The sequence below is a fragment of the Blautia massiliensis (ex Durand et al. 2017) genome (assembly GCF_001487165.1).
In the GTDB taxonomy this organism is placed as follows: Bacteria; Bacillota; Clostridia; order Lachnospirales; family Lachnospiraceae; genus Blautia_A; species Blautia_A fusiformis.
In genome coordinates this window covers 230,687-402,500 of sequence record NZ_LN913006.1, presented here as the reverse complement: position 1 = coordinate 402,500, position 171,814 = coordinate 230,687, and the positions used below count along the sequence as shown (strand labels likewise).

Sequence of the window (171,814 nt, the reverse complement as noted above, 5' to 3'; positions counted from 1 at the left end):
CTTGGATACTTTATCATATCTTCTGTCTTTTGTCAACTGTGAATTTCATTTTTCTGAAATTCTTTTTAATTGTTTGTTTTTTGAAAGCAATTATTTGCGACAGCTCAGTTATAATACCACTGGGAGTTATGCTTGTCAACCATAAATTTCAATTTTTTTGGATTTTCCTGGAAGTTTATTTTTATAGGACAATTTTTTATTCTTATTTGTAATTTTTAGGATTATCTTTATTGTTGTTTATTGTGTTGTTTTTTTAATAATAAGACTCTTCACTGGATGGCGCTACGCCGGTCGCATTTTCAATGCGGGAATATGCAGGGGGAAGGCCATCTCAGAGTTCCGTAGCCCGAAGGCCCTCCCCCTGCACCCCCACCCTCTTGGGCACGGAAGTAATTCTTCGTTGTTGTGTGTGCTGCGTTGTTGACTTTTGTCTGTATGCTGCGGTACTCAAAATGGAACGTTGTGCCGATCTGGTTTCTGTATTCTTCGGTACTTATGGTGGTACGCTGTGCCGATCTGCGATCTAGTTCCTGTATTCTTCGATATTTATGGTGATACGCTGTGCCAATCCCGTTTCTGTATTCTTCGATACTTATAGGAATATTCTGTACCAGTCTGACATTTCAGGACAGGACGCCCAGTCCGCTTCCATCCCCCGCATGTTTTTTCCTGTCGGTTGGAAGCGTCAGCCAGAGGAAGGTGGCATCGGGCCGGGCTGTTGCGGAGGAGGGGTGATTACTACTTGGGCTGCGGGAGACGGCGTTATTGCGGCAGGGTCTGCTGTCTGAGCCGGAGGCGAGTTCTGGCCCTGCCGCAATGCTTTTAGCCGTCTCACGGAGCCCTAGTAGTATCCCCCGACGGAGTCCCTGCCCGGAGCGATGCCACCTTCCTCTGGCGTCCCTCTATACATCCACCTCTCAAAACCCCAAAAACATCCCCGACTGCCTCCACTCCCGGAGCGATACCACCTTCCTCTGGCGTCCCTCTATACATCCGCCTCACAAAATCCCAACAACATCCATCCCGGAGCGATGCCACCTTCCTCTAGCGTCCCTCTATACATCCGCCTCACGAGTCCACAAGCCCTTCCCGGACCCGCTCCGTAAGACTGTCTCCACCCTTACGATACCAATCTTCCACAAAAGAGTCAAAAGAACTCACAGGCATCCTCCCCATAATGATCTGGATAAATGCGTTCTTCTCCAGCAAACGCAAAGTCTGAGGAATCTCCCCGTCACCATCCCCCAGATACTTCTTCTCCGGAGCACGGTAATTCGCATCCACCAGAAGCCCCACCGCCGAGATCCTGGACTTATACGCCGCCCAGGCCTCTACCGAAGGCACCTCCGCCTCAAGATACTCCTTACACGCATCAAAATAAGACGCCTCAATGGCACTGAGATCCTCCCTGGTCTTCTCATCGCCCGGACTGTAAAGAACCTCACGGATATGCTTTGTCACTATATAAGTAGCCTCATTATAATCCACATTGATCATTAGCGGACGCGCCGTAGGATCCACATTCAAGGCAAAATAAGTGTTCATCTCATCCGCATCCTCTGCCTCATATCTGGAATGGTCAAACAACACACTCAAAATCTTCATTGCAATCTCCGGATGCTCATACCCTTTACGCACAACTACATATTTATTATCTCGAAACGTAGAGTATACCTCCACAGTCCGCTTTACATCCGCAGTCAGATAATACGGTTCCCAGTCTGCCTCTTTATTCTTCCGATACTCATCCATAAGAGGATTATTCGGAGTCCACCAGAGCCCGAAAAACGCTCCGCATTTTCCATTCACCACAAGATCACGGATATTATTCTGTGCACGTAAAGCAAAATCCGAATCAAGTATTCCCTGCCTGTAAAGCTCTCTGAGATACCCCAGAGCCTCCTTTGTCTCCTCCGTCAGCGATCCATAGACAATTTCTCCATCTGCATTTTCAATCCACTGCTGCGGATATGCCCCGAACTTTTCAAACACAGAGTCCACCGAATAGCTGGTGCTGACCGTGCCCACAAGTCCCGGATCACAGACAAGTCCCACAGGATCTTCACCATCCTCTGCGCCCATCCGGTTTTCCTGAAACGCACGGATCACTGAAAAAGCCTCTTCCAGTGTCTTCGGTTCTTTCAGTCCCAGCTGCTCCATCCAGTCACGTCTCAGCCATAAAAGCTGCGCCCCATCATCAATGGCAGTCTCCGGAAGTGCATACAGTTTTCCGTCAAAAGTCCCAGATGCCAAAAGTTCCTCTCCATAGCTCTCATACATTTCCTTTATTTTATCGGAAGCGCAGCTTTTGTATACTTCCGTCAGATCCTCGATAAGATCATTTTCAACCAGTTCTTCCAGAGTTTCCCTGTCCGACACCAGAAAAATATCCGGAAGATTCCGATCTTTGACCAGGATGTTCAGGGCTTCGTCATACCGCTCCTCACTCTCCATAAAAACATTCTTATTCTGAATATTCAGTGTTTTTTTCAGATACCGGGTATATGCATTGTCCTCATAATTCTGCCCGTCCGGAAGATTAGAATTATTAGCCCCTTTCATCTGTCCCAGAGTATAAGTTACAAGCTCCGGATATTTCCCCAGAGGCGTGGTTTCTGCCTGTTCCCAGCTCTTACTGTTCTTTTCGGACAGAACATCTATATCTGTTTTTTCCATTTCTGCAGTTCCTAAAGAACACCCCGTCAAAAGTGCCAGGCTCAGTATCGTACTCAGAAATACCACTGTTTTTCCCAGACTAAGTCTCATCTTTTTTTACCTCTTTCGGGATCCTCATATCAACGCTTGTCCCCTCACCTACCTTGCTCAGGATCCGGATGGCATATTTTTCTCCATATAAAATGCACATACGGTCATTGACATTTTTAAGGCCATAGCCTTTTGCCTGATATGTGAGCAGCTTTTCTGCCTGCTCCTGCTCCATCCCTATTCCGTTATCTTCAACCCGGATCACTACATCTCCATTCTCTTCAAAGAAATAAAGTTTCAGAAGCTTTTCCCCTTCCTCCTTCACATCCAGGCCATGCTCCAGAGCATTCTCAACGATGGGCTGCAGGGCAAGCTTCGGAACCAACTCCTGCTGCACAGACGGATCGATATTCCACTCCACCTTAAAATCATTGTCATGCATGATCAGCTGGATTTCCAGATAAGCTTCGATATTCCGAATACAGGTTTCCACAGTCACCATATCTGCTCCCTTACTGAGCGCTGTCCGGTAAAATGTAGATAATGCCAGTGTCACACGGCTGATCTCCTTCTGACGGCTCTTAATCGCCATCCAGTTTATAATAGAAAGAGAATTATAAAGAAAATGGGGATTGATCTGGGCAGTCAACGCTTTCAGTTCAAATTCCTTCAGAGCGATCTTATTTTCATACACTTCTTCGATCAGTCGATTAATTTCATCCATCATATGGTGAAAGCTTCTCACCAGCTGTCCTACCTCATCTCCAGAATCACTGTAAACCGTAACTTCACGGCTTCCCTGGTTCACCTGTTCCATATTTCTGGTAAGCTGCTCAATCTTTCTGGTAAACAGCTTAGAAAACGTCATTCCAAGCACAATGATGATCACAACACAGAAGCCGATCAGTGGGATCTCACTGATCAATACTTTTGAAACCGAGCTCTCGATCACAGCCGGAGGTTTGTAAAAATAATAGGTCCATCTTGTTTCATGTCCGCTGCTGCTGACATAGGTATATTCTTCCCTCAGACGATCCAGCTTTTTTGCGGTTTCTTTCTGTGCTGAAATATCACTGGCCGCCAGATTTTCTCCATGATAGACGATATTTTGCTGATCATCCACCACAAAGCCTCCGGAATTCCGTTCAATAATATTAGCCAGAGGCTGGAATACTTTTCCGTAATCCAACAAAATACAGAGCACAGCCTCCCTGATCTTACCATCATATATTTCCCTGACTGCCGCGATCTGACGATTATCCCGGTCCACGATCCACTGAACCGTCACGGTATTATTTAATTTGTCACTCCACCATTCCCCATCAACCTCTGAAAGCGGAGCCAAGGTATATTCATGGCGCACGGGAATGCTTTCTGCAAAAAGATGTATCCCCAGAATTGCTTCGTGGTAGGATTTCGGCACCGTCAACAGCGGATCCACAACTTCCGTATACTGTTCATATGCAGTATAACGATCCATATCTTTGTTGAAGATCACCTCCTGGATTTCAGGAGAATAGGTAAGATAATTCAAAAGGCTGGCATAAATTTCGATCTGCCCGTCAATGTTTTCTCTGGTCTGCTCCAAAATGGAGTACATATCCTCCATCTCATTTTTCCGTACAAGACTACTCATACGACTGTGACTATACAGTGCCAACACAGTCATCGGCACCAGGGATACCACCACAAGAAGATTTGTCAGCTTGTACCGGTATTTCATATTATTATACTTCTTCAGAAGACTCTTCATCCTCATTGTTTCCTTTCCGATAGGACTCCGGGCTGCTTCCGTAATATTCCCGGAAGCTCCGGCAGAAATACGAAGAATTGGCAAATCCTACCTGCTCGCTGACCATGGCTACTTTCATGTTGGTAGTTCGTAGAAGCTCCTTGGCCTTTTCCATGCGGAACACACGGATAAAACGATTCAGGTTCATCCCCGTCTCCTTCTTGAAAATAAAGCTGAGATAGCCGGAAGAAAGATATACTTTTTCTGCCAATGTTTCCAGATTCAGATCTTCCGCATAGTGATTGTAAATATAATTTTTGACTGCTGCCACCTCATCTCTGGATTCGCTCATGGAACGGTCCAGGAACTCCTCGTACTGGCGGATATTTTTTTCTGTAACCTCAATGATCTCCTGAATGGTAGAACAGCCATACAGATGATCCACCTCCAGATCCAGCCTGTGCTCTCCGGCAAAACGATTCTCCTGAAACAGCTCCCTTATCACATTGGAAAAAACAAATTTCACATACATGGCCGAAAACTGGGTATTGGACTGATATTTGGATGCCAGGCTGCGGAAATGGCTCCACAGCTGCTTCACATCCTTTCTGGAAATATCTTCTGAGATTTTTTCCATAAGCCTGGAATCCTGCTCCTCTTCTCCGGTATTTTTTTCCTCGTCCTCCTCGCTGGTGTAGACATGAATATCCGGATGATAAAATTTTTCTTCCATCTGCTGCTCCAGCTGTTCCATGATTTCCGGCAGTTCCTGATATCCGTCAAAACGCCGGCTTACAGCCAGATGAAAGCGAACAGGATGAAGGCGCTTCAGAAGATTATAGACATTTTTTGCCACAAGGACATAATCACAGTACACATCCTTAAAAAGAAGCAAAGACTGACGGCCATTAAGATTCAAATAGAAGAAAGAACGGCGAAGCTCTTCCCGGATCTCAAGGGGAACCTCATCACTGGCAGAATCAAAAAAAGCTTCATCCGATTCAATAAGAATTGCACAGTGCCACTGCTCCCAGACAGAAAAATCCACAATTCCTTCCGCTTCCTTCAGACGCTCCTGATCTCCGGAATAAATGTAGCCCAACAGAAAATACTGCTGAAGAAAGCTCTTTTCTTTTATGGACTGCTGCTCTTTATTTTTCCGGGATGCGATCTCCTTCTGGATCTTCTGTATGGTGTCATGAAAGCGGTCCGGATCCACCGGTTTCAGTACATAATCCGTCACACCATAGCGGATCGCCTCCTGAGCAAAAGCAAAATCTCCATAACCGCTGAAAATGATAATTTCCAGATCCGGATATTCCTCTCTTGCTTTTTTTGAAAGCTCCAGACCATCCATATGCGGCATTTTGATATCTGTCAGCATCAGATCCACCGGATGCTTTCTCAGCTCATTTAATGCCAGCTTGCCATTAGCCGCCTCATAAATCTCCCACTCTCCCTCCTCCATAGACAGAAGAAAGCGGATTCCGTCACGTTCCAGTTTTTCATCATCTACCACCAAAACTCTGTACATTCCTCACCTCGCCAAATATGGCCTGATCCACGTAAAAGCACGCAGAGCAGGCCGTTTTTCTTTCATTTTAACATTATTCAACTAATTTGTCAGCCCTTAACAGCTCCTGCAACCACACCTTCAATGATATATTTCTGGCATGCAAGATAGAAGGCAATGATCGGAATGATGGAAAGAACAAGAACGCCCATCATCGCTCCCATATCAATGGTTCCGTAACCGCCCTTCAGATACTGGATGGCAATGGAAATGGTTTTATATTTCTTGATATCAAGTACCAGATATGGAAGAAGATAATCATTCCAGATCCACATGGTTTCCAGGATCGCTACAGTTACACAGGTCGGTTTCATAACCGGAAGAACCACTTTAAAAAATGTCTGGATCGGGGTACAGCCATCGATCATGGCAGCTTCCTCGATCTCGATCGGAATGGATTTTACAAAACCGCTGAACATAAATACCGCAAGTCCTGCTCCATATCCAAGATAAATGATGATCAGTCCCCACGGAGTATTCAGTTTCAGGATGTTTGCAATCTTGGAAAGAGTAAACATTACCATCTGGAATGGTACGACCATGGAAAACAGGCACAGCATGTACATGGTTTTTGTCAGCGTGTTGGTAACACGGTTGATATACCAGGCACACATGGAGGTACAGAGCAGAATTACCGCAACAGAAAATACTGTGATAAATAATGTCCATCCAAATGCCTGGAAAAATCCGGTTTTTGCTAGACCATTTACATAGTTTTCCAGACCTACGAACATTTTATCCGTTGGGATTGCAAAGGGATAACGGCTGATGTATGCTTTTTTCTTAAAAGAATTAATCAAAACCAGAAGGATCGGGAAAATATAAGCAACAGATACCACACTCAGGATCGCAGTCCACAGACCGCTGAATTTTACTTTTTTATTCATTACTGCTGTACCTCCTTACTTCTTGTGAGACGATTCTGGATCATGGCAATTGCTCCAACCAGGATAAAGAAGATCACGGCCTTCGCCTGTCCTACACCTTCCCATCCGGTACGTCCATAGAAGGTATTGTAAATATTCAGTGCAAGCATTTCTGACATATTGGAAGGCTCACCATTTGTAAGAGCAAGGTTCTGGTCAAAAAGCTTGAAGGAGTTGGTAAGTGTCAGGAAAGTACAGATGGTGATGGACGGCATGACCATAGGAATGATCACATGCTTCAGAAGCTGTCCTTTGTTCGCACCATCGATCTGTGCAGCCTCGATCAGTTCACCCGGGATATTCTGGATACCTGCAATGTAAATGATCATCATATATCCGATCTGCTGCCAGCACATCAGGATCACAAGACCCCAGAATCCGTAAACAGAAGAATATGTAAGTGTTTTATTGATCTGAAGAAGCAGACCGTTTAACAGAAGCTGCCATACATAACCAAGGATGATTCCACCGATCAGGTTTGGCATAAAAAATACAGTACGGAATATATTGGTTCCTTTGATCTTCTTGGTCAGAAGCAACGCAACTGCAAAACCGATCACATTGATCAGAACTACTGATACAACCGTAAATGCGGTGGTGTACCATAATGCATGTCCAAAGGTTCCATCCTCAGTAAAAATCTTCACATAGTTCTGTAATCCCACGAATTTTGCATCCGTTACTGTGGTAAATTTACAGAAGGAAAGATATACGCCCATGATAAAGGGAACGATAAATCCAATGGTAAATGCCAGCAGGGTAGGCAGGACAAAAACCGGAAAATACTTTTTCATCATCTTATTCTGCATGTTTTCTCTTCCTTTCTCCTGAGGATGCATCCTTCCCTACTTTACACATCCTCTCTTCATTAAAAGAGGCAGGCGGAAACCGCCCACCCCTTCGTGATCACGTTTCAGTTATACCTTATCAGCCTTCATTTGCTGCTTTGTACTCTTTTGCCCATCCGTCAACAAATGCAGTTTTCACAGCATCCCACTCGCCGGTACCCTGTGCATACTCAAGCATTGCACTGCCGACCTGGTTTTTCCACTCTTCAGAAGGCATGGTTGTAAAGTTCCATGAAACCGGAGTTTTACCAGCTTTTACATATTCGTCGGCTGCTTTTACAAGCGGATTTGCAGACTCATAATTCTCATCAAAGGTCTTGAATGGTGTTGTAAATCCCATTTCCTGGCTTATAGATTCTCTTCCTTCATCACTTGTGATAACCCAGCTGAGGAAATCAAGAGTTGCCTGGATATCCTTCTCATCTGCTTTTTTGTTTACGCACCAGTAGTTCTCACTGCCTGTGCAAAGTCCCTGGTCCTCTTCACCATCTACACCAATATAGATTGGAAGCATTCCCATATCCTCGTCTGCTACTTCGTTATCTTTGATGTTATCATAAGCCCAGGTTCCATTCTGATAGAACACAGCCTCTCCAAGACCAAATTCAGCATTTGCATCATCGATAGTCTTGCTGGAAAGAAGGCTTGGCTCACAGGTAGAATCTGTGATATAAAGGTCAAACAGGTTCTTGAAGTTGTCAAGATAGGTCCCTTTGATCGCATCTGTGGATGTGATTCCGTCTTCTTTGTACTCATAATAGATTGGAAGGTTTGCAAGGTGTGTCTTGAAGCGCCAGTCACTGGAAGAATCAAAGCCTGCGGAAGTAAATGCACCGTCAACTCCAAGGTCATCTTTCTTAGCCTGGATATCATCTGCAACCTTCTTTAATGTCTCAAAATTGTTGATCTCATCTGCAGACTTGATCACAGCGCCATCCATCTCACAGTATTTCTTAAGAAGCGCTTTGTTGTAAATAATTCCATATGTTTCAATTACATAGGCGATACCGTCAACTGCACCGCTGTCCTCCTTCAGTACGAAATCGTCACTCTCCACATTTTTATAAACATCGCTGTCTTTCAGGTCATAGCAATAATCCTTCCAGGATGCAAGTCCAACTGGTCCGTTAACCTGGAACAGTGTCGGAACCTCATCCTTGGCCATCTCTGATTTCAGAGTAGACTCATAAGTTCCGGAAGCAGCTGTAACAACGGTAACCGGTACACCAGTCTCATCGGTGTATTTCTTTGCCAGGTCTGACCACTGATCTGCCTGCTCCGGTTTAAAATTCAGATAATAAACAGAGCCTTCACTGTCATCCCCCTTTGCCATAGCCGGAACTGCCGGGATCATAGTAGCTGCCATCAAAGCTGCAAGACCAAATGCTGTTGCTTTTTTCATTCTCATAATCGTACCTCTCCTTTACCTTATATGATATTCAATTTGTTTCGCGGATATGCTTAAAACGTCCATTTCGCATATTCCTGACCGATAAGCTTCAAATCAGCTTCTCGATTAACTTGATATTATTGTAAATCGAAGAGGTCATTTTCACTATATAAAAAAATCAAGAAACATGTTGATTTTTTTATATAGTAAAAATATTGATATTTTATCATGAAAAAAGAAGCCGGAACAGGCTTACTCCCATTCCGGCTTCTTTCATATATTATTTTCGATTCATCATGCTTTATTGACAGATCCGAAAAGCTCCATTTTCTCTTTAACAGTAGCTTTGATCGCTTCTGCTCCAGGTGCAAGAAGCTTACGTGGGTCATATCCTTTACCCTGCTGATCTTTACCCTCTTCAATGTATTTACGTGTAGCTTCAGCAAATGCAAGCTGGCACTCTGTATTTACATTGATCTTGGAAACGCCAAGGCTGATCGCTTTCTTGATCATGTCTGCCGGGATACCTGTACCACCGTGAAGAACAAGCGGCATATCTCCTGTCAGTTTCTGAATAGCATCCAGAGTCTCAAAGCTTAAGCCCTGCCAGTTAGCCGGATATTTTCCGTGAATGTTACCGATACCAGCTGCAAGGAAGTTGATTCCGAGATCTGCAACTCTCTTGCACTCCTCAGGATCAGCGCACTCGCCCATACCAACAACACCATCTTCCTCGCCACCGATGGAACCAACCTCTGCCTCAAGAGACATGTTGTGCTCAGCAACGATCTTAACCAGCTCTTTAGTCTTAGCTACGTTCTCATCGATCGGATAATGAGATCCGTCGAACATAATGGAAGAGAAACCAGCCTCAACACATTTCAGGCATCCATCATAGCTGCCGTGGTCAAGATGAAGAGCAACCGGAACAGTGATGTTCAGCTCTTCCATCATACCGTTAACCATACCTACAACAGTCTTATAACCTGTCATGTATTTACCGGCACCCTCGGAAACACCAAGGATTACAGGAGAGTTGAGCTCCTGAGCTGTCTGAAGGATAGCTTTTGTCCACTCAAGGTTGTTGATGTTGAACTGACCAACTGCATAATGGCCTGCTTTTGCTTTTTTCAGCATTTCTGTTGCGTTTACTAACATGATAAAATCCTCCTAACCTGTATTAGGATACGGAAAAACCGTGTCCTTTATATCCAACCGTACTCATAATAGCAGATTTCCTTTGGTAAGTCCAGTATTTTACCAAAAATGCTGATGCTGTGGGAATTATTATTTTTTTTGAGAAAAAGCTTGCAATTTTATCAAATGTTATATATAATACATTTGTTGTTCACGGATGGATTCCCGAGTGGCCAAAGGGGGCAGACTGTAAATCTGTTGGCACCGCCTTCGAAGGTTCGAATCCTTCTCCATCCAGCGAATTTAGCTCTTACATCTTTGCGATGTAGGAGCTATTTTTTTTGTGCAAAAAGAAAACCGCAAAGGGGCCGCAAAGCCGCGGCCCCTTTGCACACCCCTCGGGCTTTTTTAAGGAGTTCTTGGTTGTGGATGAGGGGAGGGTGTTGACTTGTGTCTGTATGCTTGGGTATTGGATGTGGGACGCTGTGCCGATCTGGTTCCTGTATGCTTCGGTGTTGGATGCGGGATGCTGTGCCGATTTATTTTTTGGGGGATACGGCCGGCTGCTTTATTGGTTATGGATTGTTTTGAGGCCGTTTTCTGTATGCTTCGGTGTTGGATGCGGAACACTGTGCCGATCTGGTTCCTGTATTCTTCGGTGTTGGACGTGGAACGTTGTGCCGATTTATTTTTATATATTGTGTTTTTTGGGCACTGGGCAGAATGTACATTCGCTTCTATTGTCTGCTCTCTGCGGTTGAATTTTCAGCCGGGGATGTGGCAGCGGTATGGGCTGCTGCGGAGGAGGTGTGATACTGCTTAGGCTGCGGGGATCGGCGTTATTGAGACAGGGGCTGCTGTCTGAGCCAGAGGCGAGTTCTGCCCCTGTCTCAATGTTTTTAGCCGATTTCCGGAGCCTTAGCAGTATCCGCCGACGGAGCCCTGCCCGTACCGCTGCCACATCCCCGGCGTACGGTTCATTCAATCCACCACACAAAGAAAAAGACGGCCACCCCCCAAAAAGCGAGACAGCCGTCCTTTCCTCACACATCATACATAGGAAATCGAAACACCGAAAAAAATCTATTTGTTAACTCTGTTAACCGTATTACCATCCAGAAAAGCCTTGATATTATCAACCGTAATATCCATGATCCTCTGTCTGGAAGCCTGAGCAGCCCAGGAGATATGCGGAGTGATGATGCAGTTTTTAGCCTTGAGAAGCGGATTATCCCCCTTGATCGGCTCAGTAGAAACAACATCAAGACCAGCAGCATAAACCTTCCCACTATTCAGAGCATCTGCCAGATCCTGCTCAACAACAAGCTGACCACGGCTGTTGTTGATAAGGATAACTCTATCCTGCTTCCTTTGTTTGCAAGAACGATAACATCTCCCGGCTGAGCCATATCCAGTGCTTTATGGAACAGAAGGTTATCTCCTGCCGGTGCATTTACTGTAAATGCAGTTCCCAGAAGTCTTGCCTTCGGGTTCAGCGGGAAAATGCTGGAATCTACGGCAGCGATACTTCCACAGTTATCATCAATATTTGCAACTGGAATTCCACGGAAGGCTTCTACTAATTCTTTTGACGGTCTTTCAAAGTTTCGTCTGATCCTACATCCTAATGCCATATGAAAACCTCTCTTCTTTTGATTTTCTTTTTTAATTGTATTTATCATATCATACAAGCTTACTATTGAATAACGAATAATTTCTCTGTATAATATAAATAATTTTTATATTATCAAAGCTTACCCCCCTATAGACAACACCAAAGAAAAGGAGCTGTTCATATGAATCTTGCTGAAATCGAAACCTTTCTCACCATTGTAAATACCAAGAGCATCACCCGTACAGCGGATCTTCTTTTTCTTTCCCAGCCTACTGTCAGCCACCGGCTCACATCTCTGGAGAACGAACTGGGTTTTCCCCTTGTGATCCGTCAGAAAGGCCACAAGCAGGTGGAACTGACTGCCAAGGGAACAGATTTTATCATCCTTGCGGAACGCTGGATGTCTCTCTGGAAGGAAACTATGGAGTTGCAGCGCAATCAGGATTCCCTGCTGCTTACCATCGGCTGTACAGACAGCCTGAACGTAGCTGTTTTCGCACCACTATATGACAGGATCTTAAATGAGCAGACCAAGCTGGACCTGAACATCGAGTCCCATCATTCTTCAGAGCTCTACGGTCTTCTTGGAGAACACAGCATTGATATCGGATTTGTCTACCACAAATTGCATTACAAGAATATCATAACAGAGAAAATCTTCGAAGAAAAACTTTATCTGATACAATCGGATCAGCCAGTGATTCCGGCTCCGGCAATACATACCGATGAGCTGGATCCATCCCTGGAGCTGTTTTTAAGTTGGGATGACAATTATCAGATCTGGCATGACCGCTGGCTTTCCTCCGCTTCCAGGCCTCACATTGCGGCAGATACCATCACACTTTTGGACCGTCTCTGGAAAAAACCGGGAAACTGGATGGTCGCACCACAGTCTGTGATCCTGGAGCTTTCCCATTACCGGCCTCTTTTTATCAGTGAACTGAAAAACACACCGCCAAACCGTGTCTGCTATAAGATCAAGCATAAATATCCAAAGTCCACCAGCAAACGTGCCGTGGAATTCTTCGAAAATGCACTGGAAGACTTTCTTGCAGAATCCACTCCGTCCTTCCCGATCGGGCAGGTATGGGAACGCCAGAAATAAAAAAACGGTAAGCACAAGTCCGTCAGGAAGATTTTCTGCTTTACCGTTTCTTCTTATTATATTATTTATACCAGGATTTTTGATCCACCGCTTTCCGCCACATAAAGCAACAACGGGCTTCGACTTGTTTCATCATATATCAAGAACACTTTGTTTACAAGGATTTTCAGCATTTCCATGAAAAACAATATTTCGTCTGATTGCGTCTATTTTCTTTTATTTGTCACAAAAATTGTCATAAAAGAGCCACGCCCGATAAAGGGAATGGCTCTGATTATTACATTATATTTTCAAGCTTTTTTATTTCATTCTGTACTCTTGCAGCATCTACGTGATTGTATATGTTCATTGTAATGCTTATGTCACTATGTCCCATAATCATTTGTAAAACTTTGATATCTAGGCCAGCTTCTGCACATCTGGTGCAAAACGTATGCCTCAGCATATGTGGATGTGTCAAGTATAGGACAAAAAAATTTTATTTTTTTCTGCCGAAGACTATCTGACGTTTCCATCAGGTAGTCCCAGCACCTTTATTATCTTCTGATAAATCATTCTTGTCCTGCTCAAGTTATCTCTGTTCTGAAAAAATATCGTCAAAATTCCATTCGATTTCAATTTCATCCTGAATCAGAGAAACAGCAGCACCCGTCACTGCAATCAGCCCCACTCTCCAGTTCATACAGGTAAGCCACAAAAGAATACAGATAAAATTCAGATGCGCACTGTTCCATGTACATGTCTGAAAAACAAATCATCACACCTGGCATTACTCGGTAAACCGTCATAACGCCCTCTCCTGTCGCATCATTTAACATAAGAACAGCGCAATTCTCATTCTGAATCACAGGCTTCACATTACTTCCAAGACTTGCAATTTCATTTACATTCAAATTTCTTCTCCTTTCACATAGTGGTATTTCTTTGTATTAGTTTCATCTAACCTTTTTTTCTATTATCTTAACATGAGAATCGAGCATTATCCAGACCTGAACGGACGACAATAATCCATTTAGACAAAAATAAAGTTCCAGACTTATTATCTGAAACTTTATTATAAATCCAGCATCATTGCATTACTTCACACAACGGAAATATACCATAGAACCGTCAACATGGATATCCGTTTCTTTATATAGTTTTTGAAGGATATCTCTCAGCTCTTTCTCCGTCTGAAACGGTGGAGAAAACCACCCTTTCTTTGCAAGAATATTTTTTACCAGCCAATCTGTCCGTTTCGATTTTCCCCTGATTTGACACTCCCCACAGCTAAAGTAGGGGGATTCTTGCTTCTCCCACTACTGCATTGGCAAACACCTTACGGTACTGCAATGTCTTACACAGTGTCCACAAGCTATATTTATACTGTTCCCGTATGCCCTACGGTACAGTTTTTATCTTTATGCAGACTGCATCTGCAGTCCTTTTTTCAGAATATTGATACTTGCTTTCGTATCCCGGTCATGAACCGCATGGCATTTGGGACACTCCCAGATACGAATGCCCAGATTTTTTATCCGTGGATTTCTGTAGCCACAACAGCTGCAGGTCTGACTGCTCGGATACATCGTTGGTACTCTGTGAATTTCATTTCCATACCAGCCAGCTTTATATTTCAGCATTTCAAAAAATTTTGCCCAGGAAACACTCGCTATCGATTTTGACAGTTTATGATTCCGGATCATCCCCTTAACATTCAGATCTTCAATACAGATGGTTTGGTTTTCACGCACCAGCATCGTTGACTGTTTCTGCAGGAAATCATTCCGCTGATTGGTTACTTTCTCATACACTCTTGCCACCCTGATCCGCTGCTTCTCGCGGTTATAGGAATCTTTTTGTTTTCGGGAAAGCCTGCGCTGTTCTCTTATGAGTTTTCGCATTGAGCGTTCCAGATATCTGGGATTTGATACCGTATTTCCATTACTGTCGGAGTAGAACGCTTTGATTCCGACATCAATCCCTATCGTTCCGCCAGCATTTGAGCGTGGTTCCGGTTCAAAATCAACATTTAAAACCGCAAAATATTTTCCAGCCGGTGTGTGCTCAATGATCACGTGATTAATCTTTTCCACTTCCATCGACTGCCGTATTTTAACAAATCCAAGTTTCGGAAGTTTGATATATCTTCCCACAATACGAATATTATCTTTTTGATTTACCGTTCTGTATGACTGGAACCGGTTATGTTTACTTTTGAAGGTTGGATAGGAAGCCCGTTTCTCAAAGAAATTCACAAATCCCCGGTCGAGATCCCGCAAAGACTGCTGTAATGCAATGGAATCTGCTGCTTTCAGAAAGGCAAACTCCTCTCGCTTTTTCAGTTCAGTCAGCATGGCGGAAGTCTGGGAATAGCCGATCTTTTCCCCATTTTCATAGCCTTCCTTACGCATGGCAAGTCCCCGGTTGTAGATGAACCGGCAACATCCCAGGGTCTGATGGATGAAGTTTTTCTGTTCTCTGTTCGGGTAGATCCTAAATTTAATTCCTTTTTGCATTATCCCATCTTATCCTTTTGTCTCTGCGATGTTTTCTGGTTTTCAATATACTGTTTTACTGTTTCCAGCGGAGCACCGCCCACCGTCGATACAAAATAGCTGTTTGTCCAGAGAGTCGGCATTTTCGTTTTAAGATAGGGAAATTCATGTCTTAAAATTCTGGACGTATAGCCTTTAAATGACTTTACAGCTTTGTGGATGCCAAACTGAGGATCTACTTCCAAAAGCATATGAACATGATCTGGCATGATCTCCATTTCCAGAATGTCTACAGAAAGATTTGTAGCATACTCTGTGAGCAGCTCCTTCAGCCGGACGTCCACACCGTTAATTAATACTTTTCGTCTATACTTTGGACACCATACTACATGGTATTTACAGGAATAGACGACATTGTTGTTTGATTTATATGTTGTGTTCATATTTATATTATACTATAGTTCATTAGTTAATACAATTACTATTTTGTCCATCTTCAATTACTTGCATAAATTCGATGGACGCGTCTTATATCCCCATAACTGAAGCAAGGGGTTTTACGACGCATTGGATAAAAACAGGCAATGAAATCGCCGCCTGGTTTCAAAACACGCCATATTTCATGAAATGCTTTTTGCTTATCAAGAAATGCATGAAAACCATTCATACTGACAACGGTATCAACAGATTCATTCTCCATTTGCAGGTTTCCCACATCCCCCTGAATACATTTGATATGCGCATGACTACCAAGTCTTTTTCTGGCTTGTTCAAGCATATCCATGCTGTAATCAATACAAGTAATATGTGCATTTTTCAGAGAGCTCCATTTGTTTTCCGTAAATACAGCAGTTCCAACCGGAACATCAAGAAGCTTTCCTGAAAAGTCATCAGGAACATATGATAAAACTTTTCGTGCTATATCATTATCATCCGTGCCACTCCAAAATAACTTAATATACAGTTTGCTGAAAATATTTCTTTGCGTAAGAACATCGTCATATATATTTTTTGATGTTTCATAAGCATTTTGTATTTTGTCTGCCATATTACCTTCCAAATTTAATTTTAATTCTAAAAGCTTAAAACTATCGTTCTCTAATCTTCCTGACATTACGATTCATGAGGTGTCTTCCAATATGTCTATAAGCAAATGCTTTAAAGGCTGAAATTTCTTGATGATGTTCCCTCAACAGTTCATCTGGACAATCATAAACACCAAAATCCTGATTGATTCCCTCGCTCTGAATATAAGTATTGTTCCTATCAAACTCAATAATGAGATTTCTGAAATCCTTGACTGCTACTCCATAACCGCAAAATGCACCTGTACATTCCGAATTTTGTTCCTGTAACTTCTTTATGTAGGTTTTATCCAAAATGAAAGCTTCCAGTTCGTACCACTGATTTTCGAAATTAATTTCTACCCAGCTATGGAAAATACTTTTTGGAGCATTACGGTAAACAAACCCGGTCATAGCCCCTTTCTGCAATCTTTTATCAATCGTAAAACCATGTACTCTGCATGGAATATTGCAGGCACGTAAAAGTGCCATAAATAAAGTTCCTTTTGTATTACATTGTCCATAACCATCTGCAAGTACTTTTGAAGCTGAAATTCCGTCATCAATATTATATCCAAATAAAACATCATCTCTTACATAGTTGTAGATTGCCTTAATCCTTTCAAATTCACCCATTTCCTTCCATTTCATATTTTGAATAAGTTTTTGAATTGCCGGATTAGAAAAATCAACCATTCGTGTTTCCCTAAGATACTTATCTTTCATTTCCTATCGCCTTTCCCATAGGTTTTCTCACAACACAATGCATTCGCATACCTTTACGAATTTCAAATTTTTCTACTTTTAATCCTGCTTTTTTGCAACATTTTATGACCACATCTCTTGTTGGCACTTGGACATCTCCATGTCCGCATATATTTGCCAACGGCATTTCCAATGTATTCATTAGCCATACCAATACTTTATTGTCACTGGTCACATCTCTCAGTATCAATCTTCCATTTGGGCGAAGACATCTTTTCACACTGTCAAAAAATGCCTGTGGATCCGGATAATGATGGAAGCTCATAGAACAAATAATTGCATCAAATGAATCCTTTTCAAAAGGAAAGTTCTCACAGTCTCCTACAACAAATGTTGCATTTGGAATTTTTTTCTTTTTTGCCTGTTCAATCATAGCAGGAGTCAGATCCAGTCCTGTATAATGCCGGTCTGGATGTTTTTCTGCTAATAAAGAAATCATTGGAGCAGGCCCACAGCCTGCATCTAATAAATCTCTAAATGGCTCCTTCTCTAATTCTTCCAGAATATCCGGATAATCTTTCTTGCACATTTCGTAAATGCCAGCATGGTTACTTTCATATCTTCCTGCTGCTTTTGTAAACTCTTTAATTGACAATTTTTTATATTCTTCATTTTTCATGCTTTTTTCTCCAATCACTGTACCTTTTTCGCCTTGCATCCGCATTTCTTCATTTTTTTCATATAAGCATAAAACTGCTTATGCAATTCCCTCATTTCATCTGGTGCCTTCATAGCATGTTGATACATAAATTTATCTCCAAAACTGCTTCCAAATGTAACTGCCAGCATAATCGTCAGAAATGACAATGGTAAAAAGCGAAAAATATTCATTTTCCATGGTGACAGTTTACCCTTTTGTTTTCGCAAAAAATTAAAATTTCTTTTCATCCTTTCTGCTGTTTTCCTCATGATTTTCCATTCTTTTCCCACTTTCTCCGGATCGTCTGATTCATAATACGCATCTGCAATCGGTACCACCATAGCAAGATGACAAAGCTGCCATAGATGCATATCCGTTACTTTCTGGTATGGTATATGAGCATGCCTCAATATCTCTGAAAACTGCTTAGTTCTTTCGGATTTATTTCCTGATATTTCTGCAAATGTTGTTGGCTGAATCAACCTTGGAGTAAGTGCTGCATCAAGGATACCATCATCATTTATACTTCCGCCTGCTCCTGGAAAAGCCGGTAATATTCTTCCTTTTCCGACAATGTCTTCCCATTTATTGTAACTGTCCAGTGAATTTATCATTGTAACAATCGTATTACTTTTATTATTTTTCAATTCAGTAAGTGCTTCATACAGCTGGTTTTCCCGGACAGTAAGCAAGACAAAATCATAAATATCATCGTTTGGTAGTTCTCCAAGAATCCTAATCTCTGCCTTTATTACTTCCTGATTTTTCTTATATTTCAATCCATTATTTCTTAAAGCCTCAAGTCTTTTACCTCTGGCATAAATATTTGTATCATAACCGGCTTCTGCAAATAAAGCCGCATACAAGGATCCAATCACACCAGCACCATAAATCAATATTCTCATAAGAATCTTTCCTCTCCTCTTACCCCAGCGCCACATCCAAGATCATCATCAAACTAAATCCAATTGCAAAGAAAAGCGTACCGATATTCGAGTGCTGTCCCTGAGACATTTCCGGAATTAGTTCTTCAACCACGACATATAACATAGCTCCTGCTGCAAAGCTGAGTAAATATGGTAATGCCGGGATTACCAGCTGTGCGACAAGAATCGTCATTACTGCTCCAATCGGTTCAACGACTCCTGAAAGTACACCTCCCAGAAATGCCTTTCTCTTACTTTCACCCTCTGCCCTAAGCGGCATGGATATAATCGCTCCTTCTGGAAAATTCTGGATAGCAATTCCAAGTGATAAAGCAAGTGCACTTGTTGCTGTAATCTGTGCATTTTCAGCAAGAAATCCTGCATACATTACACCAACTGCCATACCTTCAGGGATATTATGTAATGTAACTGCCAACACCATCATCGTAGTACGGCCAAGTTTGCTTCTCGGTCCCTCTGCCTGATCACTTCCAACATGAAGATGTGGAATCAAATGATCAAGTGCGAGTAAAAACAATATACCAATCCAGAACCCAACAACTGCCGGAACAAACGATAAAGTTCCCATATTCTCAGATTGTTCAATTGCCGGAATCAGAAGACTCCAGATTGAAGCAGCAACCATTATACCTGCTGCAAACCCTGCAAGTGCACGTTGCAGTAACTTGCTAAGTGTTTTTCTCATAAAAAACACGCATGCTGCACCTAGCGTTGTTCCAACAAATGGAATCAGTATACCTTCAAAAACATTCATTAGCATTATGTATTCCTTTCTGTATAGTCAAAAGTACTTTCACATCGTTCTGTTGTTAGTTTTAACTAACTACCATGTATAAAAGAAACCGTGCAAAAAGCAAACTGTAATTTCACACGGTTTTCCTTATGTTTAAGTATATCACTTACGAAATCATATAACAATATAATTCTTTTAACAATTTACAAGAGAAAGATCATCCATGTATGCACAATCTGCAAAAATCTCAGATGCTGTGCGAATTCCCTTGCTCTCAGCGATATCACCAAGAACTGCTCCTGCACAGTAATAAACGATCAGATTTTTGTCATACTCGCAGATTGCCTCACAGATCGCTGTGGAAATATCCTCGTCATACTGGCAGCCATTCCCCATTGCTCCATGAGGAGCGACATGCTGAAGCTTCATTCCGTAGCTCTTGGTAAATGCAGCCAGTGCTCCGATCTGGTATCTGACATAATTCTTAACTTCATCATGAGAGAGAACCATCTTTCTTCGTCCAAAGCCAAGAAGATCCGGATATCCAGGATGGGCTCCAACCATAACGCCACGTTCCTTTGCCATGCGGACTACCTTATCCATTACCATCGGATCGCCTGCATGCCAGCCATATGCAACATTTGCTGTTGTGACATATTTGATGATCTCTTCATCGCCGCCAAGCTTATATGCGCCAAAGCTCTCACCCATGTCACTGTTTAAGTCGATACTGTACATGTTGCTACCTTTCTTTCTTTACTTGTTGAAATTATAACATGTTAAATAAAAATAATAAAATAGATTATTTTTTCAGAATATATTAATATTTTCTATATTTCTTTTGCAATAAATTTTACTTTTCTTTGATCCGTTCTTTGAAAAGCTGTTGACAAAGATTTTTATATATGATTAAATAGTCATATGAACATTAATTCATATATTCATATAAAAAACAAACGAATCAGCAAGGAGAGTTCATATGGAAGAAAAATTAAAGAAAGATTCCATGAAGTCCGCAGATTCCTGCGGCTGCGGTCACGAGCATGCGCATCACAGCCATGATGAGCATGAAGAACATCACGATCATGAGCACCATGATGAGCACTGCGGCTGTGGCTGCGAGAATCATGACCATGAAGATCATGAACATGAGCCTCCTCACCACCATGAGCACTGCAGCTGTGGTTGTGAGGATCATAAACACGAACATCATGCTCACGAGCACAAACATCATGAACATGAGCATCCTCATCACCATGACGAGCACTGTGGTTGTGGTTGCGAGGATCACGAGCACGAACATCATGCTCACGAGCACCTTCACCACCATGACGAGCACTGTGGTTGTGGCTGCGAGGATCACGAGCACGAACATCATGCTCACGAGCACCTTCACCACCATGACGAGCACTGTGGTTGTGGCTGCGAGGATCACGAGCACGAACATCATGAACATGAGCATCCTCATCACCATGACGAGCACTGCGGCTGTGGTTGTGAAGATCATAAACATGAACATCATGAACACGAGCATCATCACCATGACGAGCACTGCAGCTGTGGTTGTGAAGATCATAAACATGAACATCATGAACACGAGCACCTTCACCACCATGACGAGCACTGTGGTTGTGGTTGCGGAGATCATGAGCACCACGGTCACTCCCACAATGCTCTCACCGCAAAGCGTGTCTACATTCTGGAGAACCTCGGCTGCGCTCACTGTGCTTCCAAAATGGAGGAACGGATCCAGGCTCTTGAAGGCGTCGAAAGCGCTACCATTACTTTTGCAACAAAACAGCTTCGCTTAGGGGCTGCAGATCCAGACGCTCTGCTTCCGCAGATCCGCAAGATCTGCACATCCATTGAGTCTGAAGTTAAAGTTGTTCCGAGAAATCCAGCTCCGGCAGCTTCCACTGACACAACAACTAAGACCTATCTTCTGGAGAATCTAGGCTGCGCTCACTGCGCTTCCAAAATGGAGGAACAGATTGCAAACCTTGAAGGTATTTCCGAAGCAACCATCACTTTTGCAACAAAACAGCTTCGCTTAACTGCAAAGAATCCGGATCGATACCTGGATCAGATCCGTAAGATCTGTACATCCATTGAATCCGAAGTTCTTGTAAAAGAAAAGGATCCGAAGCCAAAGGCTCAGTCCCCAAAAACAGTGACTCACCAAACCGCTTCCAAGAAGAAATTTTTCTCCAGGGAAAACATAGATATCATCTGCATTATCATCGGTGCAGTACTCTTCGTTGCCGGAGAGATCATGGAACACAAAGGCTTTGGTACCAGTGCCACTCTTCCTGTATTTGTGATCGCATACCTGGCGCTTGGGGGTGTTATCGTTGTAAAAGCTGCCAAAAACATCTCTCACGGACAGATTTTTGACGAAAACTTTCTCATGAGCATTGCAACACTTGCCGCTTTTGCCATCAATGATTCTGCTGAGGCCGTAGGCGTTATGCTCTTTTACCGCATCGGCGAGCTTTTTGAGGAAAAAGCCGTTGAACGAAGCCGCGGGCAGATCATGGATGCCGTAGACCTTCGTCCGGAAGTTGTAAACCTGGTCACAGGCGATGATATCCAGGTAATTCCCTCTGAAGAGGCTCAGATCGGAGACATTCTTCTGGTCCGTCCCGGAGACCGCATCCCTCTTGATGGTATCGTAATTGAGGGAAACAGCCGTATCGACACTTCTCCGATCACAGGAGAGCCTGTACCGGTTGCTGTAAATGAAGGTGATGAGATCACTTCTGGTTGCGTCAACACTTCCGGCCAGCTTAAGATCCGCGTGGAAAAACCTCTGGAAGAATCCATGGTCACTCGTATTCTGGATTCCGTAGAAAACGCGGCAGCAAGCAAACCGAAGATCGACCGCTTTATCACACGTTTTGCCAGGGTTTATACTCCTTGTGTTGTAGGAATCGCAGTGGCAACTGCCATACTCCCATCCCTTGTTACCGGAAACTGGCATTACTGGATCTACACAGCCATTACTTTCCTGGTAATGAGCTGCCCTTGTGCTCTTGTACTTAGTATCCCGCTGGCCTTCTTCTCTGGGATTGGTGCCGGTTCTAAAAAGGGTATCCTTTTTAAGGGTGGCCTTTCCATCGAAGGATTAAGTAAGCTCGGCGCTGTGATCATGGATAAGACCGGTACTATCACAGAGGGTAACTTCCAGCTTCAGAAGGTTGTTGCCACCGGTAAATACACGGAAAATGAACTCCTTTCCATGTGTGCAGGCTGTGAACAGAACTCCACACATCCTATTGCAAACAGCATCGTTGCTGCCGCAAAGGAACGTGAGATCCAATTTGAAAAACCGATCTCCCTGGAAGAAATTTCCGGTCACGGGATCGTTGCGGAAATGCCGGAGGGAAAAGTTCTCTGCGGAAATCGCAAGCTGATGGATAAATTCGGAGTTACAATCGGAGAATTAAAGGAAGCCGCTTACGGCTCTGAAGTATTTATGGCAGTAAACGGAACCTTCGCAGGATATATGCTGATCTCCGATACCATCAAACCTGACGCAAAGGAAGCCATTGCTTCTCTGAAAAAGCTTGGTCTCCACACCGTTATGCTCACTGGAGACTCCGAAGACAGTGCACAGGCTGTAGGAAAAGATGCCGGAATCGATGAGATCTATGCAAAGCTTCTTCCGGAGGATAAGCTCAATGCCCTGAAAAAGGTCCGCCAGGCACATGGAACGGTTATGTTTGTCGGTGACGGTATCAACGACGCTCCTGTTCTTGCAGGTGCTGATGTAGGTGCTGCCATGGGAAGCGGTGCAGATGCTGCCATTGAAGCCGCAGATGCCGTATTTATGAATTCCAATGTAGATGCGATCCCTCAGTCTATCGCCATTGCACGAAGCACAAACCGTATTGCATGGCAGAACGTAATATTTGCCCTGGTGATCAAGATCGCAGTTATGATCCTTGGTCTTGCCGGACATGCTAACATGTGGATGGCCGTATTTGCAGACACTGGCGTTGCCATGATCTGCGTGCTGAATTCCATTCGTATCCTGTATAAAAAATAAGATCCGTTCTGCAGGGCAGATATCCTGCAGCGGATCCCTGTGCATCCATACAACTCCCCAGTGATGCAGAAAAGAATTTGACCGGTGCGTTTTTTTCAGCTACAATAGAAGTTAACAGTTTGGAGGATGCGCAAATGAAGAAAACACATATAGATTACCCGATCAATGATGATACACTGTACCGGCTTGCCGACCTGTTCAAGGTTTTCGGTGATCCTACCAGGATCCGTATCCTGTACGTACTTTCTGTGGAAGAGCTCTGTGTTCAGGATATTGCCGATCGTCTTTCCATGACCCAGAGTGCCATTTCCCATCAGCTCCGGGTACTGAAGCAGATGTCACTGGTCAAATTTCGAAGAGATGGAAAAACCATTTACTACTCCCTGGCAGACAGCCATGTGGCAACCATCATGAATCAGGGTCTGGAACACGTTACAGAAGAATAACTCATAAAACACAATGCAAAAAGCCAATCTGCTTCCTAATGGAAGAACAGATTGGCTTTTTTCTCTGCCTTACTCGTGCATCATTTGTATTTATCCCTCGCCCTGTGGTGAAGCACCATCGCTCCGTATGCAGGCATCTTCACCTGAAGAATCCCTGCATCTGCAATATATTCTTCCGGCATTTCCGTATAACCCTCTCCGGAAGAAAGCATCAGGCGCTGAAAAGCCGTTGCTTCTTTCCGGCTTACACCGGTTTTCCAGGCTGTTACCCTTATGTCTCTCTCCTGATCCTGATTATTAAGGATCACTATGATCTGTTCAGAATCAGAAAAACGACCATAGCTCAAGCCCTGATGATCGTTCCACAGAAATTCCAGGGAACCTTTTGCAAGAATCGGATATGCCTTGTGTATGCAGATCATACGTTTATGAAAGTCCAGCATCTCCTGGTCTTCTTTTCCCCAGGGATAAGTTCTGCGGTTATCCGGATCTGTAAAGCCGCAGACGCCGGCCTCATCCCCGTAATATACCGTAGGCGAACCAGGCCACGTCATCTGAATCACAACAGCCTCTCTCATGATAGCAGGATTGATGCCTGCAGATGCTGCCTCTGCGCCTGCGTAGGAAAGCCTTCCTACTCTGTGATTGGTCCTTGTCAGAAATCTGGAATGGTCATGGTTTGAAAGCTCATTCATGGCTCCATAAAGCGCGCCCATATGCAAAGACTGCATATGATGCTTCATCGCCCCGATAAAGGCCTCACTGTTGCCATAAAGGTCCTCCCGGTACTCATCACTGTGCTTCTCCATTCCGGTCAGGAACCAGGTTACAGGCTCCATAAAAGCGTCATAGTTCATAACCGTATCCCACTCATCGCCGCGAAGCCAGCTTTCCGGATTTCCGTAGTGTTCTGCAAGGATCACTGCATCAGGATTGGCTTCTTTTACTGTCCTCCGGAACTCTTTCCAGAAATGATGGTTAAAATCATTACTGTGGCCCAGATCTGCAGCTACATCCAGTCTCCAGCCGTCTACGTTATACGGCGGCGAAACCCATTTTCTGCCCACATCAAGAATCGTCCGGCAAAGCTCCTCAGATTCTTCGTAGTTCAGCTTTGGCAGGGTATCATGGGTCCACCAGCCGTCGTAGGTTGGATTATAGGGCCAGCGGTTCTGATCCTGGAAGCAGAAGAAAGAACGATAAGGGCTGTCCGCCGAAACATAAGCCCCCTTCTCGTAGCCTTCCTGATTTTCGTAGATCCGTTCCCTGTCCATCCATTTATTAAAGGATCCGCAATGGTTAAATACCCCATCCAGGATCACTTTCATCCCTCTTCTGTGAATTTCCTCCACAAGCTCCTGAAAAAGCTTATTACTGGCCTCCAAATTCCGTTTATCGGTCACACGGCGGATATACTTAAGGGCATGACTGTTATCACTGTCTCCGGGACTTAACAGACCATCACAGTCCGCTACGATCCTTCCGATATGCGGATCGATATGATCGTAATCCTGACAGTCATACTTATGGTTGCTGGGAGAGACAAAGACCGGATTCAGATAGATCACATCTACTCCAAGCTCCTGAAGATAATCCAGCTTATCCATAACTCCCTGAAGATCGCCGCCATAAAATTCCCGGACACCCATCACAGCCGGAACCTTTTCCCAGTTATCCACTTTTACGGAAGTGTCCCCGATATAGAAATATTCCCCTGTTTCCACATCATTGGAAGGATCTCCGTTACAGAAACGATCCACATAAATCTGATACATCACAGCACCCTTCAGCCACTCAGGCACATGATATCCGGGATAGATCTCAAATTCTGTCCTTTCCTCATGTCTGGTGCTTACACCATTTGTATCATAATAACAGGTAACAAGTCCTGAATGGATCTCAAAGTAATATCGTACAAGATCTTTTCCCATTACGATCTGTGCAGTATAATAATCAAAGCTTCCGGAAGTTTTTTCCCGCTTCATTTCCAGATATTCTCCGTCATGCACAAGACAGACGTTGTCCACGTTATTTCTCTGGGTACGAAAACGGATCGTAACTGTATCACCTTCCCGCGGCTCCACAGGTGTACGGTAATATTCCGTCCCGTCACTGAACATTGCGTCTTTATTTAATACCGGACTCATATTGAGTATATACCGCATCTTCTTTGCAGTCTCCATGCTTTCATATAACATTCTATCTTCCTCATTCCGTTTTTAGTACCATGTTTTAAATATATTATCTTAATTTTTCCATCCCGCAAGCATATATATCTGTTTTCTCCGTAATTCGTCTTTTATTTTTGGGCAGTAAAAAAGGCAGCTGGTTAAGCTGCCTTTTTTGGAGAAGGTATTTCTTCTTATGGGGTGTAGCAAAAACTATATAATGTATTGGGGGGTTTTTACGGTATTTATAGTACCATGTGTCCACCAAAAAGTGTGCACAAAGTTCACAAAATTCAATATTTTTTTTTGTGCATTTTATTCGTTTGTTTTTGCAACCTCTTCTTTTTCTGTTGTAAAAAGTGCTTCAAACTCTTCACGATGTATCTTTTCCTTCTCGAGAAGAAGGGCCGCACAGCTGTGAAGAACGCCGATATTCTCACGGATGATGCTCTCTGCGTTCTCATGGCACTCACGGATGATACGGGAAATCTCCCCATCGATCTCTCTTGCCACTTCCTCACTGTAGCCTCTGGTATGTGCCAGATCACGGCCGATAAATACCTCATCGTCATCGTTGCCGTAAGCGATCAGACCAATTTTTTCAGACATACCGTATTTCATTACCATAGAGCGTGCAGTCTCTGTGGCACGTTTGATATCATTGGAAGCACCGGTGGTGATATCTCCGAAGATGATCTCCTCAGCCACACGTCCGCCAAGAAGCGTGGTGATATCCTCCAGCATTTTGTTCTTTGTATTAAACATCTCATCATTATCCGGCAGCGGCATGGTGTAGCCGGCAGCTCCCATTCCCGTAGGGATAATGGAAATGGTGTATACCGGATCCATATGAGGAAGTACATGGAACAGGATCGCATGGCCTGCTTCATGATAAGCTGTGATCTTTTTCTCTTTATCAGAGATGACCTTGCTCTTCTTTTCTGCACCGATCCCGACCTTGATGAATGCTTTCTTGATATCCTTCTGCATGATATAAGGACGGCCCTCTTTTGCAGCATCAATGGCAGCTTCGTTAAGAAGATTCTCCAGATCTGCACCTGTAAATCCTGCGGTTGTCTGGGCAATCTGGCGAAGATCCACATCATCTCCCAGCGGTTTGTCCTTGGCATGGACCATAAGGATCTCTTCTCTGCCCTTGACATCTGGGCGTCCCACATCGACTTTACGGTCAAATCGTCCCGGACGGAGGATCGCAGGATCCAGAATATCCACACGGTTGGTCGCTGCCATTACGATGATTCCTTCATTTACTCCAAAACCATCCATCTCTACAAGAAGCTGGTTCAACGTCTGCTCTCTCTCATCGTGGCCGCCGCCCATACCGGTTCCTCTCTGACGGGCTACCGCATCGATCTCATCAATAAAGATGATGCACGGTGCATGACGCTTGCCCTCTTCAAAAAGATCTCGTACACGGGAAGCACCGACACCAACAAACATCTCCACGAAATCGGATCCGGAAATGGAGAAAAACGGAACTCCGGCCTCTCCTGCAACTGCCTTCGCGAGAAGAGTTTTACCTGTTCCCGGAGGGCCCACAAGGATCACTCCTTTCGGGATCCTGGCACCTACCTTGGTATACTTCTGTGGGGATTTCAGGAAATCCACCACTTCCTCCAGATCCTCCTTCTCCTCCTGAAGACCTGCAACATCCTTGAACGTTACTTTCTTATCATCAGGGGACGACATCCTGGCTCTGCTTTTTCCGAAATTCATCATCTTCGCATTGCTTCCGCCGCCTCCAGACATCTGCCGGTTCATCATCATAAAGAAAAAGAGAAGGATCGCGCCGGTAAGCACTACCGGAAGTACTGTTCCGATCATGGAGCTGTCCTTGGGTACATTGCGGATCGTCGGATCGATATCATGTTCTTCAAGAAGCGCCTCCGCTTCCTTTACATCGGTTACGTAGACTGTCTTCTGACCATCTGAAACAATGTTTGCTGTTACATAACCGGTGGGCACTTCTCTGTTCTGATGGATCACCGCATCCGTCACTTTGTCTTCTTCCAGAGCCTTTTCCAGCTGGCCCATTGTGTAGCTGCCCTGGGTAGATACCTGGTCATTGAGATACAGATATCCTGCAATCAGTGCCACAATAAGCAGAAGGTACAGGCCTATCTTACCTGAATGCTTGCTCACTTGGTTAAATCTCCTTTCAGTCCTGAAGCTCCACTACTCCGATGTAAGGAAGGTTTCTGTATTTCTGGGCATAATCAAGTCCGTATCCTACTACAAACTCGTCCGGAATATTGAAGCAGCAGTAATCTACCTCTACATCTGTCACACGTCTCTCCGGTTTGTCAAGAAGTGTACAGAGTCTGATGCTTGCCGGATGTCTGCCCTTCAGGATACGCAGCAGATAGCTTAAGGTTCTGCCTGAATCAATGATATCCTCTACGATCAGAACATCTTTCCCGTCCAGTGGTTGATCCAGATCCTTGACGATCTTTACAACACCGCTGGATTTCGTATCATCACCGTAACTGGACACAGACATGAAATCCAGTGTTACCGGGCGTGTGATCCTCTTGGCAAGCTCACACATAAAGAAAACGCCGCCTTTCAGAACGCAGATCATGTGTACATCTTTTCCGTCATAATCCTTGTTGATCATATCTGCAACTTCCTGGATACGGGCATCTACCTCTTCTTCACTGAGTAAAACCCTGATTTTTTCGCTCATGCTAAAGCTCCTCCTTGGTAATGTAGTTCTAACACTCTCCCTGTAGTGGAAGTGATCTTATACTTCTCGTTCATCCGTCCTCCCGGGATCCAGAGTATCTCAGATCCTGCCGCAACAACCGGAAGCCTGTCTCTCATCTCCGCCGGAATCTTCTCATCAATAAAGATCCGGTTCAGCTTCTTTCTTCCGCCTTCACTGTTTACAGTAAGATAATCTCCCTGTCTTCTGGTCCGAACGCATGGACTATTTTTTATTTTATCATAATCAAACCATTTCGTATACTTTTTTTCTTCAATCTTCTGTTTCTTATAAGAAAAAATTTTCGACTCAAAAACTCCGAAAGGACTTTCCAGAATTCCAGGTACCGGAAGCTCCATAGACATTTCTCTGAGACCTGCCGATACTTTTTTTTCAGTGGAAGCAGCGTTCTCTCTGTCTGATGCAGAGTTCTTTTTCAGACATACCCCTCCGTACTGTCGTATTACCCGCAGCGATTCCGGAAGGTTGATATAACGACCGTTTTCTTTTTTTTGAAGCGAAAGGACCTGGTCCACATGAAGAGATGTAAAGTCCTTACGTTTTCCTGACAATATCTCAAACGCCTCCATCACCGCATATTCCTGAAGGATAAGATCCTGTGCAAAAAATTTTTCATCCAGAAGATAGCCATTTTCTTTCCGGCAGCCTGCCAGAAGCTCCCTTCCCTTTTTCTGAAGATACGAATCTGCCTCTGCCAGAACCCGTGCGGTTTCTGCCATATGCTCCACCGCTTTTGCATTGATCTTCTGTTCCATAGCCGGAAGAATATGGTTACGGATCCGGTTTCTTGTATAGTCATCTGAAAGATTGCTGCTGTCTGTGATATAGGAAATACCTCTCTCTTTCAGATAATTGACGATCTCCTTCCGTTCTAAACACAAAACCGGCCGGATGATCTCACCATTTACCGCCTGTATCCCGGAAAGTCCCCGGATACCGGTTCCCCTTGCCAGATGATGCAGCATAGTCTCTGCCAGATCGTTGCGATTATGTGCCAGCGCAACCCGGAACTGTCCGTTCTTTTTTGACTGTTCTCCGGAAAAACCAAGTCTCTTTTTTTCCTCCTGAAACGCCTGTTTTCGCACGATCCTTCCGGTTTCTTCTTCTCCCAGCTTCCACTTTCCGGAAAGCTCCGGAACCGGATAATGCCTGGACCGGAAAGGGATTCCCCAATCCCGGCAGATTTTTTCCACAAACTGCTCATCCCGGTCCGCCTCCTGGCCCCGGATCCCATGATGGACATGAACCACTTCCATGGAAAAACCGATCTCTTTCTGAAGACTTTTCAAAATATGAAGCATTGCTATGGAATCCGCCCCTCCGGAAACCCCTGCCACAACCATATCCTCTGCTTTCAGCATCCGATTGTCTCTGATATATTTTCTTACACGTGTGATCATTTTTTCTCCTGTAACCAAAAATACTCTATTTTTTCCACAATCCTGCCACAACTACTGTCATATCATCCCTGGCATGATAATCACTGTATCCCAGGACCCTTTCCAGTATTCCCCGTCCCATCTCCCTGGGCTCTTTTTCCCGGACATCCATAATGATCTCCTTCATGGTTTCCTCTTCCCGTTCTGTAGGAAGTGCATCCAGAACTCCATCTGTCATCATGATCAGATAATCTCCATGATAAAGCTTCCTTGAGGCAGTATCAAAATCCAACTGCTGGACCAAGCCTGCTGCAAGATTTTCCGAAGCAATGGATTCCACCCAGTGATCTCTTTTAATAAATGTGGAAGACGCCCCTGCTTTCAGAAAATCACAGATCCCGGTATAAAGATCCACCGCACAGATATCAACAGTAGAAAACATCCCTTCCCGTCCTTTCAATAGCAGTGCGGAATTCACCATTCTGGCAGCTGTCTCCTGAGAAAAGCCGGATTCCAGAAACTGTTCCAGAAGTTCTACCACGATCTCGCTTTCTTTAAACGCTTCTATTCCGGAACCCATCCCATCAGACAGACAGAGAAAAAACCTGCCATCCTCTTCCTGACGACAGATATAATTGTCTCCAGAAACCTTTTCCGCTTCTCTTGTAAGCCGCGCTACTCCGTAAAGCATCTGATAACTGACATCCTCCACAAAATGGACCATACGAAAATCTCCATTTACAATACTGCGGCTGTCGGCGTCCGGCGTCATGGAGCTTCCGCAGATCCTGGACAGGATCTGTGCGATCTCTGTCATGGAAACACACTGTCCGCTCCTGGCTCTCAGATTCAGAAATATCTGCCGTCTTCCTTCGATCTTATCCATGACCCAGACATTCTTTACAAGTACATGCTTTTTACGAAGAGCCTTTTTCAGATCTTCCTGAAACTGCGGATCTGCCGGCATGATATCATACAGCTCTTCTGCCATATGATCCATGATCCTCGAGATTTCCGTCAGCTGCTGTGCAACTGCAAGTCGGCTTTCGATCATCCGGTTATCCCACACGAGATTCTGCCTTTCTTCACGAAATCCCTCATTCAGGACCTGAAAATACTGGGCGGAACGGCCACATGCTCCCATCCATTCACTGCGTGCTCTCTGGATACTCTCTTCATTGCCTTCCTCCATGGTACGGATCATATTCTCACTGCCCCGCATGGTTTCCCCGGCACGCTCTCCCCAGCAGATCTCTCTCTGATAACATCTGGAACATACAGCCGCACTGGTGTCCGATATGATACGGTTCAGCTGTCCTCCGCTCAAAAATTCCTTACGGTAAGGCATTCCGTAGAATGTATCCGCAAGCTTCCGGAAGGATGCTGCATACCGTTCCACTTTTTCCTTCTGGGGATGGCTTTCACAAAGCGGCAGCATTTCTTCTTTTTCCTTCGTTTTTCCCGAAAAGACAGTTTTTGCCATGTCCCGGAGTATCAGCAGTATGCTGACTACGAGCATGGCAATGATCCATTCCTGCATATTTTCCCCTCCCCTTATAACCTTCACTGACTGAACATTATAAAGGAAGATCCCTGAAATATCTGTCAAAGCCGCACGAAAATGTCAAAAAAAATTTCGTCGAAACCTTTGATTTTCAGCTATTTTTCTTCCTGAAACACGATCTCGTTATCTTTCACAAGTCCCAACTTCTCACGAGCCGCCTCTTCCACATATTCGTCGGTCTTCATATGTTCTTTCTCTGCTTCGATCTCCTTGGTACGTTCCTTCTCACTTTCAATGGACTTCTCCAGTGCTGTAGCTTTGGAATCATAATAATCCCTGCGCCGTTCCAGAGTCTTACTCTGTAGCATAAGGCTTCCCAGCAACACCAGTGCGATCACCATGATCCCCGCCATGCCAAGATAATTATATCCGATCCGTTTTTTTTCTTTTCCATTTTTTGGATTTTTCAATCTGCTGCTCCTTTTTTACACAATCTGATCTCTTTACCTTTTACGAGCTTATACATCCAAATTTTACAACTTCTTCAAAAAAATATCAACCGGTTTGCTGTCATTTTAGCTTTAATGGAACAGTCTTTTTAAAAGGGATCCTTCTTTTTTGTCCTTTTTCCTGCCAAGATAGGTAAGACTGTCGATTTTTCCCTCCAAGCTAAGCTGCCCGCTTTTCAGATCAAGATGTTTTACATGAAGTCCTTCGCCTTTTATGGATAACTTTCCTTCCTCTGTATGCAGCAGTATTTCTTTTTCATCGAAAGAGATCACCTCCCGGATTCCCGTTATGGTGCCGCCTTTCTGCCGCTCCAGCATCAGACTGTGAAATGCTGCCGGTTTCTTCTCGTCCAATCCATACCTCCCTGGGGATGATTTCTCTTTTATTTTATGAAAAATCCATCCGGAATAGACCATCACGCCCAAACGGCAGCTGTCCCTGCATCAGATATAGCGGAACATGCTTTCCACCTCATCCTTTTTTACCGTTTCCTTAACTTCCAGGACTTCAACCTTTACATTACGACTTCCAAACTGGATCTCCACAGTGTCACCGGTCTTTACCTGTACAGAAGCCTTGGCCGGCTTGTCATTGACCAGAACTCTTCCTGCATCGCAGGCTTCATTTGCCACCGTACGGCGTTTGATCAGTCTGGATACTTTCAGATATTTATCAAGACGCATAATTTTTCCTCCTAAAAAAGCAGGGGAAACCAAAAACCGGTTTCCCCTGCCGTTATCACTCTGAACCAACAGATTATTTACCGTTGACAACGTCCTTTAAAGCTTTTCCTGCTTTGAACTTCGGAGACTTGGAAGCCTCGATCGTCATGGTCTCACCAGTCTGAGGATTTCTTCCCTCTCTTGCAGCTCTTGTGCTTACTTCGAAAGTTCCAAATCCAACCAGCTGAATCTTCTCGCCTTTTTTCAGTTCATCTGTTACAACATCGATAAAAGATTTCAGAACAGCTTCTACATCTTTCTTGGAAAGATTGGTGTCTTTCGCCATTGCTGCCACTAACTCTGTTTTATTCATGGTGTTTCCTCCTATAATTGATGTTCTCTTATTTTTGACTTTGCTTTATATATATACCGCTTTTGGCTTATAATGTCAAGGTTTTTCGCATATTACAGGCGGAATGTGACCATTTTATCATTTCATGGAATCAACCATTTCAAGAACAGCCTTGCCCATTGCATCGGATTTCTCGTCTGCATCTGCAAGAGATGTTCCCTTAACGCCATAATAGAATTTAACCTTAGGCTCTGTTCCGGACGGTCTTACGCAAACCCATGCATCATCGGTAAGCTCATAGTAGAGAACATTGGAATTCGGAAGTCCTGTCGGCTTCTTCTCACCTGTTGCAAGATCTGTGATCTCATCCAGCTTGTAGTCACGTACAGCAGTCACCTTATGTCCGGCAAACTCAGCAGGCGGATTCTGACGAAGTGTTGTCATGATCTCTTGGATCTTCTGAAGACCCTCGATACCCTTCATGGTAACTGCCTGAATGGCATCCTTATAGTAACCGAACTCCTCATACATATCGATCATTGCATCCCAGAGAGTCTTGCCCTGTGTCTTATAGTAAGCAGCAGCTTCGCAAAGTGCCATGGTAGCAACAATGGCATCCTTGTCTCTTGCATAGGTTCCGATCAGGCAACCGTAGCTCTCCTCAAATCCGAAAAGATATGTACCCTTGCCACTGTTCTCAAATCCGAGGATCTGCTGTCCGATGTATTTGAATCCGGTAAGTACTTCGATAAGATTCACGTTGTATCCCTTGGCAATGGCATCTGCCAGGTTTGTTGTAACGATAGTCTTTACAAGAGCTCCGTCCTCCGGAAGGCTTCCGTTTACAGCCTTTCTCTGGCTCAGCTCATAGTTTGCAAGAAGGCATCCGGACATGTTACCGGTAAGATCATGATACTCTCCGTTTTTATCCTTTACGCGGACGCCAAGACGGTCTGCATCCGGGTCTGTGGCAAGTACGATGTCTGCATCCACTTCCTTCGCAAGCTTCAGGCCAAGCTCAAATGCCTCTGCTGCCTCCGGGTTCGGATAGCTGACTGTCGGGAAATCCCCGTTCGGAAGCTCCTGCTCCGGTACTACATATACATTCTCAAATCCAAGCTCTTTAAGGATCCTTCTGGCCGGGATATTGCCGGTTCCGTGAAGAGGTGTGTAAACGATCTTCAGGTTCCTGCCCTCTGCCTGGATCGCATCCATATGGATGATCTGTTTCTTAAGCTCTGCCATGTAAGCATCATCGACAGCCTGTCCGATCACTTCGAAAAGTCCTGCCTTTACTGCGTCTTCCTTGTCCATGGTCTTTACGGTATTCCAGTCGGAGATCGCCTTTACCTCGCCCATGATACCGGAATCATGAGGTGGTGTGATCTGCGCGCCGTCCTCCCAGTAAACCTTGTATCCGTTGTATTCCGGAGGATTGTGGCTGGCTGTTACGTTGATACCCGCCACACAGCCCAGATGACGTACTGCAAAGGAAAGCTCCGGTGTCGGACGAAGTGTCTCAAAGATATAAGCCTTGATCCCGTTTGCTGCCAGGCAAAGCGCTGCTTCCTGGGCAAACTCCGGTGACATATGACGGGAATCATATGCGATAGCAACTCCCTGGGATTTCTTGTCAACCTTGGCAATATAGTTGGCAAGCCCCTGGGTTGCTCTTCTTACCACATAAATATTCATACGGTTGGTACCTGCGCCGATGATACCACGCAGGCCTGCCGTACCAAACTCAAGATCCATATAAAAACGCTCTTTGATCTCATTCTCGTCGTCTTTGATCGCTTTCAATTCTTCTTTTGTCGCCTCATCGAAGTATGGGTTTTCAAGCCACTGATTATAGATTTCTTTATAATCCATGTTCCAAAATACCTCCCTGTTTCTTTATATAAGATACTTAATATTATATAACAATTTTCAGAAAAAGGGAAGTTTTGTTTTTGTCACATTCAGAATCATTACTGCCTGAAGCACTGTTTTGAAAATTCCTCCCACTGTTTTTTCTGATGGATCAGGGTTCTCAGCTTTTCCACATTTTTTCCGGAGATCACAGCCTTGTTATGTGTATAATAATGGTTTGCCAGTTTCCAGTATTTTTCCGGATAACAGAACCGGACTCTCAGGTTCTGCCACTCAGACTCCGAGAGCGGCCGTACGGAATCATATGCAGAAAGCATCTTCTGCGCGAGGTGCAGATCCCAGCTGTATTTCTCCAGGATTTTCCGCATAAAGCGGTACAGATCTGCCATCTGCACATCAAAGCTCCAGTGACTGAAATTCGTCACCGCTGTGTTTTTCCCAAGTATCAGCACATTATGCTGATTATATTCGCCATGACAGATACTGCCACTTTGAAGAGACTGCTGCCGCAGATTTTTATAATCCGTGGTTTCCAGCATAGCTGCCGCTTCTTCTCCTTTTTGCAGAAACCATTCCACGCTTTTCAGATAATCTTTCTCAAAAGAATTGACCGCTCCTTTTTTTCGGATAAAACGGCGTATTTTTTTCATTTCCTGATTATGCCGGATATATTCTTCCTGCAGATTTCTTCCCGCATAATCCATTTCCACAGGAAGCTGCATGATCTTGTGGATCTGTGCCAGAGTCCGGATGCTTTTTAAAATATCGTTTTCGGATCTCGTGTCACATTCCCGTCCCTCAAACCAGATCTGTGCAGTATATGGAACAGAATCTTTGTCCCTGCTTACCAGTACGCCTTCCCTGTTTCTGAGATAGGCGTCCACAAGACAGTTCTGTTCTTTCATTTTTTCAAGAAGCTGCTGCTGCATGGAAAGCTTTTTTTCCGAGCCATGAAATTCCCGGAGTATCACCGGACCTTTTTCTGTCCGGCACAGAAGTGCCCCCCGCACCCTGCCGGAGAATGAAGCTGTAAGCCCATACTGCTCCAGCACGCTCAACCCATAATCATACAAAAAAGTTCCCCCCTGCCTTATTTTACGTTCTATTTTATGCAGGGGGGATTTTTGTTATTCTATTCGGTTTTTATGCTGTCTTTTTCTGCTGTTTCAAGAAGTTTTTCTTTTGTATTAAGGGTTGGATCTTTCAGCACACAGTCAAGAAGTCTTTCGAGCAGTGCTCCCAGTGCCGGTCCAGCCGGATGTCCTGCCTTTATAAGATCCTTTCCGGAAACTGCCAGGGTTTTCAGAGATGTACATTCACCTCTTTCAAGGATCCCCTGATAAGCTTCCGTCACACCGCTTAACCGTGCCAGCTTCTCCTCCCTCCTGTAAGTGCTCTGGGATAAAAGATCTGCCTTCTGCACTTTCAGATACAGCGGAAAAAGCTCTTCTCCGATAAGATTCACAGCTCTCCGCACATCCTCGGCGTCCGGAGTGGGACGAAGATCATGATACCGGATCAGACGACAGGTATTTCGGATCGTTACATTATCAAATTTCAGACGGCGCAGGATCTTTCCTGCCAGCTTTTCGCCTGCCGGTCCGTGAGTCTTAAAGTGGTCTCTTCCATTCTCATCTGTCTTTTTTACAACCGGCTTGGCAATGTCATGAAGAAGCATGGTGATACGGAGAAGCCGGTCATTCTCGATTTCTGTAAGACTTTTCAGAATGTGCTCTCCCACGGTATAGCAATGATGAGGGGTATTCTGCTCGGTTTCCATACAGGCGTCAAATTCCGGAAGAAATTCCCGGGTAAGACCTGTCTCCCAGGCGGTTCGGAGATAATCCGGATGATCGGATACCAGAAGCTTTACAAGCTCTGTCTGGATACGCTCTGCACTGACATGCTCCAGATTCCCCGACATCCGCGCCAGTGCCGCTTTCGTATTTTCCTCCACAGTAAAACCAAGCTGTGCGGAAAAACGCACTGCACGGAGCATACGAAGGGCATCCTCTGTAAAACGTTCTACCGGATCACCAACACAACGGATGATCTTCCCATTGATATCTTCCATTCCACCAAACAGATCCACCAGTCCATGTTCCGGATGATACGCCATGGCGTTGATGGTAAAATCTCTTCGTTTCAGATCTTCCTCAAGACTCCTGGTAAAGGTCACGGCATCCGGGTGGCGGCCGTCATGATATTCTCCGTCCACACGGTAGGTTGTCACCTCAAAGCCCTCTTTGCCCATCATTACAGTTACTGTTCCATGCTGGATCCCCGTATCTACAGTTCTGTGAAAAAGCTCCTTCACCTGCTCCGGAAGTGCAGAGGTGGTGATATCCCAGTCTCCAGGCACCCGATCCAGGATAGAATCCCTGACACAGCCGCCTACAACATATGCCTCATAGCCGGCAGCATTCAAGGTCTTCAGTATCTGCGCTGCCTTTTGTGGTATATTAATCGTCATGATAACTCCTCTTGATGATCGCTGCTGTCCGTTCAAAACACGTTTACATTTCGCTGTATTATCTCCATGTCAGCAGCCGAATAATATTCTGATATGTTTTCCTTAACGCTATTATAACATAGATTCATAAAAACAGCGGAGCATATTTTGCCCCGCCGTTGTTTCTGCAATATGGTTCCTGTTCACTCCGTTCTCAGTAACACGCTTCGCGATGCACAGAATTTATGCTGATCGCATAAATTCGCGCGGTATGTCTCGGGTTTTCTGTGACCTTCGCTCACACAAAACACCTCGCGGGACATTACCAGTGAACAGTAACGCAATATGATCATCCCACTTTTTTGAAGTGGCCTGCTGTGTTTTTTTAGTATGCACGTCCCCAGTAAACCATTTTCTTAGCCGGTTTTCCGCAGCATACGCAAACGTCACTTAACTGCTCCTGCTCAAACGGCATACATCTGGATGTTGCCTGGAAATCTTCCTTGATCTTGTCTTCACATGCACGATCACCGCACCACATAGCTTTGATGAATCCCGGTTTGCTGTTGATGATCTCACCGAACTCCTCATAATTCTTTGCTACGTAAGTATGTGACTCTCTGTGTGCACGTGCGCGCTCCAGCATATCATGCTGAATGGTATCCAGAAGCTCTTTTACCTTATCTGCAAGCTCCTCGAAGGATACTGTGTATTTCTCACGGGTATCTCTTCTGCAGAGAACTGCCTGGCCGTTTTCGATATCCTTCGGGCCACATTCCACACGAAGCGGGATACCACGCATCTCCTGCTCAGCAAACTTGAATCCCGGGCTCTTGTCTGTAGCGTCAACCTTTGCACGGATGCCTGCTGCCTTCAGTGCTGCAAGAAGCTCATCAGCCTTCTCCATAACGCCCTCTTTACGCTGCTGGATCGGGATGATCACAGTCTGTACCGGAGCGATCCTCGGAGGAAGAACAAGTCCGCTGTTATCACCGTGAACCATGATGATCGCACCGATCATACGGGTTGTCATTCCCCAGGATGTCTGGTGAACATATTTCAGTGTGTTATCTTTATCTGTGTACTGGATTCCGAATGCTTTGGCAAAGCCATCTCCAAAGTTATGGCTTGTACCGGACTGGAGAGCCTTACCGTCGTGCATCAGAGATTCGATGGTATAAGTAGCCTCAGCACCTGCAAATTTCTCCTTGTCTGTCTTCTGGCCTTTGATGACCGGAATCGCAAGAACTTCCTCGCAGAAGTCTGCATAGATGTTCAGCATCTGGATGGTACGCTGCTCCGCTTCCTCAGCTGTTGCATGAGCAGTATGTCCCTCCTGCCACAGGAACTCTCTGGAACGAAGGAAGGGACGTGTTGTCTTCTCCCAACGGACAACGGAACACCACTGATTATATACCTTTGGAAGATCTCTGTGGGACTGGATCTCTTTCTGGTAGAAATCGCAGAATAGAGTCTCAGAAGTCGGACGCACGCAAAGTCTCTCCTGCAGCGGATCAAGGCCGCCATGAGTCACCCATGCAACCTCCGGAGCAAAACCTTCTACATGATCTTTCTCTTTATCAAGAAGAGACTCCGGGATAAAGATCGGCATGTAAACGTTCTCTACACCGGTTTCTTTAAATCTGCGGTCAAGCTCATGCTGGATATTCTCCCAGATTGCATAACCTGCAGGTTTGATCGCCATACAGCCCTTAACACTTGTATAGCCACAGAGCTCAGCCTTCTTAACAACGTCTGTATACCACTGAGCAAAATCCTCATCCATAGATGTGATGGCCTGTACTAATTTCTTTTCTTTTGCCATGATAAATCTCCTTTTTCTTGTGATCTGTTACATATTGCCGGCTGTCAGGCAGCCACAGCAATCCGGAATCCTTCCAGCTTACTCTTCTGTCCCATAAACCGTACACTGTATTTACAATCCTGTTTTACGGACAAAAAATAAGCCATCCAAATCCCTCACAAGGGACCGAATGACTTCGGCGGTACCACCCCAGTTAACAGCCTGAAAAGCTGTTCTCTCAACACCCGTTAACGCCGGAAACACACGCCACGCTTCAATCACGCAGAGCTCCGAGGCCGGTTCCACAGTTCACGCACAGGATCCTTCCACCAAAGCAGATCCCTCTCTGAGATAATTCCCTGTGTACTATTCTCATCATCGCCGTATCTTTGATATATTTTAGGCGAAAACCGCCTCAAAGTCAACCCCAAACAAAAAAATATAACAAGTCTCCCTGCTATAACTCCTATTCCTTCACAGACACAGCCGGCATCTCCAGATACCTGTTCAGATCTTCTGTGAGAATATGGAGCTTAGTTCTGGTATCCTGCTCCTGATAAGTCAGCCGCCCTGCGATCCTGGTGATATAATCCTCTTCTTCGATGATCTCACAGGTCTCAGGAAAATTGATATCATAATACTGTGCAAGATAAGATACCCAGTAATCCACCGGCGCATGTCTGTCTGCGGATAACACGGATTCTCTTCTGAGACAGGACTCCCACACTGCCGGTGAGATCAGCCCTTCTCCTGCAACCTCTTCTGATACACCAAGCATGGCCTCTATTGACGCCTCCAGCTTTACTCTGCAGTTATCCAGCTTATCGGCATCCCGGATCAGTTTTGCATGGAAAAGTGTTCTTGCATCGTGGATTCCTTCCAGTTTGAAATCACTGTGCTTCCGAATTGCTGCATCGATCAGCTCATCAAATTTATCATCCTCCACGAAACGCCGGATCAGCTTCTCCTCCCCGAAGAGAAGTTCTGCACCGAACACGGCATGATCCATAGTTCCCGGCTCAAAGCTGTGAAATCTACGGATCTGCTCAAAACGGCCTATATCATGAAGCAGACCGATCAGCTCCGCAAGTTCCACATCTTCACCGGAACATTCCATTTTTCTGGCGATCTCTCCTGCGTATTTCACCACACCATAGGTATGTACGATCTTCAGACAGATCTGTTCATCCTCCCGGTCGTATTCATCCAGATATTTTTCGAATTCCTGTTTTGCATGCGCAATGTCGATCATTCTGCCACACCCCTTCTTCTTTTGTTCATTCCGTAGTTCTGTAAACACTCTGTATTTATTATATCGAAGGTCTCTGACAAATTCTACTGTATTTCCCGGAATTTTAAATCTTCTCGCTGCTGCCGAATGACTTCCCTGCTCAAGGAGCCAATTATACCCTTCGTTTCCGGAAATGATATCCGGAACAACATGGGCAACACCGCCCTCCTCTGTCTGGTCTGCCTCCACATCACGGAGCCATTTGCGGTTTCTTCTATTCATACTTTACGATTTCTTTCCTCAGCCGCTTCATGATCCGCTTTTCCAGGCGGGAAATGTAGGATTGCGAAATTCCTAAAAGATCCGCTACCTCCTTCTGTGTTTTCTCGCTTCCTTCCCGGTTTCCGATGCCGAATCGCAGACGGATGATCATCTGTTCCCGCTTTGTCAGTTTGCTGATGGCTTTTCCAAGAAGTGCGATCTCCACCTCATCTTCCAGACGTCTGGAGATCACATCGTCATCCGTTCCCAGAATATCCGAAAGCAGCAGCTCATTTCCATCCCAGTCCACATTCAGCGGCTCATCAATAGAAACCTCCATCTTTGTTTTGCTGTTTCTCCTCAGATACATCAGGATCTCATTTTCGATACATCGTGATGCATAGGTGGCAAGCTTGATATTTTTTACCGGATCAAAGGTATTGATAGCCTTTATGAGCCCTATGGTTCCGATGGAGATCAGATCCTCCACACCTACCCCTGTATTATCAAATTTCTTTGCAATATAAACCACCAGCCGTAGATTATGCTCGATCAGAACCGACTTTCCCTCTTTTTCCTTTTCTGTTCCCAGCATTTCGATCACTTCAGCCTCCCGTTCCGCTGACAACGGCGCCGGAAGGATATCATTTCCACCAATATAAAAAACCTCTCCCGGACGATTGAACATAAATTTCCGGATTACCTGAAACGGATAGGATCTTGCAGCTGCTCTGTTCATAACATAAGCCCCCTTCTCAATTTAATAGTCTGGAATTCAAAAGTATCTCGTACTCTTCTCCCAAAGCTGAGGGCTCGGATGTTATGGCAAGCACCGGTTTTCCTACATGTACCACCCTTTCGGGAGTTTGGATCAGAAGTTCATCAAGGATCACTGCCAGCAGCAGTCCTTTTTTTCCATCTGCGGTATGACAGCTCAGAAAATGCGGCTGCAGACTGACAAATCCTGTATTTTCCAGTGCCTCTGGTTTATCTTTAATATCCATCAGTTTTTTCACCTGCTCTTTCGATATCAGGCTTCCCAAAAGTTCCTGTTTGATGATCGATACCGGCTGTTTTTTCACAGGATCCATAAGGAGATTTCCGGTATCATAAAAGCCGTATGTCTGCTGCAGCTTCCCCTGATATTTCAAAGTGACCGGAAAAATATTTCTTCTTCCAAACCGGAAGGTCTCGGTCACACATCCCAGAGTATAAAGTGTGCCATAAATCCCTGCCAGAAAAAGCAGAAATATTTTCACCGTCATGGTTCTTTCCGTTTCCAGTGCCTGATAGATCCCGCCAACCACAAAAGCTGTGAAATACAGAGCCAGAATGGTTTTTACAAGAAGGCCGCCTTTTTTCAGTCGAAAAGCAAACGACGCCATAAAAAAAGCGCAGCCGCCATGGATCAGTACAGCGGCAGGAAAAATGATCTTAAAAGGTGCACATACAAGCAGGCAGGATACAAAAGATCCAAAGGCAGCGGATATCACACATCTTCTGCGTTTCCCGTCAAGATGCAGAAATTTTCCCACAAGTCTTAAAAGCATGTAATCCATAAGGAAATTCGTCATAAAAACGATATCTATGTATATCCTCTGATACATAAGCTTCCCCCACTGCTGTTTCGTCTGCCATCGATTCTCAACTTTGGTAAGTGTATTTATTATAGGGCAGGCTCTTTGCATATTTTGTCAAATCCGGATGTCGATTCTTCTAACTTATCGGGTCGTTTCTGTCTGTCTCGACATTTATAGATTTTTTCTATGAATCGACGACAAAAATGTATAAATTTCCGTACAATATTTGTATTTGTTGATTTTCGCACTTTATAGTGTTAAAATATTTTTTATTATATTTCGTAAAGAAATTCTATTATATGAGATACAGGAGGGAATCGAACAATGATCAATATTACCGGACATACCGGGCTTACCGGCCTTCTGGGAAGCCCCGTTGCACACAGCGTATCACCTTTAATGCACAATGAGGCATTTCGTTACCTCGGGCTTGACTATGTATATCTCTGTTTTGATGTGACAGAGGAGACCCTTCCTCAGGCAGTGGAGGGACTGAAAGCCTGCGGAATCAAAGGCTTTAACCTGACCATGCCAAACAAGAATAAGATCGTGGAACTTCTGGATGAACTTTCCCCCACTGCCCAGCTGATCGGAGCGGTAAATACCGTCCGCAATGACAATGGAAAATTAAAGGGGTTTAATACGGATGGTTATGGATTTACCCAGTCTGCCAGAGATGCCGGCTGTGATGTAAAGGGGCGCACCATCACCGTTATGGGTGTCGGCGGTGCCGGAATGGCGATTTGCGGCCAGTCCGCCCTGGAGGGTGCAAAAAAGATCCATGTTTTTGCACGTCCTACCAGCCGTTACTGGGAACGTGCTGCTGCCATGGCAGAAAAAATGTCTCATATGACAGAATGTGAGATGATCCTTCATGAGATGGATGATCACACTGCGCTGAAGGACGCACTGGAGGAAAGCAATCTCCTCATCAATGCAACTTCTGTGGGAATGGTTCCGGATGTGACAGGCACCGTGATCCCGGACAAGACTCTGTTCCATCCGGAACTTACCGTAGCCGATGTTGTATATGAGCCAAGAGAAACAAGACTTCTCAGGGAAGCCCGGGAAGCCGGATGTCCGACCTTTAACGGAATGTACATGCTGCTCCACCAGGGTGTAAAGGCTTTCCACATCTGGACCGGACTGGATATGCCGGTTGAGCTCGTCAGGGAGAAATATTTTAAATAAAAAATATCCGACAATACTGACCGCCTCCGCATCACAGCGTGGCCTCAATATTGCCGGATCAAAAATAAAGGCGGCCCGCCTATCACACGGGTCGCCTTTTATTTATCCGTCAATCATCTGTTTTGTTTATTTCTTCTCTTCCTGAACCTCGATCTTACGGATTGTTTTGTTCTTGATCTCTTCTTTGATGAAGTCAATGAACTCACCAAGCTCTTTCATTCCCTCATCACCAAGGTAGCGGCTTCTTACAGAAACCTTACCCTCTTCTTCCTCTTTTGCACCAACGATAAGCATGTAAGGTACTCTCTCAAGACGTGCCTCACGGATCTTGTATCCCATCTTCTCGGAACGTCCGTCTACAGAGCAGCGGATTCCTGCTTCTCTCAGCTGAGCTTCAACCTTCTGTGCATAATCGTTGTACTTCTCGGAGATCGGGATCACACGAACCTGCTCCGGGCAGAGCCATGTCGGGAACATTCCTGCGTATTTCTCAATGAGCCATGCCAGTGTTCTCTCATAGCATCCCATGGATGTACGGTGGATGATGTACGGACGCTGTTTGTCGCCATTCTCATCGATATAGTACATATCAAACTGCTCTGCAAGAAGTGCATCCCACTGGATCGTGATCATGGTGTCTTCTTTTCCGTATACGTTCTTTGCGTTGATATCAACCTTCGGTCCGTAGAAAGCAGCCTCGCCCACATCCTCTGTGAATGGAATGTTCAGCTCCTCAAGCATCTGGCGGATATGGCCTTCTGTCTCTTCCCATACCTCCGGCTCACCGATGTATTTCTCTTTGTTTGTCGGATCCCATTTGGAAAGATGATAGGTTACATCTTCCTCAACACCAAGTACCTGCAGACAGTACTGGGCAAGTGCGATACAGTCTTTGAACTCTTTTACCATCTGGTCCGGTCTTACGATCAGATGTCCCTCGGAAATAGTAAACTGACGAACTCGTGTCAGGCCATGCATCTCTCCGGAATCCTCATTACGGAACAGTGTGGAGGTCTCGCCGAGACGGATCGGCAGATCACGGTAGCTGTGCTGCTCTGCTTTGTATACATAGTACTGGAACGGACATGTCATCGGACGAAGTGCATAAACCTCTTTGTCCTTCTCCTCATCACCAAGTACGAACATACCATCTTTGTAATGATCCCAGTGTCCGGAGATCTTGTAAAGATCGCTCTTTGCCATAAGAGGAGTTTTTGTTCTTACGTATCCACGCTTTGTCTCCTCATCCTCGATCCAGCGCTGAAGCTCCTGCATCATGATCACACCGTTTGGCATGATAAGCGGAAGTCCCTGTCCGATCACATCTACAGTTGTGAAGATCTTCATCTCACGGCCAAGCTTGTTATGATCACGTCTCTTTGCTTCTTCCATCTGCTCCAGATGCTCTTTCAGCTCATCCTTTGTAGCATAGGCTGTTCCGTAGATACGTGTAAGCATTGCGTTCTTCTCACTGCCTCTCCAGTATGCGCTGGAAGAAGAAAGAAGTTTGAATGCCTTGATGCCTTTTACACTCATCAGGTGTGGGCCTGCACAGAGGTCTGTCCAGTCTCCCTGTGAATAGAAGGAAATCTCTTCTCCCTCCGGAAGATCCTCGATCAGCTCAACCTTGTATGGCTCATTTTTCTCTTTAAAGTATGCAATGGCATCCTCACGGGATTTTGTAAAACGCTCGATCTTTGCGCCTTTTTTGATAATCTTTTTCATCTCTTTCTCAATGGCGTCAAGATCCTCACGTGAAAATGGCTCGTGGTCGAAATCATAGTAGAAGCCTGTATCAATGGATGGTCCGATGGCAACCTTTGCCTCCGGGTATAAGTTCTGTACAGCCTGTGCCATTACGTGAGATGCTGTATGACGGAGAACTGCAAGGCCCTTCTCGTCTTTCGCTGTAAGGATATTCAGCTCACAGTCGCTGTCAAGAACTGTACGAAGATCTACGACCTCTCCGTTTACTTCTCCTGCACATGCAGCACGTGCAAGGCCTTCGCTGATGTCATATGCGATATCGATCACAGCTTTTGCTTCTGCATATTCTTTTTTTGAGCCGTCTTTTAATGTAATGATCATTGTTGTTTCTCCTTTCATTTGAAATGAAGTTTCTATGGTACACAGTATGTGTCTGCTTTTGCAAGAGATTCTGCAATAAAAAAATCCCTCACAGTACATCACATACTGTAAGGGACGAGTTCATTCATTCTCGCGGTTCCACCCTGCTTGCTCTGCTGCCCGGTCATGCCAGGATGCAAAGCCTCTCAATTATGATGATAACGGAATCACCGGACCGGATTGGGGCCACTCGGAGGTAGTCTTCGGCTGTTTCCCGATAAGATGTTTCCAGCACTTCACATCTCTCTCTGTAACGTTTCACAGCTTACTCGTCTCGTCAACGTGTTTTTTATTTCTTTTTCTGTGGTTCATTATAAGCGCAGTATTTTTATTTGTCAACGCATGTTGACAAAATTTTTGAGATTTCTCTTCTCGCACAGATCTACAGATTTCCCATGAGTTTGTCTTTGATAATAGCCAAAATCTCACGGGGAATGTAGATAAAAAGACGCCAGCTTCGATACCTGGAAGGTACCATGGCCACTTCCCGGAATCCACATTTTCTTGCAATGGCTGCTCCTCTCCATACATGAAAATTGTTCGTCACCACGCCTACAGAACAGTCTGTGGTTCCGATCTTTCTGCAACTGAATTCCAAATTCTCTTTCGTACTGGTAGATTCCTCTTCCCGTATCAGTCTGTCCCCGTTTATTCCGTGACCGGTAAGATAACGATACATGGCCTCTGCCTCGGAAATGTTTTCTCCATCGCCTTTTCCTCCGGATAGCACTGCCTTCGTACCCGGATTTTCTTCAAGATAAAGAAGAGCCCTTCTGGCTCGTTCCAGAAGGGCAAGTGTCATCCGTGTTCCGTCCACATGGGCACCTAACACGATAATGTAATCCAGATTCTTCTTTACGCTCATTATCTTCCGCAGCAGTGTTTGTATTTCTTGCCGCTTCCGCATGGGCACGGATCGTTTCTTCCGACCTTGTGCGGTTTCACAACTGTGCCGGATTTCTTCTGCTCCATGTAGAGGGTTTTCTTTTTCTCTTCTGTGAAGATCTTGTCCCACTGAGGAAGGTTGTAAAGCCAGTCAGCCTTGGCATCTACCATGTTCTTATAGAGTGCCTCTTTATCAAATGCAAGGTTTACCTTGGTATCCTCATCCATAGTCTCGATCGGGTTCGGAACCTTCAGACTGTCATTGATTCCGTCAAGGAAACCAACCATAGTCATAACGTCCTGACCGTATTTCTCAGCAAGCTCTTTTACAGTTCCGGAAACAGTCTCATCCGGGTTCTCAAGAAGCTGCTCATAAATATTCTTCTCAATGTTAAAATAATTTGCCCAGAAGCGCTGAAGCTTATTCTTATCTGCATTCTGATTATAAGCAATGGAACGCCACTGCTCAAGAATTGTCATATCGCTCATTGTCTGATCCTCTTTTCCAAAATTTTAGATAAATAAGACGGAGATTTATATTCCGCTTCGCAATTTCTATTTATTATATCATCTTTTGGCGAAGAAATCAAATACATCTGTTTCATATCCGAGTTATTTTATCACACTGTGATTTAGTTCAAGCAGATATTCGCGCCCCCGCAGAGGACTTACTTGCTTCAGTTAAAATATTTTCTGAGAAGATAAGTCGGAGTGCAGCTCCATGCGTGACAGTAGCTGTTGACAATGCTGCTTCCATATGGAGATTCTGCAGGATTTTCCGGATTATAAAGCTCCCAGAATGTATCCGCACCGTGGCTTATCATTCCGCCCCAGTAATATTTCATATATTCCATTGCCTGGTCTTTTTTACCACACATCAGAAGTGCTTCCACAAAATGATGGTTCATATATGGAGAAACCATTCCTTTTTCCGGTTTCAGTTCCACCAGACGATCCAGTATTTCTGCTCCTTCTTCGCCGCTGACTGCTTCCGCCAGGATCATCCATACCTGACTTGCTCATGATATAAATGGCAATATCGTGCTTTCCAAGCATTACCGCTATACCCCTGTTTTTCCCCATGAACATGAATTTTTTGAGATCCTCTGTCTGTATGACGGAACTGCCCACACTGCGATACAAAGGATCGAACACACTTTGCATACCGGAGATATCTGTATCATCCCACCGCATACCACTCACAGTGTGGGGATCTTTGATGACAGTGTTGCTTTTAATATTCTGGGCCATGCTGCTGCGTTTTCACAAAAATGATATTGAATCCATCCTTACAAAGGACAGCACCGGAAATTCTGTAACGGAAATCCTCAACTACCTGAACCGTCACTACCAGAGCGTTACCTTACATGAAGCTGCAAAGCATTTTGGCTATAGTACTTCCCACCTCAGTACCCTGATCAAGGAAAGTACCGGACGGACATTTTTACAGATCATCCGGGATATCAAGCTGAACCAGGCATGTCATGCTCTGCGTGAAACCTCTCTCAGCAATCTTGCGATCTGTGAACTTGTAGGGTATGAAAGTCCGGAGCATTTCATGCGTACTTTTAAAAAAACATATGGAATGACTCCCGGTGAATACCGGAAGAAGAACAGGGAATAAAAGATTACAAGATCTTATATATTTTCTGTATAACAGATGCCGTTCCGGGAGATACTTATCATATCCTCCCCTTTAGAATGCAGAGGGCTTCGCGATGGTGCAGGCCCTCTGCGTTTCTCTTTTCACACTGAAGGTCATTTCACACCAAGCTTCTCAAGCGCCTTCGCCGCCTGCTTCAGATTCTCAAACTGGATGGTATGGATACCGGCTTTTCCGGCTCCCTCACAGTTCACGGCACGATCATCCAGAAATACCGATTTCTCCGGTTTCAGGCTGTAACGCTTCAGAAGTGTTTTGTAAATATCCACCTCAGGCTTGATCTGCTGCACATCACAGGAAAATACCACTCCATCCATATATTTCAGAAAAGACATATCCTGCTTTGTACGATCCAGCATATAAGTTCCGTAGTTGGAAAGGACATAGAGATGATATCCCTGATTTTTGAGATATTTCACCCAGGTTTCCGCATAATCATACAGATGCATACACTCCGGATCACGTCGTACCACCTCACGAATATCTGCTTCATATTCCGGTGCACTTTCCACAAATTTATCTACATACCAGGACTCCTCATGCTGTCCACGGTCCTGTTCCTCCCAGATTGGGTTTCGAAATACTGCATCTGCGATTTTCTGATACTTTTCTTCCGGGAAGTCATAGCTCCGAAGATACTCTTCCCAGTCATAGCCCATCAGCACATTTCCCACATCAAAAATAATATTCTCGATCATACGGTTTTCATCCTCTCTCGGCTTCTTATTTCCCCAGATCCGGTACGCCATCCAGAAAACATACGCTACGATCGGTACCAGAACTGCTGCCGCAAAAGCCCCCCGGAACAAAGCCTGGGCGTTTTCACTGCTTCCCCAGGCAAATGCCATTGGAAGGCAGAATATAAGAAGTAATATGACAACACCTGCAAGTGCCGCGATTCTTTTAAAATTTTTCATTGAACTTCCTTTCACATGATACATCCGCTATTCTATCTGTTATTTTAACTGAATATCTCTTTGAACCAAAAGGGCGCCGGAGAAATTCTTCCCCGGCGCTTCCTGTTGTCATAATCCTGATACTGTAAAAATAATTATCTATAAATGATGTCGTTTCTTCCTGGTCCGTTAGAGATCATTGTGATCGGGAATCCAATATGTTTTTCTACGAACTCTACATATTTTCTGCAGTTCTCCGGAAGATCCTCATATTTTTTGATTCCACGGATATCGCATTTCCATCCCGGAAGCTTCTCAATAACCGGTTTTGCTTTCTCAAGCTGCACAGTTGTCGGGAATTCTGTTGTCACCTCTCCGTCGATCTCATAGCCTGTGCAAACCGGGATCTCATCCAGATATCCCAGAACATCCAGTACTGTAAAAGCAACGTCTGTAGCTCCCTGGAGACGGCATCCGTATTTGGATGCAACACAGTCGAACCATCCCATACGTCTCGGACGGCCTGTAGTAGCACCGAACTCACCACCGTCACCGCCACGTTTTCTCAGCTCATCTGCTTCCTCGCCGAAGATTTCAGAAACGAATGCACCTGCTCCAACTGCACTGGAGTAAGCTTTGCATACGGTTACGACCTTCTTGATCTCATATGGAGGCAGGCCTGCACCGATGGCACCATAAGCAGCCAGTGTGGAAGAGGATGTAACCATCGGATAGATTCCGTGATCCGGGTCTTTCAGAGTTCCGAGCTGTCCCTCAAGAAGAACCTGTTTTCCCTCTTTCAGTGCATTCCAGAGATAGAGAGATACGTCGCATACGTATGGCTCAACCATCTTCTTGTATTCCATCAACTCATTCATGATGTCTTCCGGTTTCAGAAGAGGCTTATGATAGAGATGCTCAAGTGTTACGTTCTTGGTCTCGCAGATACGTACAACCTTCTCTTTCAGTGCTTCCTCATCAAAAAGCTCACTTACCTGGAAGCCGATCTTTGCATATTTGTCAGAATAGAACGGAGCGATTCCGGATTTTGTGGAACCGAAAGCCTTGCCTCCAAGACGCTCCTCTTCATACTGATCGAACAGAATGTGGTAAGACATTACCATCTGTGCTCTGTTGGAGATCAGGATCTTCGGTGCCGGTACTCCACGGCCTACTACTTCGTTGTACTCCTTGAAGAATACCGGAATGTTCAGTGCAACACCGTTTCCGATGACACTTGTTGTATGTCCGTAAAACACACCTGACGGAAGTGTATGAAGTGCGAATTTACCGTAATCATTTACGATGGTGTGGCCCGCATTGGCTCCACCCTGAAATCTTACGATGATATCAGCTTTCTCAGCAAGCATATCTGTGATCTTGCCTTTACCTTCATCTCCCCAGTTTGCTCCTACTACTGCAGTTACCATAACACAGTTCCTCCTTGTGTCTTTCTCTATTATTCGGAACGACATGTTCTCTGCCTGTAATACACAGAGACACGTCATTCCTGTCTGTGTTCATTTCTTAATGTTTATAACATCTTGGAATTATACGTTGATTTCAACCTTAACGCCAAGCAGATCCTTATGTGCATCCAGAACCGGCTGTACCACATTGGCGATAAATGCCTCTGTCTGCTCTTTGGCACGTCCTGTATATCTGGACGGATCCATGGATTTCTGAAGATCCTCAAGAGTCAGGTTAAATGCCGGATCTGCTGCGATCAGCTCAAGAAGATTGTTATCTTTACCCTCTACCTTCACGTTCTTTCCTGCTTCCATGGAAAGCTCACGGATACGCTCATGAAGCTCCTGACGGTCTCCGCCTGCCTTAACTGCATCCATCATGATATTCTCAGTTGCCATAAATGGAAGCTCAGACATCAATCTCTTCTCGATAACCTTCGGATAAACAACCAGTCCGTCTACAACATTGAGGCAGAGATCCAGGATTCCGTCGATCGCAAGGAATCCTTCCGGAACGCTGAGACGCTTGTTTGCAGAGTCGTCCAGAGTTCTCTCAAACCACTGTGTTGCAGATGTGATCGCCGGGTTCAGTGCATCGATCATCACATATCTGGACAGGGAAGCGATTCTCTCACTTCTCATCGGATTTCTCTTATATGCCATAGCGGAAGATCCGATCTGGGATTTCTCAAATGGCTCCTCTACTTCTTTCAGATGCTGAAGAAGACGGATATCGTTGGACATCTTATGTGCACTTGCAGCGATTCCCGCAAGGATATTCAGCACACGGGTATCAACCTTTCTGGAATAGGTCTGTCCGGAAACCGGATAGCAGGATCTGAATCCCATCTTCTCTGCGATCATCGGATCGATCTTGTCGATGGTCTCCTGATCCCCGTCAAAAAGTTCCAGGAAGCTTGCCTGTGTACCGGTTGTTCCCTTGGAACCAAGAAGTTTCATAGTGCTTAATACATACTCAAGGTCCTCAAGATCCATCAGGAATTCCTGTGTCCAGAGAGTTGCCCTCTTACCTACGGTTGTGGGCTGTGCCGGCTGGAAATGAGTAAATGCCAGAGTTGGCTGATCTTTATACTGTGCTGCAAACTTGGAAAGCTCCGCGATCACGTTCACAAGTTTCTTGCGGACAAGTTTCAGTGCCTCTGTCATAACGATAATGTCGGTGTTATCTCCTACATAACAGGAGGTTGCTCCCAGATGGATGATGCCTTTTGCCTTCGGGCACTGTACACCAAACGCATACACGTGAGACATTACATCATGGCGAACCTGACGCTCACGCTCCTTAGCCACATCATAGTTGATATCATCCGCATGAGCTTTCATCTCATCAATCTGCTCCTGGGTGATGTTAAGGCCAAGCTCACGTTCCGTCTCAGCAAGTGCGATCCACAGCTTTCTCCATGTGCGGAATTTCATGTCCGGGGAAAAAATGTACTGCATCTCTTTGCTTGCGTACCGCTCTGACAGCGGGCTTACATATCTGTCTGTATTCATTATTATCCTCCTGATTACATACATCCGGGCCGGAATGGCGAATGATCCGTTATCTGCCCGAATCTGGTTAATTCACGCCTCTTGAAATTATATAACATTGACTCTTTAAAAGCAACCGTTTGTTACTCCATACCCTGATGGAATTTTCCCAAAAATTCCTTCATTCTGCCATTTTCGGAAGAAAATACCTCCTGCGGCGTTCCCTCCACTGCGATCACACCCTTATCCATAAAAATGATACGGTCGGAAATATCTCTTGCAAAATTCATTTCATGAGTAACGATCACCATGGTGATATGCTCCTGAGCAAGATCCTTGATAACCTTCAGGATCTCACCGGTCAGTTCCGGATCAAGTGCAGATGTAGGTTCATCAAAAAACAGGATCTTCGGATTCATACAGAGCGCACGGGCAATGGAAACTCGCTGCTGCTGTCCTCCGGAAAGCTGAAAAGGATATGCCTTCTCCTTGTCTGCAAGTCCCATTTTCTTAAGAAGGCTTCTTGCCTGGGCGTAAACCTCATCTTTCTTTCTCTTCTGCACCTTCAGAGGTGCATCCACTATATTTTTCAGTACGGAAAAATGCGGAAACAGATTGAACTGCTGGAACACCAGTCCCACATCACCGTTTTTGATGATCTCGCCGCTGTCCGGCGTCTCAAGTCCTGTGGCACAACGCAGGATGGTTGACTTGCCGGAACCGGAAGGACCGATGATACTTAAAACTTCTCCCTCTTCCACGTCAAGAGAGATATCTTTGAGAACTTCCAGTCCGTCAAAGCTTTTTTTGATATGTTTCATTTCAAATAATTTCATATTTTGTACTCTCCATTCCGGTTAGCGGTAGTAATTCATACTTTTCTCAACCTTCTGCATCACAACAGCCACGATCAGGTTGAACACATAATAAAATATCGCAGCGATCACAAATGGCATCATTGTTGTCTGTGCACTTGCGATCTGCTTGGCAATGGTAAACATCTCCGCAACTGCCACAACAAACGCAAGGGAAGTATCCTTGACCAGCGTAATGACCTCATTTGTAATAGACGGCAAAATCCTCTTGATCACCTGTGGAAGGATGATGCGGAAAAATGTCTGCACCTTATTGTATCCAAGGATCTTTGCAGCTTCATACTGTCCCACCGGCATGGATTCAATGCCGCCGCGATAGATTTCTGCAAAGTAAGCTGCATAGTTGATGGCAAATGCGATAAATACAGCAATCAGACTATATCCCATGGAAATACGGATCCCGAAGATAAAATACGGACCGAAATATACCACCATCAGCTGCAGCATCAGCGGCGTTCCTCTCATGATGGATATGTAACCGGATACAATGGTACGGATCACTTTGTTTCTGGACATTCTGCCAAAACAGATCAGAAGTCCCAGCGGCAGAGAAAACAGCAAGGTTACAAAAAAGATCTCAATAGAGACCAGCATTCCTCCTGCCAGCTGCTGGAGCATTACACTAAAACTCATTTTTTTCCTCCTGGTTCGGAGTATCAGTCCTATTTATCGGACTGATACCTGTAATTCCTGTAAACAACAGGAAATGAGCGTGTACGGCAGCTCTTTCTGCGCCGAAGCACCCTCATTTCCTTTTTATGCGGAAGCTTCAAAAGCTTCTGCTATGTTTCTTATTTCTACTGCTGTTGGATAGCTTAAAAAAATATCTTCACAGCTTTTACTGTGCCGGATCTGTACCGGATCATTTGGATTCAGAATCGGTTTCTTTCTCTGTGCTGTCTGCACTTTCTTCTGTGTCAGCTTCTGCTGAATCAGAATTCTCTGTCTTATCCTTGTCCTCGCTGATGCAGAGCATGCTCTTATCCAGTTCATACTTATCTGCAAGCTTGTCAACCTCACCGGACTCGTCAAGCTTCTTGACCTCATCCCATACGAGATCCTTCAGTTCATCATTTCCCTTCTTGAATCCGATGCCATACTGCTCGTTCTGGATTGGCTCGTCAAGGATCACATATTTATCCTTGCCTCTCTGGGAAAGCTGATAGTTAGCAACACCGATATCAACAGCAACAGCGTCTGCAGCTCCGGAATCAATATTCATAAATGCAGTGTTGTAGTCCGGATTCTCTGTAAGAGATGCAAAGCTGTCCTTCAGTTCCTTATTGTCATCGTTGTTCAATGCGTCCAGTGCAGCGGATGCAGCCTGTACAACTACGTTCTTGCCCTTAAGATCCGCAAGCTTCTCAATTTCAGAATCCTTGGCAACTACGATCACCTGCTCATTGTTGATGTATGGATCACTCCATGTATAGTCATCCTCACGTCCGTTGATAGTAAATCCATTCCATATACAGTCGATCGTTCCGGAGTTCAGCTCCATATCCTTGGAATCCCAGTTGATAGGCTTCTTAACAAGTTCCCAGCCAAGATTATCACATACTTCCTGGGCAAGGTCAAGGTCAAATCCTACATATTCTCCGTTATCATCCTTATATCCGAACGGAGGATATTCAGCATCAAATCCTACGATCAGGGTCTTATCCTCAACACCTGCCTGTACACTCACTCCTGTTACCATCATTCCTATTGTCATCGCTGCCGCCATTACTACTGCAACTGTTCTTTTCTTCATGGTCATTCTCCTTTTTTCGGTTATCTCTTTATCACATGGTCACTCTACCACGTGAAAGCGTATGGTTATAGTAACATACCCAAAAGGAGCTGTCAAGAGCAAACCTTCTGCTCTGCCAGATAATCTTTGTATTTCTTTCTGGCCGTTTTCAGATATGTTCTGGAAATTGGGATTTCCGTCTGTCCGACCACAAAACTGTTCTTCTTAAGTGAAGTTACCTTCTCCATGTTAATACAAAAGCTCTGATGACATCTCAAAAAGCTGCTGTCTGACAGCTGTCCCGAAAAATCCCCCAGCCTGGCTCTGCAGCTGATCTTTTTTCCATCGGTAAGATGAAATGTCACACTGTGAAGACTACTGGATATATATGCCAGATGATCGTGCTGCAGTGTATAAACCTGTTTCCTGTAGCGAAAATACAGCGCTCTTCCGCCTTCACGCCTGCATACCTCCAGGATATGTACCAGAACATGTTCCAGTTCTCCACTTTCAACCGGTTTGACCAGATAGTTATAGGCAAACACTTCAAATGCTTCTTTATAGAATTTTTCATTCTCTGCCACCAGCACAACCGGGATATAATGTCCTTTCAGGCGCATTGTCCGTACAGTTTCCAGACTCCTGCCCTGATCACCATCCAGCCCCAGAAATATCAGATCGCAGATCTTGTGTCCCTCTGCCAGTCCTTTCAGAAGACTCTCTCTGGTCCGATACAGAAGGAGCTCTGCATCAGGGACCAGTGTGGAAAGCTGCCTGTACAGCTTCTGTGCATCCTTTCGTATTTCATCACATATCGCGATCGTCATCACTGCCATTGCCGTGTTTTCCTCCCTCATGCTCTTTCTGATATTAACATTTTATTTTCAAAGAAAGACCTACGCAATATGTGCTTCTAATTGTGCCTTGTTTTTTTACAAATTATTGCAATTCATGATCTGTTTTCGTATAATAATGTCATATAAGCACCAAAAGGAGTACTACTATGTCTGATTTCAGCAACAAATGCCGGGAATACCTAAAGGATACAGGAGAAAACGTTTATCAGTTATCTGCTTCTTCGGGACTTGACCGTACCTCGCTACAACGTATGATCACAGGGAAACGTCTTCCCGGTATTGATTTTGTGCGCCAGTTCTGCGATTCCCTCCGGATCAATCCTTCCCAGCGCAGGGAACTGATGGAATTATATAAAATAGAAAAAATCGGAAAAGAAATATATTACAACCGCAAATATATACAGGAGCTTCTGGGTGTTATCAGCTCCCAGCAGGTCATTTCCCGGGAGGGTTTTCTCAGGCTTCCATCCTTTCCCTTTTACCGTGGAACTTTTTCTCTTGATGTGGAAAAGAAGGTCCTGAGCCTTTTTGAGGACATCCTGTCTTCCGGTTCTTCTGAAACGATCCGTACCAACCTTCCGGCCAACTGCCGGCTTCTTGTACAGATCTTTTCCCATCTTTATCCCAAATATGAGAAACTGCCACCGGTGATCCAGATCCTGCCGCTTCACCAGAACCCGTCCGCCTCACCGGATTACAACATGAATCTGGAAACCTTTCTCTGCACACTCCTTCCGATCCTGTCAGGTTTTGTGGGCTACCAGCCATATTATTACTATACTCAGACAGGCCGAGAGTTTTCCAGCTATGAACTGTTTCCTTTTTTCTTACTCACTGAAAAAAAGCTGCTGCTGTTATCCTCGGATATGATGACCTGTATTTTTACTGAAAATCCGGAAGCGATCCACGCATATCAACAGGAATTCCGGCGGGCTCTTGAGAATTCCAGCCAATTCTTCCTGCAGTCGGATTCTCCGGACAGGATCCTTAATATCTTTGGTTCTATCATGCAGACAAAGATCTCAACAAATTTTGCACTGGAATCTCATCCCTGCCTTGCACTGATGTCCTATGGTCCGGGCTTTATTCAGTCATTGTTTGATAACAGGGATATCGATCTTTCCGATCCGGTCTATACCCAGCTGGCAGCGGTTCTGAACCAGACTTCCTTTTCTTTTACAGAAGCTGCCTTTTCCTGCAATTATTTTACACTGAGCGGGATCCGGAAATTTGCCTGTACCGGACTCCTTGACGGACCTTATTCCTACCATCAGACCCCTCTTCCGAAAGAAGAACGAAAAAAAGCCCTCAAGCATCTTCTTGACACAGATATGGGACATGAAAAATGCAGGATCCTGAAGCCTTCCGTACTTCCTGAAACCGGGATCCATCTGGAAGTTCTGTCTGACTATTCCGTTTTTCTCTGCTTTCTTTCCGAAAAAGATACTTTTCTCTGTATCTATCTGAAAGAGACCAGTATCGGACAGGCCCTGAATGATTACCTCTGTTCCCTGTCTGAGGAAGAATCCGTATATACAAAAAAAGAAGCCCAGCAGATCCTGCTGGGACTTCTTGAACAGCTTTAAGAGCCGGTACTTCTGTGATATTCTCTTGTGAGATCCTCCAGGATCCTGTCGGTTTCTCCGGATGCGATATGCTGCTCCGGGAGACCGGCAAAGCTTTTCAGAGCCTGGTCTGTTTCCTGCCTTACCATTTCATCTGTCTTCAGATCTTCCTGTCGTTTCCTGTATTCTTCTTCACTGTGAACACTGCGGTAGGCCAGAAGATAAACCTTCATCGCTTTCTCTGAATGCTTCTCCTTCCATGCTTTCCAAAAGCAATCCAGCGCTTTATCCATCTGGAACAGGTAACTGTATGCGCATCCCTGATTATGCAGGATCCTTTCACGCATCTCTCCGGTGATTTCTTTCCCGCCATGCTCCAGAAGCTTCTGATAAACACGGAGTGCATTCACATACATCCGATTCTCCATCAGCGCATCACCTTTGCGTTTCTCCCGTATTTCTTCAGGTTCACGTTTTCTGGCTTCAATGCGCCCGTTTAAGGTCTTAAGCTCTTCATAAGCCAGATAATTGATCTCTTTAAATATCGGATACAGTACTTCTTCAAGTCCGGCCTCTCTTCCAATATAAGGTTTCAGCTTGGCCGCAAGCTTCGGAAGCTCCAGTTCTTCCTCCAGCCAGGTACAGAGCTTACTGCTGATCAATGAGCTGTCCACAAGATAAAGATTGTTATAAAGATAATAGCAGAGTTCTTCTATAGAATAGATATTGGTACTGATATTTTCGATATAAAACGGCTTCTCTGCCTTTTTTACCTGACATAAAATATATCCGCTCATGCCTGCTTCCTTTCTTCCTGCTCATCCCATCGTACCAGTTCCCTCCAGATCTTCCCACTGGAAGGATACATTTCGCCAAAGCCCAGATCCTCTACTGTGATCTCACAGTCTCTCGGCGATACGTATTTCAGCGTGAGGGAAAGCCTTGAAGTCCGATTAGGCCGCTTTGGCAGACCCTCAAGTGCCATGGCCACACGTTTCTTCTCGGTTTCTTCCGGAATACTTACCACAAATACCAGTTCACTGGTATCATCCAGGATCAGCTCGCAGGATGCACTGCATTCATACCAGTTGCTGCCGCTTTCGATCAGCGGATAGTAAGCCGGAGAGCCCATCACCCGCATATCCATTCCTACGTCCGCAGCCACCAGCGAATCGCTTAAATAGCGGTAACCTTTGAGTTTTTTATCCTCCAGCCTGTCCTTACCGGCTATGCAGGCTCCCTTTGCAAAAAGATTGTTTCCGTAAAAAACCTTCCGTCCCTGATGACACAGGAGCTTTACAGACTGCTGTGCCCACTGCTGGTCAAATCCTTCTCCCGTGATCTGCACACTGGAGAAGAGCTCTTTGCCGAGAGTCTTACTGATAAAACGGTAAAATTCCACATCACGGATCTCTTCTTCCGGTTCAAGCTTTGTACTGACCGGATCCTCCAATTTTACAAGCACCGGTCTGGAAGAGCCGTTGATGGTCAGCTTCCGGAAGGTTACCGTATCGCCTGCAAAGGCATACCAGCCTACACTTCGATTCCAGGTTTCCCGCTTCTGTCCCAGTGCATAATAATAAAAGCTCTCGCCATAGTCCATAAGCATATATTTCTCACGGGAAAAACCTGCAAGGCTGCAGGCCTTCTGATAATTCCGTACCTGAAGTGTACTAAGCTCCGGCGATGTGATACAAAGGCACCGGGTATTCTTTACGATATCCTGGATTCCCAGAAATTTCAGGATTCCCCTTAGAAAATGTGCCAGAAGCTCTGCCGGCTCTTTTTCCTCTCCTGCCACCTGGATCTTTTCTTCCTTCTGACAGATATCATAAATATTTCCGATCATGATCCCGCCCTTTTCCCTGGCAAAATACTCTGCTTCCAGGCCTACGCAGTAATCACCGTGATCGGTACGATAGCAGATACAGCCCGGAGCTTCGTACTGACTGGCTCCTACCTTCATGGAAAGAGAACGGGCTTCTTCTGCTTTTCTGTCATAATAACAGATCTGTGTGTATTCTTTTCCAATATCAATTCCTATGATCAAGTCACGAATTTCATTCATCTTTCCGGTTCCTTCTCTATGACAAACATTTCATTAACGTACTGTTCCTGCCGGAGATACTGTGCCAGCTTCTCCTTCACTTCCGTGTCTTTCTCCAGTTTCCTTGCACAGAGTATCTGATTGATCAGCTGATATTTGCTGGATGCCTGGTCATTACTCTGGCTCATGGTCAGTATTTTTTCTTCCGTTTTGTGTACACCGGTTTCATCTTCTGTCTGGAAATAATATCGCAGGGTCTCTCCATAAAACAATGTAAATGCTCTGGCAAAAATTCCCTCATAGACATTTTTGAGCGGTTCACTTTTATAGTCCGGTACAGTTCCAAGTCCTGTATCCAGGGAATAATACAGTGTGACCAAAGTCTCCGGTGAAGTATGATACTCTACAAAAGTCTTATCATCCAGCTGATACGGTCGCAGGATACTCTGATCCAGATTCCGGAAAAACTCAAATAGCATTCCTTCCTTTACACAGGAGGAGAGGATTTTTTCCTCCATTTCCAGATTTTCTTCATCAGCAGTTTTTTCTTCGGAAAGCAGTTTCAGAAGGGTCAGGTCACAGATCCGGTCTCCGGGCCACTCCTTTTCTCTGCGATTTTTCAGATACTCCTTAAGTCCAGGCATCTCCGGCATTTCTTTTACAAACATTCCGTAAGACATCAGAGTCAGATACGCACCAATCACACTCTCTTTTCCGGAATGACGGATATATGCTTTCAGGATATCCGCACCCTCTGGCCGGTAATCCCAGTTAAACATCAGAAGAGAAAGGATCCTCTCCTCCAGATTATAGGTATCCATCTCAAACCCACAGGCACTTTTCCAGATATCCAGAAGTTCATCCACAGGTCCAAACCGGAATTTCATCAGATACATGAGAATCACTTCATCATAGATTCCCTGTCGGTATACATGAGAGGAAAGTGCGATCAGCTCTTCGTCTTCCGCACAGTCACAGCGGATGATCATACGGCTTACCAGCTTCAGAAGAGCACGCTCCTCTACTCCTTCAAATCCAAATGCTTCCACCACGCTCATAGCCTGCGGAAACAGTCCCCGCTGGATCAGGATCTCCAGAAGGGTTTTCCGGTCGACCATGGCATATTCCCGATAATCCATCATCTCCAGACAGGCATCCAGATCTTCTCCCTGCACGTGATCCCGATAATAATCCAGGATCTTTTTGCGGATCAGCCTCTTATATTCATCGGTAAACGCCGGTGAAAGGACCAGTTTCTGAAAAATTCCCAGATTCTTACGACTGATCTCCTGACCCTGACAGTAATACAAAAGCACAGCCGGTTCATCCGCCCCTTTTTCCAACACTGCCGGAACCATCTCACGATCATCAAAAAGTGGTGTCAGATTATAATCTACCGTAGCAGCATAACGTCTCTGTTTTTCATCCTGAAATACAACGGCCGCATCTTCGCTGCAGATCCTTGGGTAAGCGATCCCATGGATACACGGATAGATTTCTTCCTGTTTCATCTGTCTGTGACGGACGATCACACTGCGAACCTTCGGATCATCCGTATATAGCCGGCAGGTAAACATTCTGGAGGCGATCACCTGCGCTTTTTCGCTGTCCGATGGTTCCCGCATGAATTCCTGATAAACAGCGGCATAATTTTCATTCATCCGGCCTTCCCGTAACTTACGGAAAGCAAATTCCTCCATGCTTTCACGATAACTTTCGTATGTCTGTGGATCACGTTCCTTCCCTGCAATGATGCATGCATACAGATAGGCACGCTTGGAATCACCGAGAGTATTGTTGTTATAGGTAAAATACATCAAAAGCGGTTTCGGCAGGACTCTCCGATAAGAAGTATCCAGTGTTTCCACATAATATTCATACAGCCGTGTGATCCGGATCCCGCGGTCCACGGCAGCGGAAAACCACTGAAAATATTCCGGTTTTCTTGGATTTCCCTTCATAATATATTTACAGATAGCTTCCACGGTATCATCCGACGGAAAGGCTTCACATCCCATGGCCATAGCACGGTACAGACTTTCGTTAAAAGCTTTCTCATAACCGGAAAGATATGCCAGGCGCATGACCAGCTCTTCCGTCAGCATCTGTTCTTTTCCTGCAAAAAGGAATACCTGGGCCCAGAACCCATTGATTCGATGCAGCAGAGACATATCTGCACAAATACTGTTCCATGCTTCCAGATATAGAAAAGGACTTGTACATCCCCGCTCAAAAAGTTCCTCCATCAGAAAGATCTTTTTTGACGGAGAAAGCGTATGATCCATTTCAAATACCAGTTTCAGAAGGATAAAGCTGTCTTCCTTCTGCATCTGGAAATTCTGTACCTTGCGGAGGGCCTGTTCCTTATCCCGGTACAGCCCGGTCTGTGTACACAGATACAGATAAATCCCTGCCAGTTCCAGTTCATTGTGATGAAAGGATTTATTCTGATAACGCTCAAGGATTTCTGAAGCCTGGTCATCTTCTCCTTCCAGATGAAGAAGATAGGCTTCCAGAAGCTGATATTCCGGATATTTCAGTCCGTTTTCGCCCATACGGTCAAGCTTCTCATGAGTAGAGGCTGTCCAGGCCTGAAAATCTGTTCTTTTACAGAGATATCCCAGGTATTCCTTCATCAGAGATATCCGATACTGTTTTTCCAGAAGATCCAGGTTCACGGCACTCTCAGTTCCTCTGGATGCAAGAACGTGATATACCAGTTTCTGGTATGGGGTTTTTACAATGATCTCGCCGTACTGATTTCCTTTTCCCAGTTTTTCCTGGCGGATCACATAGTTTATTTCACAGGTACTTCCGATAAAATCCTCTTCTGTGACCACATGCTTGCCTGCCTCCAGAAAATCCCCGTTTACCTCAATATCTGCCCGCAAGTGTCCCCATCCGCTCCTGTGGATATAAAGGGATTCCTGAACAGATTCACTGACATCATAAAAACTCGCCTCTTCTCTGTTCAGACTCAATGTCACCTTTTCCTTGGCACCGGCTGCGATCAGAAATTCCTCCAGATGCTGATAGGTCACCGGCTGCTGTGACATTCCTGCATAAAGAGAACGGATCTTCTCACTCTGATCACTCAGGATCAGGAAAAAATGTCGTTCTGTAAAGATCCGGTAAGCCTCATGGAAATCTTCCTTTGCAATGTGCAGAAATTCTTCCAGAGAAGATACCTTTCTGCCTGCACTCTTCACCTCTTCCGTCTGTACCTGTACAGTGAACGGCAGCTTATATTCTCCGATACTGGTAGTAAAACACAGCCAGCCTTCAAAGCTCTCTCCCGGCCTCATTCCCTCTGCATCTACCCCATAAGGCATGCGCACTGTGGTTCCGGAAAAGCGGTCAAATCCGGGCACCAGTCTCCGGTCAGATGAAGTCACAAAGCCACTGATCCTGCGGTTGTCATCGGTACCGAAATAAATCTCATCCTTTGTAGTCTCTCCTGCCTTCAGCGTAGCGAAAATACGGTCCTGTGAAAACAGAAGCTCAGGCTGTTCATAAATAAATTTTCCGTTAAGAAGCTGTTCTATCCTCTTTTTCAAAATATATACTCCTCATCAATATACACTGATTGTTGTCACTCGTATTTTATGATTATACACCAGATCAGAATGTGGCGCAACAGGTGTTCGCCTCTGTCCTTTTTATAAAGTTTCTGTTGGAAAAGCACGAAAAGCACGTCCGGCTCATAAGCTATAAGGAAATCCCCTTTGAGGTGAACCCTTGAAAACCTTTCTGAAACCGCTTTCTTTTGCGGAAGAGCAGTTCTATCTTCTACAGCTCCAAAGGGGCGATCCGGAAGCAAAAAATATCCTTATCGAACACAATCTCCGCCTCGTAGCACATGTTGCAAAAAAATATCAGGGATGTGACGAGGATCAGGATGATCTGATCTCCATAGGCACCATAGGTCTGATCAAAGCCATTTCCACCTTTGATCCCAGCCGGACTTCCAAGCTTTCCACTTATGCTGCACGGTGCATTGACAATGAGCTTCTCATGATGTTCCGTGCCCGCAGGAAACGTTCCAGAGAAGTTTCTCTCTATGAACCCATCGGCACAGACCGGGAAGGCAACGAGATCAGCCTTCTCGATATCATTGAAAGTCCACCCGTTGATGTTGTGGATGATTGTTTCAAAAGGGACAGCATTTCCTATCTTCTCCGTTATATCCGGACAGTACTCTCCCCAAAGGAATACCAGGTGATCTGCTGCCGCTACGGTTTGAATGGTCAGGAGCCACTGACCCAGCGAGAGATTGCTGAAAATCTCTCCATCAGCCGCTCCTATGTATCCCGTATCGAAAAGAACGCTCTTCGAAAACTCCGTACTCTTTTTCCTGAAAATCAGTAAAGGGGAGAACGTTCTTTTCGTTCTCCCCTTTACTCTCTTATCCACCCTTTCGGATCATTCACCTCTTCGGAGAATATCAAATACCTCCGGCATCTCAGTCAGTTTCACATAGATCCTCTGCTGAGCATGTGGTGCACTCTCCATAGCTTCGCCCTCTTCATTATAAATGGCTTCCACTGTGACCGGAATATTCCTTCCGTCCGGTTTCATGATCTCGATGGTCTCTCCTACAGAAAACTTGTTTCTCTGTGTCAGTCTTGCCAGACCTCTCTCATCGATCTCTTCTGCAAATCCAAGATATGTGTATTCTCTTACATATGTGTTGCTGTCATAGATCTGGGTATTCTCATCCGGCTTTCCGTAAAAAAATCCGGTGGTAAACTGACGGTAGGTACAGTTTGAGATCTGCTCCTGATACCACGGCATATTTGCATGATATTTTTCCGGACTTTCCATACAGTCGTCAATGGCTTTGCGGTAGGTTCTTGCCACTGTTGCCACATAAAGAGCTGTTTTCATACGTCCTTCGATCTTCAGGCTGTCAATACCGCTTGTAAGGATATCTTCCATATGTTCTACCATACAGAGATCCTTGGAATTAAAAATAAAAGTTCCTCTCTCATTTTCAAATACCGGCATGTATTCTCCCGGACGCTTCTCCTCCACAACAGAATATTTCCATCTGCAGGGATGGGTACAGGCTCCCTGATTGGCATCTCTTCCTGCCATAAAGTTACTGAGAAGACATCTTCCGGAATAGGAAATGCACATGGCACCGTGAATAAACGTTTCAATCTCCATATCCTCCGGAATATGTGCCCGGATCTCCCGGATTTCTTCCAGAGAAAGCTCTCTTGCACTTACCACACGTTTGGCACCAAGGTTATACCAGAAACGGTAAGTCTCATAATTGGTATTATTTGCCTGTGTACTGATGTGACGCTCGATCTCCGGGCAGATTTCCTTTGCATACATAAAGATTCCCGGATCTGCGATGATCAGTGCGTCCGGTCCGATCTCCTTCAGTTCTTGAAGATATTCCCTTACCCCCTCAAGATCACGGTTATGCGCCAGGATGTTTACTGTCACATAAACCTTTACACCATGGGAATGGGCAAATGCGATTCCCTCACACATATCTTCTTTTGAAAAATTCTTAGCCTTTGCACGAAGTCCAAAAGCTTCTCCGCCGATGTAAACAGCATCTGCACCATATATGACGGCAACCTTTAAAACCTCAAGGCTGCTCGCCGGAACTAATAGTTCTGGTCGTTTCATAAACCTGTTCTCCTGTTTTTACACTTACAGCCGCTCCGTCTCCAAGAGGAAGCACCGATGTACGAAGCACCGGACTGTGAGTCAGCTGCCAGAGATATTCTCTCATTCTTTTATAGATTGTACGGTTACGCCGTTCCACAAGATAATGAGATTCAATAATATCCCCTTCCTGCAGCACGTTGTCAGATACCAGCACGCTTCCCTCTTTCATCAGTCTCAGCACGTCAGGAAGCCAGTGGATATACTGGCCCTTGGCTGCGTCCATGAAGATCATATCAAAGGTTCCGGTAAGATTCTTCAGGATCTCTCCGGCATCTCCCTCCAGAAGCGTGATCTGTGACTCTCTTCCTGCGCGCCTGAAATTATCCTTTGCGACAGGAATTCTTTTTTCATAATTCTCTATGGTAACAATTTCCATATCTTCCGGCCCATACTCACACATAAGAAGTGTGGAGAAGCCTACGGCAGTCCCCACCTCCAAAATGCACTTCGGTTGTTTCAGTGCCAGAAGCATCCTCATAAAGCTCTGCATATCTCTCCGGATGATCGGCACCCGGTCTGCAAGTGCCTTTGTCTCCAACTCCTGCAGAAATGGAGTATTCCCCATATCCAGTGAATTGATATAGGTCTGCATGCGTTCTTCTACGATCACTGGCTGTTCGATCCTTCCTTGCTCTCTTCTCCTGACAGCACTGCAATGATCCTGGTCGGTGTATAAGCTGTACTGAGAAGGTATGTACCTGCTTTGATCTGTCCGTGATATGCGGACATTCTTTCCTGTATGGTAAATGCAAGCGCATCCTTGATAAGACCCTTCTGCTCCAGTGTCTTGCCTACTTTATATGCAGAAGCACCTTCTTTTATGACTACCGTGACCTGCTGTCCCTCTCCCGGGCTCATAGCCTGCTGGTTAAACACATCGTAGCCAAACTGATATGCTGATTTTCCAACCCAGATCAGAAATACGATAATAAAGATATATACAGCGGTTTTAAATACCCCTCCAGCCAGAAAAACGCCGGCCCTGCCAACCTTGTCTCTTGTGTCTGCCATAGTCTTTCCTCCTATAAGTCAGGAATCTGTATGTCGATCCCATCCACCAGCGTCCTGCATATCCGCTGCATCAGTCTGCACAGCGCAAGCTCTGCGTCGAGATAGGCATTTACTTTCAGGTTCTGTCTCAGACTTGCAGACTCCTGATTGAGCTGTTCCGCAATATGGAACAGCTCATCCTTGTCTGAATGATTCTGCAGTCTGAAATTATCTCCACGGAATCTCATCACTCTGGCTTTCAGCTCAGGATCCGCTTCAAGCTGGGCTGCCTGTTTCTGATATTCCTGATATTCATCGCTTCTGTGCACAGCATCGAGAAGCTTCTCGATCTCCATGCTGATCTCATCCATGAACCTATGCCTCCATAATGATAGGCAGGATCATAGGATTTCTCTTGGTCCGTTTCCACAGATACTCTCCAAGGGCATCCTTGACCTCGGTTTTGATCTTGCCCCAGTCCGTGATATTGTTCTCCAGGCAGGAATCCAGTGCAGTTTCCACAACCTGTCTGGCATGCTCCATAAGATCCTCAGATTCTCTTACATACACAAACCCTCTGGAAACGATATCCGGACCTGCGAGAACTACATTACTGTGGCGCTCCAGTGTCATAACTACGATCATGATTCCATCTTCAGACAGGTGCTGACGGTCACGGAGTACGATATTTCCCACATCGCCAACGCCAAGTCCGTCTACGAAGATCGCACCTGTATGAACGCTTCCTGTCACCTTGGCATCCTGTCCGTCCAACTCCAGAACATTTCCGGAAGAAAGGATAAAAATATTCTCCTTCGGGATTCCCAAATCTTCCACAATGTGTTTCTGTGCAGTCAGATGACGGTACTCACCATGGATCGGAATGGCATATTTCGGTTTTACGAGGGAGTAGATCAGCTTGATCTCCTCCTGGCAGGCATGTCCGGAAACATGGACATCCTGGAAAATAACCTTGGCTCCCTTCATAGACAGTTCGTTGATGACCTTGGAAACTGCCTTTTCATTTCCGGGGATCGGATTGGAGCTGAAAATGATGGTATCGTTAGGCTTGATCGTGATCTTCTTATGGATATTGGCTGCCATACGGGAAAGTGCCGCCATGGACTCACCCTGGCTTCCGGTTGTGATCAGAACCACCTTGTCGTCCGGATAATTCTTCACCTGATCGATCTCGATCAGTGTGTTCTCCGGGATCTGCAGATAGCCAAGCTCTGACGCTACGGAAATAACATTGACCATACTGCGGCCTTCCACAGCAACCTTTCTTCCGAACCGGTATGCAGTGTTAATGATCTGCTGCACACGATCCACGTTGGATGCAAAGGTTGCAATGATGATCCTGGATGTCCGGTACTCATTAAAAAGATTATCAAATACATGTCCCACTGTACGCTCGGACATTGTAAATCCCGGTCTCTCTGCATTGGTACTCTCACACATCAGTGCAAGCACACCCTTCTTGCCGATCTCTGCAAAACGCTGCAGATCGATGGCATCTCCAAATACCGGTGTATAATCAACTTTAAAGTCTCCTGTGTGTATCACGATTCCCACCGGTGAATAAATAGCAAGTGCGGATGCATCCTGGATACTGTGATTCGTTTTGATAAATTCCACAGCGAAATCCCCAAGATTGATCACCTGCCCGTGTTTTACCTCTTTCAATTTGGTAGAACGCATAAGGTTATGCTCTTTCAGTTTGTTGCGGATCAGTCCCAGTGTCAGCTTGGTAGCATAGATCGGAACATTGATCTCTTTCAACACATACGGAAGAGCTCCGATATGATCCTCATGTCCATGAGTGATCACAAATCCCTTCACCTTGGAAATATTTTCCTTAAGGTATGTTACATCCGGAATGACCAAATCGATTCCCAACATATCGTCCTCAGGGAAAGAAAGACCACAGTCTACAACTACAATACTGTCGCCATACTCAAAAGCGGTAATGTTCATTCCGATCTGCTCCAGACCGCCAAGTGGTATGATCTTAAGCTTGGATGTTGTTCTGCGGCCGGTTTTCCGACCGGATGGCCTGCCGCCGGTCTTTGCCGGTTTCTGTGTGTTTCTGCTGTTTTTTACAGCGCCACCGGCTGCTGTTTTCTTTGCTGTTGGCCGGAAAGGCTTATCCTGACGGTTTTTGCTGCCACCACGATACTGTCTTGTTCTTGATCCGGCATTCTTTTGTCTTGCTGCGGTTCTTCTGGCACCGCCTGCGGAAACTTGTACTCTGCTCTCCGCATTTTTGTTGTCATCGTTGTTCTCGCTTTTCAAAAATCGCTCCTCCATTCAAAATTCACGTCATCCAGCATCTGCTGAAAAACTGCATATACAGCCTGAAGTTCGTCATCATCCTCGACCATCTCATAACAGGCTTCTGTGCTTCCCGGAGCTGAAATATCCTTCAGAATATATGCGTCTGCTTCCTCATCCTGTGAATCGGACACCAAAAGATAAGTCACACCCGCAATATTGGTCTGCTCCTCTACGTAAAACTCAGCAGCTGTGCCGTCGTCTGACTGAAATATTATTTTTTCCATATTTAATTCTTCCTTATCCGTTCTTGTCAAGCGGATATTCACAATCCGCATTTGCTACCTGATCCGCTCAAAATATCTATTTGCGTTTCCGATCATTCTTCCACGCTTTCCTGCTGCTCTCTTCTGTATGCGGCAGCATCCAGATATCCCTGCAGGATAAAGACTGCTGCTACCTGATCCAGATACTGTTTACGGTCTTCCTTATGCACACCGGTCTCCTCCAGAGTACGGTCTGCCGCCATGGTAGTCAGTCTCTCATCCCACATAACAACAGGCAGACCCGTACGTTTCTCCAGCATTTCCTTAAACTCCAGAGATTTCTCGGCCCGCTCTCCTACTGTATTGTTCATGTTTTTCGGGTATCCCAGAACGATCTCCGTAACCTGATACTCCGAAATGATCTCTTCAATACGTGCCAGAGTACGACGAAGCTTGTTTTCCTGCTTGCGCCATACGGTTTCCACACCTTGGGCTGTCAGACCAAGGGGATCGCTCACTGCAACCCCAACGGTCTTCGAGCCATAGTCCAGTCCCAGTACTCTCATATTACCGTTCCCAGGACTTATTCTTGATATACTCGGTGAGAAGCTCCTCTACCAGCTCATCACGCTCCACCTTCATGATCATGCTTCTCGCACCCTTGTGGCTTGTGATGTAGGTCGGGTCTCCGGACATAATATATCCTACGATCTGATTCACCGGATTGTAGCCCTTCTCATCCATTGCATTGTACACCAGATCCAGGACTTCTTTTACCTGAAGCTCCTGATCCGGTTTTGTTCTGAAATACTGTGTATTTCCCAGATTATTCTCTGCCATTGTCTCTCACGTCCTTAAAATATATTCTTTTTTATTTTAATATAAATTTACATAAATTACAATCTTAAATTTAACGAGGATTGCGAATACAAACTGTCAACGTTACTGTTCACTCCGTTCTCAGTAACACGCTTCGCAAAATATTACCAGTGAACAAACAACCTTTCAACATACGATCCCGTTCTTCATTCCACGGCTTCACCGGTCATGATATGCTCTTCAAGAAAGCCTTCTGCCTTTACGATTACGATATCATTTACGCCATAAGCTTCCGATTTCGGTACAGCAGTTTTTATATACTCCCGGCTGTGTCCCAGATACCAGGTCCGTCCATCCTTTGTATACTCTTCCTCGATCAGTACCTCCAGGTTTTTGCCAAGCATGGATTTCTCATAATCCCCTGCATGACGATGATGCAGCTCGATCATCTTCTCACTGCGGAAGGATTTCTCCGCCTCTGTCAGCTGTCCGTCCATGGCAGCCGCCTTTGTTCCCTGTCTTCTGGAATATTTGAAGATATGAGTCTCGTAAAAACGGATGCTGTCCACAAAATCATAGGATTTCCGGAATTCTTCCTCCGATTCCTGCGGAAAGCCTACGATCACATCCGTTGTCAGTGCCGGATTTCCATACACTTCTCTTAAAAGCTCACAGCGTTCTCTGTATTCCCCGCTTCTGTATCTGCGGTTCATCCTCTCCAGGGTCTCATCACAGCCACTCTGCAGAGAAAGATGGAAATGCGGGCATACCTTCGGCAGCGCCGCGATCCCTTCCGCAAATTCTCTTGTAACGATTCCCGGTTCCAGCGATCCCAGACGGATACGCCTGATTCCTTCGATCTCATGCACAGCACGGATCAGAGAAAGCAGTGTCTCTTTTTTCTCCTCCGGGAAATCCACTCCATAGGAGCTTAAATGGATTCCTGTAAGGACCACTTCCTTATACCCTTTTTCCGCAAGTGCACGGACCTCCTTCAGCACACTTTCAATATTCCGGCTTCTGACACGGCCTCTTGCATAAGGAATGATACAGTACGTACAGAACTGATTGCATCCGTCCTGAACCTTGATATATGCCCTTACATGTTCTGCTGTATGATCAATGGAAAGTTCCTCATACTCTTTTGTCTGATTGATCTTGATCACATGGGAACCATGGCCCGGTTTGTTTTCCGCATATTCGGCCAGTGCCTCCACAATATTGATCTTCTGGTTATTTCCCAGAACAAGATCAATGGCTTCGTCTTTTTCCAGTTTCTCGCCACCGGTCTGTACATAACAGCCCGTTGCCACCACGATCGCTTCCGGATTCATTTTTTTTGCTTTGTGGAGCATCTGTCTTGATTTTCTGTCTGCAATATTGGTTACTGTGCAGGTATTGATCACATAAATATCCGCTCCTGGCTCAAAAGGCACGATCTCATATCCCGCCTCCTCCAGAAGCTGCTGCATGGCCTCGATCTCATAGGCATTTACTTTGCAGCCCAGGTTGTGTAATGCAACTTTATTTCCCATTTTTCCTCACTTTTTTTACACTTTAACTAATTATTAAAACAATTTTTATCTCTTTTCACCTTGACTTTTTGGGTACTGACAGGTAAGATGAAAGCTGTAAAACAACAAAAATTTATCAAGGGAGGTTATTATAATGAAAACAGCTAAAATCTCACTGAATTCCATCGATAAGGTGAAAGCATTCGTAAACGAGATCAGCAAATTCGACTGCGATTTTGATTTAGTATCCGGAAGATATGTGATCGATGCAAAATCCATCATGGGTATCTTCAGCCTGGATCTTTCCAAGCCGATCGACCTCAACATCCATGCAGATGGCGCTGCTCTGGATAACGTAATGCAGATTATTTCCAAATATACAATCGACTAATCTATACTGTATATTTGAGAGGAACTGTATCGGATACAGTTCCTCTTTTTTTCATGCTTTCAGAATCCTTCTGTTCTCAATGAACTCCCTTTTCCTGATATATCGGTAATTCCAGGGAACCTCTGCAGCGAGGTTCCCTATTTGTTTTTTCTTATCTAAAAACGGATCACTGAATTTCAATGATCTCTGTGGTATTCAGAGCCGTTTCCATAAGCTCATCGATCTTCTCAGAAAGCTTCTGCTCAGAACGGCGGATCACCTTAAGATTCGGCTTTGTTACAGGATGTTTCGCTACAAAGATGGTACAGCAATCCTCAAACGGCTGAATAGAAGTCTCAAAGGTATCGATCTTTCTGGAAATACGGACGATCTCCTCTTTATCAAAGCCGATCACCGGACGATATACCGGAAGTGTGCAGACCTCATTTGTAGAAGCAAGGCTCTGTAAGGTCTGGCTTGCAACCTGTCCGATACTCTCACCTGTGATAAGTCCGAGACAACGGTCTTTTTTAGCGAAATGCTCGGCAATACGCATCATATATCTTCTCATGATAATAGTAAGCTCATCATGAGGACACTGATCATAAATATAAAGCTGTATATCTGTAAAGTTAACTACATGGAGACGGATCGGTCCGCTGTATTTGGCTACCAGGCGGGCAAGATCCACTACCTTCTGTTTTGCGCGCTCACTGGTGTAGGGCGGTGCATGGAAATATACCGCATCGATCTTGACACCACGTTTTGCGATCATATAACCGGCAACCGGACTGTCGATCCCACCGGAAAGAAGAAGCATGGCTTTTCCGTTTGTTCCGATGGGCATTCCGCCTGCGCCCGGAATGGTCTGGGAATATACGTAAATCTTGTCACGGATCTCAACAGAAAGATCCAGCTCCGGATGATGAACATCTACACTTGCCTCCGGGAACGCATCCAGGATACGTCCGCCAAGCTCAGCGCTGACTTCCATGGAGCTGATCGGATAGGATTTCTTTGCGCGGCGTGTCCAGACCTTGAAGCTTCCGTTAAAGTCCGGATGCCACTGCTTCATATAACCCACAACATCTTCGGCAAGCTTCTCAAAGCCCTGTTCTTCATAGATCATAACCGGGCAGATGCCTACAATACCGAATACATGCTGCAGCGCATCTACAGCCTCATCGTAATCATAATTCTCCGGGCAGAATACATAAACTCTTCCCTGCTCTTTTTTTACTTCAAAATCTCCCTCGATCTTGGAGAGTGCGATCTCCATCTGATGTACGAGAGCATCTTCAAAACGATAGCGGTTTTTTCCCTTAAGGGCAATTTCCGCATATTTGATCAGAAATGCATGTACTAACATAAAAATCCCTTTCTTCTGTATTCTCTATCGACGTGCATACCTGCGCAGCATCGGAATTGTTTTTCCCAGTGCTTCCAGGCAGTAATCTACCTCTTCAAAGGTATTTTCCTCACAGAAGCTGATGCGGACGGTACTCTCTACATCCGCTCTTGAAAGTCCCATAGCTGTCAGTGTTGCACTCGGTTTTCTCTTATGACTGGAGCATGCACTTCCTGCGGAAATATATACTCCGAATTCTTCCAGCGTATGGAGAAGAACCTCACTCCGTACTCCGTGGAAGGTTACACTCATGATGTGTGGCGCTCCCTCCATTAACGGCATTCCGTTGACAGTGATATCGCCAAGCTTTGAAAGTCCCTCTGCCATCCGCTCCTTCAGAGCATAGAGGTGCTGTATCTTTTTATCAAAATCTGTGTATACCATATCTGCGGCAACGCCAAGGCCTGCGATCCCCGGCACATTGTCTGTTCCGGAACGCATACCGTTCTGCTGTCCGCCGCCAAGGATCTGCGGCTGTACTCTTACTTTTTCGTTAATATAGAGAAAGCCTACGCCCTTTGGTCCATGAATCTTGTGGCTGCTCACAGAAAGAAGATCGATCCCCAGCTTTTTCGGATAGATACGATACTTTCCGAATGCCTGGATGGCATCTACATGAAAAAGTGCTTTCGGACTTTTTTCATGGACAAGCTTTCCGATCTCTTCTACCGGCATCACGGCTCCCACCTCATTGTTCACGTACATCACAGACACCAGAATGGTATCCGGACGAAGAGCCGTTTCCAGTGCATCCAGCTTTACAACACCCTGATGATCAACAGGAAGAGTGGTCACCTCATAGCCCTGTTCCTTCAGATAAGCAAAAGGCTGGGCCACTGCTGCATGCTCTACTGCAGTTGTGATGATATGGTTTCCCATACGCTTATTGGCTTCCACACCACCGATGATAGCAAGGTTATCCGATTCTGTTCCACCGGAGGTAAAAAGAATCTCTTTTTCATTCACTTTCAGTAATTTTGCAAGGGTCTGGGCACTTCTGCGGACATAATTCTCCGCTTCCATTCCCTTTTTATGCATGGCAGAAGGATTTCCGAAATCTTCTGTCATGGTTTTGCAGACAATATCCTTTACTTCATCGAAGCATCTCGTTGTCGCGGAATTGTCAAAATATGCTTCCATAATCTATTCATCCTCCAGTTGAAACATCAGAACAGAAAGTACTGCGAGTCCCGCGGTTTCTGTCCGTAAGATCCGGTGTCCCAGGGTGATAGGTTTCGCACCGGCTTCCATGGCATCTGCCACTTCCTGCTCTTCAAAACCACCCTCAGGGCCGATAAAGACACCGATGCTTTTTCCCGGTTCGATCGACCGGATCAGTTCTTTCGTCTCTTTCATTCCCTTTGCAAGCTCATAAGGGATCAATAGAACGTCCAGTTCTTTTGCATAGACAAGGGCTTCTTTAAAGGTCATCACAGAATGTACCTCCGGCACCAGCATACGCTTGGACTGTTTTGCCGCACTTTCTGCGATCTGCTGCCAGCGGGATACTTTTTTTTCTGCTTTTTTGTTATCCAGTTTTACCACGCAGCGTCTGGTTGAAACCGGAACTACGGAATATGCTCCAAGCTCTACTGCCTTCTGGATGATCAGCTCCATCTTATCAGCCTTCGGCAGTCCCTGAAAAAGATAAATACGGTTCTGCAGCTCATAATCCGGCTCCTGTACATAGAGGATATGAAGCAGGACTTCATTCTCCCCTGCGTTTTCGATCACACAGTGATATTCTTTTTCCTTATCGCTGATCCAGAGCTCCTCGTCTTTTTTCATGCGGAGCACATTGACAATATGATTGACATCATTTCCTGTGATACGGATCTCATGTCTGTCCCTGTCGATCTGATGAGGTTCCACAAAAAATCGCTGCATGAGATCAGTCCTTTCTTGCTGTCACAGATACCCACTCGCCCTGATGAGTCACCTCAACAAGCGTCAGTCCGGCGTCTTTTACAGCCTTCACTACGACATCCTCCTTTACATCCAAGATGCCTGATGTAATGTAGTAAGCGCCTTTTTTCATCTGTGCAACGATCACCGGAGTCAGCGGTACCAGAACATCTGCCAGGATATTTGCAGTTACGATATCATATTTCTCATATCCGACCTGATTCTGAACTTCTTTGTCATCGATGATGTTTCCGATCATCATGTCAAAGGATTTCTCCTCGATCTGGTTGGCCTCCTTGTTCTCAGACACTGCCGGAACTGCACAGGGATCAAGATCTGTACCAACCACATGACCTGCACCAAGCTTCAGTGCAACGATTCCCAGGATTCCACTTCCGGTTCCCACATCCAGAATCTCCATTCCCGGCTTCACAAATTTCTTCAGCTGACGGATCACAAGCTGTGTGGTCTCATGCATTCCTGTACCAAAGGCAGTTCCCGGATCAATGTGGAGGATCATCTTGTCCTTATCTTCTGCCTTCACTTCTTCCCAGGACGGTACGATCAGAATGTCGTCTACATAGAACTGATGGAAGTACTGTTTCCAGTTATTGATCCAGTCCTTGTCCTCTGTCTGGGATTCTGTGATGGTTGCCTCTCCGATATCCACAAAGCTTCTCAGATCCTCCAGTGCAGCCTTCACATCTTTCAGGATTGCCTCGGTATCCGCATCCTCTTCCAGATAGAAGTTCAGATATGCGATCCCGTCATCTGCTGGTCCCTCCGGCATGATATCCACAAACATCTGTGCTTTGTCCTCATCGGTCAGCGGCTGTTTGTCCTGGATCTCCACACCTTCAATCCCCACCTCGGCAAGTGTACAGATCACAATATCCTCTGCCTCTGTTTTTGTCTTAAGTGTAAAACGGTTCCATTTCATCTTTTATATCTCCTTATGCTGTATACACATTTACGGATTTTCATTCCAGTCTGTCGCCTGTTTTCTATTGTCTCGAAAACGGGCACTTCTTTTAATATACACGAATACAGAAAAAAAAGAAAGAGGCATTTTGTGCCTCTTTCCTGTTTTCACTTTATTTATTCCTCAAACATTTCCTTAACTTTCTCACGGAAACCTTTTTTCTTCTTTTCGGTTTTTTCGGAAGTCTCGGATGTGCTGTCCTCTGACGGACGGTTTCCACATGCCGCATCAAAAGCTTCCAGAGCTTTCTTTGCTTCCTCATTGAGATTTGTCGGAGTCTGGACTACCAGGGTTACATAGTGATCACCACGAACATTCTTGTTACGTAATGACGGAACACCTTTGCCCTTCAGGCGGATTCTTGTATCCGTCTGTGTTCCCGGTTTCACCTCATAGGAAACCTCACCGTCAACGGTATTAATACGCATCTCACCGCCGAGTGCAGCCTGTGCAAATGTGATCGGAGCTGTTGAAAAGATATTCATATCCTGTCTCTGGAAGATCGGATGACGGGCTACATTTACCTCCACCAGCAGATCTCCTCTCGGACCGCCGTTGGTTCCCGGCTCACCTTTTTCACGGATACGGATGCACTGGCCATTGTCGATACCGGCCGGTACAGATACCTGGATCTTCTTTCTGGAAGAAGTATATCCGGTTCCACGGCAGGCACTGCATTTATCCTTGATCACCTTACCGGTTCCATTACAGTCCGGACAGGTCTGAACATTACGTACCATACCAAACATGGACTGCTGAGTGTAAACGATCTGACCCTGGCCTTTACATTTCGGACATGTGACCGGTGATGTTCCCGGTTTCGCTCCGGTTCCGTGACATGTGGTACACTCATCTTTGAGAACGATCTCCAGCTCTTTCTCGCATCCGAAAACCGCTTCCTCAAAAGTAATGTTCACACGTGCACGAAGGTTGGCACCCTTCATCGGTCCATTGTTGGCCCGTCTGGTTCTGCCTCCGCCGCCGAACAGGTCTCCGAAGATATCTCCGAAGATGTCTCCCATATCCGCACCGTTGAAGTCGAATCCACCAAAGCCGCCGGCACCGCCTCCGCCGCCGTTTTCGAATGCTGCATGACCAAACTGATCATACTGTCTTCTCTTGTCGGCATCACTTAAAACGGAGTAAGCCTCTGTCGCCTCTTTGAACTTCGCCTCAGCCTCTTTATCACCCGGATTTACATCCGGGTGATATTTCTTGGCCAACTTACGATATGCTTTTTTTAATGTTGCGTCGTCGGCGTTTTTATCCACACCTAAGACTTCATAATAATCTCTTTTATCAGCCATTGTAATTATTTCCTACTTGTCTTAGACTTCCTTGTAATCAGCATCTACAACATCATCGCCGTATCCTGCTTCATTTCCGCCCTGGGCACCAGCGTTTCCGCCCATGTTGCCCATATCCGGTCCAGGACCAGCCTGACCCTGAGCTCCCTGAGTCTGCTCATACATCTTGGAGAACAGTTTCTGAGCGCTCTCCATCATCTTCTCCTGTGCAGCCTTGATATCTGCAACCTGAGAATCAGTAAGCTCCTGAGCATTTGCTGTCTGTGCAAGAAGATCTTTCAGTGCATTGAGGTCAGCCTCAACACTTGCTTTATCGTTTGCGTCAAGCTTGTCGCCAGCTTCTTTCAGTGCATTCTCAACCTGGAATACCATGGAGTCTGCATTGTTTCTTGTGTCGATAGCCTCTTTACGTTTCTTATCCTGAGCCTCGAACTCAGCTGCTTCTTTGACAGCTTTGTCGATATCGGAATCGGACATGTTAGAACCAGCTGTGATCGTGATGTGCTGCTCCTTACCTGTTCCAAGATCCTTAGCAGATACATTAACGATACCGTTGGCATCGATGTCAAATGTTACCTCGATCTGCGGAACTCCACGACGTGCTGGCGGGATTCCATCCAGACGGAACTGGCCGAGGGATTTGTTGTCTTTCGCGAACTGACGCTCACCCTGTACAACGTTGATATCTACAGCTGTCTGGTTGTCTGCTGCTGTGGAGAAGATCTGGCTCTTCTTTGTAGGAATTGTAGTATTTCTCTCGATCAGACGAGTTGCGATACCACCCATTGTCTCAATGGACAGAGACAGTGGAGTAACATCCAGAAGAAGGATATCACCGGCACCTGCATCACCTGCAAGTTTACCACCCTGTACGGAAGCACCAAGTGCAACACACTCATCCGGGTTCAGGTTCTTGCTCGGCTCTTTGCCTGTTAACTGTCTTACCTTATCCTGTACAGCCGGGATACGGGAAGAACCACCAACCAGAAGTACCTGGCCAAGCTCAGAAGCTGTGATACCTGCATCAGACAGTGCACGGCGAACCGGCTCTGCTGTCATCTCTACAAGATCATGTGTCAGCTCATCAAATTTAGCTCTTGTAAGGTTCATATCGAAATGCTTCGGTCCCTCAGCAGTTGCTGTGATGAACGGAAGGTTGATGTTTGTTGTTGTTGCGGAAGAAAGCTCTTTCTTAGCTTTCTCAGCTGCCTCTTTCAGTCTCTGAAGAGCCATCTTATCGTTGCTTAAGTCTACGCCCTCTGTTCTCTTGAACTCGGAAAGCATGTAATCTGTAACTTTCTTATCAAAGTCATCTCCACCAAGACGGTTGTTACCAGCTGTGGAAAGAACCTCGATAACGCCATCACCAATCTCGATCACAGATACATCAAATGTACCACCGCCAAGGTCGTATACCATGATCTTCTGCTCTTTCTCATTGTCAAGACCATATGCAAGAGCTGCTGCTGTAGGCTCGTTGATGATACGTTTTACATCAAGACCTGCGATCTTACCTGCATCTTTGGTAGCCTGACGCTGAGCATCGTTGAAGTAAGCCGGAACTGTGATAACTGCCTCTGTTACTTTCTCACCAAGATATGCCTCTGCATCCTTTTTCAGTTTCTGAAGGATCATTGCGGAGATCTCCTGTGGAGAATATTTCTTGTCATCGATGGTTACACGGTAATCGGTACCCATCTCTCTTTTGATAGAGGAGATCGTTCTGTCTGCATTTGTAACTGCCTGACGTTTTGCAGGCTCACCTACCAGACGCTCTCCTGTTTTTGTGAATGCTACAACGGATGGTGTTGTTCTTGCGCCTTCTGTATTTGCGATAACTGTCGGCTGTCCACCTTCCATTACGGCTACACAGCTGTTTGTTGTACCTAAGTCAATACCAATAATCTTTCCCATGATTTTTTCCTCCTGTTTTAGTCTGTATCTGTTAAAATAAAGTTTGTTGTCAGTTAGTTCGCAACCTTCACCATACTGTGGCGTACTACGAAATCCTTGTAGGTGTAACCCTTCTGGAATTCTTCCACCACGATGTTCTCTCCAACCTCTTCATCCTCCACATGCATCACTGCATTATGGAAATCCGGGTTGAATTCCTTTCCCACTGCTTCGATCGGCTTCACGCCAAGCTCATCCAGTGTTGTGGTAAGCTGCTTGTAGATCATTTTCATTCCATCTGCAAAAGCATCGCCTTCCTGTGCCTGTGCAAGACCTCTTTCAAAGTTATCCACAACCGGCAGGATCTTTTCAACGATCTCTTTTGCTCCGATGATGTACATACTGGATTTTTCTTTTTCCGTTCTTTTACGGAAATTATCAAATTCAGCCATGGTACGCTTCAGGCGATCGGTAAGTTCCTCCACCTTCTGCTCAGATTTATCTTTTTTCTTCTTTCCGAAGAAGGAAGTTTTTGATTTTTCTTCTTTTTTATCCTCTGAGGCAGCTTCTTCGCCTGGAGTATTGTTTTCTTCCTCCGGCAGATCTTCTCCCTCCGGTGTCAGGTTTTCTTCTTCCTGATCTCCGTCAGTTACGGGGATTTCCTTCTCCGCTTCCTGCTCTTCGGATGTTTTCTTTGTTTCCTCCGACACTTTTTTTCTACCGCCTTTCTAAGTTTTCTTCTTTTTCAAAACGTCATCCAGATGATTCTTCAGTTCCTTCAGACTGTCCACTACATTCTCATAATCCATTCGTTTGGGACCGATGATCCCGATGGTTCCGTACATTCCGTCTCCCAGTTCATATCTGGCAGTTACAATGCTGCAGTCCTTCATGGTCTGGATTGGCATCTCATCACCGATGTAAACCTGGATTCCTGTATTCTCTCCATCTGACATCTGTTCTTTTACAAGATCGGCAAGTTCATGCTTCTCCTCAAATGCGGAGATCAGCTCCGTTGCCTTCTCTTTATCGGCAAGCTCCGGATACTTGAAGATGTTAGTTGCACCTGAAGTATAGATCTCCATATCTTCCTCTTCCACATGAATGGTGGCTGCCACTGCATCCAGAACCGTTGCCACCACACCGCTGTGGCTGCCTGCCTGTTCCTTCAGTCTGGCGATCATCCCAAGATTGATATCCTGGATCGGGATCCCATTGAGATTGGTGTTAAGAAGAAGATTCAGTTTCAGGATCGTCTGGTCGTCCATTTCCTCATCCAGATTGATGATCTGGTTCCGGACTGTGTTGTTGTCACTGACAACCACTGCCACAAGCTGAAGCTCGCTCATCCTCGACAGCTGGATGAACTTGACCTTGTTGCCGCTGTACTGCGGAACGGAAACCATGGTAGCATAGTTGGTATTGGAAGCAAGAACCTTCGCAACCTTCTTAAGCACCTTATCCATCTTATCTGTCTTCTCAATGATCAGATCTCGCAGCTCTGCGACCTCCGCTTCCTTCTCCTTCATCAACTCATTGACGTAAAGTCTGTAGCCCTTATCTGAAGGAATCCTTCCTGCTGAGGTATGAGGCTGGACGATATAGCCCATATCTGTCAGGTCTGACATTTCATTTCGGATCGTTGCGGAACTGACATTGAGATCCGCATACTTGGAAATGGTCCTGGAACCAACCGGTTCTCCGGTTTCCATATAGGTCTTGATGATTGCTTTTAAGATTTTTTGCTTGCGCTCATTCAACACCTCTTCCATGAATCCATCTCCTTTCCTTTTTATTCTTTCCTGACGGATGTTGATTCTTTTTTTACATCTGTTAGCACTCATTTTAGTGGAGTGCTAACATCTACAGTCTTTAAGATATCACCATGTAAAATATTTGTCAATATGTTTTGAAAAAAAGTTCTTATTTTTTCAAAACAAAAAAAGCATCAGTACGATGCTTTTTTGTAATACTGGTCTATGCAGTTCTGTGCCCCGGCAAAAAATTCCGCTTCTGTTTTCTGTCCCAGCATATATTTCTGAAATTCCGTTCCCATGGACGAAACGGCTTCTATGGAATCGGCACACAGTGGTCTTGCTTTCAGCTTATAATCTTTCAGATATTGCCGGATCATTTCAATGCCATCCAGATCAAAATTCTTATCCTCGATCACATCCAGTCTTGCCGGACACATTTTTATCAGCTGTCCGTAATTTTTACTGGCCTCATATCCGGACACATACTGAAGGAACTTCAGAGCTGCTTCTTTATGATCAGAATTTTTATTCAGTACATACTGCCAGGTTGCGATATTGGTCACCTTCTCGTCAAATTCCGGAAATGGTGCCATATGGATCTTATCTTTTCCATACACGCCTGCATTCTGAAAAGTACTCAACACACCGGTATACATAAACATACATCCATACTGGCCGTTTATAAATTTTTCATTCAGCTGGTCATGCTGGTCGATCAGATTCTCCTCTGATATCATCCCTGTATCCAGCATTCGCTTCATATATTCTGCCGCTTCTCTTGTTTTCGGATCCGTCCAGTCTGTATAATCTCCTCCGAAAAAATCGACATACTCGCTGATACTATTATATATGTAAGAAATCTCCCATGCATCCCCATATGCATATTTTCCCGTATTCTGAAGCTTTTTCTGAAGGATCTCAAGATCACTGAGACAGGAGAGTCTGTCCAGACCAGCCTGATCCAGCAATTCCTGGTTCACCCAGAATGCCATGATATCCATCCTGAACGGTACCGAAAAAATATGTCCGTCTGACATGCATATTTCTTTCAGGTATTCCTGCAGAAAATTCGCCGCTGTCTCCTCTGTCATAACCGTATCTTCCAACGGAAGAAGAAATCCCTTATGTTTAAATTCGGATATCATCTCATCATTTACTGTGATCAGATCAACAGAATCATCTCCTGATGTCAGAAGAGTTGCTATTTTGGCCTGGCGATTGTCCGCATTGGCCGGACATTTTTCAATATGGATCTTTATTCCAAGATCTTTTTCCGCCTGGCTGATAAAAGAATCAAAGCCTTCTGTGCCTGCATCCACATGAAGGATCGTCAGTTCCTGTCTGTTCTCCGGCACAATATCAGATGCAGCCTCCTTCTTCTGGACTCCACATCCTGTCACTGCCAGAGCCAGGGCAAATACCCCGCAAAATACCTGTTTTTTCAATCTCTACCACCCTTTTTATCTGGGCCATCTATCCTCTTTTGACATCAACGGCTGGAACGGTGCATGAGGAAGTGTCTGATACCAGTACGCTACACTTGCCACATCATCCTGTCGTTCAAACAGGCCACGGTATCCGACGCCTATCTGCTGAATCGTAACGCGAAGATCCTCTTCAAAGCAGATTGGATCCTGTAAATGCCATCTGTAAAAGCCTCTCATTGGCGGGCAGTCATCATTATGATAAAAATTGTGGATCAGCTCGTCATGGGCAGAATAATACGGATATCCCAGATACGGCGTGTTATAATTCTGTTCCACGGTTTTTCCATCCACCTGTTTGGCAAAACTCCAGGAACCACCAAAGTAATCTTCCGTTCCTGTTCCACAGATGGTCGGATACTCCTCATCTCCGTCAATATAAAACTTCATTTCTCCCTCGCCCCACCAGTAACGTTCCAGTGTGGTAAGTGCCATGTAGGTTCCTATATAATGGCCTTTTCCTTTTACTCCATCCAAAATTGTATAATCTTTTGTTTTTTCTGTCAACCGTTCCCTTCTCCACTGCGCATGGAAATAAGCAATATCGTCCGGAAGCTCATCATAGAGACAGTAATCTACCTGATAAAAGAAAGCCGGGATTTTATTTGCATGCTGGTTTTCCAGTGTGATCTTTGCTTTCTTCTTAAACGGCATCGGGAAATAGCAGTTAAAGCCCCTGTTTGGAACAACAGCCACCGGAACAGAATTTACAAAACATTCCCTTCCGAATCCGCAGCAGAAGAAATCACCCAGAGGACTTTCCACGGAAGGAGTTTCCTCGTCATCCCAGTACATACGGATTACAAGATCTCTCAGTACAAAGCAATCTGCCTCTGTAGTCTTGTTATCAACGGTGATCCAGATATGATTGATCTGTCCCGGTCCTTCCATTTCTGCCAGAGTTACCACAGTTCCCGGCTCAATATCCCTGAGACACGGGCTTCCTTTTCTGGACGGTCCCAGATGACTTGCAGCCATACCGCCTCTGCCTTTTTCTCCATGAGGATTTTCTGCGTTGATCGCACGGCTTTTTCCATGCTTTGCAAGTGCGATCCCTCCCAGTCCGCCTGTAAATGCCTGATACATATCTGTTTTCTCCTCTCTTTTGGAAATTAAAAATATTATATTTACGCTTTTACTCCACCTGCCATGATACCATCCATGATCTGTTTCTCAAAAACAGCTACAAAGATAATGATCGGAAGAAGGATGATCCATCCCATGGCGCTGACCAGATCCCACGGAACTCCATACATGTTGTCACGTAACGGAAGCTGTACGATGGAAACAGAAAGTACCTGAATACCATTTGAATAAAACAACGGTGTGAAAAAGTTATTCAGACAGGTAATAAAGTTGATAATGCAAACCGTAGCGATTGCCGGCTTCATCAGCGGCAGAACGATCGTAAACAGTCTCTGTGAAAAAGATGCGCCGTCAATAGCAGCTGCCTCCTCCAGTGAGATCGGGATCTCACCGACAAAGTTTCTGAGGATCAGAACCGTAAACGGTATAACGGTACTGATATAAAGAAGGATAAGTCCCGGATATGTATCATACAGCTTTACCTTCTGCATAAACTCATACAGCGGGCGGGCTGTGACAACCTCAGGGATCAGCATGGTAGCCAGAACAAACGCAAATGCAACAGAAACTCCCTTTGAGTTAAATCTTGAGAAGCCATAGGCAGCCATTGCACACAGCACGGTACTGATCACAAGTGTAATGCCTACGATCAGAACTGTATTTCCGATCTTTGAAAGCAGTCCTACATTCTGTATCAGAAATTTATAGCTTTCCAGTGTGGGATGATCCGGAAGATAATCGATCGGTGTTTTAAACAGTTCTCCTGACGGTGTGATCGAAGAAATAAAGATCCAGTAAACCGGGAACAGGATCAGAAAAGCCACAACTGCAAACAGAACCCATCTTCCAACGGCTACCACTCCATGATAAACATTATATTTTCCTGTATTCTTCACGATAATTCCCCCTAACTGTCAAACTTATTCATAACACGTATATTCAGCCAGCTGAAGATCGCCATTACAACAAACAGCAGCATAGCCAGCGCCGAAGCATATCCTACGTTTAGATTTGTAAATGCTTCTGTTGTGATTCTGTATGCGATCAGCGCAGTATCCTCTCCAGGGCCTCCAGATGTCATGGAATAAACCAGATCGAAGGTTGTCAGTCTCCAGAGTGTGAACGGAATACATAAAGTCAGGACATTTTTTGCGATCAGCGGAAGTGTGATCCGGAAAAAGCTCTGGATCCCGTTTGCACCGTCTACCTTTGCTGCCTCATAGATATCGCCGGAAATAAACTGAAGTCCGGAAAGTACAAGAATTGCAAAGAACGGAAGGTCCTTCCACAGGTCCATTGCAATTACCGCTGCTCTTGCAGTACCTGTATTGATCAGCCAGCTGTTCTGGTAACCCGGTACAAACCAGCGGATAAAATCATTGATCAGACCATAATCATTGTTAAATGCCCATTTTGCAGCCATACCGGCTACTACTGCAGGCATAGCCCACGGGATCAGCACGATGGTCCTCAGAAAACGGCGGCCTTTGAATTTCATATTCAGGATCAGTGCCAGGATAACTCCGAGGATCACATGAAAGATCATGGAAGCAACCACAAATATTGCCGTAAAGCTGATCGATGTAAGCACTTTAGGATCAGAAAATACCTTCAGGTAATTCTTGAAGCCTATAAATTCATTGATACCTGCAAGGATACTGATATTAAAGAAGCTGTTTTTCACAGTCATCAGAATGGGATATACTGTTGTAAAGCCTCGAATCAGTACAACTGGCAGGATCAAAAGCCACGGTATCCACTTCATATTTTTTTTACTTATTGTCATGGAACTTTCCTCCCTGTTCATCAAGCAATGTAAAGCAGACTTTTACCTCTGCTTTACATTGCTGTTTTTTTATATCTTTTACTTATACATATCTACCACATCCTGAGCCTTCTTGCAGAACTCATCAACTGTGATCTCGTCTTTCATACAGGACTGGAAGATCGTTCCCATATCGGTGATAAATTCCATTGTCTGTGCCACCATCGGACGTCCCTGTACATTGCATTCATTTGCATATCTGCTGTACATTTCTTTTGCCGGGTCAGAATCCGGAACTACCTTCTCTGCAACATCCTTTCTTGCAGGATATCTGTCAAATGCTTTATAGGAAGCTTCCATTCCGCCTTCATCAGCCATATACTGGAGGAATTTCACAGCTGCATCTTTATTCTTGGATGCTTTGTTGAGAACATAGCTCCAGGAATCTGTAAAGATCGCACGCTCTCCCTTGCCGCTGAAATCCGGTACCATTTCCATGTGGATCTTATCTGCGCCAAGCATATCTGCCTTTGCATAATCTGTTCCAAGGCCCCACATGAACCAGCATCCGTATTTTCCGTCATTGATCTTCGGATTCATCTGGTCATATTTATCTGCAATCTGTTCGATGGATGTTTCTTTATTAGCAACCAGATCGTGAAGGAACTGAACTGCTTCCTTGTTTTCCTCTTTGGTCCAGTCAAAATAATCGCCGCCGAACATGTTTACAAACTGTGCAAGCTCGTTAAATGCATAGGTTTTCTCCCAGGAACCGCCGTAGCCGAATCTTCCGTCCTTGGAAACAGCCTTCATATACTTCATGAAATCCTCTTTTGTATCAATGGATTTGATTCCGACCTCATCCATGATCTCCTGATTTACCCAGAATGCAAGATATCCTGTATAGCCTGGAACACCGACGATGTTTCCGTCCTTATCTGTGATCATATCCTTTACATATCCCTGGGCAAACTGATCAGCGATATCATCTGTCATTACTGTATCGTTCAGTCCTTCCAGCCATCCGGAATTTTTAAATGCCGCGCTCATCTCATCGTTGATCTCAATGACATCCACGGAAGTATCTCCTGTGGAAAGCATTGTGGTGATCTTCTGCTGACGGGTATCTGTATCTGTAGGTGCCGCAATTACATTAATGTTCAGGCCCGTGGCATCTTCCACATTTGCAAGCCAGTCCTCAAAATCCGGGTCTGTGGTGTTGACGCTGTATAAGGTAAGATCATATTTTTCCTTTGCGGAAACAGTAACCACGTTACCTGCCATACCCACAACCATCGCTGCTGCCAAAACTGCACTCATTACTTTTTTCTTCATATCTTTCTTCCTTTCTGGACATTTTCGTGTTTGTCCACACCTGTTTTTGATGGTTTAAGGATACCAGAGAGCCCCCTCATTCTAAATACAATATTTTATGATTTCTTTATATTATTTTTCGTTCTCTTGTATTTTTGTTGTTAATTTTTTATAATCCTTTTATATAATCTATATTTGTAACGGCTTTTTTCACAGCTGGATTCGGTTTCATTAATTTGTTTTTGACATAAAGGAGAATATGTACTATGAAATTCCACAAATGTATCCCACCCATTTTTTCCTCATTTCGCTATAAGCTCCTGCTCGCATTTCTGATCGCAACTATGGTACCTCTGATTTCCCTGACCTTCATCAGCTATCACATTTCCTATAACATTGCCAGAGATCGTATCATCGATTCTGCCGTAATGACTGACAAGCAGCTGGTCTCTCAGCTGAACGACCGCCTCGGTCAGGTTGAAAATGTAGCAGATACCATACAGTTTCAAATGTACTCCCTAAATCAGCCTTCCTCTAATAAGGTAGATGCACTGAAAAAATTCACCACTGTAAAAAACAATATTTCGCTGTATAAATCCACATTCGATTTCTTCCATATATATGTTTTTCTGCAGCCCGATCAGCTCGGTTCAAAAGAAAGCCTGTACTTCTTTTCCACAGATGAGCTTTCTGCATATGGTCTGGATAAAAATATTGTTTCCGGTTCAGGCTTTTCCTCTGTCTGGATACCGGTTTCCAATATGCCTCTGCCTAAAATACTGTCCACAAAAAAATCATCTGCCGATGTGATCCTCTGCGTCCGGGCACTGAAAAATCAGGCCACCGGTATTCTGGAATACGCCTACGGCATTGCTCTGGACACCTCAGAGCTTACCACTTATCTGCAGCCTGCTGCTTTGGATTCCCGCATATACAGCTACATTCTCACAGATCACGGAGAGATTGCAGCAAAAAATACATCCTCACTGAATTTATCCGGAATTTCCAAAGCACAGTTTCAGAAACTCAAAGGAAATGCAGATTCTTCTTTTCACAGCGGCGACAAATATTATAACTGCTGCACCTTAAGCAATGGCTGGCTTCATGTTACCGAAATCCCGGAAAGCTATATTCAGGGCAACACGCACATCCTGATCCGTGCCTTACTGATCACTGTCCTTATTTTCTTGCTCCTTACTGTTATCATCGTTATCCTGTTTTCCGAAAATCTTACCCGGAAGATCACTGCACTTTCCTATGCAATGGAAGCCTTTCAGCTGGGATATGACCCGGAACATCTATCTATCGTTACTGTTCCCCACCCTGATGATCCTTCCAGGTATGATGAGATTGACAGACTGGGCATCACCTTTGAAGATATGCAGCACACAATAGCCGGAAACCTGAAGTCCATTGTAAATCTTTCCGTAAACGAAGAACGTCTGAAATACCAGCTGCTCCAGTCACAGATCAATCCGCATTTTCTTTACAATATCCTGGGATCGATCCGTACCTGCCAGTCCCTTGGAAAGCTTGACATTGCTGATCAGATGATTGCAAATCTGACTGCCTTTTACCGTCTTACCCTGCGTAAATCAAAGGAACTTATTCCTATTAAAGATGAATTGGAAATTGCCCGGCTTTATCTGGAAATGGAAAAGCTCTGTCATAAAGATAATCTGGACTGGGAGATCGAAGCAGAAGATGGAATCGAAAATTTCCTGATCTGCAAGTTTACACTTCAGCCATTTCTCGAAAATTCCATTCTGCACGGGATTTCTTCGGGCACACCAGCTGTTTTCATTTCGATCCATGTTCTTTATGGCGATGATACGGTTGTGATCTCCATTGAGGACAACGGTGCCGGCATGGACTCCGAAACCCTTGCACAGCTGCGCCATGCTATTGAGCATAATGTTATTGATTATGAGAAGCATTTTGGAATTTCCAACGTAAGTTCCCGTATTTCCAACCCATTATACGGAAACGGTTCCGTAAGGATCCGCAGCAACCCCGGAAACGGCACATACGTCACCATTGAATTCGAACAGATGGAGGAAGATATCGATGAAAAAAATAATGATCGTAGATGATAATTACTTATCTGCAGAAGGTATCGAAAAAAACATAGACTGGGAAACACTGAATGCAGAGATCATCCATGTCTGCTACAATGGAACCTCTGCTATCGAAGCCATGAAAAAAGAACCGGCAGATCTGATCATTTCTGACATTGAAATGCCTGATCTTGACGGCATTTCCATGAGCCGTCAAGCTCTTGAGATCAATCCTATGGTGAAGATCATCCTGATCAGTGCCTATGATAAATTTGAATATGCAAGACGCGCTCTGCTCCTCGGTGCTCTGGATTATATCGAAAAGCCTCTGGATTATGCCTATCTTATCCAGAAGGTAAAAAACGCTTTTGCACTGATGGAAAAGGAACAGAAAAATCTCCAGCTTCTGAAACAAAGCAGGCCTCTTCTTACGGAAAAATTTTTCCGCGAGATCACACACCTTCCGTCTTCTGAAGCAGCCTACCGACTGAAGCCTTATCTTAAGTATCTGAACCTGGAGCTGAATTATGATTTTTATACAGTTGTTATTCTGGAGCTTGAAAATGCTCCGGATCTAAAAGCTGTTTACGGGATTGAAAAGTTTCAGATGGAGCTTTTCAACCTTCAGGATCTGATAACTGAGGAAACCGCTTCTCTTGATTTTGTGTATCTTCTCCCGGATATGGATGGCTATCTGTGCATTCTGGGACACAGCGGCTGTCAGTCCAACAGCTTCCGCCAGCTTACCAGCGGACTTATTTCCTCAATCGCAGATGCCTGCCAGCCACTGGGACTTTCTCTCAACGCAGGTATTGGAACAATTGTCCAGGATTTTTGGAACCTGAACCATTCTTATAAAAGCGCCGTACATGCACTGGAATACAGATTCTTTTTCCCACATCAGAATATCTTTGACGGAAGAGAGGCTCTGGGTTCCGATCTGTCTGTTGCAGATTTTTCAGATACAAAGGAGGATGAACTGATCCGGCTTCTCTGCAAAAAGGATACCGCTGCCATAGATCTCTGGTTTCAGAATTTTTCCGACTGGCTCACTCAGAAATTTCGCACAAAGAATTTCGCTTTCATACAGATTTATTCTCTTCTTGGCCGGATCCTGAAATTTTTCTATGAATTAAATCTGGATACGCATGACCTTGAAACTAAAATTTTGTATGTTTACAACCACATAAATGAGTTTCATAATACGGAAGAGCTATGTCAATGGCTGAAGGATCTGTGCCATCTTTTATGCCGGAAGCTTGATTCCTCCATGAATGATTATCACCAGAAGCTCTGTGAACTGGTGATTTCCTATATCAACGAACACTACACTGACAATACGCTCTGCCTCAATGATATTGCTGCCTCTGCCAATGTAAGCCCTGCTTATTTAAGTGCTCTTTTCAAAAAAAATCAGGGAATCAGTCTCAGTGACTTTATCACATCTCAGCGAATTTCCGCAGCCGCCCGTTACCTGACTACGACTACTATGAGTCTGAAGGAGATCAGCCTGAAATGTGGTTATGCCAATCAATATTATTTCAGCACCAGCTTCAAAAAGAAAATGGGGATCACACCTTCCGCCTATCGGGAACAGCATACATAACTTCTTCTCTTCTTTATAACAAAGTTACTGGCACAAATGCCAGTGCCCTTCTCCGGAATTTTACTTATAATCAATCAATAAAGAGAACCATCATATTTTTTCGAAGGAGGGATCGCTATGAAAAAATGGAGAAAAATCCTGATATCTCTGATGACAGTCTTTGTACTGTCCATACTCCCGGCAGAATCGACAATTCTGCCGGGCACAGTCTGTGTTACAGAGGCTGCTCCCAGGATCAGTTCTTCCAGGCTAAGGCAGATCCTGACACAAAAAGATGCTTCCGAGCTTGCCAACGACACTCTGGATATGGCTGTTCCATATTGGGCTGATCTTCTCAAAGGCTCCGGCATCACCCTGCGCTCCCTGGGCTTTTCAACTACAAAATAAGTTTTTCCCAAAAACAGATCGAGCATACCCGGCAACACCCCTGGCTATAACAGCCAGGGGTGTTGTACTGTCAGCTGCTTCGCAGCCTATTCCATTAATTCTTCCAAATTCTTCTTTAATTCAAGCATCTTGTCTCTCAGCTCAGCAGCCTGCTCGAAATTCAGGTCTGCTGCCGCAGCACGCATCTGCTTCTCTACCTGAGCGATCACCTTCGTCAGTTCTTTTCGGTTCATGGATTCCGGATCCTTTTTAAGCTTCACTTCTGTCTCTGCCACCTTCTTCGAAACAGCGATCAGATCACGGACCGCCTTCTTGATCGTGGTTGGAGTGATGCCATGCTCCCTGTTGTAAGCCTCCTGTATCGCTCTCCTTCTTTCTGTCTCCGAGATTGCTTTTTCCATGGATTCTGTCATATTATCTGCATACATGATCACATGGCCTTCGCTGTTTCGTGCTGCACGGCCGATGGTCTGTACCAGGGATGTTTCCGAACGGAGGAAGCCCTCTTTATCTGCATCCAGGATCGCTACCAGCGTGATCTCCGGAATATCCAGTCCTTCTCGCAGAAGGTTGATCCCGACCAGCACATCAAACACATCCAGGCGCATATCGCGGATGATTTCCGCACGTTCCAGAGTGTCAATGTCTGAATGAAGGTATCGGACACGGATTCCCAGATCCTTCATATAATCGGTAAGGTCCTCTGCCATACGTTTGGTCAGAGTCGTGATCAGGACTTTATTTTTCTTTTCAATTTCCTTATTTACTTCTGCTACAAGATCATCGATCTGTCCTTCGATCGGACGCACCTCCACCTTCGGATCAAGAAGCCCTGTAGGACGGATGATCTGCTCTGCGCGGAGAAGCTCATGGTCATATTCATATTCTCCCGGTGTCGCAGATACAAACATTACCTGGTCAAGCTTGTTCTCGAATTCATCAAAGCTCAATGGACGGTTATCCTTGGCAGATGGAAGTCGGAAGCCGTAATCCACCAGTGTCTGTTTACGGCTCTGATCACCGGCATACATACCGCCAACCTGGGGAACTGTCTTATGGGACTCATCTATAATAAGTAAAAAATCATCTCCGAAGTAATCCATCAGTGTATACGGTGGCTGCCCTGGTGCAAGCCCGGTAAGATGTCTGGAATAGTTCTCAATTCCGGAACAGAATCCGGTTTCCTTCATCATCTCCACATCAAAGTTGGTACGCTCGGCAATCCGCTGGGCTTCGATCAGTTTGTCCTCACTTTTGAAATATTCCACCTGCTGTTTCATCTCTTCCAGGATGGCATCCGCAGCACGGCGGATCTGCTCCTGAGGCACAACATAATGGGACGCCGGGAAAATGGCCGCATGGCTTTCCACACTTTTGATTTCGCCGGTAAGCACATCGATATCTGTGATCCGCTCGATCTCATCTCCAAAAAATTCCACGCGCACCGCCCGGTCTGTAGAGTTAGCCGGAAAGATCTCCAGCACATCGCCACGCACCCGGAATGTTCCTCGGTGGAAATCCATCTCATTTCTTGTATACTGGATATCGATCAGCTGTTTGATAACCTCGTCACGATCCTTCTCCATCCCCGGCCGAAGTGAGATCATCATATCAAAAAATTCCTGCGGCGCACCCAGGCCATAAATACAGGATACCGATGAAACTACGATCACGTCTTTCCGCTCACATAAGGCCGCTGTGGCAGAAAGGCGGAGTTTATCGATCTCGTCGTTGGTGGATGCATCCTTGGCGATGTAGGTGTCTGTGGACGGAACGTAAGCCTCCGGCTGGTAGTAGTCGTAGTAGGAGACAAAATATTCCACTGCGTTCTCAGGAAAAAATTCTTTCATCTCGCCGTAAAGCTGGGCCGCCAGTGTTTTATTGTGAGCAAGTACCAGAGTTGGTTTATTTAACCGAGCGATAACGTTCGCCATGGTGAAGGTCTTACCGGAGCCTGTGACACCCAGCAAAGTCTCGAACTGGTTGCCTTCTTTAAATCCCTCGACCAATTTCTCGATGGCCTGGGGCTGATCGCCGGTTGGCTTGTATGGGGCTTTTAATTTGAACTCATTCATGGTAAATCCCTCCATTTGTGACTTTTACTATGATCATTATCAGCTAAAAATTCGTACCCAGATTCGTAACGAAAAGCTCATTTTTATAGTGAATAGATGTGTTTCTCACCTCGTTACGAATAAAAGTCACAAAACTAATATTTGCGGATAAAACAGCACTCGGAAATACCTGAAAATACTAACCTCCGGTCCTGTCATATTTTTACTGTTTGTTCTTGTAACAGTCCCTATTATATCAAATAAATTTTTGAAAGTATATAGATTAACGCAAGAAAAAAGTACAAATGTTCGATTCTTATTTGTACTTTTTTCTATCACTACTATTCTATTTTTTATCATGCTGCGTTGAAATATTCCTCCAGGATTAAGTCTATTTCAATCACTTTCGATACTTCACTCAATATGATAAGTTTGTGTAAACGCAAAGAAACAGCGACTTTGAAAAGTTATCCCGCTTTTGCTTACCATATTATTTCCTTAAATTAACATTCATGTAACGCCCAATATTACGCAAATTCATCGAGTCCTCTACAAACTGAAGTTCATCCCAATATGCAGACCTTTGATTATACACGCTTATAAATTATTGGTTCATCATATCCAAAAGTTCTCTTTCCATTAACTTCCATGCTTTCCGATACTTCCAGAAAATTGTTGGAAAACTTTTCCCAAAGTTTGAATGTCATTACCGGAGAGAACTGGCTTGTGCTGCCTCCCTCCCAGATTCCGTCCTTTTCATGATAAAGTGCCGGATTAAATTTTTCAGATTTTTCTAGTTTAGAGTAATCAACATTCTTCATAGAATCATATGAAAATGTATTTTTATCTTCTCCTTTTGGAATTTTATAAGAAGAAAGTAAAATTCCCTGTTCTATTTCCGTGATAAGGAAAAGATGTGGAGATGCATGACGTTTTCCATTAATTTCATAATAACTCTCTTCAACAACAAATTTTCCTTTGAAATCTTCAGGAAGGTTATTTATTTTATCATTACAGATTGTATTTACATGTTCCGCATATGGATATGTTTTCCCTTCTGCCTGCATCTTATTAAATTGATCCTTATTATCAAAATGTCCTGTCATCATTCCTACAAAATTATCAAGTTTCATCATATACTTTACCTCCTGGTATTTGCCTAATCACACTATTCCTCTTTTGCTTTTGCCATACTGGCGATATCTCCCACTCCATTCAATACCATTGTCGGAAGATAAGCATAAGTTTTGAGTGTATCCTTCGTTGAACATCCAGAGAGAACCAATACAGTAGACATACCACTTTCCATACCTGAAATCACATCTGTATCCATACGATCCCCAACCATTACAGCTTCTGCTGAATGACATCCAAGCATATTCAATCCTGTTCTCATCATCAGTGGATTCGGTTTCCCACAGAAATATGCCTGTGTACCTGTTGCCATTTCTATAGGTGCGATCAATGCACGACAAGCAGGAGCAATGCCGTTCTCAATCGGTCCGGAAACATCTGAGTTTGCTCCGATCAGCTTTGCACCTTTCAGAACTAAATTCGTTGCTTTTGTTAATGTATCCAATGAATAGGAGCGTCCCTCTCCCACAACAACATAATCCGGATTTACATCATTCATTGTGATACCTACATCATAAAGTGCATTTAAGAGACCTGCTTCTCCTATCACAAATGCTGAACAGCCTGCCGCCTGTTCCTTTAAAAAAGCGGCTGTTGCCAATGCGCTGGTGTAAAAATGTTCTTCTGGCACATCAAGTCCCATCCTTGCCAGTTTCTGATTTAATTCCCGTGGTGTATATCCACTATTATTTGTCAAAAATAAATATTCTTTCTTTTCATCATGCAACCACTGGATGAATTCTGGAACACCTGGCAATATCTGATTGCCATGATAGATCACACCATCCATATCACAGATGAATCCTTTTTTTTCATTAAAATCGATTATGGATTTTATCATGTTCATGTGCGCCCTGCCTTTCTTGTTTCTTTAGAATACACCTTACTCTTTTCATAATAGAATAAAACTCTTTTTTCTACAAATACTTTTATATTATATCATCCACACATGAAATCAAATACATAGCACTGTAAAATCAAAGTAAATATTTCGATCAACAGAACCTTTTATGACAACATCTCTTTCACACAAGTACTTCGATAATCACTTGGTGATATTTTATATCTTTCTTTAAATACTCGGTTAAACGTTCTCTGACTTTCAAATCCACTATCCAGACAAATATTTGTAATAGAATCACTCGTATTTTCCAAACGATGGCATGCATAGTTCAGCCTTGCATCGTTAAGATATTGATTAAAGTTTCTATGGAATGTCTTGGAAAAGAGTCTGGATAAAACATATTTGCTCACGCCCAGGTCTTTTGCCATCTCTTCCAACGAAAACTTCTTCTTGAAATTTGCTGATATATAGGAAACTGTCTGGTAAATAAGATCGTTGCTCCCCACACTGCTCTTTTCTACCAAATTTAATTTTCCTATGCAGCGTGCCAACACAATTTGAAGATATGCCTGTGCAACAGTAATATCCGACTGTTCTGTCTCTAAAATTGCATTTATAACCCTATATACCTCCGGTTCAATCTTTTCCGCTTTGATGATTGGGTATTCAGGAGCCATGGATTGCATGATATCTGCAAATTTGACTATCGTAAATGGCGATGCAATCAAATAAGTCGCTTTATTTACACCGGGTGTCAGTACCTGATAGTGATGAATAACATCTGGAAATACAAAGCCTATATCTCCTTTTTCCATATGGTATAGTTCCTGTCCGACACCAAGTTCTAATGCTCCACTTGTTACACAAACGATCTCCAGTGCATTATGAAGATGTGGTTCAATATGTTTTGACTTCCTATTTATTGCTATGATCTCCTCTTTTGTGTCAACATATTTTAACTGCATGAAATACTCCCCTTTGCAACATTTGTCTATATCTTCTTTCGATTTGGCAAGCAATCCTTTTACACCTATCTTATAATCAACTTGTAAATAAGGAAAGGAGGAATTGCAAATGAGCAACCTAAAAAAATATCTGAATGACCTTTTAGTATTCTACACTGAATATTTTGAGCATCCTTACCATGTATAAATACTAAAAGGACTATTTTGTGAAAACTGAATATTTTCTTAAGGCCATTTCACAAAAATGAAGTGGTCCTTTTTTATTTTCAAAATACAGTTCAATCACTTTATATATAGAAAAAAGCACTGTCTCATCGAGCAACGACCAGACAACGCTTTCTCCTGTCAATTCTAATTTATGTCTGATGCATCTGTTACTTCATCTGCAGCAATTTCTTTTTCTGCTTTCAGTTTTTTATTTGCATCTTCTACATTCATTCTTGAAAGTACAAACATAATCAATACATCAAAGATTAACGGAAGCCAAAGATACATAAACTGCATCATATCAAGTGCAGACTGCGGCTGAGTTGCATTTGTTCCGATATATCCACTGAACTCAAGCAGCCATCCAACAACAGCGGTTCCAATACCTCCACCGATTTTTACGCCAAGAGAAGTACAAGAGTACATCGTTCCGTCAATTCTCTTTCCCTGTGTAAGATAAGTGTACTCAGAGCAGGATGCGATAACTGCATTCATATCTCCCTGCCATGGTCCCTGACCTAAGGCTGCAAGAGCTGTAAATGCCATCATCAGCGGAACACTGCCCATATATCCTGCAACAACAACAAGTGCTCTACCGATGACTGCTAAGACATAACCTCTTAAGTTCAGTTTATACATACCTTTCCACTTACCAACTAATGTCGGTGTGAAAATCAGGGCAATGATCAGTGGAATATTTACTGCCCATGCAAATTGTCCAAACAAATTCTTATTTTTCAGTACCCATGTCATGTAATAAATGCCAGCTCCAATCATGGCACTATATAACTGCTGTAAAATATATGTTCCACAAATCATCATGTAATATTTGTTTTTAACAAGAAGCTTGAATGCCTGTACCATTCCGTACTTTTCATTATCATTCTTTACTTCTCCTTCGTTAAGTTCTTCCTCCGGAAGTTCCTTAACAGAAAGTGCTGAAATCGTATTTATGACAAGACCAATGATTGCATAGATAATAGCAACCGTTCTCCATGCCGCAGCATCTCCACCACATTTATCTACAAATCCAACTGTAATCGCCTGAATCAGAAGACTTGTTGAAAACGCAAAAATAAAACGGTAAGATCCCATCTGCACACGCTCTTTGCTGTTCTTTGTAATCAGTGACGTAAGTGCTGAGTAAGCAATATTGTTTGCTGTATAAAACACACCATTTAACAGTGTATAAGAGATAAAGAACCATGCGTATTTAGCCGTTGTTCCAAAGCTGACTGGTACTGCAAAGCAGCAGACCAGCGTAATGGCACAACCAATGTATCCGTATAGCATCCATGGCTTCGCTTTTCCCATTTTACTGTGTGTTTTGTCAATCATTGATCCAAAAAATATATCCGTAAAACCATCAAATAGTTTTGATACGGCAATCAGGGTACCTACGACACCTGCAGCAAGTCCTACTGAGTCCGTCAGATAGACCATCATAAAAGATGTCAGGAACGCATAGACTACATTACCTGCAATATCGCCTGATCCGTATCCAATTTTGTTATACCATTTCAAATACTTTTTTTCTTCCATCGAATTTCTTTGCTCCTCATCTTCATCGCACTTAGAATTTCAAGATGTCTAACAGAGTATGATGTCTAATTCTAGTTTTTTCTCTGTTTTTGTCTGATTGCTCTGTATATCCGGACTTTACATAACAATCAGACTCTCTTTCCTTGTTTACGGGTTACATGAAACTTTATTATCCCTTTATATACGGTATCAGTGTAAACTGGAACCGGAATAATACATCATCAAATCGGTACTGATCCAATACAACTGGACCACAACTGTTAGAACCAATGCCATTTAATGCGTAGTCAACGCAAAATACTACACTATCTGATTCTGTCAGTTCATAATTATGCGTTTTCTTCTCAAGTTCTTCCTGCGTATAATAAGAAGCATTGAATGAAAATGCCTTTTCTGCGGATGCCACAATTCCATATCGGCTGTTGTTAAGCTCTACATATTCACAATCATAATGGCTTCCATTTTCCTGTGGGCGAATATAATCCTCATGCAAATCATCTACATTTGCCTGATACAAACCGTGGCTCGCAGCCTGATGTTTGTCACAATAGCTTTCCTGTGGTCCCATTCCAAAGTATCGTGCAGCTGAAAGTTTTTTATCCAGGAACATCCTCACACCAAATCTTGGCAGGTCCGGAAATTCATCATCTTTTGTTACTGCAATATCTGCATCAATCTTTCCAGCAGCTTCTATTTTCCATGTAATCGTCACATCAAGAATCTTCTGTACTGTCTCTGCCACAACGGAAGCATGGCTTGTAATCTTCACACCATGCTTTCCCTGCACGACCTCTGTCGTGTAAGCTCTTGTATAAGCTTTATCATAATGGGCTTTCTTCCATTCAGACTTGATGTACATATCATTATCTGTTGGTGCCCTCCAGATATTTAATTCCATCGGGTGGTTCAGATATTCCCGCCCTGCGAATTTCATCTCTGTAAAGAGTGCAGTACGTTTGTCTATGGTATAAGCAAATTCACGCCCCTTGATACGAATCTGTGTATCATTTTCATTTACCTGTAATTCAGAGTCCACTACTGTTTTTGGTATCCATTTCTCTGCAAGTTTACATTTTGTATCCTCTTTACTTACCTCAATTTCATCAAATCCAAGAATATGGTCTTCATCCAACAGTGGCAATTCTTTTTTCAGATGGTAAATAAGTTTTAAATAACATTTCCCATTCTCTGGAACATTGATCTTCAGGTTTGTTTTTCCTTCCCCATGTGGTGCCACAGAAAACTCCGGAAGTATGCCTTTGCTGATCACAAGACCATCCTGTGTCAGCTCATAACTAATCTTCACATAATCTTTCAAGTCATCAAAATCCATGTAGTTATGAAGCACCAGTTCTCCGATTTCTTTGTTATAGGAAATAACTCTTGCCGGGCGATAAACATTCTTGTATTCCAAAAGTCCTGTATGTACCGTTCTGTCCGGATATACTAATCCATCCATACAGAAGTTGCCATCATGAATTTCTTCGCCATGGTCGCCCCCATAAGCATATATAGTCTTTCCATTCTCAGCAGTTCCATGAGCAATCGCATGGTCACACCATTCCCAGACAAAGCCGCCGCACATTTTATCATTATCCTGAATCATCCGGAAGTAATCTTCAAAATCTCCAGGTCCGTTTCCCATGCTGTGACAGTACTCTACCAAAAGGAAGGGTTTGCTTCCATCTTTATCCAGATATTCCTGAATTTCGGAAAGCGCTGGGTACATCCGGCTGTACACATCCAGATTGCTGTAATCATATGTTTCATCATAATTACGGTATCTTGCACTCTCATATTGTGTGATACGGTCTGGATCAAAATTCTTTGTCCATTCCAGTGCTTTTTCAAAGTTGCAGCCATAAGCACTCTCATTTCCCATTGACCACATAACAATACAGAAACGGTTTTTGTCACGTTCCACCATGAGTTTTACGCGATCAACGATTGCCTCTTCCCATACCGGATCATCTGCAATCTTCTCATTCCATCGTTTGAACCGATTGTAATCAGTGTCTTCTTTTCTGTAGATCATAAATGGACCATGAGCTTCAATATCTGCTTCATCTATTACCATGAATCCATACTTGTCACACATTTCATAGAAAAATGGTGCGTTCGGATAGTGGCTGGAACGGATCGCATTAAAATTATGCTGCTTCATTAACGTAAGATCGGTTGTAATCTGTTCCGGATTGATTGTAAATCCAGTAACCGGATCAGAATCATGTCGATTGACACCACGGAATTTAATCTTCTGTCCATTTAAATAAATAACCTGATCTTTAATCTCTATCTTTCTTAATGCAATGTGATCTACAATTACTTCATTCTCTGTTTCAAGAATCAGTTTATATAGATATGGATTTTCTGTATTCCAAAGTTCCGGACTTGCGATTTCTAATACAGCTGTTCCTTCTTCAGCAATACTTCCTAGTGCTACAACTGCTCCGTTTCTATCTTCAATCGAAATTTTTACATTTAACGGAGAGTAGAATTTCATTTCAATTTCTACTTTCGCAAGCATATCCTCAATTCTTGTTTTAATATGATAATCACTGATTGCCTGTTTTGGGCGTTTCAAAATGTACACATCCCGGAAAATACCACTCATACGGAATTTGTCCTGATCTTCCAAATAGGAACCATCACACCACTTCATTACCAACACTGCCACCGTATTCGTTCCATCCTGAAGTACATCGGTAACATCAAACTCACTGGTCATATGCGAAACCTGGCTGTATCCTATGTAAGAGCCATTGATCCATACGTAAAAGCAACTGTCTACTCCTTCAAAGTTCAAAAAAGATTTTGGCGCTTTCTCATCTCTACTGTACTCAAAAGTATGTACATAGGCTCCACACGGAATGTCCTGTGGCACATATGGTGGATCAAACGGAAATGGATACCGGATGTTTGTATACTGGTGTGTATCATATCCAGCCATCTGCCATACACTTGGAACCTGAATCTCATCAAAATTTTCTGTATCATAATTCTTCTCAAAGAAAGAATCCTGAATGTCATAGATGCTGTTAAAATACTGGAATTTCCAAGTTCCATTCAATAACTGCATACGATCTGACTCTTCTCTGTGTTCCGCCAAGTTATCCATTCTTCTGGATGCCGGAATATAATAGGCTCTGGCTGGCATTGTGTTTTCGTGCAGTACGCTTAGATTTTCATAATAACGTGGTACGATCATAAATAGCTCTCCTCCAATACATATACTTTTTTGTTCTTTGTTTTCCTAAAGAAAACCTTATACTTTACTTTTTGCTTACGTTCCTTAGTTATGTTATATATAGCTTATCCTAATTCGCAAAATATGTCTATGAATTGGATTAGACAAAATATGCACTAAATGATACAATGATAAAAAGTACGAAAAGAGGTGCTGTCCTATGTATTTGAACACCGGTTATTTGAACCACTCACATATGGATTTCAAAGACAAAAGTCGTCCGCTGATTGTAGGTAGCTGTGGTACTTACCGTCTTTCCAGACATCCCAAACTTCCGACCTACCGTCCAAAGGGTCGTCTGGATTATCAGATTATATATATCACTGCTGGTTGTGGGCATTTTCATTTTGATAATGTAAATAATGAAACGATTGTTCCAGCCGGCAACATTGTACTGTACAGACCGAAAGAACTCCAAAAATATGAATATTACGGAGAAGATAAGACAGAAGTATACTGGATTCACTTCACAGGAAGCAATGTAAAAAATATCTTACGTCAATATGGGTTTCCGGATAAAGAACGTGTCTTTCAAGTGGGTACATCTAATGAATATGAACAAATTTTCAAACGTATCATTATCGAGCTGCAACGCTGTCAAGACAATTATGAGGAAATGCTTGTCCTTTTGCTACGTCATCTTTTGATCAGTTTCCACCGGGAACTGACAAGAGAGCACATATTAAAAAATGAATACCTTGATCATGAGATGGATAATGCTGTTACCTTTTTCAGTGAAAACTACAATCAAAATATCAATATTGATGATTATGCTGCCTCACGAGGCATGAGTGTCAGCTGGTTTATCCGAAATTTCAAAAAATATACCGGTTCTACACCAATGCAATTCATTGTGGGAATCCGCATCAACAATGCTCAGATGTTACTTGAAACAACAACTTATTCCATCCATGAGATTTCTAAGATTGTCGGATATGATAACCAGCTTTATTTCAGTCGGCTTTTTCACAAGTTGAAAGGATATTCACCGAGAGAATACCGAAAAATAAGAAATAGGTTATGAAATCTATAATGTCATAAAAAGTGAACTACTCGGCAACTTAGTTACCAGAGCATCTGAAATCTGGCGGGATACCGCCTTTTTTCAGGGTGCGTCCATGACACCAATACTGCTTGCCTTTCGGCTATACAGCTACTTTTATTACTTCTGGATTTTTTAGTCCGGTTACGGACAGTTCCTTCTGCTTTCCGGATACGGAAAGATATTTCCGCAGGATATTAAATGCGCCTACTGCATCTGCATTGTAGCTTACTCTGTCAGTTATATACATACCCCGTTCTTTTCGGTTTGTTGCTTCTGCATATCTTTTTGATACTTCCGGTGATAACGGGCTGCACTGACTGGTATAGCTTTCCTCCTGTTTTATCAATTGGATCCCATACAGTTTCAGCTTATATCCCAGCATGATATACAGCCTGTTATATGGCAGTCCGTGAAACTTCTGGTTGACCTTATGCCCCATATCTTTCTCTTTACGGATATTTCGGATATCTCCCACAACCACACAGCGGATATCTTCTTTTCTGCAGTATTCTGCAATCCATCTGGTCACTTTATGAAGATAATCCTTCACTGTATTCTGCTTTTTTCTGTAAAGTCTCTGGATATGTTTCGATGATCCTGGATATCTTATCCCTCTTTCCGATTGCTGCGCATACCAAACAGACTGCACTCTGGCGATCTTTTTATGAAAGTATCTTTCCAATGAAAGATATTTCCTTCCAAGGATAAAAGTCCGGCCATTTCCGGAATCATAACAGGTCATCAGATTATGAAGTCCAGGATCAATAGATAAATAATGTCCATTCTGGGAAAGCTGCTCTGGTCCTTCGATCTCATAGATAACGATAAGGTCACATTTTCCGTTTTCCGGCGGATAGATCCGCAATTGTTTTATATGATCCATGTCCCTGAAAATCTTATTTTCAAGATATAGAAATCTTTCATGGATCCCATAGGTTTCTTCCATATAGATTTTCAGATCCTTTGGCAGAGACAGCCGCAGCTGGTCTGAACCTTTCTCATGCCGGATCCCCATCTGCATGTATGTGACCGGGATATTATCCTGTTTAAAACGGGGCGGATTTGGATCTTTGATCCCTCCAGTCTTTTTCAGGACATAGAAAGATCTCCATGCTTTGTCCAGTTGCTTGCAGGTCTCCTGTGCTGTCTGTGACGGAAGCTGCCTGTACCACAGATCTCCTTTATGCGCTTTTTTCTGATAATACCAGTCAGGATACTTTTCCAGTCCCAGCTCTTTATAATGATGACGTTCGTAGTTGCAGACATTCCAGAGTTTGGAAGCTGCATAACACATATGCCCTATGATATTGGAATATTCCGGCCGGATCTTTACAGATGTTCTGTGTGACAGCAGCATTCCTCTTCCCCCTTTGGACAGCTATGCAGATAGAGATCTACACTCCACCTTGGTTTAATACGACTTGCTCTGATGCTCAATATAACGGCGGATATTTTCCTCCGATACAGATCCGATCGTTTCCACATAATAGGAATGGTTCCACAGCTCTCCCTTCCATAGCTGGTCTCTTATTTCCGGAAAACGTTCGAACAGTTTTCTGCCGGTGATCCCCTTCAGATACTTGACGATCGCTGTTATGGACAGTTTTGGTGGAGCTGATACAAAACAATGGACATGATCACCTTCACCACATTCAAATAAATGAACAGTAAAACCTTTATCCTCAGCGATCTGCTGCACCAGTTCCTTTAGGTATTCCTCAATTTCTGGGTCTAATATCTTCCGCCGGTATTTCACCGACCACACCATATGGTAATTAATATTACACACACAAGTCCTGTAATGTATTAGATTTTCTTTCATACATATAGTATAACATAACGAATAAAAATGCGCAGCAAAAATCGAACATATTTTCGAATGATTATATGCCGGTTACGGCATTAATATCAAGGGATTGGGAGATTATTATATTATTTCAATGTGCAGATATGCACAATCTTGCGCTTTCATCTCGGTAATTGAATTGCCGAGGATTCCCGCTTATTGTCCTAAATGCCAAAAAAGGATGCCAACGAATCAAATCAGATTACGTGACATCCTCTTCTTTTTATTAGTGCTATTTTATAAATTCAACCGAATAGTAATACATGTACTCATTATCTGTATCTATATGCTCCCCTGCAATATCCTGTATTGGCAACGAGCTTAATCCTTTTTCTCCATAAATCAGTGCTGCTAATCCTTGCTCTGTTCCATACTCTATCCTGCATTTGTTTTCAATAGTCGTTGCTGATCTTCCATAATATTCCCTGTTTTTAACTCCCTCCAAAATTGGTATTTCTGTCATATATTTTGAATATTTATCTGCTGCGATGAGCTTTGCAGTAAAATTATCAAAATCCGGTGTAATGACAATCAATCCATTTGTGGAAGATTTCACATCTTCATAGGAAAGTTCCAAAACTTTTTTATGTGAAACTCGTTGTCCAAGCTGATATTCTGACAAGTAAATAGATAACGTTTTAAATGTATCCCTTGAATTGTATCGAAACATCATTGTTCCATCAATTCCTGATAACAATTCAGCAGTTTTCATTTCTATACTATCTGAGTCTACTGCTTCAATATAGTTTTGTGGTTGTCGCAATTTATTACATACGATGGATCCAAAAGTAACCATAGATATTCCCACTACAATAAGAAGCACTATAATGATTGACCAGTTTTTCGATAGCCTGAGGCTAGTCTCCTGTGGGTTGTATTCGGAGTGTAATTTGAAATGATCCATACGGTTCTCCTTGTTGTTCTGAAATTTGTGGATATGTAAATACTGCCTGTTACTATATGTAAAGAGAGTGCTTTTATCTTTATTATTGTTGCTTTTACAGTATATCATTCAGAGTAAAAAAATTTATCCAAAAAGCTTCGGCTCATTCTCGATCAAATCTTCTGCCAGATATTTTGCATCCATATTTTCTATTCCATAACTATCATTTGAAATTTGTTCTGCAAGTTTACTGGAATAAAATGGATAGTTCACAATCCACTTGTTAAAATGTGCTTCACTTTTTGCAATAGGCTTAATATCCGTGTCATGATCCATATTAAAGTCATAGGTCATGTACGAGAGCTGTTGTGCATATGCCTTTAATTCCAGATCTGATATATCTGCCAGAATCATAATGTCCACATCAGAATCCGGACGAAAGTCACCCCTTGCACATGAACCATAAAGGATTATCTGGCGTACATAGGAACCATAGATCTTCTTGATCTCTTCTACATACTGTTCGATTAAATCCTGCATCATCTTTGGCATATATCATCCCTCATTTTCTACTGATCATTCTATGCTCTGCTTACTTCTTAATTTTATTATAACCAGTTTACCCTTGTTTCTCAATCAGTATTTTCCATGTATCAATTTTACTGTTACTGAGAACGGAGTGAACAGTAACATCTTCTCAGTTTCCCGTAAAAAAAGCTGCCCGCATTTACGGACAGCTTTTTTGGCGTTATTTACAGTTTTCTCCTTTTTTGTCAGATTCCCTCATACCGTGCGATCTGGGAATAGATGTAGGAATTGTAGGTAAGTCCTGGTTCGTATCTTCTGTACAGGAACATAAGCTCGCTGGACTGTTTGCTGTCAACAGCTTTGGATACATACTCAACCTGCTGACGCAGAGATGCGAAGTATGCCTTTGCTGCTGTTGCAAAATATTTTCTGTTTGTATTATCATTCTGGCCGTTTGCCAGTTTTATTCGCAGATTTTCCATCTGGGACTGAAGATATCTTGTATTACAGATAGTGATCCATGCCTTATTGTAAGCTGAGATCGATGGCTGGATTCCGCTGAATGCCTTGCCCACCAGTTTAAATCCCCATTTTGCTACAAGGGTATAGCTGGAAGCACCCAGCTTCTGCCCCTTCCATACAGTATTTACGATACCTTTTGTTATAAGATCATTGGTAAGGTCTGCTGTTTCACTCAGAATATCATCTGCTATATAATCCACCGCCATACTGTAGATATCCTTACTGTACCACTGTTCCAGCTTATTCAGTCCTGTATAAAGACCACTGTCTGTCGGAACCAGATGCATCAGCTGTACGATCTGATCATATTCTACATGCAGGACCAGCATCCAGGAGATCACAAAGTCATAAAGGTCTAATCCCTTTCCAATTGCTTTGTTCGCTTTTTCGATCTTGCCCCAGTTATCCGTAAACAGTTTAAATGCATTATTCAGTTTGCTGGCATCTACCGCTCCATTTAAAAACTTTGAGGAAACTGTCCGGGCAAACTGATAACGGGTTCTCCCGTCCAGTTTAAAGCTTTCACGGATATTCTTGGCTTCACCGAAAAATCCATTTATTACTTTCAACAGATCTGCCAGCGAATCATATCTTCTGTTCCAGTCCTCTTCCTGCATACTCTGAAGAAGTTCTCTGGCCATCTCCATGTTAAGCTTATCTTCACTGTAGCTTACACCGGTAAAATGTTCAAATATGGCTTTTACATTCGGTGTGCCTGCTTCCAGCTGGCTGATCAGTGCTGCTGCCATATCATCAAATTTACTTTTTGATGCCATTGCAGTATAGGATTCACTCTGCAATTCTTTTGCAACCTTGCTGATCTCTGCATTTCCAAGGTAATCTGCATGATCTGTAAGGAATTCTTCTTCTGACATCTTCACGAAACTTGAAAGGAAGTTTTCTCCGTAAACATAGGAGGTAAGGCTTGCGTTTTTAAGTTTTTCATTGCCTGCGCCCCAGGAAATGGACTGAGTCCATCCTCTTTTGATTCCGGCATAAGCTGCTTCCGCAAGGCTTTCGCAGCCCTGGAAAGCATTTTTTCCGATTCTGGTCACATAACCGAAAACGTGTACCTTGCCGATAGCCCGGCAGTTTTCAAAAGCAGAATCTCCGATAGTCTCCAGATTTAACGGAAGATACAGCGCTCCCCCCATTGTGGTACATCCGGAGAAAGTATTTGCTTCAATGATAGTAAGCTCGTAAGGAAGCCTGATCATGGTAAGTGCAGAACAGTTCATAAACGCTGCGGCTCCAATGGATGTAACCGTTTCCGGTAATTCGATATTTTTAAGTTTTTTACAGTTCTTAAAGGCATTTGCGCCGATCTTCTTAAGTGCAGAAGAATTGCTGACCTCACTGAGGCTGCTACAGCCCTCAAATGCACTGGCTCCAATGGTATTTACGCTGGAAGGAATGCTTACGGACGTTATCGTCGTATTGTTCTTAAACAGTCCCGCCCCCAGTGCTGTTACTTTTCTTGCAGAGGAAGCTATGCTCAGGCTTGACGGAATACCGACCTTGGAATTCTTTCCATAATATCTTACCAGGGTTATGGTTCCGTTATTGTTCTGTTCATAAGCCCATTCCTTGCCGTAAACGGCAAAACCGTTCACCTCCACCGTAATGGTTTTGGTTGTCTTTGGGTAAACATGATGCTTACTCTCTTTTGCGGTGAGCCTGATGGTGATCTTTCCTCTACCCTTTGCCGTAAGCTTGTCTCCGCCGGTGATCCATGCTTCTCCATTTAATCCGGATGCATTCACGCTGCAGGTAACTGCCGCCTCATCCAGTGCCTTGACTCTTAATGGCTTCGCCAGAAGTTCGCCGGAGGTAACATAGGTATTGGCTTTTGTACCTTTTTTCATTCCGTCCGGATTTAAGGTAATGTTCTGTTTTCCCTGAAGAACCGCAAGAGCCTTTTTGGATACTGCCTTGTAATGCTTTGTGGCGCCTACATTTACGGTAATATAAGAATATCCCGTCTTCTGAAGTGTCGCCTTACTTCCGTTTAGCTTTGCAACGGAAGAATTGCTGCTCTTAAAGGTGATCTTCGGTTTATCTGCCTTACCTCCGTTGATCTTTGTGGAAATGGTGAACGTTTTTCCTTTATTGCCGGCTCCTTTGATCACATTGGATACCTTCAGTGTACGTGCAGCCTTATTGATCTTGAAATTTTTCTTTACAGATTTTGATCCTGCAAAAGCACCCGATCCCTTAATAGTCACACTTCCGGTTCCCGGCTCTTTGCTTTTGGTCGATGCCTTATAATCCTTACCGGATTTTAAGGTTATACCGTTAAATTTTACCGTTACCTTTGGAAGGGATGCCTTTCCGTTCCAGGTACGGCTTCCAACGGTGATCTTTGCCTTGGTCAGATCTGCTTTTGCCCAGTGTGCGTATAATGTCAAATCCTCGGGCAGAAGTAATAAAGACTTGGAAGTGATCTTCGTGCCGCCTTTTCCTGCTCTGGTATACCATCCCAGGAAATAATATCCCTTATAGACAGGTACCGGAAGGGTTCCGAATGCCTCTCCCTTTTTCAGGAGCTTTGTCTTCTGTTTCTCCGACAGCACTGCTTTTTTCGCATTTTTGTTGAATGTGATCTTAAAGTTTAATTTTTCTGTGGTTCCTACGGAAACAAACTTGAATGAGTGGTCCTTTGCGTAGCTTTCTGCATAGGATCCTGTATATCCGTAAATGGCAAAATTTTCTGATACGCCATCAAAAAGGCTATCATTCAGCTTTGTAACCCCGGAAGGGATCGTAGCATTCTTCAGGGAACTGCACTCCGCAAAAATATTGGAGCCTGTTCCATTTGCAATATTCCGGGAAGGAAATGTGATCTTCTCCAGTGCCGTGCATGCTTTAAAGACCTCAGATCCCATATAGACCAGCGATTCCGGAAGCTGGATTTCCTTCAGCGCACTGCATTTCAGAAATGCATCATTGTCGATCTGTGTTACGTTCTTTGGAATATTCACCTTTGTAAGCCCTGTACAGCCGCTGAAGGCATAGGACTCAATTTTTTTCACTGTATCCGGGATCTCTACGGTTTCAAGGCCTTTACAGTTCTCAAAAATGCTGTAGGGAACATTATCGATTCCCTTTGCGAATGTAACCTTTTTAAGATTGGAACAATCTACAAAAGGTCCTGCTTCCCGGTAAGCAGTATCAACACCTGCCGGCACATTGATCTCGTTAAGGCCTGTACAGCCTCCAAAGGCACTTCCTCCAAGAAATTCCAGTCCTTCCGGAAATACGATCCTGTCAATATTTTTACAGCCATAGAACGCAGAACCATTGATGACTTTCAGGGATGCCGGAAGTTCACTTCTGCTCAGCTTCAGATCCGTACAGTTCCAGAATGCATCTGCATCGATAGATTCCAGGTTTTTGGGCAGTGTGATCTCTTTAAGATATCCGCAGTTACAGAATGCCCGATAGCCGATTTTTTTTACGGAATCCGGCAGAACCACTTCCTCCAGCATGAGCATTGACCCCGGTGAATAAAAAATACCTCTCGGGATTTCTTCCATTCCCTGCTCAAATGTAACCTTCTTAAGTGTCGTCAGACCTGCAAACGGTCCTCCCCATGCTCTGTTGGCTGCGGTATAATCCTCTGTTTTCATCTGTGGCGGAATATTGATTTCTGTAAGACTGGTTTCGCTGAACGCACTGCCTCTTAAAACCTTCAGTGTGGAAGGCAGCTGGATCTTGCTCAGACTTTTACAGTTATTAAAGGCTCCTGCTTCGATAGACTCAAGCTTTGCGGAAAGATGGACATCTTTCAGATTGACGCAGCTGTTAAACGCATTTTTTTCGATATTTGTCACACTGTCCGGTATATTGATACTGAGAAGCCCGGTACAGCTTAAAAAGAATCCCTTGGGGATCGAGGTAATGCCTTCTCCGAAGGTTACATTCCGCAGTGCGCTGCATCGTGCAAATACGCCTGCATAGGCCGGACTTTCCCCGATGGCTCCATCCGCCTTTACAGATGCCGGTATATGAACAGAATTCAGTGCCGTACAGCCCTGAAAAACACCGGCACAGATGGTAACTCCATTATCCGGAAGTGAAATACTGCGAACAGAAGTACAGCCGCTGAAGGCTTCCCTTTCCACTCTCTTCACCGTTGACGGAATGACCACCTCAGTCATGTTAATGCAGTTCGCATAGGCTCCTCCTGCGATCTCCGTAACCGGATAGCCTGCGATACTTGAAGGGATCTTTCCGTCTGTCTGCTGACAGCGGTCCTCCCCGGTCTTTTTCCCGTCTTTGTCAAAATGCTGATCATAGACCACTGAAAGGATCGTTACTTCCCCATTGGATACCTTATAGTTAAGTCCGTTCCAGACGCCTGTGGTACCTGCGCCGGCTTCTTCTGTCTGGCCATCCTCAAAAGCAGATTCCTGTTCTCCGTCAGCCGGCTCTGGCAGAAGCTCCTGTGTTTCTTCCTCCTCTGTCATTTCCTCTGATGGCTGAATTTCTTCCGCTTCACCAGTGTCCGTGTTTTCGTCGGAAAGGATATCTTCCTGTACCTCCTCTTCTCCGGCTTCTTCTGTGTCTGCTTCCGGTTCTTCTTCAATTTCTTCTGTTTCCGGTTTCTCTTCCGTGTACAGAGAGTTTTCTTCACCGGAAGTAAACTCTGCCGCATTTGCCAGCCACGGTGTATACACACTTGTTGCCAGCATTGTCACTGTCAGAAGCAGTGCCAGTTTTCTCTTCATCTTACTCTCCTCCTTTTTCTTTTTCATAAATATTTATGGGAATGGTTTATTCCCGTTCAAAGACGACTTTGCCGCCAAGAACTGTCATATCCACCTTCACCGTCTTGATCTCATCGGGATCAATGGAATAAATATCTTTCTCAAGAACTACAAGATCCGCGTTTTTCCCGGTTTCAATCGTTCCGTTCTCCTTCTCTGTATAGGAAGCGTAAGCTGCGTTTTTTGTAAAAAGCTTCACCGCCTCATCTACAGACATTTTTTCGGATGGGATCCAGCCTTCCTGTGGCTGACCGCTGATATTTTTGCGGGTGACTGCAAAATAAATATTCTCCATGGCATCAAAGCTTACCACAGGAGCATCCGAACCGCCGGACGTATGGATTCCCATATCCAGCATGCTCTTCCATGCATACACCTTATCCATACGGTGTGCGCCGATGGCAGGTTCCACTGTGTTCATATCCAGATCGATAAATACCGGCTGGATATATGCCAGAAGATCCTGGTCTTTCATCCCCTGCAAAATACGCGGATTGGTGATCTGGCAATGTACGATACCATGTCTGCCCTTTTTATTATTCTTCCGGTAAGGAGATTTCGCAGTTGCCTCAATGACCATATCCATGGCACGATCGCCGATACAGTGTACCGCTGCCTGCATCTGATGCTGGTCAAAAAAAGCAAACAGATCGTCAAGCTCCTCCTGACTGAATGTGATGATCCCGGTATTTCCCGGCGAATCCTCGTAAGGCTCATTCATGGCCGCTGTTCTTGCACCAAGGGAACCATCCTGGATCAGCTTCATTGGTCCGACAGTAAAGTGATCCCCCCTCTGTCCGGTACGATATCCTTCCTCAATAAAAGCCTTCGCATCCTCCGCCCGCTCAAAAAGGCACTGCTCATAATGGCGGATACTCAGCTCTCCTCTGGCATCCAGTGCCTTGTAGGAGGCCATGATCCGACGCCAGTTTTTCCCCGGAAGTGAGGCAAGATCATCGGACTGTACACCTGTAAATCCACATTCATTCAGCTTCTTCGCACTGTATTTGATGTAGCCTTCCACTTCTTCCTGGGATGGTGCTTCCAATACGGAAGAATAAAACTGTACTGCATTTTCCTTCAGAAGTCCGGTATCCAGATCAACTTCCTTCTCAATCTCTGGGAACTCCGGGATTTTTTTCAGAAGCTCCAGACCGCAGCTGTTGCACACAGCCACATGCCCGCAGACACGCACCATAATGATGGGGATTTCCGTTGAGAGCGCATCCAGCTCATCCTTGTGCGGATAGCGTGGCTTATCAAAATGCTCCTCATTCCAGCCTCTGCAGTAGAGCCAGGTCAGCTTCTGACCTTTGCTCTCCTCCAGTCTTTTTTTTGCTGCGGCAAGCATTTCCTCAACACTTGTACAGTCAAACAGTTTTACAGATCTTTCCACAAATGCATAATGCAGCATATGCATATGTGTATCCACAAAACCGGGCAGCATCAGCCTTCCCTTAAGGTCGATCCGCTTTTTGCAGGAAAAAGCTTCCGCTTCTTTATCAGTTCCCACAAAAACGAACCGGCCATTTTCGATTCCCACAGCCTCTGCCACTTTTTCACTGTCATCCAGTGTTCTTATACATCCGTTAAAAAAAATTGTATCCACTGTTTATTTTTCCTCTTTTTCTTTTTTATCCTCGTAGAAAAGTGCCATATCCTTGTCTACCTTTCCGATTCCCATGTAACGCGCCTTGTAATCCTTCAGCAGTTTAAAGAAAGTACCACTTAAGATAAATAATGTGGCAACATTTACAAATGTAGGGAATACGGTTGTAAAGTCTGCAATTACCCACAGCTGCGCCGGTGTTCCGTTTCCGTAAAGAGTAAGCACTGTGACCAGAAGACCCCATAATGGTGTTCCAAGGATAAAAACCTTCTCTGCGATCTTCAGAACCTTCTGATTATTTTTCAGCCAGTGCTTCAGGATCACGCTGTAGTAGGTGAACCATCCAGTTGATGTTGTTAATCCAAAAAGAAAAATACTGATCGCGATCAGTGCTCTCGCAATGGAGCCCATTCCAGACTCAAATGCTGTCAGTGTCAGCTCTGATCCCTGAAGTCCTGAATTCCAGTAGCCGGTGATGATAACAACAAGACCTGTCATGGAGCAGACTACGATGGTGTCTGCAAATACCTCAAATGCTCCCATCAGTCCCTGTTTTACAGGATGGTCTGTCTTTGCGGAAGCATGGATCATAGGAGATGTTCCCCAGCCTGCCTCGTTGCTGTATACGGAACGGGCAAAGCCAAGACGCATTGCTGTTGCAACACCGGCTCCCATAAATCCGCCGACTGCCGCCTGTGTTGTAAATGCACCCTTGAAGATCAGTCCAAAGGTTTCCGGCAGCTTGTCAAAATTCACTACCAGTATTGCGAGAGAGCCTACAATGTAAAGCATGCACATGATCGGTGTCATATAGGAAGAGATCACGCCGACTTTCTTTACACCGCCGATGATGATCAGATAGATCGCTGCCACATACAAAAGTGACGGTACGATGTACGGCAAGTGGAAGGTACTTCCGACAGCCTCTGATACTGTATAATTCTGCAAAGTAATGAACCATGTCATGAAAATACAGCCGCCGAACAGTACTGCAAAAAGTTTCCAGAAGGGAAGCTTTTTCTCTCCGCCAAGCCCCTTCTGCATGTAGTAGGTCGGGCCTCCCTGGTACTCACCGTTTGGCTGTTTCTCTCTGTAGTATACAGCAAGTGTTACCTCTGCCATCTTGATGACCATGGCAAGAAGCGCTGCGATCCAGAGCCAGAATAATGCCCCAGGTCCTCCTGTTGCAATAGCCGTTGCAACACCGGACATATTGGATACACCAACAGTACCTCCGATCGCAATTGAAATAGCCTGGAACGGTGTCAGGCTCTTTCCGTCATCTCCGCCTTCCTGGCGACGTTCTTTACTGAACATGTTTTTCACAATGTAACCAAAATGGCGAAACTGGAAGAAACCGGAACGTACTGTCAGATATACGCCTGTAGCGAGGATCGTGATCAGCAGCGGCAGTCCCCAGAGCCAGTTGGTCAGATTTTCAAATAATTCAAACATCTTTTCCTCTCCTGTCCTTCTTATTTTTTGTCTTTTGCATCCACTCGGAAAATCTGTGTATAGAATATAAAAAATCCCCGGAACATGAAGGCAGATACGGATACCCGGTGTTCCCGACATACAGCTCTTCTGCCATATATCTGCGAGCCCCGTTTCTATCCTCTTTATCCTTCATGCTCTGGGGATCTTACATTTCAGCCCACGAATCTTCCAAACGATGACAGTATATCACAGTTCCGGAGGAATTTCTACTTTTTCTGTTTGAATTTTGTATTTTTATTCATTTTTCGTGAATATTACTATTTTACCGTATGGATTCCGGATACTCCACCCCTTCCGGCATGGAATCCCATTCGTTAAGGCCAAGGCTCTGCTTGAATTTCGCCTGTTCAAGCGTAAGCTTCGGGAGATCATCCTGCAGATAATCCATCAGCTCGCTGATGCCTTCCCTGGTCTTGTTATTTACCATAAAGATCCTCTCACAGCCCATGTTCTCCATCCACTGTCTGACCATGGGAATGTTGGCATGGGGAGAATCCACCTTGGTGATGATCCCGATCAGCGGCCGTAGTAGAAAATTCCTGCTGCCGTCACTAAACAGGTTAAAGGGCTCATTGGCTGCCTGTACAATGGCGATCACATCCGCCTCAAAGGAAAAGCAGGCCAGTCCTACGCTGAAATGCTTGGATTCCGCATATTCTCCCGGTGAATCAATAGTATCTTCATTTGTATTGGTATACTGAGTCTTATGATAATGAAGCTCTTCCCCTTTAAGCGCCTGTGTCAGGGATGTTTTGCCGGCTTCACTTCGACCCATCAGAAAAATTTTTTTCATTTTTTATCCCGTCCTGCCTCAGCTTCTGTGGATCTTACAAACATCGAATTTCAATGTCTCATGGAAAAATCGTACCACTTCCTCCACAGCTGTCATCACTTCCGTAAAACCGCCTGTCAGGATCAGCGTCCCGCAGAAACGATCCATAAATCCTACTTCCACATGAGCTGCCTTCACTGCAACATCTGCCGCAACCACGATTGCCTCCCAGGGTGTGACACGGACCATGCCGATGGCATCTCCTCTGTGATCTTCACCTTCATGAACACCGATATGTAACGCAAGATTCTCATATATCGATCTGTCATTTGGTGTAAAAACATGTGCAAAGGAAAGCTCCTTTCCAGGTACTCTCACCCGGGTCAGCCGAAGTCTTCTTCCCTTAAGGTTCTCATAATCATCATGAAACAGCCTCTCCAGCAGTTCTTCCTTTGTTATCCGTTCTTCCATGGTACACTTCCTTATCTCTTGGTGATATTGCATACTACATATCCCAGAGTATCACGGAAATAATCCACGATCTCCTCCATTGCAGTCTGCACATCGGAAATCTCTCCTGTTATGATCAGTGTTCCTGTAAAACGGTCTGCAAATCCAAGATACACATTACCGCTCTTCACAGCAATATCGGATGCGATCACAGCAGACTCGGAAGGTGTCATGTTCATGATACCAATTGCAGATGATCCATAGTCCACCTGCGGATTCAGTCCAAGCTTCTGATATATGATAGGTGCCGGACCACCCATGATATGGGCAAATGTGATCTCCTTACCGGCTACGGTTTCCTGTACGATTCTGATCTGATCTCTATGTTCATCCGCCATTGATGATTCCTCGCTTTCAAAATTTTATATTATTCTCGATCTGATAATATTGGATAATTTTATAAGCCGGATTTCATTCATCCGGCTTACAGCTTCCTAAAGTCAAGCAGATCTTTGAAATCCGCTCTGCTACCTGCTCATGGTCAAAAAACCGTCTGGCAGTTCATCTGATTTAATTTTACTATTTACCAATTTTAATGTCAAGACAATTCTTCGAAAATAAGTCAAAAAACAACGTTTTTAAAAATAGAAATCCACAAAAAACAACATTTATTTTCAAATCCTCGCGGAAAACCAGTCAGAAATCTGCTCAGAACTCAAACACCTTCTTAATACTGTCATAATGTAGGAATTTTCCCTCTGCGGCAAACGCCCGGATCTGCTCCAGGGTTGCAAACATATATCCGTCTGTCTCTTCCATCTGAAGCTTCAGATCCTTATCCTCCACATCCATGACAAAACGGTACACATCCACAAAGTAATTATCTCCTTCCCCCGGGTTCTCTCTTTTATATGTAAAAAGGTATCCGCCCTCTGCCTCACTGGCGTCCAGTCCGGTCTCCTCTTTCACCTCACGGAGTACTGCATCACGGGAAGCCTCTCCTGCCTGGGCTGCACCGCCGGAAACCTCCCACCAGCCCGGAGCCCAGGCCTTTGTCATCACACGTTTGGTAATAAGAAAGGTCTTGTCCGGTCTTGCTACCACGCCCAAAACTGTCAGATGATACTCTCCATCCTTTAAACACCAGTCATTGCGCTTCATAGTTCGTCCTGTCGGTTTCTTATCTGCATCGTAAATATCCCAGAATTCCATTTTATCTATCTCCTGTCTTTTTACAGAACGCGGAAATACAGTCTTACATTTGATCCGTTTCATCCTGCCCGTTTCTCCGTTTTCTGTATCTTTTTTATTTGTTATGATAACACGTTAAAATCATATATGTAAACCCCTGGATCCGATACCATTTTCCAGTTAGCGTTACCGTTCTACATCTGTTTTTTTCACATTATAAACATGCAAGTACCTGCAGCCTGAAAGATGATATACAAAAATTCATAGATTATTTTTATTATATCGCTCGTATTATGAATTAGTTTTATAGATTATTCTGTTATATAATTAACACAAACAAACGATTCTATTTAAAATAACCAGGGAGGTTTTTTTCAGATGAAGAATGATTATCCGCATATTTTTTCCCCATTAACCGTTAAAAATATGACTATCAAGAACCGTATTGTTATGATGCCGATGGGCACCAACTACGGTGAACAGAACGGCGAAATGAGTTTTCTTCATATCAATTATTATGAGCAGCGTGCAAAGGGTGGCACAGGTCTCATCATCGTAGAGAACGCAAGCATCGATTCCCCGCAGGGCTCCAACGGAACCACACAGCTGCGCATCGACCATGACAACTATCTGCCACGTCTTTTCAAATTCTGTGAAAATATTCATAGATACGGAACAAAGATCGCGATCCAGATCAACCATGCCGGAGCTTCCGCTGTTTCTTCCAGGATCAACATGCAGCCGGTTTCCGCATCTGACGTTCCATCCAAAGAAGGCGGCGAGATCCCGCGTCCTCTTTCCAAAGACGAGATTCTTCACATCGTAAAAAAATACGGTGAGGCTGCAAAACGTGCACAGACAGCTGGCTTTGACGCGGTAGAGATCCATGCAGGACACTCCTATCTGATTAGTCAGTTCCTCTCCCCGATCACAAACAAGCGTACCGATGAATTCGGCGGATCTGTTGAGAACCGTACCCGTTTCTGCCGTATGGTCATCGATGAGGTAAGGAAACAGGTAGGACCTTTCTTCCCGATCATGCTCCGTCTCAGTGCGGATGAGCTGATGGAGGGTGGAAATACACTGGAGGATACTCTGGAATACCTGGATTATCTTCAGGAAGAGGTTGATATCTTTGATGTTTCCTGCGGACTTAACGGTTCCATCCAGTACCAGATCGATGCAAATTATCTCCCGGACGGATGGCGTTCCTACATGGCAAAGGCCGTAAGAGAAAAATTCAACAAGCCATGTATCTCCATGGGTAATGTCCGTGACCCGAAGGTTGCTGAGCGTATCCTGGCTGACGGTGATGCAGACCTGATCGGTATGGGCCGTGGTCTGATTGCAGACCCTGCATGGGTAAACAAGGTTGCCACAGGTCATGAGTGTGACCTCCGCAAATGTATCTCCTGTAACGTTGGCTGTGCCGGAAACCGTATCGGTGTAAACCGTCCGATCCGCTGTACTGTAAACCCATCTGTTCTTGAGGGCGATGTATATAAGAAAAAACATGTAAATAAAAACTGCAACGTGGTCGTTATCGGCGGAGGCACTGCCGGACTGGAAGCTGCCTGTACAGCCGCAGAGGTTGGATGCAATACCTTCCTTCTTGAAAAAGGCAATGAGCTTGGCGGACTTGCATCTCTGATCTCAAAGATCCCTGCAAAGAACCGTCTTGCTGATTTCCCGCACTATCTCATGCATCGTGCTGAACAGCTTGATAATCTTTACATCTTCAAAAACACAGAAGGAACACCGGAAAACATCCGCAAGTTCCATCCGAATATCATCGTAAGCTCCACCGGCTCCGCTCCGCTTCTGCCTCCGATTGCAGGACTGAAGGATCGTATTGACAACGAGAACCATAATATTTATTCTATTCTTGGTATGATCAGCCACATTAATGATTTTCCGAAGGATCTGGAAGGCAAAAAGGTTGTTGTTGTAGGCGGCGGTGCTGTAGGTCTTGATGTTGTGGAATTCTTTGCTGACAGAAACGCAGACATCTCTATCGTTGAGATGATGGATCAGATCGGACGTGATCTTGACCCGGTAAGCAAAAATGACACAAAGACCATGATGAAAAAACACAATGTACATCAGCTTACAAAAACTGCTCTCCTTGAGGTTAAGGATTCTTCCTTCCTTGTCAGGGGCGACGGTGAGCCTTATGAGCTTCCATTTGAGTACGGCTTCGTATGTCTCGGAATGAGAGCTCAGGGACAGCTTTACCAGAACCTCACAGAGGAATTTTCTTCTGAGGATGTTGAGATCATGAACATCGGCGACAGCCAGAGAGCAAGACGAATCATTGACGGTACCCAGGAAGGACGCAATATCCTTACCATTCTTGAGCAGAAAGGATACCTTTAATATTTTTCCGCTATACCCTTTCCGGGAACACTTCAATCCTTCTACCGGAAAGTGTATATAGATCTGTTACAGTTCACTCGGTGATCCGTAACATAGATTTTCCACGTCTTCCTCCCCCGCAGCCGTCCGAAGAATGTCCGCAGCTTCTTCAGATCTATGTGGTGGGAGGTTTAAAAAAGACAAATCTTCATCCAGATTTTACCAATGAGAGGAGTTATTACCATGTCAGAAAGAATCACAGGACATACCGAGCTGATTGGTCTTATGGCATATCCGATCCGCCACTCCAGCTCTCCTGCCATGCAGAATGAAGCTTTTGCAAAGCTTGGCTATGATTATGCATATCTTGCATTTGAGGTTGGTGCAGACGAGATCGAGGATGCTGTAAATGCCATCCGTACTCTGAAAATGAGAGGTTCCAACGTTTCCATGCCGAACAAAACTCTGGTAGGCCAGTACCTTGACGAGCTTTCACCGGCAGCAGAAATGTGCGGCGCTGTAAACACCATCGTTAATGATCATGGTCATCTTACAGGCCATATCACAGACGGTATCGGATTTATGGCAGCACTGAAAGACAATAACATCAACGCCATCGGAAAGAAAATGACCATCGTAGGTGCAGGTGGTGCCGCAACTGCTATCGAGATCCAGGCAGCACTTGACGGTGTAGGCGAGATTGTGATCTTCAACCGCAAAGATGAATTCTGGGACCGTGCAGTATCTACGGTAGAAAAGATCAACACCAGAACTTCAAGCCATGCTGTTCTCTATGATCTGGCTGATCTCGACCAGCTGAAAAAAGAAATGGCTGACAGTTATATTTTCGTAAATGCGACAGGTGTTGGAATGAAACCACTGGAAGGTCAGTCCGTTGTTCCGGACAAGTCTTACTTCCGCCCGGAGCTTATCGTTGTTGACGTGCCTTACTCCCCTCTTGAAACTGCTATGCGTTCTATGGCAAAGGAAGTTGGCTGCAAGACAATGAACGGCCTTGGCATGATGCTTTTCCAGGGCTCCGCTGCATTTGAACTGTGGACCGGCGAACCGATGCCGATCGAACATATGAAAGAGATTCTTAACATCAGATACGACGACTAAACTGCTATCTGTTCCTGTCGTATCAGAAAGGACCATTATGAAAACAGTTCAGGTAAGAAATATCACACTCGGAGAGGGAAGACCGAAGATCTGTGTCCCGATCGTGGGACAGACAAAGGATGATATCCTCCTTGAAGCAGGGACCTTCGCAAGGATCCCCGTAGACGTTGTGGAATGGCGTGTTGACTGGTTTGAGGACGTTTTTGACACAGACAAGGTTCTGGATGTGGCAAAAGATCTCCAGACCGTTTTAAAGGACACTCCGATCCTCTTCACCTTCCGTACTGCAAAAGAAGGCGGAGAAAAAGCGATCTCCAACGAAGCTTACAAAGCACTCAACATGGCTGTCGCAAAAAGCGGCTATATAGATCTCATTGATGTAGAAGCCTTCACAGGTGAGGAGATCGTAAAAAGCATGATCCAGGAAGCACACAGCTATGGCGTAAAGGTCATCGCTTCCAACCATGATTTTGACGCAACTCCTGAGAAGGATGAGATCGTGCGCCGTCTTCGCATGATGCAGGACTATGGCGCAGATATCCCGAAAATGGCTGTTATGCCAAGAAACAAACAGGACGTGCTTACACTCTTAAGTGCCACGCTGGAAATGTCCGAGCAGTTCGCCGACCGCCCGATCATTACCATGTCCATGGCAGGTACCGGTGTTGTCAGCCGTCTCGCTGGCGAAACCTTCGGTTCCGCCCTTACCTTCGGTGCAGCTACCAAAGCTTCCGCACCGGGACAGATCAATGTCAACGAGCTTGCACAGGTTCTTGACATTATCCACAAAAGCCTGTGATCCTGTGACCTCCCATAAAAAGGATCTACGGTAGATTTTTGTAACAGAACGCGAATTATAAACCAATTTTTAAACCCAATTGATGTAACAAATTTTTGCAATTTTAATCCCATAATAGCAAATCTATTAAAATAATAATTAAAAACAACAAATCTCATGACAAAAAGAAGAAGTGTGCTGACCCATCCAGCACACTTCTTCTTTTTCTGTTTTTTATATCTTTGTTCTTCCTCTGATCAATTTTTATCCTCGATGGCATTCTCCTCTTTCTTTCTGGGGTCCCAGTTTGAAAGGAAGATATTCAGACCGAAGCCTACAGCCAGGGCCCATGCGGATGCCCATGCAGTTCCCTGAGTTGCAAGCACCGCTGCCATAACACCTGCGATCATCTTGTCACGGTCTGTTCTGCAGTAATCCATACCGATCCTTGCACAGACAAATGCCTGGAACATCAGAGTAATGGAGGAACCGACTCCGAAGATCGGACGGAAGAAGCTTACAACCGGAATGATCAACACACTTAAAAACGTTGCAATACGGAAGGATGCCATACCGCCGATCAGAGACTTCATAGCTTTCTTTCCCTCCTTGTAACGGATGGAAACAGATACTGTCATTCCAACCCATAACGGACCGGAAAGCGGCGGGAACGGGGCAATGACGGAAAGGATCAGGTTCCTGATGCCGCTGACCAGGTTGGAACGGCTGGAATTGAAATCAATGTACTCATCATCTCTGGACTGGCGTGCCTCTGTAACCAGTGTCTCTGTGGTAACAAAATCACCAAATGCGATAACATAGCATACAAGTGCCAGAGGAAGCGCTTTGACAAACATGGAGACCGGCGGGATTCCCACACCAAAGATACTTACCTGTGAGATGATCTCTTTGAACTGCGGGATCTTGATAAAAGTTCCCAGCTCAAGACCAGGCGCATCCAGCTCTCCTACAAGAAGACCTACCACCATGGCGATCAGATACGGGAAAAGGTTTCCATACCTGGCAACAAGATCCAGGAATTTGTTGTTCTTTCTCTTCTCCTGATATTTATCTGAAAAGCTGATCAGGATCAGAAGGCCTACACCGGCAACGATCGCCAGCGGATACTTATGCATGTTGCCGCCCTCTCCCAGCTGTCCTGCCATAACCGTCACCGGCGCAGCAAGAAGGATACCACCCTTAACAGAATTTGGTACTGCATGGACAAATTTATCCGCAAGCTTGGTGATGCCCATAAATATGAACACGAGACCAACCAGCATCTGCAGGGCGATCATTGCCTGGATACGTTCTTTTCCCATAGGGAAGCCTTCCAGGAATACGATCGTCAGCGGAAGGGTCGGTGTGATCCATCCCGGTACAACCGGATCACCAAGTAAGCTGTGTAGCATATACAGCATGGTCTCTATGATCACACAGCTCCATGCCAGCTCATAAGGCAATCCCAGATATTGTTCCAGATAAGGAACCGCCGCCAGTGCCGTAACCCCGAGGATCAGGCCCTGGATAAACTCTACGGACTCAATTTTATAGTGAATAAACGGAAAACGAATCTGAAATGGCCCAAACGGAATGTAGGGCAGTTCGTTTTCTCTTCGCTGTCTTGCTGCACGTGCCATAACGATTCTCCTTTGTCGTTTTTTTGATAATACATATATAGTATCTTTTATTTTGTAAGTTTGTTAATTAACAAACATTTTCAGAAACGGTAAAGTCCAATCCGGGAATTGTTCCCGAATTGGAACTTTGTTTTGCACAGATTCAGTCATCTTTGTCTGTATCCATACAATGATTCACTTTTTTTACTGTAGTCAAACGGATATTCATCCCAAGGGATTTTCTTGATTCAGTCAAGCCTCTTTTCCACGGTTCATCTTAACGAACAGTGCAAGAAGGATTCCTATGAATGTCACTGCCATATTGAGAAGCAGGATCATTCTCGGAGCACTGGTTCCGGCAGTCTTTGTAATGTAGCCGGCCAGTGTCAGAATGGTGTAGTTCGCAACGCTGGATGCGATCATGACCATGGATGTTGCAGTTCCCTTGTTTTCCGGGAAGAACTCCGCAGTTGTGGAAACAGCCAGCTGAAGCACACCGCCTGCGCCTGCAAAACCGATCACAAATCCACCGATAAGACAGATTGTCGGATTCTGGATAAAGTAACACAGTCCCAGCATGATGAAAGAGATCAGCGGATAAATGATCAGGATATTGATCTCCTTCAATCCTTTTTTGATAAATACAGAGGAACACAGGATCGCTGCAAAGGTTCCTACTGCATAAAAGGACTGGATCTTGGAAGGATCACTTAAGTTATAAAGCTTTCCGAGTTCCTGGTTACAGTTCAGCCACAGCATGAATGTAGAAGAGCTTGTAAATCCGATGAGGATTGCTGCAAGAGCTGCAGGAGTGATCTTTAATTTTGCTTTTTCTTTCTTTACTGTACCTGCTGTATTTCTCTCCGGGAATGGCAGGAACAGGATCAGGATTCCATCGATAAAGATCGCAGCACCTGCAACAATAAAGATGGTTCTGTAGGACATATTCGCCGCTGCTACAAATCCGATGAGGAAAGGAAGCAGAAACTGGCTGATACACATGGAGAATTTTGTAAACAGGTTCGCTACAGAAGGATTGTTTACATAAATCTCCATACATGTCGGGCTTACGCAGGTGTCCAGGAAGGAGTTTGCGATACCGCCTACAATGGCAAAGGCGTAGGCAACTCCCATAGACGGAGCAAATGCGATTCCCATAAAGTATGCTGCATAACAGATTACGCCGATGATTCCGCTTAATCTGCGTCCGAATTTGTCGGACAGGGGACCGGAAAACGGAAGAGAGATCAGTCTTCCAAGTCCAAGTGCGGCAATTACAGATACTACCATGCTGACATCCATAGTTCCATCACTTAAAGCCTTTGCTCCCCAGTGAGCCGCAAGCTCCGGCTTGTACTGACCCATGATGGAAGCTCCGATTCCATGGATGAAATATGTAAAATACAGCGCGATAGAAGTAATCACTAAATTTTTCTTACCTGTCTGGCTCATTTTTCTTATTTCCCTTCGTTCTCAGCCTGGAATTTCTGGTACTCATCTGTCGGCATCTCAAGACCTGTGTAAAGCTTGTAAGATGCTGCACCCTGCCACAGAAGCATTCCTTTTCCGCCTACCGCAAGCTTCACGCCTGCTTCTTTTGCTTCTTTTACCATCTTTGTCTCGGCCGGATTGTATACGCAGTCTGCAACAACAAGATCCTTATGGAACATGGATTTGTCAACCAGTGTGATGTCATCATGTGGTTTCATTCCTGCAAGTGTTCCGTTCGCGAGGATATCTGCGTTTGCAATCTCTTCTCTCAGTTTGTCCTGGTCATCAAGGCAATATACGCTTACTTTGCAGTCCGGTACTTCTTTTGCAAGCTTCTCAGCAGTTCCTTTTGCTCTGTCAAGGAATGGATCGTCAGGGTTGAAGATTGCGATGGATGCAGCTCCGTCAAGGGCACACTGTACAGTAAGGGCTGTAGCTGCACCGCCTGCTCCGAGGACTACCATCTTTTTGCCCTTTACATCAACACCGTGCTCTTTCAGGTTGCGGACAAATCCGATACCGTCTGTGATATGTCCAACAAGTTTTCCATCCTCATTTACGATGGTGTTTACAGCGCCGATGATCTTTGCTGCCGGTGAAAGCTCGTCTACACACTGAGCTACTTTGTTCTTGCAAGGCATGGTTACATTGCAGCCTCTCATTTTGAACAGACGCATTGCATCAAGAGCTGCCGGAACCTGATCCTCTTTGATATCAAATGCCATGTAAGCATAGTCCAGGTTATGGTACTGGAAGCTGAAGTTGTACATAGCCGGGGATCCGGAATGTCCTACAGGGCTTCCGATCAGTGCAAGTAAACCAGTTGTTCCTTTAATTCTCTGTTCCATTTCTTTTTACCTCCTGCATTTTCCCCTGTCAGACACCGGATTATTTTTCTCCGATGTCTGTCGGGCCATCTTTTTAATCTTTATACTGTCCGGTTTATCGGATAGTTATTTTCTTTTGTATCAATACGATCAGCGACTGGCAGATCAGATCCTGGAAGCTACCTCATAAGCCTCTTTTGTTGCATCCAGTGCACGTCTTGCACGGATAGCATCTCCGATCACATGTGTCTCAGGTACAAGGTCTTTGATCTTCTCTTCCAGAGGATTGTAGTTGCGGAATCCCATGGAAAGGATCACAGAATCATATCCTCTTGACTCGTGACGTACTCCGTCAGCGGTCTCATATTCTACCCCGTCTTCATAGAATTTGCATACCTTTGCTCCGGTGATCTCCTTGATTCCGTAGTCCTCGAAATCCTTCATCAGATATACTCTGTGCTCGTGGATCACGTCTGCACCTACGGTATCACGGAACTCGATAACAGTTACATCATGCTCCTGCTCGCCTAAAAATGCAGCTGTCTCGCATCCAACCATTCCACCGCCGACAACGAGAACCTTTTTGCCTGCTGCTCTCTTGCCATCCAGAAGGTCAGAGCCGTGGATGATAGCCGGATTGTCGATTCCCTCGATCGGAAGGATCAGAGTCTTGGAACCGGTGGCAATGATCACGCTGTCCGGCTTCTCTTCTTTGATAAGCTCCGGAGTTACCTCACAGTTCATCACGATCTTAACGCCATCCTTCTGACAGCGATGGATGTAGCTGCGGATCATGTTTGTGATGTCACCTTTTCCCGGCGGATATGCAGCAAGTCTCATGTTTCCACCGAGAACATCTCCTGCCTCATAAAGTGTTACCTCATGGCCTCTCTCTTTTGCGATAAATGCAGCGGAAAGTCCTGCAACACCACCACCGATAACCATAACCTTCTTCGGCTCTTCCGCTTTCTCAAGCGGCTCTGCCTCATGACCCAGGAATGGGTTTGTCAGACAGCATACCGGATTTCCTGCATACATGTTTGCAACACAGCCCTGAAGACAGGCGATACAAGGAGTCATATCCTCAAGACGCTCTTCCTGTGCTTTCTTCGGCATAGCCGGATCTGCAAGGCTCTGACGTCCGAATGCTACAAGGTCTGCTCTTCCTTCTTTTACCATCAGTTCTGCGAACTGTGGCTCTGTATAACGTCCAACTGTGATCACCGGGATATTTACCGCACGTTTGATCTCCTCAACCTCTGCTGCAGAGAATCCACCGTGGATAACAGTCGGTGCCCACATAAACTCATCCTTGATATGAACGGCACGGGATACATGGAGTCCGTCCAGTCCGCAGCTTTCCAGATATGCTGCGATTGCTGCACTGTCGTGGATATCAAGTCCTCCCGGAACCTCATCTGCACAGTTGATTCTTGCAAGAACTGCAATCTTTCCCTGTGTTGCTTTTTTAACTTCCTCGATGATCAGACGGGAGAAACGCATACGGTTCTCAAAGCATCCGCCAAACTCATCCACTCTTTTGTTTGTTCTCGGAGAGAGGAAGGTACTTACCAGATAACCGTGTGCCATATGGATCTCAACAGCATCTGCTCCTGCTTCCATAGCTCTTCTTGCTGCCTCACCGTAGCCTTTGATCAGCTCATAAACTTCCTCAGTTGTAAGCTGCTTCGGAATATCACGGCCGCACACTGACGGGATACTGGTTGCTGCTGTGATCGGTGCTCCTGCGTTCTTTGCATTTCCTTCCGGTCCTGCATTCTGAAGCTGGATGGACACCTTTGCTCCTTCTGCATGACATCCGTCGATAACCTTGCGGAAGCTCTCAATCGTAGAGTCGTCATAAAGACATGGTTTACGCGGGCCGCCCTTTGCGCCCTTGTGAACTACAGTAGCCTCGATGGTGATCAGACCAAATCCGCCTTTTGCTCTTTCTCTGTAATATGCAGCGGACTGCTCACTCATTGTTCCGTCTGTGTTTGCAAAGTTATTTCCCATTGGCGGAACAACAAAACGATTCTTTACTGTCATAGGACCGATCTCGATCGGCTGAAACATCGCATTGAATTTCATATGCGTTCTCCTTTCCTTTGAAACAATCTTTTTGTTTCTTTCACGGTAACGCCCTGTCACCGGTATGACGTCGGAAACAGGGGCCCGTCTGAAATATTAGTTTCTTATATTAATTACAGTACTTCCGGCCAAGCCTCTTCCAGTACCTTCTTTGTGTTCTCATATGTATGTTTTGCAGCATACCCGATACCTTTTTCAAGGTTTGCATCGCTGATAACCTCTACGCCGATGGCATTTGGTCTGATGCCTTTTTCTTTGATCATTTTTACGAACGGTACTGTTGTTCCGATTCCTGTTCCAGGAGCAAGACGGTCATGCATGGACTCATCTCTTAAGATCGTTGTTGCATATGGTCTTTCCCATACATCGTTGATCTGGATGGATACGATCTTGTCTGCCGGGATTCCCTCAAGTACGGAAAGCTCGATCGGCTGGTTTGCTCTTACCCAGTGCCATGTATCAAGGATCAGTTTCGCATTCCCGCAGTCAGCAGCTTTTACAACAGCCCAGCCCTTTTTCACATCCGGGATTCCGCTGTATGGCATTGGCTCAACACCGATGATGTATTTGCCTGCTCTGTGGCAAAGCTCACGAAGTTTCTGTGCTGTATACTCTACAGAATAGTTCTCCATCAGTCCGCAGTTGATCTGTTTTACGTTAAATAATTCACACATATGGAAGCAGAGCTGTTCTTTGTATTTCTGCTCATAGGAACGATGCTCCTCTGCCCACTGCACGATGTACTCAACCTCTGTTACCTTCATGTCATATTTATCCAGGATCGCCAAGATATCCTCGTCGAAAAGTCCCTCATTCAGGGCATCTACGTAGGTTTCTGCTCTCAGGCCGATCCCCTCATAGCCAGCCTCTTTGGCAGCTTTTACACGGTCCTCAAATTTGCACTGATCTCCCAGTGTCCAGGAACTGATTGTGATTGGAAATTCTTTTGACATGATAATTCCTCCTGAAAATTTAAATAATTTTATTTGTTTTTTTTAAATTATTTTGTATCTTTTTTCTATAAGCATTATATAACTTTGTTAAATACAAAACAAATTGATTGTACCAGGAGAATCCATAGATTTTGTCAATATATCATGTTATACTATATAAAACATATTCAGCCGTATTGCCGCCGTCACTGCATACGGCCCGGCAAATCTCTTATGTCTGTCAGACTTACCGGGGATCTGTTCGAAGTAAAACATTCAGATAAACTTACGAAAGGAGTATTGAAAAATGAATCTGTATCATCTTCGCTATTTCGTGACACTGGCTCATCTGGAACATTATACAAAAGCTGCGGATGTTCTGGCCATCACACAGCCCAGCCTAAGTCACGCGATCTCTTCTCTGGAGGAAGAGCTTGGAGTGAAATTATTTGAAAAAAACGGACGGAATGTTTCTCTCACCAAATATGGCAAGTCTTTTCTGGAGGATGTGGAACAAACCCTGAACCGGCTGGATTCCTCTGTAAACGGTCTCCAGCTTGCAGGAAAGGGAGAAGGACAGATCGATGTGGCTTTTCTCAGAACTCTGGGTGTTGACTTTATGCCAAAGATCATCCGCAGCTTTCTTAATGCCAATAAGGGAAAACAGATCCATTTCAATCTGTTCTGCGATAAGGTGCTTACCGGCGATATCCTCACCGGACTGAAAGAAAAGAAATACGATATCGGCTTCTGTTCCAAATTTGACGACGAACCACTGATCGAATTTATTCCGGTTGCCAAGCAGGATCTGGTCGTCATCGTTCCGCCGGAACATCCTCTTGCTGAGAAATCCGAGATTCATCTGGAAGAAACGCTTCCATACAAGCAGATCATCTTCAAGAAGAGAAGCGGTCTCCGCCAGATCATTGACCAGTTATTTAAGAGCATCGGTCAGTACCCGGATGTGGCTTTTGAGATCGATGAGGATCAGGTTGCCGCAGGATTTGTTGCCAATGATTTCGGCATCTGCATTGCACCGGATATCCCGATCCTTCACTCTCTGAACCTTAAGATCCTGCCCCTTGTCTCTCCAAGCTGGCAGCGGAATTTCTACATGGCCATGCTGAAGGATGTATACCATCCGCCGGTCGTGGAAGCCTTTAAAAAATTTGTGATCGAGGAAACCTCGAGGGAGATTTTTTATAAGACCAATTAAACGATCTGTTCATCTGCAAATATATGGTCCGGATCTTTTATATCATAAAGGACAGCTGCCCGATCTCCGTTCTGTTTCTGTACGGTTTATCGGACAGCTGTCCCTTTTATATGTAAAACTATTCTGTTTTATGATCAGCAGTTATTTATTTGCCTCTGCCTCACGAAGTCTGTGGATCAGCTCCTCGCAGATCTCAAGCTCACTCTTTCCGTCTGTCTCAACAACTATATCTGCTGCTGCCTCATATTTCGCGCGACGTTTTTCCAACAGATCAGCGATAAATGAAACATTTTTGTTGTTCTCAAGTAAAGGACGGTCATGATTATCCTTTACACGTTCCAGAATAGTTTCCGGCTTTGCAGTCAGAAGTACAACACGGCCATTTTTTTTCATCTCGGTAACATTGCGCTCCCGCATCGGAACACCACCGCCACAGGATACTACAACATTAGATCTGGACTGCATCTCGATCAGAAGATTTGTCTCAAGCTCACGGAAATACTCTTCACCGTAAGTCTCAAAGATATCGGAAATGCTCATTCCCTGTCTCTCCACGATACACTGATCCATCTCCACAACATCCATGGCAAGAACATTCTTCAGATAATCGGAGATCGTAGATTTACCAGCTCCCATAAATCCGATCAGGAAGATATTATAATTGAAAAGATTTCTGGACTGGATCCTTTTACTGTTCTGTGTGATGCTTGCAAAAACATCATTGACCTCTTTCTTATGACGTCTGCCTTCCATTCTGGCTTCCAGCCATCCTTTCTGCTTCGCCTCCTGTTCCGGCTGAAGTACCGGAAGATCGTTAGCTTCCTTGTATACCATGATGTCCTCTACGATCCTGTTTCTCATAAGGAGTGCGTCCAGGATGATCTCATCGCACTGTCCAAGGCTTTCTCTTAATACTTCTAACTGGTTCATAATATCTCCTTTACTTCGTTCATTTTATTACGGATTTCCGTCATCACTTTATCACTTTAAATCAAGTATCTGTCCTTATTATACCAACTGGTCATTTTTATCTCAACCCAAATTTTCATTGAATTTACGCATGTGATCTATAGATTATTTTTATAATTTTTAGGCACGGCAAAGATATCCGACGCCGGACTTCACGCTATGATGGACTGAATTGTTTGCAGTAATTTATGGAATTGCTATAGTATTCACGCCAGGATCTGTGTCAAAAAAATCTCCGCCCTTTTACAGAAGCAGAGATTTTTTACAGAAATTTTATCACCAAGATTCTACTGTATCACTTCATAGATCCGGTAATGCTTGTATATATAATCCCGGAACTGCTCCACAAGCGCACTTGGGTACCGGTTTTTCATCATTCCCATGTATATGTAACGACGGCAGTGCAGATTCTCAATATTTAAGATTTTCACAGGAAGTGTATGGATCACCGGTACATCCGGCACAATGCCTACACCAAATTCCTCCGCCACCATACCTGCCAGTGCACCATCCTCTTCTACCTCAAAGGCCGTCTCCGGTGAAAGTCCTTCCTTTTCGAAAAGCTCCCGGATCACAAAATACAGTCCGCTTGCAGGGGTAAAGGTCACCTGCGGATACTGCCCCAGCTCTTTTATGGTCACTGAATTTCGGTCTGCAAGAGCATGGTTCTCAGGCACTACAGCCACCAGCTTTTCTTCTGACACCGGCACAAAGCTGATCTCCTTCTCGCCCTCTGCCCGGGAACAGAAGATCACGTCGAATTTCTCTTCCTTCAGACCCCGGATCAGACTTCCGGTAGCTGCATTCTGAAAACGGAAATCAATCTTCTTCCCCTCCTGTTCATTAAGGAACCCCCGGACAAGCTCCGGGATAAATCTGCGTCCCTGGGTATGGATATACCCGATGGAAATACTTCCTCCCGGAATCCTTGCCGCTTCCTGTATCCTCTCCACACCAAGATTCAGGATATGTAAGGAGTCCTGCACATATTTCAGAAACATTTCCCCGTATTTGGTCATGGTCACATTTCTTCCGTGACGCTCAAAAAGTGGAACCTGCAGTTCCTTTTCAAGGTTGGAGATCGCATGGCTCAGGCTTGGCTGGGTTATATCCAGCCTCTTGGCTGCTCTGGTATAATTTTCGATCTGGGCAAGAGTCACAAAATATGTGAGCTGATTTAAGTTCATATGTCAAAAAATCCTTTCTTTCCTCCGCGCGAGAGACTTTCAGGCAGGTAAGCTCAGACACCTCGCTGCCTGGTCTGTTTCACACTCCAAGGCTCAGGAGTTCTTTTCCCGCCGCAAGTCTCTCATAAAACTGCTCATAAAAATCCCGCTTCTCATCATAAGGCTTCCTGTAAAACTGGTTCACCACATACATGTTCAGGTTTCGGATCAGATCACTGTCCTCGCTCTCATAGAGAACCGCCTGGACATCCAGAAGAAAATAATGCCAGTCACAGACAAATTTTTCGTAATTTTGAAAATCCGGAGTATCTACCCATTTCCGGACCTTGATCTTACTGCGGCTGGTCTTTTTGCACTCGTGGATCTGAAGGATGTATTTAAAACTCCCGTCCTCATAGTATCTTCCCAGCGGGAACAAACGGCAGAAGCCCGGACGAAAGCTGTGGATGGAGCATCTTCCGTTGCTATTCAGAAATACGCATCGTTCCTCTGCCCCTGTCATCCTAAGATGCGGCAGAATATTTCCGTCTGTGACGCCAAGCTCTATTTTTCCGGCAAGCAGCTGGTCCACACTTAAGTGAAGTCCCTGACTTAACCGCCATACATCCAGCGGATCCAGTACAACAGAATCTCCCATTCCCGTACAGCAGTCAAAACAGCCCTTACAGTCCTGACAGTCTGCCTTTACCATGTCATTTGCCTCGTATAAACGACCGTCGGAAATTTCCTCCAGTGTAACCTCCCGCCGCATCAGACAAGTGCCTCCAGTCCTGTAACTCCCCAGTCCTCAGCCAGGCTTTTCAACCCGTCCAGGATCTCCTCCCTGGAATAATCGTGATCATCCAGGTAATCTACGTCCATATCATTGAGATGCAGATAAAAGGTAAGGGCAAGCTCCAGATAATCTGGATCATCTTCCTCCATGTTCATAAGAAGCTCATTTTCCGCTCCGTTGATATCACCCTCATCAGCAAGTCCGATAACCTTCTTAAAAAGCTGGTCTGCCTCTGTATAATCTGCCTCTGCTGCAGGAAGTGTATACTGCGGCATATCTCCCTTAAGAAGAAGTCTTGTGATCAGTCTTGCGATATCCTGAATATTTCCTGACATTCTGTCATCCTGTAATCCCAAATCGTTTTCCTCTCTTTCTGCTGTCCTGTTCTGCCAGACACATTTCTCCGACCGACGTATCTGCATCCGGTCCTCCGCTCATCCGAACCCCGGATATCTGGACAGGCAATTTATTTAATCCAGTTTAATTCCTGACAACGCCTGTGCAAATGCATTGTTCACCGGCTCATTGGCCTCTTTCTGCTGTTTCTTAAGATAACGCTGCACATCACGCTTATTCACACCTGCACCCTCTTTGGCTCGTCTTGCCTGGAAGGATGAAAGCTTTTCTTTATAGCCGCACTGACATACAAAGGTCTCTTCTTTTCCCTTCAGAAGCATCTCCATACGCTTATGGCATTTCGGACAGCGCGCATTGGTGGTCCTGGATACTGTCTCTCTGTATCCGCATTCCCGGTCCTCGCACACCAGCATTTTGGCATTCTTTCCGTTGACTGCCAGAAGATGTTTGCCGCAGTTAGGGCACTTCTTGTTTGTCATATTGTCATGGCGGAATGTTCCCTGTCCGCCTTTGATCTCATCTACGATCTCACAGGCATATTTACGGATCCCTGTGAGGAATTTATCCTGACGGAGCTTTCCGTTTGCAATATCACTGAGCTTCATCTCCCAGTCTGCGGTAAGCTCCGGCTTTTTCAATTCTTCCGGAACCAGCTCCAGAAGCTGTTTCGCCTTGGAGGTAATGTAGATCTCATTGCCTCTTTTTTCCATCATAAAGCTGTTGAAAAGCTTCTCGATGATGTCCGCTCTTGTGGCTACCGTTCCAAGTCCACCGGTCTCACCAAGGGTTTTTGCCGCTTTTTTGTCGTGGCTTTCCATAAAATGAACCGGATTTTCCATGGCACCAAGAAGTGTGGCCTCTGTAAATCTGGCCGGTGGTTTTGTTTTGCCTGCTGTAAGAGCTGCTCCTTCCACAGTAAGTATCTGACCTTCCGTAAGCTCCGGAAGCTTCTGGTCTTTCAGCTTATCACCGGATTCCTCTTCATCCTCATCCTGCCAGCCGCCTTCATAAACCTCTCTCCACCCTGCACTTTTTACAATACGTCCGCTTGCAGCGAAAGTTTCTCCTGCTGCAGTTCCTTCCATGCTTACCAGCTCATATACAGCCGGCGGATACAGCACGCTCAGGAAACGGCGTACTACCATATCGTAAATCTTCCGTTCCTCGTTGGTCATATGATCCAGCTGTACAAACTGTTCTGTAGGAATGATGGCATGATGGTCACTGACTTTTTTGTCATCCACAAAGCCAGCACTGGTCTGGATCGGTTTATTGACCAGCGCACCGGCAAGTTTTCGATAAGGACCTGTCCCGCATGCCTGAAGACGCTCTTTAATGGTAGGAACTACATCTTTTCCTATATATCTGGAATCCGTTCTTGGGTAGGTAAGGACTTTGTGATTCTCGTAGAGCCTCTGCATGATATTCAGAGTTTCCTTTGCAGAAAAGCCGTATTTCTGATTGGCTTCTCTCTGAAGAGTGGTCAGGTCATAAAGCCCCGGCGCATAGGTCTTCTTCGGCTTTCTGGAAACCTTTGTTATGGTAAGGTTGCTTTTTCCTGCCTTTGTCTGGATCTCCTGGGCACGCTCCTTCTTAAAGGTGCGGAGGCTTCCGCTTTTTCCGTCACGCCAGGTCCAGCGTACATTTCCCGCCTGCAGAGTGATCCCGTAATAATCCTCCGGCTTAAATTCCCGGATTTCCTGCTCTCTTCTTGCGATCATGGCAAGGGTGGGGGTCTGCACACGTCCGCAGGAAAGCTGGGCATTATATTTACAGGTCAGCGCTCTGGTCCCGTTCATTCCCACCAGCCAGTCCGCCTCCGCCCTGGCCTGTGCCGCACGGTAAAGATCATCATAATCATGGCCGTTTTTAAGGTGGGCAAAGCCGTCACGGATTGCTTTGTCCGTTACGGATGAGATCCACAGACGCTTAATAGGTTTATGGCAGTCTGCCTTTGCAAGGATCCATCTTGCTACCAGTTCTCCCTCACGTCCAGCATCTGTGGCAATGATGATCTCCCCGATATCCTTCCTGTAAAGCTGGGTTTTCACCGCATTGTACTGCTTGGAGGTCTGGCGTATCACCACCAGTTTCATTTTCTCCGGCATCATGGGAAGCGTGGAAAGCTCCCATTTGGTATATTTTTTATCGTATTCTTCCGGATCTGCCAGTGTTACCAGATGTCCCAGGGCCCAGGTCACTACATAGTCTTTTCCTTCCAGGGTTCCGTTCCCCTTCTGACTGCAGTGGAGGACTCTGGCAATGTCTCTGGCAACGGATGGCTTCTCCGCAATTACTAATGATTTCATATTTTTTTCTTTCACCTCTTACTCTTTGGAGCCTGTTTCCTAATGGCTCCGGGGTTCAACTATTATAGCATGAAAAAAGCACTTCGTCCAGAAAAGGGCCGAAGCCTTTTTCCGTCGAAATGCTCTTTACTTTCATATTACTCTCAGCAGCTGTTCATGCACATTTTCCGCTGATCTTATAGCCCACTCCACGAACTGTTTCCACCAGATCTCCTGCCGGGCCAAGCTTCTGGCGAAGGGTACGGATATGTACATCTACGGTTCTGCTCTCCCCGTCGAATTCATATCCCCAGATCTGATTTAAAAGCTGTGTTCTGGAAAGAACCGTACCACTGTTTTTCAGAAGGAGACAAAGCATCTCGTATTCTTTCAGTGTCAGATTCACAGGCTCCTGATCAACAGTTACCTCATGTCTTCCCGGACATACATAAAGATTTTCCATACGATACTCCTCTGCGCCATTGTCCTCTGATCTCCGAAGAAGGGCACGTACCCTGGAGATCAGTTCCATCATGCGGAACGGCTTCGGAATGTAATCATCTGCACCTCTGTCCAGACCTACCACGGTATCAAACTCACTTCCTTTTGCAGTAAGCATGATCACCGGAAGTTTCCGCACATCCGGACGGATACGGATTTTTTTTAAAATAGACAGTCCGTCTTCCTCCGGAAGCATAATGTCCAGAAGCACCAGTGAAGGCAGTTCTTTTTCTAGCGCTTTCCAGAAAAGTGATGGCCGTTCAAAACCCTGTGCCTCCAGACCCTGACTGTTTAATGTATATACAACAAGTTCACGGATACTTTCATCATCTTCCACAAGATATATCATAATTTTCCTCCAGCTTCATTTTTCATCTGATACGTGCAAGTATAAAGTGCATTCGTAAAATCCAACATAGAAAAAAGGTTAAGTTTATGTAAAATATAGAAATCCTTAAGAAATTTTAATTTGTAAAAGCCGAACGTCAATGTTATGATAAAGCAGAGAGTTGTTTGGAGGTTTTTTATTATGTATTCTTTTATTGTGAATCCCAATTCAAGATCCGGTGAGGGACGTAATGTCTGGAACCGGCTTCGCAGCATCATGGAAAGTCAGGGGATCTCATATCAGTATTTTCTCACAGAATATGTGGGACACGCCACAGTACTGGCACGAAGGATCAGTACTGCCGGAACACCGGAGGACCCGGTAACTCTGGTAACAGTAGGCGGTGACGGCACTATTTACGAAGTACTTACCGGGATCATTGATCTGTCTTCGGTTGTTTTCGGATTTATCCCGGTCGGGTCCGGCAACGATTTCTGCCGCAGTATGGGCCTGCCCTTTGATCCTTTTGAAGCGCTTCGCTCTATTCTTGAGAACAGACGGACCATTTTCATGGATGTTCCTGTTCTCCACCTTGGCAGCCATTCCTACCGTTTCGGCATCAGTGCAGGAATAGGCTACGATGCGGCAATCTGTCAGGAAGTCCTGATCACACCTGGCAAAAAATTTCTCAACCGTCTCCATATGGGTAAACTCATCTACCTTATGGTGGCACTGAAGCAATTTCTCTTCCTTACTCCGTCCCCGGTCACGATAACACTTGACGGGAACAAGCCACAAACCTTCAGCAGGACTTGGTTTGCGGCTGTAATGAACCAGAAATATGAAGGCGGAGGCTTTAAATTCTGTCCAAACGCCAGTCCGGAGGATGGTTTACTGGATGTGATCGTTATTGAAGGAATCTCCAAGCTGAAAATGCTGTTCTGCCTGCCGAGCGCTCTCTGGGGAAAACATACCCGCATTCGCGGTGTACATATTTTACAGTGCAGGAACGTACATATTACAAGTGCCCATTCCCTTCCTGTGCATAAAGACGGAGAATCCGGCGGAATCCAGCGTGAATTTTCTGTGACCATTGAAAAGAAACCTTTAAAAATCATAATGCCTGTGTTATAGTAGCAGGTAGATACTTAACAAAAAAGAAGCTTAAGGCTGACACCAGCTATACCTCAAGAAAAGGAGCGGCAAAATGTTGAGTAAAATAAAAAAATACAGGCACGGTTTTATCATAGCTATCTATTTCGTTGCCTATCTTATCCTGTTTGGATATCTGGAGCAGCGGCCTGTACGAGCCTACCATATTGTACATACTGTTTTTGATGATATGATCCCGTTCTGCGAGATTTTTATTATTCCGTACCTTTTATGGTTTCCATATGTGATAATGACGGTTGTGTATTTCCTGTTTCGCAATAAGAATAAAAAGGAATATTTCCAGCTGATCTTCAACCTGATGATGGGAATGACGGTTTTCCTTGTTGTTTCCTACATCTATCCGAACGTTCAGTATCTCCGCCCTGCGGTATTCCCCAGAAGCAACATCTTTACACGACTGGTGGCTGAGATCTATCGGACAGATACTCCCACCAATATCCTGCCAAGTATCCATGTATTTAATTCCCTGGCTGTTTATTTTGCCATTCATCACTGCCAGGCACTAAAAGACAGGAAATGGCTTCAGCGAGGAGCTCTGATCCTTTCTGTTCTGATCATCCTGTCCACCATGTTTATCAAGCAGCATTCTGTGATCGATGTATGTCTTGGCACCACACTGGCACTGTTCGGACATCTCCTGTTCTATCCACAGAGAGTGGATGATTACGAGGAACAGCGTTCTCTATCCCATATGCGTAAGAAGAAGCCGGAACAGAATTTATAAAAAAAAGCCCCGTTGGGGGCTTTTTTTAATTAAATCCATAAAACTTCTGACAGATCTTATAGGCTGCCACAAACATCTTTCTTCCACCTTTTCCGGGAAGATTGGACACTCTTCCGAAGAGACTTCTCCGAAGCTTCCGGTACAGTCCCATATTCTGGTCTTTGATGTAATCCTGCAGCTCCTGTTTTTTATCCAGGCATTCCTGCGTTGCAGCTCTTACCAGCATGATCGAAGAAACGGTTGTGATGATATCCAGATAGCTGAACATATAAGCACGAAGTCTGCGGTTGCTCACATTAGCCTTCAGATAGGCGTCCACCATCAGTTTGTTTACACGGATCTGCTGATCGATACGCTTGATCATCACTTTCTCATTGACAGACTGATCATCTCTTCCAATAAAATATCGATAGAAATTTACATCCAGATAATAGAGATTTTTTACATAGGGAAGCGGCTCAAACGCAAACAGGTTATCTACGTAGAACGTATGTTTCGGAAGCTCCATTCCACAGTCATGGAGAAGTTTTGTACGGTATATCATGGAATGCATAAGGAGATACTGGCCTTTTTTCATGTGGCGTACCTCATCCCATCCGAAAATCTGGTTTGTCGGAAAACAGTGTCTGTACTGCATGATCTTTTTGCGGGTAGCTCCCTGCTTCTCATAAACGAAATTACTGATGAGAAGATCCACGGTCTCAGCCCCACGTGTCAGTTCATAAAGTGTTTTCAGGACCTCATAGTAGGCGTCCTGATTTACCCAGTCATCACTGTCCACAACCTTGAAATAAAGTCCTGTTGCGTTTTTGATTCCCGTGTTGACTGCCTGTCCATGGCCGCCATTTTCCTGATGTATGGCTTTTACGATAGTTGGATATTTCTCGGCGTAATCATCTGCGATCTCGGCAGTACGGTCACTGGAGCCATCATCTACAATGATAATCTCCACTTCCTCTCCTCCGATCAGCAGGGAATTGATGCATTTTGACATATAAGCCTCTGAATTATAGCATGGTATTGCTACGCTCAAAAGTTTCATGAGTTTTCCTCCTTCATATATCTGGTGTATGCGCGAAACGCAGATGGTATTGCATATTTTTTATCGGATTCTCTCTTATCCACAAACAGGAACTCCCCCTGCGGTGCTTCTTCCAGAGAGGATACAGCGATACGATAAGCACACATCCTCCATTCAATATGGGAAAAAATGTGCTTCGCATCCGGCAGTGCTTCGATCCGCAGTGGTTCCAGTCCCATGGCTTTTACCCGGGCAAGTGCCGCCTTCTCCGTCAGATGTCCTTCCACATTTGGAAGTTCATAAAGGCCTGCCAGAAGTCCTGTATCCGGACGTTTACGGATCGCTGTACCTGCTCCGTCCTGGATCACAAGGACCGTTCGCTGTTCTATGGTGCGGGCTTTCTTCGGTGCTTTTACGGGAAGTTCTTCTACAGTTCCATGCTTTCTGGCAAGGCAAAAATGCCCCAGCGGGCATTCTTCGCACTTTGCTGCTCCGTTTGGAACACAGACTACAGCTCCCAGCTCCATCATAGCCTGGTTGAAATCCCCTGGTCTGTCCTCAGACATCTGCTCTGTAAGATCATTTTCCACCGATTTCCGTACAGACTGTTTCATGATATCTCCACGGTTTTCGGTGAGTCTTGCGTATACCCGCAGCACATTTCCATCTACTGCAGGGACTTTCTTTCCGTAGGCAATGGACGCAATGGCACCTGCCGTATATCTTCCTATTCCTTTTAACGAGAGAAGTGTCTCAAAATCCTCAGGGATCCTGCCTCCATATTCTTCCATGACCTGAACAGCCGCTTTCTGCATGTTGCGGACACGGCTGTAATAGCCAAGGCCTTCCCACAGCTTGATGATCCTCTCTTCCGGTGCCGCCGCAAGGGCTGCTACATCCGGAAGTTCCTGGATAAAGCGCTGAAAATAAGGTTTCACAGCTTCCACTCGGGTCTGCTGGAGCATGATCTCAGATACCCAGGTATAATAGGCATTGTCTTTATCTCTCCAGGGCAGGATCCTTTTGTTTTTATCGTACCATTTCAGAAGGGGTTCTGCAATGTTTTCAGGCATATCGTTTCCTTTCTATAATCTTACCGGTATCGGATCACAGATCTTCATGGAATCTTCCGTGACGGCACAGTCATAGGCCAGGATGTGAACACCGGCATCTGCTGCCGCCTTAAGTGTCTCTCCAAATTCCGGATGTGTCTCCCGATTTGGTTCAAAATACCTTACACCCTTCATCTGGATCACCAGAAGAAGATACGCCTCATAGCCGTCAGCTGCTGCATGCATCAGCTCACAGAGATGCTTGATCCCCCGTTCTGTAGGTGCGTCCGGAAAGCGCACGATATTATTTTCTTCCAGAGTGACGCCTTTTACCTCGATAAAAGCCTTTCGCTTCCCGGATTCCACATACAGGTCAAAACGGGAATTTCCGTATGTCTTTTCTCTCCTGACAGTCACTTTCTCCGGAAAAAGATTTCCGGCCGCCACCCACTCTTCTGCTGCTTTATTCGGGGCCTGGGAATCCATATTGATCCAGCGGCCCTCCTTGTTCACACTGATCAGATCGTATTTCGTTTTCCTGGCAGGATTATCACTCTTTTCCAGGATCACTTCTGCTTCCGGAACAAGAAGTTCCCGGCATCTGCCTGTATTCTTCACATGGACCGTTTCCAGCTGATCCCCGATCTGCACATGAGCGATAAAACGGTTCGGCCTGTCTTTGAATATACCTCTGATCGTATTCTTATAATTCATAGTTTTTCCCTCGTAACCCTTACTATAACATAAAATCTTCAAAAGCGCAGTTGCTTTTTTTTCTTTTCTCATATAGAATTATTTTGATAACTGTTCACTGGTAATATTCCGCGAGGTGTTTTTTGTGAGCGAAGGCCACAGAAAACCCGAGACATACCGCGCGAATTTATGCGATTAACATAAATTCTGTGCATCGCGAAGCGTATTGCTGAGAACGGAGTGAACAGTAACTTGTTTTGTACTATGTCCAGTACAAAGGGTTGCTTTTTTTACATATCATAGTTTTTTGGGGAGGTTTTTCTGATGGACAGTATTATTTTTGATGTTGACGGTACGCTCTGGGATTCCACCGGGATCGTAGCTGAGGCCTGGAGTGATTACCTTATCCATACGGAGCACATGGATACCGATGTAAGCGCCAAACGACTGATGGGGCTTTTCGGCCAGCTGCTGCCGGATATCGCAAAGGCTCTTTTCCCTGAGCTTCCGGAAGCAGAACAGCTTCGTATCATCGACGGCTGCTGCCAGGCAGAGCACGAGGCACTGCTTCGCAAATGTGCTCCGCTGTATCCGGATCTTGAGGAAACACTGAAGATTCTTTCCAGCCGTTTTCCTCTTTTTATCGTCAGTAACTGCCAGGCCGGATATATTGAAGTGTTCCTGAAATCCACAGGCTTCGGACACTATTTCAAGGGCCATCTCTGTCCCGGTGACACCGGCATGGCCAAAGCGGAAAATATCATGAAGATCCGCGAGAATAATAATCTTTCCGATCCGGTTTATATCGGTGATACTATAGGAGACTTTAATGCCTGCCGGAAAGCAGGAGTTCCTTTTATCTTTGCTGAATACGGTTTCGGTCAGGTGGATAAACCGGATTACCGGATCACCAGGCCTTTTGACCTTACGGAGATATGCAGATGAGTATGAAAAGATCAAAATCCATAGACCTTACTTCCGGTCCGATCCTGAAAACGCTTTCAGAGCTTGCTCTTCCTATCATGGCATCTTCCCTTCTTGGAACTGCCTATAATATCACAGATATGGCCTGGATCGGGCTTCTGGGCTCCAAGGCAGTTGCCGGTGTCGGTGTGGGCGGCATGTATGTGTGGCTTTCCCAGGGACTGGTAGCCCTTCCGAGAATGGGCGGACAGGTAAACACAGCACAGTCCTGCGGCCGGAAGGATTATAAAGAGGCACGTTCCTACGCGGCCAGTGCCCTGCAGATGACCATTCTCTTCGGTCTCTTATTTTCTGCAGCAAGTATTATATTTCTTGATCCTCTGATCGGATTTTTTAATCTGACAGACCCGGAAGCATATTCTTCTGCCAGATCTTATATGCTGATCACCTGCGGACTGATCATTTTTTCCTTCCTGAACCTGACTCTCACCGGACTTTTTACAGCCCAGGGAGATTCCAGATCTCCGCTGATGGCCAATTTTCTTGGACTTGTGGGAAATATGCTCCTGGATCCGCTCCTGATCCTTGGCATTGGACCTTTTCCACGGCTTGAAACGTTAGGTGCTGCCATTGCCACAGTAACTGCACAGTTTCTGGTTTTTGCAGTGCTGGTTTTCCGGATCTTTACTTCCGGGCTGGAAACAAATGTACTTCGTGAACTTCATCTTTTTTCACGTTTTCCGGGAAAATTTTATAAAAATATCTTCCGCATTGGTTTTCCAACCGCTATCCAGAGCATGCTCTACTGTATGATCTCCATGGTACTGACCAGAATGGTTTCCGCCTTCGGTGCTGCTGCCATTGCTGTCCAACGTGTGGGCGGACAGATCGAATCCGTTTCCTGGAACACCGCGGACGGCTTTGCCTCTGCCTTAAATGCTTTTACCGCACAGAATTTCGGTGCAAAAAAATACGACCGCATCCGCCAGGGCTACCGTATTTCCTTTGGTATCCTGACAATCTGGGGCCTTATCATAACTGCAGCCTTTGTGCTGCTCCCACGCCCGATCTCCGGACTGTTTTTCCATGATCCGGAATCCCTTGGGATTTCTGTAAATTACCTGATCATCATCGGCTTCTGTGAGGCTTTCATGGCCATTGAGCTGATGACCATCGGTGCACTGTCCGGCCTTGGTATGACCAAGCTCTGCAGTATCATCAGTATTATCCTGACAGGGGCCAGAATCCCGCTTGCCATGCTGCTGACTCATGCGGGAATGGGACTCAATGGTATCTGGTGGGCACTTTCCCTTACTTCTATCGTAAAGGGAATCATCTTTACTCTGACATTCCGGCAGACCAGCCGAACGAAATTAAACTAAATACAGACAGAAAAACTCCCCGCGGATACCGGAGCCTGATCAGACAGGTTACCGTTTCACGGGGAGTTCTGCTTTTTTACCTAAAGGATAGTTCTGATACTTCTGATCATTTTTTGATACATTTTGTTCTGAGTACAAACAGAAATACCGCAAGTATCACAAACAGAATTACTACATAGGCGATCTTTGCTGCTACACTTGTGGTGAATGCGTCAACTCCTGTAGCCACTCCGATAAGTATCAGACAGATTCCTGAAACTTTTTCCATTTTTTTCTCATCATACTTCTGGGCTCTGGCCTGTGTGTTTCCGCCTTTCATAAAAAAGGAACCGTGTCCGGTAAAAAGCATAAATCCTACTACCAGTGCTGCGATTGTAAGTATAAAGCTGAATGACTGATCAAACATAATGTTTTCCTCCTGCTAAAGAACAGGAGCCACACACCGGATCACCGGCTGGCTCCTGTTTGTTTTTTGACTACAGCTCCGATCAATAGAAACAGACGATCGGAACATTATACTGGATAATGTTGTAAAGCTCTCCCGCTTTATCCGGCGGCATATTGATACAGCCGTGGGAACCTCCGGTTAGATACCGATCGCCTCCAAAATACGGCTGCCAGTCTGCATCATGGAATCCAATGCCTCCGTTAAACGGCATCCAGTAGGTTACCGGCTGTTCATAGGAATAGGTTCCGTCTGGTTTCTTGGTGCCACGTAACACATCCGGGCTCTTCTTATAGTACAAGGTGAAGATTCCAGGAGGTGTTTTTCTCTTGGGATCACTTGCAAGTCCGGATACGATATCTGATTCAAAGATCACATTTCCATCCTGATAATACCACATATACTGTTCTGTAAGGTCCACTTCAATGTAGGTATTTCCCAGATCATTCACACCATAAGAATTGGCTCTCATGGAATAAACCGGCTCTCTGGTCGTCTGAGCTCCGGACTGGATCTCCTGGGTAAGCTGTGCCACCTCTCCGTCCTGATCGATCTTCCAGCCATATGCAGAACCGGAAACCGAAACAGTTCTTCCGCTTGTTGTCTGGAACTGACGCTCTGTACCTACTGTATCATGATCCGCTGCAAGCTGTGCCACATAATCCACGATATGCTGTTTGAAGGATGCATCATCCTGGATCAGCTGGCCCTTTTCGTCAAACTGCAGCCAGTTCTTGATGGTGCTTCCATCAAGTGTTACTGTCTCATCTCCAAATGTGTAGGTGATGCTTGCCCTCGCAAAGTTATTATATGCATCCACCGTTGCCTGCAGATCTGCACTGTCGCTGGTCACATCTGCTTTCACATAAGCATCCGGGTTACTGCCAAGATCTACTTCCCCGTCATCGCTGCTGATAGCATCACTGATCATCTGATAGGCTTCTTTTACCTTCAGTTCACTTCCCACTGTCTCCGGCACGATCGTAAACTCGGAATCATTAAAGCTTACGTACGCATTCTCCGGTGCTACCTGATTCTCTTTCTGGGCACAGTTCAGTGCTTTCACTTCTGACTCCAGCTTTGACTTGTCAAAAGCTGTCTGCTCACTGGCTGTGTAAGTCGTCTTTTCAAAAAATCCTCTCACCCATTCATAGGGCTTCTGCGCTTTCAAAAGCTTCAGAACTTCACCACTGGATATATAACGATAACTGATATCCGTTCCTTCTATCGTCTGCGGTTCCTGATCTCTGGCCTTTACCTGGATGGAATAGCCTTCCATTTTTTTTGCGATCTCCTGCTCAACCTCATATGCAGTCCTGTTGGAGCTGTCGATCCCGTTAATCGTTGTGCCCTCAAAGAAATGACTGGTGTAATAATAAGATACTCCTGCATATGCACAGCCTGCCACTACCAAAACCATGGCGGCGATCATTCCGGTTACCTTCAGTGCCTTATGCTTTTTCTTTTCGGGTATAACGATAGGTTCAAATTCAGATTCATCGATAGGTACGTAGGTGATCTTCCTTGGCCTTGCTGATTTCGAAGGTCGTGCCGACTTGTGAGCAGCTGATCTGTTATTTTTATTTTCAGGCTGAGGCTCTCCTGCAGTATCACTGACGATCTTTGCCATGGCATCATTGATCCTGTCCTCGATATCCCTCTTTTCATCGTTGCTCATATTTATTCACCTCTATGTTCATGTGCCTTCAAAAAAGGCATCTTTCCATTGATACTTTCTGGTCTTACTCACCAGCTTTTTCATTATATCATACTTTCCGGAAATTGCATCTCATTTCACGGTTTTTTTATAACTTATTTGTACCGTACAGCTTCCGCGCCATATCTTTCATAACATAGAAATACATTACCCAAAGGAGCACTGACGCAAAGATCCAGGCCACCGGACTTGCAAGACAGGTACCGATATAGCTGCTTTTTCCGGCTGCAACGGTAGCGGTGATCCCTCTTCCTGCAAGCTCAGCCACACCGGCCATCATAGGAAGAAGACCATATCCCATTCCCTGGATCCCGTTTCGCAGTACATTGACAAAATACAGAGGAATAAAAAACAGTGCCACACATTTTACATAGATTGCTACCATAGGAAGCACTTCTTCAATGTTATCTGAGATAAACAGATATGCAAAATATTTTCCCGCAAAGAACAGAAAACTGCCAACAACAACAGAATATACAATTCCTATAAAATGCGAAGCCCGGAAGCCTTCCCGCACTCTCTCAAGTTTTCCGGCTCCGATATTCTGTGCATTGTAGGTAGCGCTGGCAGTTCCCTGTGCCACATATGCCTGGGTGAAGATCTGCTCGATCTTACTTCCTGCTGTAAACGCCGCCACCGCATAAGAGCCAAGCATATTTAAGGCTGACTGTACCATCATGGTTCCGATCGCCGTAATGGAATACTGCAGTCCCATTGGGATTCCCACACCGATCTGCTTGGCTGCGAGGTTACGTCTGAAATACCAGTCTTCTTTTTTCATACGGAGCTCCGGCACAAACTTCCAGATATATACCAGACATAAGACTCCTGAAACTCCCTGGGAAATAATGGTAGCCCAGGCTGCTCCAGGCGCTCCCAGCTTAAACACGATGATAAATACAAGGTCAAGCACAATATTCAGCATTGCAGATAAGATCAGAAAATACAGTGGTACCTTACTGTTTCCCAGTGCACGGAGGATACTGGCCAGGATATTATATAATGCCTGGGCAAAAATCCCTCCGCAGATGATCATAACGTAAGCATATGCATCCTTGAAAATATCATCCGGCGTATGCATAAATTTCAGAAGTGCATGCATACCTGTCATGCTGACTGCTGTCATCACTGCCGAGACCAGCGCTGTCAGGATCAGTGCATTGCCCACGGTCTGACGCATCTCATCCATTTTTCCCGCACCGTACTTCTGTGCAGTCAGTACGGTAAAACCGGCAGTAAGTCCCAGAAGAAAGCCTATGATCAAAAAGATGATAGTTCCTGTTGAGCCAACTGCCGCCAGTGCCTTTGTTCCTACAAATTTTCCTACAACCACCGCATCTACCATATTGTAGAACTGCTGAAATACATTACCAATAAATACCGGGATCGTAAATCCCAGGAGCACTTTTACCGGTTTTCCCTGTGTCATGTCTGTTTTCATGAAATCTTTTTTCCCCCCATTTAATTTGATCGTTCCTAAACTTTGTGCTGCTTTTTGTTATTCTTTTTATTATTCTTTCTGTAACTTTACAGTTGCTCAAAAGTTACCTGTTTTTATGTATCAGAGGGATTATAGTTGAAATGGAATGATTTTACAAGATGATTTTGAAATTTTTTTTCATGTGTGAAAACAGAAACAATCGGATGAAAAAATCCCGGCAGATCCGTAAAAATCTGCCGGGATTCCGTGAATCTTATTTATTTCTCAACAAGAAGAGACTCTCCTGTCATTTCCTTCGGCTGCTCCATACCCATAAGCTGGATCAGAGTCGGAACGATATCTGCAAGACATCCGTTCTCACGAAGTGTGTATTTCGGATCTGCGTTTACAAGGATAAACGGTACCGGATTAGTTGTATGAGCTGTCCATGGCTCACCTGTTTCATAATTTACAAGCTGCTCTGCGTTACCATGGTCAGCGCAGATAAAGAGCTGTCCGTCAACCTCTTTGATTGCCTCTACAGCCTTACCAACACACGCATCAACAGTCTCAACAGCCTTGATCGCAGCTGCCTCAACACCTGTATGGCCAACCATATCCGGGTTCGCAAAGTTGATGATGATCACATCATATTTGTCAGATTTGATCGCCTCTACAAGCTTTTCACAAACCTCCGGTGCACTCATCTCCGGCTGCATATCGTAGGTCGGAACCTTCGGGGATTTTACAAGGATTCTGTCCTCTCCTTTGTTTGGCTCCTCAACACCACCGTTGAAGAAGAATGTAACATGTGCATATTTCTCTGTCTCGGCGATACGTGCCTGTGTCATATCGTGAGCTGCAAGGTACTCACCGAAGGTATTGTGAAGAAGAACCTTGTGGAATGCTACCAGCTTATTCTGGATGGTATCATCATACTCTGTGAAGCATACGAATGTGGTATCCAGTCTCTTTGCTCTCTCAAAGCCCTTAAAATCGTCATCACAGAAAGCTCTTGTGATCTCTCTTGCACGGTCCGGACGGAAGTTGAAGAATACAACGGAATCCTTATCGGAAATAGTTGCAACCGGTTTGCCGTCCTTCTCGATAACAGTCGGAAGCACAAATTCATCTGTCTTGTCATCATCATAGGAAGCCTGAACTGCTGCTGCAGCATCTGTTCCCTTTACGCCTTCGCCCTGTGTAAGAGCTTTATATGCAAGCTCAACACGATCCCAGCGGTTATCACGATCCATTGCATAATAACGTCCGGAGATCACACCGATCTCACCAACGCCGATCTCTTTCATTTTAGCTTCCAGCTGCTCTACAAACTCTTTACCGGATGCAGGCGGTGTGTCACGTCCATCCAGGAAGCAGTGTACGTAAACTTTCTTGAGTCCCTCTCTCTTTGCCATCTCAAGAAGTCCGTAGAGATGTGTATTGTGGCTGTGTACTCCACCGTCAGAAAGAAGTCCCATAAAATGGATCGCGGAATCGTTGTCTTTTGCATTCTTCATAGCAGTAAGAAGTGCCTCATTCTTGAAGAAATCGCCGTCCTGGATCTCTTTTGTGATCCTTGTAAGCTCCTGGTATACGATACGGCCTGCGCCCATGTTCATATGACCAACCTCGGAGTTACCCATCTGTCCGTCCGGAAGACCTACCGCAAGACCGCTGGCATTGCCTTTTACAAACGGATAATCTTTCATGAGTCCGTCCATAACCGGTGTTTTTGCCTCATATACAGCATTTCCGTCATGTCTGTCATTGAGTCCGTATCCATCAAGGATCATTAAAACTGTTGGTTTTTTGCTCATAATTTTCCCCTTCTTATCTTTGATCGAAAATCTGTCCGGCACAGCTCTTCACTGATTCTGAAACCCTCTGTACCATTCAGGATTCTTTTGTTTTCCATTTTATATAGTACCAAAATCCAGAAATTTTGCAACGTTTTCTTTGACAAAAATTTGTCTGTTTTCAATTTCCCGACAACTGATACGGCTGATCTGTAAATTTACGCGAAAGATATTATTTCTGGTATACACGGATCATAGAAGAAATCTTTCTTACAGATGCGCTGTTTTCCAGTTCTTCCTTAACCTTAAAGAAAGCGCCCTCGCTTACAAGTTTGGTGATCACAACAACCTCTGCGGTATCCGGTCTCTTGCTTTCTTTCTGCATGATCTGTGCCACGCTTGCCTGATATTTTGCAAAATGCTCCAGGATTTCAGCCAGCACACCGCAGCGGTCCTCTACCTGCAGGCGGAGGAAATAACGGTTATGGGTATCTGCCATATTTTTTACCGGAAGTGTCTTATAGCAGGTGCAGCCTACTCTTCCGCAGCAATCTGCCTTCATATTACGGACTACCTCAAATACATCACCGGCAACCGCACTTGCTGTAGGAAGCTCACCTGCTCCACGTCCGTAGAACATGGTATCTCCTACTGCATCTCCGTGTACAAAAACCGCATTATAAGAATCATTGACGGATGCAAGGGGATGCTCTGCCGGGATCAGCATCGGGCAGACATAGGCCTCAACGCCGTCCTCCTGACAGCGTGCAACACCCAGAAGCTTGATCTCGCAGCCCATTTCTTTTGCGTAACGGATATCCTTTGCCGTGATCTTTGTGATTCCTTCTATATGAACATTATCAAGGGTAACTCTGGAATTAAAGGCAACTGATGCAAGGATGGCAACCTTTCTTCCAGCATCAATTCCCTCGATATCTGCAGTAGGATCTGCCTCTGCATATCCAAGTTCTGTAGCAAGAGCAAGAGCATCTGAAAATTCCATTCCCTCCTGGGACATCTTGGTAAGGATAAAGTTCGTAGTTCCGTTTACGATTCCCATAACTTCCGTTACATGGTTGGCCTCAAGACTGTTCTTCAACGGGCTGATGATCGGGATTCCTCCGGCAACTGCTGCCTCAAACAGAAAATCCTTCTGCGCTGCCCTGGCAGTTTCCAGGATCTCTTTTCCGTGGACTGCGATCAGATCCTTGTTTGCAGTTACAACGTTCTTGCCGGCTTTCAGTGCTGCAAGGATATAAGTACGTGCCGGCTCGATCCCGCCGATCAGCTCGATCACAATATCAATGGAAGGATCTCCCTCAATATCTGCCCAGTCTGTTGTAAGAACAGAAGGATCGTCTACCTTCCCGGACGCTTTCTCAAGGTTACGCACCAGGATCTTTGTGATCTTTACCTGGCATCCAAGCTTGGCTGTCATTTCCTGCTCCTGGCTTTTGATCACTTTATATACACCGGTTCCTACTGTTCCGAGACCAAGAAGGGCCGCATTTACGACTTTTTCGTTCATTTTCTGATGTCCCCTTTCCGTTTTTTCCAATTTTTATCAGAGTAACTCCTATGTTATGGCAGAAAACGCTTTTTGTCAAGTTCCGGCAGAGGAAGCAATTCCAGCCAGCTGCCAAAAAGTCCGGTGATCAGTTCCTGCACCATAGCTTTTGACTGTGGTTCCAGTTTATCCAGCTGGCGCACCATGGCAGCCAGACTTTTCAGACCACCTTCCTGGATTTGGGAAATGGTATCTGCTCCGGTTGCTTCCAACACAGAAAAGAGTTCCCCGATGAGATGCTCTCTCTGCTTTTTATCCATATGGTCGATCCATTTATGAAGACTTCGATTTGACGCCGCAGCTCTTCTTGTCAAACTTTCTTTCTCTATAAAGGATGACCCCATTACCTCCCAGGTAAAAGCATCATGCTGCAGGATTCCCTTCTGTGTACTGGCTACGATCCGCGGATCTTTCTGATGGCTGAGCAGCATACCGATCACAGATGCCTCGGGAATGATACGGGTGACTTTTGGCAAAACGCTTTCCACTCTTCCGGGACTGAAAAATCCTTCTGGAAAACCCGGGCCATCATTATCATAGACAGAAAGAAGCTTTTCCTGCAGGATGTCACTGCACTGCATCGCTGCATACATAGCCAGATTTCCTCCTTTGGAATGACCGCCGATCCGCAGCATGGACTGTATATAAGTTCCATGCGTTTCCAGATATTCCAACGCTTTTCTGTGCGAAGGAACAACTCCGTTGCTTAAGTTAAAATCCTCCTTCCATCCCACAATGGTATCATCGGTTCCACGAAATGAAATATATGTGGTTCCATCATCCAGTCCTATAGTCACTGCCGCAAACTGCTGAGCCTGACTGGAAATGATTTCATTGACAAAGCCCCCTACTGTACATTTCCGGAATCTCTCCGCACAGGCCATTTTTTCAAGGAGCACCGGTGTATTCTGCAGAAATGCACTTTCTGCTTTCAGATCCTTCTTCATTTCCTGTCTGGAAAAAGCCGCAAAGAGTTCTTCTACAGAAAGAGTATTTCCGTTTTTTACTTCTGCCATCTCATCCAGATCAAGATAGGAAAAACACGCCAGTATCAGATTGTCAACTTCATTAAAGGGTGACTGCTCAAAGGTAAGATCTCCTCTCCAGTCAAGATAATCCAGAATATTCCCCATAAAATCCTCCGCAAATGATCATATAAGCGTCTTACGCACAGCTGCAGGCTTTCTTTCTATTATAATACGTAACGGCTGCATCACAGCACAGCCATCTGATGCGTTTCTGCCGTTATCAGATAACCGTTTTCTGAAACGACATACCCTGCCAGATATTTATTGTTATCATACCATAAATCCTGATCATTTGCTCCTTTCATCCATTTTTTTTCTGAGATAAAGGATGTAATGAATGCAGCCGCAGGTAAAAGCCGGAAACAGTATCGACAGGCCTGCTGCTGACATCATATAGATCACTGCCCCTTTTCCGTCATCCGGTGTTCCTGCCACAAAGCAGTAGAACATGGTAGCTGAAAAATACAGTGTGATCACCACTGAAATTAAGATTTTAAAAAACTTCCTCATTGCTTCTCCTTTCTGTAGTGTCGATATAAGGACACTGTTGTGATTCCAATTTTACCTTCATAATAAGATTAATTCAAGGATGAATCGGACAGGATATATATATGATAAAATATGACAGATTTTGGGTCACGATGAAGGAGCGTGGAATCACTCAGTATGATCTTTATGAACATTACCAGATCACCCGTTCACTTCTGGACAGACTTCGAAAAAATAAAAATGTTGAAATTTATACCATAGACAGGCTGTGTTCCATTCTCCACTGCAAGATCGAGGACATTGTGGAACACGTTCCCGAGCCTGACGAAAGGAACGAACATACAGAAAAAGCTTCAGAGAAAAACAATCCTTACTCTGAAGATAAGAAAAACTCTCTCTGACTGTGATCAGATGCAGCTTTTTTGTTGGCTGTGCTATCCGTGTCAGGGAGAGTTTTTCTGGTTTTTTTTTTTAAAGATATAAAAAAAGGGGCCGAAGCCCCTTTTTAAGTGAATCTTATTTGTAGTTTACGATCTTTCCGAAATCTGGTTTCAGGGAAGCGCCGCCTACAAGACCGCCATCGATGTCAGCCTGAGCGAATAAGTCAGGAGCTGTTGCAGCGTTTACAGATCCGCCGTACTGGATACGGATCTCTGCTGCTGTAGCATCATCATAGATCTCAGCGATGCATTTACGGATATCAGCGCAAACTTCCTGAGCCTGCTCTGTTGTAGCTGTCTTACCTGTTCCGATAGCCCAGATCGGCTCGTAAGCGATAACTGCTGTCTTAGCCTGATCAGCTGTAACACCCTGGAATCCAACCTTAACCTGCTGACGGATGAAGTCCATTGTTACGCCCTGCTCTCTCTGAGTAAGTGTCTCACCACAGCACATGATCGGTGTGATGCCATGCTCGAAAGCTTTGAGCATTTTTTTGTTAACGTCCTCGTTTGTCTCACCGAAGTACTCTCTTCTCTCGGAGTGTCCAAGTACAACGTACTTAACGCCTGCATCTACGAGCATAGCCGGAGCGATCTCACCTGTGTAAGCGCCTTTCTCCTCGAAGTACATGTTCTCAGCACCAACCTGGATGTTAGAACCTTTAGCTGCCTCAACAACAGGGATGATGTCGATAGCCGGTACGCAGAATACTACGTCAACTTCATCGTTAACAACAAGCGGTTTTAAAGTCTCAACAAGCTTTACAGCCTCGCTTGGTGTCATGTTCATTTTCCAGTTTCCAGCAATAATTTTCTTTCTTGCCATTGTTTTTATCTCCTTTTCGTGTTCGCGGAACACTTTATTTTTTATCAGTCTTTATCGTTAGCTGCTGCTACACCTGGGAGCTCTTTGCCCTCAAGGAACTCAAGAGAAGCACCGCCACCTGTGGAGATGTGTGTCATCTTGTCGCCATATCCAAGGATATTTACAGCTGCTGCGGAATCACCACCACCGATGATGGTTGTTGCATCTGTCTCAGCAAGAGCTTTGGCAACTGCTTCTGTACCATGAGCGAAGTTCGGCATCTCGAAGCATCCCATCGGTCCGTTCCATACAACAGTCTTGGCATCTTTTACAGCGTCTGCAAAAAGCTTCTCAGTCTCCGGTCCGATATCCATTCCTTCCCATCCGTCCGGAATCTCACCACGTTTTACAACCTGGATATTGCAGTCATTGGAGAAGTTATCACCGATTCTGTTATCTACAGGAAGAAGAAGCTTCACGCCCTTCTCCTCTGCTTTCTTCATCATGTCAAGAGCATACTGAAGGTAATCATCCTCGCAGAGGGATGTTCCGATATGTCCGCCCATAGCCTTGGAGAATGTATAGGACATACCACCACCGATGATCAGTGTATCTACCTTGTCAAGAAGGTTGTTGATTACAGAGATCTTGCTGGAAACCTTAGCACCGCCAAGAATTGCTACGAATGGTCTCTCCGGATTGTTTACAGCGTTTCCAAGGAAATCGATCTCTTTCTGCATCAGATATCCTACAACTGCTGTTTTTACATATTTGGTAACACCTACGTTAGAGCAGTGAGCTCTGTGAGCAGTTCCGAATGCATCATTTACAAATACATCACAGAGGGAAGCAAGATCTTCGCTGAACTTGTCTTCGTTCTTTGTCTCTTCTGCACGATAACGTGTGTTCTCAAGAAGAACTACATCGCCATCTTTCATCTCTGCTACAGCAGCTTTTGCGTTCGGTCCTACTACCTCAGGATCTGCTGCAAATTTTACTTCCTGGCCAAGAAGCTCAGAAAGACGAACTGCTACAGGTGCAAGAGAAAGCTCCGGTTTCGGCTCTCCCTTCGGTTTTCCAAGGTGGGAGCAAAGGATAACCTTTCCGCCGTCTGCGATCAGTTTCTTGATTGTAGGAAGAGCAGCTACAAGACGGTTCTCATCTGTGATCTTTCCATCCTGAAGCGGAACATTGAAGTCGCATCTTACAAGTACTTTCTGTCCTTTTACATTGATATCGTCAACACTTTTTTTGTTCAGCATCTCTATATCTCCTTAACTTTTATTTCTGCAAAAGCAGATGAATAAGGGCGAGCGGTATTGTTGTCCGCTCTGTTAACAGTCATTCCTCAGACATTTTTTTGTTTGGTCTTTTGGAAAAAAAGGGCCCGGTCCTCTTCAGACCGGACCCTTTCTGAGTCTATTCTTCTACACCCGTTCGCAGAAAATTAAGCGTTCAGAAGTTTTCCGAAGTGCTTGATTGTACGAACCATCTGGCTTGTGTAGGAGTTCTCGTTGTCATACCAGGAAACTACCTGAACCTCTGTTGTGCCATTCTCAAGTGGAAGTACCATTGTCTGAGTAGCATCGAAGAGGGAACCAAATCTCATACCAACGATATCGCTGGATACGATCTCATCCTCGTTGTATCCGAAGGACTCATTGGAAGCTGCTTTCATAGCTGCGTTGATCTGCTCTTTAGTAACGTTTCCTTCAACTACTGCTGTAAGGATTGTTGTAGAACCTGTTGGGGTAGGTACACGCTGTGCAGAACCGATAAGTTTGCCGTTAAGCTCTGGGATAACAAGTCCGATAGCTTTAGCAGCACCTGTGCTGTTCGGAACGATGTTAACTGCAGCTGCACGGGATCTTCTCAGATCGCCTTTTCTCTGCGGTCCGTCAAGTGTCATCTGATCGCCTGTGTAAGCGTGGATTGTGCACATGATACCGGATTTGATCGGTGCAAGATCGTTAAGAGCCTTAGCCATTGGTGCAAGGCAGTTTGTTGTACAGGAAGCTGCGGAGATGATCTTGTCCTCGTTTGTAAGACCCTGATGGTTTACGTTGTAAACGATTGTCTTAAGGTCGTTTCCAGCCGGAGCGGAAATAACTACGTGCTTAGCACCTGCATCGATATGAGCCTGAGCTTTGTCTTTGGATGTGTAGAAACCTGTGCACTCAAGAACTACGTCTACACCGATCTCTCCCCATGGAAGCTCTGCAGCGTTAGCCTTAGCATAGATTTTGATCTCTTTTCCGTCTACTGTGATGGAATCCTCGCCTGCTGTTACTTTATCAGCAAGAGCATATCTTCCCTGTGTAGAATCATATTTTAATAAGTGAGCAAGCATCTTAGGAGATGTAAGATCGTTGATTGCTACGATCTCAAATCCTTCTGCTCCAAACATCTGACGGAATGCAAGACGACCGATACGTCCAAAACCATTAATTGCAACTTTTACTGCCATGATAAATTCCTCCTATGAATTGAATGGTGATTTAAATCGTTCCTTTGTTAAAGAAACATCAACCTGTTTCATATTGTACCTAATTCCAAACAAAAATTCAAGAGCTATTTATAAAAAAGAACATTAAAATAAATATTAAGAAAATTTCTGAAAAATGTGCTATAATTCTCTGATAGAAAGTTCTGTCCTGCTGATTCCCAAAACGGATATCTATATTCCCGCTGGGAGTTTGACTTTCCCGGATTCATAGCAGGCAGATACGATCATTGTCACAGAATATAAAGGCTTGAATATGGAGGTACAAAATGGACCAGAAAATTTTATGGGACTGCCATATGCACTCCTCTTTTTCCGCAGATTCCGATACACCGATGGAAGAAATGATCCAGACTGCCGCAGACCAGGGTCTCACGGGAATCTGTTTTACTGAACATTTTGATCCGGATTATCCCGATACTCCGGAAAATCTTGATTTTTCCCTGAACATCCCTGCATACCGCCAGAAACTTGAGAGTCTTGCGGATGCTTTTAAAGACCAGATCCAGGTTAACTTCGGGATCGAGCTTGGACTTCAGCCTCAGCTTGCAGAATCTTTTTCCGATCTTCTGAAAGAAGTTCCCTTTGATTTCGTTATTGGTTCCTCCCATGTGGTGCACGGATACGATCCTTATTATCCTTCTTATTTTGAGGGCCGTAAGGAATCCGCATGCTACATGGAATATTTTGAATCCATCCTGGAAAATATCGCTGCTTTTGACGAGATGGATGTGTACGGACATATCGACTATGTAGTACGTTATGGTCCAAATCAGAACCGTCAGTATTCTTACGGACGATATAAGGAGATCCTGGACGAGATCCTGCGGACATTGATCCGCAAAAATGTGGGAATCGAGCTGAACACAGGCGGTTATCACTACGGGCTTGGTGAACCGAATCCCTGTGTCAATATTATCCGACGTTACCGTGAGCTTGGCGGTGAGATCATCACCATCGGTGCAGATGCCCATACTCCGGATAAGATCGGCTATGCTTTTGACAAGGCGGCTGATGTTCTCCGTGAATGTGGTTTTTCCTATTATGCTGTATTTAAAAACCGCCGTCCTGTTTTTCATAAGCTGTAGCTCTGTTTCTCTCTCCGGTGAGAGAGTTTACATTTTTATACCGAAAATATCATTTTATCTAAGGAGGAACTCTATATGTCAACAAAAAGACTCCAGAAAAAGAAAGCTGCCATGCAGGCAAAAAAAGAAAAGCAGCTGAAAAAAAATACCTCTGCTGCCGGCACCAGTTCCAATGCTGCCAAATCTGTTGAAAATGCTAAAGCCGAAGTGAAAAAACTTGAAACCGTAAAGAAGGAAACGCTTAAAGTCGAAACTTCCAAAACTGAACCGATCAAAGTCGAGACTTCCAAGACCGAGCCGATCAAAGTCGAGACTTCCAAGACCGAGCCGATCAAGGTCGAGACTTCCAAGACTGAGCCGATCNTTTATACCGAAAATATCATTTTATCTAAGGAGGAACTCTATATGTCAACAAAAAGACTCCAGAAAAAGAAAGCTGCCATGCAGGCAAAAAAAGAAAAGCAGCTGAAAAAAAATACCTCTGCTGCCGGCACCAGTTCCAATGCTGCCAAATCTGTTGAAAATGCTAAAGCCGAAGTGAAAAAACTTGAAACCGTAAAGAAGGAAACGCTTAAAGTCGAAACTTCCAAAACTGAACCGATCAAAGTCGAGACTTCCAAGACCGAGCCGATCAAAGTCGAGACTTCCAAGACCGAGCCGATCAAGGTCGAGACTTCCAAGACTGAGCCGATCAAGGTCGAGACTTCCAAGACCGAACCGATCAAGGTCGAGACTTCCAAGACTGAGCCGATCAAGGTTGAGACTTCCAAGACTGAGCCGATCAAAGTCGAGACTTCCAAGACCGAGCCGATCAAGGTTGAGACCTCAAAGACTGAACCGGCGAAAGTTACTACTTCCAAGATTGAGCCTCTGAAAGTCGAAACTTCCAAGGAGGACACAGCTTACGATGCCCTCTACGAGAAACGTCTGAAATACTACTACAATGATCTGAAATGGCTTTACTGCGAACTGTTCCGCGATCACCCGAAAGTTACCGGCACATTCTCAAGCCTCACAAAAAAGATGAAAGAAATCTACCGTGAGCGTCCTCTTTCCATGAAGGAAGCCGACCAGAACTGCGCTGCAGATCCTGACTGGTTCCGTAAGACTACTTTCACCGGAATGGCTGTAAATCCTGCTGACTTCGCAGATACTCTTTCCGGTCTATCTAATAAACTGGACTATATCAGCGAATGTAATGCAGACACTCTGTACCTGACAGATCTTTTCCAGGCAACCTCCAATTGCTCCCTTCGCATTATCCCGGAGATCGGAACCTCCGAAGATCTGTACACACTTGCAGCTAACTGTAGGAAAGCAGGTATCCGCCTGGCTCTTGAGATCCCGTTAAGTCTTTCTGTGGATGACCCACAGTCCGGTGCGCCATGTGTGCTCCAGACTCCGGCTTATTTCAATGCAATGCTTCTTCAGATCCTGGAGCTTGCAAATGAAGGTGCTTCTATATTCAGCCTTGGTGTCCTTCCGATGATACCGGAAGAAAATCTCTGGAAGCTTCACTCTCTGCTGCGTATGACCCGAATGGTGTGTGAGATCGTATGCCCCGGAATTCTTCTCCTTGGCGAAACAGACCGCCCACCTGCAGAGGCTGCTGCATTCGGCGGAACTTCCGATATGCCGGAACTTCACATTGTAAACAGCACACAGCTGATGTCCGATCTCTGGCATACCGTTGCCACAAAGGACACTGCCCTTCTCCGCCGGGGAATCGACAGAGCTGCAGACCTTCCGCAGGCACCGGTATTCCAGAATTACCTCCGTAACCGCAACACGGTACGCTGGAATCTGGACTATGATTTCCTGAAAGGAAGCTTTATCACAGAAAGGCCTCACAGAGATTATCTGAATGAATTCCTGGCAGGTATTTTCCCTGATTCCTTTGCCCGGGGTGAAATTTATGTAAATCCGGAAACCGAGGAATCTGAGCTCTGCGGAACAACCGCATCTCTTGCAGGAATCGAGCGTTTTGATTATGAAGGAAATATGGAGGGTGTCAGCCGGGGAATCCGCTATGACGTAGCACTTCATGCATTGCTTCTTTCCCTCCCCGGAATTCCGGTACTTCGAAGCGGTGACGAGGTCGGACAGCTGAATGACTACACCTATAAAACAGACATTTCCAAAGCAGCTGATCCCCGCTGGCTCCACAATGGACGTTTCAACTGGGCACTTGCCCGGAACAGAGCCGATGCCGAAACGATCCAAGGACGCATTTTCAACAGCCTTGAGCAGCTGGAATCCATCCGTGCCAGCCATCCGGTATTTGCACCTGAAGTTTCTGCACATACACTGGAAACCTGGGAAAAAGCTCTCCTTGCCCTGGTAAGAGAAACCTCCGAAGAAAAGCTGATCTGCATCTACAACTTCAGCGACCAGGATAAGGTAGCCTGGATCAACGAACAGGACGGTACCTACACAGATCTTCTCACAGGAGTTCAGAGAGACGCACAGGCTGTAGAAATCCCGGCCTTCGGATTTATCTGGCTTATGCACACGAAATAATAGCTTTGTCAGGCGGATATCCACAATCTGCATTCTCTACACAGCTCTGCACCGGATAACTGGATAACTGCTTCACAGTTTATTTGCAAAAAAGGACACTGCCATTTTCAACGGGCAGTGTCCTTTTTTATTTCTCATATTATTATTTTCTCAGCTTATCAATAAATGCAGCAAATTTCCCCTGTTCCCCACTATCCAGCGAACGGCTGTAAATATTTCTGAGCCAGGCCGTGATCACATCGATCAGGATCGGAGAAAATGTCATCAGAAGGAACACCAGAATGATCATTCCGAATTCCAGCGATCCCAGTGTCAGAAGATTCTGCAGAACCACCGCCGCACCGAAAAAGATCACCTGCATACTGTAAATGATCACCTTTCGATACTTATTCAGAGGTGCGTAAACTGTCTTAAGTGCCGCCATATAATTCCATCCTGTTACAAGCACACAGGCTGTATTCAGCATAGCATTGGAATGGTATACATTCTGGCATACCAGCATCACACTGAACACACAGCCCGTGATGGTCACAGCAGCCGGAAATGCATTCATAAATACATGACGCAAAAATGTATGGTCGATCTTCTCATAATTATTCTCCTGTGCCAGAAGGAATGTAGGAATACCAACAGCGCAGGCACTGATCAGAGACATCTGGATCGGCTCAAAGGGATAGGAATCCCCGAAGAAGATCGTGATCAGTGACAGCAGCACGGAAAAAATCGTTTTGATCAGAAACATAGATGCCGCAGTACGGATATTATTTACAACCCGGCGTCCCTGATTCACAATTTCCGGCATTGCTGCAAAATTAGAATCCAGCAATACCACATTGGCAATATTCTTGGCAGCATCACTGCCCTCAGCCATGGCAATACTGCAGTCCGCCTCTTTAAGCGCCAGAACATCATTGACACCATCACCGGTCATGGCAACCGTATGCTTCTGAGCCTGTAAAGACTTCACCATTGCCTGCTTCTGCTGAGGTGTTACACGCCCGAACACACTGTATTCTGCAACTGCCTCGTCCATCTGTTCCTGAGTTGTGATCGTTGTCGCATCTATATAATGCTCTGCATTTTTAAGGCCGGCACGTCTGGCAATTGCAGAAACCGTCACCGGATCATCACCGGAGATCACTTTCAGATCAACACCCTGACTTTCGAAATATGCCAGCGTATCCGGTGCCTCTGCACGGATCACATCTGTAATAAGCAAAAGTCCGACAGGTTCCAGTCCCTCCGGAAGCTCCGCTCCCTCACTCACATTTACACTATGGGCAAGAACCAGCACACGAAGACCTTCCTCTGCAAATCTGCCACAATACTCCATCAACTCCGGGTTCCCTTCCGGAAAAAGAAACTGCGCTGCACCCATCAGATAAGTACCTGTATCTGTAAATGCAGCTCCGCTGTACTTCCTGTCAGAAGAAAACGGGATCACATGATCCAGCTCCATATCCTGAGATACTTTAAATCTCGCCCTGAGTGCATCGGCAGTGGCATTCTGATCCTTCAGCACAGAAAGCAGATTTCCCATGATATGCTCAATCTCCCGGATCTTCTCCGGATCTTCCTGACTATGTTTCTCCGGGTCAGCTTCTGACTTTTCCTGTAATACGAGATTCGCGCTTCCATCCTCCTTTGCGATCGCATCTGTTGCTGAAACTGCAGAAGTCGCAGAACTCTCAGTTCCATCGCTGTCACCTTCGCCGGATTCAGGATCTTTCCCGGATATTGTCTCTGAAATCTCATCATACACCGGCGGATAGTTCTCCACCGCCTCCACACACATGGTACCCTCTGTGATAGTTCCTGTCTTATCCAGGCAGAGCGTATCCACGCGTGCAAGAGTTTCTATACAGTACAGCTCCTGCACCAGCGTCTTCTTCTGGGCAAGCTTCAGCGCACCCAGAGTCAGTGCCACACTGGTAAGAAGGACCAGTCCCTCCGGGATCATTCCCAGGACCGCTGCAACCATATTGACAACAGAATCCCGGATATTGTCTCCCACAAAATAATACTGTTTATAAAAAAGCAGCGCACCCATTGGTACGATAATGATACTGATCACCTTCAGAATGGCATTCAGGGAATTTCTAAGCTCTGAATTATGGCGTTTGAATTCCTTTGCCTCGCTGGTGATCCTTGACGCATAGTTGTCACTTCCCACATGGATGATCTGGCAGCAGGCCTGTCCCGCCGTCACAAAGCTTCCGGAAAAAAGTTCATCTCCCGGATTCTTCGGAAGATTGTCTGCCTCACCGGTAAGCAGAGATTCATTGACCTCAAGGCTTCCCTCCAGGATCTTCGCATCTGCCGGAACCTGTTCTCCGGCCTTCAGGAATATCAGATCATCGACAACCAGCTTCTCTGTAGAAATTTTCCATTTTTTTCCTTCACGCAGAACAACCGTCTTGGATTCTGTCAGGATGGCCAGCTTGTCAATCGTCTTCTTGGCACGGACCTCCTGAATGATCCCGATCACGGTATTAATAAAAATGATTCCTACAAACATGGAGTTTTTGTAGGAACCAACCAGCAGTACGAGAACCAGCAGCACCAGGTTCAGAAAATTGAAGAATGTCAACGTATTCTCCAGAATGATCTGCTTATATGTCCTGGTGTTGGGGTTTTCGTTATTATTTACCTGGCCCTGCGCAATTCTTTCCTGAACTTCTTCGTTCGTAAGTCCTGTCATGCTTCTTACTTACCTGTCCTTTCAATGGCTTACGGTTCTGTTCGACTGAAGCTTGCTCATGCCCCGGTTATGATCGTAAATAAAAGGGATCAATACTCCTCTTCTGTATCTTCTTCACCCTCGTGGATATCAGACTTCGGTTTGGAAAGACCCTCGATCTTAATGTGATGTTTCTCTGCATAATCCCAGAGAGCTGCATGAATTGCTTCCTCAGCAAGCAGGGAACAGTGGATCTTTACCGGCGGAAGTCCGTCCAGAGCCTCCATAACGGCCTTGTTGGTTACTTCCATAGCTTCCTCAATGGTTTTGCCCATTACAAGTTCTGTTGCCATGCTGCTTGTTGCAACTGCTGCACCGCATCCAAATGTTTTAAATTTGCAGTCTTTGATAATATGAGTTTCGTCATCGATATCAAGGAATATTCTCATAATATCACCGCATTTTGCATTTCCTACAGTACCCACGCCACTTGCGTTCTCGATCTCACCGACATTACGTGGATGCTGAAAATGATCCATTACTTTTTCACTATACATTATTTTTTCCTCCTGGCAAGTATTTTTATTATTTTTTCTGCTTTTTAATAAAATCTTCATATAATGGAGACATGCTTCTTAAGTTTGCAGTAATATCTTTCAGCTTATCTACTACAAAATCAACATCCTCCATTGTCGTCTCCTCGCTTAAGGTCATACGGAGAGATCCGTGTGCGATCTCATGAGGAAGACCGATAGCTAACAGAACGTGTGACGGATCCAGAGAACCGGATGTACATGCGGAACCGCTGGATGCACAGATTCCGAAATTATCAAGCATCAGAAGAAGTGACTCTCCCTCGATGAACTGGATGCTTACATTTACGTTGTTCGGAAGACGTTTTACTTTATCTCCATTGAGACGTACGTACGGGATCTCTGTGAGGATCCTGTTGATCATATGATCTCTGATCTCGATTTCTTTTGCAGTACGCTCTTTCATGGACTTGTTTGCACGCTCTGCTGCAAGACCGTATCCTACGATACCAGGAACGTTCTCTGTACCTGCACGACGTTTTCTCTCCTGTGCTCCGCCATGTACGAAGGAGCGGATCTTAACACCCTTACGGATATAGAGGAAGCCGATTCCCTTCGGTCCGTTGATCTTATGTCCGCTGGAGCTGAGCATATCGATATTGAACTCATCTACATTGATCGGGATCTGGCCGAATGCCTGAACAGCATCTGTATGGAACAGGATTCCATGCTCATGTGCGATCTGTCCGATCTCTTTCAGCGGCTCAAGAGTACCAATCTCATTGTTTGCAGCCATAACAGAGATCAGGATGGTCTCCGGTGTGATGGCTTTCTGAAGCTCATCCAGGTCAATGAAACCATTCTCATCTACATCCAGGTATGTGACCTTGGCACCACGCTCTTTTTCAAGGTACTCGCAGGTATGAAGGATGGCATGATGCTCGATCTTTGTTGTGATGATATGGTTTCCTTTATTTTTATATGCCTCAAAGGTCGCTTTCAGAGCCCAGTTATCAGACTCGGAACCACCTGCAGTAAAATAGATCTCCTCTTTTTTGGCTCCGATCACATCTGCGATCTGCTGTCTTGCCTTTGCGATGGCAGCCTTGCTGTTTGCCGCAAAATCATAAACGGTTGAAGCATTTCCATAAAACTCTGTAAAATACGGCAGCATAGCCTCCACAACTTCCGGTGCGGTCTTTGTGGTAGCCGCATTGTCCAGATATATCATTTTTCCCATTTTCTTTTCCTCCTGTTCAGGATAATTATTTTTCGTGTATTCTCCGGCTTTCTTCGATCAGCTCACTGAGCATCAGGGTATCCACTGCATCTGTGATGCTGTCGTTGATCCTCTTCCACACTAATTTAGCCACGCAGAGATCAGAACCCTGGCAGCCACCGTCACCTTCTGTTCCCGGACATGTTGCAGCCTCCAGGCCACCCTCCAGGACACGAAGGATATCTCCCACTGAAATCTCTTCTGCCGGTCTTCCAAGGAAGTATCCTCCGGCTGCACCGCGGACACTCTTCACAAGGCCCGCTTTCTTCAAAAGTGCCATCAGCTGCTCCAGATAGCTGACTGATATATTCTGACGGCCCGCAATACTCTGAAGCGAGACCGCTTCTTTTTCACTGTAAAGACCAAGGTCTATCAAAGCCTTAAGTCCGTATTTTGCTCTTGTTGACAGTTTCATCCGCTCACCTCTTTTTCAATTCCCAGTGTTTTCCTCGGATTTCATGTTTACTCTATCAGAAACATATGGTTCTGTCAAGACTAACTTCTTCATATACTGACAAAAAAGACTCAAGGTTATCCATGTCAAAAAAAATATTTCTCAAAGGAACCCTGATTCTTGCCTGCACAGGCCTTATCAGCCGTATCGCAGGTTTCTTTTATAGAATATTCCTCTCCCATGCCATTGGTGCGGAAGGTCTTGGTTTGTATCAGCTGGTTCTTCCTCTCCAGGGACTTATGGCCGCTTTGTCCTATACAGGGATCCAGTCTGCCCTTTCACGCCTGATCGCGTCCAGACTTGCCCTTCAGGAGAAAAAGGAGGCACGTTTTTCGCTGGTCACAGGAACACTTATGGCTGTCTTTTTTTCTGCTGCAGCCGGTTTTCTGCTTTTTCAGCACGCATATTTTTTTGCTTCCGCAATTCTGAAAACACCGCAGACTGCCGGTCTTCTTCGCCTAACAGCTGTCAGTATTCCTCTCTGTGCCATTCATTCCTGCATTGACAGCTATTATTATGCCCGGAAAAAAGCCTCTGTTCCGGCAGTCGTGCAGCTTTCGGAGCAGTCTGCACGGATCGGCACTACCTATATCCTGTATCTGATCTTTCTTTCCGAAGGACGTCCGATCACTGCATTGATCGCAGCGGGAGGTTCCCTTGCCGGAGAGACTGCCGCTTCGCTGGTGTCGCTGCTGGTAGTTTCCTTTCATTTCGGAAATCACCCTGTACACGAAAAGACTCCCGTCAGGATCTTTCCGCTGATAAAGGACCTTTTCACACTGTCTTTTCCCATTTCCCTGAACAGGATCCTTCTGACACTTCTCGGCAGCATAGAAGCGGTCCTGATCCCACAGATGCTTCTGCGTTCCGGCATGACAGCCTCAGACTCACTGAAGATCTATGGGATCTTTACAGGAATGGCACTGCCCCTGCTCCTGTTTCCTTCCACACTTACGTCTTCCGCCGCTGTAATGCTGATGCCTTCCATCGCACAGCTTGATGCACTGGGAAAGCAGAAGCAGATCCGCCGTGTCACAGATCAGACCTTTTTTCTGTGCATGTTCCTGGGATTTCTATGCGGAAGCGGATTCTTTCTTTTTGGCCCATTCCTCGGAACATTGCTTTTTCACAGCCAGACTGCCGGAACCTACATACGGTATCTGTCTTTTATCTGTCCTTTTCTTTATACAAACACCATGCTCACCAGCATCCTGCAGGGACTTGGAAAACCGGGGCTCTGTCTGATCCACAGTATTGCCGGCATTCTCATCCGTATTTTCTCCGTTGTTTTTATAATTCCGGCAACGGGGATCCGAGGCTATTTTTACGGAATTTTTCTGGGTGAGCTGCTGCTTACTCTTCTACACGTGAAAGCGCTAAAATTTCCCTATCGACAATCGGCCAATAATCGTTTATAATAAATAATTGAAATGTCTATAGTTATGGAGGAATAAAGTACTATGAGTTTTGAATTCATAAAAAAACTGCCAACTCCTGAGGAAATCCGCAATCAGTATCCGCTCGATGCTGAACTTCAGGCGCTCAAGGAGAAACGCGATGCTGAGATTCGCGACGTTTTCACCGGAAAATCCGATAAATTCCTCGCTATCATCGGACCATGTTCTGCAGATAACGAAGATGCCGTATGCGATTATCTTTTAAGACTTCGCAAAGTTCAGGAAAAGATCGAGGATAAAGTCCTTATCATCCCGCGTGTTTACACAAACAAACCACGTACGACCGGTGAAGGATACAAGGGAATGGTCCATCAGCCGGATCCTGAGAAAAAACCGAACCTTCTTGCCGGGCTGATCGCAATCCGCAAGATGCACATGCGCGCTATCCGCGAAAGTGGCTTCACCTGTGCAGATGAGATGCTTTACCCGGAGAACTACCGTTATCTCTCGGATCTGCTTTCCTACGTTGCTGTAGGCGCACGTTCTGTTGAAGATCAGCAGCACAGACTCACTGTCAGCGGCATGGATGTTCCGGCTGGTATGAAGAACCCTACCAGTGGTGACTACAGCGTTATGCTGAACTCCATTGTTGCAGCACAGGGCGCTCATCGTTTTATTTACAGAAGCTGGGAGGTTGAGACCACCGGCAACCCACTCTCTCACGCAATCCTTCGCGGTGCGGTAAACAAGCATGGGGAAGCGATCCCGAACTACCATTACGAGGATCTTCGTCTTCTCTATGACAAATACCATGCAAAGAACCTTGCCAACCCGGCAGTGATCGTGGATACCAACCACTCCAACTCCAACAAGCATTACGAGCAGCAGGTTCGTATCGCAAGTGAGGTTCTTCACAGCCGTCAGGTAGATCCAGAGCTTCACTCCATGGTAAAAGGTCTCATGATCGAGAGCTATATCGAGCCAGGCAATCAGAAGATCGGTGGAGATCACATCTACGGAAAATCCATCACAGATGCCTGCCTTGGTTGGGATGAGTCTGAGAAGCTGCTTTACACAATTGCTGAAAATTGCTAAGATCTGTCTGATCTGCAGTTCAGGAAACGGATATTTGTGATCCTTTTACACTTTATGTTCAAAAAAAGAACCGGCATTCTTCCATTTTGGAAGCTGCCGGTTCTTTTTTGAACGCGTTTTTTATATTATTTCTTACAGATCAACGCCTCGGATGTGCTTTCATATATACGTCTCGCATTTTCGCAACGCCAAAATTCAGATAGACCTGTGTGGTGGAAATATCCGAATGTCCAAGCATTTCCTGCACACTCTTCACGTCCGCTCCATTCTGCAGCATATGTGCGGCAAAAGAATGTCTCAGTGTATGCGGCGTAATATCATGCTGGATCCCGGCTTCCTCTGCATATCCCTTCAGAACCTTCCAGAATCCCTGTCTGCTCATGGATTTTCCTGAACAGTTGGTAAAAAGACTCTCCGTCTCATTTTCTTTCACAAATTTTCCACGGGCTTCCTTCAGATATTTCTCCATGGCTGTTTTGCATACATTTCCTATCGGGATCACCCGTTCCTTATCCTCATCGTGACAGACTACATAACCAAGCCGCAGATTGAGATCCTCCAGATTCAGCCGCAAAAGTTCACTGACACGCATTCCTGTAGCATACAAAAGCTCCAGCATGGCACTGTCCCGGATTCCCTTCGGTGTATTCAGATCCGGCTGTTTCAAAAGGCGGTCTACCTCATCCACAGTAAGGATCTCCGGCATCCGCTTCTCAACCTTGGGCGGCTTCAGTTCCAGAGACGGATCCCTCTCGATCCTGTTCTCCTGATAAAGATACTGAAACAAGGCACGGATAGATGCTACATTTCTGGAGATCGTTGAGGAAGCAAACTGTCCTCTCTCCATATAGCTGAGATAGCCTTCCAGCTCCAGTTCTCCTACATCTCGGATATCATAGATCCCACGATCTGCAAAATACACTGCCATCTTCTTCAGGTCTCTCTGGTAAGATACTTCTGTATTATGTGACGTCCTTTTTCTATTATGTAAATATGTAATAAATTCCCGTATCTCTATATCCATTTCTCTGCATCCCGTTTCTCTAAAATCATACTCGTTTATGACTGAATTATACTGTGAATTTTACATAAAATCAAACAGTTTTTCATCGTAAAACCGCACAATTTCAACACTTTCCGGCACAAACCACCAAATATCGCAGATTTTATGGAAACCATCACTAGATATTGTGGAAATTTTCCTCAAAAAAATTTCAGGCCCTTTATAACTTTTTCTACGATCCAGGGATTCAGAAAACTTTCTGCGAGGATTCCTCCTGTATACAGCAGAAAAACTGTGATCCCCTGCCGAAAATAAGCCCCTGTTTTCTGCGGCACAAGTCCATAATTTTTCCAGATTCCATACGATTGTCTGTATACGATACCTGCAAGATAAAAATACGCCGGAATATAGACCAGATACTGCGGCATCAGAAGTCCAGCGCCGGCCACACCGCCATAAATACCAAATTCCAGAACCGATAATGCCAGGATCATTCCTGTCTCCATTCCCAAAAACAGCATATATGCGACCGTCAAAGGCACTCCGAATATTGTAAATCCGCATAAAAACAACAGAAGAAAAAAACCTCCTCTTCGTCGCAGCACTTCCAGGAAATAAGCTCCGCCGGAAATATCTTTTCCCGCAAAGCTGCGGATCAGATAAAAAGAAGCCAGGGTTTTCTGCTTCCACTCCATTTTCCAGATCAGATTCGGCAACACATTTCCCGCAAAAACTCCGGTCATAAAAAGAAGCTCCGCCGGAAAACGTCCGGCATTTTTCCACTTCCGTTTCTCTGTCTTACTCTCCATTTACTCACCCTGTACCAGTTTACGCCTGTTTTTCCAGTAATATGACCGTTTTTCCACATGACAAAAAAAGGCCGGCCAGCTAAAAAGCTGTCCGGCCTTTGGTATTTCCAGAACTTTCTTCCATTGAAAGCTTATTTTGCGTAGTCAACCGCTCTGCTTTCACGGATCACATTAACTTTGATCTGTCCAGGATACTCAAGCTCTGCCTCGATCTGCTTTGCAATATCTCTTGCAAGGAGAACCATATCTGCATCACTTACATGATCCGGCACGACCATAACACGAATTTCTCTTCCTGCCTGAATAGCAAAAGATTTCTCTACACCCTTGAATTCATTGGTGATATCCTCAAGCTGTTTCAGACGATTGGTATAGGTTTCCAGGGTCTCACGTCTTGCTCCAGGTCTTGCTGCGGAAATTGCATCAGCAGCCTGTACAATACACGCGATCAGAGATTCCGGCTCCACATCACCATGATGAGACGCAACCGTGTTGATAACGATCGGGGACTCCTTGTATTTCTTGCAGAGATCCACACCGATCTGAATATGAGAACCTTCTACCTCATGGTCAATGGATTTACCAATGTCATGAAGAAGTCCGGCACGCTTGGCCATACGCACATCCACACCAACTTCTCCTGCAAGAAGTCCGGAAAGCTGTGCAACCTCAATTGAATGTCTCAGAGCATTCTGTCCATAGCTTGAACGGAATTTCATACGTCCAAGAAGCTTCAGAAGTTCCGGATGGATTCCATGTACCCCTACATCCATGGCAGCATTCTCACCGTCTTCCCGGATCTGTGCTTCCACTTCTTTCTGGGCTTTCTCTACCATCTCTTCAATTCTTGCCGGATGGATACGTCCATCCACGATCAGTTTCTCAAGAGCCACTCTGGCGATCTCTCTCCTGATCGGATCAAATGCGGAGAGTACCACTGCCTCCGGTGTATCATCAATGATCAGATCCACACCGGTAAGTGTCTCAAGTGTACGGATGTTACGGCCTTCACGACCGATGATCCTTCCCTTCATTTCATCACTTGGAAGCTGTACCACAGAAATCGTTGTCTCGGAAACATGATCCACTGCACATTTCTGAATGGCATTGACTACATATTCCCTGGCTTTCTTATTGGCATCTTCCTTGGCTCTGTTCTCAAGCTCTTTATAGAGTCTTGCAACATCCACCTTTACGTCATCTTCTACAGATTTCAGTAATTCTTCTTTTGCCTGTTCGGAGGTAAGACCTGAAACTCGTTCCAGTTCCTGTACTCCTTTTTCCTCAAGTTCATTTACTCGTTTTTCTTTTTCTTGTAACTCGTTAAATTTCGCTGTACATTCCAGCTCACGCTTCTCCACTGCATTGGCTTTTTTGTCAACAGATTCCTCTTTTGACAAAACTCGCTTCTCGTATCTCTGCAGCTCGTTTCTCCGTTCCTTGGTTTCCCTTTCCAGTTCATTTTTAGTTCGCAGAGATTCTTCCTTTACTTCAAGTAAAGTTTCGCGTTTCTTGGTCTCTGCTGCTTTCAATGCTTCATCAAGAATATTCCTTGCCTTATCCTCTGCTGTACCTATGATTTCCGCATCCTTGCGTACTTTCTTGTCAACAGCAACCTTGCAAGTAACAGGAACTGCAATAAGTAGCGTGACTACCACAGCGACAATAACACCGATAATTGTGCCTGCCACAGGAGCACCTCCTTATTTAGTTTTCATTGTACAAATACAACAATACAAGTTTAGCTGTTTTTCACATTTATGTCAAGTTTTTCTCATGAAAAAGCAGATTTTGGTTAGCACATATAAACTGGCTCTTTTTCTCCGCAGAGTTATTGTTACTGTTCACTCCGTTCTCAGTAACACGCTTCGCGATGCACAGAATTTATGCTGATCGCATAAATTCGCGCGGTATGTCTCGGGTTTTCTGTGACCTTCGCTCACAAAAAACACCTCGCGGGACATTACCAGTGAACAGTAACGAGTTATTCCATATCACGGTTCACCCGGATGTTCATTTCTTCCAGGGTATGGGAAATATCCTCATACCGGAACGCTCGTCTGGCCAGATATCCATACAGCCTTCGCATCTGTCCTTCATCAAGCTCTGTGTCCGGCGCATATTTCTTCTCGATCGTCCTGCGTAATACCTCCCGCTCGTCCGGTTCCATAAGCTCTTCCATCTCATTCCAGGCATCCAGGGCAATCTGACGGTCCACACCCTTTAACTGAAGTTCCGAGAGGATCTTCTGACGGCTCCTGGATTCCATGCGGAAGGAGATATAGGTTCTGGCATAACGGGCATCGTTGATATACCCATAGGACTTCACATAAGCAATGGCATCTTCTACTGCCTCCGGTGAAAATTCAGCCTGACGGAGTTTATCCGTCAGGCCTTTCTCTGTGCGGTCCATATGTTCCAGAAGCCGCATGGCTTTCTTTCTTGCACGGTTTCGTTCTTCCAGATCCAGCATGGATTACTCTTCCTTCTCTGTATCTTCTGCCTGTACTACTGCTTCTGCTGTCTCATCTGCCGGATCCAGATGATAATGTACACGCACCTTCTTCTCGATCTCATCGCGAATCTCCGGATGCTCTCTCAGGAATAATTTGGCATTCTCACGTCCCTGTCCGATCTTATCCCCTTCATATGCATACCAGGCTCCGCTCTTGTTTACGATGGAGCATTCTGCAGCCAGATCCAGGATATCTCCCTCTCTGGAAATACCGGTTCCGAACATGATATCAAACTCTGCCTGCTTAAATGGCGGAGCCACCTTGTTCTTAACTACTTTCACACGGGTGTGGTTTCCAACCATCTCACCACCCTGCTTCAATGTTTCCACACGGCGTACATCCATACGGACAGATGCATAGAATTTCAGCGCACGTCCACCGGTTGTAGTTTCCGGATTGCCAAACATCACTCCAACCTTTTCACGAAGCTGGTTGATAAAGATCACCACGCAGTTGGACTTGCTGATAACAGCCGTCAGTTTACGGAGTGCCTGTGACATCAGACGGGCCTGCAGACCTACATGGCTGTCTCCCATATCTCCTTCGATCTCAGCCTTGGGGACCAGGGCTGCAACAGAGTCCACGATCACGATATCCACAGCACCGGAACGTACCATAGTCTCTGTGATCTCCAGCGCCTGCTCTCCGTTATCCGGCTGTGAAATATAAAGGTTGTCGATATCAACACCTATACTCTTGGCATAAACAGGATCAAGAGCATGCTCCGCATCGATAAATCCTGCGATTCCGCCTCTCTTCTGCACTTCAGCGACCATATGTAAGGCTACCGTTGTCTTACCACTGGACTCCGGTCCGTAGATCTCCACGATACGTCCCTTGGGAACACCACCTACACCAAGGGCGATATCCAGGCTTAAGCATCCTGTGGGAACTGCCTCCACCTGCATATGGGAACTGGAATCTCCAAGCTTCATGACAGAGCCTTTACCGAACTGTTTCTCAATATTTCCAAGAGCCGCTTCCAGCGCCTTCTGCTTCTCTTCACTGATCATTATGTAATCTCCTATTCTTTATTCTCTTTCTAATCAGGTTTCCTTTAATTCGAACCTTTGTTCGTGTTTTCTGTATTACATAGTATTATAAAACGGAATGATTGTCAATAAGATACTTGAAAATCCCTCTGTTTTTTTGTTGACAGGATCTCTGAAAATCCGACAAAAGGCTTCCCATACATGATTTCTTTTTCCTCTCTGAATGCAAAAAAGCAGATAAAAAGATTTCCCTCTTCATCTGCTTTTTATGCAATATATTTCCTGTCACTGATCGTTGGTCAGCTTCAGTTTGTCCAGAATATAGAATACAAGGCTTAATGCCATGGCAACCACACATGCCAGCACCATGCCGGTAAGCTCAACATTTCCAAGCTTCAGGGCAATTCCGGAAAGACCTACAACAAAGACAACGCTTGTCAGCGTCAGATTTCTGGACTTGCTGTAATCCACGTGATTGTCAACCAGCATACGAAGGCCGGAGGTTCCGATCATTCCGTAAAGAAGGAAAGAAATCCCACCGATCACCGGACCGGGAATGGTACTGATCAGGGCTGCCAGTTTACCAAGGAAAGAACAGCAGATAGAAAGCACTGCCGCACCACCGATCACCTGTACACTGTAAACCTTTGTCACTGCCATGACACCGATGTTCTCACCGTAAGTAGTTGTCGGCACAGAACCAAGGCATCCGGAAACTGTGGTAGAAAAGAAATCTGCAAACAGGGATCTGTGGAGACCCGGATCTTTCAGAAGATTTCTTCCAACAATCTTTCCGGTTACGATCTGATGGCCGATATGCTCGGAGGTTACCAGAAGCAATGCCGGAAAGATCGTCATAATGGCCTCAAAATTAAATTTCGGAGATGTAAAGTTGGGAAGAGCCAAAAATGCCGCTTCCCTTACCTGTGTAAAATCCAGAAGCCCGCATGCACCTGCTGCCACATATCCCACAATGATCGCGATCAGAATCGGAATCACAGAAAGGAAGCCCCGGAACAGGATCTGACCGAATACCGCAACTCCAAGTGTGACCAGAAATACGATCACATTCTTCGGATCTACCTTCTCGTCCAGAAGTCCTGCCGTACTTGCTGCATTTCCCGCAAGTTCCAGACCGATCAGTGCCACTACCGGTCCCATTGCCGCTGTAGGAAGCACGATATCGATCCAGTCTGTTCCGCACTGGCGGACGATCAATGCCACGCACATACCAGCAATACCCAGAACAACGAAACCACCAAGAGCATACTCATATCCATACTTGCTGATCACCAGAAGAGCCGGTGAAAGGAAGGCAAAACTGGAGCCCAAATAAGCCGGTGCCTTTCCTTTTGTGATGAAAATAAAAAGGAGTGTTCCCACACCATTCATCAGAAGCACAATAGCCGGACTGATACCAAAAAGGAATGGCACCAGTACGGATGCTCCGAACATGGCGAACATATGCTGGATACTTAACGGTATCAGCATCTTTGCAGGTACTTTTTCTTCGACCTGTATGATTCTTTTTTCCACTCTCAAATCCTCCTGTTTTTTATTATCTCACAGATTATAGCACAGGTTTTCACATCGTGGGATATTTTTTCTGAAAATATACGGATACTGTGTGGTATACTGTTATTATCTCCGGAAAAACAGAACGGCTTCATAAATGCGGCCATAACCTGTTCCGGATAGATTTTTTCAGAAAGGAATATTCTTCTATGAAAGCATACCAACGACTTCTATCCTATGTAAAAATATCCACCCCCAGCAATGAAGAAAGCTCTTCTTCCCCCTCTTCCCAGTGCCAGTTTGACCTGGCCCGGCTTCTTGTGGAGGAACTGAAAGGCCTTGGGATCTCTGATGTGTCTCTGGATGAACACTGTTACGTTTATGCACATCTTCCTGCTACAGAAGGTCTGGAGCACTGCAAAGCACTGGGCTTTATCGCTCATATGGATACGGTTTCCGATTTC

The 171,814-nt window shown here is 44.9% G+C and carries 149 protein-coding genes, 1 tRNA gene and 2 pseudogenes (1 of these 152 only partly in view); 28 read left to right on the top strand and 124 right to left on the bottom strand.

Going from position 1 to position 171,814, the window contains the following annotated elements; all coding sequences use genetic code 11:
- Positions 1–1,068 precede the first annotated feature (1,068 nt).
- The 7 genes from BN3261_RS02865 to fba form a co-directional block, all read right to left on the bottom strand.
- Positions 1,069–2,766, bottom strand: a complete 1,698-nt coding sequence (locus BN3261_RS02865) for an extracellular solute-binding protein (protein WP_059085413.1) — start codon at positions 2,764–2,766, stop codon at positions 1,069–1,071.
- The gene (locus tag BN3261_RS02860; RefSeq protein WP_021650824.1) at positions 2,756–4,459 is read right to left on the bottom strand and encodes a sensor histidine kinase; all 1,704 of its coding nucleotides are present in this window, start codon (positions 4,457–4,459) and stop codon (positions 2,756–2,758) included. The genes BN3261_RS02865 and BN3261_RS02860 overlap by 11 nt, the downstream gene beginning before the upstream one ends.
- Complete coding sequence (locus BN3261_RS02855; RefSeq protein WP_059085412.1) at positions 4,434–5,972, bottom strand: response regulator transcription factor; 1,539 nt, start codon at positions 5,970–5,972, stop codon at positions 4,434–4,436. Before BN3261_RS02855 ends, BN3261_RS02860 begins: the two co-directional genes overlap by 26 nt.
- Before the next feature lie 89 nt (positions 5,973–6,061).
- Positions 6,062–6,898, bottom strand: coding sequence for a carbohydrate ABC transporter permease (locus BN3261_RS02850; RefSeq protein ID WP_059085411.1), 837 nt, complete (start codon positions 6,896–6,898; stop codon positions 6,062–6,064).
- Positions 6,898–7,746 carry a carbohydrate ABC transporter permease gene (locus BN3261_RS02845; protein WP_110104281.1) on the bottom strand — a complete coding sequence of 283 codons (849 nt, stop codon included), beginning with the start codon at positions 7,744–7,746 and terminating at the stop codon, positions 6,898–6,900. Before BN3261_RS02845 ends, BN3261_RS02850 begins: the two co-directional genes overlap by 1 nt.
- Before the next feature lie 118 nt (positions 7,747–7,864).
- Positions 7,865–9,193, bottom strand: a complete 1,329-nt coding sequence (locus BN3261_RS02840; protein WP_021650828.1) for an ABC transporter substrate-binding protein — start codon at positions 9,191–9,193, stop codon at positions 7,865–7,867.
- A gap of 276 nt (positions 9,194–9,469) precedes the next feature.
- Entirely contained in the window at positions 9,470–10,333 is an 864-nt protein-coding gene (gene fba, locus BN3261_RS02835; protein ID WP_015527136.1) for a class II fructose-1,6-bisphosphate aldolase, read from the bottom strand.
- Positions 10,334–10,527: 194 nt separating this feature from the next.
- Between fba and BN3261_RS02830 the strand changes: the two genes are divergently transcribed.
- Positions 10,528–10,609: transfer RNA gene (locus BN3261_RS02830), tRNA-Tyr, on the top strand.
- Between the two features lie 786 nt (positions 10,610–11,395).
- On the opposite strand, the pseudogene BN3261_RS18210 reads toward BN3261_RS02830, so the two are convergent.
- Both BN3261_RS18210 and BN3261_RS02825 read right to left on the bottom strand, forming a co-directional pair.
- A pseudogene (locus BN3261_RS18210) lies at positions 11,396–11,674 on the bottom strand (NAD(P)-dependent oxidoreductase); the annotation flags it as partial.
- A complete protein-coding gene (locus tag BN3261_RS02825) occupies positions 11,605–11,946 on the bottom strand; it encodes an RraA family protein (RefSeq protein WP_022426602.1) in 342 nt (113 codons plus the stop codon). The gene BN3261_RS02825 and the pseudogene BN3261_RS18210, both read right to left, overlap by 70 nt.
- A 162-nt stretch (positions 11,947–12,108) precedes the next feature.
- On the opposite strand from BN3261_RS02825, the gene BN3261_RS02820 reads away from it, so the two are divergent.
- On the top strand, positions 12,109–13,032 hold the full coding sequence (locus BN3261_RS02820) for a LysR family transcriptional regulator (protein WP_015527133.1): 924 nt from the start codon (positions 12,109–12,111) through the stop codon (positions 13,030–13,032).
- A 277-nt stretch (positions 13,033–13,309) separates the two neighbouring features.
- Here BN3261_RS02820 and BN3261_RS17050 read toward each other — a convergent pair whose 3' ends face one another.
- The 11 genes from BN3261_RS17050 to BN3261_RS17620 all read right to left on the bottom strand — a co-directional run bounded on the left by BN3261_RS17050 (position 13,310) and on the right by BN3261_RS17620 (position 21,381).
- Positions 13,310–13,477: a tyrosine-type recombinase/integrase gene (locus tag BN3261_RS17050; protein WP_110925739.1), complete on the bottom strand. Its 168-nt coding sequence runs from the start codon at positions 13,475–13,477 to the stop codon at positions 13,310–13,312.
- 175 nt (positions 13,478–13,652) lie between these two features.
- Positions 13,653–13,925 (bottom strand): hypothetical protein, encoded by a 273-nt coding sequence (locus tag BN3261_RS02815; protein ID WP_021650832.1) that lies wholly within the window; start codon positions 13,923–13,925, stop codon positions 13,653–13,655.
- A 507-nt stretch (positions 13,926–14,432) separates the two neighbouring features.
- The gene (gene tnpB, locus BN3261_RS02810) at positions 14,433–15,530 is read right to left on the bottom strand and encodes an IS200/IS605 family element RNA-guided endonuclease TnpB (protein ID WP_059085410.1); all 1,098 of its coding nucleotides are present in this window, start codon (positions 15,528–15,530) and stop codon (positions 14,433–14,435) included.
- The gene (gene tnpA / locus BN3261_RS02805; protein ID WP_059085409.1) at positions 15,530–15,952 is read right to left on the bottom strand and encodes an IS200/IS605 family transposase; all 423 of its coding nucleotides are present in this window, start codon (positions 15,950–15,952) and stop codon (positions 15,530–15,532) included. The genes tnpB and tnpA (BN3261_RS02805) overlap by 1 nt, the downstream gene beginning before the upstream one ends.
- A gap of 53 nt (positions 15,953–16,005) precedes the next feature.
- Positions 16,006–16,557 carry a class I SAM-dependent methyltransferase gene (locus tag BN3261_RS02800; protein ID WP_110925850.1) on the bottom strand — a complete coding sequence of 184 codons (552 nt, stop codon included), beginning with the start codon at positions 16,555–16,557 and terminating at the stop codon, positions 16,006–16,008.
- A 40-nt stretch (positions 16,558–16,597) separates the two neighbouring features.
- Positions 16,598–17,299, bottom strand: coding sequence for a transglutaminase-like domain-containing protein (locus tag BN3261_RS02795; protein WP_059085408.1), 702 nt, complete (start codon positions 17,297–17,299; stop codon positions 16,598–16,600).
- Positions 17,289–17,957, bottom strand: coding sequence for a class I SAM-dependent methyltransferase (locus BN3261_RS02790; protein WP_059086849.1), 669 nt, complete (start codon positions 17,955–17,957; stop codon positions 17,289–17,291). Before BN3261_RS02790 ends, BN3261_RS02795 begins: the two co-directional genes overlap by 11 nt.
- 14 nt (positions 17,958–17,971) lie before the next feature.
- The gene (locus BN3261_RS02785; RefSeq protein WP_059085407.1) at positions 17,972–18,883 is read right to left on the bottom strand and encodes a ketopantoate reductase family protein; all 912 of its coding nucleotides are present in this window, start codon (positions 18,881–18,883) and stop codon (positions 17,972–17,974) included.
- A gap of 19 nt (positions 18,884–18,902) precedes the next feature.
- Positions 18,903–19,685 (bottom strand): ZIP family metal transporter, encoded by a 783-nt coding sequence (locus BN3261_RS02780; protein WP_059085406.1) that lies wholly within the window; start codon positions 19,683–19,685, stop codon positions 18,903–18,905.
- A gap of 168 nt (positions 19,686–19,853) precedes the next feature.
- Complete coding sequence (locus tag BN3261_RS02775; RefSeq protein ID WP_235812333.1) at positions 19,854–20,396, bottom strand: 5-oxoprolinase subunit PxpA; 543 nt, start codon at positions 20,394–20,396, stop codon at positions 19,854–19,856.
- Between the two features lie 253 nt (positions 20,397–20,649).
- Positions 20,650–21,381 (bottom strand): hypothetical protein, encoded by a 732-nt coding sequence (locus BN3261_RS17620; RefSeq protein ID WP_059085405.1) that lies wholly within the window; start codon positions 21,379–21,381, stop codon positions 20,650–20,652.
- A 12-nt stretch (positions 21,382–21,393) separates the two neighbouring features.
- Here BN3261_RS17620 and BN3261_RS02765 point away from each other — a divergent pair, with 12 nt between their 5' ends.
- Entirely contained in the window at positions 21,394–23,706 is a 2,313-nt protein-coding gene (locus BN3261_RS02765; RefSeq protein WP_059085404.1) for a heavy metal translocating P-type ATPase, read from the top strand.
- A 134-nt stretch (positions 23,707–23,840) separates the two neighbouring features.
- Positions 23,841–24,152 carry an ArsR/SmtB family transcription factor gene (locus BN3261_RS02760; RefSeq protein WP_022427364.1) on the top strand — a complete coding sequence of 104 codons (312 nt, stop codon included), beginning with the start codon at positions 23,841–23,843 and terminating at the stop codon, positions 24,150–24,152.
- A gap of 80 nt (positions 24,153–24,232) precedes the next feature.
- Here the strand turns inward: BN3261_RS02760 and BN3261_RS02755 are convergent, their stop codons facing one another.
- From BN3261_RS02755 to BN3261_RS02680, 16 genes are all read right to left on the bottom strand, one after another.
- Positions 24,233–26,350, bottom strand: a complete 2,118-nt coding sequence (locus tag BN3261_RS02755) for a glycoside hydrolase family 13 protein (protein WP_059085403.1) — start codon at positions 26,348–26,350, stop codon at positions 24,233–24,235.
- Positions 26,351–26,635: 285 nt separating this feature from the next.
- Positions 26,636–28,483: an ATP-dependent zinc metalloprotease FtsH gene (gene ftsH / locus BN3261_RS02750; RefSeq protein WP_059085402.1), complete on the bottom strand. Its 1,848-nt coding sequence runs from the start codon at positions 28,481–28,483 to the stop codon at positions 26,636–26,638.
- 16 nt (positions 28,484–28,499) lie between these two features.
- Positions 28,500–29,027, bottom strand: coding sequence for a hypoxanthine phosphoribosyltransferase (gene hpt, locus BN3261_RS02745; RefSeq protein WP_015527123.1), 528 nt, complete (start codon positions 29,025–29,027; stop codon positions 28,500–28,502).
- A complete protein-coding gene (tilS, locus tag BN3261_RS02740; protein ID WP_059085401.1) occupies positions 29,024–30,466 on the bottom strand; it encodes a tRNA lysidine(34) synthetase TilS in 1,443 nt (480 codons plus the stop codon). The genes hpt and tilS overlap by 4 nt, the downstream gene beginning before the upstream one ends.
- Positions 30,467–30,491: 25 nt before the next feature.
- Positions 30,492–31,985, bottom strand: coding sequence for a SpoIIE family protein phosphatase (locus tag BN3261_RS02735; protein ID WP_015527120.1), 1,494 nt, complete (start codon positions 31,983–31,985; stop codon positions 30,492–30,494).
- Between the two features lie 119 nt (positions 31,986–32,104).
- Positions 32,105–32,419, bottom strand: coding sequence for an FtsB family cell division protein (locus BN3261_RS02730; protein WP_021650636.1), 315 nt, complete (start codon positions 32,417–32,419; stop codon positions 32,105–32,107).
- 111 nt (positions 32,420–32,530) lie between these two features.
- Entirely contained in the window at positions 32,531–32,812 is a 282-nt protein-coding gene (gene yabP / locus BN3261_RS02725) for a sporulation protein YabP (RefSeq protein WP_044960948.1), read from the bottom strand.
- A 90-nt stretch (positions 32,813–32,902) separates the two neighbouring features.
- Positions 32,903–33,142: an RNA-binding S4 domain-containing protein gene (locus tag BN3261_RS02720; protein WP_015527118.1), complete on the bottom strand. Its 240-nt coding sequence runs from the start codon at positions 33,140–33,142 to the stop codon at positions 32,903–32,905.
- Positions 33,143–33,215: 73 nt separating this feature from the next.
- On the bottom strand, positions 33,216–33,509 hold the full coding sequence (locus BN3261_RS02715) for an HU family DNA-binding protein (protein WP_227573730.1): 294 nt from the start codon (positions 33,507–33,509) through the stop codon (positions 33,216–33,218).
- A 102-nt stretch (positions 33,510–33,611) separates the two neighbouring features.
- The gene (locus tag BN3261_RS02710; RefSeq protein ID WP_015527116.1) at positions 33,612–35,345 is read right to left on the bottom strand and encodes a phospho-sugar mutase; all 1,734 of its coding nucleotides are present in this window, start codon (positions 35,343–35,345) and stop codon (positions 33,612–33,614) included.
- Between the two features lie 98 nt (positions 35,346–35,443).
- On the bottom strand, positions 35,444–36,418 hold the full coding sequence (locus tag BN3261_RS02705; protein ID WP_022427359.1) for a protein kinase family protein: 975 nt from the start codon (positions 36,416–36,418) through the stop codon (positions 35,444–35,446).
- Positions 36,419–36,477: 59 nt separating this feature from the next.
- Positions 36,478–37,818, bottom strand: a complete 1,341-nt coding sequence (locus BN3261_RS02700; RefSeq protein ID WP_059085400.1) for a CCA tRNA nucleotidyltransferase — start codon at positions 37,816–37,818, stop codon at positions 36,478–36,480.
- Between the two features lie 364 nt (positions 37,819–38,182).
- On the bottom strand, positions 38,183–39,622 hold the full coding sequence (gene proS / locus BN3261_RS02695) for a proline--tRNA ligase (RefSeq protein ID WP_022427357.1): 1,440 nt from the start codon (positions 39,620–39,622) through the stop codon (positions 38,183–38,185).
- A 445-nt stretch (positions 39,623–40,067) separates the two neighbouring features.
- Entirely contained in the window at positions 40,068–41,114 is a 1,047-nt protein-coding gene (locus BN3261_RS02690; RefSeq protein WP_302467597.1) for an HD domain-containing protein, read from the bottom strand.
- Entirely contained in the window at positions 41,107–41,781 is a 675-nt protein-coding gene (sigE, locus tag BN3261_RS02685) for an RNA polymerase sporulation sigma factor SigE (RefSeq protein ID WP_235812409.1), read from the bottom strand. Before sigE ends, BN3261_RS02690 begins: the two co-directional genes overlap by 8 nt.
- 67 nt (positions 41,782–41,848) lie before the next feature.
- Positions 41,849–42,700, bottom strand: coding sequence for a sigma-E processing peptidase SpoIIGA (locus BN3261_RS02680; protein ID WP_059085399.1), 852 nt, complete (start codon positions 42,698–42,700; stop codon positions 41,849–41,851).
- 297 nt (positions 42,701–42,997) lie between these two features.
- On the opposite strand from BN3261_RS02680, the gene BN3261_RS02675 reads away from it, so the two are divergent.
- Positions 42,998–43,864, top strand: a complete 867-nt coding sequence (locus BN3261_RS02675) for a shikimate dehydrogenase (RefSeq protein WP_022427354.1) — start codon at positions 42,998–43,000, stop codon at positions 43,862–43,864.
- Positions 43,865–43,990: 126 nt separating this feature from the next.
- Here BN3261_RS02675 and thrS read toward each other — a convergent pair whose 3' ends face one another.
- From thrS to BN3261_RS02655, 4 genes are all read right to left on the bottom strand, one after another.
- Positions 43,991–45,952 carry a threonine--tRNA ligase gene (thrS, locus tag BN3261_RS02670; RefSeq protein ID WP_022427353.1) on the bottom strand — a complete coding sequence of 654 codons (1,962 nt, stop codon included), beginning with the start codon at positions 45,950–45,952 and terminating at the stop codon, positions 43,991–43,993.
- A gap of 421 nt (positions 45,953–46,373) precedes the next feature.
- A complete protein-coding gene (locus BN3261_RS02665; protein ID WP_059085398.1) occupies positions 46,374–46,856 on the bottom strand; it encodes a YdcF family protein in 483 nt (160 codons plus the stop codon).
- The gene (locus BN3261_RS02660; protein WP_059085397.1) at positions 46,856–47,365 is read right to left on the bottom strand and encodes an SEC-C metal-binding domain-containing protein; all 510 of its coding nucleotides are present in this window, start codon (positions 47,363–47,365) and stop codon (positions 46,856–46,858) included. Before BN3261_RS02660 ends, BN3261_RS02665 begins: the two co-directional genes overlap by 1 nt.
- Positions 47,366–47,553: 188 nt before the next feature.
- Complete coding sequence (locus tag BN3261_RS02655; RefSeq protein WP_059085396.1) at positions 47,554–47,880, bottom strand: hypothetical protein; 327 nt, start codon at positions 47,878–47,880, stop codon at positions 47,554–47,556.
- Between the two features lie 37 nt (positions 47,881–47,917).
- On the opposite strand from BN3261_RS02655, the gene BN3261_RS18350 reads away from it, so the two are divergent.
- Complete coding sequence (locus BN3261_RS18350) at positions 47,918–48,151, top strand: AraC family ligand binding domain-containing protein (RefSeq protein ID WP_161206363.1); 234 nt, start codon at positions 47,918–47,920, stop codon at positions 48,149–48,151.
- Entirely contained in the window at positions 48,096–48,500 is a 405-nt protein-coding gene (locus BN3261_RS02650) for a helix-turn-helix domain-containing protein (protein ID WP_059085395.1), read from the top strand. Before BN3261_RS18350 ends, BN3261_RS02650 begins: the two co-directional genes overlap by 56 nt.
- Before the next feature lie 134 nt (positions 48,501–48,634).
- On the opposite strand, the gene BN3261_RS02645 is transcribed toward BN3261_RS02650, so the two are convergent.
- The 7 genes from BN3261_RS02645 to BN3261_RS02615 form a co-directional block, all read right to left on the bottom strand.
- Positions 48,635–49,456, bottom strand: a complete 822-nt coding sequence (locus tag BN3261_RS02645; RefSeq protein WP_015527102.1) for an HAD-IA family hydrolase — start codon at positions 49,454–49,456, stop codon at positions 48,635–48,637.
- Between the two features lie 134 nt (positions 49,457–49,590).
- Positions 49,591–50,865, bottom strand: a complete 1,275-nt coding sequence (locus BN3261_RS02640; RefSeq protein WP_022426147.1) for an adenylosuccinate synthase — start codon at positions 50,863–50,865, stop codon at positions 49,591–49,593.
- A gap of 120 nt (positions 50,866–50,985) precedes the next feature.
- A complete protein-coding gene (purB, locus tag BN3261_RS02635) occupies positions 50,986–52,419 on the bottom strand; it encodes an adenylosuccinate lyase (protein WP_044961987.1) in 1,434 nt (477 codons plus the stop codon).
- A gap of 122 nt (positions 52,420–52,541) precedes the next feature.
- Entirely contained in the window at positions 52,542–53,234 is a 693-nt protein-coding gene (locus BN3261_RS02630; RefSeq protein WP_021652351.1) for an amino acid ABC transporter ATP-binding protein, read from the bottom strand.
- Positions 53,235–53,255: 21 nt separating this feature from the next.
- On the bottom strand, positions 53,256–53,906 hold the full coding sequence (locus BN3261_RS02625) for an amino acid ABC transporter permease (RefSeq protein WP_022426149.1): 651 nt from the start codon (positions 53,904–53,906) through the stop codon (positions 53,256–53,258).
- 229 nt (positions 53,907–54,135) lie between these two features.
- The gene (locus tag BN3261_RS02620) at positions 54,136–55,026 is read right to left on the bottom strand and encodes an amino acid ABC transporter substrate-binding protein (protein WP_015527098.1); all 891 of its coding nucleotides are present in this window, start codon (positions 55,024–55,026) and stop codon (positions 54,136–54,138) included.
- Positions 55,027–55,118: 92 nt separating this feature from the next.
- Complete coding sequence (locus BN3261_RS02615; protein WP_059085394.1) at positions 55,119–55,841, bottom strand: LytR/AlgR family response regulator transcription factor; 723 nt, start codon at positions 55,839–55,841, stop codon at positions 55,119–55,121.
- A 167-nt stretch (positions 55,842–56,008) separates the two neighbouring features.
- On the opposite strand from BN3261_RS02615, the gene BN3261_RS02610 reads away from it, so the two are divergent.
- Positions 56,009–57,448, top strand: a complete 1,440-nt coding sequence (locus BN3261_RS02610) for a helix-turn-helix transcriptional regulator (protein ID WP_059085393.1) — start codon at positions 56,009–56,011, stop codon at positions 57,446–57,448.
- Here BN3261_RS02610 and BN3261_RS02605 read toward each other — a convergent pair.
- From BN3261_RS02605 to BN3261_RS17870, 3 genes are read right to left on the bottom strand one after another with little or no spacing between them, the layout of a single operon-like run.
- Complete coding sequence (locus BN3261_RS02605) at positions 57,445–58,224, bottom strand: hypothetical protein (RefSeq protein WP_059085392.1); 780 nt, start codon at positions 58,222–58,224, stop codon at positions 57,445–57,447. The genes BN3261_RS02610 and BN3261_RS02605 overlap by 4 nt on opposite strands.
- Positions 58,221–59,495 (bottom strand): DUF5716 family protein, encoded by a 1,275-nt coding sequence (locus BN3261_RS02600; RefSeq protein WP_022426152.1) that lies wholly within the window; start codon positions 59,493–59,495, stop codon positions 58,221–58,223. The genes BN3261_RS02605 and BN3261_RS02600 overlap by 4 nt, the downstream gene beginning before the upstream one ends.
- Positions 59,492–63,031: a DUF5717 family protein gene (locus tag BN3261_RS17870; protein WP_235812332.1), complete on the bottom strand. Its 3,540-nt coding sequence runs from the start codon at positions 63,029–63,031 to the stop codon at positions 59,492–59,494. Before BN3261_RS17870 ends, BN3261_RS02600 begins: the two co-directional genes overlap by 4 nt.
- Positions 63,032–63,212: 181 nt before the next feature.
- Here BN3261_RS17870 and sigK point away from each other — a divergent pair, with 181 nt between their 5' ends.
- Positions 63,213–63,842, top strand: a complete 630-nt coding sequence (gene sigK / locus BN3261_RS02590) for an RNA polymerase sporulation sigma factor SigK (RefSeq protein ID WP_059085391.1) — start codon at positions 63,213–63,215, stop codon at positions 63,840–63,842.
- Between the two features lie 54 nt (positions 63,843–63,896).
- Here the strand turns inward: sigK and BN3261_RS02585 are convergent, their stop codons facing one another.
- The 9 genes from BN3261_RS02585 to mtaB all read right to left on the bottom strand — a co-directional run bounded on the left by BN3261_RS02585 (position 63,897) and on the right by mtaB (position 71,046).
- Positions 63,897–65,120, bottom strand: a complete 1,224-nt coding sequence (locus BN3261_RS02585) for a peptidase U32 family protein (RefSeq protein WP_015527092.1) — start codon at positions 65,118–65,120, stop codon at positions 63,897–63,899.
- Positions 65,080–65,772 (bottom strand): O-methyltransferase, encoded by a 693-nt coding sequence (locus BN3261_RS02580; protein ID WP_059085390.1) that lies wholly within the window; start codon positions 65,770–65,772, stop codon positions 65,080–65,082. Before BN3261_RS02580 ends, BN3261_RS02585 begins: the two co-directional genes overlap by 41 nt.
- A complete protein-coding gene (locus tag BN3261_RS02575; protein ID WP_015527091.1) occupies positions 65,769–66,173 on the bottom strand; it encodes an endolytic transglycosylase MltG in 405 nt (134 codons plus the stop codon). The genes BN3261_RS02580 and BN3261_RS02575 overlap by 4 nt, the downstream gene beginning before the upstream one ends.
- 11 nt (positions 66,174–66,184) lie before the next feature.
- On the bottom strand, positions 66,185–66,523 hold the full coding sequence (locus BN3261_RS02570; RefSeq protein ID WP_015527090.1) for a YlbF/YmcA family competence regulator: 339 nt from the start codon (positions 66,521–66,523) through the stop codon (positions 66,185–66,187).
- 4 nt (positions 66,524–66,527) lie between these two features.
- Complete coding sequence (locus BN3261_RS02565) at positions 66,528–68,162, bottom strand: ribonuclease J (RefSeq protein ID WP_044962008.1); 1,635 nt, start codon at positions 68,160–68,162, stop codon at positions 66,528–66,530.
- Positions 68,163–68,443: 281 nt separating this feature from the next.
- The gene (locus BN3261_RS02560) at positions 68,444–68,713 is read right to left on the bottom strand and encodes a DUF1292 domain-containing protein (protein WP_059086846.1); all 270 of its coding nucleotides are present in this window, start codon (positions 68,711–68,713) and stop codon (positions 68,444–68,446) included.
- A gap of 92 nt (positions 68,714–68,805) precedes the next feature.
- The gene (gene ruvX / locus BN3261_RS02555; RefSeq protein ID WP_059085389.1) at positions 68,806–69,258 is read right to left on the bottom strand and encodes a Holliday junction resolvase RuvX; all 453 of its coding nucleotides are present in this window, start codon (positions 69,256–69,258) and stop codon (positions 68,806–68,808) included.
- Position 69,259: 1 nt separating this feature from the next.
- Entirely contained in the window at positions 69,260–69,532 is a 273-nt protein-coding gene (locus tag BN3261_RS02550) for an IreB family regulatory phosphoprotein (RefSeq protein WP_015527087.1), read from the bottom strand.
- A 185-nt stretch (positions 69,533–69,717) separates the two neighbouring features.
- Entirely contained in the window at positions 69,718–71,046 is a 1,329-nt protein-coding gene (gene mtaB / locus BN3261_RS02545) for a tRNA (N(6)-L-threonylcarbamoyladenosine(37)-C(2))-methylthiotransferase MtaB (RefSeq protein ID WP_021652336.1), read from the bottom strand.
- Between the two features lie 133 nt (positions 71,047–71,179).
- Here mtaB and BN3261_RS02540 point away from each other — a divergent pair, with 133 nt between their 5' ends.
- Positions 71,180–71,416: an HPr family phosphocarrier protein gene (locus tag BN3261_RS02540; protein WP_015527084.1), complete on the top strand. Its 237-nt coding sequence runs from the start codon at positions 71,180–71,182 to the stop codon at positions 71,414–71,416.
- Between the two features lie 166 nt (positions 71,417–71,582).
- Here the strand turns inward: BN3261_RS02540 and thiI are convergent, their stop codons facing one another.
- The 13 genes from thiI to BN3261_RS02475 form a co-directional block, all read right to left on the bottom strand.
- A complete protein-coding gene (thiI, locus tag BN3261_RS02535) occupies positions 71,583–72,764 on the bottom strand; it encodes a tRNA uracil 4-sulfurtransferase ThiI (RefSeq protein WP_015527083.1) in 1,182 nt (393 codons plus the stop codon).
- A 24-nt stretch (positions 72,765–72,788) separates the two neighbouring features.
- Positions 72,789–73,943, bottom strand: coding sequence for a cysteine desulfurase family protein (locus BN3261_RS02530; protein WP_021652334.1), 1,155 nt, complete (start codon positions 73,941–73,943; stop codon positions 72,789–72,791).
- 3 nt (positions 73,944–73,946) lie between these two features.
- Positions 73,947–74,690: a 16S rRNA (uracil(1498)-N(3))-methyltransferase gene (locus tag BN3261_RS02525; protein ID WP_021652333.1), complete on the bottom strand. Its 744-nt coding sequence runs from the start codon at positions 74,688–74,690 to the stop codon at positions 73,947–73,949.
- Positions 74,691–74,694: 4 nt separating this feature from the next.
- Complete coding sequence (prmA, locus tag BN3261_RS02520; protein WP_021652332.1) at positions 74,695–75,648, bottom strand: 50S ribosomal protein L11 methyltransferase; 954 nt, start codon at positions 75,646–75,648, stop codon at positions 74,695–74,697.
- 158 nt (positions 75,649–75,806) lie between these two features.
- On the bottom strand, positions 75,807–76,997 hold the full coding sequence (gene dnaJ, locus BN3261_RS02515) for a molecular chaperone DnaJ (RefSeq protein WP_021652330.1): 1,191 nt from the start codon (positions 76,995–76,997) through the stop codon (positions 75,807–75,809).
- Positions 76,998–77,018: 21 nt separating this feature from the next.
- Positions 77,019–78,911 carry a molecular chaperone DnaK gene (gene dnaK / locus BN3261_RS02510; RefSeq protein WP_015527076.1) on the bottom strand — a complete coding sequence of 631 codons (1,893 nt, stop codon included), beginning with the start codon at positions 78,909–78,911 and terminating at the stop codon, positions 77,019–77,021.
- A gap of 53 nt (positions 78,912–78,964) precedes the next feature.
- A complete protein-coding gene (grpE, locus tag BN3261_RS02505) occupies positions 78,965–79,600 on the bottom strand; it encodes a nucleotide exchange factor GrpE (RefSeq protein WP_059085388.1) in 636 nt (211 codons plus the stop codon).
- Positions 79,601–79,618: 18 nt separating this feature from the next.
- A complete protein-coding gene (hrcA, locus tag BN3261_RS02500) occupies positions 79,619–80,662 on the bottom strand; it encodes a heat-inducible transcriptional repressor HrcA (protein ID WP_059085387.1) in 1,044 nt (347 codons plus the stop codon).
- Positions 80,663–80,838: 176 nt separating this feature from the next.
- Positions 80,839–82,092 carry an ABC transporter substrate-binding protein gene (locus tag BN3261_RS02495; RefSeq protein ID WP_235812331.1) on the bottom strand — a complete coding sequence of 418 codons (1,254 nt, stop codon included), beginning with the start codon at positions 82,090–82,092 and terminating at the stop codon, positions 80,839–80,841.
- 15 nt (positions 82,093–82,107) lie between these two features.
- On the bottom strand, positions 82,108–83,217 hold the full coding sequence (locus BN3261_RS02490) for a glycoside hydrolase family 172 protein (protein ID WP_021652327.1): 1,110 nt from the start codon (positions 83,215–83,217) through the stop codon (positions 82,108–82,110).
- A 41-nt stretch (positions 83,218–83,258) separates the two neighbouring features.
- On the bottom strand, positions 83,259–84,113 hold the full coding sequence (locus BN3261_RS02485; protein ID WP_021652326.1) for a carbohydrate ABC transporter permease: 855 nt from the start codon (positions 84,111–84,113) through the stop codon (positions 83,259–83,261).
- Positions 84,114–84,124: 11 nt separating this feature from the next.
- Positions 84,125–85,003, bottom strand: a complete 879-nt coding sequence (locus BN3261_RS02480; RefSeq protein ID WP_044961978.1) for a carbohydrate ABC transporter permease — start codon at positions 85,001–85,003, stop codon at positions 84,125–84,127.
- 78 nt (positions 85,004–85,081) lie between these two features.
- Positions 85,082–86,317, bottom strand: a complete 1,236-nt coding sequence (locus BN3261_RS02475) for an ABC transporter substrate-binding protein (RefSeq protein WP_059085386.1) — start codon at positions 86,315–86,317, stop codon at positions 85,082–85,084.
- Positions 86,318–86,562: 245 nt separating this feature from the next.
- On the opposite strand from BN3261_RS02475, the gene BN3261_RS02470 reads away from it, so the two are divergent.
- From BN3261_RS02470 to BN3261_RS02460, 3 genes are all read left to right on the top strand, one after another.
- A complete protein-coding gene (locus BN3261_RS02470) occupies positions 86,563–88,389 on the top strand; it encodes a sensor histidine kinase (RefSeq protein WP_059085385.1) in 1,827 nt (608 codons plus the stop codon).
- A complete protein-coding gene (locus tag BN3261_RS02465) occupies positions 88,364–89,959 on the top strand; it encodes a response regulator (protein WP_059085384.1) in 1,596 nt (531 codons plus the stop codon). Before BN3261_RS02470 ends, BN3261_RS02465 begins: the two co-directional genes overlap by 26 nt.
- 117 nt (positions 89,960–90,076) lie before the next feature.
- Positions 90,077–90,346, top strand: a complete 270-nt coding sequence (locus BN3261_RS02460) for a hypothetical protein (RefSeq protein ID WP_059085383.1) — start codon at positions 90,077–90,079, stop codon at positions 90,344–90,346.
- Between the two features lie 86 nt (positions 90,347–90,432).
- Here BN3261_RS02460 and uvrB read toward each other — a convergent pair whose 3' ends face one another.
- From uvrB to BN3261_RS02430, 6 genes are all read right to left on the bottom strand, one after another.
- Positions 90,433–92,421, bottom strand: a complete 1,989-nt coding sequence (uvrB, locus tag BN3261_RS02455; RefSeq protein WP_059085382.1) for an excinuclease ABC subunit UvrB — start codon at positions 92,419–92,421, stop codon at positions 90,433–90,435.
- 566 nt (positions 92,422–92,987) lie between these two features.
- Positions 92,988–93,536, bottom strand: a complete 549-nt coding sequence (locus BN3261_RS02450; RefSeq protein WP_015527045.1) for a hypothetical protein — start codon at positions 93,534–93,536, stop codon at positions 92,988–92,990.
- Positions 93,537–93,568: 32 nt separating this feature from the next.
- A complete protein-coding gene (locus BN3261_RS02445; RefSeq protein WP_021652318.1) occupies positions 93,569–94,381 on the bottom strand; it encodes an HAD-IIA family hydrolase in 813 nt (270 codons plus the stop codon).
- 161 nt (positions 94,382–94,542) lie between these two features.
- Entirely contained in the window at positions 94,543–95,343 is an 801-nt protein-coding gene (locus tag BN3261_RS02440) for a helix-turn-helix transcriptional regulator (RefSeq protein ID WP_059085381.1), read from the bottom strand.
- 351 nt (positions 95,344–95,694) lie between these two features.
- Positions 95,695–97,092, bottom strand: coding sequence for an MFS transporter (locus BN3261_RS02435; protein WP_059085380.1), 1,398 nt, complete (start codon positions 97,090–97,092; stop codon positions 95,695–95,697).
- Between the two features lie 169 nt (positions 97,093–97,261).
- Positions 97,262–100,300, bottom strand: a complete 3,039-nt coding sequence (locus tag BN3261_RS02430) for a glycoside hydrolase family 2 TIM barrel-domain containing protein (protein ID WP_059085379.1) — start codon at positions 100,298–100,300, stop codon at positions 97,262–97,264.
- Positions 100,301–100,499: 199 nt separating this feature from the next.
- Here BN3261_RS02430 and BN3261_RS02425 point away from each other — a divergent pair, with 199 nt between their 5' ends.
- Positions 100,500–101,363, top strand: coding sequence for an AraC family transcriptional regulator (locus BN3261_RS02425; protein ID WP_044961974.1), 864 nt, complete (start codon positions 100,500–100,502; stop codon positions 101,361–101,363).
- A gap of 121 nt (positions 101,364–101,484) precedes the next feature.
- On the opposite strand, the gene BN3261_RS02420 is transcribed toward BN3261_RS02425, so the two are convergent.
- The 12 genes and pseudogenes from BN3261_RS02420 to BN3261_RS02365 form a co-directional block, all read right to left on the bottom strand.
- Positions 101,485–102,741, bottom strand: coding sequence for an RNA-guided endonuclease InsQ/TnpB family protein (locus BN3261_RS02420; RefSeq protein WP_235812330.1), 1,257 nt, complete (start codon positions 102,739–102,741; stop codon positions 101,485–101,487).
- A 54-nt stretch (positions 102,742–102,795) separates the two neighbouring features.
- Entirely contained in the window at positions 102,796–103,206 is a 411-nt protein-coding gene (gene tnpA / locus BN3261_RS02415; RefSeq protein ID WP_044961972.1) for an IS200/IS605 family transposase, read from the bottom strand.
- A 256-nt stretch (positions 103,207–103,462) separates the two neighbouring features.
- The gene (locus tag BN3261_RS02410; RefSeq protein ID WP_227573683.1) at positions 103,463–104,134 is read right to left on the bottom strand and encodes a transcriptional regulator; all 672 of its coding nucleotides are present in this window, start codon (positions 104,132–104,134) and stop codon (positions 103,463–103,465) included.
- 228 nt (positions 104,135–104,362) lie between these two features.
- Positions 104,363–104,665: pseudogene (locus BN3261_RS02405) on the bottom strand (nucleotidyltransferase domain-containing protein); the annotation flags it as partial.
- Positions 104,666–104,886: 221 nt separating this feature from the next.
- Entirely contained in the window at positions 104,887–109,893 is a 5,007-nt protein-coding gene (locus BN3261_RS02400) for a leucine-rich repeat protein (RefSeq protein WP_059085378.1), read from the bottom strand.
- A gap of 46 nt (positions 109,894–109,939) precedes the next feature.
- Positions 109,940–111,541 (bottom strand): amidohydrolase, encoded by a 1,602-nt coding sequence (locus BN3261_RS02395; protein ID WP_059085377.1) that lies wholly within the window; start codon positions 111,539–111,541, stop codon positions 109,940–109,942.
- A gap of 3 nt (positions 111,542–111,544) precedes the next feature.
- On the bottom strand, positions 111,545–112,996 hold the full coding sequence (locus tag BN3261_RS02390; protein WP_021652308.1) for an alanine/glycine:cation symporter family protein: 1,452 nt from the start codon (positions 112,994–112,996) through the stop codon (positions 111,545–111,547).
- Positions 112,989–113,171, bottom strand: a complete 183-nt coding sequence (locus BN3261_RS02385) for a hypothetical protein (protein WP_015527038.1) — start codon at positions 113,169–113,171, stop codon at positions 112,989–112,991. Before BN3261_RS02385 ends, BN3261_RS02390 begins: the two co-directional genes overlap by 8 nt.
- A gap of 129 nt (positions 113,172–113,300) precedes the next feature.
- A complete protein-coding gene (locus tag BN3261_RS02380) occupies positions 113,301–113,831 on the bottom strand; it encodes a EutP/PduV family microcompartment system protein (protein ID WP_021652307.1) in 531 nt (176 codons plus the stop codon).
- 18 nt (positions 113,832–113,849) lie between these two features.
- The gene (locus tag BN3261_RS02375) at positions 113,850–114,281 is read right to left on the bottom strand and encodes a BMC domain-containing protein (protein WP_044961969.1); all 432 of its coding nucleotides are present in this window, start codon (positions 114,279–114,281) and stop codon (positions 113,850–113,852) included.
- 11 nt (positions 114,282–114,292) lie between these two features.
- A complete protein-coding gene (locus tag BN3261_RS02370) occupies positions 114,293–114,658 on the bottom strand; it encodes a BMC domain-containing protein (protein WP_015527035.1) in 366 nt (121 codons plus the stop codon).
- 310 nt (positions 114,659–114,968) lie between these two features.
- Positions 114,969–115,472, bottom strand: a complete 504-nt coding sequence (locus tag BN3261_RS02365) for an NUDIX hydrolase (protein WP_059086843.1) — start codon at positions 115,470–115,472, stop codon at positions 114,969–114,971.
- A 357-nt stretch (positions 115,473–115,829) separates the two neighbouring features.
- Between BN3261_RS02365 and BN3261_RS02360 the strand changes: the two genes are divergently transcribed.
- From BN3261_RS02360 to aroD, 3 genes are all read left to right on the top strand, one after another.
- Positions 115,830–117,827, top strand: a complete 1,998-nt coding sequence (locus BN3261_RS02360; protein ID WP_059085376.1) for an oxidoreductase — start codon at positions 115,830–115,832, stop codon at positions 117,825–117,827.
- 222 nt (positions 117,828–118,049) lie between these two features.
- Positions 118,050–118,928 (top strand): shikimate dehydrogenase, encoded by an 879-nt coding sequence (locus BN3261_RS02355; protein ID WP_059085375.1) that lies wholly within the window; start codon positions 118,050–118,052, stop codon positions 118,926–118,928.
- 37 nt (positions 118,929–118,965) lie between these two features.
- Positions 118,966–119,727, top strand: coding sequence for a type I 3-dehydroquinate dehydratase (aroD, locus tag BN3261_RS02350; protein WP_059085374.1), 762 nt, complete (start codon positions 118,966–118,968; stop codon positions 119,725–119,727).
- 236 nt (positions 119,728–119,963) lie between these two features.
- On the opposite strand, the gene BN3261_RS02345 is transcribed toward aroD, so the two are convergent.
- The 5 genes from BN3261_RS02345 to BN3261_RS02325 all read right to left on the bottom strand — a co-directional run bounded on the left by BN3261_RS02345 (position 119,964) and on the right by BN3261_RS02325 (position 126,687).
- Positions 119,964–121,346, bottom strand: a complete 1,383-nt coding sequence (locus BN3261_RS02345) for a SulP family inorganic anion transporter (RefSeq protein WP_015527029.1) — start codon at positions 121,344–121,346, stop codon at positions 119,964–119,966.
- A gap of 231 nt (positions 121,347–121,577) precedes the next feature.
- Entirely contained in the window at positions 121,578–122,777 is a 1,200-nt protein-coding gene (locus BN3261_RS02340; protein WP_021652301.1) for an MFS transporter, read from the bottom strand.
- Positions 122,778–122,782: 5 nt separating this feature from the next.
- Complete coding sequence (aroE, locus tag BN3261_RS02335; RefSeq protein ID WP_015527027.1) at positions 122,783–123,664, bottom strand: shikimate dehydrogenase; 882 nt, start codon at positions 123,662–123,664, stop codon at positions 122,783–122,785.
- Positions 123,665–123,808: 144 nt separating this feature from the next.
- Positions 123,809–125,734, bottom strand: a complete 1,926-nt coding sequence (locus BN3261_RS02330) for an FAD-dependent oxidoreductase (RefSeq protein WP_021652299.1) — start codon at positions 125,732–125,734, stop codon at positions 123,809–123,811.
- A 113-nt stretch (positions 125,735–125,847) separates the two neighbouring features.
- Positions 125,848–126,687, bottom strand: a complete 840-nt coding sequence (locus BN3261_RS02325; RefSeq protein ID WP_059085373.1) for a sugar phosphate isomerase/epimerase family protein — start codon at positions 126,685–126,687, stop codon at positions 125,848–125,850.
- 286 nt (positions 126,688–126,973) lie between these two features.
- On the opposite strand from BN3261_RS02325, the gene BN3261_RS02320 reads away from it, so the two are divergent.
- Positions 126,974–127,882 carry a LysR family transcriptional regulator gene (locus BN3261_RS02320; protein WP_021652297.1) on the top strand — a complete coding sequence of 303 codons (909 nt, stop codon included), beginning with the start codon at positions 126,974–126,976 and terminating at the stop codon, positions 127,880–127,882.
- A 141-nt stretch (positions 127,883–128,023) separates the two neighbouring features.
- Here the strand turns inward: BN3261_RS02320 and BN3261_RS02315 are convergent, their stop codons facing one another.
- The 6 genes from BN3261_RS02315 to BN3261_RS02290 all read right to left on the bottom strand — a co-directional run bounded on the left by BN3261_RS02315 (position 128,024) and on the right by BN3261_RS02290 (position 134,308).
- Positions 128,024–128,812 carry a shikimate kinase gene (locus BN3261_RS02315; protein WP_021652296.1) on the bottom strand — a complete coding sequence of 263 codons (789 nt, stop codon included), beginning with the start codon at positions 128,810–128,812 and terminating at the stop codon, positions 128,024–128,026.
- A 326-nt stretch (positions 128,813–129,138) separates the two neighbouring features.
- Entirely contained in the window at positions 129,139–130,038 is a 900-nt protein-coding gene (locus BN3261_RS02310; protein WP_015527022.1) for a LysR family transcriptional regulator, read from the bottom strand.
- 79 nt (positions 130,039–130,117) lie between these two features.
- The gene (locus BN3261_RS02305; protein ID WP_021652295.1) at positions 130,118–130,789 is read right to left on the bottom strand and encodes a YkgJ family cysteine cluster protein; all 672 of its coding nucleotides are present in this window, start codon (positions 130,787–130,789) and stop codon (positions 130,118–130,120) included.
- Entirely contained in the window at positions 130,789–131,235 is a 447-nt protein-coding gene (locus BN3261_RS02300; RefSeq protein WP_015527020.1) for a DUF6483 family protein, read from the bottom strand. Before BN3261_RS02300 ends, BN3261_RS02305 begins: the two co-directional genes overlap by 1 nt.
- A 48-nt stretch (positions 131,236–131,283) precedes the next feature.
- Complete coding sequence (locus tag BN3261_RS02295; protein WP_021652294.1) at positions 131,284–133,479, bottom strand: DNA topoisomerase III; 2,196 nt, start codon at positions 133,477–133,479, stop codon at positions 131,284–131,286.
- A gap of 154 nt (positions 133,480–133,633) precedes the next feature.
- Positions 133,634–134,308, bottom strand: a complete 675-nt coding sequence (locus BN3261_RS02290) for a response regulator transcription factor (protein ID WP_059085372.1) — start codon at positions 134,306–134,308, stop codon at positions 133,634–133,636.
- A gap of 180 nt (positions 134,309–134,488) precedes the next feature.
- On the opposite strand from BN3261_RS02290, the gene BN3261_RS02285 reads away from it, so the two are divergent.
- Positions 134,489–135,421: a diacylglycerol/lipid kinase family protein gene (locus BN3261_RS02285; RefSeq protein WP_059085371.1), complete on the top strand. Its 933-nt coding sequence runs from the start codon at positions 134,489–134,491 to the stop codon at positions 135,419–135,421.
- 73 nt (positions 135,422–135,494) lie between these two features.
- Positions 135,495–136,184 carry a phosphatase PAP2 family protein gene (locus tag BN3261_RS02280; protein ID WP_059085370.1) on the top strand — a complete coding sequence of 230 codons (690 nt, stop codon included), beginning with the start codon at positions 135,495–135,497 and terminating at the stop codon, positions 136,182–136,184.
- Positions 136,185–136,209: 25 nt separating this feature from the next.
- On the opposite strand, the gene BN3261_RS02275 is transcribed toward BN3261_RS02280, so the two are convergent.
- From BN3261_RS02275 to sfsA, 3 genes are read right to left on the bottom strand one after another with little or no spacing between them, the layout of a single operon-like run.
- Positions 136,210–137,226, bottom strand: a complete 1,017-nt coding sequence (locus tag BN3261_RS02275) for a glycosyltransferase family 2 protein (RefSeq protein WP_059085369.1) — start codon at positions 137,224–137,226, stop codon at positions 136,210–136,212.
- Positions 137,223–138,278: an A/G-specific adenine glycosylase gene (gene mutY, locus BN3261_RS02270; RefSeq protein WP_059085368.1), complete on the bottom strand. Its 1,056-nt coding sequence runs from the start codon at positions 138,276–138,278 to the stop codon at positions 137,223–137,225. The genes BN3261_RS02275 and mutY overlap by 4 nt, the downstream gene beginning before the upstream one ends.
- 12 nt (positions 138,279–138,290) lie before the next feature.
- Entirely contained in the window at positions 138,291–138,971 is a 681-nt protein-coding gene (sfsA, locus tag BN3261_RS02265; RefSeq protein WP_044961964.1) for a DNA/RNA nuclease SfsA, read from the bottom strand.
- Between the two features lie 303 nt (positions 138,972–139,274).
- On the opposite strand from sfsA, the gene BN3261_RS02260 reads away from it, so the two are divergent.
- Together BN3261_RS02260 and BN3261_RS02255 are read left to right on the top strand one after the other, a co-directional pair.
- The gene (locus BN3261_RS02260) at positions 139,275–139,895 is read left to right on the top strand and encodes an HAD family hydrolase (protein ID WP_059085367.1); all 621 of its coding nucleotides are present in this window, start codon (positions 139,275–139,277) and stop codon (positions 139,893–139,895) included.
- Positions 139,896–139,897: 2 nt separating this feature from the next.
- Positions 139,898–141,256, top strand: a complete 1,359-nt coding sequence (locus tag BN3261_RS02255; RefSeq protein ID WP_044962002.1) for an MATE family efflux transporter — start codon at positions 139,898–139,900, stop codon at positions 141,254–141,256.
- A gap of 106 nt (positions 141,257–141,362) precedes the next feature.
- Here BN3261_RS02255 and BN3261_RS02250 read toward each other — a convergent pair whose 3' ends face one another.
- From BN3261_RS02250 to BN3261_RS02220, 7 genes are all read right to left on the bottom strand, one after another.
- Complete coding sequence (locus BN3261_RS02250; RefSeq protein ID WP_015527011.1) at positions 141,363–141,662, bottom strand: DUF3784 domain-containing protein; 300 nt, start codon at positions 141,660–141,662, stop codon at positions 141,363–141,365.
- 82 nt (positions 141,663–141,744) lie between these two features.
- Positions 141,745–143,379, bottom strand: coding sequence for a L,D-transpeptidase family protein (locus tag BN3261_RS02245; protein ID WP_021652284.1), 1,635 nt, complete (start codon positions 143,377–143,379; stop codon positions 141,745–141,747).
- Positions 143,380–143,506: 127 nt separating this feature from the next.
- Positions 143,507–144,859, bottom strand: coding sequence for an MATE family efflux transporter (locus BN3261_RS02240; protein WP_059085366.1), 1,353 nt, complete (start codon positions 144,857–144,859; stop codon positions 143,507–143,509).
- Positions 144,860–145,116: 257 nt separating this feature from the next.
- A complete protein-coding gene (gene gpmI / locus BN3261_RS02235; RefSeq protein WP_059085365.1) occupies positions 145,117–146,658 on the bottom strand; it encodes a 2,3-bisphosphoglycerate-independent phosphoglycerate mutase in 1,542 nt (513 codons plus the stop codon).
- Positions 146,659–146,869: 211 nt separating this feature from the next.
- Positions 146,870–148,165 carry a homoserine dehydrogenase gene (locus BN3261_RS02230; protein WP_021652282.1) on the bottom strand — a complete coding sequence of 432 codons (1,296 nt, stop codon included), beginning with the start codon at positions 148,163–148,165 and terminating at the stop codon, positions 146,870–146,872.
- 53 nt (positions 148,166–148,218) lie between these two features.
- A complete protein-coding gene (locus BN3261_RS02225; protein ID WP_059085364.1) occupies positions 148,219–149,337 on the bottom strand; it encodes an Mbeg1-like protein in 1,119 nt (372 codons plus the stop codon).
- A gap of 183 nt (positions 149,338–149,520) precedes the next feature.
- On the bottom strand, positions 149,521–149,742 hold the full coding sequence (locus tag BN3261_RS02220; RefSeq protein ID WP_021652279.1) for a hypothetical protein: 222 nt from the start codon (positions 149,740–149,742) through the stop codon (positions 149,521–149,523).
- 101 nt (positions 149,743–149,843) lie between these two features.
- On the opposite strand from BN3261_RS02220, the gene BN3261_RS02215 reads away from it, so the two are divergent.
- The gene (locus BN3261_RS02215; RefSeq protein ID WP_059085363.1) at positions 149,844–150,122 is read left to right on the top strand and encodes a helix-turn-helix domain-containing protein; all 279 of its coding nucleotides are present in this window, start codon (positions 149,844–149,846) and stop codon (positions 150,120–150,122) included.
- Between the two features lie 115 nt (positions 150,123–150,237).
- Here the strand turns inward: BN3261_RS02215 and tpiA are convergent, their stop codons facing one another.
- The 3 genes from tpiA to gap all read right to left on the bottom strand — a co-directional run bounded on the left by tpiA (position 150,238) and on the right by gap (position 153,433).
- A complete protein-coding gene (tpiA, locus tag BN3261_RS02210; RefSeq protein WP_021977259.1) occupies positions 150,238–150,987 on the bottom strand; it encodes a triose-phosphate isomerase in 750 nt (249 codons plus the stop codon).
- Between the two features lie 44 nt (positions 150,988–151,031).
- A complete protein-coding gene (locus tag BN3261_RS02205; protein ID WP_015527000.1) occupies positions 151,032–152,228 on the bottom strand; it encodes a phosphoglycerate kinase in 1,197 nt (398 codons plus the stop codon).
- Positions 152,229–152,413: 185 nt separating this feature from the next.
- Complete coding sequence (gene gap / locus BN3261_RS02200; RefSeq protein ID WP_021652276.1) at positions 152,414–153,433, bottom strand: type I glyceraldehyde-3-phosphate dehydrogenase; 1,020 nt, start codon at positions 153,431–153,433, stop codon at positions 152,414–152,416.
- Between the two features lie 305 nt (positions 153,434–153,738).
- Here gap and BN3261_RS02195 point away from each other — a divergent pair, with 305 nt between their 5' ends.
- Both BN3261_RS02195 and BN3261_RS18345 read left to right on the top strand, forming a co-directional pair.
- Entirely contained in the window at positions 153,739–154,557 is an 819-nt protein-coding gene (locus tag BN3261_RS02195; RefSeq protein WP_022426901.1) for a histidinol-phosphatase HisJ family protein, read from the top strand.
- A 75-nt stretch (positions 154,558–154,632) separates the two neighbouring features.
- Positions 154,633–157,077 (top strand): hypothetical protein, encoded by a 2,445-nt coding sequence (locus BN3261_RS18345; RefSeq protein WP_059085362.1) that lies wholly within the window; start codon positions 154,633–154,635, stop codon positions 157,075–157,077.
- Between the two features lie 142 nt (positions 157,078–157,219).
- On the opposite strand, the gene BN3261_RS02185 is transcribed toward BN3261_RS18345, so the two are convergent.
- The 4 genes from BN3261_RS02185 to BN3261_RS02170 all read right to left on the bottom strand — a co-directional run bounded on the left by BN3261_RS02185 (position 157,220) and on the right by BN3261_RS02170 (position 161,984).
- Positions 157,220–159,778, bottom strand: coding sequence for an HAD-IC family P-type ATPase (locus tag BN3261_RS02185; RefSeq protein ID WP_059085361.1), 2,559 nt, complete (start codon positions 159,776–159,778; stop codon positions 157,220–157,222).
- Between the two features lie 89 nt (positions 159,779–159,867).
- Positions 159,868–160,314, bottom strand: a complete 447-nt coding sequence (gene nifU / locus BN3261_RS02180; protein ID WP_015526995.1) for a Fe-S cluster assembly scaffold protein NifU — start codon at positions 160,312–160,314, stop codon at positions 159,868–159,870.
- A gap of 28 nt (positions 160,315–160,342) precedes the next feature.
- Positions 160,343–161,530, bottom strand: coding sequence for a cysteine desulfurase NifS (nifS, locus tag BN3261_RS02175; protein WP_015526994.1), 1,188 nt, complete (start codon positions 161,528–161,530; stop codon positions 160,343–160,345).
- Positions 161,531–161,555: 25 nt separating this feature from the next.
- A complete protein-coding gene (locus tag BN3261_RS02170) occupies positions 161,556–161,984 on the bottom strand; it encodes an RrF2 family transcriptional regulator (protein WP_015526993.1) in 429 nt (142 codons plus the stop codon).
- 122 nt (positions 161,985–162,106) lie between these two features.
- Here BN3261_RS02170 and BN3261_RS02165 point away from each other — a divergent pair, with 122 nt between their 5' ends.
- Both BN3261_RS02165 and BN3261_RS02160 read left to right on the top strand, forming a co-directional pair.
- A complete protein-coding gene (locus BN3261_RS02165; protein ID WP_059085360.1) occupies positions 162,107–163,441 on the top strand; it encodes a polysaccharide biosynthesis protein in 1,335 nt (444 codons plus the stop codon).
- 42 nt (positions 163,442–163,483) lie between these two features.
- Complete coding sequence (locus tag BN3261_RS02160; protein WP_015526991.1) at positions 163,484–164,515, top strand: 3-deoxy-7-phosphoheptulonate synthase; 1,032 nt, start codon at positions 163,484–163,486, stop codon at positions 164,513–164,515.
- Positions 164,516–164,654: 139 nt separating this feature from the next.
- Here BN3261_RS02160 and xerD read toward each other — a convergent pair whose 3' ends face one another.
- The 6 genes from xerD to uraA form a co-directional block, all read right to left on the bottom strand.
- Positions 164,655–165,539: a site-specific tyrosine recombinase XerD gene (gene xerD / locus BN3261_RS02155; protein WP_059085359.1), complete on the bottom strand. Its 885-nt coding sequence runs from the start codon at positions 165,537–165,539 to the stop codon at positions 164,655–164,657.
- A gap of 179 nt (positions 165,540–165,718) precedes the next feature.
- Positions 165,719–166,327, bottom strand: coding sequence for a stage II sporulation protein M (locus tag BN3261_RS02150; protein ID WP_059085358.1), 609 nt, complete (start codon positions 166,325–166,327; stop codon positions 165,719–165,721).
- A 131-nt stretch (positions 166,328–166,458) separates the two neighbouring features.
- Complete coding sequence (rny, locus tag BN3261_RS02145; RefSeq protein WP_021650814.1) at positions 166,459–168,018, bottom strand: ribonuclease Y; 1,560 nt, start codon at positions 168,016–168,018, stop codon at positions 166,459–166,461.
- Between the two features lie 293 nt (positions 168,019–168,311).
- Positions 168,312–168,800, bottom strand: coding sequence for a regulatory protein RecX (locus BN3261_RS02140; protein WP_059085357.1), 489 nt, complete (start codon positions 168,798–168,800; stop codon positions 168,312–168,314).
- Positions 168,801–168,803: 3 nt separating this feature from the next.
- Positions 168,804–169,856, bottom strand: a complete 1,053-nt coding sequence (gene recA / locus BN3261_RS02135; RefSeq protein WP_021650811.1) for a recombinase RecA — start codon at positions 169,854–169,856, stop codon at positions 168,804–168,806.
- Between the two features lie 264 nt (positions 169,857–170,120).
- Positions 170,121–171,371, bottom strand: a complete 1,251-nt coding sequence (uraA, locus tag BN3261_RS02130) for a uracil permease (protein WP_022426696.1) — start codon at positions 171,369–171,371, stop codon at positions 170,121–170,123.
- A gap of 188 nt (positions 171,372–171,559) precedes the next feature.
- On the opposite strand from uraA, the gene pepT reads away from it, so the two are divergent.
- Positions 171,560–171,814, top strand: partial view of a peptidase T gene (gene pepT, locus BN3261_RS02125; RefSeq protein WP_059086840.1) — the 5' end (the start) only. It continues 972 nt past the right edge of the window; only the first 255 of its 1,227 coding nucleotides appear in the window; the start codon lies at positions 171,560–171,562; the stop codon falls past the right edge of the window.

What these genes read in the sequence shown, in the direction of transcription:
- BN3261_RS02680 (WP_059085399.1), bottom strand. Translation starts at nt 42,700, where the DNA reads ATGTATCAGAGGATATACATAGATATCGTTTTTATGACGAATTTCCTT.
- BN3261_RS02600 (WP_022426152.1), bottom strand. Translation starts at nt 59,495, where the DNA reads ATGAATGAAATTCGTGACTTGATCATAGGAATTGATATTGGAAAAGAA.
- BN3261_RS02440 (WP_059085381.1), bottom strand. Translation starts at nt 95,343, where the DNA reads ATGCAGTTAAAATATGTTGACACAAAAGAGGAGATCATAGCAATAAAT.
- BN3261_RS02255 (WP_044962002.1), top strand. Translation starts at nt 139,898, where the DNA reads ATGAAAAGATCAAAATCCATAGACCTTACTTCCGGTCCGATCCTGAAA.
- mutY (WP_059085368.1), bottom strand. Translation starts at nt 138,278, where the DNA reads ATGCCTGAAAACATTGCAGAACCCCTTCTGAAATGGTACGATAAAAAC.
- BN3261_RS02480 (WP_044961978.1), bottom strand. Translation starts at nt 85,003, where the DNA reads ATGACAATAAGTAAAAAAAATATGAAGTGGATACCGTGGCTTTTGATC.
- aroE (WP_015527027.1), bottom strand. Translation starts at nt 123,664, where the DNA reads ATGGAACAGAGAATTAAAGGAACAACTGGTTTACTTGCACTGATCGGA.
- BN3261_RS02640 (WP_022426147.1), bottom strand. Translation starts at nt 50,865, where the DNA reads ATGGTAACTGCAGTAGTAGGAGCAAACTGGGGAGATGAAGGTAAAGGC.
- BN3261_RS02655 (WP_059085396.1), bottom strand. Translation starts at nt 47,880, where the DNA reads ATGATCCTGGCGGAAGCAGTCAGCGGCGAAGAAGGAGCAGAAATACTG.
- dnaJ (WP_021652330.1), bottom strand. Translation starts at nt 76,997, where the DNA reads ATGGCTGATAAAAGAGATTATTATGAAGTCTTAGGTGTGGATAAAAAC.
- sigE (WP_235812409.1), bottom strand. Translation starts at nt 41,781, where the DNA reads ATGTTCAATCGTCCGGGAGAGGTTTTTTATATTGGTGGAAATGATATC.
- nifU (WP_015526995.1), bottom strand. Translation starts at nt 160,314, where the DNA reads ATGTATAGTGAAAAAGTAATGGATCATTTTCAGCATCCACGTAATGTC.
- BN3261_RS02140 (WP_059085357.1), bottom strand. Translation starts at nt 168,800, where the DNA reads ATGCTGGATCTGGAAGAACGAAACCGTGCAAGAAAGAAAGCCATGCGG.
- BN3261_RS02430 (WP_059085379.1), bottom strand. Translation starts at nt 100,300, where the DNA reads ATGATCGTACCACGTTATTATGAAAATCTAAGCGTACTGCACGAAAAC.
- aroD (WP_059085374.1), top strand. Translation starts at nt 118,966, where the DNA reads ATGAAAACAGTTCAGGTAAGAAATATCACACTCGGAGAGGGAAGACCG.
- BN3261_RS17050 (WP_110925739.1), bottom strand. Translation starts at nt 13,477, where the DNA reads ATGCTGAGGCATACGTTTTGCACCAGATGTGCAGAAGCTGGCCTAGAT.
- BN3261_RS02280 (WP_059085370.1), top strand. Translation starts at nt 135,495, where the DNA reads ATGTTGAGTAAAATAAAAAAATACAGGCACGGTTTTATCATAGCTATC.
- BN3261_RS02560 (WP_059086846.1), bottom strand. Translation starts at nt 68,713, where the DNA reads ATGGAAAAAATAATATTTCAGTCAGACGACGGCACAGCTGCTGAGTTT.
- BN3261_RS02860 (WP_021650824.1), bottom strand. Translation starts at nt 4,459, where the DNA reads ATGAAGAGTCTTCTGAAGAAGTATAATAATATGAAATACCGGTACAAG.
- proS (WP_022427357.1), bottom strand. Translation starts at nt 39,622, where the DNA reads ATGGCAAAAGAAAAGAAATTAGTACAGGCCATCACATCTATGGATGAG.
- BN3261_RS02530 (WP_021652334.1), bottom strand. Translation starts at nt 73,943, where the DNA reads ATGGAAGCATATTTTGACAATTCCGCGACAACGAGATGCTTCGATGAA.
- BN3261_RS02735 (WP_015527120.1), bottom strand. Translation starts at nt 31,985, where the DNA reads ATGCAGGAATGGATCATTGCCATGCTCGTAGTCAGCATACTGCTGATA.
- BN3261_RS02420 (WP_235812330.1), bottom strand. Translation starts at nt 102,741, where the DNA reads ATGCTGCTGTCACACAGAACATCTGTAAAGATCCGGCCGGAATATTCC.
- BN3261_RS02490 (WP_021652327.1), bottom strand. Translation starts at nt 83,217, where the DNA reads ATGTATCAGGCATTTACAGGCGGACTGGGAGGGATCGCACTTGCAAAG.
- BN3261_RS02160 (WP_015526991.1), top strand. Translation starts at nt 163,484, where the DNA reads ATGAGTTTTGAATTCATAAAAAAACTGCCAACTCCTGAGGAAATCCGC.
- BN3261_RS02215 (WP_059085363.1), top strand. Translation starts at nt 149,844, where the DNA reads ATGATAAAATATGACAGATTTTGGGTCACGATGAAGGAGCGTGGAATC.
- BN3261_RS02795 (WP_059085408.1), bottom strand. Translation starts at nt 17,299, where the DNA reads ATGAAAGATAAGTATCTTAGGGAAACACGAATGGTTGATTTTTCTAAT.
- BN3261_RS02650 (WP_059085395.1), top strand. Translation starts at nt 48,096, where the DNA reads ATGACAGTGTTGCTTTTAATATTCTGGGCCATGCTGCTGCGTTTTCAC.
- BN3261_RS02550 (WP_015527087.1), bottom strand. Translation starts at nt 69,532, where the DNA reads ATGGCAGAGAATAATCTGGGAAATACACAGTATTTCAGAACAAAACCG.
- BN3261_RS02345 (WP_015527029.1), bottom strand. Translation starts at nt 121,346, where the DNA reads ATGGCACGTGCAGCAAGACAGCGAAGAGAAAACGAACTGCCCTACATT.
- BN3261_RS02315 (WP_021652296.1), bottom strand. Translation starts at nt 128,812, where the DNA reads ATGAACCAGTTAGAAGTATTAAGAGAAAGCCTTGGACAGTGCGATGAG.
- BN3261_RS02845 (WP_110104281.1), bottom strand. Translation starts at nt 7,746, where the DNA reads ATGCAGAATAAGATGATGAAAAAGTATTTTCCGGTTTTTGTCCTGCCT.
- BN3261_RS02185 (WP_059085361.1), bottom strand. Translation starts at nt 159,778, where the DNA reads ATGACAGGACTTACGAACGAAGAAGTTCAGGAAAGAATTGCGCAGGGC.
- BN3261_RS02205 (WP_015527000.1), bottom strand. Translation starts at nt 152,228, where the DNA reads ATGCTGAACAAAAAAAGTGTTGACGATATCAATGTAAAAGGACAGAAA.
- BN3261_RS02250 (WP_015527011.1), bottom strand. Translation starts at nt 141,662, where the DNA reads ATGTTTGATCAGTCATTCAGCTTTATACTTACAATCGCAGCACTGGTA.
- prmA (WP_021652332.1), bottom strand. Translation starts at nt 75,648, where the DNA reads ATGAAATGGAACCGTTTTACACTTAAGACAAAAACAGAGGCAGAGGAT.
- BN3261_RS02220 (WP_021652279.1), bottom strand. Translation starts at nt 149,742, where the DNA reads ATGAGGAAGTTTTTTAAAATCTTAATTTCAGTGGTGATCACACTGTAT.
- BN3261_RS02790 (WP_059086849.1), bottom strand. Translation starts at nt 17,957, where the DNA reads ATGAAAAATGAAGAATATAAAAAATTGTCAATTAAAGAGTTTACAAAA.
- BN3261_RS02605 (WP_059085392.1), bottom strand. Translation starts at nt 58,224, where the DNA reads ATGAGCGGATATATTTTATGTCAGGTAAAAAAGGCAGAGAAGCCGTTT.
- gap (WP_021652276.1), bottom strand. Translation starts at nt 153,433, where the DNA reads ATGGCAGTAAAAGTTGCAATTAATGGTTTTGGACGTATCGGTCGTCTT.
- tnpA (WP_044961972.1), bottom strand. Translation starts at nt 103,206, where the DNA reads ATGAAAGAAAATCTAATACATTACAGGACTTGTGTGTGTAATATTAAT.
- BN3261_RS02660 (WP_059085397.1), bottom strand. Translation starts at nt 47,365, where the DNA reads ATGAGCGATATGACAATTCTTGAGCAGTGGCGTTCCATTGCTTATAAT.
- BN3261_RS02260 (WP_059085367.1), top strand. Translation starts at nt 139,275, where the DNA reads ATGGACAGTATTATTTTTGATGTTGACGGTACGCTCTGGGATTCCACC.
- tnpB (WP_059085410.1), bottom strand. Translation starts at nt 15,530, where the DNA reads ATGCAAAAAGGAATTAAATTTAGGATCTACCCGAACAGAGAACAGAAA.
- BN3261_RS02375 (WP_044961969.1), bottom strand. Translation starts at nt 114,281, where the DNA reads ATGGAAGAACGGATAACAAAGGAAGAACTGCTGGAGAGGCTGTTTCAT.
- BN3261_RS02290 (WP_059085372.1), bottom strand. Translation starts at nt 134,308, where the DNA reads ATGATATATCTTGTGGAAGATGATGAAAGTATCCGTGAACTTGTTGTA.
- BN3261_RS02675 (WP_022427354.1), top strand. Translation starts at nt 42,998, where the DNA reads ATGATCAATATTACCGGACATACCGGGCTTACCGGCCTTCTGGGAAGC.
- tpiA (WP_021977259.1), bottom strand. Translation starts at nt 150,987, where the DNA reads ATGGCAAGAAAGAAAATTATTGCTGGAAACTGGAAAATGAACATGACA.
- BN3261_RS02310 (WP_015527022.1), bottom strand. Translation starts at nt 130,038, where the DNA reads ATGAACTTAAATCAGCTCACATATTTTGTGACTCTTGCCCAGATCGAA.
- BN3261_RS02585 (WP_015527092.1), bottom strand. Translation starts at nt 65,120, where the DNA reads ATGAAACGACCAGAACTATTAGTTCCGGCGAGCAGCCTTGAGGTTTTA.
- BN3261_RS02245 (WP_021652284.1), bottom strand. Translation starts at nt 143,379, where the DNA reads ATGAGCAACGATGAAAAGAGGGATATCGAGGACAGGATCAATGATGCC.
- BN3261_RS02170 (WP_015526993.1), bottom strand. Translation starts at nt 161,984, where the DNA reads ATGAAACTGTCAACAAGAGCAAAATACGGACTTAAGGCTTTGATAGAC.
- BN3261_RS02320 (WP_021652297.1), top strand. Translation starts at nt 126,974, where the DNA reads ATGAATCTGTATCATCTTCGCTATTTCGTGACACTGGCTCATCTGGAA.
- BN3261_RS02620 (WP_015527098.1), bottom strand. Translation starts at nt 55,026, where the DNA reads ATGAAGAAAAGAACAGTTGCAGTAGTAATGGCGGCAGCGATGACAATA.
- BN3261_RS02435 (WP_059085380.1), bottom strand. Translation starts at nt 97,092, where the DNA reads ATGGAAGAAAAAAAGTATTTGAAATGGTATAACAAAATTGGATACGGA.
- BN3261_RS02615 (WP_059085394.1), bottom strand. Translation starts at nt 55,841, where the DNA reads ATGGCAGTGATGACGATCGCGATATGTGATGAAATACGAAAGGATGCA.
- BN3261_RS02230 (WP_021652282.1), bottom strand. Translation starts at nt 148,165, where the DNA reads ATGAACGAAAAAGTCGTAAATGCGGCCCTTCTTGGTCTCGGAACAGTA.
- BN3261_RS02390 (WP_021652308.1), bottom strand. Translation starts at nt 112,996, where the DNA reads ATGTTTGAATTATTTGAAAATCTGACCAACTGGCTCTGGGGACTGCCG.
- gpmI (WP_059085365.1), bottom strand. Translation starts at nt 146,658, where the DNA reads ATGAGCAAAAAACCAACAGTTTTAATGATCCTTGATGGATACGGACTC.
- BN3261_RS02820 (WP_015527133.1), top strand. Translation starts at nt 12,109, where the DNA reads ATGAATCTTGCTGAAATCGAAACCTTTCTCACCATTGTAAATACCAAG.
- BN3261_RS02425 (WP_044961974.1), top strand. Translation starts at nt 100,500, where the DNA reads ATGTATTTGAACACCGGTTATTTGAACCACTCACATATGGATTTCAAA.
- BN3261_RS02665 (WP_059085398.1), bottom strand. Translation starts at nt 46,856, where the DNA reads ATGAGCGTAAAGAAGAATCTGGATTACATTATCGTGTTAGGTGCCCAT.
- fba (WP_015527136.1), bottom strand. Translation starts at nt 10,333, where the DNA reads ATGTTAGTAAACGCAACAGAAATGCTGAAAAAAGCAAAAGCAGGCCAT.
- BN3261_RS02340 (WP_021652301.1), bottom strand. Translation starts at nt 122,777, where the DNA reads ATGAGCCAGACAGGTAAGAAAAATTTAGTGATTACTTCTATCGCGCTG.
- BN3261_RS02540 (WP_015527084.1), top strand. Translation starts at nt 71,180, where the DNA reads ATGAAAACAGCTAAAATCTCACTGAATTCCATCGATAAGGTGAAAGCA.
- BN3261_RS02305 (WP_021652295.1), bottom strand. Translation starts at nt 130,789, where the DNA reads ATGCGGCGGGAGGTTACACTGGAGGAAATTTCCGACGGTCGTTTATAC.
- ruvX (WP_059085389.1), bottom strand. Translation starts at nt 69,258, where the DNA reads ATGAGAGTACTGGGACTGGACTATGGCTCGAAGACCGTTGGGGTTGCA.
- BN3261_RS02850 (WP_059085411.1), bottom strand. Translation starts at nt 6,898, where the DNA reads ATGAATAAAAAAGTAAAATTCAGCGGTCTGTGGACTGCGATCCTGAGT.
- BN3261_RS02645 (WP_015527102.1), bottom strand. Translation starts at nt 49,456, where the DNA reads ATGAAAAATTTTAAAAGAATCGCGGCACTTGCAGGTGTTGTCATATTA.
- BN3261_RS02765 (WP_059085404.1), top strand. Translation starts at nt 21,394, where the DNA reads ATGGAGGAACGGATCCAGGCTCTTGAAGGCGTCGAAAGCGCTACCATT.
- hrcA (WP_059085387.1), bottom strand. Translation starts at nt 80,662, where the DNA reads ATGGAAGAGGTGTTGAATGAGCGCAAGCAAAAAATCTTAAAAGCAATC.
- BN3261_RS02275 (WP_059085369.1), bottom strand. Translation starts at nt 137,226, where the DNA reads ATGAAACTTTTGAGCGTAGCAATACCATGCTATAATTCAGAGGCTTAT.
- BN3261_RS02450 (WP_015527045.1), bottom strand. Translation starts at nt 93,536, where the DNA reads ATGATGAAACTTGATAATTTTGTAGGAATGATGACAGGACATTTTGAT.
- hpt (WP_015527123.1), bottom strand. Translation starts at nt 29,027, where the DNA reads ATGAGCGAAAAAATCAGGGTTTTACTCAGTGAAGAAGAGGTAGATGCC.
- BN3261_RS02295 (WP_021652294.1), bottom strand. Translation starts at nt 133,479, where the DNA reads ATGAAATCATTAGTAATTGCGGAGAAGCCATCCGTTGCCAGAGACATT.
- BN3261_RS02785 (WP_059085407.1), bottom strand. Translation starts at nt 18,883, where the DNA reads ATGAGAATATTGATTTATGGTGCTGGTGTGATTGGATCCTTGTATGCG.
- BN3261_RS02690 (WP_302467597.1), bottom strand. Translation starts at nt 41,114, where the DNA reads ATGAATAGAAGAAACCGCAAATGGCTCCGTGATGTGGAGGCAGACCAG.
- purB (WP_044961987.1), bottom strand. Translation starts at nt 52,419, where the DNA reads ATGAATACAGACAGATATGTAAGCCCGCTGTCAGAGCGGTACGCAAGC.
- sfsA (WP_044961964.1), bottom strand. Translation starts at nt 138,971, where the DNA reads ATGAATTATAAGAATACGATCAGAGGTATATTCAAAGACAGGCCGAAC.
- BN3261_RS02240 (WP_059085366.1), bottom strand. Translation starts at nt 144,859, where the DNA reads ATGAAAACAGACATGACACAGGGAAAACCGGTAAAAGTGCTCCTGGGA.
- BN3261_RS02865 (WP_059085413.1), bottom strand. Translation starts at nt 2,766, where the DNA reads ATGAGACTTAGTCTGGGAAAAACAGTGGTATTTCTGAGTACGATACTG.
- BN3261_RS02755 (WP_059085403.1), bottom strand. Translation starts at nt 26,350, where the DNA reads ATGTTATATGAAAGCATGGAGACTGCAAAGAAGATGCGGTATATACTC.
- BN3261_RS02780 (WP_059085406.1), bottom strand. Translation starts at nt 19,685, where the DNA reads ATGCTAATGAATGTTTTTGAAGGTATACTGATTCCATTTGTTGGAACA.
- BN3261_RS02460 (WP_059085383.1), top strand. Translation starts at nt 90,077, where the DNA reads ATGAAAAAATGGAGAAAAATCCTGATATCTCTGATGACAGTCTTTGTA.
- BN3261_RS02775 (WP_235812333.1), bottom strand. Translation starts at nt 20,396, where the DNA reads ATGTACAGTATCGACTTAAACAGTGACATGGGTGAGAGCTTTGGCGCA.
- BN3261_RS02195 (WP_022426901.1), top strand. Translation starts at nt 153,739, where the DNA reads ATGGACCAGAAAATTTTATGGGACTGCCATATGCACTCCTCTTTTTCC.
- thiI (WP_015527083.1), bottom strand. Translation starts at nt 72,764, where the DNA reads ATGTTAGTACATGCATTTCTGATCAAATATGCGGAAATTGCCCTTAAG.
- BN3261_RS02285 (WP_059085371.1), top strand. Translation starts at nt 134,489, where the DNA reads ATGTATTCTTTTATTGTGAATCCCAATTCAAGATCCGGTGAGGGACGT.
- BN3261_RS02370 (WP_015527035.1), bottom strand. Translation starts at nt 114,658, where the DNA reads ATGGCGGATGAACATAGAGATCAGATCAGAATCGTACAGGAAACCGTA.
- BN3261_RS02720 (WP_015527118.1), bottom strand. Translation starts at nt 33,142, where the DNA reads ATGCGTCTTGATAAATATCTGAAAGTATCCAGACTGATCAAACGCCGT.
- BN3261_RS02610 (WP_059085393.1), top strand. Translation starts at nt 56,009, where the DNA reads ATGTCTGATTTCAGCAACAAATGCCGGGAATACCTAAAGGATACAGGA.
- BN3261_RS02300 (WP_015527020.1), bottom strand. Translation starts at nt 131,235, where the DNA reads ATGCAGATACGTCGGTCGGAGAAATGTGTCTGGCAGAACAGGACAGCA.
- dnaK (WP_015527076.1), bottom strand. Translation starts at nt 78,911, where the DNA reads ATGGGAAAGATTATTGGTATTGACTTAGGTACAACAAACAGCTGTGTA.
- BN3261_RS02525 (WP_021652333.1), bottom strand. Translation starts at nt 74,690, where the DNA reads ATGCAGCGATTTTTTGTGGAACCTCATCAGATCGACAGGGACAGACAT.
- BN3261_RS02225 (WP_059085364.1), bottom strand. Translation starts at nt 149,337, where the DNA reads ATGGGGAATATTCTGGATTATCTTGACTGGAGAGGAGATCTTACCTTT.
- tilS (WP_059085401.1), bottom strand. Translation starts at nt 30,466, where the DNA reads ATGATCACACGTGTAAGAAAATATATCAGAGACAATCGGATGCTGAAA.
- BN3261_RS02150 (WP_059085358.1), bottom strand. Translation starts at nt 166,327, where the DNA reads ATGGAGAGTAAGACAGAGAAACGGAAGTGGAAAAATGCCGGACGTTTT.
- BN3261_RS02400 (WP_059085378.1), bottom strand. Translation starts at nt 109,893, where the DNA reads ATGAAGAGAAAACTGGCACTGCTTCTGACAGTGACAATGCTGGCAACA.
- BN3261_RS02385 (WP_015527038.1), bottom strand. Translation starts at nt 113,171, where the DNA reads ATGAAGGATAAAGAGGATAGAAACGGGGCTCGCAGATATATGGCAGAA.
- BN3261_RS02700 (WP_059085400.1), bottom strand. Translation starts at nt 37,818, where the DNA reads ATGACGATTAATATACCACAAAAGGCAGCGCAGATACTGAAGACCTTG.
- BN3261_RS02410 (WP_227573683.1), bottom strand. Translation starts at nt 104,134, where the DNA reads ATGGATCATTTCAAATTACACTCCGAATACAACCCACAGGAGACTAGC.
- uvrB (WP_059085382.1), bottom strand. Translation starts at nt 92,421, where the DNA reads ATGAATGAGTTCAAATTAAAAGCCCCATACAAGCCAACCGGCGATCAG.
- BN3261_RS02165 (WP_059085360.1), top strand. Translation starts at nt 162,107, where the DNA reads ATGTCAAAAAAAATATTTCTCAAAGGAACCCTGATTCTTGCCTGCACA.
- BN3261_RS02710 (WP_015527116.1), bottom strand. Translation starts at nt 35,345, where the DNA reads ATGGATTATAAAGAAATCTATAATCAGTGGCTTGAAAACCCATACTTC.
- BN3261_RS02630 (WP_021652351.1), bottom strand. Translation starts at nt 53,234, where the DNA reads ATGAAATTATTTGAAATGAAACATATCAAAAAAAGCTTTGACGGACTG.
- BN3261_RS02445 (WP_021652318.1), bottom strand. Translation starts at nt 94,381, where the DNA reads ATGAACATGATAAAATCCATAATCGATTTTAATGAAAAAAAAGGATTC.
- BN3261_RS02825 (WP_022426602.1), bottom strand. Translation starts at nt 11,946, where the DNA reads ATGGCATTAGGATGTAGGATCAGACGAAACTTTGAAAGACCGTCAAAA.
- BN3261_RS02840 (WP_021650828.1), bottom strand. Translation starts at nt 9,193, where the DNA reads ATGAGAATGAAAAAAGCAACAGCATTTGGTCTTGCAGCTTTGATGGCA.
- BN3261_RS02570 (WP_015527090.1), bottom strand. Translation starts at nt 66,523, where the DNA reads ATGGATGAGATCAGCATGGAGATCGAGAAGCTTCTCGATGCTGTGCAC.
- BN3261_RS02325 (WP_059085373.1), bottom strand. Translation starts at nt 126,687, where the DNA reads ATGTCAAAAGAATTTCCAATCACAATCAGTTCCTGGACACTGGGAGAT.
- BN3261_RS02475 (WP_059085386.1), bottom strand. Translation starts at nt 86,317, where the DNA reads ATGAAGAAAAAAGTAATGAGTGCAGTTTTGGCAGCAGCGATGGTTGTG.
- BN3261_RS02855 (WP_059085412.1), bottom strand. Translation starts at nt 5,972, where the DNA reads ATGTACAGAGTTTTGGTGGTAGATGATGAAAAACTGGAACGTGACGGA.
- BN3261_RS02465 (WP_059085384.1), top strand. Translation starts at nt 88,364, where the DNA reads ATGAAAAAAATAATGATCGTAGATGATAATTACTTATCTGCAGAAGGT.
- BN3261_RS02470 (WP_059085385.1), top strand. Translation starts at nt 86,563, where the DNA reads ATGAAATTCCACAAATGTATCCCACCCATTTTTTCCTCATTTCGCTAT.
- nifS (WP_015526994.1), bottom strand. Translation starts at nt 161,530, where the DNA reads ATGGGAAAAATGATATATCTGGACAATGCGGCTACCACAAAGACCGCA.
- thrS (WP_022427353.1), bottom strand. Translation starts at nt 45,952, where the DNA reads ATGATCATTACATTAAAAGACGGCTCAAAAAAAGAATATGCAGAAGCA.
- BN3261_RS02355 (WP_059085375.1), top strand. Translation starts at nt 118,050, where the DNA reads ATGTCAGAAAGAATCACAGGACATACCGAGCTGATTGGTCTTATGGCA.
- xerD (WP_059085359.1), bottom strand. Translation starts at nt 165,539, where the DNA reads ATGGATATAGAGATACGGGAATTTATTACATATTTACATAATAGAAAA.
- BN3261_RS02360 (WP_059085376.1), top strand. Translation starts at nt 115,830, where the DNA reads ATGAAGAATGATTATCCGCATATTTTTTCCCCATTAACCGTTAAAAAT.
- BN3261_RS02330 (WP_021652299.1), bottom strand. Translation starts at nt 125,734, where the DNA reads ATGAAATTCAATGCGATGTTTCAGCCGATCGAGATCGGTCCTATGACA.
- BN3261_RS02575 (WP_015527091.1), bottom strand. Translation starts at nt 66,173, where the DNA reads ATGGCAGACACAAGAGACAAGGTTGGCAGGGCCGGCGTTTTTCTGGCT.
- recA (WP_021650811.1), bottom strand. Translation starts at nt 169,856, where the DNA reads ATGATCAGTGAAGAGAAGCAGAAGGCGCTGGAAGCGGCTCTTGGAAAT.
- BN3261_RS02800 (WP_110925850.1), bottom strand. Translation starts at nt 16,557, where the DNA reads ATGGCAGACAAAATACAAAATGCTTATGAAACATCAAAAAATATATAT.
- mtaB (WP_021652336.1), bottom strand. Translation starts at nt 71,046, where the DNA reads ATGGGAAATAAAGTTGCATTACACAACCTGGGCTGCAAAGTAAATGCC.
- BN3261_RS02760 (WP_022427364.1), top strand. Translation starts at nt 23,841, where the DNA reads ATGAAGAAAACACATATAGATTACCCGATCAATGATGATACACTGTAC.
- BN3261_RS02625 (WP_022426149.1), bottom strand. Translation starts at nt 53,906, where the DNA reads ATGAGTTTTAGTGTAATGCTCCAGCAGCTGGCAGGAGGAATGCTGGTC.
- BN3261_RS02365 (WP_059086843.1), bottom strand. Translation starts at nt 115,472, where the DNA reads ATGGAATTCTGGGATATTTACGATGCAGATAAGAAACCGACAGGACGA.
- tnpA (WP_059085409.1), bottom strand. Translation starts at nt 15,952, where the DNA reads ATGAACACAACATATAAATCAAACAACAATGTCGTCTATTCCTGTAAA.
- BN3261_RS02380 (WP_021652307.1), bottom strand. Translation starts at nt 113,831, where the DNA reads ATGAAAAAAATTTTTCTGATGGGTCGAAGTGAAGCCGGCAAAACATCC.